The organism is Inhella crocodyli (genome assembly GCF_004004565.1).
In the GTDB taxonomy this organism is placed as follows: domain Bacteria; phylum Pseudomonadota; class Gammaproteobacteria; order Burkholderiales; family Burkholderiaceae_C; genus Inhella; species Inhella crocodyli.
The window spans coordinates 1-226,027 of sequence record NZ_SACM01000004.1; the positions used below are offsets into that span (position 1 = coordinate 1).

The window sequence follows — 226,027 nt, forward strand, 5'->3', positions numbered from 1 at the left end:
TGGAAACAGTCGCGCATGCTGCCGGCGGTGAGCTGTCCAGTAAGCAAGTTGGTTGGTGGGTGCTGATGGCCACTTTCTCGGCCGTGCGAGCGCGGCGCACGGTAAAGGCTAAAGCTGCTAGGGGTCGGTAGCCGCCCCGCAGGCAACTCGTGCCGAAAGCCGCTCCCCCGCCTGGGACGACTTAGGCCCTCAACGGCCTTGACGCAAACGCCAAATCGTCCAGCCATTGGTGGCCGCAATGGCGGCCTCCAGCACGGAGCCGCCCACCGAGCCCACCAGCACGTTGTTGACCAGCCAGCACCCGGTGCCGACGAGCATCAGCGCGCGCATGCGCACGCCGCTTTGGAAGAACAGCGCGTAGGTGCCGATGCAGCTGGCGGCGATGGGCAGCAGGCTCAGCGGGCCCGTCATCAACCACAGCCCCAAGCCCGCCGACAAGGCAATGAAGAAGACGCCCAGCGCCGGACTGCGCCCGCGCAGCGAGGCCAGAGAGCGCAGCAGCGACACGGTGGTGCTGGCCACCGCCGTGGGCTGGCCCAGCAGCGCGAAGTGGCCGATGAAGGCGGCGCACTCGGCCGCCATGAAGAGCTTGAAGCGCCGGTCGTTGGTCTGCGCGAAGCAGGCCAGGCCGAAGGCCGCGGCCAGGTAGCCCAGGAGCTGAGCCGGGGAGAACCAATCCATGGCCGGAAGTGTCAGCGCTGGCTCAGCGCAAGGTTTGGGCGCTGGCCAGTTCGGGCTTGAGGGCCAGCAGGCCGTCCAGCACCTGCTGCGCGAACAGCGCCGCGCCCTTGGGGCCAAGGTGCGTACGGTCGAAGCGGGGCGGGGCCTCGGCCAGGGTGTCGGCGGCCTCGGGGCCCAGGGCTTGCACGGCGGCGCTGCTGGTGGCGTAGAGGTCGAGAACGGGCACGCCCAGCTCGGCACCCACGCGCAGCGTGGCCTCGGCCCAGGGGCGCAGGTCGTTAACGAGTGCGCCGTCCTTGAAGCTGCGGCGGGTGAGTGGCGTGATCAGCACCACCTCGCCGCCCTCGGCCCGCACCTCGGCGACATAGCGCGCGAGGTTGGGGCCGAACTCGGTGGCCAGGTCGGTGGAGCGGCCAGGCTTGCCGGGTTGGTCGTTGTGGCCGAACTGGATGAGGACCAGGTTGCGCTGGCGGGTGTCGCCGGGGCCGCGCTCGCGCAGCAGGGTGAGCACCGTGTCCCACAGGCCTTCGGCGCGGTAGCTCAAGGTGGAGCGACCGCCGCGCGCCAAGTTCAAGCAGGCCACCTGTAGCAGCTTCGCGCACAGCGCGTTGCCGTAGCCGCTGCGCGGGGCCATCGTCGAGTCGCCCACCAGGAGGACGCGTGGGCCCGCGGGCGGCTGCCCTTGGGCCCACGACGCGAAGGTGGCGCCGACGAGCAGCGCCACCGCCAAGGCCGCTTTAGAACTTGTAGCGGGCACCCAGCAAGACCTCGCGACCGGTCACGTGGTAGACCACCGAGCTGTTGCGCGCCCGGCTGATGAACTGGTCGTTGGCCTCGTTGGTCAGGTTCACGCCTTCCAGAGTGACGTCCAGGTTCTTGTTCACCTTGTACGACAAGGACAGGTCGACGTTGCTACTGCCCACCTTGCCTTCGACGTCGTTGTTGTTCTGGCCCGGAACGCGGGTCAGGAAGGTGGAGCGCTTGGACAGCGACACCCGGGCGCTGAAGGTGCCGTCGTCGTAGTACAGCGTGGCGTTGGCCGAGGTGGGCGACATGTTGAGCAGGTCGTCCACGATGGTGGCGTTGCTGGTGGGCGAGACGAGGTAGGTGATCTTGGACTTGACCTTGGTGTAGTTCAGCAGCACGCCCAAGTTCTTGCCCCAGCCCGGCAGGAAGGTGAAGGGCTGCTGCAGGTTCACTTCAAAGCCGGTGAGCTTGCCCCCCGGGGTGTTGATGGGGGTGGTGACCTGGAAGACCTCGTCGCCCGTGAAGTTGCTGGGCAGCAGGCTCAGCGGCAGGCCGGTGTCCTTGAACGCGATGTTGGTGCGCAGGCTCTGGATGTAGGTGTCGATGTTCTTCTGGAACAGGCCCAGGCCCACGAAACCGCTGCGCGAGTGGTACCACTCGGCGCTCAGGTCGTAGGTCTTGGCGCGGAAGGGCTTGAGGTAGGGGTTGCCGCTGGTGACGCTGAGCGTGCCGGTGGTGCTGATGGTGCCGCCGGGGTTCAGGTTGCCCAACTGCGGGCGGGCCATGGCCTTGGAGGCCGCGAAGCGCACGATCACGTCGGGCATCACGTTGGCCGACAGGTTGAGCGAGGGCAGCACGTCGGTGTAGGTGTTGACGGTGTTGACCTCGGTGCCACCGGCCGTGGCCTGGTAGCCCTTGGCCAGCTGTTCGGTCTTGACGTAGCGCACGCCGGCGTTGCCGTTGACGCGCAGGCCGAACAGGGTGTCGCTGAAGTCGGCCATCAGGTAGCCGCCGGTGTCGGTCTCTTGCACCGAGCGGTTGTTGCCGCGGGCGTTGCCGTTGGTGGTGGACGAGAGCGTGAAGTCACCGGGGCCGCCAGCGGGGCCGCTCTTCAGGCAGTTGCAGTAGATGTCGTACGCGGCGGCGATGGCGCTCAGGTTGGGGATGACCCAGCTGGTGGGCGTGCCCGCGGGCAGGTCCAGGCCCTTGCCGAAACCGGTGAGCGTGGTGGTCAGGCTGCCCACCGAGGTGCTCGGCGCAAAGATCGTGTCGTTCTGGTTGACTCGGCGGAACTCGTAGGTGTCGAAGCTGTAGCGCTTCCAGTTCAGGCCGGTGCGCAGGCTCAGGCGCTCGGGCACGATGTCCCAGTTCAGGTCGGCCTGCGCGACGTCGTTGGTGTTGTTGGCGCCTTGGGGGCGGATGCGGATTTCGCTGGTGGTGGTGTTGGGCACCGTGGTGGGCTGGGTGCCCGTGGTCACGCGGGGCACGCCGACCAAGGTCAAGGCGCCGCCGACCTGCGTGGGGTCGAAGGGGTAGGTGATGACCGGCAGGCGGTCGTTGCCACGGAAGTCGATGCCGTAGCCGTTGACGTTCAGCGCGTCCAGCGTGGTGGTGGTTTGCACCGGGTTGCGGAACTTGGACTGCGCGCGGCCGAGCTTGGTTGTCAGGCGCAGGGTGTCGCTGAAGTCGTGCTGGACGGTGAGCGCGGGCTGCGTGAAGGTGGTGTTCAGCTCGTCGAAGCGGGACTCGGCCCGGATGTCCACGCCGTTGTAGACGCCGTACAGCAGGGCGCCGTTGGCGTCGTAAGCGGTGCTGACGACGCTGGTCTGCGGCTTGCCGCCCTGGCCCGCGTTGCGGCTGAAGGAGATGGCCGACAGGAAATCCTCTTGGCGCGTGGCGCTGAGCACCGAGTGCATCACGTCCAAGCTGACCAAGGTGGCGTTGCTCGGCCGCCATTGCAGCGCGGCCGTCAGGCCCAGGCGGTCTTGGTCGTGCGTCAGGCGGCCGTAGCGCGGCAGGCGCGGGTGGAAGTTGGCGGCGTTGCTGGCCAGGTTGTAGGCGGCGATGTTGTCGGCCGTGCCCGGCAGGCGGGCCACGCCCTGGGCGGCGGGGCCGCAGGTGGTGGCGGTGGAGGTGGTGGGGTTCGCGGGCGTCACGCCCTGTGGGGCGCACCAGCCGCCGCTGGAGGCGCCGTTGTCCCAGCGCACGGTGGAGAAGCCTTCTTCGAACACGCGGCGCTTGGAGTACGCGCCCGAGAACAAGATGCCCACGGTGCGGTCGGCGTTGGTGTCGGTCACCAGGAAGGCGATGCGCGGGTCGGTCTTCTGCGCCAGGTCGTTGTAGCGGGCCTTGGCCGACACGGTGGCGGTGAAGCCCTTGAAGTCGAAGGGGCGCGCGGCCTGCAGGTCGACGGTGGCGCCCAGCGAGCCTTCGTCCACATCGGCCGAGTTGCTCTTACGCACGGTCAGGCTGTTGAACAACTCGGCGGCGAAGACGTTGAAGTCGAAGCCGCGGCTGCGGTTGGCACCGCCGGAGCTGTCGGTGCCGCCGGTGGTGGCCAGGGCTTCGATGCCGTTGATGCGCACGCGGGTGAAGTCGGCCCCCAAACCGCGCACGGTGATGTTGCGGCCTTCGCCGGCATCCCGGTCGATCACCACGCCGGGCACGCGCTGCAGCGATTCGGCCAGGTTGGTGTCGGGGAACTTGGCGATGTCTTCCGACTTGACGACGTCGACGATGCCGCGGTCGCGCTTCTTGGCGTTCAGGGCGCTTTCCAGCGAAGCGCGGATGCCGGTGACCACCACGGTGTCGAGCTTGGCGGCATCGGCCGCCGCATCGGCTTGGGCCGTTTGCGCCCAAGTCGGGGCGACGGCAGCGCTCGCCACGAGGGCGGCGGCGAGGTGGGTGGGGCGCAGGCGGAAGTCGCGACGGCGCTGGCTCATGGTGGGTCTCCTGGTTCTGGGGCGTGTGCGCCGTTAGGGGGCCGGCGCGCACGGATCGGGGATCGGGGTCGTGAGTTGGGCGATGCCGCCCTGCGGGAGGGCTGCGCGCAGGGCAGCCCCGATCGGGAACCGGGCGGGCTTCGCTGCAGTGCGAGGGCCCACCGTTGAAAGGCTTACAGGTAGTCGTCTCGGCGGGGGGAGAACTGGTCCAGCAACTGGCTGCCGGCCTCCAGCGCCTTCACCCCGTGCATCACGCCGTGCGGGGCCGAGAAGGCCTGGCCGGCGCGCAACACGGCCTTGACGCCGCCGACCTCGCACTCGAACGAACCCTTCACGCAGAAGGCGATCTGGTCGTGCACGTCGTGCGCGTGGGGCGTGCCGATGGCGCCGGCGTCGAACTCGACCAGCACCGACATCAGCTGCGGCGTGTGGGCCACCACCTTGCGGCGGATGCCGTCGCCCAGCTCCGTCCAGGGCACGTCGTCGTTCAGGAAGTAAGGGCTGCTCATGACAAATCGGGGGGAAATCGACGGGAGAGGGCTGCGTTGTTGTGGACGACTATAGCCATCTCGTGCAAAATTGGAACAGCGGTTCACTAATTAGAAACCATGATTCCAAACAACGCCGCTTGTCGCCTAAGCTGCACCCCATCGCGCCGCGAGGCGCTTGCCCGACCCCGGCCCGCCGCAGGCCTCTGAAGGACCCGATCCCATGGAAATCCGCCAACCCATCCACAGCGAGCACGCCCGCACGCTGGACACCGAAGGCCTGCGCCGCCACTTCTTGGTGCAAGACCTGTTCGTGGCCGACCAGGCCACGCTGACCTACAGCCAGATCGACCGGATCATCGTGGGCGGCATCCTGCCGGTGACGAAGCCGGTGACCTTCTCGGCCGAGCTGGGCAAGCACACCGGCACCGACTACTTTCTGCAGCGCCGGGAGCTGGGCCTGATCAACATCGGCGGCGACGCCCGCGTGACGGTGGACGGCACGGTGTACGACGTGGCCGCCCGCGAGGCCCTGTACGTGGGGCAAGGCGCCAAGGAACTGAGTTTTGCGAGCGTGAACGCGGCCCAACCCGCCAAGCTGTACTTCAACTGCGCGCCGGCCCACACCTCCTACCCCACCCGCAAGGTGACGCAGGCCGAGGCCAGCCCCGAGACCCTGGGCAGCGCCGAAACCAGCAACCGCCGCACCATTTACAAGTACCTGGTGCCCGACGTGCTGCCCACCTGCCAACTGCTGATGGGCCTGACCCAGCTGGAACCCGGCAGCCTGTGGAACACCATGCCCTGCCACACGCACGACCGGCGCATGGAGGTGTATTTCTACTTCGACATGAGCGAGCAGGCCGTGGTGTTCCACCTGATGGGCGAGCCCACGCAGACCCGCCACCTCGTGGTGCGCAACGAGCAGGCCGTGATCAACCCAAGCTGGTCCATGCACAGCGGCGTGGGCACGCAGGCCTACACCTTCATCTGGGGCATGGTGGGCGAGAACCAGGTCTTCAAAGACATGGACCACGTCCCCATGACCGCCCTCCGCTAACCCGGCCTCCCTTCGCGGCAACGCCCCGTTCGGCACGGGGCGCGGGCCTTCCTCACCCGAACGGTGCCACGGCACCAGGACGAACCCCATGGTCCTTGATCACTTCCAACTCGGCGGCCAGGTCGCCATCGTCACCGGCTGCAACACCGGCCTGGGCCAAGGCATGGCCCTGGCGCTGGCGCAAGCCGGGGCCGACATCGTCGGCATCAACGTCTCCGACCCGGCCGACACCCGCCACGGTGTCGAGGCCCTGGGCCGCCGCTTCTTGGACCTGCGCGCCAACTTGGCCGACCTGAGCTGCATCCCCGACCTGCTGGCCCAGGCCAAGTCGCTCACCGGTGAGGTGAACATCTTGGTGAACAACGCCGGCATCATTCGGCGCGAAGACGCCATCAAGTTCAGCGAGGCCGACTGGGACGACGTGATCGACCTGAACCTCAAGTCCGTGTTCTTCCTGTCCCAGGCCGTGGCCAAGCTGTTCTTGGCGCAGGGCAAGGGCGGCAAGATCATCAACATCGCCTCGATGCTCAGCTTCCAGGGCGGCGTGCGCGTGCCCTCGTACACCGCCAGCAAGAGTGGCGTGATGGGCATCACCCGCCTGATGGCCAACGAATGGGCGCAGCACGGCATCAACGTCAACGCCATCGCCCCCGGCTACATGGCCACCAACAACACCGCCGCGCTGCGCGCCGACGAAGGCCGCAACGCCTCCATCCTGGAGCGCATCCCGGCCGGCCGCTGGGGCACGCCCGAGGACCTGGCCGGCCCGGTCGTGTTCCTGGCCTCCAAGGCCTCGGACTACGTGAACGGCTACACCGTGGCCGTGGACGGCGGCTGGCTTGCACGCTGAAGCCATGCACCGCTTCCCAGTCGTTCTCGGTGCAGCTTCATCAGGGGGCTGGGGCGCTGTGCGCAGTGAAGTGAAGGAGGAGGTGCCGTCCGCCAAGACGGCACCGGGGGACATGAACGGAGCACAGGGCTCCGGCGCCCTGATGCGCTCAGTGCTGGCATAGGCGATCCAACGTGTACGACAACAAGCGCCTCGGCTTCCTGTTCGTCTTGCCCTTCGTGCTGGGCGTGCTGCTGTTCAAGCTCACGCCCTTCGTGATGAGCTTTGCGCTGAGCTTCACGCAGTACGACCTGATCGACCCGCCCGAGTTCGTGGGCCTGCGCAACTACCAAGAGCTGGCCACGGCCGATCCGCTGTTCGTCAAGAGCCTGGGTGTGACGATGTGGTTCGCGGTGCTGGCCGTGCCACTGCGCGTGGGCTTTGCGCTGCTCATCGCGCACGTGCTGAACTTCAAGCTCAAGGGCATCAACGCCTTTCGCGCGGCCTTCTACATCCCGTCGATCCTGGGCGGCAGCATCGCCACCGCGGTGCTGTGGCGCTTTCTGTTCGCCAAGCATGGGCTGGTGAACATCGTGCTGGCGCAGTTGGGCTTGGAGCCCATCGCCTGGCTGGCCGACGAGCACTACTCGATGTGGACCATCGTGCTGCTGTTCACCTGGCAGTTCGGCTCGGCCATGGTCATCTTCTTGGCCGCGCTGCAGAACGTGCCCACCAGCCTGTACGAGGCCGCCGAGATCGACGGCGCCAGCAAGACCCAGCAGTTCTGGCGCATCACGGTGCCGCTCATCACGCCGGTGATCTTCTTCAACCTCATCATGCAAATGGTGCACGCGTTCCAGGAGTTCAACGGCCCGTACATGATCACCGAGGGCGGTCCGCTGCACAGCACCTACGTGCTGGCGCTCTACATCTACGACCAGAGCTTCCGCTTCTTCAACCTGGGCTACGGCGCGGCGCTGAGCTGGGTGCTGTTCGCGCTGGTCGGCGGGCTGGCCTTGCTCTCGTTCTGGAGCAGCAAGTACTGGGTCTTCTACGCCGGCGAAAAGGACAAGAAGTGACCAAGAGCCCCCGGTCTGCGGCGCTCCGCGCCTTCGCCACCCCCCAAGGGGGCCGTCTCCCGCTTGGGACGGCCCTGCGCGGGAGAACCGCATGAACCAGGTCGAAGCAACTCGCACGCCCTGGCTGCGTTACCTCACCCTCGGGGCCGTGGCCCTGGTGATGCTGTACCCGCTGATCTGGCTGGTCGGCGCCTCGTTCAAGAGCAACGCCGAGATCTTCACCTCGGCGGGCTTCGTGCCCAGCCAGCTCGACTTCGGCGCTTACGCCAAGGGCTGGAAGACCAGCACCGAGTACACCTTCGCCACCTACTTCCTCAACAGCTTCCTCATCACCATCCCGCGCATCGTCGTCACGGTGGTCAGCTGCGTGCTGGTGGCCTACGCCTTCGCGCGCTTCGAGTTCTGGGGCAAGAAGACCCTGTTCGCCATCATGATCGGCACCATGATGCTGCCGCTCATCGTGCTGCGGCTGCCCCAGTACCTGGTGTTCCGCGAGATCGGCTGGCTTGACGGCTACCTGCCGCTCATCGTGCCCTCGGCCTTCGCCACCGACACCTTCTTCGTCTTCCTGCTCGTGCAGTTCCTGCGCGGCATCCCGCGGGACATGGAAGAGGCCGCGCAGATCGACGGCTGCAACGCGCTGCAGCTGCTCTGGCACATCGTGGTGCCCCTGCTCAAGCCGGCCATCATCTCCGTCATCGTCTTCCAGTTCATCTGGACGATGAACGACTTCATGGGCCCGCTGATCTACCTCGCCTCGGTCGAGAAGTACCCGGTCAGCCTGGCGCTCAAGATGAGCATCGGCGCCACCGAGGAGGTCGAGTGGGCCAACGTCATCGCCATCTCCGTGGTGGCCTTGATTCCCTCGGTGCTGGTGTTCTTCGCCGCCCAAAAACACTTCATCGAAGGCGCCAGCAGCTCTGGCGTTAAAGGATGACCCCCCGTACCGGCTTCGCCGGCCCCCCAGGGGGCGCCGCCAGTGGCCCGGCAAAGCCGGTTCCACGGCGGCCGCTTGAAGCACCGCGGACTGCGTGGCGCTCTGCCCTTGGTCAAAACCGGAAGTTCGAAGAATTGAGTGCCCCATGGCAGCAGTGAATTTGAGAGGGGTCGAGAAGACCTACCCCAACGGCTTCAAAGCGGTGCACGGTGTCGACCTCGACGTGCGCGACGGCGAGTTCATGGTCTTCGTCGGCCCTTCGGGCTGCGCCAAGTCCACGCTGCTGCGCATGGTGGCGGGGCTGGAGTCGATCACCGGCGGCGAGCTGCGCATCGGCGGCCGCGCGGTGAACGACCTGCCGCCCAAGGAACGCGGCATCGCCATGGTGTTCCAGAACTACGCGCTGTACCCGCACATGACGGTGTACGACAACCTGGCCTTCGGCCTCAAGCTGGCCAAGACGCCCAAGGCCGAGCTGGACCAGCGCGTGCGCCACGCCGCCCAACTGCTGGAGATGGAGCACCTGCTGGACCGCTACCCCAAGCAACTCAGCGGCGGTCAGGCACAGCGCGTGGCCGTGGGCCGGGCCATCGTCAAGAAGCCCGACGTGTTCTTGTTCGACGAGCCCCTCAGCAACCTCGACGCCAAGCTGCGCGCCGCCATGCGCGTGCGCCTGACCGAGTTGCACCGCTCGCTGCGCGAGGCGGGCCAGCCGGCCACCACGATCTACGTGACGCACGACCAGACCGAGGCCATGACCATGGGCGAACGCATCTGCGTGCTCAAGGCCGGCGTCATCCAGCAGGTGGACACGCCCACCGCGCTGTACGAGCGCCCGGCCAACGCCTTCGTCGCCGGCTTCATCGGCTCGCCCGAGATGAACCTCGTGCCGGCCGCCTTGCAAGACGGCGCCGTGGCCGTGGGCGGTGTGCGCCTGCCCATTCCCACGGAGCGCCTGGGCCGGGCGCTGGCCGTCAGCGGCGAGGTGCAGTTCGGCCTGCGTCCCGAGCACATCGGCATCCAGCCCGAAGCCCGCCCCGGCACGGTGGCCGTGACCGGCACCCTGCGCTTTTGCGAGCACATGGGCGCCGAGGTCTTCGTCTACTTCGACGTGGGCGCGCAGGCCTTCAGCGCCCGCATCAACGCCGACCAGATCGGTGACCTGCTGCAAGCCCCGCGCGGCAGCCAGCACGCCTTCCAGTTCCAGATGGGCCAGGCCCACCTGTTCGACGCCCGCACCGGCGTGGCGCTGCGCTGATGCCCGCGTCACGACGCCTGGTGCTCGCGGCCGGCGCTGCCGCCGTCACCACGTTCGCCGCGCCCTGGGTGCACGCCCAAGGCTCCCGCACCCTGCGCTTCGCCTGGTGGGGCGGAGCCGCCCGCCACAGCGCGACGCTGGCCGCGCTGCGGCTCTTCGAGCAACGCCACCCGGGCGTGCGCGTGAAGGCCGAGTACATGGGCTTCAACGGCTACCTGGAGCGGCTCACCACCCAGATCGCCGGCCGGGCCGAGCCCGACCTGATGCAGATCAACTGGGCTTGGCTCGCCATGTTCAGCAAGCGGGGCAACGGCTTCGCCGACTTGAACGCGCAGCAGTCCGTGCTGCAGCTCGACCAGTTCGGTGCCGACGACCTCGCCTACGGCCAGGTGCAGGGCAAGCTCAACGCGCTGCCCCTGTCGTTCAGCGCGCGGGTCATGCTGTGGAACGAGTCGGCGTTCCGGCGCGCTGGGCTGGCCCTGCCGCGCAACTGGGACGAGCTCTTCGCCGCCGGCCCCGCCTTCCGCCGGGCCCTGGGCGACGGCGCCTTCCCGCTGGACGGCGAGCTGTACGACATGATGCTGCTGGCCCAAACTTGGGTGCAGCAGCGCCACGGCACGCCCTACGTGGACCCGCTCAACCGCCGCATCGCCATGAACGAAGCGGCTGCGCTGGATTGGGTGCGGACCTACCGCCGCCTGGTGAACGAGCACGTGTGCACGCCCCTGCCGTTGCGCGCCAGCCTGGGTGGGGCCGAGAAGCCGACCGAGCAGCAGCCCGATTGGGTGAAGGGCCGCTGGGCCGGCAACTACACCTGGGACGCCCTGATCGGCCTGCGCGCGTCCACGCTGCCGCCCAGCGAGAAGCTGGCGCTCGGCGCCTTCCCCACGCTGCCGGGCGCGCTCGACAGCGGCCTGTTCGGCCGCCCCACCCTGATGTACGCGGTGGGTCGCAGCAGCCCCCAGCCCGAGCTGGCCGCGCGCCTGATGAACTTCCTGCTGTGCGACCCCGAGGCGGCCAAGATCCTCGGTCGCACCCGCGGCCTGCCCTCGGCGCGCAGCAGCTTGGCCGTGCTGCAAGCCAGTGGCGGCCTGCCCCCGCTGGAACTCGCCGCGCACGACCAGATCCAGGCCCAGCGCCTGGCGGGCCGACTGCGCCGCCCCGCGCCCCTGTTCGAGCACGCGCGATTTTTGAAGTTCATGCGCGAGGTCTTCGAAACCGTGGCCTACGGCAAGACCAGCGACCTCGACGCCGCCCGCCGGCTCGTCAACGAGGGCCAGGCCCTCTTGCAGAGACTCTGATGAAAAGCACGCAACGCCAGCTGCACTTCAGCACCAAGACCGACCCCGACACCGGTGCGCGCGTCACGCGCCTGACGCCGCTGGACGTCACCTGCCACCGCAATTACTTCTACCAAAAGTGCTTCACCAACGACGGGCAGCGCCTGCTGTTCGGCGGTGGCTTCGGCGCGGGCCAGCACTGGAACTACCACCTGCTGGACCTGCAAAGCCAGGTGGCGACGCAGCTGACCGACCAGCCAGGCGAGAACACCTTTGGCGGCTTCCTGAGCCCCGACGACCGGCACCTGTACTTCGTGCGCCAAGAGCGCCAACTGATCCGCTTGGCGCTGGACACGCTGCAGGAGGAGGTGGTCTACACCGTGCCCTCGGGCTGGGTGGGCTACGGCACCTGGGTCAGCAACAGCACTTGCACCCGGATGGTGGGCATCGAGATCTCCGCCGACGACTGGTTCCCGCTCGACACCTGGCAGAAATTCAACGAGATGTTCCACCGCCAGCCCCTGTGCCGGCTGTTCTCCGTCGACCTGGCCACGGGGGAACGCACCGTGATCTTGGAGCAGCGCGGCTGGCTGGGCCACCCGCAGTACCGCCCCTTCGACGACACCACCGTGGCTTACTGCCACGAAGGGCCGCACGACCTGATCGACGCGCGCATGTGGTTCATCAACGCCGACGGCACGAACCGCCGCTGCGGCAAGGTGCACGACGCCGGCGAAAGCTGCACGCACGAGTTTTGGGTGCCCGACGGCAGCGCCATGGTGTACGTGAGCTACCGCCACAACGCGCCCGAGCGCTGGATCTGCCGCCTCGACCCCGTCACGCTCGAACACCGCGTGCTGACCTCCATGCCGCCCTGCTCGCACCTGATGAGCAACCACGACGGCAGCCTGTTGGTGGGCGACGGCTGCGGCAGCGCCAGCACCGACCCCAGCGCCAGCAACGCCATGCTCACCGGCGACCCCTACCTGCACCTGTTCGACTTGAAGGCCGGCACCACGCGCCGCATCGCCCGCCACGACAGCTCGTGGAAGGTGCTGCACGGCAACCGCCAGGTCAGCCACCCGCACCCCTCGTTCACGCCGGACGACCGACAAGTGCTGTTCAGCTGCGACGCCGAGGGCGAGCCCGCGCTGTACCTGGCCAGCTTGTGAGCCCCCCCCCGAATCGCTTCGCGCCTCCCCCCCAGGGGGGCGCCACCTGTGGCCCGGCAAAGCCGGTTCCACGGTGGCACTTGGGTCGCCTGCTGCCCGCCTGCCTTTGTGCTGCGCTGTTCGCGGCCGACGCGCTGGCCGCAGCCCCCAGCCAAGACCGCCCGCAACTGAGCGAGGCCGAGACCGCCCTGCACACCCGCGCCGCCTACCTGGGTGACTGGACGCCAGGGTCGGCGGCGGGCGCCCCGGTGGTGGCCGAGGTGCGCCCCGGCCAGGCGGTGCAGCAGGTGCTGGACGCGCTGCCGCCGTCGACCGGCACGCTGCGCGTGGTGCGCCTGTACCCGGGCACCTACCGCGGCCCGCTGTGCCTGCGCGGCCTGGGGCCCATCGCCCTCGTCGGCTTGGGGGCCACGCCCGAGGCCGTGCGCCTGGTGGACGGCCGCTACGCCGCCCAGCCCAAGGCGCCCGAGGCCCCCGCCCAGCCCTGCGTGCCCGCGCTGGGCAGCGCCACGCACGGCACGGCCGGCAGCGCCACGGTGGTGGTCGCGCAAGACGAGGTGCACCTGCACCGCCTCAGCATCGCCAACGACGCGATGGACGGCGCGCGCGCCGGCCAGGGCTACCCCCCGGGGGCCGGTGAAACGGGCGGCGCGCAGGCCGTGGCCTTGCTGACGCGGGGCGACCGCATCCACCTGAGCGAAGTCGCCCTCTGGGGCCACCAAGACACCTTCTACGCCGACCGCGGCCGGCCCGACGCCCCCGCCCGCGTGCTGGTGGAGCGCAGCACCCTCGCGGGCGATGTCGACTTCGTCTTTGGCGCCGCCACGCTGGTGATCGACGACAGCCTGATCCTCAGCCGCGCAGGCCGCCGCGCCCCGGGCGAGCGGGGCATCGGTCTGGCGCCCAGCACGGCGCCGCAGCAGGCCCAAGGCTTCCTGGTCACGAACAGCCGCTGGCTGGCCGAACCGGGCGTGGCCCCCGGGAGCGTGCACCTGGGACGCGCCTGGGACGCGGGCGTGCCCAAGGGCGGCCCATGGACGGCGACCTCGCCCAACGGCCGCGCCCTCGTGCGCGACAGCCTGCTGGGCGCGCACCTCAGCGGCTGGACGGCGTCCACCGCGCGCCGCCCCTTCGACCCCAGCGTCAACCGATTGGCCGAGTTCGGCAACGCCACGCTGCCTGCCGCGGCTTTCGAGTCCCTGCCCGAAGGCCAAGGCTGGGCCTCGGTGGCGGGCGGCACGCGCGGCGGCAGCGCCGCGAGGCCGGAACACGTGCTGGCCATCCGCACCCGCGCCGACCTGGACGCCGCGCTGCGCCTGGGCGACACGCCCAAGGTCTTGGCGGTGATGGCCCGCATCGACCTCGACCCGCAAGGCGCCGAGGCCTACCGCGACCCCGACTTCGACCCAGCCGCCTACGAGCGCGCCTACGACCCGGCCGTCTGGGGCCGCCGCCCGCCCAGTGGCCCGCTGGAAGAAGCGAGACTGCGCAGCAGCAAGCGCCAGGCCGCGGCCACCGTGGTGCGCCTGCCCTCGAACACAACGCTCATCGGCGTCGTGCCCGGCGCCGGCTTCGCCAACGGCAGCCTGATGCTGGACCGCGTGCAGCAGGTCATCGTGCGCCACCTGCACCTGTCGGACGCCTACGACCACTTCCCCCAGTGGGACCCGCTGGACGGGGCGCTGGGCGAGTGGAACAGCGAGTACGACACCCTCTCGCTGCGCGGGGCGCGGCACGTGTGGGTGGACCACTGCCGCTTCGACGACGGCACCCGGCCCGACGCGCAGGAGCGCACGGTCTTCGGGCGCCTGCAGCAGCGCCACGACGGCCTGCTGGACGTGACCCTGCAGTCCGACCTCGTGACCGTGTCGTGGAACCATTTCGAAGCGCACAGCAAGACCACGCTCATCGGCGGCAGCGACAAGCTCACCAGCGACGCCGGCCACCTGCGCGTGACCCTGCACCACAACCGCTGGGTGGGCGTGGCCGAGCGCACGCCCCGCGTGCGCTTCGGCCAAGTGCACGTGCTCAACAACCTCTACGAACCCCGTCCCGACAGCGCCTACGGCTACGCCTACTCCATCGGCATCGGCTTCGCGTCGAGCGTGCTGAGCGAAGCCAACGCCTGGGAAGGGCCGGTGCCGGCGACGAAGCTGCTGCGCGTGCTCAAGGGCGAGCGCTTCACCGACCGCGGCTCCCTGCTCAACGGCCAGCCCCCGGACTTGGCCGCCGCCTTTCCCAACCTAGCGCCCGTGACCTGGTCGCCCCCCTACGCCCTGGCGCCCGAGCCCGCCGCCACCGCCGCCCAGCGCGTGCGGGAAGGCGCGGGGCCCCGGCCCTGAAACCCTGGTCGACAATCGCGCCCGCAAACCACCGAATCCCCATGGCAACCGGCATCGACGACGACCTCAGCGACGGCAAGCAAAGCCCCGAATCCGTGGCCGCGGTGCTCAAGGTGTTCGCCATCTTGAACGCCCTGAGCGAGCGCAGCGACATCGGCATCTCCGACCTGTCCGTGCGCCTGGCCATGCCCAAGGCCACCGTCTACCGCTTCCTGCAAACCATGAAGACCCTGGGCTACGTGCGCCAGGAGCCCGACAGCGAGCGCTATGGCCTGACCATGCGCATGTTCGAACTCGGCGCCAAGGCCCTGCCCTTCCCCGAGCTGGTGGACCTGGCCAAGCACCACATGCAGATGCTGGCCGACGCCACGGGCGAGACCGTGCACCTGGGCACGCTGATCGACAGCGAAATCATCTACGTGCACAAGGTCGACTCGAAGCACATGCTGGGCATGTACTCCAAGATCGGCCGCCGCGCGCCCCTGCACTGCACGGCCATCGGCAAGGTGCTGATGGCCTGGGAGCACCCCGAGCGGCGCGACCGCGTGCTCGACGGCGCCGAGTTCCAGCGCTTTCGCGACAAGACCATCACCGAACGCGGCGCCTTCCTCGCCGAGTTGGCCCAGGTCAAGGCCCAGGGCTTCGGCGAAGACCGCGAAGAGTTCGACGACCACATCCGCTGCATCGGCGTGCCCATCTTCGACCGCCTGGGCCAGCCCGTGGCGGGCATGAGCGTGTCATTCCCCACCTTCCGCTACGACGCCGCCAAGGCGCCCGAGGTGGTGGCCATGCTGCAGGCCGCCAGCCGCGACATCTCCGAGCGTCTGGGCTGCACCCGGTTCCCCCTGGACGCACGCTGAGCGCGCTGCGGGCGGCAACGACAATCGCGGCCCCATGCCGCCGTTGACCGCTCCTCCGTCCGACCCCGCCCTCCAGGTCCTCCAGCAGGTCTTCGGCTACCCCGCCTTCCGCGGCCTGCAGCGCGACATCGTCGACGCCGCCATCGCGGGGCAGGACGCGCTCGTGCTCATGCCCACGGGCGGCGGCAAGTCGCTCTGCTACCAAATCCCGGCCATCGTGCGCCAGCGCCAGGGCAAGGGCGTCACGCTCGTGGTCAGCCCGCTCATCGCGCTGATGCACGACCAGGTCGGCGCGCTGGAAGAGGTCGGCGTCAAGGCCGCCTTCTTGAACAGCACGCTGGACTTCGAGGCCACCAAGCGCATCGAGCGCGAGCTGCTCAGCGGCGAGCTGACCCTGCTGTACGCCGCCCCCGAGCGCGTGACCAACGCCCGCTTCCAGGCCCGGCTCGATTCCCTGCACGAGCGAAACCTGCTGGCCCTGTTCGCCATCGACGAGGCGCACTGCGTCAGCCAGTGGGGCCACGACTTCCGCGAGGACTACCTCGCCCTGAGTCTGCTGCACGAGCGCTACCCCGGCGTGCCACGCATGGCGCTCACCGCCACGGCCGACGCCCACACGCGCGCCGACATGGTCGAGCGCCTGCAACTGCAGGACGCCCCCGCCTTCGTGGCCAGCTTCGACCGCCCCAACATCCGCTACCGCGTGGTCGAAAAGAGCGACCCGCGCGCCCAGCTGCTGCGCTTCCTGTACGCCGAGCACCGCGACAGCGGCAGCCTGGACGCCGGCATCGTGTACTGCGGCAGCCGCAAGAAGGTCGACGAAACCGCCGAGTGGCTGCAGGGCCAGGGCGTGAAGGCCCTGCCTTACCACGCGGGGCTGGACAGCGCCACGCGCGCCCAGCACCAAGACCGCTTCTTGCGCGACGAGGGCGTGGTGATGGTGGCCACGATCGCGTTCGGCATGGGCATCGACAAGCCCGACGTGCGCTTCGTCGCTCACCTGGACCTTCCCAAGAACATCGAAGGCTATTACCAGGAGACCGGCCGCGCCGGCCGCGACGGCGAACCGGCCAACGCCTGGATGGCCTATGGCCTGGCCGACGTGGTGCAGCAGCGCCGCATGATCGACGAGAGCCCCGCCGGCGAGGAGTTCAAGCGCGTGCAGCGCGCCAAGCTCGACGCCCTGCTGGCCCTGGCCGAAAGCACCGACTGCCGCCGCCGGCGCCTGTTGGCCTACTTCGGCGAGGACTCTGAAGCGAGTGGCGCGACGCCCGCCGCCGGGCCGCCCCAAGGCGGGCGTGCCCCCTCGGGGGGTGGCGAAGCCCCGCAGGGGCGGAGACTGGGGGCCCTGTACCAGTGCGGCAACTGCGACAACTGCTTGAACCCGCCGGCCGTTTGGGACGCGACCGAGCCCGCGCGCATGGCCCTGAGCTGCATCTACCGCTTCCAGAAGGAGCGCAACCAACGCTTCGGCGCCGGCCACCTGATCGACGTGCTGCGCGGCAAGGCCACCGACAAAACCCGCCAGCACGGGCACGACACGCTCAGCACCTGGGGCATCGGCAAGAACGTGAGCGAAACGCAGTGGCGCGCGGTGCTGCGCCAGCTCATCGCCATGAACGCCATCGAGGTGGAGGGCGAGTACCAAACCTTGGCCCTGGGCGAGGCCGCCAAGCCCGTGCTGCGGGGCGACCAAACCGTGAAGCTGCGCGAGGGCACGGGCGAGGGCCGCGCGCCCAAGCTCAAGACCGCGCGCAAGGCCGGCGGCGCCGCCCCGCTCGGCGACCTGGACCCCGCCGCCCAAGCGCGACTGGAGGCCCTCAAGGCCTGGCGCACCGAGGTGGCGCGCGAGCACGACCTGCCGGCCTACCTGATCTTCCCCAACAGCACCCTGCACGAGCTGGCCGCACAGCACCCGCAAACCTTGGACGAGGTGGGCGCGGTGAGCGGCGTGGGCGCCAAAAAACTCGAGGCGTACGGCCGCGAGATCTTGCGCGTGCTGCAGGGTTGACGCCGACGGCCGCCGCGGTGGGCCGCGCGCCGCGGCAGTGGCGTCAAGGCCAGGCGTTCAGGCGCAGCGCCAAATCGTGGGCCGGGATCGGCTTCGAGTACAGGTAACCCTGTTGCAGGGTGCAGGCCTCGCCCAGCAAGAACTGGCGCTGCACCTCGGTCTCCACGCCCTCGGCGACGACCTCGATATCCAGCGCGTGGGCCAGGCCCAGCACGGCGCGCACCAGCACGCAGTCGTCGTGGTCGCCGGGCACGTCGCGCACGAAGCTGCGGTCGATCTTGAGCTTCTTCGGGCGCAGCAGCTTCAGGTAGGCCAGCGAGGAATAGCCGGTGCCGAAATCGTCCACGGCCAGCTCGATGCCCAGGTCGCGCAACGCGTGGATGGTCTTCATCGACGCTTCGCTGTCGCTCATCACCGTGCTCTCGGTCAGCTCGATGGTCAGCTCGCCGGGCGCCAGCGCGTGCACTTGGATGAGTTCGTGCAATTGCTCGGGCAGGCGCTGGTCGCGGAAGTGGCTGGCCGACAGGTTCACCGCCACCGAACCCGGGTGGCGGCCCTGGCTCTTCCAGCGGCTGAGCTGCTGGCAGGCGGCCTCGAGCGTCCAGGCGCCCAGCTCACGGATCTGGCCCGACTCTTCCGCCACTTGGATGAAAGCGCCCGGGTACAGCAGGCCGCGCGTGGGGTGCTGCCAGCGCACCAGGGCCTCGACGGCGCGAACCACGCCGGTGGCGGCGTCGACGATGGGCTGGTAGTGCAGCACCAGCTGGTTGCCGCGGATGGCCTCGGCCAACTCGCGCTCCAGCTCCATGCGCTCGGCCAGTGCGGCGTCGAGGTGGGCTTCGTAGAAGGCGTAGCGGGCGCGCCCGTCTTGCTTGGCCTGGTACATGGCCATGTCCGCGTGGCGCACCAGCTCGTCGAAGTCTTCGCCGTCTTGCGGAAACAGGGCCACGCCCACGCTGGCCGTGACCTGGGCCTGTTGGCCGCCTTGCAGCTCCAAAGCCTCCGAAACCGAGTCCAGCATGCGCTGCACCGTGGCCTGCACCATGTCGGCCGACTGCGCGTCGCGCAGCAACAGCAGGAACTCGTCGCCGCTGATGCGGCACACCAAGTCCGAGCCGCGCACGGCGGCCCGCAGGCGCTCGCTGACCACGAGCAGCAGGCGGTCGCCCGCCGCGTGCCCCATGGTGTCGTTGATGGCCTTGAAACGGTCCAGGTCAACGAAGAGCAGCGCCATCAAATGGCGATGCCGACGCGCAAAGGCGGCCTCGTGCGTGAACACCTCGCGGAACAGCGTGCGGTTGGGCAGCTGCGTCAGGTGGTCGTACATGGCCATCTGGCGCAGCTGCGTGTTCTTGGCCTCCATGTCGGCCAGCAGGGAATCGATTTGCTCGCCCGCGTGGTTCAGGTGCTTGCCCAACTCACCCAGTTCGTCGCCACGCTGCCAGTCGCCTTGCTCGTGCGGTTCGCGCGCCGCGATGGCGCTGGCCTGCCGCTTGAGCCGGTCGATGGGTCGGATCAGGCGCGTGTACAGCACCATCAAAATGACCACGCCGCCCAACACCACCTGGAACGCGACGATGGCCACGATCTGCTGCTGGCGCTCGCGCACCAGCTTGTCGGTGGCGCCGTCGTCGAAGCCCACGGTCAAGGTGCCCAGCACCACGCCGTCGCGCTTGATGCCCGCCGCCATGTCCACCGTCGGCCAGCCTTGGCTGCACTTGGCGGTCTTCAGCTCCTGCGCCCCGGGCCGCTCCTCCAGCAGGCTGACGCTGCACACGCTGGCGTCGGCCAGCAACTGCTCGATGGCGCGCTTGGTGGCCGACTCGTCCAGCACCCACAGCGGATCGACCAGGGACGTGGACGCCAAGCTCAACACCGCCGCGCGCTGGCTGGCCAAGATGGGCTCGACGCTGCTGCGGGTGAGCCGGTCCGACAAGGTCAGCACCACCAGCGCCGGCGCCGCAATGCCCACCAGCACCGCGAGCAGGATGAGCTGGCGCAAGGACAGGTTCGGGCGGCGCATGGACTGCTGTCGGTCTCTGATGGGAAGGCCGAGCCATTGTGCGACAGCGTGCAGCGCGCCGCGGGCAAGGGATTGCCCGCCTGTGCAAGGCGCCACACCCAGGCGGGTGGACCCCGCCGGCCGGCATCAGGGTCGACCCTATGATGACCGGTTGCTTTCGACCGACCCCCACGGCCCCACCATGTCCTTCGAATCCGCCTTCATCCGCGTGCGCGGCGCGCGCACGCACAACCTGAAGGCCATCGACGTCGACATCCCCAAGCACCAATTGGTGGTCATCACCGGCCTGTCGGGCTCGGGGAAAAGCAGCCTGGCCTTCGACACCCTGTACGCCGAGGGCCAGCGCCGCTACGTGGAAAGCCTGAGCGCCTACGCGCGCCAGTTCCTGCAGCTGATGGACAAGCCCGAGGTTGACGTGATCGAGGGCCTGTCGCCGGCCATCGCCATCGAGCAAAAGGCCACCAGTCACAACCCGCGCTCCACGGTGGGCACGGTCACCGAGATCCACGACCACCTGCGCCTGCTGTACGCCCGCGCCGGCACGCCCTTCTGCCCCGACCACGGCCTGCCGCTGGAGGCCCAGTCGGTCAGCCAGATGGTCGACGCCGTGCTGGCGATGCCAGAAGGCAGCAAGCTGCAACTGTTGGCGCCCATCGCCCGCGAGAAGAAGGGCGAGTTCGTCACCGAGTTCACCGCGCTCCAGGCCCAGGGTTTCGTGCGGTTTCGGGTGGACGGCGTGGTCGTGGAGTCCCCCGACCTGCCGACGCTCAAGAAGACCGAGAAGCACGACGTCGACGTGGTCGTCGACCGCGTCAAGCTCGGGCCCGATGCCGCCACCAGCCTGCGACAGCGCCTGGCCGAGAGCTTCGAGACCGCGCTGCGCCTGAGCGAGGGACGCGCGTTGGTGCTCGACATGGTCAGCGGCGCCGAAACCCTGTTCAGCAGCAAGTTCGCCTGCCCGGTCTGCAGCTACGCGCTGTCGGAGCTGGAGCCGCGCCTGTTCAGCTTCAACAGCCCCAGTGGCGCCTGCCCTTCCTGCGAGGGCTTGGGCCACGTGCTGGGCTTTGATCCGGCCCGTGTCGTGGCCTTCCCCTCCTTGAGCTTGGCCAGCGGCGCCGTGAAGGGCTGGGACCGGCGCAATCCCTACAGCTTTGGCCTGCTCGAAGGCGTGGCCGCCCATTACGGCTTCGACCTCGAGCAGCCCTGGGAAGACCTGCCCGAGGCGGTGCGGCAGGTGCTGCTGCACGGTTCGGGCGACACCGAGATCGCTTTCACGTACGTGAGCGAGTCGGCCAGCGGCCGCAAGCGCAGCATGAAGCGCGCCCACCCCTTCGAGGGCATCCTCACCAACTTGCAGCGCCGCTACAAAGAGACCGACAGCGCGGCCGTGCGCGAGGACCTGGCGCGTTACCAAACCACGCAGGCCTGCCCCGACTGCGCCGGCACCCGCCTGCGGCGCGAGGCCCGCCACGTGCACCTGCTTGACGTGAACCGCCCGGGCGACAAGGGCCGCGCGATCTACGAGATCGAGCGCATGACCCTGCGCGACGCGCTCGCCTACGTGGACGGTCTGCAACTCAAGGGGGCCAAGGCCGAGATCGGCGACAAGGTGCTGCGCGAGATCGGTTCGCGCTTGCGCTTCTTGAACGACGTGGGGCTCAACTACCTGAACCTGGAGCGAAGTGCCGACACCCTGAGCGGCGGCGAGGCCCAGCGCATCCGCCTGGCCAGCCAGATCGGCAGCGGCCTGACCGGCGTGATGTACGTGCTGGACGAGCCCAGCATCGGCCTGCACCAGCGCGACAACGACCGCCTCATCGCCACCCTGCGCCGCCTGCGCGACTTGGGCAACACGGTCATCGTGGTCGAGCACGACGAAGACGCCATCCTCGCCGCCGACCACGTGCTCGACCTCGGCCCGGGCGCTGGCGTGCACGGCGGCCGCGTGCTGGCGCAAGGCACGCCCGCCGAGGTTCGGGCCAACCCGGCGTCCATCACGGGCCAGTACCTCAGTGGCGCGCGGCGCATCGCCGTGCCGCCGCGTCGCGCGAGGCCGGCCGAGCAGCTGGTGGTGCACAACGCCCACGGCCACAACCTGAAGAACGTCGACGTGGCCTTCCCGGTGGGCCTGCTGACCTGCGTCACCGGCGTGTCGGGCTCGGGCAAGAGCACCCTCGTCAACGACACCCTGTACGCCGCCGTGGCCAAGAAGCTCTACGGCAGCCACGCCGAGCCGGCGCCGCACGGCTGGCTCGACGGCCTCGACCTGTTCGACAAGGTCATCAACGTCGACCAGTCGCCCATCGGCCGCACGCCGCGCAGCAACCCGGCCACCTACACCGGCCTGTTCACGCCGATGCGCGAGCTGTTCGCCGAAATGCCCGTCGCCCGCGAGCGCGGCTATGGCGCCGGTCGCTTCAGCTTCAACGTCGCCGGGGGCCGCTGCGAGAGCTGCCAGGGCGACGGCGTGCTGAAGGTGGAGATGCACTTTCTGCCGGACGTGTACGTGCCCTGCGACGTCTGCCACGGCCGGCGCTACAACCGCGAAACGCTGGAGGTGCTCTACAAGGGCCTGTCCATTGCCGACGTGCTGGACCTGACCGTCGAGGCCGCCTTCGAGCACTTCAGCGCCGTGCCCGCGCTGGCGCGCAAGCTGCAGACCCTGCTCGACGTCGGCCTGGGCTACGTGAAGCTGGGCCAAAGCGCCACCACCCTGTCGGGCGGCGAGGCGCAGCGCGTGAAGCTGGCGCTGGAACTGAGCAAGCGCGACACCGGTCGCACGCTCTACATCCTGGACGAGCCCACCACCGGCCTGCACTTCGCCGACATCGAGCTCCTGCTCAAGGTGCTGCACCAACTGCGCGACGCGGGCAACACCATCGTCGTCATCGAGCACAACCTCGACGTCATCAAGACCGCCGATTGGGTGATCGACATGGGCCCTGAAGGCGGCTCGGGCGGCGGCACCGTGGTGGCCCAAGGCACGCCCGAGGACGTGGCCGCCTGCGAGGCCAGCCACACCGGCCGCTACCTCGCGCCGCTGCTGCGGCGCTGAAGGCAGGCCACCGAGGACCCGGACAAAACAAAGCCCCGAGGGCGGAGGACGCCGTCGGGGCTTTGGGCATCGGCCCGCGTGACTTGCGCCGCGCGGGGGCCGACCCTCAGATCACTTCAGGTGCGAGCTGATCAGCTTGGTCATCTCGAACATGTCGGCCTTGGCCTTGCCGAAGACTTCCTTCAGCTTGGCGTCGGCCACGATGACGCGCTTCTGAACGGCGTCTTGCAGCTTGTGCTTCTTGATGTACTCCCACACCTTCTTGGTGATTTCGGTGCGGGGCAGGGCCTTGTCGCCCACGATCGCGGCCAGGGCCGCGCTCGGGGTCAGGGCCTTCATGAAGGCGGCGTTCGGGGTGCGCTTCGCGGCGGGCTTCTTCGCAGCAGCGGCCTTCTTGGCCGGAGCGGCAGCCTTCTTCGCGGGTGCAGCGGCCTTCTTGGCCGGGGCTGCAGCCTTCTTGGCCGGCGCGGCCTTCTTCGCAGGAGCAGCGGCCTTCTTGGCCGGAGCCGCCTTCTTGGCCGGGGCGGCCTTCTTCGCAGTTGCCATGTGAATCTCTCCGTATTGAGGTTGAGTGCCGGGGCGGGTGCAGGTCACAAGGCCTTGCGTGTTCTCTCGGATCCCGTGCAGCCGCAATCGTACTGCGCTCCTCTATGAAATCGAAGCGTTTTCATAGGAGAAATCATGCTCTCAAACCCTTGGATGCCCGCAACGTGGCCGCAAGGTCACATCGCACCGGGGTAAGCGCCACCGTCGATCAACAAGTTTTGCCCCGTGAGGTAGGCCGCTTGCTGGCTGCACACGAAGGCGCACATCGCGCCGAATTCCTCCGCGAGCCCGAGGCGCCGCGCCGGGATCGCGGCGATCTTTTCCGCCTGCACCTCGGCCAAGGGACGACCTTGGCGCTGGGCCGCCGCGGCGTGCGTGGCGCGAATGCGGTCGGTGTCGAAGCTGCCCGGCAGCAGGTTGTTGACGGTGACGTTGCGCGCGGCCAATCGCGCGTCGCGGGCCAAGCCGGCCACGAAGCCGGTGAGCCCCGAGCGCGCGCCGTTGGACAAGCCCAGCACCTCGATCGGGGCCTTCACCGCGCCGGAGGTGATGTTGACCACTCGGCCAAAGCCGCGCGCGGCCATGGCGTCCACCGTGGCCTTCATCAACGCGATGGGCGTGAGCATGTTGGCCGTCAAGGCCCGCTGCCAATCGGCCTCGTCCCAATCGCGAAAGTCGCCCGGCGGCGGGCCGCCCGCGTTGTTGACCAGGATGTCGACCTGCGGCGCCGCGGACAAGGCCGCGGCCCGGCCCTCCGGCGTGGTGATGTCGCCCACCACCTCGATCGCCTGCACGCCGAGGGCGCGCGCTTGCGCGGCCGTGGCCGCCAATGCATCGGCCCCGCGGGCGGTGATCACCACGTTCACGCCTTCGCGTGCCAGCGCCAGCGCGCAACCGCGCCCCAAGCCCTTGCTGCCGGCGCACACCAGCGCCCACTTGCCTTGCAGTCCGAAGTCCATGGTCGGTCCTCCAATGAAAAACGGCGGCCAGTATCTGGCCGCCGTTCGCATCAGGGGAGTGGGTTCAAGCGTCGGTCTTGAGCTTGGGCGCCGTGCGCACGCTCAGCACCATGGTCACCGCCAAGATGCCCACCACCACGCCCAGGCTCACGAGCACGGGGATCTTGAACACGTCGATGAGCAGCATCTTGGTGCCGATGAAGGCCAAGATCACCGCCAGACCGTAGCTCAACAGGTGGAATTTGGACGCCACCGCCGCCAGCAGGAAGTACATCGCGCGCAAGCCCAAGATGGCGAACACGTTGCTGGTCAGCACGATGAACGGGTCGGTCGTGATCGCGAAGATGGCGGGGATCGAGTCCACCGCAAAGATCACGTCGGTAAAGCCCACCAAGCAAATCACCATCAGCAAGGGCGTCGCGATCTTCTTGCCGTTCTCCACGGTGAAGAACTTCTCCCCGTCGAAGTTCTTGCTCACGGGCATGACCTTGCGCAAGAGCTTCAGGGCGGGGTTGCCTTCCAGGTCCGGCTCCTGACCGGCGGCCCACCACATCTTGATGCCCGTGAGCAGCAAGAAGGCACCGAACACGTACAGGATCCAGTGGAACTGCTGCAGCAGCCAGCCGCCCGCCAAGATCATGACGGAGCGCAGCACGATGGCGCCGATGATGCCGATCATCAGCACACGCTTCTGGTACGCCGCCGGCACCGCGAAGTACGTGAAGATCATCAAGAACACGAAGATGTTGTCCACCGCCAGCGACTTCTCGATGAGGTAGCCGGTCAGGAACTCCAAGGCCTTCGTGTTGGCCAGGGCCGTGTCACCGGTGGTGTCCTTGACGGCCCACCAGAACAGGCCATTGAAGGCGAATGACACGGCGACCCAAACGATCGACCAGTTCAACGCCTCCTTGACGCCCACCTCGTGCGCGCCTTGCTTCTTGAGCACGACGAAGTCGATGAACAGGGCCACCAGCACGGCCGCCACGAAAAAGCCCCACAGCCACAGGGGCGCGATGGTTTGCATGCGAACTCTCCAGACAGACAACGATCGAACCCGGGCGACAGCGGCCCGGGCGGCGTTCCGAAAGGTCTTGCGGGGACGGCGGCGCCTGGTGCGCTGGCCGGCTGCGGGGCCCGGGTGCCCACCGGACACCGTACTGACGGACCGCTCGCCATGCCCGCTTGAATGGGCATGCAGCTACTCCCCTTTCAGAGAAGGCCTTCATTGTGCCGGTCGACCCTCGGCCCTGGCAAGCCTGGGGCTATCCTTGCCGCATGAACTTTGTCCTGCGTTGGCTCCTGTTGGCAGGGGCTTTGTTGATCGTGGCGCACGTGGTGCCCGGCGTGGCGATCACCAGTTATGGCGCCGCCCTGGTGGCCGCCGCGGTGCTGGGCCTGCTGAACACCTTGCTGCGCCCCTTGCTGGTCGTGCTGACCCTGCCGGTGACCCTGCTCACCCTGGGTCTGTTTTTGTTCGTCATCAACGCCCTGATGTTTTGGGCGGCGGCCTCGCTGCTGCAGGGCTTCTCGGTCCAAGGCTTTGGGGCCGCGCTGTTGGGCTCCCTGGCCTACAGCCTGATGGGCCTGGTCGTGGATTTCGCCACCCGCCGGTCGGACTGACTCACTCGGGCTCGACACCCCTTGGCAAGCCGCGGGGGTACAGCAAGGCCAGGTGGGCCCGACGCTCGTAGCTCAGGGCGCGCAAGCGGGCGTCGATCACGGACGCCTCGATCTGGTCGCCGCCGCCCGGCGCTTGGCGCGACTGCCGCAGTGCGGCGCGCAGGCGCTCGATGGCCCCCCGGGTGTCTCCGAGGGCGGCCCGGGCTTCGGCCTGCGCCCGCAGCGCGCGCAGCGACTGGCCCTGCAACTCCCACAGGCGCGCGCTGGCCTCCCAGGCCAAGCTGTCTTTCGGGTGCTCCACAACGTGCGTCTGTAGCAACTCGAGAAGGTCTTTCCGCAGGGCCGGCGCCGCGTTCGGCAGCGCGGCCAGTTGCGCCCGCAGCAGCAAGGTTGCACGGTCTTGCGGGGTCATGGCCCAAGGGGCAAGCATCGCCAATCCGGCGGCGCCATCGCCCGCCAGCAGCGCCCCTTCGGCCTGCAGCAGCGTGAACAGGCGCTGCACAAAGGCGCGATCGACGCCCTCGGCGGGCCACCAACGCCGCGCCGCGGCCACGGCAGCGTCACCGCGATCGCGCTGGCGCAGCTTGTAGGCCGCGAGCGCGGCGCTGTAGCGCGAGCTCAGTTGATCCAGGTCGCTGCCATCGCGCACCCCCTGGTCCAGACCCACCAGGACGTGCAAAGCGTCCACGCGTTCGTCCATCAGCACGCGGCCGCGTGCGGCCATCAGCCCATGCTCCAGCTTGGCGTTGGGGGTGGGCGCGATGTCCTCGAGCAAGGAGGCCCGCTGCCGCGCCTCGCCGATGCGCTCCACCGTCAGCGGGTGCGAACGCAGGTATGGGTAGTTGCCGCTGTCGGTCAGGTGCATGGCCTGTTCCATGCGCTCGAACATGCGCGCCATGCCCAGCGGACGGTAACCGGCCGAGGTCATCACGCCGAAGCCCACCCGGTCGGCCTCCCGCTCCATGTCGCGGGAAAAGTTCAACTGCGCCTGGATGCCGGCAGCCTGACCGCCCAAGATGGCCGCCTGCGCCAAGTCGATGCTCCCTGCGCGTGAAGCCGCCAAGATGCCCAACAGGGTGCCCACGATGGTGAGGGCGGTGGACTGCGAGTCGCCCACGATGCGGCGGGCAATGTGGCGCTGGCTGACGTGTGCCATCTCGTGCGCCAAGACCGACGCCAATTCGTCCCGTTGCTGGGTGATGGCCAACAGGCCGAGGTACACGCCCACGTAGCCGCCCGGCAGGGCAAAGGCATTCACGCTGCGCTCGCGGATGATGAAGGTGTCCCAAGCAAAGCGCTCCCACAACTCGTCGCTGATGTGGCCCTGTTCGCGCGCGGCGCGCAACAGCGGCTGCCACAGGCTGTCGATGTAGGCCGTGAGCAGCGGATCGTCGGCCACCGCCGGGTCGGGCCGGATCTCGCTCATCACCGTGTCGCCCATGCGGCGCTCGTCGCTGGGGCTGAGGCTCTCCGAGATGGCGTCACCCAGCGTCGGCAACTTCAAAGGCGCTTGGGCCGGGGCCATTGGCAGCGCCAAGGACAGGGCGAGGGCCACCAAGCCCAGTCGGGTGGAGGCCGAGCGTCGCGCAATCAGTGCCATCGTCAAACAGGGCGCGGCGCGGGCCGCGCGTCTTCCAGAGCGGCCCCTATCATCGCCCGCCTTCGTTGCTCCCGTGTTGCCGCGCATGACCTCTCCCCTCACCCATTTCGATGCCCAGGGGCAAGCCCACATGGTGGACGTGGGGGGCAAGGCGGTCACGCACCGCGTGGCGCGCGCCCAAGGGGCCATCCGCATGCAGGCGGCCACCTTCGAGTTGATCGCACAAGGCCGCGCCGCCAAAGGCGACGTGCTGGCCGTGGCGCGCATCGCCGCCATCCAGGGCGCCAAGCGCTGCGCCGACTTGGTCCCCCTGTGCCACCCCCTGCCCTTGACCCGCGTCACGGTCGACTTCGAACTCGACGCCGCCCAGCACCGGGTCGTCTGCACCGCACAGGCCGAAACCCTGGGTCAAACCGGTGTCGAGATGGAGGCCCTGTGCGCGGTGCAGGTGGGCTTGCTCACGGTGTACGACATGTGCAAGGCGGCCGATCGGGGCATGGTCATCGACGGCGTCCAGGTGCTGGAAAAGCGCGGCGGCAAGTCGGGCGATTGGCTCGCCCCACCCGCCGCCTGAGCGATCAGAAATCGCGCCAGGTGTACGCCCCCTGGGGCGGACTGCAATGCCAGAGCGCGGGGTCGGCCTCGCACTCGGCCATCCACGCGTCGCCGTCGGGCTTGCGGAACTCCTGAAGGCGCGCCACCAGGTAGCGGGCCTTGTCGGTCTGGCCGGCGGCGTGCAGGTTCTTGGCCCAGGCGATGAGCAGCCGGGTGTCGATCAGCACGTGCGAGGCCCGCTCCGCGGCCTCCAAGGCCAAGGGGCTCACGCCCAAGGCGGTGGCCGCCGCATAGTCGGCCTGCCGTGAGAAGAAGAAGGTTTGGTGGCCCTTGACGATGCGCTGCACGAGCGAATCGCCGTCGTCCGCCGCCGGGGCGTAAATGGCGCTGACCTTGCGGTACTCCACCGCGGCCAGGCCCGTGAGCAGGGCCATGCCCAGGCCGACGGCCAGGGTCGCGTTCCTCACCACGGGCGACCAAGTCCAAGCGGCCCGCGGGATGAACCACACCGCCGCCGCCGCCAAGGTTGGCAGCAAGAAATAGGGGTACCACAGCGGGTACTCCATCATGCTGTGCAGGCCCACCACCGTGACGAGCGCCCAAGCGGCCCGCTGCGCCACGGCCTCGCCGTCGTCCGCCGCCGGGCGGCGCCAAACGCGCCAGGTGCCCCAGCTGTACGCCCCCAGCAGTGCGAGGCTGAGCCCACCGCCCACCACCCAGCCCAGCTCCACAACCAGTTGGAGGAACAGGTTGTGCGGGTGGTCAAAGAAGTACGGCGCGCGATCGGAGACGGGGGTCAGCGTCCAAGCACGGTTGAACTCGCCCCAGCCCACGCCGGCCGGGTGGGTCTGGATCAGGGTCCAGGCGTCGGCCAAGATCTTCCACCGCGAAACCGACTGCATCCCCTCGACCGACAACCGGGCCTCCGCGCCGACCAGCGTGCCTGAGCTTTGGGCCCACAAGTGGAGGGCCCCGCCTGCCGCCAGGGCCATCGCGGGCGCGCTGACCAGCAGCCAGCGCAAGGGCTTCGGCAAGCGACGGTCGAACAGACCCCACAGGACGAGCACGGGCAGCCCCAGGAACAGACCGGTGCGCGAAGCACTCAGCACCAGCACCAGCATCGACAGACCCACACCGGCCGCGGCCAAGGCTTGGCGCCAGCGCGCACTGCGATCGAGCGAGGCCCAGGCAACCCAGGCAATGGCGCCCCACAAGAGCACGGTGCCCAAGAGGTTGGGCTGGCGAACGTTTCCCGTGGCGCGCCCGGGCAGGGCGCTGCGGGCTAGTAGGTAATGGTCGATCGGCTGCGGCCAGAACACCTGCACCGTGCCGACCACGGCGTTGACCACGGCAAAGCCGATCAGCCCCAGGCAGAGGCCTTGCGCAAATCGTGCCCCGTCCAAGCGCGCGCATGCCAGCGCCCAAAGGGCCGCGGCGGCGCCGACCAGGGCGACAAAGGAATTGATGGCGGTGCCGGAGGGGGGCGTCTGATATGCGACCCATCCCGGCGCGCACAGGGCGGCCGCCAGGGCCAGCAAAGCGCTGGTGTTGAGGGGCGAGGCCGGAGATTGAGGGGTCATTGGTGAAGCCAGAAAAAAACTGCCCTGCGGCATGCCGCAGGGCAGTCTAGACAAACCGGGTCGATCGCTCGACCCGAGTGCAATGTCCGATCAGCGGAAGTTGCCCTTGATGTACTTATCCAGCACCGTGTCTGCAGCGGTCTTGCGGCACTCAAAATTGCCGCCTTCGTTCACGTGGCAGTCACCAGCCAAGGTGTAGCTACCAACGTTGGCCGAACCCGTGAAAGTGATCGTCACGCCCGAGCCACCGGTCGACAGGGTCACGGCAGCAGGCGGCGTGCCGTTCGAGATCTTCGGACGGGGCAGCTCGGAACCAGCGAAGCCGTACGGGGTCAACTCATTCAATTCATCGCAGCTGGCCTTGCCGGCGTTGCCGCCGTTGTCGTTCAGGCAGCCTTTGATGGCGCCCTTGATACCTTCCAACTCAGCCAGGGCACCGCCCCACTTGGCCTTGGTGGTGTAGTCGTTGTAGGCCGGCAGGGCCACGGCGGCCAAGATGCCGATGATCGCCACGACGATCATCAATTCGATGAGGGTGAAACCTTGTTGAACGCGCTTCATAACAATCTCCTTGCAGAGGGGTTGGGGTAGGGACACCCCTTCATATGCAGGGGTCGTGCCAAGTGTAGGAGCGCTGCGGATGTGCGCTAGGTCACGGTGGATTGGGGGGAACCCGAAATTGCCGCGCCGACCTGGGCTGAAAGTGACATTTTTTGGCAACCGGCGCTGACGCAAAGCGTCAGTCGGCGTCGTCGAGCGACAAGGTCTGTCCGGCGCTCAACAGGCGGGCGCGGTGGGCCGGCAGGCGCGCCGCCAGCTGCGCCGCGATGGCCTCGTGCTCGCCCGGCTTGAGGTGCGTGAGCCAAATCGGAAACGCGCCCGGGGTGCAGTGCAACAACTCGGCGGCCAAGCTCTCCGGGCAGTGGTGCCCGGCACGCGCGGCCAGCGCTGCCTCGTCGTCGCCGAAGGCGACTTCGATGATGAGTTGGGCCAGCGGCAGTGCCCGCAAGCTGTCCCACAGCGCCGGGTTCGGGCCGGTGTCGCCGGTGTACACAGTCCAGCGCTCGGCGTCGCGGGCGCGCACGGCGAAGCCGCAAGCCGGCACCGTGTGCGCCGCCGGCAGCACCCGGATCTGGCGACCGTCGAGCGACAGGGTTTGGCCAATGCTCAAGGGGCTCAGTTGCAAGGCCGCTTGCTCGGCCGATGGCAAGCGGGTGAAGTCGGGCCAGATCACGTCGTTGAGCACGTGCGCCTGCAAGGCCTGCAAGGTGGCAGGCAAGGCGTGAACGACGATGGGCCCCAGGCCCAATGCCCGGCGCTGGCGCAACGTGGCGTCGGCCAGCAGCGGCACGCCCAGGATGTGGTCCAGGTGAGAGTGGCTGAGCAGCACGTGGTCGATGCGGCTCAGCGCTTCGAGCGGCAGGTCGCCCAATCCCGTGCCCGCGTCGACCAAGACGCGCTCGTCCAGCAAGAAGGCGGTGGTGCGGCAGCCGGCCGCGATGGCGCCGCTGCAGCCCAGGACACGTAGCGACATCGGCGCGGCCCAGCGAGTGGTGGTTCAGCCCAAGGAATGTAGGCCCAGGTTCGCGGCCCCGGGTGCGCAAGATTGGGCACGCAAGGCCCAGGTGCCACGACCGCGCGGCCGTGGCGTGACGCGCATCACGCGGCGGCCTGCAGGAACTGCATTTGGGTGCCCGCCAGCTCGATGACGTCCCCACTCTTCAAGGGGACGGCGTCCACGCTCATCGGTGCCCCATTGACGGTGGGGCGCTGGCCGCCCTCGATGTGCGTCAACACGTAACCGTTGGGGCGCTTGGTGATGGAGGCCACCTGCACGCCCGGCTTGCCGACCGTGGTCACGACCTTGGTCAGCGGCACCTCGCGCCCGGCCGCCGCGCCGTTCAGCACACGGACGCTGGCGGGGCCGACCGCGGCCGGCGCCGGCGCCGCTGGGCGCGCTGGGGCGGCCATGGGCGGCAACTGGCCCGGGCGCAAGATCATGGTCTTGTCCTGGTCGCCAAAGTCGTCCAACAGGAAGCGGATCTTGTACTTGCCCACCTCGATCACGTCGTCTTGGCGCAGCTGCTGCTTCTTGACCGCTTTGCCGTTGATGTAGGTGCCGTTGGTGGAGTTGAGGTCTTCGATGTACACGTCCGAGCCCACCATCTGCAAGAAGGCGTGCTCCCCGCTGACGGCGAGGTTGTCGATGACGATGTCGTTGTAGGGGCGCCGTCCCAAGGTGGTCTTGTCCTTGGTCAGTTGCACTTCCTTGATCACCACGCCGTCGAGCGACAGGACGAGTTTGGCCATCGTTTCCTCTGAGGTCTGTAGTTGTGCGGCGGTCAGCGGCGTCCCAGGCCCCACCAGGGCTTGGGCGCCGAAGGTGGGGGACCGGCGGGGCGCACCGGCCGCCCCAAAACGACCGTGATGTTATCCCGCCCCCCTTGGGCATTGGCTTTTTCAACCAAGGCCTCGGCCAACGCTGGCAATTCGGTGTGGCGTTCGCACAAAGCGGCGATGTCGGGGTCGCGCACCATGTCGGACAGGCCGTCGGAGCACAGGATCAACAAGTCGTCCGGCTGCCAGGGGTGGCAATGCAGTTCCAACTCGGTGCGCGGCTCGACCCCGACCGCGCGCGTCACGAGGTTTTTGTGCAAGGCGTTCGCCGCTTGCTCCGGCGTGAGCAGCCCGGCGTCGATCTGCTCTTGCAGCAGGGAGTGGTCGCGGGTGATCTGGACCAGGTGGCGACCGCCCCGCCAACGGTAGGCCCGGCTGTCGCCGATGTGGCCCACCCACAGGCCTTCGGGCCGCACGACCGCCACCACCAAGGTGGTGCCCATGCCGGCCATGCGGGGGTTGTTCTCGGCGGTGTCGAAGATCGCCCGGTTGGCGTTGTCGACGCAGATTTCGATGGCCTGCCCCACCGCCTCGGGCGGCGCGGCGCTGGCCTGCTTGAGCCAGGCACCCAGTTCGTCGCGCAGGAAGGTCACCAGCATTTGGCTGGCGATCTCGCCCGCGTTGTAGCCGCCCATGCCATCGGCGAGCACCAGCAAGCCGGCCTCGACGTCGACGGCGAAGGCGTCTTCGTTGTTCCCCCGAACCCGGCCGGGATCGGTGTGGCCCATGGCCTCCCACGCGAGCTTGGTCACGAGGGCCTCCGGGTGTCGATGCGCTCCGTGCGGTCGAAGGCCGGTGCAGCGCCCGTGGATTCCGGCACCTTGGCGGTGACCAACTCCAACGGGTCGATCTGGTCGAGCACGGCCTCCAAGTCCTGCGCCAAGTCTTCCCCGTTGGCGTAACGGCGGTCTGGGCGCTTTTCCAAGGCCAGGGACAGCACCATCGCCAAGGCCTCGGGCAGCCCTGGCCGCAGGTCGCGAACGTCGGCCACGCGCTCGTTGGCGATCTCGTACATCAAACGCGCCATCGAATCGCTTTGGTGGGGCAAGCGGCCCGTCAGCAGTTGGTACAGCACGACCCCCAAGGAATAGAGGTCGCTGCGCCCGTCGACCGGCTGCCCGGCCAACTGCTCGGGTGCCATGTAGCTCGGCGTGCCCAGGACCAAGCCCGTGCGCGTGCGACTGCCATCGGCAACGCGGGCGATGCCGAAGTCCATGATCTTCACGGTGTCGGTCGCGGGGTCGATGCGGATGTTGGCGGGCTTGACGTCACGGTGCACGATGCCGTGCTGGTGCGCGTGGTTCAGCGCGCGCGCCAGCCGGATGCAGACGCGCAAGGCCTGCCCCACGGGCAACAGCCGGCCAGGCTGAACGTGCAGACTCAGGTCGTGGCCGCGGACCAGCTCCATGACGATCCAGGCGTCGCCATCGGCCCCCACGCCGAGCTCGCGCACCCGCAGGATGTCGGGGTGCGCCAAGGCCTGGGCCGCTTGCGCTTCGCGCAGAAAACGCGCCCGGGTGTCGGCCAGGTCCTCGGGCGCCACCTCGGAGGACAAGAGCAGGCGCTTGAGGGCCACCTCTTCCCCGGTTCGGGTGTCGATGGCACGGTGCACCACGGCCATCGCGCCGCGGCCCAACTCTTCCATCAACTGCAAGTGTGCCGGCACGTCGGCCGTGGGCGCCTTGAGCGTGGCATGCGCCGGCATGGTGGTCATCGGCCGGGTCGACATGGGCAGGGTGGAGCCGGCGATCGTCGGCGGTCCGCGGTGCGCCGAGGCCTCGGGCTGGATCCAGCGCTTGAGGCGATCGAGCAAACCCATGTCAGGCCTGCACTTGCGCCGCGGAGCGCGACAGCCAACGGCCCAAGGCCCACACCAACAATGCACCGGCGGCCCCGCAGCTCCAGGCCACGGCCGAAGAGGCACTCGGCCCGACCCAGCGGGCGAGCAGCGGGTCGCCCACCGCCAAAGTGCCGGCGATCCAACCCAAGAGCATGCCGCCAGCGGTGATGATGACCGGGAAGCGGTCCATGAGCTTGATCACCAACTGGCTGCCCCAGACGATGATCGGGATGGACACGAGCAGGCCGAAAACGACCAAGCTCATTTGGTGATCGGGCGAGGCGGTTTCGGCCGCACCGGCGATGCCGATCACGTTGTCCACGCTCATCACCAAATCGGCCACGATCACGGTGCGCACCGCCGCCCAGAGTTTGTCGCTGGCCTGGATGTTGCCATGCGCGTCGTCGTCCTCGGGCAGCAGGAGCTTCACCCCGATCCACAGCAGCAAAGCCGCCCCGACGAGCTTGAGCGCGGGCAGCTTGAGCAGGCTGATCGCGAAGAAGATCAGCACGACGCGCAAGAGGATGGCCCCTGCCGTGCCCCACAGGATGCCGCGGCGACGCAGGTGGTCGGGCAGGCGCCGACAAGCCAGCGCGATGACGACCGCGTTGTCGCCCCCGAGCAGGATGTCGATCATGATGATCTGGCCCACAGCGAGCCAGAAACTTGGGTCAGTCAGCCAGTCCATCCAGACGAGAACGGGGGCCAGGCGGCCCCCGTTCGATCCCCTTTTCAGTGAGGTTTACAGCAGCGCCTTGAGCAGCTTGCCCATTTCGCTGGGGTTGCGCGTCACGGTGAAGCCGCACTCTTCCATGATGGCGAGCTTGGCATCGGCCGTGTCGGCGCCGCCGGAGATCAACGCACCGGCGTGGCCCATGCGCTTGCCCGGAGGGGCGGTGACGCCGGCGATGAAGCCGACGATGGGCTTCTTCATGTTGGCCTTGCACCAGCGCGCGGCTTCGGCTTCGTCGGGACCGCCGATCTCGCCGATCATGATCACGGCGTCGGTGTCGGGGTCGTCGTTGAAGGCCTTCATCACGTCGATGTGCTTCAAGCCGTTGATCGGGTCACCGCCGATGCCCACGGCCGACGATTGGCCCAGGCCGATTTCGGTCAACTGCGCCACGGCTTCGTAGGTCAACGTGCCCGAGCGGGACACCACGCCGATGCGGCCTTTGCGGTGGATGTGGCCCGGCATGATGCCGATCTTGATCTCTTCCGGCGTGATCAGGCCGGGGCAGTTGGGGCCCAGCAGCAAGGTGCGCTTGCCCCCGGCGGCTTCCTTGGCCTTCATTTTGTTGCGCACTTCCAGCATGTCCCGGACGGGGATGCCTTCGGTGATGCAGATGGCCAGGTCCAGGTCGGCCTCAACGGCTTCCCAGATGGCCGCAGCCGCGCCCGCGGGCGGCACGTAGATGACCGACACGGTGGCGCCGGTTTGCGAGGCGGCTTCCTTGACGGTGGCGTAGATGGGGATGTCGCTGAACTTCTCGCCGGCCTTCTTGGGGTTCACGCCCGCAACGAAAGCGTTCTTGCCGTTGGCGTAGGCCTGGCAGCCCAGGGTGTGGAACTGACCGGTCTTGCCGGTGATGCCCTGGGTGATGACCTTGGTGTCTTTGTTGATGTAGATGGACATGTCAGATTCCTTTAGGCAACGGCGGCAACGATCTTGGTGGCGGCTTCGGCCATCGAGTCGGCGGCGATGATGGGCAGGCCGGATTCGGCCAGCATCTTCTTGCCCAGGTCTTCGTTGGTGCCCTTCATGCGCACCACCAGCGGCACGCTCAGGTTCACGGCCTTGCAGGCGGTGATGACGCCTTCGGCGATGGTGTCGCACTTCATGATGCCGCCGAAGATGTTGACCAGGATGCCCTTCACGCTCTTGTTTTTGAGCATGATCTTGAAGGCCTCGGTCACCTTCTCGGCGGTGGCGCCACCGCCCACGTCCAGGAAGTTGGCGGGCTCGCCGCCGAAGAGCTTGATGGTGTCCATCGTGGCCATGGCCAGGCCGGCGCCGTTCACCAAGCAGCCGATGTTGCCGTCCAGGCTGATGTAGGCCAGGTCGAACTTGCTGGCCTCGACCTCAGCCGGGTCTTCTTCGTCCAGGTCGCGGTAAGCCACGATCTCCGGGTGGCGGAACAGCGCGTTGGCGTCGAAGTTGAACTTGGCGTCCAGCGCCGTCAGCACGCCCTTGCTGTCGCAGTTCAGCGGGTTGATTTCCACCAGCGAGGCGTCGGTGTCCATGTAGCAGCGGTAGAGCTTCTGGAACAGGTCGACGGCTTGCGCGTGCGTGGCTTCAGGCAGGCCGATGGCCGCGGCGATCTTCTTGGCTTGGTCGGCGCCCAGGCCGGTCAAGGGGTCGATCACCTCGGTGATGATCTTTTCCGGCGTGCTGTGGGCCACCTCTTCGATGTCCATGCCGCCTTCGCTGGAGGCGATGAAGGCCACCTTTTGCGTGCCGCGATCGGTCACCAGGGAGACGTAGTACTCCTTTTGGATGTCGGCACCGTCTTCGATGTACAGGCGGCGAACCTTCTGGCCTTCAGGGCCGGTTTGGTGCGTGACCAGCTGCATGCCAAGGATCTGCTCGGCCAGCTTCTTCACGTCGTCCAGGCTCTTGGCCACCTTGACGCCGCCGCCCTTGCCACGGCCACCGGCGTGGATCTGCGCCTTGACGACCCAGATCGGGCCCCCGAGCTTTTGCGCGGCCTCAACGGCTTCTTGCACGGTGAACGCGGGGATGCCGCGGGGCACGGGGACGCCGAATTGGCGCAGGATTTCCTTGCCTTGGTATTCGTGGATCTTCATGGCTTTGGTCGGGGAGTGAACTTAGGGGCTTGTGCGCTGCACAAACCAGCGGGGATAGTGGGTTTTTACCACCGGGCCGTCCCGGCGCAGGGCGTGGCAGCGGTCGATCTGGAACGGCGGCTGATCGCCGTCGGCGCCTTCTCGGGTGTCCAGCACGTGGCCGGCCAGGGCTTGGATGACGGCGGTCGGCAGCACGCCGGCCAACTCCGTCAGGTGGGTGCAGCCCTGCGTGCCCGACAGTTTGGCTTTGAGTGCCGCGCGAAAGCCGTGCAGCAGGTTCAGGCCCGCCAACTGGGCGTACGCGTCGCCGTGCTGCTCGCAGGTGCCGGGGTAAGGCATGGCCGTGGTGGCGGACGAGGCCGACACGACGTTGAGTTGCCGATCCACGACGAGGTTCAATTGCATCTCGTGGATGGGTGAGCCGGCCGGACGCAGGCCCGTGGCCAAGCGCATGTCGATGGCCTTGACGTCGCGCAGCCGCGCCTCGACGTCGAAGCGGCCGTCGGAGCGCTCGAACACCTGCACCTCCAGGCTGCGTGTGTGCAGCGGCGTGCGGGTGATTGGGTGGGCGTTCGGCATGAGGGGGCGGATTTTGCCCGCTGTTACTGACGGTTTCCTTCCACGAGCCGGACGGCGAGGTCGGCGGCGAAGCCGCGGCTCACCAAAAACCGCACGCGGCGCGCCCGCTCTTTGGGGTCGGGGGGCGGCAATTCGCCGAAGCGGCGGTGCAGCAAGGCCTGCGCCCGCTCCCGTTCGGTGGCCTGGACTTCGGCCCAGGTGTCGCCTTCGGGCTTCAAGCCCTGCTGGGCCAACTCGGCCGCCAGCCGGCGGGCGCCCAGGCGGGGGGCGCGGGTGCGCAGCCGGCTGTCCATGTACCGGGCCTCGCTGAGCAGGCCTTGGTCGGCCAGTTGGTCCAGCAGCGCGGCCACGGCGGCCTCGGCGTCGTCGGGCAGCGCTTCTTCGGCCTTGGCGGCGGCCAGCTGCCAGGCCCGCAACAGCTTGCGCGCCAGTTCGTGGCGGCTGTGCTCGCGCTGGGCCAGGCAGGCCAAGGCCCGCGCGCGCAGCTGTGGGGGGCTCAGGCCCAAGGGCTCAGGTCCACAGCGCCGGGTCCAGCGGCATGCCGGGGCGGGCATCGGCCGGCGTCAGGGTGCGCCCGTCCAAGCCTTCGCGCCACGCAGGCGCCGCTTGGGCGTCGGCCCAGTACTCGTCCAGTTGGGCGATCCACTCGCCCTCAAAGCGCACGTGGCTGTGCGCCCAGAACGAGCGCCCGTCGTGGTCGACGCGCACCACGCTCAGGGCCTCGTCCGGCCCCAGGCGGTGCAGGGCCAGCAGGTGGATCGTCCAGCCCTCGGGGTAGGCGGCGTTGACGCCCACGATGGCGGCCGCACCGTCGAAGCGCTCGCGCGTGGCGCGCCAACGGCAGGCGGCGCTGGGGTGCAGCAGGGCCTCGGCACCGGCCCAATCACGGGCCTGCATCAAGGCCCAGTACAAGCCGACCCGGCGCAAACCCGGGTCGGTGGGCAGGCCCTCGTCGCCTTGCGTCACTCGCTGTCGCTCGCGCTGCCCAAGGGGGCGACGCCCACCGCCTCGCGAATCTTGTTCTCGATTTCGCGGGCCAAGTCGGGGTTCTCGCGCAAGAACTCGCGCGCGTTGTCCTTGCCCTGGCCGATCTTTTCGCCTTGGTAGGCGTACCAAGCGCCGCTCTTGTCGACGATCTTGTGGGCCACGCCCATGTCGACGATTTCGCCCTCGCGGCTGATGCCCTCGCCGTAAAGGATGTCGAATTCGGCGGTCTTGAAGGGGGGCGAGACCTTGTTCTTGACGACTTTCACCTTGGTCTCGGAGCCGATGACCTCTTCGCCCTTCTTGATGGAACCGATGCGGCGGATGTCCAGGCGCACGGAGCTGTAGAACTTCAGCGCGTTGCCGCCGGTGGTGGTTTCGGGGCTTCCGAACATCACGCCGATCTTCATGCGAATCTGGTTGATGAAGATGACCGTGGTGTTGGTCTTCTTGACCGTGGCGGTGAGCTTGCGCAGGGCCTGGCTCATCAGGCGCGCTTGCAGGCCGGGCAGCTGGTCGCCCATCTCGCCTTCCAACTCGGCCTTGGGCGTGAGCGCCGCCACGGAGTCGACGATCACCAGGTCGACCGAGCCCGATCGCACCAAGGAATCGACGATTTCCAGGGCCTGCTCGCCGGTGTCGGGCTGGCTGATGAGCAAGTCTTGCAGGTTCACGCCGAGCTTTTGGGCGTACTGCACGTCCAGCGCGTGTTCGGCGTCGATGAAGGCGCAGGTGCCGCCCAGCTTTTGCATTTGGGCGATGACCTGCAGCGTCAGGGTCGTTTTGCCCGAGGACTCGGGGCCGTAGATCTCGACCACGCGACCGCGCGGCAGGCCGCCCACGCCCAAGGCGATGTCCAATCCGAGGGAACCGGTGGACACCACCTGGATGTCCTCGATGGCTTCGCCTTCGCCCAGGCGCATGATGGAGCCCTTGCCGAACTGCTTTTCGATCTGGGCCAAGGCGGCCTGCAGGGCCTTCTGCTTTTCGGTGTTGACGGCGGGGGCGTTCATTGGGGGCTCCTGGGTTACTGGATATCTATACAGCAGTCTAGCAACAAATTTGACGCGCACAAGATGCACATCCTGATTGCCGAAGACGACCCCGTCCTGAGCGACGGCCTGCTGCGCGCCCTGCGCGGCGCGGGCTACACGGTGGACCACGTGGCCAGCGGCAGCGAGGCCGACGCCGCCCTGCTGCTGCAGAACTTCGACCTCCTCATCCTCGACCTGGGCCTGCCGCAGATGTCGGGCCTGGAGGTGTTGCGGCGGCTGCGCGGCCGGGGCTCGCACACACCGGTGCTCATCCTCACCGCGGCCGACAGCGTGGAGCAGCGCGTCCAGGGCCTGGACCTCGGGGCCGACGACTACATGGCCAAGCCCTTCGCGCTGCAGGAGCTGGAAGCCCGGGCGCGGGCCTTGGTGCGGCGCGGCCTGGGCGCCTCGGGCAACGTCGTGCGGCACGGCCCGCTGAGCTTCGACACCAGCAGCCGCGTGGCCTACCTGAACGAACAGGTCGTGGAACTCTCGGCGCGCGAGGTCAGCCTGCTCGAGGCCCTGCTGCAGCGCGCCGGCCGCCTCGTGAGCAAGGAGCACCTGGTGCAGGCGCTGTGCAGCTGGGGCGACGAGGTCAGCAACAACGCCATCGAGGTCTACGTGCACCGCTTGCGCAAAAAGATCGAGCCGGGGGGCGTGCGCATTGCCACCGTGCGCGGCCTGGGCTACTGCTTGGAGCGGGTGCAGGCCGACTGATGCCGCAAACCAAGTCGCCCCGCTCGCTGTTCGGCGAGCTGCTGGACTGGATGCTGGCACCTTTGCTGGTGATCTGGCCCGTGGGCGTGCTCCTGACCTGGGGCGTTGCGCAAGACCTGGCCCGACGGCCCTACGACCGCGAGTTGGGCGCCGCCGCCCAGGGGCTGGCTGACCAGGTGCAGATGCGGCGCGACGCGCAGCAGGCCCTGAGCCTGAGCGCCGAGTCGCTCAGCCTGATGCGCATCGAGGACGACGACCAGGTGCTCTTCCAGGTGCTGGGACCGCGCGGCGAGCTGCTGGCGGGCGACGCGCGCTTGGCGCTGCCAGTGGGCGTAGCACCGCACAGCGGCCCGCCGCTGCTGCGCAACGAGCAACTGCAGGGCGAAGCGCTGCGCGTGGCCACGCTGTGGCGCCGCGCGTCGACCGACCGTCCGGGGTGGATCACCATCCAGGTGGCCGAAACCACCGGCAAACGGCAGCGCATGGCCTCCGACATCGTCAAGGGCGTGCTGCTGCCGCAGTTCGTGTTGCTGCCCCTGGCCGCGCTGCTGGGCTGGCTCGCGCTGGTGCAAGGCCTGCGGCCGCTCAAGGCCCTGTCGGAGCGCATCCGGCATCGCGAGGCCGATGACCTCAGCCCCATCCCCGAGCGCGAGGCGCCCGAGGAAATCCTGCCCCTGGTGCGGGCGACGAACGAGCTGCTCGCACGCCGCGAGCAAGCGGCCCAGCTGCAGCAGCAGTTCCTGGCCAACGCCGCGCACCAATTGAAAACGCCTTTGGCTGGCCTGCGCACGCAGGCCGAGCTCGCCGGCCGGGCCCTTCGCTCGGGCCAAGCCAGCGCGGCCGAGTTGGCGCAGTCCTTCGCGCAAATCGCCAACGGCAGCCAGCGCGCCGCGCACATGGTCAACCAGCTGCTGGCGCTGGCCCGGGCCGACGCCAGCGCCCCCTTGGCGCTCGAGCCCGTGGACCTGGTGGACTTGGCGCGCGACGTCACGCAAGACTTCGTGCCCCAGGCCCTGGAGCGGCGCATCGACCTTGGCTTCGACGGCCCCGAATCGCCCCAGCTGGCGGTGCAGGGGCAGCGCTGGCAGCTCGTGGAGCTGCTGCGCAACCTGGTGGACAACGCGCTGCGCTACACGCCGCGGGGCGGCGAGGTCACGGTGCGGGTCAGCGAGGACCCCTTCGGCCAGGTGGTCGTGCTGCAGGTCGAGGATTCGGGGCCGGGCATCGCGCCCGAGGCGCGGGAGCGGGTGTTCCAGCCCTTCTACCGCCAGCTCGGCACGGGGGTCGACGGCTCGGGCTTGGGGCTGACCATCGCCGGCCAAATTGCGGAGCGCCATGGGACCCGAATCGAGCTGGACGACGCCCGCGAGCGCCGCGGGCCCGACACCTTGCCCGGCGCCCGCTTCACGCTGCGCCTGCCCGCCACGCCCTGGCCTGGCGGCCCGGGGCGCGAGGCCTGAAGACTCAAGTCCGGTGGCGGCCTTGGCGCCCGCTGCGGCCGATGGCCAGCAGCAGGCCCAGGCTCAGGCCCAGCATCACCATCGCCGTGCCGCCGTAGCTGACGAAGGGCAGGGGCACGCCCACCACGGGCAGCAGGCCGATGACCATGCCCAGGTTGACGAACACGTAGCTGAAGAAGCTCAGGGTGATGGCCCCGGCCAGCAGGCGCTCGAACAGGGTGGGCGCGGCGCCCGCGATGCTCAGCCCCCGCAAGATCAAGGCACTGAAGCCCACCAGCAAGGCCAGCGCGCCCAGAAGGCCGAACTCCTCGGCGAAGGCGGCGAACACGAAGTCGGTGGTGCGCTCGGGGATGAACTCGAGGTGGGTTTGCGTGCCGCGCATGAAGCCCTTGCCCGTCACGCCGCCCGAGCCAATCGCGATCTCGCCCTGCAAGATGTGGAAGCCCTTGCCCAAGGGGTCCTTGTGCGGGTCCAGCAGGGTGCAGACGCGGGTCTTTTGGTACTCGCGCAGCACCTTCCAGTCGACCCCATCCTGGCAAATGGTGGGTTCGGCCCACACCAAAGCCCCAATGCCAATGGCGACGGCGCTGACCACGGGGACGATGAGCTTCCAGCTCAGGCCGGCGAAATAGATGACGTACAGCCCGGCGAACAAGATGAGCAGCGCGGTGCCCAGGTCGGGCTGCTTGGCCACCAAGCCCACCGGAATGGCCAGCAGCACGAAGGCGGCCACGAAGTCCAACAGCTTGAGCTGGCCCTCGCGCAGCTGGAACCACCAGGCCAGCATCAGCGGTGTGGCGATCTTGAGCAGCTCGCTGGGCTGGATGACGATCACGCCGAGATTGAGCCAGCGCGTGGCGCCCTTCTTGGTCAGCCCGAACAAGGCGGTGGCCAGCAGCAAGACCAGGCCGATGCTGTACAGCGGCAAGGCCAGTTTGGCCAGCTTGGACGAAGGGAACTGCGCCACCACCAGCATGACCCCCGCACCCAGCACGAAGTTGCGGGCGTGGTCCACGAAGCGGGTGCCGTGGTCGAAGCCCACCGAGTACATGGCCAGCAGGCCCCAGGCGGTGAGCCAAGCGATCGCCAACAGCAGCGGGACGTCCAAATGCTGCCACAGGGGGCGCAGGCGGCGCCACAGGGGCGGGCGGGCGATGACGCTCATCGCGAGGCCCCCGACGCCGGCAGGGGCGCTTCGTTGGGCAGGCGCCATTCGCGGATCGGCCTGGGCGTGCCCACGGGGGCCGCCGCCTTGCCCTCGCGCACCAGCGCGAGGTCTTCCTCGCTGGGCACGACGCCGTGGAGCAGGTAGTCGAACACGCGGCGCGCGATGGGCGCGGCCGCCACCGCGCCGAAGCCGGCGTTCTCGACGATGACGGCCAGCGCCACCTGGGGCTCATCCACCGGCGCGAAGGCCATGTACCAGCTGTGGTCGCGCTGGTACTCGGCCATTTGCCCGGCGTTGTACTTCTGGCCCTTGCGCAGGCCCACGGCCTGCGCTGTGCCGGTCTTGCCGCCGCTGGCGTACGGGGCGCCGGCGAACACGCGGGTGCTGGTGCCTTGGTAGGTCACGCCGTGCAAGGCCTCCTTCACCACGGCGATGTGCTCGGGCTTGTAGGGGATCGGCGGCAGGGCCTCGCCGGAGCGGCGTTCGCGGGTGTGGGTGACGTGGTCTTCGATCTCGCGCACCAAGCGCGGGCGGTAGCGTTGGCCGCCGGCGACCAAGGTGGCCGTGGCCGTCGCCACCTGCAGCGGCGTGAAGGCGTTGTAGCCCTGGCCGATGCCCAGACTGATGGTTTCGCCGGGGAACCACTTCTGCTTGAGCGCCTTTTCCTTCCAGGCCATGCTCGGCAGCAGGCCGGTGACCTCGCCCGGCAGGTCGATGCCGGTGCGCTGGCCCAAGCCCAGGGGGGCCATCTGGGCGTGGATGGTGTCCACCCCCATCAGGTGCGCCAGCGAGTAGTAGTAAACGTTGCTCGACTCGACGATGGAGCGGCGCATGTTCATCGCCCCGCCGCGCTCGTTCTCGGGGCTGCCGAAGTTGCGCCCGCCGAAGCTGTAGACCAGGGTGTCGTTGACGATGGTGTCGGGCGTGCGCGCGCCGGTGTTCAGCGCCCCCAAGGCCATGAAGGGCTTGTAGGTGGACCCGGGCGGGTAGGTGCCGCGGATGGCGCGGTTGAGCAGGGGCTTGTCGGGCGACTCGTTCAGCGCGCGCCAACTGTCTTGGTCGATGCCGTCGACGAACAGGTTGGGGTCGAAGTCGGGCTTGGACACGAAGGCCAACACCTCGCCATTGCGCGGATCCAGGGCCACCAAAGCGCCGCGGCGGTTGCCGAACATCTGCTCGACCAGGTACTGCAAGCGAATGTCGATGGACAGGTGCAGGGTCTTGCCCGGCGTCGACGGGCGCGAACTCAGGCGTCGAACCGCCCGGCCGCCCGCGCTGGTTTCCACCTGCTGGAAGCCGGTGATGCCGTGCAACACGTCTTCGTAGGCCTGCTCCAGGCCCAGCTTGCCGATGTAGTCGGTGCCGCGGTAATTGGCCTGGCGCTCGTCGTCCCAGTCCTCCATGGCCTCGCGATCCTTGGCCGAGACGCGGCCGATGTAGCCGATCAGGTGCGACCCCACCTCGCCCAGGGGGTACTGGCGGAACAGGCGCGCCTGAACGTCCACCCCTGGGAAGCGCCAGCGCTGCGCCACAAAGCGGGCCACCTCTTCGTCGCTCAGCCGGGTGCGGATGGGCAGGGAATCGAAGCGCTTGCCATCGGCCAGCAGTCGGGCAAAGCGGCGCCGGTCCTTCGCATCGATGGGCACCACGGTGGCCAATTCGTCGATCAGGGCCTCGAGTTCCTGCGTCGTTTGGCTCGGCGTGATCTCGAGCGTGTAGGCCGAGTAGTTCGTGGCCAAGACGACGCCGTTGCGGTCCTTGATCAGGCCGCGGTTGGGCGTGATGGGCAGCACCGTGACGCGGTTGGACTCGGCCGCGGCCAGGAGCTCCTCGTGCTTGCCCACCTGCAGGTACAGCAGCCGGGCGACCAAGAGAGCAAAGCAGGTGAGCACGAAGCCGGCGGCCACGAACAGGCGCAGCCGAAAGCGCAGCAAAGCCCCGATGCCGTCGTCGAAGAAGGTCATGCCTGCGGGCGCCTCAGAGCGGACGGTGGGCGTCGCGGTCGGGCGCGCGTCGCTGCGGCGCCAGCAGCAACCAGGTGGCCAGGGGCCACAGCAGGGCCTCGATGACCGGGGCCAACAACAGGGTCCAGCCCGGGGCCATGCCCCCCGCCAGCAGACGCACCCCCGCTTGCACGGCATGGGCCAAGGCCAGGAGCAAGAGCACCTGCAAGGACTGCTCGAGCACCCCGAACCAGAGCAGGCGGCGGTGCAGGGTCACGGCCAAAAAGGCCAGCAGGCTGAAGGCCAGGGCGTGCTGGCCCAACAGCGCGCCTTGGTGCACGTCCATGAGCAGCCCCAAGGCGAAGGCCCAGCCCACGCCCACCCGGCGCGGCTGGTGCACGTTCCAAAAGACCAGCACCAGCGCCAAAGCACTGGGCCAGGCCGCCTCCCGGCCCACGGGCACCATGTCCAGCAGCATCGCCAGGAACAGGCTCAAGGCGATGAACCAAGGGCGCGCCGGCAGCAGCAGTTGCCCGGCACCACGCGGCATGATCATGGCCGGCTTCCCTTCGCGGGCGGACGCGCCGCTGGCGGCGGCGCCAGCGCGGCCTCGGCACGCGCCTCGGCCACGCCAGGCAGGGGCCGCAGCACCAGCACCTGCCGCGCCCGGTCGGCCACCGCGTAGGGGCGCGCCGTGACTTTGGCGAACACGCTGTCGGCCTGGCGCTGCACCGATTCCACCCGCGCCACGGGCAGGCCCGGCGGGTAGACGCCGTCCAGGCCCGAGGTGCGCAGCACGTCGCCCTCGCGGATGTCGGCGTTGGCGGCCACGAATCGCAACTCCAAGCCGGCGCTGCGCTCGCCGCCCACGGCGATGTGCAGCGCCTGGCTGCGCGCGTTCTGCACGGGAATGCTGCTGTCGCGGTCGGTCAACAAGACCAACTCCGAGGTGCCCGCGTGCACGCGCTGCAACTGCCCCAGCACGCCGCGCTCGTCGATCACCGGCGCGCCAGGGTGCAAGGCGTCGCGGGCCCCGCGGTCGATGACCACCCGGCGGGCGTACAGGTCGCCCGACTCGAACAGGACCTCGGCCGCCAAGGTTTGCACCGGCAGGGTGTCGCGCAGGGCCAAGAGCCGCCGCAGGTGTTCGTTCTCGGCCTGGAGATTGCGCGAGCGGGCCAGCACCAAGGCTTGCGCGGCCAGACGCTCCCGGGCCTCGGCCTCGGCCTTCATCGCCGCCTCGGCGCCGCGCAAGCGATCGCCCAGGTTCTCGAAGGCCTGCAGCGGCGACAGCAGCACGCGCTGCACCGGCGCCAGCACCGTGGCCAGGGCCGAGCGCAGCGGGCCGGTCAGGCCCCAGCGGGTGTCGGCCACCATCAGCAGGACGGCCAGGGCCCCGCAGAGCAGCAGTTTGTTCAGCGCCGAGGTGCCTTGCCGAAACAGCGGCGGCGGGCGGCGGTCGAGCGTGCCGAGGGACATGCCCCCTCCCGGAAGGTCAGTCGCTCGTGAAGATCGAGCCCAGGCGCTCCATGCGTTCCAGGGCCATGCCGCAGCCGCGCACCACGCAGGTCAGCGGGTCTTCGGCCACCAGCACCGGCAGGCCGGTTTCTTCGCGCAGCAGGCGGTCCAGGTCGCGCAGCAGAGCGCCACCGCCGGTGAGCATCATGCCGCGGTCGGCGATGTCGGCGCCCAGCTCCGGCGGGGTTTGCTCCAGCGCGTTCTTCACGGCGGAGACGATCTGGTTCAGCGGGTCGGTCAGGGCCTCGAGGATCTCGTTGCTGCTGATGGTGAAGCTGCGCGGCACGCCCTCGCTGAGGTTGCGGCCCTTGACCTCCATCTCGCGCACCTCGCTGCCCGGGAAGGCCGAGCCGATCTGCTTCTTGATGGCCTCGGCCGTGGGCTCGCCGATCAACATGCCGTAGTTGCGGCGGATGTAGTTGATGATGGCCTCGTCGAACTTGTCGCCGCCCACGCGCACGCTGCCCTTGTAGACCATGCCACCCAAGGACACGACGCCGACTTCCGTCGTGCCGCCACCGATGTCGATGACCATCGAGCCGGCGGCCTCGCTCACCGGCAGGCCGGCGCCGATCGCGGCGGCCATCGGTTCTTCGATCAGGTAGACCTCGCTGGCGCCGGCGCCCAGGGCGGCGTCGCGGATCGCGCGCTTTTCCACCTGGGTTGAGCCGCAGGGCACGCAGATGATGATGCGCGGGCTCGGGCGCATCATGCTTTGCGGATGCACCATGCGGATGAACTGCTTGATCATCTGCTCGGTGACGACGAAATCGGCGATCACGCCGTCCTTCATCGGGCGGATGGCCTCGATGTTGCCGGGCACCTTGCCCAGCATGGCCTTGGCTTCCTTGCCCACGGCTTGGATGGTCTTCTTGCCGTTGGGGCCGCCCTCGTGGCGGATGGCGACCACCGAGGGCTCGTCCAGCACGATGCCCTTGTCGCGGACGTAGATCAGGGTGTTGGCGGTGCCGAGGTCGATGGCCAGGTCGGACGAGAGGTAACGGCGCAGGGAACGGAACATGGTTCGGATCGGGGCTGGGCGCCCGGTGCATGGCCTCGGGCTGCCGTGAAATACGACAAAGCCGCCTCGGGAAGGATGCCCTGGCGGCCTTGTGGAAAGGGGCCGCGATAATAGCCGATCGCCCCTGGCGCCGCCCTAGAAAACGACCCCTAAGCCGTTGGGCCGCTTGGCTTTTTTGTTTCCGGCGGTTGCACCGTGCAACCGCCCTGTGAGCCCCACCCCATGGCCCTGACCCCCGACGACGTGAACACCATCGCGCGCCTGGCGCGGCTCGACCCGAGTCCGGCGCAGCGCGAAGCCCTGCTGGGCCAGTTGAACGGCTTCTTTGACATCGTCGAAACCATGCGCGCCGTGGACACCGGCGGCGTCGCCCCGCTGTACACGCCGCTGTCCAGCGTCCAAGAGGTGGCCCTGCGCCTGCGTGACGACGTCGTCACCGAAAGCAACCAGCGCGAGGCCAACCAGCGCAGCGCCCCGGCCGTGGAAGATGGCCTGTTCCTCGTGCCGAAGGTGATCGAATGAGCGCCGACCTGCACACCCTGGGCGTGGCCGATGGCCTGGCCCGACTGAACGCCGGCACGCTGACCAGCCGCGCCTGGGTCGACGCCCTGCTGAGCCGCGCCGACGCCCAACAAGATCTGGGCTGTTACCTGCACCTGGACGCCGATGGCGCCCGCGCCGCGGCCGATGCCGCCGACGCCCGCCGCGCCTCAGGCGACAAGGCCCCGCTGCTGGGCGTGCCCATCGCCCACAAGGACATCTTCGTCACCACCGCCCACCCCACCACGGCGGGCAGCAAGATCCTCGCGGGCTACCGCAGCCCCTTCGACGCCACCGTGGTCGCCAACATGGCTGCAGCTGGCGTGGTGAGCCTGGGCAAGCTGAATTGCGACGAGTTCGCCATGGGCTCGGCCAACGAGAACAGCGCCTACGGCCCCGTGCGAAACCCTTGGGACCGCAGCCGCGTGCCCGGCGGCTCGTCCGGCGGCAGTGCGGCGGCCGTGGCCGCCCGCCTGCTGCCCGGCAGCACCGGCACCGACACCGGCGGCTCCATCCGCCAGCCGGCCAGCTTCACCGGCATCACCGGCATCAAGCCCACCTACGGGCGCTGCTCGCGCTACGGGATGATCGCCTTCGCCTCGTCGCTGGACCAAGCCGGCCCCATGGCCCGCTCGGCCGAAGACTGCGCGCTGCTGCTGCAGGCCATGGCCGGCTTTGACGAGCGCGACGCCACCAGCTTGCAGCAGCCCACGCCCGACTTCGTCGCCGAGATGAAGGCCGTGCGCCCTGGCGCCACCGCCGAGCAGCCGCTGAAGGGCCTGCGCATCGGCCTGCCCGCCGAGTTCTTCCCGGCCGCGCTCGACGCCGACGTGAACGCCGCCGTGCGCGAGGGCCTGGCCGCGCTGGAGCGCCTGGGCGCCACCCTGGTGCCGGTGAGCCTGCCGCGCACCGAGCTGGCGATTCCGGTGTACTACATCATTGCCCCGGCCGAGGCCAGCTCCAACCTGAGCCGCTTCGACGGCGTGCGCTACGGGCACCGCGCCGAGTCGCCCAAGGACCTGCTGGACCTGTACCAGCGCACCCGCACCGAGGCCTTCGGGGCCGAAGTGCAGCGCCGCATCTTGATCGGCACCTACGTGCTGAGCCACGGCTACTACGACGCCTACTACCTGCAAGCGCAGAAGCTGCGCCGCATGATCGCCGACGACTTCCAGCAGGCCTTCCAGCACTGCGACCTGATCGCCGGCCCGGTCGCCCCCACGGTGGCCTGGAAGCTGGGCGAGCAGGGCGACGACCCGGTCAAGGCTTACCTGGCCGACATCTTCACCCTGCCCGGCTCGCTCGCCGGCCTGCCCGGCATGAGCGTGCCCGTGGGCACGGGCGCGCACGGCCTGCCCGTGGGCCTGCAGCTGCTGGGCAATTACTTCCAAGAGGGCCAGTTGCTACACACCGCGCACGCGCTGCAGCAGGCCACCGACTGGCACCGGGCCGCCCCGGCCGGAGTTTGAGATGAGCGCCCCGAAACTGATCCGTGGCTACGAGGTCGTCATCGGCCTGGAGAACCACGTCCAACTGTCCACCGCGTCCAAGATCTTCTCGGGCAGCAGCACCGCCTTCGGCGCCGCGCCCAACACGCAGGCCAGCCCCGTGGACCTCGCCCTGCCCGGCACGCTGCCGGTGCTCAACCGCGGCGCGGTGGAGCGGGCCATTCGCTTCGGCCTGGCCGTGGGCGCGCACGTGGCGCCGCTGTCGATCTTTGCGCGCAAGAACTACTTCTACCCCGACCTGCCCAAGGGCTACCAGATCAGCCAGTACGAGATCCCGGTCGTGCAGGGCGGTCAGATCAGCTTCTACGTGGGCGACACGAAGAAGACGGTCAACCTGACCCGCGCCCACCTCGAAGAAGACGCGGGCAAGAGCCTGCACGAGGACTACCACGGCATGTCGGGCATCGACCTGAACCGTGCGGGCACGCCGCTGCTGGAGATCGTGTCGGAGCCCGAGCTGCGCAGCGCCGAAGAGGCCTGCGAGTACGCCAAGACCCTGCACGCGCTGGTGATGTGGCTGGGCATCTGCGACGGCAACATGCAAGAAGGCAGCTTCCGCTGCGACGTGAACGTCAGCGTGCGCAAGCCGGGCCAGCCCTTCGGCACGCGGCGCGAGATCAAGAACCTGAACAGCTTCAAGTTCCTGATCCAGGCGGTGAACTTCGAGGTGAACTGGCAGATCGACCGCATCGAAGACGGCCTGCCCATCCAGCAGGCCACGGTGCTGTTCAACCCCGACACTGGCGAGACGCGCGCCATGCGCACCAAGGAAGACGCGGCCGACTACCGCTACTTCCCCGATCCCGACCTGCCGCCGCTGATGATCGGCGCCGACTGGATCGAGCGTGTGAAGGCCGAGCTGCCCGAACTGCCGGCCGTGATGGCCGCGCGCTTCGAGCAGGCAGACGGCCTGCCGGCCTACGACGCGCAGATGATGACCGCCAGCCTGCCCGTGGCCCGCTACTACGAGGCCGCCAAGGCCGCCGGCGCGCCGGCCAAGTTGGTGGCCAACTGGGTGATGGGCGAGATTTCGAGGCGCTTGAACGCCGAGGAGAAGGGCATCGAGGCCGCGCCGGTCGGCCCCGCGCTGCTCGCCAAGCTCATCGCCCGCATCGGCGACGGCACCATCAGCAACAACGCCGCGCGCCAGGTGTTCGAGGCCCTGTGGGCCGGCGAGTCGAGCGACGTCGACGCCCTCATCGAGGCCAAGGGCCTCAAGCAGATGAGCGACACGGGCGAGTTGGAGCGCATCCTTGACGAGGTGCTGGCGGCCAATGCCAAGTCGGTGGAAGAGTTCCGCGCCGGCAAGGACAAGGCCTTCAACGCCTTGGTCGGTCAGGCCATGAAGGCCACCAAGGGCAAGGCCAACCCGGGCCTGGTCAACGAACTGCTGAAAAAGAAGCTCGGCGGCTGAGCGCCGGCCTCAGCGGCTGGCCGGGCCGGGCGTGGCGGCGGCCGACGCGCCCGCGGCCTCCGGCTTGGCGGCCGGCTTGGCCCCCGTCGCGCCGGCCGGCGCCTCCCACTCGGAGGCGCTCGGTGCCGGGCCCAGGCTGCCCACCGGCGCACCGCCCCACAGCTTCTTGAGCCGGGCCAGCTCGACGTCGTAGCGGCGGTTGACGCGGGCCTTCTCTTCGGTCTGGTTGGCGATCGCCACGAGCTGCGCGTCGCGCGCGGCGTCGTTCGCGTCCACGAGGCGGCGCAGCTTGGGCGGCAGGGCTTTGCCCTTGTAGAACTCCGCCTCTTCGTCCAGGCCCTTTCGCTCTTTGGCCAGGTCGGCCAAGCGACGCTCCGACAGCGCCTGCGCCTTGGACTGGTCGTCCAGCGCGGCCTGCCTCGCCTTGTCGTGCACGGTCTTGTTCGGGTAGCGCGCCAGCAGGTTGCGGTCGTAGCGCATGGCGTCGGCCTGGGCGGCACGGGCCACGGCCTCCTCTCGGCGCTTGAGCTCCAGCGCGGCCGCCTGCTCGGGCGACAAGGATGGCGGCAGGCGCTCGCGCACCGAGCCGTCGCTGCGGTGGATCTTTTGCTCCTGCGCCAGGCACTCGGCGATGGGACGGTCCGAGGTCAGGCGGCGGCCATCGGCCGTGGTGCAGCTGTAGATGCCGGCCCAGGCCGACGGCGCCAGCGCACAGGCCAGCAGTGCCCCCACCAGGCGCCGCGCGACCACGTTCAGGCCACCCCGTAGCGCTGGCGGTAGGCCTGCACCGCCTCGGCGTGCTGGCGGGCCTCCGGGGCGCTGTCCACGAAGCGCAGCAAGTCGGCCAAGCTGGCGATGGCGTGCACCGCCAGCCCATGCTCGCGCTGCACCTGCTGCACGGCCGATTCGGGCAGGTCTTGCCCGCCGGCCACGCCCTTTTCCTGGCGGTCCAGGGCGATGGCCACGGCCACCGGCGTGCCACCCGCGGCGCGGATCATGGCGATGCTCTCGCGCACCGAGGTGCCGGCGCTGATCACGTCGTCCACGATCAGCACGCGCCGACCCGCCAGGGGCGCCCCCACGAGCACGCCGCCTTCGCCGTGGTCCTTGGCTTCCTTGCGGTTGTAGGCGTAGGGCTTGTTGTGACCGGCACGGGCCAGGGCCATGGCCAAGGCGGCGGCCAAGGTGATGCCCTTGTAGGCCGGGCCGAACACGAGGTCGAACTCGCCCACGTGGGGCAGCAGGCGCTCGGCGTAGGCACTGGCCAAGCGATCGAGCTTGGCGCCGTCGTCGAAGAGGCCGGCGTTGAAGAAGTAAGGGCTCAGGCGCCCGGCCTTGGTTTTGAACTCGCCAAAGCGAAGCACGCCCGCCTGCACGGCAAAGGCGATGAACTCTTGGGCGGCGCGGTCCTGGGACATGGTCGGTCGATTCTAGGGAGACAAACAACAACGCCGCGCCCAGGGCGCGGCGTTGACGGGGGCGTTAACCCGGAGGCGCTTTAGAACATCGCCTTGAAGCTGATGCCGTAGGTGCGCGGGTCGTTGATGAAGCCGGTGAAGTTGTTGAAGTCGATCGCGCCGGTCGTGCGGATCTGGTTCGTCACGTTGCGGGCGAACAGCGCCGCTTCGTACTTGCCGTTGCCAAACACGTAGCCCAGGCGCACGCCGCCTTCGGTCAAGCTCTTGCCCGTGAATTCGACCGAGTCGTACAGGAAGAAGTTGACCTTCGAGCGGTAGGCCCAGTCGGTGAAGACGTAGAGCTCGTCGCCGCTGGCCAAGTTCCAGGTGTAACGCGCGGTCAGGTTCAGGGTGGTCTTGGGCGCTTGCGGCAGCTGGTTGCCGTTGATGTCGACCGTGGGCGCGAACTTGAAGGCCGCCGGGTTGGCCGGGGCGGTCACGCGGTCGCGCAAGGTGCAGCCGTTGCCGCAGGCGTCAACCTGCAGGTTGGGGTCCTTGAATGTGACGTTGTTGATGGAGCCGCCCACCGTCAGCAGCAGCTCGGGCACGGGCAGCAGCTCCAGGTTGAACTCGACCCCCTTGCCGCTGGTCTTCTTGGCGTTGATCAGGCGGTTGGCGTTGTTGCCACCGCCCACGGCCGTCAGCTGCTGGTTCTTGACCTCGTAGCTGAACACCGCGGCCGACAGGCGGGCCTTGCGCTGCCAGAACTCGCTCTTCAGGCCCAGTTCGAAGGACGTGATGTCCTCGGGCTTGGCCTGGCTCTGCGGGTTGAACTCGGCCGCCGGCTGGATGGACGAGGCACGGAAGCCCGTGGCCAAGCGGCCGTAGACGTTGGTGTCGCGGTCCAGCTTGTAGGCCAGCGAGGCGTCCCAGTTCCACTTGCTGTCGTCGGTCTTGGCCGTGACGCCATTGAAGGCCTGCAGGCGCGCCGGGTTGCTGCTGGTGGTCGACAGGTCTTTCTTGTCCTGCGTGTAGCGCAGGCCCGCGCGCAGCGACCAGCCGTCGCCCAGGTCTTGGTTGACGTTGCCGAACAGCGCATAGGCGCGGTTGTCTTGGCGGGTGCTGGTGGTCAGCGGGGTCAGCCAGTCCTTGGCCTCGACGACGTAGGTCTCGTCGAACAGGTACACGCCGGCCTGCCACTTGAAGCCGCCCTTGGCGGTGCTCTCCAGGCGGAATTCCTGGCTCAGCTGGCGGTGGTCGCGCAGGGCGTCGGAGGTCTCGACCGGGAAGGGGATGAAGCCCGGGCCCATCTGCGGCAGGAAGCTGGCGCCGAAGCCGCCGTCGATGTCACCGCGCGAGAAGGGCTTGACCGACTCGTAGCCGGTGACCGAGTACAGGTCGAAGCCGCCCAGCGCCCACTTCAGGCGGGCGCTGCCCCCGGTTTGGGTGAGCGTCTGCTCGTTCACGCCGTCGATGCTCATGCGATCGGGGCGGAAGCCGGCCACCAGGTCGTTGGTGCCCGGCTGGATGATGTTGGCGCGGAACAGGCGGGGGCTGCCGTCCAGGTCGCGGTGGTGCACGTTGAACAAGGCGCTGAAGTCCTTGCTCGGTTCGTACAGGGCTTGCAGGCGCACGGCGGTGTCGCGGTAGCCCTCGGTTTCCTTGGTAGGGCCGGCGGCGTAGGTGTTCTTCACCCAATCGCCACGGCGCTGGTTGAGCAGCGACACGCGGGCCGACCAATCGCCGCCCAGGGGCAGGTTGAAGGCGCCTTCCAGGTTCAGCGAGCCGTAGGTGCCGGCGCTGATGCTGGCGTAGCCGTCTTGGGCCTTGCTGGGCTTGACCGAATCGAACTTCACCACGCCGGCGGGGGTGTTGCGGCCGAACAGAGTGCCCTGCGGACCGGCGATCACTTCCACGGCCTTGGTGTCGAACACCGGGAAGCCCTTGAGGATGGGGTTCTCTTGGATCACGTCGTCGAACACCACGCTGACCGGCTGGCTGGCGTTCAGGCGGAAGTCGGTGTTGCCGTAGCCGCGGATGTAGAAGCGGGGGTAGGCGCGGCCGAAGCTCGACTCGATGTTCAGGCTGGGCACGCGGCCGCTCAGAAAGCGCACGTCCTGGCCGCCCGAGGCCAAGGCGTCGAGCTTGTCGCCGCTGACCTGCGACACGGCATTGGGCACGTCCTGGATGCGCTCGACGCGGCGCTCGGCCGTGATCACCACGGTTTCGAGCTGGGTCTTGTCCTTGGCGTCCGTGCTTTGGGCCAGGGCAGGCAGGGCGGCGGCCAGGCTCAGGGCCAACAGGGTGTAGCGAGGGGTCATGGGTGGAACTCCAGTTGGGGGCGCCGCTGCGGGCTGCAGGCCCGTCGGATGGCGGCGCGTCTCGGGGTGCGGCGATTCTGCCGAGGGCGCCCCGCCCCACGATGACGGCCGGCAGAATCTGCCCCCCACTGTTGCCCCCAGGAAACACCTGCCATGCGATTGATCACCGCCAACCTCAACGGCATCCGCTCGGCGGCCACCAAGGGCTTCTTCGACTGGCTCAAGACCCAGAAGGCCGATGCGGTGGGCGTCCAAGAGGTCAAGGCCCAGGGCGACGTGGTGGCCGGCGCCTTCGACACCTGCGGGCGCCTGCGCGGCCACTTCCACTACGCCGAGAAGAAGGGCTACTCCGGGGTGGGGATGTACGTGCACCACGAGCCCAGCGACGTGATCGTGGGCTTCGGCTCGCCCGAGTTCGACGCCGAGGGCCGCTGGGTGGAGGTGCGCTACGACAAGCCGGGGCGCAAGCTCAGCCTGATCAGCTGCTACTTCCCGAGCGGCAGCAGCGGGCCCGAGCGCCAGGAGGCCAAGTTCCGCTTTCTGGCCGCGATGGCCCCGCACCTGGCGGCCTTGAAGGCCGAGCGCGAGTTCATCTTGGTGGGGGATGTGAACATCGCGCACAAGGCCATCGACCTGAAGAACTGGAAGGGCAACCAGAAGAACAGCGGCTTCCTGCCCGAAGAGCGCGCCTGGCTGGACGCCCTGTTTGGCGAGGCCGGACTCGTCGACGTGTTCCGCACCTTGAACCAAAAGGAAGAGCAATACACCTGGTGGAGCCAACGCGGCCAGGCCTACGCCAAGAACGTGGGCTGGCGCCTGGACTACCAAATCGCCACGCCGGGGCTGGCCGCCACGGCGAAGAAGGAAAAGATCCACCTGGAGCCGCGCTTCAGCGACCACGCGCCGCTGATCGTCGACTACGACTTCGCGCTCTGAGGCCCTCGCTCACTAAACTGACCCCATGACCGCCGCCCCCCGCGCCATCGAGGCCGCCCGCGAAGCCCTGCGCATCGAAGCCGCCGCCCTGTCGGCCCTGGTCGACCGCGTCGGCCCCCCCATGGAAGCCGCCGTCGCCGCCGTGCTGGCCTGCCGCGGCCGCGTGGTGGTCATGGGCATGGGCAAGAGCGGGCATGTCGGGCGCAAGATCGCCGCCACCCTGGCCAGCACGGGCACGCCGGCCATGTTCGTGCACCCGGCCGAGGCCAGCCATGGCGACCTGGGCATGGTCACCCCGCAAGACCTGGTGCTGGCGCTGTCCAACAGCGGCGAGAGCGACGAGTTGGCCGCCATCCTGCCCGTGCTCAAGCGACTGGGCGTTACGCTCATCGCCATCACCGGCCGCGCCGAGTCGACCCTGGGCCGGCACGCCGACCTGGTGCTCGACTCCCGCGTCGACCAAGAGGCCTGCCCGTTGAACCTGGCCCCCACCGCCAGCACCACGGCGCAGATGGCCCTGGGCGACGCGCTGGCCGTGGCCCTGCTGGACGCACGCGGCTTCCGCCCCGAGGATTTCGCGCGCAGCCACCCCGGCGGCGCGCTGGGTCGGAAGTTGCTCACGCACGTGAAGGACCTGATGCGCAGCGGCGATGCGCTGCCCCGCGTGGCGCCCGAAGCTGCCTTCACCGACATGATGCGCGTGATGTCCGACAAGGGCCTGGGCTGCGCCGCTGTGGTGGACACCGACGACCGCCTGCTGGGCATCTTTACCGACGGCGATTTGCGCCGCTTGATCGAGCGCGGCCAAGACCTGCGCAGCCTCACGGCCGCCGAGGTGATGCACCGCACGCCGCGCACCGTCAGCGCAGAGGCCTTGGCCGTGGACGCGGCCGACCTGATGGAAGAGGCGCGCATCACCGTGGTCTTGGTGCTGGACGCCGACAAAAAACTGGCTGGCGCCATCGGCATCAACGACCTGATGCGCGCCAAGGTGATCTGATGCAGCCGACGCTGACCTTCCCGCCCGAACTGTTGCTGCGCGCCCAAGGCCGCGCGTTGGGCCTCAAGGCCGCGATCTTCGACGTCGACGGCGTGCTGACCGACGGCCGCATCTACATCGGCGAGCAAGGCGAGGCCTTCAAGGCCTTCAGCACCCTGGACGGCCACGGGCTGAAGCTGCTGCGCGCCGGCGGCATCGAACCCATCGTCATCACCGGCCGCGATGCGCCCGCCGTGCGTCGCCGCGTGGCCGACCTGGGCCTGGTGCACGCGCGCTTCGGCATCCACGACAAGCTGGCCGCCGCCACGCCGCTGCTGGCCGAACTGGGCGTGGACTGGGCCGACGTGGCCGCCATGGGCGACGACTGGCCCGACCTGCCCCTGATGACCCGCGCTGCGCTGGCCATCGCCCCGCCCCAGGCGCACGCCGAGGTGCGGGCCATCGCCCACCACGTCACCCAGGCCCCGGCCGGCTACGGTGCCGCGCGCGAAGCCTGCGACCTGATGCTGGTGGCCAACGGCCGCTACGGCGCGCTGCTCCAGGGCCACCTGACGACGCTGGACGGCGGACGCTGATGGCCCCGACGGACGCCTCCCCCCTCGCACCGCTGTCGGGTGCGGCCCGCGGCCGGGTCAAGCAACGCCAACCTTTCGTCTGGCGCTTGCAGGGCTGGCTGGGCCAGTACCTGCCGCTGGCCGTGATGGCCTTGTTGGCGGCCGGCACGGGCTGGTTGGTCAAGCAATCGCCCGCGCCCGAGGGGCCCACGGTGCCCATCCCGCCGCGGCACCAACCCGACTACGAGATGCAGGGCTTCGAGTTGCAGCGCTTCGACGCCCAAGGCCAGCCCCAGGCCTGGGTGCGGGGCGACGTGCTGCGGCACTACCCCGACACCGACCGCATCGAGATCGACGGCGTGCACCTGCGCGCCCGCAACACCGCCGGCCAATGGCTGGTGGTCCAGGCCGCCCGCGCCGAGGGCCCGCGCGACGGCAGCGTGCTGCAACTGAGCGGCCAGGTGCGCCTGATGCGCCTGGTGGCCGGCACCGAGCCGGGTGACGAGCGCGCCGAAATGCGCCTGGACACCGAGGCCATGGAGGTGCACGTGGACGCGCGCACCGCCCGCAGCCGCGCCGCGACCCAGGTGCAGACTGGGCAGGGCGCCCGCATGCAAGTGCGCGGGTTCGACTACGACCACGCCCAGGGCCTGCTGCGCTTTGGCGGGCCCAGCCGCACCGACCTCCCGCCCAAGGCCCTGCGTCCCGGACCCAACGCCCCATGACCGCCCTCGCCCTCCACCAGCCCGTCGTGTTCATCACCGGGGCCTCCAGCGGCATCGGCCAGGCCTTGGCATTGCGCTACTACCAAGCGGGCTACCGCCTGGCCCTGGTGGCGCGTCGCACCGGCGTGGTCAGCGACTGGGCCCACGCCCAATCGCTGGACCCCGCGCGCTGGGCCGTGTACGCCGCCGACGTGGCCGATGCCGCGGCGATGGCCGCCGTGGCGCAGCAGTGCATCGCCCAGCAGGGCCTGCCGGCCGTGGTCATCGCCAGCGCGGGCATCAGCATTGGCGTGGACACGGCGCTGGCGGCCGACCTGCCGGTGTTCCAGCAGGTCGTGACGACCAACCTCTTCGGCACCGCCGCCACCTTCCAGCCCTTCATCGGGCCCATGCGACAGCGCGGCAGCGGCGCGCTGGTGGGCGTGGCCAGCGTCGCCGCCATCCGTGGCTTGGCGGGCCACGGCGCCTACTGCGCCAGCAAGAGTGGCGTGGTGGCCTATTGCGAAAGCCTGCGCCTGGAATGCCGCGCGGCGAGCGTGAAGGTGGTGACCATCGTGCCGGGCTACATCGACACGCCCCTCACCCAAGGCAACGCTTACAGCATGCCGTTCTTGATGCCGGCCGAGGCCTTCGCCGAGCGCGCCTTCCGCGCCATCGCCGAGGGCGACAGCTACCGCGTCATCCCCTGGCAGATGGGCGTGGTGGCCAAGCTGATGCGCCTGCTGCCCAACGCGTTGTACGACCGCCTTTTCAGCGGCCGGGCCCGCAAGAAGCGCGCGGCGGACTGACTTTCCGCACGCTTGCTCGGGTCTGGGACGCTGCCTACACTGCGCGCCTCTCCCGACCGCCAGGGCCCCGCGCCCCAAGGAGGACGACATGCTGAAGGTGCTCCACCCCTGCTGAAGCCCTGAGCGGCGCACCCCGCGCCGCCACCGCCAATTCCCGCCGCGCCCTTGAACCGGGGCGCTTGCGTCGTCCCCTTCCCGAGGCCGCCCCCTGCGGCCGACCCACACCATGAACGCTTTCTTTCGCAGCGCTGCTGGCAGCGTCTTGCTGGGCGCTGCCGCGAGCTTCGCCGCGCCCCCCTTGCCCGGCCACGTGCTCGGGCCGCACGAAGCCCGTCCCCGCATCGACGGCCGCCTCGACGAGGCCGTGTGGCGCGAGGTGCCCGCCTTCGAGGCCTTCCGCCAGTTCCGGCCCGACTCACGGCCCGACGCCGGCGCCTACCGCACGCGCGTGCAGGTGCTGGTCGAGCCCCATGCGCTGGTGTTCGCCATCACCGCCACCGACCCCGAACCGGCACGCCTGCTGGCCCCGCTGCTGCGACGCGATCAGGTCTGGCCCGACCAGGACTCGGTGACGGTGTGGGTCGACGCCATGGGCCGGCAACAGATCGCGCAGTTTTTGCGCGTCAACCCCGCCGGCGTGGTCGCCGACGGCGTCTACACCGCGGCCACCGACGGCGAGGACGAAACGCCCGACTTCCTCGAGGTCGAGGCGGCGGCCCAGCGCACGGCCGACGGCTACACGGTGGAAATCCGCTGGCCGCTGATCAACTTGCGCTACGCCCAAGACGGCGGCCTGCCCTGGCGCTTCGCCTTCACGCGGCGCGTGCCGCGCGAGTTGCCCATCGCCCTGACCAGCACCGCCCGCGAGCGCCAGGACGCCAACGCCATCCGCGACATGCACACGCTGGACGCATTGGCCGAACTCCCGGCCAGTTGGCTGGAGGCCAGCCACCTGCGCGTCAAGGCCGAGGGCACCTGGCGGCGCACCGAGGCCGAGCGCAGCGCGCAGCGCGGCAACTTGGGCCTGGCCCTGCAATGGCGGCCGCGCGCCGACTGGGTGGTCGACGGCCTGTGGCGGCCCGATTTCTCCCAGGACGAACTCGACGCGCCCCAATTGAGCGGCAACACCCAGTTCGCCCTCTTCTTGCCCGAGAAGCGCGCGTTCTTTTTGGAAAGCAGCGACGTCGTGGGCCAGCAGCCCCCGGACGACTGGGGCCAAGCGCGGGGCCTGGCGGCGTTTTACTCGCGCGCCGTGGCCGCGCCCCGCGCGGGCCTGCGCGCCACCTGGCGCGGCGTGCACGACGAGGCCACCGCCCTGTTGATGCGCGACGAACCCGGCGGCACCTGGCTGCGGCCCGGGGCCTATGCCACTGACAGCGCCGACAACACCTTGCCGTCCACGCTGCTCTTCGCCCGCCACCGCTGGGGCCTGGGCCCCGACGGCGGGTCCGGCGCGCTGGCGCCCTTAGTCAGCCTGCGCGATTGGGGCGCCGGGCGCCACACCGCGGTGGCCGGCTTCGACGGCCTGTGGCACCTGAGCGCGACCGACCAGCTCAGCGGCCACCTGCTGCGAAGCCAAGACAGCACCGCCTTGGGGGCCGACGGGCAGCTGCAGCGCGCCGCGGCGCTGGGCAGCCACAACGCCTGGCTGCTGTGGCGGCACCGCGGCGAGCACTGGCGGGTCAACGCCCATTGGGAGTCCATCGGCGCCGGCTTCGTCAACGACAACGGGTTCGTGCCGCAGGCCGGCATCCGGCGCAGCACCCTGGAGACGGGCTACGCCCTGCACCCGCAGGCCGACACCTCGAGCGCCTTCCCGCTCTACGAGCTGGAGGGCACCCTGCGCCTGCAAGATGTGCGCACCCTGCGCGATGCACGCCGCGGCGTGCCCGCGGGCGAGACCGTGGGCCAGGCCGTGCAGCCCGGCTGGTTTCTGCTGGGGCCGCGCGACACCGAGCTGTGGGGCCACGCCAACCTGCAGCGCCTGCGCGCCCGCACCGGGGGCGCCTTGCACGCGGCGAACAGCCTGTCGCTGGGCCTGGGCACGCACCCCGGCCCGCGCCTGTCGTTCGTGAACCTGGAGCTGGAAGCGGGCCGCTTGCTGGACGTCGACGCCGACCGCGTGGTGCCCGGTGCGCACGGCTCGGTGTTTGTCAGCAACCGGCAATCGATCGGTGGCTGGGGCCTGCTGGCCGAGTGGCGCGCCGCGCGCAGCCGCTTGCAATCGCCCACCGGGGGCTGGGCCCTGAGCGAGCGCAGCAACGCGCTCAAGCTGGTGCTGCTGCCCTCGGCCGCCCAGGCCCTGCGCCTGGTGCACCAGCGCACGCGCAGCCAGCGGGTGGGCGAGGCCTTGCTGGCCGGCTGGGACGACCGCGACACCATCAGCACCCTGACCTGGCTGGCCCGCGAGGGGCCGCTGCGCAACTGGAGCGTGGGCGCCAGCCACGCGCGGCCCGCGGGCGAGCCCCAGTCGCGCACCGAGGTCTTCGTCAAATGGCAAGAGGGCTGGGGCCGCTGAGGCCTCTGCCGATTCGGGACAATGCCCGCCCATGTTCGATGTCGTGGTCCTCTTCTTCGCCCTCGGGGTCTTCGCGCGCTTGGTCAAGAGCGACCTGCGCCTGCCCGAGGCCCTGTACGAAACCCTCACCATCTACCTGCTGCTGGCCATCGGCCTGAAGGGCGGTTTGGAGCTCAGCCGTCAGCCGCTGATGGACCTGCTGCCCCAGGTGCTGGCCGTCGTGACCCTGGGCGCCCTGGTGCCCCTGGTGGTGGCACCCCTGCTGCGCCTGGCGGGCCTGAGTCCGGTGGACGCGGCCGGTCTGTCGGCCCACTACGGCTCGGTCAGTGTCGTGACCTTCGCGGTGGCCCTCACCGCCGTGCAGCGCGCCGGCCTGCCGCACGAGGCGCACGCCCCGCTGTGGGTGGCGGTGATGGAGGCACCGGGCTTGGTGGTGGGCATCGTGCTGGCGCGCCTGGCGCTCAAGCGGGCCGACGCCAAACAAGGCCGCATCCGCTGGGACCTGCTCGCGCACGAGGTGCTGCTGGGCAAGAGCGTGCTGCTGCTGATGGGCGGCCTGCTGATTGGCGCGGTGGCCGGTGACGCCGGCGTGGCACCGATCAAGGCGGTGTTCATCGACCCCTTCAAGGGCGTGCTGGCCCTGTTCCTGCTCGAACTGGGCCTGGTGGCCGGTGGCCAGCTCGGGGCGCTCAAGCGCCATGGCCTCAAGCTCGTGCTGGTGGGCTGCAGCTTGCCCCCGGTGCTGGCCCTGGCCGGCGCCAGCACCGGCCACCTGCTGGGCTTGCAAGCCGGTGGGGTCGCGCTGCTGGCCACGCTGGCGGCCAGCGCCAGCTACATTGCCGCGCCGGCCGCGTTGCGGGTGGCGGTGCCGCAGGCCAACACCGGCCTGGCCATCGCCTGCGCCCTGGGCGTGACCTTCCCGTTCAACCTGCTCGTCGGCATCCCGCTGTACCTGCACCTGGCCCCGCACTTCGCGCGATGAACAAGCACCCGAAAACCAAACTCACGTTGGTGGCCGAGGCCGCCTTGGAGCCGCGCCTGCTGGCCGAGTTGCGGCGCCACCAGGCCCACGCCTGGACCATCAGCGAAGTGCGCGGCGCCTTCCCCGAAGGCGACCGGGACGGCGACTGGGAGGCCGACCGCACGATCGAGGTCAAGGTGATCTGCGACACCGCCGTGGCCGACGCCATCGCCCAGGCCGTGCTCAGCAAGTACGCCCCGCACTACAGCGTGGTGCTGTACTTCAGCGACGTGACGGTGCTGCGCGCCGAACGCTACTGATGCGACAGGCGCTGTGGGCCCTGGGCCTGCTGGCCAGCGCGGTGCAGGCACAAAGCCCGGCGCCCGCGCTGCGCCTGGAAGACCTGCCGCGCTACACGCCGCCGCCGCAAGAGCAGGGCACGGTGGTGCCAGAGCAGGTGCTGCGCTGGCGCGAGGAGGCCATCGCCCTGGAGCACGGCGAGCACGGCCTGCGCGACCCCGAGCGCGCCGCCCAGCTCTACTGCCGCGCCGCACGCTTCGGGGACGCCGAATCGCAGTTCAACTTGGCCTGGATGCTGACCAACTCGCGCGGCATCCTGCGCGACGAGGCCCAGGCCGCGCACCTGTTCGCCGCGGCCGCCGAGCAAGGGATGCCCCAGGCGCAGAACATGATGGCCCGGCTGGGCGAGCCCTTGGGCCCCCCACCGCCCTGCTTGCGCCCGCCTGACGGCGACCCACCGCCCTTGGCCGCCAAGACCGCCCCCGCCAAAGGCGCCAAGCCCGCCGAGCGGCCCTGGCCCGCGCCCCCGGCCCAAGCGCCCGAGGTCATCGTGCGCTTCGTGAACCTGGTGGCCCCGGAGTACCAACTGGCCCCGGCCTTGGTGCTGGCCATCGTGGCCACCGAGTCGAACTTCAACCCCAACGCCGTGTCGCCGAAGAACGCGCAAGGCCTGATGCAGTTGATCCCCGACACCGCCAAGCGCTTCGGCGTGCGCAACCTGATGGACCCGACGCAGAACCTGCGCGGTGGCATGGCCTACCTGCGCTGGCTGCTGGCGTACTACGAGGGCGACATCAGCCTGGCCGCCGCCGCGTACAACGCGGGCGAGGGCGCGGTGAACCGCTACCGCGGCATCCCGCCCTACGCCGAGACCCGGCTGTACGTGCGCAAGATCCTGGCGCACCTGGGCGGCCGGCGCGACCACCCCTTCGACGCCAAGGTCACCGACCCCTCGCCCGCACTGGCCCTCATCCGCGGACCCAGCCGCTGGCAGTGACCGCGCGGCGCGCAAAAAGAAACGGGCGGCCCGCTGCTCGCAGGCTGCCCGTGTTCGGGGTGCCGCCCCGCAGGGCGGCTGTCGGCCTGAGGCCGACCGGCGATCAGTAACCGCCGCGGTCGTTGCCGCCGCGGTAGCCACCGCCACCGCCGCCACCGTAACCGCCGTTGCCACCCGGGCCACGGCCGTAGGGGCTGGCGAAGCCGGCAGGACGCGGCTCACGCGGACGGGCCACGTTCACCACGGCCGGACGGCCTTCCAGGGCCTGGCCGTTCATGCCGTTGATGGCGGCTTGCGCTTCCGCGTCGGTCGCCATTTCGACGAAGCCGAAGCCCTTCGAACGGCCCGTTTCGCGGTCCATCATGACTTTGGCCGAATTGACCGTGCCAAATTGCGCGAACGCTTGATGCAGGGATTCGTCGCGCACGCTGTAAGCGAGGTTGCCGACGTAGAGCTTGTTGTTCATGGGGATGCCCCTAACCTATTCAATGCACACAAAAACCAGAACGGAGCTTCAACCCATCACAACCAACGAATCAACGCATCCAACCGGCCGTTGCATTATTCGGGTCCTTCATGACGAATGACAGTCAAGTGCCGGTGGCTGTTGGTTTTATGCCCCGAGAGAAAACCCGCAATGCCCCCCAAAGCTAGGGATTTGGCCGCCCCCCGCATCGCCAGCCTGGTGCCTTCGGCCACCGAGTTGCTCGTCGCGCTGGGTCTGGGGCCCTGGCTGGTGGCGCGCACCGGCTTTTGCACCCACCCCCGCGCCGCGCTGGCCGAGGTGCCCAAGGTGGGTGGTACCAAAGACGTCCACCTGGCCCGCCTGCAGGCGCTGGCCCCCACGCACGTGGTGCTGAACGTGGACGAAAACACCGTGGCCACCTTCGACGCGATGGCCGACTGGGGCATCGAGCGGCTCGTCACGCACCCGCAGGGCCCGGACGACGTGCCGGCGCTCGTCGAGCAATTGGCGGCGCCTTTCGCCCACCTGCCCGGGGTGCGCGCGCGTGCCGACGCGCTGCGCGCCGAACTCGCCCTCGCGCTCAGCGAGCCGCCCCTTCACCCACCGCGAACGGTGCTGTACCTGATTTGGCGCGCCCCCTGGATGGGGGTGGCCCAGGACACCTACATCGCCCGCCTGCTGGCCCAGGCGGGCTGGTCCCCGTTGCCCGCGGTCCGAGGCGGCGAACGCGGTGCCGCCCGCTACCCCACCCTGGTGCCCGGGGACCCCGTGTGGGGGCAGGCGGACGAGGTCTGGCTGTCCAGCGAGCCTTACGCCTTCGAAGCGCACCACCTGGCCGAGGTGCAGGCCCTGGCGCCGCAAGCGCGCGTGCGCCAGGTGGACGGCGAGCTGTGCAGTTGGTGGGGCGCGCGCACGGCGGCCGGTCTGGCGTATGTGCGGAGCCTGCGCGACTGAGCCCGCCACCACAATCGCCGCATGGACCTCTACAAACCCCTGGTCGCCCTGCTGGCGATGGTGAACCCGATCGGCATCCTGCCCTTCTTCATCGCGTTCACCCAAGAATTCGACCGCACGCAGCGCAAGCAAACCATCCGCGTGGCGGCCTTCACCAGCTTCATGGTCATCGCTCTGTCGGCGCTGCTGGGCCTGAAGCTGATCGAGTTCTTCGGCATCTCCATCGCCAGCTTCCAGGTGGGCGGCGGCACCCTGCTGCTCATCACCGCGCTGCAAATGCTCAACGCCAAGCCGCCCGAAGGAGGGCAGGTCGAAACCGAGGGCGCCGGCGCCAACATCGCCGTGGTGCCCCTGGCCATCCCGCTGCTCACCGGCCCGGCCACCATTTCGACCATGGTGATCTACGCCCAGAAGTCCAAGCTGTGGTGGGAGCAGGCCGTGCTCGTGGGCTACGGCGTGGTGGTGGCTTTGGTGGTGGTGCTGGTGTTCAGCGCCGCCGGCAAGATCGCCCGGGTGCTGGGCACCACGGGCATCAACATCATGACGCGGCTCATGGGCCTGATCCTGGCCGCGCTGGCGGTGGAGTTGCTGCAAAGCGGCCTGATCGACCTGTTCCCGATCCTGGGGGCCAAGGGCGTCCGGTGATCCTGCTGCTGGAGGACGACCCGGCGATCGCGCAAACGGTGGTGTTCGCGCTGCAGCGCGAGGGGCTGGCCGTCGAGCACCACGCCTGGTTGGCCGGGGCCCGTGCGGCCTGGGCGCAGCGACCGCCCCGCGTGGCCGTGCTCGACATCGGCCTGCCCGACGGCTCGGGCTTGGACTGGCTCAAGGCCTTGCGCCAGCAGGGCGACGCCACCCCGGTGCTGCTGCTCAGCGCCCGCAGCGAGGAGCTCGACAAAGTGCTCGGCCTGGAACTGGGCGCCGACGACTACCTGGCCAAGCCCTTTGGCGTGCGCGAACTCGTGGCCCGCGTGCGCGCGCTGCTGCGCCGCAGCGCCGCGGCCCAGCCCGGACCAGCCGGTCTCGTGGTGGGCGAACTCGACGCCCACGTGCAAGGCCGCCGCCTGGACCTGACCCGGCGCGAACTCGCCCTGCTGCAGGCCCTGCACGGCGCGCAAGGCCGCACGCTCAGCCGCGAGCAGTTGCTGGACGCCGCCTGGGGCCCTGGCAGCGAGAGCTTGGACCGCACCGTGGACACCCACATCAAGACCCTGCGCGCCAAGCTGCGCGAGGCGGGTTTGGGCGACGACGCCATCCGCACCCACCGGGGCCTGGGCTACGCCTTGGACCGCTGAGATGGAACGACCCCCAGTCTCGCCGTCGCTCGCCACCCCCCAAGGGGGCGCTCAGTGGCTTCGGGCGGCCGGGCGCCACTGACATGCATTTGGGCTTTCGCGTCCTGCTCGCCTTCTTCGTGCTGAGCGGGCTCACCGCCTGGTTCATCCTGCGCGTGGTGCTGGGCGAGGTGAAGCCCAACGTGCGCGAGGTGATGGAGGACCTGCTGGTCGACACCGCCAACCTCGTGGCCGAGATGGCCGCCGACGACCTGGCCGCCGGCCGCGACTTGGCGCCGCTGGCAGCCCGCCTGCAGCGCTTCGGCCAGCGCGAGCTGAACGCGCAGATCTGGGGCCTGCAAAAGGAACGCCTGGACCTGCGCATCTACCTCACCGACGCCCAAGGCCGCGTGCTGATCGACACCGGCAGCCCCAGCGCCGTGGGGCAGGACTACGGCCGCTGGAACGACGTGCTGCGCACCTTGCGTGGCGAGTACGGCGCCCGCGCCACGCGCACCCAGCCCGAAGACGACGCCACCCTCGTGTTGCAGGTGGCCGCGCCGGTGCGCGACGCGCAAGGGCGCGTCATCGGCGTGGCCAGCGTGGGCAAGCCCGTGGCCTCGCTGGCGCCGCTCATCGCCCGCACCGAGCACCGCGTGTGGCGCCTGGGCCTGGCCCTGCTCGGGGCCTCGCTGCTGCTGGGCGGCGCCGTCACCGCCTGGCTGGTGTGGAACGTGCGCCGCCTGCGCACCTACGCCACGCAGGTGCAGGCCGGCAGCGCGCTCCAGGCCCCCGTGCTGGCGGGCGAGCTGGGCGAGTTGGCCCAGGCCATGGACGCCATGCGCCGCCGGTTGGAGGGGCGCGACGACTGGGAGCGCCGCGTGCGCGCGCTGACGCACGAGTTGAAGAGCCCCCTCACCGGCCTGCGCGGCGCCGGCGAGCTGCTGCAAGAGCCCCTGCCCGACGCCGACCGCGAACGCTTCGCCCGCCAGGTGGTGGAGCAAAGCGACCGCCTGCACGCGCTGGTCGAACGCCTGCTGGCCCTGTCCAAGCTCGAAGCCCAAGGCGCCCCCAGCACCACGCCCACGCGCCTGGACGAGGCCCTGCGCCAGGCCCTGCGCGAGCTGCGCCCGCGCTGCGAGCAGCGGGAGTTGCGGGTGGTCGAGCTCCAGCCTTGGCCCGCCGTGACGGTGGATGCCGACCCCGAGGCCCTGGCCCTGCTGCTGCACAACCTGCTGGGCAACGCCGTGGACTTCGCGCCCACCGGCAGCGCGATCGAGCTGGACCTGCAGCGCCACGGCCTGGATGCCACGCTGAGCCTGCGCGACCACGGCCCGGGCGTGCCCGAGGCCCTGCTGGCGCAACTGGGCGAGCCCTTCGTGGCCAGCACCAAGCCCGACGGCCGCAAGGGCAGCGGCCTGGGCCTGGCCATCGCCCGCCAGGTGGCCACCCTGCACCGAGGGCGCCTGGCCTTCGACAACGCGCAGCCGGGTTTTCGCGCGCGCTTCACGCTGCCTTCACACAGCCCCTGATCGCTTCACAGGCCCGGCCGAGCATGGCCGCTTCTCAACACCAAGGAGCGATGCATGCGACGGGAAGCGTGGGCCAAGGCCCTGGGCTTGATGGCGGTGGGGCTGGGCCTGACGGTGGTGCTGGCCCGCATCGATTGGCTGGTGACCGAGCGGCAAGCGCGACAACAAGAAGCGCAAGAGCAAGTGGCCCAGGCCACCGCGGGGCCGCAGCTCATCGCCGGGCCCTACCTGCGGCGCGAGTGCACCGAAGAATGGACGGCGGTGGAAACCACCGACGACGCACGGGGCAAGCTGGAGCGCCGCAGCCGCCAACGGCGCGACTTCGCACTGCGCAACACGCCGGCCTCGCTGCAAGTGCAAGGCGAACTCAAGCCTCAGCAGCTGGAGCGCGGCCTGTTCAAGGTCAACACCTTCGTCGCGCCGCTGCACCTCAGCGCCCGGTGGGACAGCGCACCCGACCTCAGCCCGCGCAGCGACAAACTGGAAGGCAGCATGCGCTGCGGGCCGGTGGCAATCACGCTGGACGTGTCCGACGCGCGCGGGCTGCGCAGCGTGGGTGTGTTGGCACAGGGCGCCGCGCTGAACGCACGCCCTGGCAATGGCAGCGGCGGTGCCGGCCTGCACGCTGTACTGCCCCCCAGCCCCGCTCAGCCCGAGGGCCCGCTTCAGGTGGACCTGCGTCTGGAACTGCTGGGCACCGAATCCCTGCGCCTGCTGCCCGCCGCCAACGCGGTGCAAGCCCAGATCCGTTCGGCCTGGCCGCACCCCAGCTTCCACGGCCGCTTCTTGCCGGTGGACCGCAACGTGAACGACACCGGCTTCACCGCCACCTGGCGCGTCACCGAGCTGGCCAGCACCGCCGCCGCCGATTTGCGCGCCGGCAAGGCCAGCGAGGACCTGCTGGGCGTGTCGCTGATCGACCCGGTCAGTCCCTACTCCTTGAGCGACCGCGCCCTCAAGTACGGCTTCCTGTTCATCGCCCTGACCCTGGCCGCCGTGATGCTGGCCGAGCTGCTGGGCCGCCACCGCCTGCACCCGGTGCAGTACGGCTTCGTGGGGCTGGCGCTGGCGCTGTTCTTCTTGCTGCTGCTGGCGCTGTCGGAGCACCTGGCCTTCGGCATCGCCTACGCGCTGGCGGCGGCCGCGGCGTCCACCTTGCTGGCGCACTACGGGCGCGGCCTGTTCGGGCACTGGCGGGGCGGCGCACTGCTGGGCGCGGGGGTGGCGCTGCTCTATGGCGCGCTGTACGTGGTGCTGAACCTGGAGAAGGCCTCGCTGCTGCTGGGCACCCTGTTGCTGTTCGCCCTGCTGGCCGCCGCGATGCGCGCCACGCGCGACGTGGACTGGTACCGCTTGGGGCAGCCTGCGGCCCACTGAAGTCCACCGAGCACCCATGAAAAAGCCCGCCGGGTGGCCTCGGCGGGCTTTTGCGCGTGGGGTCGGCCTCAGGCGCTGTAGCGGCGCTCCAGCCAATGCAGCAGGGTGCGAATCGTCTGCGCCTCGCCACCCACGGGGCGGCCCGGGCGGGCCAGCGGGTTCCAGGCGAAGAGGTCGATGTGCAGCCAGGGCTGGTCGGCGGGGATGAAGCGTTCGAGGAACAGGGCCGCGGTGATGGCGCCGGCCAGCGGGCTGCTGCCGCTGTTGCTGATGTCGGCCACGGGCGTGTCGATCAGCACCTGGTAGCCCTGCCACAGCGGCAGGGGCCACAGCGGGTCCTTCTCGGCCAGGCCCAGGTCGGTCAGCTCGCGGCCTTGGGCCGTGTCGCGCGTGAACAGCGCGGGCAGCTCGGCGCCCAGGGCCACGCGGGCGGCGCCGGTGAGGGTGGCCATGTCCACGATCAGGTCGGGCTTGCCTTCGGCGGCGTAGGTCAGCGCGTCGCACAAGATGACGCGGCCTTCGGCGTCGGTGTTGCCGATCTCGATGGTCTGGCCGCTGCGCGTGCGGAAGATGTCGCCGGGGCGGAAGGCGTTGCCGCTGATGGCGTTCTCCACCGCCGGGATCAGCAGCTGCAGGCGCACCGGCAGCTTGAGCGCCATCACCAGCATGGCCAGACCGATCGCGTTGGCCGCGCCGCCCATGTCCTTCTTCATCAGGCGCATGCCGTCGGCGGGCTTGATGTCCAAGCCACCACTGTCGAAGCACACGCCCTTGCCCACCAGGCTCAAGAGCGGCGCCTTGGCGTCGCCCCAGGTCAGTTCGATCAGGCGGGGCTGGCGGTCGGCCGCGGCGGCGCGGCCCACGGCGTGGATGGCGGGGAAGTTGGCCTTCAGCAGGGCCTCCCCCTCCCACACCTTGACCTTGGCCTTGTGCGCCTTGGCCAGCACCTTGACCGTGGCCTCCAGGTGCTGCGGGCCCATGGCCTCGGCGGGGGTGTTGACGAGGTCGCGCACGGCCGTCATGGCGCCGGCCACGGCGATGCCGCGCTCGGCCTCGGGGCCCTGCGCCAGCAGCAGCTCAGCGCCCACGCGGCCGCGGGCTTTGTAGGCGTCGAACACGTAGTCGCCCAGGCTCCAGCTCAGCGCGGCGGCTTGGGGGTCCACGGCCAGACCGTCGGCGTGCAGGCGGTAACGGCCCGTGGGCAGGCTCTGGGGCAGGGCGGCCAAGGCGTAGGGGTCGTCGCCCGCGCGCACGCCGGCCAGCACCAGGGCGAGTCCGCCCTTGTCGTCGGGCAGCAGGGCGTGGCTGTCGGCCTTGCCGGTGAAGCCCACGGTCTTGGCCCAGGCGCGCTGCGGCGCGCTCAAGGCCTGGCTGTCCTTCGCCCAGGTGGCGGTGCTGGTGACAAAGATCGGCGTGCTGGCGGGCAGCTTCTTGGCGAGCGTGACGGTCATGGCGCGGTGCGGTGTGGGGGTGAAAAGCGGCATTCTCCGGCCCGCGCTGGTAGCGTGCCGGCTTTCCAACCGGAACCCCTCCCCCATGCCCAAGCTCCCGCGTTTCAGCGCCCTGGCGCTGGTCGTCGCCGGCCTGTGGGCCAGCGCCCCCGTGCTGGCCCAGTCGCCCACCTACCAAGAGCCCTCGGCCGCCATGCGCGCGGTGCTGGACGCGCCGGCCCTGCCGCAGCACAGCCTGTCGCCCGACCAGCGCTGGCTGGCCAGCGTCACGCTGCGCCGCCACCGCCCCGTGGCCGAGCTGGCCCGCCCCGTCACCCGCCTGGCCGGCCTGCGCCTGGACGCCCGCGCCAACGGCCCGGCGCTGATCAGCCCGATCGAGGCCCTGAGCCTGAAGCCCGCCACCGGCGGCGCCGAAGTGCCCGTGCCCCTGCCCGCGGGCGGCGGCTTCCACGGCCTGCGCTGGTCGCCCGACGGGCAGCGCCTGCTGCTGAACCGCCGCACGGAGGCCGGCACCGAGCTCTGGGTGGCCGAGGTGGCCAAGCCCGTGCTGCGCCGCCTCCAAGGCGTGTCGGTCAACCAGGTGCTCGACAACGACCCCGCTTGGCTGGGCACCGACGAGTTGGTGGTGCTGAGCGTGCCAGCCAAGCGCGGCGCCGCTCCTGTGGCCGGGGCCCCCACGGGCCCGACCATCCAAGAGTCCATGGGCAAAACATCGCCCGAGCGCACCCTGCAGAACCTGCTGACCAACCCGCAGGACGAGGCCCTGTTCACCCACCTGGCCACCAGCCAGCCGCTGCGCGTGAACCTGAAGACCGGCGCCACCCGCCCCATCGGCGCGCCCGGCCTGTACACCCGCGTGCAAACCGTCGGCAACGCCAGCGCGCTGCTCACCGAGCGCCTGGTGCCGCCCTTCAGCTACCAAGTGGCCTGGAACGACTTCCCCACGCAGGTCAGCGTGCTCGACCTGAACGGCAAGCCCCTGCGCGAGCTGGCCCGCGTGCCGCTGAAAGAAGGCGTGCCCGTGGAAGGCGTGGTCACCGGGCCGCGCCAGTTCTGGGCCTCGCCCCTGGCCGACGGCGCCGTGTACTGGGTCGAAGCCCTGGACGGCGGCGACCCCGCCACCAAAGTGCCGCACCGCGACCGCCTGATGCGCCTGGACGCGCCCTACACCGGCGAGGCCCGCGAGCTGCACAAGACCGCCGGCCGCCTGATGGGCCTGAACTTCGCCGAAGGCGCGGCCCGCGCCATGGTCAGCGAGTACGACCGCGACCGCGTGTGGCTCACGGTCGACTGGCTGGCCCTGGACGGCAGCGCCGCCCCGCTGCGCCTGCAAGACCGCTCCCTGCGCGACCGCTACCGCGACCCCGGCCAGCCGCAATTGCGCGTGCTCACGGCCAACGGCCGCGCGGTGATTCGCCAAGACCAAGGCGCGCTGCTGCTGGCCGGTGCTGGCGCCAGCCCGGGCGGCGACCGCCCCTTCCTCGACCGCTTCGAGCTCGCCACGCAAAAGGCCACGCGCCTGTTCCAGGCCAGCCCCACGCATTACGAGCAAGCCGTGGCCCTGCTGCCCAGCGGCCAGTTGCTGACGCGCCGCGAAACCTTCGCTGAGCCGCCCAACCTCGTGCTGCGCAGCGGCGATGGCTTCGCCGACATGCAGGCCCTCACCGCCAACGCCGACCCCACGCCCTCCTTGCGCGGCATCCAGCGCGAGCGCATCCAGTTCAAGCGGCCCGACGGCGTGCAGCTCAGCTTCTGGCTCTACCTGCCCCCGGGGCACAAGGGCAAGAACGCGGGCGACGCCCGTCCCACCTTCGTGTGGGCCTACCCGCAGGAGTTCACCGACGCGGCCACGGCCAGCCAGGTCAGTGGCAGCACCAGCCGCTTCAACACCTTCGGCAGCACCAACCCGCTGATGCTCTTGCTCGACGGCTACGTCGTGCTGATGGACGCCACGATGCCCGTGGTCGGCGACCCCAAGACGGTGAACGACAGCTTCATCGAGCAGATCACCGCCAACGCCCAGGCCATCATCGACAAGGCGGTGGAGCTGGGCGTGAGCGAGCGCGACAAGATGGTCGTCGGCGGCCACAGCTATGGCGCCTTCATGACGGCCAACCTGCTGGCCCACACCGACCTGTTCAAGGCCGGCATCGCCCGCAGCGGCGCCTACAACCGCACGCTGACCCCTTTCGGCTTCCAGGCCGAGCGCCGCACCCTGTGGGAGGCCCCGAACAGCTACCTCAAGCTGTCGCCCTTCTTGGTGGCCGACAAACTCAAGGAGCCCATCCTCTTGATGCACGGCGAGTCCGACGACAACCCCGGCACCTTCCCCATCCAAACCCATCGCCTGTACCAGGCCCTGGCCGGCACCGGGGGCAACGTGCGCTTCGTGAGCCTGCCCTTCGAAGGCCACGGCTACAGCGCCCGTGAGAGCCAAGGCCACGTGCTGTGGGAAATGAGCGAGTGGATGAAACGGCACACCGGGGGCGTGCCCGCTCGCTGAGGCGCCCGAGTCCGCCCATACTGGGGCCTCCAACCCGGCCGGGTTGGAGGCCTTTTTCATGCAATGGGGAGACTCCGATGAACCGAGTTCGATCCGCGGCCGCCTTGGCCCTTGCTGGCGCGCTCAGCGCCTGGACCCCGACGGCGATGGCCGGTGCGCCCATGGCCACCGAAGACGCCGACGTGCTGGCCCCGAGCGAGTGCGAGTGGGAGAGCACCGCCAACCGCACCACCGTGAGCGGCTTCAGCGTCCGCACCCTGGCCACCAAGGCGGGCTGCGGCCTCGTGCCTGGCACCCAATTGGCCTTCGGCCTGGCCCGCACCACGGCCGAGGGCGAATCGGCCAATGGGCTGGGGCTCACCGGCAAGACCGCCCTGATCCCTCGCCGCGACGGCGGCTTCGGCCTGACCCTGGCCTACGGCTTCGCCTGGGCCAAAGAACCCGGCGACAGCCTGCGCTACGCCGCCACCACGGTGACGCTGGTGGCCAGCCAGGGCGTCGGCGATTGGACCTTCCACGGCAACCTCGGCGTGACGCGATTCCGTGCCGAAGGCGACAGCCGCAGCACCTGGGCCTTGGGCGCCGAATACGCGCTCAGCCCCGCCGTGTCGGCCTTGGTGGAGACCTACGGCAGCGAAGGCAACGGCAGCGCCTGGGGCGCGGGCCTGCGCTGGGCGGCCAGCCAGTCCTGGAGCTTCGGCCTGATGGCCTCGCAGACCCAGCGCAGCCCCAAGGCCAAGGACGTGCTGCTCAGCGCCAAGCTGGCGTTCTGAAGCGGGAGGCCGCGCTCGCGCGCGGCCCCGTTCACTTCAACTCGAAGCGCACCGCGGCCGGCTTTTGCCCGGCCAGCGTGATCGTGGCCAGCACCTTGCTGCCCGCGCCCAGCTGGAAGGGCCCTGCCGCTTCCAAGGCGTTTTTGCCCGTGGGCTTGAGCACGGCCTCGGTCTTGGTTTTGCCGGTCAGCAGCGTCAGCTTGCCGGTGGCGCCGGCCGTCGCCGTGGGCTGGCCGTGGTCGCTCACGTAAATCACCAGGCGCTCGGGCTTGGCCACCAGCTCCCAGTCTTGGTGGCCGATCAAGGTCATCACCCCGCCGTGGCGCGGTTGGTGGTCTTTGGCGTGGTCGTGCACGTGGGGCTCGCTGGCCGCCACGGGCGCGGCGGCCAACGCCAACAAGAGGGGCAAGGCCAGGGCAAAACGGTTCTTCATGGCAAGGTTCTCCAAGGGGTGGGGCATCAATAGACCTGCCCGTCGGCGTCGGCCGCCAGGCGTTCGATGGGGGCGCGCCCGAAGCGCCAGACCATCGCGGGGGTGAGGAAGCTGTCGAGCAAGGTGGCGCTGACCAAGCCGCCGAAGATCACCACGGCCACCGGGTACAGCACCTCGGTGCCGGGCTGACCGGCCTCGAACAGCAGCGGGGCCAGGGCCAGGGCGGCCACCAAGGCCGTCATCAGCACGGGGGTCAGGCGCTCCAGCGAGCCGCGCGTGAGCATGGCCGTGTCGAAGCGCTCGCCCTCGAAGGCGCACAGGTTGATGTAGTGGCTGACCTTCAAGATGCCGTTGCGGATGGCGATGCCGGCCAGGGTGACGAAGCCGATGAGCGCCGCCACCGACAGCGGCTGGCCGCTGAGCTTGAGCCCGATCACCGCGCCCACCAGGGCCAACGGGATGTTGGCCATGATCAAGAGCGTCAACACCCCGCTGCGGTAGCGGCTGTACAGCACCAAGAACACCAAGGCGGCCGACACGAGGCTGAGGAGCCCGATCAAGCGGCTGCTTTCTTCCTGCGCCTGGAACTGGCCGCCCAGCTCGATGAACATCCCTTCGGGCAGGCGGTGCTGGGCCACCACGGCGCGAAGCTCGGCCACCACCTCGGACAGCGGGCGCTGCGAGGCGTTGGCCGAGATCACGATGCGGCGCCGGCCGTCGTCGCGGCTGATCTGGTTGGGGCCGTCGCCCTCGACGATGGTGGCCAGCCGGCTCAAGGGCACGCGGCCCGCGGGCGTGTCGATCAGCAGTTGCGGCAGGGCCTGCAGCGTGCGCGCCGGGTCGCCCAGGCGCAGCACCAGGTCGAAGCGGCGGTTGCCCTCCACCACCTGCGTCACGCGCTCGCCGTCCACCAACTGCTGCAGCTCGGCCAGCAGGCGACCGGGTGGCAGGCCGTAGGCGCGCGCGGCCTCGTGGTCCACGCGCACCTGGATCTGCGGTGCGAGCACCTGCTTCTCCACCTCCAGGTCGGCGATGCCCGGGATGCCCGCCAGCTTCCCCCGCAGCGCCTCGGCCTGGCCGCGCAAGGTGTCCAGGTCCTCGCCGAAGACCTTGATGGCGATGGCGCTGCGCACGCCCGAGAGCATGTGGTCCAGCCGGTGCCCGATGGGCTGCCCCACCGCGATGGCCGCGGGCAGGGGGCTCAGGCGCAGGCGAAGGTCGGCCAGCACGGCCTCCAGCGGTCGCGTGCTGCGGCGCAGGGCCACGTCCAGCTCCGACACGTGCACGCCCTCGGCGTGCTCGTCCATCTCGGCACGGCCCGAGCGCCGGCCGACGTGGACCACCTCGGGCACGACCTTCAGCAGCCGCTCGGCCTGCCGCGCCACCCGCACCGACTCGGCCAGGGTCGTGCCCGGATTCAGCCGCAGGCCGATGACGAGCGAGCCCTCGTTGAAGGGGGGCAAGAAGGTCGTGGGAAAGAAAGGCACCAGGGCCACCGCCCCCATGACCGCCAACGCGCCCGCCGCCAGCACGGCGCGGGTGTGCGCGAGCACCCAGCCCAGCGCCACGGCGTAGCGCGCCTTGAGCCAGCGCACCAAACGGGGCTCGGCGTGGTCCAAGGTCTTGAGCTGGGGCAGCAGGTAGTAGGACAGCACCGGCGTGAGCGTGATCGACACCAGCATCGACGCCAAGATGGAGGTGATGTAGGCCACGCCCAGGGGCACGAACAAGCGCCCCTCGATGCCCGGCAGCAAGAACAGCGGCACGAAGACCAGCACGATCACCACCGTGGCCACCACGATGGCGCTGCGCACCTCCAAGGTGGCTTTGGCAATCAAGGCCACGGCGCTCAGCGGGGTGGCCGCTTGCCGGTTCTGTTTGAGGCGGCGCAGCACGTTCTCCACGCCCACCACCGCGTCGTCCACCAACTCGCCAATGGCGATGGCCAGGCCGCCCAGGGTCATGGTGTTGATCGACAGGCCGAAGTGGCGGAACACCAGCACCGTGGTCAAGATCGACGCCGGAATCGCCACGAGCGAAATCAGCGTGGTGCGCGCGTTGGCCAGGAACAGGTAGAGCACGACGGCCACGATGGCCGAGGCCGCCATCAGCTTGCCTTGCAGGTTGCCGATGCTGGCTTCGATGAAGCTGGCTTGCCGGAAGGTGACCCGCGGTGCGGCCATGCCCGCGGGCAGCGAGGGCTTCAGCGCCGCCAGCGCCGACTCGATCGATCGGGTCAGCGCCACCGTGTCGGCCCCGGGCTGCTTCTGCACGGCCAAAACCACGGCGGGCTGCCCGTTGAAGCCAGCGTCGCCCCGCTTGATGGCGGGCGCGAAGCGCACGGTGGCGACCTGGCTCAGCAGCACCGACTGGCCATGGACCCACGCCACCGGCAGCTGCTGCAGATCCTCCAAGCGCGTCGTGCGCCCCAGGTGGCGGATCAGGTACTCCCGCGCGTTCAGCTCCAAGAAGCCGCCGCTGCTGTTGCTGGCGTGGCCTTGCAGGGCCGCGCGCAACTGTTCCACGCCGACCCCCAGCTGCGCCATGCGCACCGTGTCGGGCTGCACTTGGTACTGCCGCACCTCGCCGCCGATGGGCACCACCTGCGCCACGCCCGGGATGGCCAGCAAGCGCGGCCGCAGCACGAAGTCGGCGTACTCGCGCGTCGCCATGGCGCTGATCTTGGTGTCGTCGATGGGCAGCGCCACCAGCATCACCTCGCCCATGATGGAGCTGATGGGGCCCATGGCCACGTGCTGCACGCCCGCCGGCAGGGCCTCGCGCGCCGTGTCCAGGCGCTCGCCCACCATCTGCCGCGCGCGGTACAGGTCCGTGCCCCACTCAAAGGTCACGTAGACGAAGGACAGGCCGACCGAGGACACCGAGCGCACGGCCGTGACGCCGGGCAGGCCGCTCATGGCCTGCTCCAGCGGCAGGGTCACCAGCTGCTCGACCTCCTCCGGCGCCATGCCGCCCGCCTCCACCTGCAGGGTCACCTGCGGGCGGTCCAGGCTGGGGAAGACGTCCACCGGCGTGCGCGTGAGCGTGATCGCCCCCAGCGCCATCATGGCCAGGGCCACGGCCAGCACCAGCAGGCGGTTGCGCAGGCTGCTTTGAACCAGAAAGTCGAACATCGGTCAGCGCACCTGGTTGAGCAAGGTGGCGCCCTGCACGACGACGCGATCGCCATCGCTCAAGCCCTGCGTGACGGCCACGCGCGCGCCGTCCAAGGGCTGCGTCAGCACCACCTTGGGCACGAAGCGCTCGGGCGCCTGCTTCACCCACACGATGGTTTGGTTGGCGGCGTTCTTCATCAAGGCCTGCGCCGGCACGGCGTGGCCGGTGACGGTGCTGCGCGTTTGCAGCACCACGCGCACCGGCTGGCCCAGGGCCAGGCCCTGAACGCCGCCGAACTGCATCGGCAGCGCCTGCTCGCGCAGCCGCGTGCTGGCGCCCAAAAAGCGCAGGGCTTGCGGCGCCCCCGACGCGTTCACCAAGAAGGCGTCGCCCACGTCCTGGGCGACGCCCAGGTCGTAAGCCAGGGCCTCGATGCGCAGGCGCTGTGGGTCCACCACCTCGAAGACCGGGTCGCGCGCGTCCACCACCTGGCCGGCCAGGGCCTGACTGGCGGCCACCACGCCGCTGACCGGTGCCACCAAGGCCTCGCGCCCGCCCAGGCCCTGGCGCAGCGCGGCGCCGCGGGCCCGCAGGCTTTGCAGCTCGCTCTCGGCGGCCTCGATCTCGCGGCGGGGCACCGTGTCGGCCAGGACCTGCAAGCGCGCCAGGCGCTTCTCGGCCAGGGCCTGGGCCGCCTGCAGCTCGGCCACCTGGGCGGCCTGGGCCGAGCGCTCCAGCGCGCCGGCCACCGGCTCCACGTAGGCCAGCACCTGGCCGCGCTGCACCCGTTGGCCCAAAGCCGGGAAGCCCTGCGGCGGCGCCACCAGGCGCCCGGCCTGCGTGGCCTGCACCGGACCGCCGGCGTTGGGGTCCATCACCACCACGCCCTGCAGCTCGGTGGCCTTCGGCAGCGCGGCCTGCTGGACCGGCAGCGTGCGCAGGCCCATCAGGCGCTGCGCCGATTTCGGCAGGAAGACCGTGCCATCGGGCTGGCGCTGCGGGCCGTTGCTGTTCACCGCCGCGGGGGCGTCGCCATGGTCTTCGTCGCCATGCGCCAGCGCCGGGCCAGCGGCCAAGAGCGCAAACAGGGCGAACAGGGTGGCCTGGGCGGCCATCGTCACGCGCTTCATGCGGCACCTCCGAACCCAGCGGCACGGCGCCGGGCGAGCGCCTTGCGCCCCGCCACGCCCAAGCCCAGCAGCAAGCCCAGGCCCAGCACGGCCCCGGCCGCGGCGCCCCAGCGCTGCCCGGTAGCACCCGCAGCCGGCGCGTCGTGCGCCTCCCCATGCACGTCCAGCTCGGCGGCCAGCAGGTCCACGTCGTCGCCGTCGGTCACGGTGGCGGCCACGGCGTGCACGCCGGCCTCCAGCGGGGCCGGCAGGGCCACGGTGTAGCTGCCATCGGCTTGGGCTTGCGGCTTCAAGGGCCGGCCGCCCAGCTCCAGCTCCACGGTCGCCGCGGGACGCGGCTCGTTGGTCGCGGCGCGGTCCAGGTACAGGGTGAGGGTCTTGCCATCCAGCACGCCGACCAGCTCGAACAGGTCGGAGCTGGCCGCGAAGCGCGGCAGGGCGTGGGCGGTGGCGGCGGGCGGGGCCTCGCCGTGGTCGTGACCCGGCCCGGCGTGGGCAGCGGGGGCGACCAAGGCCAGGGCCAAGGCAAGAAGGGCAGTGGTTTTCATGGGGCGATGGCGGTGAAAGGCGCTCATTGCGGGAGCAGGCCCAGGCTTTGGCGCTGCTGCGCGATGGCCCGGTTGAGGTCGATGCGGGCCCGCGCCAGTTCGCGCTGGGCATGGGCGGCGTCTTGGTCGACGCGCAGGCGCGTGGGCAGGTCGGTCTCGCCAAGGCGGAAGGACTTGTCGAAAAACGCCCGGGTCTCGGTGGCCAGGCGCGCGCGCTCGGTGGCCGCGGCCAGCACGGCGCGGGCGGCCACCAGCGCGGCGGCCGCGCTGTGGCGCTCGGCGTCGACGCGTTCGCGCTCGCGCGCCAACTGGGCTTCCAACTCGGTGCGCTCGGCCGCGGCGGCCGACAGGGTGGCGCGGTGGCGCTCGCTGCGGCCCAGGGGCCAGCGCAGGCCCAAGGTGACCGAGCCGGCGCTGGGCTCGCCGCGCGCCGACCGGTCCCGGCCTTGCAACAAGGTCAGCTCGGGGTTGGCGCGCGACTGCGCGGCGGCCAGCGCCTCGGCGCGCTGGGCCGAGGCCGCCTGGGCCGCCAGCGCTTGCAGCAGTGGGTGCGCGGGCACCGCGGCGTCGGGCGCTGGCTCGGGCTCTGGTGCGTCGGCGGGCTGCAAAGGCTCGCCCGGGGCCAGGCCCAGCAGCGCGCGCAGGGCCTGCTCGCTGGCCACGGCCTGCGCTTGGGCCAGGGCCTGCTCGGCCTGCGCCTGCGCGCGGGCGGCGTCGGCCTGGTGCCGGTCGGCACGCGACAGGTCGCCGGCTTGCACGCGCCGGGCCACGTCGTCCGCCAGCGCCTGGCTGGCCTGCAACCGCTCCTGTGCGGCGCGCAGGTCCTCGCGGTCGCGCTGCAGGGCCCACCAGCGCTCGCGCAGCGCCTGCGCCAGCTGCCACTGGGCCAGCAGCGCGCGGGCGTCCACCGCCTGCAGTTGGGCTTCGGCCAGGCCTTGGGCGCGCTCGCGCTCGCCCGGCAGCCACAGGGGCACGGCCACGCCGACTTCCAGTTCTTGGGCGCCTTCGCGGCGGTGCCAGCGGTCGCTGCGCACCGAGGCCTCGACGGCCACGGGCTCGGGCGTCCAAGCGCGGCTGGCCTCCCGCTGCGCCAGACCGCTGGCCCTGCGCTCGGGCAGGGCTTGTGCTTCGGGCTGACGCGCCCAGGCGCGCTCGAAGGCCTGCGGCAGGCTCAGCGTGGGGGCGGGCTCGGCCGCCCCGGTGGCGAGGTTGGGCCAGGCCGCCCAGGCCAGCGCCCATGCGCACAGCCCGGGCCAGCGGCCCCGTGTGGAGATGCGATGCATCCGATGCTCCAAAGTGAACGGCAGGTCACAGGGCGATCGGCGAGCAGCCGCCTGCAGGGCCCACAAGGGCCGCAGGGCGAGCGAGGTCAGGGTCGGGAACCCCCGCCGATCAGGCGAGGGGCGCCCACTGAGGGCGTTCGGGCCGCGGCGCCAGGGGCGCGGGGCCGGCCGGCGGCAGGGGCGCGGCGTCGGGCGCGGCCGGGGCCACGCCGGTGACAACCGGCGGCTGGCTCAAGACGGCCGAGAAGTGGTGGCAGGCGCTGTGGCACTCCCGGTCGGGGGTGCTGGCGTCGTCCGGGGCCGCATCGTGGCAATGGCCTGCTTCGGCTTGCGGGCCCTGCATCGCGTGGTCCGCGGGGCCCTGGTGCTGCGTGCACACGGGCACCGCCAGCGCCCACGCGCTTTGCAGGGGCAGCATCACGGCCAGCAACAGGGACAGAAACCAACGCATGGCCAAAGTCTAGGCGAGTGAGGGAAATCGGGCGAGCGTCAGGCTTTCGCGGGGGGCGGTTCGCCGCGCAACTCTTGCCGCGCCTGGGCCAGCACGCTGCGCGAGGCCGACAGCGCCAGCACCGCCATCACCCCGGCCACCGCCAGGTCGGGCCAGGCCGCACCGGTGCCAAAGACGCCCAAGGCCGCCCCCATCACCGCCACGTTGCCCAGGGCGTCGTTGCGGCTGCACAGCCACACCGAGCGCATGTTGGCGTCGCCATCGCGCCAGGCGTAAAGGAGGGCCGCCACGGCGACGTTCACGACCAAGGCCAGCGCGCCGACCACGCCCATGGTCAGGGGCTCGGGCACGACGCCGCTGTGCAGGGTCCAGGCCGTCTTGAGCAACACGAACACCCCAAACGCCCCCATCGACAGGCCCTTGACCAGCGCCGCCTGCGCCCGCCGGCGCAAGGACATGCCCAGCACCAGCAGGGAGACCCCGTAGTTCGCCGCATCGCCGAAGAAGTCCACGGCGTCGGCCAACAGCGACACCGAGCCGGAGGCCAGCCCACTGGCCAGTTCCACCAAGAACATCGCCGCGTTCAGGGCCAAGGCCACCCACAGCACCCGGCGGTAACGGGGCCCGGCGGGTGGGGCGGAGGCGGTGCAGTGGTCGTGGCAGTGGGCGCTCATGGGCATCTTCTGCAGTGCAATGGCAGGATTGGAAACCTTGCAGCAGGTGCAAGGTCAAGCCCCGCCCTGGAGCCCCCATGAAGATCGGCGAACTGGCCCAGGCCACCGACACCCCGGCCGCCACCATCCGCTTTTACGAGCGCGAAGGCCTGATGCCCGCCGCAGCGCGCAGCGCCGCCAATTACCGGCACTACGGCCCGGCCCATGTGCAGCGCTTGGCCCTGATCCGCCGCTGCCGCGGCCTGGACATGCGCCTGGACGAGGTGCGCGCCCTGCTGGCCCTGTGGGACGAACCCGCCGCCCCCTGCGACGAGGTGAACCGCGTGCTGGACGCCCACCTGGCCCACGTCCAGGCCCGCCTGCGCGAGCTGCGCGCCCTGCAAAAGGAACTGCTGGCCCTGCGGCAGCGCTGCCAAACGCCCCAGTCCGCGGGCGCCTGCGGCATCCTGCGGGGCCTGACCGAAGCCGCCCCGGGGCCGGGCGCGGCCTGAAAACTTTCTGCAAAGTTGTGTCAACGGGTTGCCGCGGCCTCGCGTTGCGGCTCACATCGGTCCTTCCCGTCGGGCCGGTTGAGTCGAGAAAAACACCATGTTGATCACCGCACAGCCCCGCTCCAACGTCCTGCAACGCCGCCCGCTGCCGCAAGGCCTGTTGGACGCTTTGCCCGAAGGTGCCTTGGCCGACAAGGGCCCGAAGCACGTCGGTTTCGACGCGCCCTTCTTCGGCGCCGGCCGCCGTGGCGCCGAACGCGCCCAGCGCCTGGACCGCAAGCGCTGACACCGCCTCAGCCCTTCCAAACCTTTCAACAGCGAGCGCCGGCCAGTGAGCCGGCGCTTACTTTTTGGCTGGAGGAATCCCCAGCCCCCGGCGCCGGCACCGCCCGCAATCACGGGTTAACCCCAGGCAATCGCGCTTCCTCCCTCGAATCCCGCACTTGGTCGCCTTTCGCGCGCCAAACCGGTTCGGCGACGACACGATGAGAACCCCTACCACTCATCTTCTTGTCGTCATGAAACGTCTTCTGATCGCTTCCGCCGCCCTTCTGTCGATTTCTCTGGCCCACGCCGCCGGCCCCATGGCCACCTTGTCGGGCGACGTGTTGAGCAAGGGCGATTGCGAAGTCGAAGGCCTGCTGGGCCGCACCAACGCCAAGATCGGCGGCTTCAGCACGCACGCCACCAACCTGGGCCTGCGCGCCGACTGCGGCCTGCTGGAAGGCAGCCAGATCGGTCTGATCGGCAACCGCATCAAGTTCGAAGGCGAAAAGGCCGACACCCTGAGCCTGGTCAGCAAGACCCGCCTGTGGGACGACGCCCAGTTCGGCGGCAAGCTGGCCTTGACGCTCGGCATCCACGGCGTGCGCGACCGCAACCTGGACTTCGACTACGCCGCCAGCGACATCGGCCTGGCCTACACCCAGACCCTGGCCGAGAAGCACAAGGTCCACGTCAACGCCGACGTCAGCATCGCCAAGGGCGGTGACAACACCACCGGCTGGGCCCTGGGTTACGAGTACGCCGTGGCGCCGAACGTGTCGCTGCTGGCCGAAACCTACGGCGCCGAAGGCAGCAAGCCCACGCAAGCCCTGGGCGTGCGTTGGAGTCCCGCCAAGGACTGGTCGGTCGGCGCCATGGTCGCCCGCCCCCGCCTGGACAACGGCATCAGCGGCCGCATGACGCAGTTCAACACCACGGTGGCCTACCGCTTCTGAGCGGCGCCGCATCGCCCCGCCCGGGGCGCTGACCGAGCGAGCGAGGGACGCCCCGGCGGGGTGCCCTCGCTTTTTTCATGGCCCACGCGCCCAGGCAACGCCTCCCCCGAACGCGCGGCCCCGGGGCCGCAGGCCGGCTGGCAGACTGCGCGCCATGCCCACCCCCTCCCCCTGGCGCTGGCCGCGCCGCCTGCTGGTCTTGGCCCTGGTCGCCATGCTGGCGGCCACGGCCCTGGCCCTGCAAACCGGCCCCAGCCTGCCCGCGCCCGAACCCAGCCTCGGCCACACCAGCGGCCCCTGGGCCCACGCGCAGCGCTGGCTGCAGCAACTGCAGGTCCAGCGCCAGCGGCCCGGCGCCCGAGCCGGCCTGTGGCTGGCCGAGGCCGACCTCAACGCCCTGGTCGCCCCCGCCCTGGCCAGCGCCCGGCCCGGCGCCCGCGCCCACCTCGACCTGGAGACCGACTTTGCCCAGCTGCGCGCCAACTGGCCCACCGCTAGCGGCGCGCTGTGGCTGAACCTCGACCTGCGCTTCGACATGGCCGAGCAGCGCCCCGGCCTGTGGCCCCGCTTGGTTTCGGCCCGCCTGGGCCGCCTGCCCCTGCCGCCCGCGTGGGTCGATGCCGCCGCCCAGCGCGCGCTCGACGCCAAGCTGGGCCCCGCCTGGCGCGAACTGCCCGCCGCCATCACCGGCTGGCAGGCCTTGCCGGGTCGATTGCGCGTCAACTGGGCGCAAGACCGAGCCAATTGGCGCCAACTCGCAGGAACGGCCGGCCGCCTGCTGCCCGCGCCGGAGCGCGAGGCCCTGACCGCCCACCACACCGCCTGGCAGGCCCTACTGGCGCAACCCGCCACCGCCGACCGCACCTGGGCCGTGCCCCAGGCCTTGCAAGCCCTGGCCCGCCCCGCATTGACCCGCGTCCAAGAGGGCCGCACCCAGGCCGAGCCCGAGCTGCGCGCCCTGCTGCTGACCCTGGCCCTGCACGCCGTGGGCCGCTCCCCCGCGCCCCTGCTGGACCAAGCCAGCCCCAACCCACCGCCCTTGCGCTTGGTGATGGCCGAGCGCGACGACATGGCCCAGCACTTCCTGATCTCCGCCTGGCTGGCCTGGCAGGGCAACGAGCAGTTCGCCCAGGCCCTGGGCCTGGGCAAAGAACTGGCCGATGCGCAAGGCAGCAGCGGCTTCTCGTTCAACGACCTGGCCGCCGACGAAGCCGGCAGCACCCTGGGCCGCCGCGCCGCCGCCAACCCCGCTGGGATGCTGGCCGCGCTGGCCACCGGCGTGCCCGAAGCCGGCCTGTTCCCCCGCGTGGACGACCTGCCCGAGTTCTTGAGCGAGCCCGAGTTCCGCCGCCGCTTCGGCGGCGTGGGCGCCCCGGCCTTTGATGCCGAGCGCCAAAAGATCCGCAAGCGCATCGCGGCCTTGCCGCTGTACCAGGGGTGGCCGTGAGACTGCCTTCAACTCAGGGGTTCGTCGCCATAGCCGAGTGGCTCCATAGCCGAATCCATGGCGCGGCCCAATTCGGTTGGCGGTGCGGGCAGACAGCCACTCTGGTGAGCCCAGTCGACCTCCAGCCCGTCACTTCGTGACGGTCTTTGCGGACAGGTCAAGAAGCAATGCGGCCGAAAATCAGACTGTTCCGCTGACGTTCAAATTGCCCCATGGAACCCAATCGCGCACCGTCAACCTTTCGAGCCATCGCCTTCGTGGTGGCTGTGATGACCTTGGGTACGGCTCTGTTCTGGCATGGATTCTTTGGTTGGCGTGAGGGAGCCATCTACGTACCTGGCAAGAGCCAGCCGTCCTTCATCGCCACCCCTTCGGGCAACACGGCGGCCAGCTTCTACAGCCACACCTTTGGGTTCATGGGTGTCGGTGGATTGCTGGTATTGATGGCGCTTTGGATTACCTGGAGCGCCTTCTTCTCCTCGTCACCCAAACGACCCCAAGTGTTCGCTCTCCTCGCAAGTCCCGCAAGAACACATGGCACCAACTTGCCTTGGTGGTTGTTTTGGGGGGTTGTTGTGGCGTTCGTGGTGCTGTTGCTTTGGACGGCACGGCCCTGAAGCCAAGGTTCGGCCCGAACAGAATTGAGGGCCAAGCCACGCCCTTTGCAACTCAATCGGCCATGGAGTGACGCCTTCACTCCATGGCCAGGTACCGAAGGGCAAGCAGCAAGACCCAACGCCACCGCCGCTACCCGAACGTCTCCGTCCATGCCACCCGTCAATCCGACCGAAGGACACATGCGTCAAGCCTTGCCCAAGAAGGTCGTGCTGCTGGCATCCCGCCCATATACGGACTCTGATGCGCCCATGCTTCTGGCCCTGATCCGGCGCCCCATCGCGTTGTTCTGTGCTGCCGGCGTGGACTGCACAGGGTGGGAGGACGCCTTCGACTGGCTGCTCACGGACCCGCTCGCCGAAGGCTCGCCCCACATTTCGACCACCAGCCATCCAGAAGAAAGGCTGGCCGAGGTTATGGCGTTCGCCGGCGCGTGGCCCATTGACGAAACGAACAGTGTCGAGTTGATCGAAGTGCACGCCCAGGTGAAATGAGTTTCGGCAGTCGCGTCGCACCGCGATAGCCTGGGTGCGCCAATCCCAGGAAGCCCACCATGAAGTCCACCCACCTGCTCGTCGCGGCCCTGCTGCTGGCCGTCAGTTCAGTCGCCGCCGCGCAAACGGCCAGCGCACCGACAACGGCCACCCGCCCAGCGCAGGACCTGCGCTTCGTCGTCGTTCACGCGCCCGGCCCGGGCTGGGACAGCACCAAGTCCGTGTTCGAGCAACCCGGCCTGCAAGCCCACATCGAGCACTACCGGCAATGGCAGTTGCAGGGCAAGCTGGAGCTGGGCGGCCCCTTCATGGACGGGGCGACTGGCGGGATGATGCTGCCGGTGGCCGGCGTGCCCGAGGCCGAGGTGCGCCGCTTCGCGGCCGAAGACCCCGCGGTGAAGGCCGGGCTGCTGCGGGCCGAGGTGCGGCCTTGGCTCATCGGCATGCGCCGCTCGCCCAAGCCTTGACGCACCACCCCTGACCCACGGACTCGGGGCAACCCGGGGTGAGTTCTGGCAGCTGGCGCGCCAGCCCCTAGGCTGACGCCCACGACCCTCCCCCGGCGCTTGCGCGCCCGCACGACCATGACCTCCCCCTTCCGCCCCCTGCGCCGCACGGCGCTGGCCGCCGCCCTGCTGGCCGCCTCCTTCGCCCTGTCGGCCCAGCAAGCCGCGGCCCCCGCCCTGCACTCGGGCATCGACCGCAGCGGCATGGACCCGGCCGTGCGCGTGCAGGACGACCTGTTCCGCGCCGTGAACGGCGGCTGGCTGGCCAAGACGCCCATCCCGGCGGACAAGGCGGAGTACGGCACCTTCGTGCAATTGGCCGACCAGAGCGACCGCGACATCAAGGCCATCGTGGAGCGCCTGGCGCGCACGCCGCAGGCCAAGGCCAGCGTGGCCGAGAAGGTGGCCCACTTCTACAAGGCCTACACCGACACCGCCGGCATCGACCGCGCCGGCCTCGCCCCCCTGCGCCCGCTGCTGGCCGAGGTGGAGCGCCTGCAAACCCGCACCGACCTGTCGCGCTACCTGGGCCAGCAGCAGGGCGTGCTGAACCTGCCCATCGGCCTCGGGGTGATGGCCGACTTCAAAGAGCCCAACCTCAACCGCCCGCTGACCTGGCAAGGCGGCCTGGGCCTGCCCGACCGCGACTACTACCTGAAGGACAGCGACGAGCGCTACGCCAAGGCGCTGAACGACTACCGCGCTTACCTGCTCAAGATCGCCACCCTGGCCGGCCTGAAGAACCCGGCGCAAGCGGCCGACGACACCCTGGCGCTGGAGCGCCAGATCGCCACCGCGCACTGGGACAAGGTCGCCAACCGCGACATGGTCAAGATCTACAACCCGCATACGCCGGAGTCGGTGGCTGCGCTGGCGCCCGGCCTGGACTGGCCGGTGTTCCTGCAAGCGGCGGGCTTGGGCGGCACGCCCAAGTTGTCGGTCTCGCAGCCCAGCACGACCACGGCCGTGGCCAAGATGGTGGCCGAGGTGCCCATGGCGCAGTGGCGCCACTACCTGCAGCTGCGCTGGATCGACGCCACGGCCGACACCCTGCCCAAGGCCTTCCGCGACGCGCACTTCGCCTTCCACGGCACGGCGCTGAAGGGCACCACCGAGCCCAAGCCGCGTTGGCAGGCCGGCATCGACCAGGTCAACGCCGCCCTGGGCGAGGCCCTGGGCCAGCTCTACGTGGCCGAGCACTTCCCGCCCGCGGCCAAGCAGCGCATGGTGACCCTGGTGCGCAACCTGCTGGCGTCGTACGGCGACAGCCTGGACGGCCTGACCTGGATGGGCCCCGAGACCAAGGCCCGCGCCCGCGCCAAGCTGGCCAGTTACCAAGTCAAGATCGGCTACCCCGAGAAGTGGCGCGACTACGGCGCGCTGCAGGTCAAGGCGGGCGACGCCATGGGCAACGGCCTGCGCGCCGCGCGCTTCGAGTGGGCGCGCCAGGTGGCCAAGGCCGGCCAGCCGGTGGACAAGACCGAGTGGGGCCTGACGCCGCAAACGGTCAACGCCTACTACAACCCCTTCGCCAACGAGATCGTGTTCCCCGCGGCCATCCTGCGCCCGCCCTTCTTCGACATGCAGGCCGACGACGCCGCCAACTACGGCGCCATCGGCGCGGTGATCGGGCACGAGATCAGCCACGGCTTTGACGACCAGGGCAGCCAGTTCGACGCCGACGGCGCGCTGCGCAACTGGTGGACCGACGCCGACCGCGAGGCCTTCAACAAGCTGGGCGAGCAGCTGGTGGCGCAGTACGAGAGCTACGAACCGCTGCCCGGCAAGAAGCTCAACGGCCGGCTGACCCTGGGCGAGAACATCGCCGACCTGTCGGGCCTGCAAATCGCGCAGAAGGCCTACGTGAAGAGCCTGGGCGGCCGGCCGGCGCCGGTGATCGACGGGCTGACGGGCGAGCAGCGCTTCTTCTTCGGCTGGGCACAGGCCTGGCGCGAGAAGTCGCGCGAGAACCGCATCCTGCAGCTGCTGACCACCGACCCCCACTCGCCCCCGGTGTTCCGGGCCAACGGCGCCGCCATCAACCACGACGGCTTCCACGAGGCCTTCGGCACGAAAGAAGGCGACGGCATGCACAAGCCGCCGGCGCAGCGCATCAAGATCTGGTGACGCGCCGAGGGCTTGGCGCTGGTCGCCCACCCCGCTCAGGCGGGGCAAGCGGCGGCGCTGAGCAGGTCGAAGCTCAGGCCGCGGCCCTGCCAGATCTCGCCAAAGTCCAGGCCCTCGGCCTCGGTGAACACGATCACGGCCAGGCCCTGCGCCGGCACCATCAGGTTGCGCACCTGCAAGGCGCCCAGCAGGCCGCGCCGTTCGACGATGGCCACCGGATCTGGGCAACCGGCCAGCGGTGCTTCGAAGGCCCAAGCGCCCAGCGCGGCGTAGCCCCAGCGCGGTTCGCCCCGCCACAGCTCGGCGCGCGACGCGGCCGACACCAGCCGGCCGCGCATCAGCGCGTCGTCGAAGGCCCAGAGCTCGCGCGCCGTGCCCACCAGGGCGGCGCCCGCGCCGTAGGTGGCCGGGTTGGGCAAGGCGCCCTCGCCGCCGCTCCAGCGCACCTGGCGCCAGCCCAGGGTCGCGCCCAGGCGCTGTAGCAAGGCGTCGATCGACTGCCCCGACGCGCGCTCCAGCACGGCCTGCATCACCCAGGTGTCGCAGGCGTGGTACGCGAAGCGCTGGTTGGGCGCCGCTTCGGGCGCCTGCGTGCAATGGGCCAGCGCGGCCTCGCGGTGCGCGACCATGGGGCCCAGTCGGGTGTTGAAGTCGGCAGGAACCTCGCGCAGGCCCGAGGTGTGCTGCAGCAGGTGGCGCGACGTCACGCTGGCCGGAAAGGGCCAGGTGGGGGCCAGCAGCGGGGCCACGGGGGCGTCGAGCTGCAGCCGGCCGGCCTCGACCTCTTGCATCGTCAGCACGGCGGTGACCTGCTTGCTGACCGAAGCCCAGCGCCACACCCGGCCCACCGTTCCGCCGCCGGGTGCCGCTTCGAAACGCACGCCCTCGGGGCCGGCCACCAGCACCTCGCCCACCAGGCCTTGGCGTTCGGCGGCGGCCACCGCCTGGGCCAAGCGCGCGGGCTCTGGGGTCGCCGCCGCGGCATGGGCCGCCAGGGCCCACGCCCAAAACAGCGCCAGCCAGCGGGTGGAGGAGGTCGTGGCGGATCGGGTCATGGCGGGGCTCCAGGGGAAGTGCAGGCGATCCTAGGCAGCCCACCCCGGCCCGCGCCCGGGCCCGCGACCGATTGAGAAAAGCGCGCCCTGGGTTGAGGGCTCGACCGGTCTTCAGGCCTCGGGGAAGGTCCAGCGGCCCAGGCGCACCAGGTCGGCCAAGGGCAGGCGGTCGTTGGGCACTTCGCGGGCGCGCAGGTCCTCGCTCAGCGGGGCGTTGGGGTCGGGGCGGCCGATGGCGACCACGCAGTCGATGCGGGCGTGCTCGCCCAGGCCGATGGCGGCGCCGACCGTGGCGGCGTCGAAACCGCCCATGGCGTGCGCGGCCAAGCCCTGCGCCTGGGCCTGCAAGGCCAGGCTCATCCACGCCGCGCCGGCGTCGAAGGCGCTGCCGCCCAAGGGCTTGCGCTCGCCGCGCTTGATCGAACTGGTCAGGCTGCAGGCCACCAACAACGCGCCGGCACGCTGCGCCCAAACCTGGTTGCTGGGCGCCAAGCCGGCCAGCACGGCGGCGAACTCGGGCGTGCCGCCCAGGGTCAGCACGTAGCGCCAGGGCTGGCTGTTGCCGCTGCTCGGCGCCCAGCGGGCGGCTTCAAGACAGCGCAGGGCCTCGGTCTCGCTCAGGGGCTGGCCGTCGAAGCCACGGGGGCTCCAGCGCGACAAGAACTGGGGCTCGATGGGGTGGGTGGGGGTGCGAGGGTTCATGGGGGCCATTCTTGACGAGGGGGCGGCGTAGAGTCGCGCCCCCATGCTTGACACCCTCTTGGTCATCGCGGCTTCTCTGCTGGCCGGCTGCATCGACGCCATCGCCGGTGGCGGCGGCCTGGTGCTGGTGCCGGCGCTGTTCAGTGCCTTCCCCGGCACGCCGCCCGCCACCCTGTTCGGCACCAACAAGGGCGCGGCCATTTGGGGCACCGCTTTGGCCGCCTGGCGCTACGCGCGCCGGGTGGAGCTGCGCTGGCACGCGCTGGCCCCGGCCATCGCCTGCGCGCTGACCGGCAGCGCCTTGGGCGCCTGGGCGGTGACGCACATCGACGCCGCCCGCCTGCGCGTGGCCCTGCCCTTCATCCTGCTGGCCGTGCTGGTCTACACCCTGGCCAAGAAGGACCTGGGGCAGACCCACGCGCCGCGCTGGGCCGGCCCCCACGAGGCGCTGGTGGCCAGCGGCATCGGGCTGGGCATCGGCTTTTACGACGGCGTGTTCGGCCCGGGCACCGGCAGCTTTTTTGTGTTTCTGTTGGTGAGGGGCCTGGGCTACGACTTCTTGCACGCCAGCGCCAGCGCCAAGCTCTTGAACACGGCCACCAACGCCGCCGCGCTGACCCTGTTCGCCGCCACCGGCCACATCTGGTGGGGCCTGGCCGCCGCCATGGCCGTGGCCAACATGCTGGGCTCGGTGCTCGGCACGCACCTGGCGCTGACGCGCGGGGCCGGCTTCGTGCGCACGGCTTTCTTGTTGGTCGTGGCCGCCTTGATCGTGCGCACCGGCTGGGATGCCTGGAAGTTGGTCGCGCTGTAGCATCGGTCCAACCTTGTCTCGAAGAGGCCTCTCGCCATGTCCGTCGATCCCGAACTGCGCAACCTCGACATCGAAATCCCCGCCCAACCCGAGGTGCTGGTCAAGCTCTCGGTACTGATGGCCGAGGACGAGATCGACCTGCTGGCGGTGTCCGCGCTGGTGGAAGGCGACATGGCCCTGGCCGCCGCCGTGCTGAAGGCGGTGAACTCCTCGCTGTACGGCCTGCGCGGTCGCGTGCAAACCGTGCACCAGGCGCTGACCTACCTCGGCATGCGCGAGGTCTCGGCCATCGCCTTCGAGATGAGCCTGCGCGCCGCCTTCCCGCCGGCGGCCGAGCTCGGCCCCGTCTGGGACCGCGCCGCCAAGCGCGGCCTGATGATGGGCCGCATGGGCCAGATGCTGGGCATCGACCCCTGGGCCTCGCACTCCGCCGGCCTGTTCGAAGAATGCGGCAAGGCCGTGCTGTACCGCCATGCGCCCCAGCACTACCCCGCCATGCTGCGCGCCGCCGCCAGCGACGGCGAACTGGCCGGCCTGGAGCACAGCGCCTTCGGCGTGAGCCACGACGCCCTGGGCGCCGCGCTGTGCGAAAGCTGGGGCTTGGCGCCGGCGGCCGTGGCCAGCGTGCGCCACCACATCTTGGTGCAGGCCTGCGGCGACATGCCCGACGCCCTGCAACGCCGCGGCGTGGCCGCGATCTCCGGCTTCGCCCACGCGCTGATGGCCCTGCCAGAGGGCGAGCTGGAAGCCCGCGTCAAGCAGCTGTGCCAGCAGGCGCAGATCGACGAGGCCGCCGCGCTGCGCGCCGCCCGCCGCGTGCAAGAACAGTTGGAAAACGCCGCCGCCAACGGCTGAGCGCCGGGCCATGGCCCTGCTGCTGGCCCTCACCACCGTCGCCACCGCCGACCAGGCCCGGGCCCTCGCCCAGCGCCTCGTCCAGGCGCGCTTGGCGGCCTGCGTGCAGCTGCAGGCCATCGAGTCGGTCTACCGCTGGGACGGCGCCGTGCAGCAGGAGCCCGAGTGGCGCTTGCTGATCAAAACCACCGAGGCCGCCTGGCCCGCGCTGCAGGCCGCCGTGCTGGACCAGCACCCCTACGCCACCCCAGCGCTGCTGGCTTGGCCAGCGACGCACGCCAGCGAAGCCTTCGCGGCCTGGGTGGCGGCCGAGGTCGACCCCAACGCGCCCGGCTGAGGGCGGCGCGGCGGCTTGCCACGGGGCCGCTTCCTAGAATCGGCCCCTTTCTCCCTGCCCAGGCATCGCCATGGACGCCGAAGACTTCAAGACGATGCTGCCGCAGCACCTGCTGCCCAAACGCCTGCTGACCGAGTTGGCCGGCGCCTTCGCCCGCCGCCAAGGCGGTGCGCTGACGCAAACCGCCATCCGCCGCTTCATCGCCCGCTATGGCGTGAACATGGCCGAGGCCGCGAACCCGGACCCCGCCAGCTACGCCAGCTTCAACGAGTTCTTCACCCGCCCCCTCAAGGACGGCTCCCGCCCGCTGGCCGACGCGACCTGGATCTGCCCCGTGGACGGCGCCATCAGCGCCTTCGGCCCGGTGAAGAAGGACCAGGTCTACCAGGCCAAGGGCCACGGCTACAGCACGCGCACCCTGGTGGGCGGCGACGCCGGCCTGGCCGCGCAGTTCGACGACGGCCACTTCGCCACCCTCTACCTGAGCCCCAAGGACTACCACCGCATCCACATGCCCTGTGCGGGCACGCTGCGCGAAATGATCTGGGTGCCCGGCAGCCTGTACTCGGTGAACCCGGCCACGGCCAAGGCCCTGCCGGGCCTGTTCGCCAAGAACGAGCGCGTGGTCTGCGTGTTCGACACCGCGCACGGGCCCTTCGTGCTGGTGCTGGTGGGCGCCACCATCGTGGGCAGCATGGCCACGACCTGGCACGGCGTGGTGAACCCGCCCCGCCACAAGGACGTGAAGCGCTGGACCTACGAGAACCAGACCATCGCCTTCCAACAAGGCCAGGAGATGGGCCGCTTCCTGCTGGGCTCCACCGTGGTGATGCTGTGGCCCAAGCGCACGGACAGCCCCCTGCAGTTCAACCCCGACTGGGCGCCCGCGCGCCCCATCCGCCTTGGCGAAGCCATGGCCACGATCTGAGTTTGAGCATGAGCACGCGAGTCCTGACCGGCATCACCACCACCGGCACCCTGCACCTGGGCAACTACGTCGGCGCGCTGCGCCCGGCGATTGCCGCCTCCCAAGCGCCGGACGTGGAGAGCTTTTTCTTCATGGCCGACTACCACGCACTGATCAAGTGCGACGACCCCGACCGGGTCGAGGCCAGCCGCATGCAGATCGCCGCCACCTGGCTGGCCGCCGGCCTGGACACGCAGCGCGCCCTGCTGTTTCGCCAGAGCGACGTGCCCGAGGTGTGTGAGCTGACCTGGCTGCTGACCTGCGTCACCGCCAAGGGGCAGATGAACCGCGCGCACGCCTACAAAGCCGCCGTGGACGCGGCCGTGGCCGCCGGCGAGGAGCCCGATTCGAACGTGACGATGGGCCTGTACAGCTACCCCATCCTGATGGCGGCCGACATCCTGCTCTACAACGCGCACCGCGTGCCCGTGGGCAAGGACCAGGTGCAGCATATCGAGATGGCGCGCGACGTCGCGCAGCGCTTCAACCATCTGTATGGGCAAGACTTCTTCGTGCTGCCCGAGGCCGAGGTCGAGGCCGAGATGGAGCTGCTGCCGGGCCTGGACGGCCGCAAGATGAGCAAGAGCTACGACAACGTCGTGCCCCTGTTCGAAGGCGGCGCCGAGGCGCTGCGCAACGCCGTGGCCAAGATCGTGACCGACTCGCGCGGCCCCGGCGAGCCCAAAGAGCCCGAGGGCACGGCGCTCATTCAGATCTTCGACGCCTTCGCCACGCCCACGGAGCGCGCGCAAATGCGCGCCGAGCTGCGCGCCGGCCTGGCCTGGGGCGAGGCCAAGCAGCGCCTCGTGGCCCAGATCGAGAAAGAGCTCGGCCCCATGCGCGCGCGCTACGCCGAGCTGATGGCCGACCCCGAGCGCATCGAGGCCGAGTTGCAGCGCGGCGCCGAGCGCGCCCGCGCCATCGCGCGCCCCCTGCTGGCCCGCCTGCGCGAGGCCGTGGGCCTGCGCCGCAGCCGCGTGCTGCCGGGCCAGGCCGCGGCCCCTGCGCCCAAGGCGGCCACGCCACCCCTGGTCAAGCAGTACCGCGAGGCCGACGGCCAGTTCTACGTCAAGCTCACCCAGGGCGACGAGGTGCTGGCCCTGAGCCCGGGCTTCGCCAGCGGCCGCGACGGCGCGCAGTGGCTGGCCGCGCTCAAGGCCGGCGAGGCCGTGGCCCTGGCCCAGCAAGGCGACGCCGCCGCGCTGGCCGCCGCCCTGGCCACGCTGCGCGAGCAGGACGCCGAACGCGAAAAGGCCAAGGCCGCCAAAGCCGGCTGAGCGCTTGGGCGACGATGCCGCCATGAGCGACGCCGCCGCCCCCAGCGCCTTTTCCGCCGGCCAACGCCTGGGCGCTTGGTCCCTGCTGCGCCCCCTGGGCCGCGGTGGGATGGGCGAGGTGTGGCTGGCCGAACGGGCCGACGGCCTGTACCAGGGCCAGGCCGCCATCAAGCTGCTGCGCAGCGACGTGGGCGGCATCGACCTGGCCCAGCGCTTCGCCCGCGAGCGGGCCCTGCTCGGGCGGCTGAGCCACCCCGGCATCGCCAAGCTGCTCGACGCCGGCATCGACACCGAGCTCGGCGCCTACCTGGTGCTGGAGCACGTGCCGGGGCAAGACCTCAGCGCCCACGTGCGCCAGCAGCGCCTGCCGGTGGCCGAGCGCGTGCGCCTGCTCATCGAGGTGGCCCGCGCCGTGGAAGCCGCGCACGCCCAGCTGGTGGTGCACCGCGACCTCAAACCCGGCAACGTGCTGGTCACGCCCGAGGGGCACACCAAGCTGCTGGACTTCGGCATCGCCACCCTGCTCGACGACAGCGGCGCACCGGCCGCCCAGCTGACCCAGGTGGCCGGGCGGCGCATGACCCCGGCCTACGCCGCGCCCGAGCAAATCGCCGGCGAGGCCGTGGGCACCGCGGCCGACGTCTACGCGCTGGGCGTCATCGCCTTCGAGTTGCTGACCGGCCTGCTGCCCCACGGCCAAGACCTCAGCACGCGCACCCAGTTCGAGCACGCAGTGCTGCACGGCGAGCTGCCCCGCATGGCCGCGCTGCGCACCGTGCCCGAACGCTCGCAGGGCCCGGGCCGCCCGCCGGATGCCGCGCGCGCCTTCGGCGACTTGGAGGCCGTCTGCGCCAAGGCGCTTCGCAAGCAGGCTGCCGAGCGCTACCCCAGCGTCAGCGCCTTCATCGACGACCTCCAGCGCTGGCAGCAGGCGCAGCCGGTGAGCGTGCGCCGCGAGGACTGGCAGCACCGCACCCGCCTGTGGCTGCGCCGCAACCGCGCGCTGGCCCTGGGCGGCAGCCTGGTGCTGTTGGCGCTGAGCGGTGGATTGGCCGCCAGCCTGTGGCAGCACCAGCGGGCCCAGCAGGCGGCGCGGGAGGCCGAGCTGGTCAGCGGCTACCTGACCGAGCTGCTGGGCGCCGCCAGCCCCGACCTGCACGGCGGCCGCCAGCCCACGGTGCTGCAGCTGCTGGACCGGCAGCGCGCCACGCTGCGCGAGCGCTTGGGCGGCGAGCCGGCGGTGCGCGACCGCGTCACCGCCACCCTGGTCAAGACCTACCACGCGCTGAACCGCTTCGACATCGCCGTGGCCCTGGCGCAAGACCGCCTGGACGACGCCCGCCGCCAATGGGGGCCAAGCGACGCGCGCGCGCAAGACGCCACGGTGGAGCTGGCGCGCATCCACACCGCGCTGGGCTCGCCCGCGCCCGTGGTGGCGCTGCTCGCGCCGCTGCGCCCCGCGCTGGTGGCGCGTTTTGGCGAGCACAGCGCCGAGGTCACCTCGGTCGACTACCAACTCACCGTCGCCCTGGCCCGCTTGGGCCGCTTCGACGAGGCCGAGCGCATGCTCGAACACGCCCGCGCCGCGCAGCCCAAGCTCTACCGGCCGACCGACTTCGAGTTCGTGTTCTTCGGCCAGTACGAGCAGGTGCTGCGCAGCTTGCAGGGCCGGTGGCTGGAGGCCGAGCGCCTGCTGCTGGACATGCTCCAGCGCAGCCGCCCCATCCCGCCCCAGTTCCAGCGCTTTGGCTTCGTGCTGGAGCGCAGCCTGGCCACCGTGCAATGGCGGCTCTTGCGCGACGACGGCCCCGCGGCCGTGGCCCGCACCGAGGCCCTGCTGGCGCGCATCCATGCCTTCACCGGCCCCGGCAGCGAGCTGGCCTTGGGGCTGCGCCAGGCGCTGGCCCAGCACCTGCAGCAACTGGGCGACTTCGACGGCGCGCTGGCGCAGTGGCGGGCGATCGAGGCCGAAACCGCGGCCGCTGGGGTGAACCACCCCTTGGCGACCGTGCCCCGGCAGATCGGCCGGCTGGAGGCCGAGGTGCTGGCCGCCGGCGCGGCCGCCCCCCGGCACGCGGCCGAGGCCGAGGCCTTGCTGGCGCAGTTGGACGCCACGCCCGCGCTGAGCGGCCCGCGGCGGGCCGACGCCCTGCTGGCCCTGGCCCGCGTGGCCAGTGCCCCCGGTGCGCCCCACCCCACCTTGCAGGCCCGCTTGGCCCAGGCCCTGGCCGACCCGCAGCTCGGCCAAGCCCTTCTGCCCGCCCTGCAGGCCCGCATCGCGGCCTTCGAAGCCCTGCGACAGGGCGATGCCCAAGCCCAGCAGCGGGCCGCCGAGGCCGCCATGCGCCACCTGGACGGGCTGACGGAGGCGCAAGGCATCGCCGGCTGGGCCGCGCGCCTTCACGTGGCGTGCCGGCAGCCCGCCGGCGCCCCGGTCTGGGCCCATGCGCACGCCGCACGCCCCCCCGGGCTGCCCCCCCACCCCCTGGATGGGGTGCGACCGGGTGCCCCATGCCCTTGGCGTTTTTGAGGGCATTCCCTGGGGAATAAGCCCCAAAGGAGTGCACTCTCTAGATCCGCCCCGGGCAAGCCCCGGGGCGGTCCTCACGGGTTTGCAAGCAAACTCGCGCCCCCGAGCCGTCCACGACAAGAGCGTTCCATGAGCACAGCCATCCCGCCCGATCACCTCGCCCTGCAGTCGCTGTATTACTGGGAAACCGCGCAACCCAACCGGGTGGCGCTGACCCAGCCCATGGGAGGGGGTGCGATCAAGGACTTCACCTGGGGCCAGGTCGCCGACGAAACCCGTCGCATGGCCGCTTACCTGAAGGCCCAAGGTTGGCCCGAGGGCAGCAAGGTCGCCATCCTGTCCAAGAACTGCGCCTGGTGGTTGATGACCGACCTGGCCATCTGGATGGCCGGTTACGTGTCGGTGCCCCTGTACCCCACGCTGGCCGCCGGCACCATCACCCAGATCTTGGAGCACAGCGAGGCCAAGCTGTGCTTCATCGGCAAGCTGGACGGCTGGGAGGGCATGAAACCTGGTGTGCCGGCCGACCTGCCCTGCATTTCGTACCGCCTGAGCCCCGACGACGTGCGCGCCCGCTACCAAAGCTGGGACGAGATCGTGGCCGACACCCAGCCCCTGCGCGGCCAACCGGTGCGTGGTGCCGACGAACTGGCCACCTTGATCTACACCAGCGGCACCACCGGCGCGCCCAAGGGCGTGATGCACACCTTCGGCAACTTCGCCTGGGCGCTGATGACCGGCCTGGGCCGCGTGCCGATGTCCCAGAACGACCGCATGCTGAGCTACCTGCCGCTGGCCCACGTGGTCGAGCGCGTGCTGGTCGAGCACGGCTGGTTGCGCACCGGCATGCACGTGTTCTTTGCCGAGTCGCTGGAGACCTTCACGGCCGACCTGAACCGCGCCAAGCCCACGATCTTCTTCAGCGTGCCGCGCCTGTGGGTGAAGTTCCAGCAGGGCATCCAGGCCAAGATGCCGCAGGCCAAGCTGGACAAGCTGCTGCGGATCCCGCTGCTGAACATCGTCATCCGCAAGAAGGTGCTCACCGCCCTGGGGCTGGACAAGGCCCGCTTCTGCGCCGGGGGCGCTGCCCCCATGCCGGCCGAGTTGCTCAAGTGGTACCGCCGCCTGGGCCTGCCCATCATGGAAGGCTACGGCATGACGGAAAACCTGGCGGTCAGCCACATCACCTTGCCGGGCCACGACATGACGGGCACGGTGGGCCCGGCCTACGACGGTGTGCAGGTGCGCATCGACAAGAAGACCGGCGAGGTGCAGATGAAGAGCCCTGCCGTGATGAAGGGCTACTACAAAGAGCCCGACATGACCGCCGAGGCCTTCACCCACGACGGCTGGCTGCGCACCGGCGACAAGGGCCAGCACGACGAGCGCAAGTGCCTGAAGATCACCGGCCGCGTGAAGGACCTGTTCAAGACCAGCAAGGGCAAGTACGTGGCCCCGGCCCCGATCGAAGACAAGCTGGTGATGAACAACGCGCTGGAAGCCTGCGCGGTGGTCGGCGCCAACATGGGCCAGCCCATCGGCCTGGCCATGCTCAGCGCCCACGGCGTGGAAGAGGCCAGCAGCAACCCCGAGGGCCTGAAGACCGCATTGGCCGAGCACGTGGCGGCCATCAACGCCAAGCTGGACCCGCACGAGCAGATGGACTGCTTGGTCGTGTTCAAAGAGCCTTGGACGGTGGACAACGGCTTCGTGACGCCGACCTTCAAGGTCAAGCGCAACCGCGTGGACGAGGTCTATGGCGCGCAGTACGAGGCCTGGGCCGACAGCCGCCAGAAGGTCATCATCCAGTGACCACCGACCCGCGGGCCTGAGCCGGCACGACGCGCCCTGCGGGGCGCGTTTTCTTTGGGCCGACGGTCAGCGGGTCAACCGCCGGCCGGGCTGGCCAGCACCTGCACCAGGCTGAGCCGCGCGGCGCTGGCGGCGCCGTCGAAGTCCGACTCCACCTGGGCCAGCGACACCTCGTCGTTGACGTGCAAGCCGGCGATGCCGATGGCCCGGCGCCGGCCGCGGTTCTTGGCGGCGTACAGGGCCAAGTCGGCCCAGTTCAGCGCGCGCTCCCAACCGAGGGTCACGCCCAGGGGCGGGATGGGCAAGGTCACGAAGCCCATCGAGCAGGTCACATCGAGGGTGTGCCCATCGGGCAGGGTGATGGGCGTGCCACACAGGACCGGCATCAGGCGCTCCACCCACTGCTTGGTGTAAGTGCCTTTGAGGGTGGGGGCGTAGACCAGGTACTCCTCACCGCCCCAGCGCACCACCATGTCGCCGTCGCGCACCGCCTGGCTGAGGCGGTCGGCCATGGTCTTGATGACCACGTCACCGCCGGCGTGGCCATGGCCGTCGTTGATGCGCTTGAAGTGGTCGATGTCGATCAGGACCAGGCTGCCCTCCAGCGCCTGCGCGCCGCGTGCGGCCATGACGGCGTGGAACTGGCGGCGGTTGGCCAGGCCCGTGAGCGCGTCGCGCTCGCTCAAGGCCTTCAGCAGGTCTTGGTTGTGCCGCAGCTTGCGAAAGGCCACCCTGGCACGCATCCAGAACATGCCGCCCAGGCCCAAGCACAAGGCCAGCAGAACGCCGGCGGCCACCGCCACCTGGCGCAGGGTGTCTTGGTTCTCGAGGGTTTGCTGCGTGACCTCGTTGCTGCTCTTGGCCAGCGCCAGCTCCGCCTCTTTCTGTGCGCTGCCCAGGCTTTGACGCACTTCCTCCAGAGCCTGCTCCTTCGCCTGGGCCTGGTGCGCCTGCATGAGCTTGCGCTCGGCGTGGAACAGCGCCAGGGCCTCCTTGTACTGCCCTGCGCGCGCCCAGGCGTCGCCCAGTTCGCGCAGGCCGGCGGCGCGCTCGGCCACCCGCTCCTGGGTGGGCATCTCTTGCAGCCGGGCGAGCTGGCTCCGTGCCGCGTCGAAGGCGCGCTCGTCGATCAGGGCCAGGGCGAGGTTGTGGCGAACGGCCGGCTCGGACACGTCGTCGAAGCGCTGCAACACGGGCAGCGCTAGCTCGGCCAGCTGGCGCGCCTCCTTCGGGCGGCCCTGGTGCACGTGAAAGTCGGCCAGGTTGCCCCGCAACACGGCCGCCAGGCGCAACTGCTTGTCGGCCAGCGCCAACTCCAGGGCCTCCTCCAGCAACTCGCCCTGGCGGGGCCGTTGGTCGCGCTGGGCCGCCATGCCGGCTTGGTAGTTCAGCAGCAAGACCCGTCGGCGCGTGCTCAAGCCTGGCAAGGCCAAGGCCTCGGTGAGCGTCGCGTCCACCTTCGCCGCTTCGTCGTGCACCTGGTGGAAATCGGCCCGCTCTAGGTAGAGCTGGGCTTGCAGGTCGACGGCCCGTCGCTGCCGGGCCCAGGCCATGGCCCGCTCGATGCGCTCCAGTCCGGCCGCCCCACCGCCTTGGGCCAGGCCCTGACGCGTGGCCAGGGCCACGAGGTCGACCCACAACGGCAAGGGACAGGCCTCGCGCTGCGCGGCGGCCTCCGGGATCGGCGTGGGGCACAGGGGCGAAACGACGGCCATGGCCTGGTCCACCCAGGCGGCGGCCCGCTCGGACTGCCCTTCGCGGCGGGCCAAGAGGGCCCGCACATGAAGAGCCAGCGCGTCGGCCGGGGGCTGAGCACTGGGGTACAGGGTGCGCACCGCGGCAAGGTTGCCGCGCGAGAGCTGGATGCGGGCCTCGGTGTAGCGCAACCAAGGGCGGGACTCGGGACTCACGGGCTCGCTGCGCAAGCGCCGCAGGGCCTCGTCGGGCTGCTCGAGCCCCAGCTCGACCAATTGGCGCAGGTGCGCGATCACCTCGGCCGGCAAGGGCGGCGGTGCCGCGGCCTCTTGCGCCCCGACGCCCCAAGCCCCCAAGAGGGCCCAGCCCGTGACCACCCACCGTGCCCAGCCTGCCCACCGGCTCATGCGGTCCCCCCAGCCACCAGCGCTGGCCCCCGCCACTGCCCCAACTCGATCGCCCCCCGCTGCACCGCGGCCTCGGCCTCGGCCAGCAGGGCGAGCAGGTCGTCGGCGCGCGCGTTCGGGGCCGACTCCAAGCTCCAAGCCTGGTTGCGGCCGTGGGACTTGGCGCGGTACATGAGCTGGTCGACCAGCTCCAGGGCCGCCTCCCAGGACACCACGCCCTCCACCTCGGGCAAGGGGAAGCGGGCGAAGCCCATGGACACGCTGACGGGCACCGCGCTGCCATCGGCGAGCGTCACCGGCGTGCTGGCGATGCTGGCCAGCACGCGCTGCGCCAGGGCCCGGGCCGCCGCGCCGTCTTGCGCGTCGGTCAGCACCAAGAACTCCTCACCGCCCCAGCGCAAAACGGCGTCGCCGTCGCGCACCGCTTGGCGCAGGCGCTCGGCGAGTTCGACCAAGACCTGGTCGCCGCCGGCGTGGCCGTGGGTGTCATTGATCTGCTTGAAGTGGTCGACGTCGACCAGGAACAGGCTGCCCACCGAGCCCTTGGCACGGCGCGGCTCGGCCAGCAGGCGCTGCAGCTGGTGGCGGTTGCCCAGGCCGGTGAGCGGGTCGCGCTCGCTTTGCTCGGCCAGCACCTCGTTGCTCTTGGCCAGCTCGCGGTTCGCGTCGCGCGTGCGGCGCGACAGGTTCAGCAACAGCGCCACGCCGGCCACGCCGCAGGCCAAGAGCAGGCCCCACAGCGCCAACTGCAGGCGGCGGGCCTCGGCCAAGGCGCCGTTCAACTCGTTCGCCTTGATCAGGGCCTCTCGCTCGGCATTCTTGCGGTCGTCGTCGTACTTCTGCTGCGCCTCGACCACGGCCTTGCGCCGGTCGTCGCGCTCCAAGGTGTCGGCCAAGCCGCGGTACTCGGTGTAGGCCTTCACCGCCCCGGCGAGGTCGCCCGCCCGCTCCAGGTACTCGCCCAATTCATGCAGGCCCTCGGCCACGCTGGTGACGTTGCCGTCGTCGCGCTCGATCTGGATGGCCTGCAACACCCGGCCGCGGCCCTCGTCGACCTTGCCCATGGCGATCTGCGCCACGCCCATGTTGTGCATGGCCAGGGCTTCGTTGCCGCGGTCCTTGGTTTCCAAAGCCAGCTTGTGGGCCTCGCTGGCCAGCTTGAACGCGCGGGGGTAGTCCTTGTTGCGCAGGCCCAGGTCGGCCAGGTTGCCCAGCATCAACGCGCGCGTGCGCAGGTCCTGGTCGCGGTCGGCCAGGGCCAGCACTTTTTCGTAGGCCGCCGCCGCCTCCGCGTACCGCTCCTGGTCCGTCAGGATGGTCCCTTGGGTGAGGTAGATATTGCTCAGCAGGGCTTCATTCGATGGCACCTTCGCCAGCGCCAATGCCAAGGCCTGGTCGGACCAGTGGCGCGCTTGCTCGGAGTCGCCCTTGCGGCGATGAACATTGGCCAGGCTGTTCATCGCGCCCGCGACGCGCCGCGGGCTCTCGGTCTTCTCCGCCGCGCGCAAGGCAATCAGGCGCAACTCCATGGCGTCGTCGAGCTTGCCCACCTCCTCGGCCAAATCGGCCCGAGAGGCAAACCAGCGCAAGCGCCACACCGGGGGCAGGCGCTCCTCTTCGGCGGGGGTGAGGCCGACGGCGGCGAGGGCCGCATTGGCCTTGGCCAGGTCGCGTCGGCCCCAGTGCATACCCTCCAAGGCCAGCTGCCAAGCCAGCCGCCCCAGGGCGGCCCGTGTGGGTTCGGGATCGTGGATCCACGCCCCGAACTCCGGCTCCAAGGCCAGCAGGGCTTCCGCGTTGCGCTCGTAGTTGTGGATCGCCGCCAACTGCCACAGCACCTCCAAGCGCTGCACGTCGCGTTCCGGCAGCGTGCGGCGCAGGGCCGCCAAGGACTTCAGCGCCTCGGGGTGCGCTTTGGCGGGCATGAGGGCGATCGCCTCCAACTGCTCGTCCACGCTCGGCGCGGCCCCCGCGGGTTGACCCAGCAGGCAAGCGACAAGGACGCCCAGCCACCCCAGGCGGCGTCGGAGAGAGGGGGCAATGAGGTTCAAGGCAACGAGTATGGCGCGGGCCGGCCCCCTTGGGAGGGGGGGCATCCCGGTGCCGGGGCAAAGTTCACGCGGCATGGGGCCAGGGGCCCTGTGACAAGCGAGCCACGCCATGGGACAGCCGGCTGAACAGGGCCTCGGGCAGGTCGTGCCCCCAACCCTCGACGACCTCGAAGCGCGCTTGCGGCAGCAGGCGCGCCAGGTGCTGGCCGTGGGGCAGGGGCAGCATGGGGTCGGCGCTGCCGTGGACGATGGACACCGGCACGGCGCAACGGGTGGCCAGGGCGCGCAGCCAGCGGCTGCGATCGCCGTCGTGGGCGATCGCCAGCAGCTGCCGCAGCGTGGCCTGGGGGCGCCAGGCGCGCGCGGCCGAGGCCTCGACCTTGGCGCGCAGCGCGGCTTCCGGCGTGGGGTAGGCCGGGCCGCTCAAGGCGCGGTACAGCTGCGTGTAGTGCGCCAGGGCCTGCTCCCGCGTGCGAGGGCGGCGCAGCATCAGGGCACGCAGCTTGGGCGCGGGCAGTGGCAGGTGGCGCGCGCCGCTGCTCGTCATCCACAGGTGCAGGGCACGCACACGCGTGGGGTGGCGCCAGGCGAGGTGCTGGGCCACCATGCCCCCCATGGACACGCCGAGCACCTGCGCGCGCTCGTGGCCCAGTGCTGCCAGCAGGCCGGCGGCGTCGTCGGCCAACTCGGCCAGGGTGTAGGGCGCCGGCACCGGCCAGCGCAGGGCGTGGCGAAAGGCGGCGTACACCAAGGGGGGCGTGCGCAGGTGGTCCATGGGCGTGGAGCGCCCGATGTCGCGGTGGTCGTAGCGGATGACGCGAAATCCCTGCGCCGCGAAGGCGTCGACCAGGCCCTGCGGCCAGGCGATGAGCTGCAGACCCAAGCCCATGATGAGCAACAAGGGCTCGCCATCCGCCGGGCCGTCCAGCTGGACGGCCAGCTCATGCGCGCCCACGCGCACGAGGCTTTCGCTCACCGGAACAACCAGCGCAGCGGCGCCGGCGGCGCGAAGGGCTTCCAACGGCCGCTGGGCTGGGCCAGGCGGTCGGCGACGGCGTACAGCGCCAAGGGGTTCACACCCAGGCCGATGTGGCTGGCGGGCACGTGGACGTTCTCCACCTGGGGGGCCGGGGCATTGACGCTGCAGCGCCAGGCCACGACCCCGTCGGTGCGCGAGTAGATGCTGGTGCAGGGCACGGGCGGGGGCTCGCGCAGCGCGTCGAGCTGCTCGGGGTCGCTGCTGCTGTGCCCGCTGACCAGCTCGAAAAAGCGCCAGGCGTTGGTGGCGCGGGGGTGGCCGGTGAAGGGCGTGCCCAGGGTGACCACGCTGCGCACCATCTCGGGCACGCGTTTGGCCACCTCGCGGGCGTACAGGCCCCCCAAGCTCCAACCCACCAGGCTGACGCGACGGTGGTAGCGCGCGTAGGTGGCGCGCACGTCGGCCTCGCACTGGTCGAGCACGCCCGGGCGGGGCCCGAAATTGAAGCCCTGCTGCCAGGGCAGGGCCACGTGGCCAAGCTCGTCCAGCAGGTTGCGCAGGGGCAAGGTGGTCAGGTCGTTGGCGCCCAGGCCGGGGAAGACCAGCACCGGGTGCGTGTCGCCGCGTGGAAGGCGGCGCAGCAGGGGGCCGGCGGCGGCCATGGCGGCCAGCTCCCAGGGGGCGCGCGCCTCCATCATCATCAGCAAGGCGTTGGGGGGCGACAGGGCGTCGAAGGCCTCGCGCACGCGCTCGGCGTCCGCGCCCCGGGGCGAGTCGGCCGAGGCCGACGAGGTGCTGGCTTGGAACATCGTCCCGATGCTAGGCCGATGGCGCCCGGGGCGCAGCGGCATTTGCCCCAGTTTGGGGCCTTTTCTCAGTCGGCCGCGGCCAGTTCGATGAATCCGTCGTACGCGGCGCGCAGATGCCCGGCCAGGGCGTCGATCTCGGGCAGCGCCTCACCGCAGGCGATCAGGCCCACTTCCAAGTGCTTTTCGTAGGTCTGGACGGTGACGTTCAGCGCGATGCCGTGCACCACGATGCTGGCCGGGGCATTGGTCAGCATGCGGGCGCCCGCCAGGTACAGGGGAACGTTGGGGCCCGGCACGTTGCTGATCACGAGGTTGACGATGGGCGGGATGCGTTCGGCCACGCCGCCCCAGGCGCGCGCCGCCGTGGACAGCAGCCAAGGCAGGCCGATGGACGGGAAGTCGGTCGGCATCAGGCTCTTGAGCGCGCCCAGACCGCCTTTCATGTGCTCGGTGGCGGCGCGGATGTGGGCAAAGCGCTTCTTGGGATCGGCGATGTGCGTGCCCAGGCTCAGGCTGGTCATCGTGACTTGGTTGCCGGCGCTGGTGTCGCCGGCTTCGCGCATGGACACGGGCACGGCGGCGATGAGCGGCTTGCGCGGCAACTCGCCCGCGTCCTTCAGCAACTCGCGCAGCGCGGTGCTGCACAGGTAGAGCACCGCGTCGTTCAGGCTGGCGCCCAGGGCCTTGCGGGCCGCCTGCAGGGCAGGCAGCGGCAGGCTGATCGACGCGAAGCTGCGCGTGGCCGACACCGCCACGTTGAAGCGCGTGCGCGGCGCCAAATTCAGCATGCTGTGCGAGGCCGCGGATGCCACCTTGCCCGCGCCGGTGAAGCGGGCCAGCACGTTCTTGGCCGTCCGCGCCAGCGTGTGACCGGCGGCGCTGCCGGCCACCTGCGTCAGCGTGCCGGCCGAGGCCGGCAGGGACTTGGCCAGGTCGATGAACTGCTTGGCCTGCTCGCTCAGCGCCAGGCGCCATTGGTCGACGGTGCCGAGTTGCACCTGCTTGGCGCGGCGGCGGCCCGGGGCGGGCAGCTCGCGCGGCTCGGGCGTGAGGTCCAGCAGCACCTCGGCCAGGGCGACGGCCGATTGGCCGTCGACGGCCGCGTGGTGCAGCTGGGTGTACAGGGCCACGCGCTTGCGCCCGTTGTCGCCGGGGGTCAGGTCTTCGAAGACGTGGAACTTCCACAGCGGCCGGTCGCGCGGCAGCAGCTCCACGTGCAGGCGCGCCACCTCGGCGTGCAGCGCGGCCAGGCCCGCGCCCGGCTCCAGGGTGTGCGGCACCACGTGCACGCGCAGGTCGGGCATCACGTCCACCCACACCGGGTTGACGAGGTTGAGCGGCAGCTCGGCCAGTTGGCGGCGCAGCGCCGGTGCGTGCGGCAGCCGGGCCTGCAGGTGCTTGCGCAGCGCGTTGATCCACCGCCCGCGGAAGCCCGGCGGCAGCTCGAAGAGATGGAGCGCGCCGACGTGCATCGGCATCTCCGGCGTTTCCAGGTGCAGAAACAGGGCGTCGAGGCCCGGCACTTGCTTCATCGATGGCTCCCGGCCCCAAGCGGGGTCCGAGCCATCTTAGGCGGCAGCGCCTTCGTAGCCCCTGGGGATCGCCCCGAGCAGCTTGCGCGTGTACTCCTGCTTCGGCGCGCTCATCAGCTCCTGCACCGGCGCCTGCTCCACCACGTCGCCGTGCTGCATGACCAGCACCTCGTCGCTGATGAAGCGCACCACGGCCAGGTCGTGGCTGATGAAGATGTAGCTCAGGCCCAGCTCGTCCTGCAGGTCCTTGAGCAGGTTCAGCACCTGGGCCTGCACCGAGACGTCGAGCGCCGAGACGGCCTCGTCGAGCACCAGCACCTCGGGGTCGAGCGTCAGGCAGCGCGCGATGGCGATGCGCTGGCGCTGGCCGCCCGAGAACTCGTGCGGGTACTTGCCCAGCGCCGCCTCCGGCAGGTCCACCTTCTTCAGCAGGGCCTTGGCCTTGGCCAGGCGCTCGGCGTCGTTGGCGCCGATCTTGTGGACTTGCATGGGCTCGAGCAGGGTCTGCTCGATGGTGAAGCGCGGGTTCAGGCTGGCGTAGGGGTTCTGGAACACCACCTGGATGCGGCGGCGCATCTTTTGCCAGGCAGCGCCGCCAATCTTGAGCAGGTCTTGCCCGTCGAACAGCACCTCACCGCCCGTGGGCTCGTGCAGGCGCAGGAGCGTCAGGCCCATGGTCGTCTTGCCCGAGCCCGACTCGCCGACCACGCCCAGGGTGTGGCCCTTCTTGAGGTCGAAGCTCACGCCCTTGACGGCCTTGAACTCCTTCTTGCCGAACAGGCCTTCCTTGAACCAGAAGCTCTTCTTGAGGCCGCGGGCCTGCAGCACCACCGGCGCGTTCGGGTCCTTGGCCTTGCCTTCGGTCTTCGCCGACTGGCCGGCGATGTGGTCGTCGATGACCATCAAGCGCGCCGGGTTGTCGGTCAGGCTAGGGCGGCAGGCCAGCAGGGCCTTGGTGTAGGCGTCCTGCGGGGCCTTGAAGATGTCGGCCACGGGGGCCTTCTCGCGGATCTCGCCGTGGCGCATCACCACCACGTGGTCGCTGATCTCGCCCACAACGCCCAGGTCGTGGCTGATGAACAGCATGGACATGCGCATCTTGTCCTTGAGCTTGCGCATCAGGTCCATCACTTGGCGCTGGATGGTCACGTCCAGCGCGGTGGTGGGCTCGTCGGCGATGAGCAGCTTGGGCTCGCAGGCCAGGGCCATGGCGATCATCACGCGCTGCTGCTGGCCGCCGCTCATCTCGTGCGGGTAGGCGTGCAGGCGGCGCTTGGGCTCGGGGATGCCGACCTCGTTGAGCAGCTCTTCGGCACGGGCCAGGGCCTGGCGCGGCGTGAGCCCCAAGTGCTTGATCAGCGGCTCGCTGAGCTGCTGCGCCACGGTGAACACCGGGTTGAGCGAGCTCATAGGGTCTTGGAACACGCAGGCGATGTCCTTGCCGCGGATGCCCTGCAGCTGGCGCAGCGGCGTGGTCAGCAGGTCGCGCCCCTGGAACAGGATCTGCCCGCTGCGCTCGGCGTTGTCGGGCAGCAGGTTCAGGATGGACATGGCCGTGACCGACTTGCCCGAGCCCGACTCGCCCACCAAGGCCACGGTGCTGTTCTCGGGGATGTCGAAGCTGACGCCCTTGACGGCCAGGGCGCGCTGCTGCACGCCGTCGACCTTGCCGGTGCGGAAGGCGACCTTCAGGTCTTGGATCGACAAAAGGGAGCTCATGGGCGTGCTCATTCCAGGCCTCGCAGCTTCGGGTCGAGCGCGTCGCGCAGCGCGTCGGTGAACAGGGCGAAGGCGGTGACGAACACGGCCATCGAGAAGGTCACGGCGGCCAGCTGCCACCAGTAGCCGAGGATCAATTCGCTTTGTGCTTCGGACAGCATCGTGCCCCAGCTGACCTGGTCGACGCTGACGCCCAGCCCGAGGTAGCTCAAGATGACTTCGCTCTTGATGAAGCCCACCACCAGCAGGCTCAGCTGCACCAGGGACACGTGCGAGACGTTGGGCAGGATGTGCTTGAAGATGCGCGAGGGCACGCTGGCGCCGATGGCCTCGGCCGAGCGCACGTACTCGCGCTGGCGGTGCTTCATGAACTCGGCACGCACCAGGCGGTACACGCCGGTCCACCCGGTCAGGCCCAAGATCATCACCACGCTCAAGATGCCGCGGCCGAAGATCACCGCGAAGGCAAAGATCAGCAAGATGGACGGGATGGCGGTGAAGACGTTGTAGACCCACTCCAAGAGGTCGCCCACCTTGCCGCCGAAGAAGCCGCTGATGGCCCCGAGCAGCGTGCCGATGGTGGTGGCCACCAAGGCGGCCAGCAGGCCCACCACGATGGACACCTCGGCGCCCTTGATGACCTTTTGCAGGATGTCGCGGCCCAGGCGGTCGCCGCCCAAGATCAAGGTCTCGGCGCGCGGTGCCTCCTCGGTCTTGTACTTCAGGGCGGCCTCGTCCCATTCTTTGTACTTGGGGGCGAGGGGGTCGATGTCGGAGATGTCGACGTTCGGTCCCTTGGGCACGGCGATCACGCCCACGGCCTCGGCCGGCTGCGGTCCCACCAGGTGCGGCGGCGCGTTGGGCACGCCGATTTCCTTCTGCCAGTCCTTGGCGACCAAGTCGGCCGCGGCCAGGACCACGAGCAGCGCGAAGGCGCTGACGATGGCCAGGCAGACCATGCCGACGCGGTCGGCCTTCAGGCGCTTCCAGGCCAGGGCCCAGACGCCCTGAGATTGCGTTGCGGCGGCACTCATTTCAGAACGACTCGCGGATCGACCAGCTTGTAGAGCAGGTCGGTGATCAGGTTGACCACCATGGTGATGGCGGCCAGGTAGATGGCAAAGGCCTGGATGACGGGGTAGTCAGAGCGGTTGACGGCCAGCAGGATCTCGCGGCCCAAGCCTGGGATGGAGAAAAAGACCTCGATCAGGAAGGAGCCCACGAACACGCCCGGCAGCAGCACCGAGACGTTGGTCATGATGGGGATCAGCGCGTTGCGCAGCACGTGGCGCATCAGCACCTTGCCCTCGGTCAGGCCCTTGGCGCGGGCGGTGCGCACGTAGTCGTGGCCCAACTCGTCCAGGAAGAAGCTGCGGTACAGGCGGGTCTGCGGGGCCAGCGCCACCAGGCTGACCACGATGATGGGCAGCGGCGCGTAGGTGCTGAGGTTGGTCCAGAAGCTGTCGGTCCAGCCCTGCACCGGGAACCAGCCCAGCCGGAAGGCGAACAGGTACTGGAAGACGATCACGTAGACCAGCAGCGAGATGGACACCGCCACCGTGGTGACCACCATCACCGCGCGGTCGGTCAGGCTGCCGCGCACGTAGGCCACGCCCATGGCCAGGGGGATGGCCAACAGCACTTCCAGCAACAGGATGGGGATCATCACCGTGAGGGTGGCCGGCATGCGCGACGCGAACAGCTGGCTCACCGGCTCGTTGGTGGCCCAGCTCTTGCCCCAGTCAAAGGTGACGATCTGCTTGATGAAGATCAGCAGCTGCTCGGCCGTGGACTTGTTCAGGCCCAGCTGTTCACGGATGGACTGGATCTGTTCTTCGGTGGCCGCCAGGCCGCCCAGGATCTCGGCGGGATCGCCACCGAACCACTTGAACAGGAAAAACACCAGCAGCACGACCCCCAGCAGCGTGGGAATCATTTGCCACAGGCGCCGGATCAGATAAGCCGCCATGGGTCGGCCCCTTCTTCGTCTAACGCACCCACCAACAAAACGAACCCCGCCGAAGCGGGGTGTGAAAGCGATCCGAGCTCCCCAAGAGAGCGGGAATCGGCGCGGAGTCTAGGCGAGAAGCCTGGCTTCGCCGATGGGGTAAGCCTGGGTCCGGTGAGGGAATCCGGCCCCGGGCCTGGGGGACCGACGGCTCAGGCCTTGGGCTTGGCGGGGGCGGCGGGCGCCGCCGGCGCGCTGGGGGCGGCCTTGGGGCCGGCCGGCCGGCGCAAGGGCTGCTGCTCGTAGTCGACCGGCACCTTCATCAGCGCCGGGTCGGGCTCGCCGCGCTTGAGCTGCTCCAGCCGGTAGCTCACCTCGCCGCTGCGCGGATCGCTGTCCTTGCTGCTGACGGTGAGCATCAGCTCGGGGCTCTTCCAGACCTCGCGCACGGTGACGATGGGCTTTTCGTTGCCGATCTTGCCGGCCTCGAGGGTCCACGTGGTGCGCTCGCCGTTCACCTTCACGCCGTCGATTTCTTTGGCCGGCAGGGCCGTGGTCACGCCCTCGCCGCGGGGCATCAGCCCGTGCATGGGCAGGGGCGGCAGCGGCGGCATGGGCGGCATCGGGGGCATGGCGCCCATCGCCGGCAAATCGCTAAGGCGGACGACGCGCACCTCGCGGTGGCGCTGCGGCTCGCCGGCGCCCTCGCGCACCACGATCTCGCGCTCCACCACCACGCCGGGCTCGGCCGCAGCCTTGCCTTCGGGCTTGCCCTCCGCCTTGCCCGGGGCGGGGGCGCGCTGCCAGTCGAACTGCGCGCGCTGGGCCAGCTCGCGGGCCCATTCGCCCCAGCGTTCGCTGTTGGCGCGCATGCGCTCGCTCAAGGCCTGGTGCTGCCGCGCCTGGTCCTGGAACAGTTCCGCGTGCGCCGAGCGCACTTGGATCAGGGGGCGGGCGATCTTCTTGTCGGGGTCCAGCACCCACTGGGTGCGCGCCACCGGGTCGCTCAGGTAGATGCGGCGTGGGCCGCCCTCGACCTGCACCTCGCGCCGGGTGCGGCCCTCGCCGTCGCGGCACAGGGGCGTGCTTTGGCGTTTGACGATGCGGTTGCCATCGGCCAGCACCTGCACGGTCTCGTGCACGGCGGTGGCGCAGTAGGGCGCCCCTTTGACCACGGCCTCGCGGCCCAGCTCGCGCCCCGCGAAGCCGAAGAACGGGTCGTCGAACTCGGCCGCCAGCGCCATTTGCGCGGCCATGGGGGCCAGCTCGGCCATCGCGTGCCGCGCTTGGGCGGCGGCGTGTTGGGCCAGGTCCCGCGCCATGCGGGCGTGCACCTCCACGTCCACCGCGGCGGGTGCCTGGGGGGCTGCCGGCGGGGTTTGGGCGAGGGCGGGCCCGGCGACCGAGGCGCACAAAAGCAAGGCAGGAATGGTTTTCAAGGTTCTCTCCTGAAACAACACGGGGGTCATTGCACGAAGCGCACGGCCAGCAGCTGCCCGCTGGGGTGCACCATCAACTCGGCCTGCACGGGCTGCTCGGCCCGCGCGGCGTCGAACGGCAGGCCCATCAGGGCCAGGCGCTCGCGCGGCAGCTGCGCGGGCACCAAGAGCACGGGCGCCTGGGCCTGCTGGGCCAGGGCGCGGCGCCACTCGTCGTGAGAGACGAGCGGCAGGAAGCCGGTGTCGGCCACGTCCATCGGCGTGGGGGCCGGCGCCAAGGCGCGCCCGGGCGGGCCCACCAAGATGGCGCCGAGCACGAGCCCCAGGGCCAAGGCGAAGCCGCCGCCCCAGCGACCCCAACGGCCCCAAGCCGCGCGGCGCCAGCGCAACGCAGCTCCGCTGGCGGGTTGGGCCGCCAGAACAGGGTGGGCGTCGCGCACCTCGCGCAGGCGCGCCAGCACCGCGGCGTCGTCGGCGCTGCTGGGGCCTTGCGCGGCGAGCTCGCGCCGGGCCTGGGCCAAGGCCGCACTCAGGGTGCGCGGGCCGGGGGAGGAATGGGGGGCGGTGCTCATGGGGGGTCTCCAGCGCCCAACAGCAGGGCGAGGCGATGGCGCGCGCGGTGCAAGCGCGTGCGCAACACGTCGGTGCTGACGCCGGCCACGCGGGCGGCGTCGTCGTAGCTTCGTTCTTGCAGGTCGACCAAGGTCAGCGCCTCGCGCTGGCTCCAGGGCAGGCGGCGGATGGCGGCCCACAGCGCGGCACTGTCTTGCGCGCGCACCAAGAGGGCGTCCGTCGCCGGGGCCAAGGGCTGGCCGCTGGCGTCGGCCGGATCGCCGCCCTCGGCCAGGTCGTCCACCTCGGTGCCGCCGGCGGATTGCACGAGGCGGCGCGCCTCGCGCCAGCGCGCCAGCAGTTGGTGCCGGGCGATGCCGGCCAGGTACGCGCCCAGGCTGCCCCGGCCGGGCTCGAAGGCCTCGGGCCGCTGCAGCAGCTGGGCGAAGGCCTCTTGCATCGCGTCCAGCGCCGCGGCCTCGTCGCCGCACAAGGCCAGGGCGTAGCGGTACACGGGGCCGGATTCGCGCCGGTAGAGCAGGCTCAGCGCCGCCTCGTCGCCCGCCAAGGCCCGCGCCAAGAGCGCGGCCTCGTCGCCGCCCCGACCGGGGGTGGCGGCGACGAATCCGAGGCGCGACAGCCAGCTCATGCGCGACAGCATGGCAGCAAGGCCGGGGGGCAGCAGGGGGTCATGCCCCGTATGGCAACGAGCCCCTGGCGGCGTTACCTGGTGAAAACCCGCAATTGCGGTTTCAGGCCTTGGGGCGGCTCGCCGTGTCTTGCTGGTGGCGCAGCTGCTGCACGTGGGCCAGCAGGTCCTTGGCGCTTTGGCGGCCGATGGTGGCCTCGGCCAGCAGGAAACCCCCGACCTCGCCGATGCCCACGATGTCGTTCGCGCCCGCCATCTCCAGGTAGGCGCGCTGCGACGGGTCCAGCAGTTCTGCGATGACGGTCGCCCGGGGGTTGCACTGGCGGACCACCATGCAGTTGACGGCGGTCAGCGCGTCGGCGTGGGTCTTTTCGCCGTAGTTCGCCAGCACCACCACGGTGTCGGCCTCGGCCAGGGCGGAGCGTTCGATGGCCTCGCCGCGCAACGGGTAGGGCGAGCGGTTGAAGAACACGAGCGGGTCGCTGCTGGGTTTGGCCTCGAGCTCGGCCACGACCACGACCGGCACCTTGGCCCAGCGCGCCTCGCTGCGCAGGGTGTGCACGATCTGCGGGCCCTTGAGGTTCCATCCGACGATGACCACGTGGCGTTGAAAGCGGTGCATGCGCAACCCCATGTCTTCGCGCACCTTGTGTTCGATCAGCAAGGCGGCCGCCAAGGCGCAAAGCAGGGCCGTCAAGAGTTTGGAGCTGAACATCGCAAAGCCCAGGGCCATGCGGCCGGGCAGGGTTTGCGGCGCGATGCCCACCTCGCCCGAGGTCATCATGGACGCCAGCATGTAGAAGACCGCGTCGCCCACGGTCTGCACGCGGCGGTGGGCGCCGGCCTCGAAGGCCACCAGCACCAAGGCGCAGCCCAGCCACACGAGCACGAAGATCAGCAGCAGCTGCGTGGCCAGGCGCACCCGGGCCTTGGACATCATCACCAAGAACAGGTGCCGAAGTAGGACGCCGGATGGCATGCGCTGCCCCTCCTTGTCCCGCGCGGGCCGCGGGCGATTCGAATGTAGGCAGCCGCCTGGGTCGCGGCCAAGGGGGCGGCTTTCACTTGTTCGCGGGCGCGCGGCACTAGTTGGCGCGAAGGCGCCCCAAGGGGGCGCTCATGCCCTTGGGCGCCGTGGGGACGGCCGACCCCGCCGGGCACAGCAAGGGCCAGAAACTCAAGCTCGGCTGGTAGCAGCGCGTGCCCTTGGGCGAATGGATGCTGGACTTGGGCACCCGGGCCGACTGCCGCGTGACGCCGCAGCACAGCCTGTTCGCCGACCTCGGCGTGGTGGCCTACGGCGACCGCTTCGCCGCCAGCCCCCTGGTGGACCGCCGCACCGTGCCCAGCGTGCGCGTGGGCTGGTTGGCGCGGTTCTGACGCGCGCGGCCGGCGCAGGCCGTCACAGGCGCTGCCAGTTGCGCACCATCGGGTGGAAGAAGCCGCTGTCCTGGTAGGCCTGGCGCAGCCGGCCGTCGGCGTGCAGGCGGCGGATGCCCTCGTCCAGGCGCGGCAGCAAGGGCCCGAAGGCCGGGTGCTGGGCGGCCAACACGAAGTGGCGGCTGCCCGGCAGCCCGACCTTGAGGCCGCGCAAGGGCAGCAGGGTCACGCCCTCGGCCTGGATGGCCATGCGCGGCGCGGCCGAGAAGGGTGCCAGCACCAGGTCGGCCCGTCCGGCGGCGAGCATGCGCACCATCAGGGGCCAGCTGGCCACGTGCTGCACGTCCCGCAGGCCCAGGCGCTGCAAGGTCGACCAATCGCCGCGCCACTCCCGGTTGCACAGCGCCGCCCAACGCGCCAGCCCCGCGGCCGGGTGCGGCTCGCGCTGCGCCGGATGCTCGGGCAGGGTGTACAGCCCCGCCTCGAACTCGCCCTCGCGCACCAAGGGCGCGCTGAGTGCCAATTGCACGTCGCCCAGGTCGACGTCGCTGCGGGTGAAGCTGGTGCCGCCCACCACCCCGTGCAGCGCGCGCAGCTCGGTCAGCAAGCGAGCCGTCGACGGCATCGGCAACAAGCGCACTGGCTGGGACACGGCCCACAGCAGCATGCGCAACTCGGCCACGTCGCGGCGCAGCGGCCGCTGGGCTTGGTGGTCGGCCAAGACGTCCGCAGGCACCAGCACGGGCAGGCCCTCCTCGGCGCGCGCCCAGGCCGGGCTGGCCCCGGCCAAGAGGGCGCTCAGCGAGTGACGGCGAGAGCAAAGCGGGGCGGGCATGGCGTTGCGCAGGCAGTAGAGCACGCGAGCCAGGCCGTCACAACAAAAAGGGCGCGGCTGGCGCCGCGCCCTACTTCAGCCTTGGCGGCAGTTCTTAGAACTTGAAACTGCCGTCGTTGCGGGACATGGCACCGCCCGCGGCGCAGGTCGTGAACTCGCGGTTGAGCGAGGTCGTGGCCTGGTCGCCCTCCCAGCGCGTCGCCGTGCCGTTGCGCTTGATGTACTTGTACTGAACGGCGGTGGCGGCCGGCAAGGCCACGGTCAAGGTCCAGGGCGAGTTGGCGGTGCTGCCCTGGATGTTGAGCTTGGGCGCGCTGGCCGGAGCCCAGTTGCCCAAGGCGCCTTGGTTGCCGGCGATGTGCACGTTCTCGCCCCACACCGTGTTGGCGTTGGCGATGGTGAAGGTCACCGCGCAGGTGCCCACCGGGGGGGGTTGCACGCTGCTCAGGCGCTGCCCTTCGTGCAGGGCCACGCCGGGGAAGGCACCGCCGCCGTCGGCCGGGATGTTGAGCGTGGCCGTGCCGCTGCTGGACACCGTCACGCTGTCGCCCGTGCAGCCCGTGCCGGCGGCGTTGCGCTCGCCGGTCAGCACGTTGCAGTAGGTGCCCGCAGGCAGGCCGGTGGCAAAGCTGCGGCTCCAGGCGCTGGCGCTATTGTTCAGGGCCACGAAGCCCTTGGTGCCGCGGCTGAAGGCCACCTGGCTGCCGGTGCCGGTGGTCCAGTTGGTGATGGGCTGACCGTTGGTCACCGAGCGGAACTTCACCATGTTGGACACCGGGCGCCAGCGGTGCACGAAGTCCCACACCACGTTGATCTGCGCCACGCCGTTGCTGTAGGGGCTGACGGTCGGCCGGTCGGCGTCCTTGTTGCTGAAGCGGTAACCCGACTGCACCTGGGCCTCGCCATAGCCTTGGGCCAGCATGAAGACGTTGGCCAGGTCGTAGCGCGCCGTGCCTTGGGTGTCGTTGGTTTGGCCGGCGATGTAGTTGCTGGCGTTGAGCGAGTCGCCGCTGTGGCGCTCGGTGTCCCAGTTGTTCAGGAACACGGTGGCCTGCTGCGGGGGCAGGAAGCCCCAGGCCCCGCCCCAGTTGCCCCAGCTGCCCATGGCGGCCGGGATGCTGGCCAGGTTCTGGCCGTTGGCGTTGCGGAAGGCGTCGCGCATCAAGTACGTGTACTTGAACTCGTTGATGGTGCCGATGCCCGCGTAGTCGGCGCGGTTGGTGGCGCCATCCGGGATGATTTCTTGCGTGATCCAGATCTCTTCGCCGGCCAGGGTCTTGGGCTGGCGGGCCTTCACGGCGCTGATGATTTGCGCCAAGGCGGTGGGCGGCATGTGCTTGGCCGCGTCGATGCGGAAGCCGTCCACGCCCAGTTGCAGCAGCTTCACCAGGTAGTTGGTGATTTGGCCCTGCACGTAGGCGTTTTGCGTGGCCAGGTCGGGCAGGCCGCCCAGGCGGCAGTTGCGCACGCGGTCCACCGTGGCCGGGCTGTTGTAGTCGCTGCCCTCGATGGTGCAGTTGGGGTTGAAGTCGTTGCCGCTGAAGAAGGGGTAGCTCAGCGTCGTGCCGTTGAAGGCGCTGCCGTCGGTGGCGGTGCCGGTGCCGTCGGCCATCTGGTTGACGACGACGTCGGCGTAGACGCGCACGCCGGCGTTCTTGCAGGCCGTGACCATGCTGCGCAATTGGGCCTCGTTGCCCATGCGGCTCGTCAGGTTGACGTAGTTGACCGGCTGGTACACGCCCCACCAGCCACCGGCCACCTTGGAGGCGTGCGGCGGCGAGATCTGCACGGCCCCGAAGCCCTTGGGGCCCAGCCATTGCTGGCACTCGGTGGCGATGTCGTTCCAGCTCCATTGGAAGAGCTGGACGGAGGTGTCGCGGGGGTTGAGGGCGGAGGCCGGCAGCGACGCGGCGGCCAAGCCGAAGGCGGCCATCGCGGCCCAAAGGGGCTGCAACCGGCGAAGGGGAGACACGGGGGGGCGGGAAGGGTGAGACATACCAACTCCTGGAACCAGAACGATTGAGGGGGTACTGCTGCGAACGCTGGCCGGGCCCAAGCTCGTTGGATCGGGTCTCTCGGGGTCAGCGGGCGCGTAGTTTTCCTACAGTCATTCGTTCGACGGAGAGGGGGAACCCGCGCATTGGCCCCGTGGGTTTCATGTAGTTCCGCAACAAATCGTGAGCGCCGAAATCTGCTGCAGCGCAGCATTCCGGACCCCAGAAACGCCGACGGCCCCCGCAGGGGCCGTCGATGCGGCGGTGCACGATCAGCCCCGGGCCAGGCGCTCCAAGTCGATGTCGAGGTTCTGGAACAAATCGACCCAGAACAGCTGCCGGCGGTAGCCGATGACCCAAGGGTGGGCCATGTCGTTGACGATGCGATGCACGTGCACCTTCATCGGCATGAAGGCCACCTGGATGCGCTTGGCCTCGTGGAACAGCGCGTCGCGCTCGGGGCCGTCGGGCAGCAGTTGGGCCTTCTCGTACAGGCGGTCGAAGGGCTCGTAGCGGAAGCGCGAGTAGTTCTGCTCGCCGGCCTGGGGGCCGTACAGGCGCTGCAGCATGCCGATGCCGTCGGGGTAGCTGGCGGTGCTGCCCAGGTACCAGAGCTGCAGCTTGCCGGCGCGCGCCAGCTTGAGCTGCTCGGGCCACTTGCCGGTGACGAACTTCGGGCGGATGCCGATGGCACGCAGGTTGCGGTTCGACAGCTCGTCGAACTGCCGGCTCAGGGCGTCGGGCTGGGTGGCGATTTCGACCGTCAGTGGCGTGCCGTCCGGGTGCTCGCGGTAGCCGTCGCCATCGCGGTCCTTGTAGCCGTACAGGTCCAGCAGGGCCTGGGCCTTGGCCGGGTTGTACTCGCCGTTCTCGCTCTTGAACGCCGGGTCGTAGCCGGTGGTGTGGGGCAGCACCAGGCTCTGCGCCACGATGGCCTGGCCGCGGCGCACGCGGCGGATCTCGCTTTGCACGTCCATCCCCAGGCTGATGGCGCGGCGCAGGGCCACGCGGTGCGGCTCCATGCCGCCCAGCTGGGGGTCGTCCATGTTGAAGAAGGTGAACGCGCAGTCGGCCGCGGGCAGGCGGAAGAGCTGGATGCCCTGCTTGGCCAGGTTGGGTGCCACCTGGCCGTTGGGCAGGGCGACGTTGACGAACTCGGGCGGGATGCGCTCGATGAAGTCGTGCTCTTTGTTGAGGAAGCTGAGCCAGCGCGGCTGGCTCTCTTCGATGGGGCTGATCTCGACGCGGTCGATCAAGGGCAGGCGCTTGCCCTTCATGTGCGCGGCGATCTTCAGCGCCTCGGGGTCGGTGGCCGTGGTCTCGTAATAGACCTCGCGGTAGCCGGGGTTGCGCTCCAGCGCGATGAAGCTGCTGCGCCGCCACTGCGCCAGGCGGTAGGGGCCGGTGCCCACGGGGTGGGCGGGGATGTCGTTGCCGTACTTCTCGACCACCTCGCGCGCCACGGCCCCGAAGAGGTCGCTTTGCGCCAGCACCTCGACCAGGCGCGGGCGCGGGGCCTTGAGGCGGAACTGCAGCGTGTACTTGTCGAGGGCGCGCAGGCCTTCGAGCGGCGTGTCGTAGTCAAAGGCCCCCTTGGCGGCCTGCTTGCGGCGCTCGGCCAGGCCCAGGATGCCCTGCTCGTCCACCGAGGGCCACATGGGGCTGACGGTCTTGGGGTCGGCAAAGCGCAGGAAGCTGTAGACGAAGTCCTGCGCCACCAGCTCGCGCTTCTTGCCGCCAAAGGCCGGGTCGTCCTGGAAGAACACGCCGGGGCGGATGCGCACGGTGTGCACCGTGAAATCGGCGTTGGTCTCGGGCAGCGCGGTGGCGATGCGCGGCACCAGGCGCGCCGGTCGGGCCAGGGGGTCGTAGCCGTACAGGGCTTCGAACAGGTGGCTGGTGACGATGCGCGAGTAGATGTCCGAGATGCGGGCCGGGTCGAAGCCGGTCTCCGCGATCTGGAAGGCCATGCGGAAAACCTTCTTCGGGGCGTCGGCGCGCACGGTGGCGGGCGTCAGGCCGGCCAAGGCGGAGGCCGCCAAAACCTCACGGCGCTTGAAACTCATTGGGGCACCTTGCTGGGGTCGAGGTCCACGTACTCCCACCAGTGCTGCCAGAAGACCGGGCGGCGGTAGCCGCTCAGTTGGGCGCGCTCGATGTCGAGGTGGAAGCGGTGGCCTTTGAACTTGTAGGGCATGTAGGCATTGCCCAGGTCGCGCATGCGCGTGATCAGGGCCTGGCGCTCCGGCCCATCGGGCAAGGCGCTGATTTGGTCGTAGAGCTTGTCGGCCTCGGGCAGGCTGAAGCGGGCAATGTTGTTGCCCCCGATGTGCACGCTGGAGAAGCGCGAGGCGGCCGAGCTGATGTCGGGCTGGGCCGACGAGTAGGCCACCATCCACATCTGCGTCTTGCCCCCGCGCGCGGCCTTGAGCTGCTCGGGCCACTTCTTGGTCTCGAAGGGGATGCACAGGCCGACGCGCTTCATGTCCTTGTTGAACAGGTCGTCGATCTGGCGTTGGATGCCTTCGGGCGTGGTCGACATGGCCAGCTTCAGCGGCTTGCCGTCGGGCGCGTCGCGGCAGCCGTCGCCGTCCCGGTCGACGTAGCCGTAGACGTCGAGCAGGGCCTTGGCGCGCGCCGGGTCGAAGTCGCTCATCGCGCTCTTGAACGCGGGGTCGTAGGCGCTGGTGCCCGGCGGGTAGGTGCCCTGGGCGGGAATGGCCTGGCCGCCGCGCGCCACGCGGATCTCGCGCTGCACGTCCATGGCCAGGCCGATGGCGCGGCGCAGCGCCACCTTCTCGGGCGTGTAGCCGCCGACCACGGGGTCCTCCATGTTGAAGAACATCAGGAAGACGTCGGAGCCCAGCGTGCGGTGCAGGCGCATGCCCTGCTTGGCCAGGTTGGGCGCCAGCTGGCTGTTGGGGGCGGCCACCGAGAAGAAGGGCTCGGGCACGCGCTCCAGGAAGTCGTGCTCACCGCCCAGGAAGCTCAGCCAGCGCGGCTGGTCTTCGGCGAGGATGCTGATCTCCACGCGGTCGATCATCGGCAGGCGCTGGCCCTTGAACTTCGCCAGCAGCGCCTGGCCGGCGGCGTCGTCGGCCGCGGGTTGGGCGTCGTAGCGGCGCTCGCGGTACTGGGGGTTGCGCTCCAGCGCGATGAAGGAGCTGCGCCGCCACTGCTTGAGCACGAAGGGCCCGGTGCCCACGGGGCGGGCCATGGTCTGGTCGCCGGCGGCCTCGACGACCTCGCGCGCCACCGCGCCGAACAGGTCCGACAGCGCAATCTCCTGCGGGAAGCGCGGGTTCGGCTTGTCGAGTTGAAAGCGAACGGTGTAGCGATCGGGGGCCTGCAAGCCCGTGATCGGCGCGTCGTAGGGGAAGTCGGTTTTGGCCGCGCTGGCCTTGTCGCGCGCCGCCTTCAGGCCCGTGAGGTGCCAGGCCTCGACCGTGCTCCAGGCCGGTGACGCGGTCTTGGGGTCGGCGAAGCGCTTGATGCTGTAGACGTAGTCGGCCGCAGTCAGCTCGCGCGGCTTGCCGCCAAAGGCGGGATCGTCCTGGAAGTAGATGCCCGGCTTGACCTTCACCGTCCACACGGTGAAGTCGGCGTTGGGCACCGGCAAGCTCTCGGCCGTCAGCGGCTTGAGCTGCGCCGGCCGCGCGAGGTGGTCGTAGGTGATCAGCGCTTCGAAGATGTGGGCCGTGACGGTGCGCGAGTAGATGTCGAGGATCTTGGCCGGATCAAAGCCGGTCTCGGCCACACGGAAGGCGTAGCGCAGGGTCTTCTTCGGTGGCTCGTTGGCCTGCGCCACCGCGTCGGCGCCCAGCACGCCCCCCGCCAAGAGCCCAGCCAGGGCCAGCACGCAAGCACGCATCAGCGGGTCTCCTGCGCCAGGCGCTCGGTGTCGATGTCGACGTAGGCAAAGAAGTCGCGACGGAACACGTTGCGCTCGTAGCCCATCAGCCAGGGCTGCGTCAGGTCGTTCCACAGGCGGTGACCGACCACTTTGTAGGGCATGTAGGCGATGGCCAGCTTGGTGGCCTCGTTCATCACGCGCTGGCGCTCGGGGCCGTTGGGCAGCACGGCCTGCTGCTCGTACAGGGCGTTGTAGGCCGGCAGGTCGAAGCGCGCGTGGTTGGCCTGGCCGGCGTTGGGGCCGTAGGCGATGGCCAGGTGGTAACCGGCGTCGGGCGTCGTGGCCACCCAGGCCACGCCCCACATCATGAGCTTGCCCGCGCGGCTGGCCTTGAGGTTCTCGGGGAACTTGCCGAACTTGAAGTCGATGCGGATGCCCACCGCGGCCATGCTCTTCTGCCAGATCTCGGCGCGCGCGCGGTCCTCGGCCGTCTCTTGCAGGTTCATGGCCAGGCGCAGGGGCGTGCCATCGGGGCGCTCGCGCCAGCCGTCGCCGTCGCGGTCTTTGAAGCCGTGCAGGTCCAACAAGGCCTTGGCCTTGGCCGCGTCGTGCTCGTTCATCAGGCTCTTGAACGTGGGGTCGTAGCCCCAGGTGCCGGGCGGCATCAAGCCCTGGGCCGGGATCATCTGGCCGCGGCGAACGAGACGGATCTCCTGGTCGGTCTGGTAGGCCAGCGAAATGGCGCGGCGCAGTGCCACTTGGTGGACGTCGTAGCCCCCCACCATCGGGTCCTGCATGTTGAAGAACACGTGGTTGATGTCGGGGTTGACGTAGGGCACCTTGGCGATGCCGCGCTTGACCAGGTTGGGCGCCAGTTGGCCGTTGGGAAGGGCCACGGGCGCGAACTCGCCCGGCAGCTCTTGAATCAGCTCGGCCTCGCGGTTGAGGAAGCTCAGCCAGCGAGGCTGCGATTGCTCGATGATGGCGATCTCGACGCGGTCCACCATGGGCAGCGGGCGGCCCTTGAACTTTTGCGCCACGGCCTGCAGGTCGGGTCGGTCGGCCGGGGCCTCTTCGGCGTAGCGCTCGTCGCGGAAGTTCGGGTTCTTCACCAGCACGATGCGGCTGGAGCGGCGCCACTCGTCGCGCTTGAGCATGAAGGCCGCCGTACCGACCGGGTGCTGCGGCGTCTTGTCGCCGTACATCTCGACCACCTCGCGGGCCAGCGCCGCGGCCAGCGGGTTGGTCAGGTTCTCGACGAAGCGCGGGTCGGGCTTGCCGAGCTGGATTTGCCAGGTGTACTTGTCCAACACCTTCAGGCCTTCGACGGGGGTGTCGTAGTCGAAGGGCTTCTTGGACTTCAGCGCCTTTTGCCGCAGCTCCGACAGGCCCAGCAGCTTGGCGCTTTCAAAGATGTAGAGGTTGGGGCTGTTGGTGGCCGGGTCGTAGTGGCGCTTGATGGAGTACACATAGTCGGCCGCCACCAGCTCGCGCTTCTGGCCTTTGAAGGCCGGGTCGTCGGAGAAGTACAGGCCCGGGCGCACCTTGAAGGTGATGGTCTTGAAGTCGGCCGAGACGGTGGGCAGCTCGCAGCCGGCGGGCTCCATGCGGTAGGGGCGGGCCAGGTAGGCCCAGCGCAGGGGCGCGTCGAAGATGGCCGTGTTGACGATGTTTGAGTACGAATCGGACACCCGCGCCGGGTCGAAGCCGGTTTCCGCCGCGCGGAAGGCGTAGCGCAGCACCTTGTCTTGCGCCTGTGCCGACAGCACCACCAACGCGGCCAGCGCCGCCACCCAGACCTTCTTCATCGCCTTCACCTTCGCCAAAAGCAGCACAGCGCCATCGCCTTGTGGGCGCGGCGCTGAAGAGGCGTCCAGTGTAGAGAGCCCCGCCCCCCGTTCCCCCTCGGAAAACCCGCCGCGCCGGAAGGGAAAGCCCCCGGCGAGCTGACGGGATACTTGCGCCATGTCCACCGCCCGCGACACGCCCGCGCTGCGCCTGGCCCACCGCGCCTGGCGCCGCCTGCACCTGCACGCCGACGAAGCCCGCCAACTGGCTGGCCGCGCCGCCCAGCGGGCGAAGGCCGACGGCGACGCCCTCGGCGCGGCCCGGGCCGAGCTGGTCAGCGCCTTCCACCAGCTGTACTTCGGCCAGCCCGAGATCGCCGCCGGCCGGCTGGCCGCCGTGGCGCGCGAGCTCGACGCCCTGGGCGACCGGGCCGGCGACATCCTGGCCCACGTGGGCCGCGCCCGCGCGCTGTGGCGCGGCGGCCAGGCCCAGGCGGCCCTGGACCTGCTCATGCCCCTGCGCGACGAGGGCCTGCACCTGCTCGGTCCCTCGCAGCGCGCCGTGCTGCTCAATGCGATTGCCGGCTGCCACTCGGCACAGGGCCGCAGCGCCGAGGCCTTCGCCTACATGTTCCAGGCCCTGCGCGACGCCGGCCCCAAGCGCGGCGACGGTTTCGACGCGGTGCTGCACTGCAACCTCAGCCACGAGCTGGTGCAGCTGGGCGACGCCGACGAGGCCCTGCTCGCCATCGAGCGCGGCCTGGCCCGCTGCGACGGCCTGACCAACCCGCGCCTGCGCGGGGTGCTGCTGATCAACCGCGTCATCGCGCTGACCGAGCTCGGCCGCGCCGCCGAGGCCCTGCCCGACGTGCGCGAGATTTGCGCCACGCCCACCGACGCCAGCGGCCGCGGTCAGGTGGCCCTGCACTACGAAACCCTGGCCCTGGCCGTGCTGCACGCCGGCGAGGCCGAGTGGGGCGCCGACCTGCTGGAGCGCGCCGCGCCCCTGGTGCGATTGAGCGACGAGCGCGTCGAGTGGGCCCTGGCCCAGGCCAAGCTGGCGCAGCTGCGGGGCGCCCTGCCCAACGCGCTGGCGGCGCTGGAAGCGGTGCGCCCGCTGCTGAACGCCGAAGGCGATGCCGCCACCAGCCTGCGCGTGCGCTGCGCCCATGCGCTGCTGGAGGCCGAGCTGCACGAGGCCCTGGGGCAGGCCCCCACCGCCCTGCAGGCCCTGCGGCGCTGGCAAGACTGGCAGCAGCAGCGCCTGCGCCAGGCCTCGGTGGCGCGCTACCAATCGGCCGCGCTGCAAACCGAGCTGCTGGACCTCCAACACCGCCTGGACCTGAACGAGGCCCAGCGCCGGGCCACGGAGCGCGAGCGCGAGCAGTTGGCCCGCGCCAACGCCGCGCTGCAACGCAAGATCGAAGAGGTCGAGGCCCTGCAGGCGGCGCTGCGCGACCAGGCCCTGCGCGACGCCCTCACCGGCCTGGCCAACCGCCGCCACCTCAACGACAGCCTGCCCGCCACCGTGGCCCTGGCCATCCGCGAGGCCGCCCCCCTGTCGGTGGTGGTGATCGACCTCGACCATTTCAAGCAGGTCAACGACCAGTTCGGGCACCCCGCGGGCGACCAGCTCTTGGCCGCCTTTGGCGCGCTGCTGCGCGCCCACCTGCGCCGCAGCGACCAGGCCTTCCGCTACGGCGGCGAAGAGTTCTGCCTGCTGCTGCCGCACACCCGCGCGCGCGACGCGCAGGCCACCGTGCAAGGCCTGCTGGCCGCTTGGCGCGCCCAGCGCTTCGTGCTGGATGGCGAGGTGGAGCTGCAGGGCCAGAGCTTCTCGGCCGGCGTGGCCGACACCGAGGCCGCCCCACCCGTGGCCGGCGCCTTGCTGCGCGCCGCCGACCAATTGGCCCTGGCGGCCAAGCGCGCCGGCCGGGCCTGCGTCTTGGTCTACGACGCCGTGGCGCCGGGCGCCTAGCGTGCGAGGCGCCCCACGTAGCGGTACTCGTCCAGGTAGGCCCAGAGGTACTGGTCCAGGTAGCGCTGCTGCGCCGGCGTGAAGCGCAGGGCGGCCACCGCGGCCGGGTCCTCGCGGCCGTCGGAGCTGTCCATGCGCTGCAGGTGGAAGAAGGTCATGTCCTTGCCACCGAAGAAGCCTTTCAGGTACTCGTGCCGCGGCCGGGCGGTGCCCATGTCGAACACGTGGCCGGCCAAGGCGGTGAGCGGCCCGGGGCCGGCCAGGGCATCCGCACCCAGCGCCGGCCAGTCGCCGGCGGGCGGCGCGAAGGGCGCCACCGGCTGCGCGGGCATCACCGGGTGGGCGCGCAGCGCGGCGACGTAGGCCGGGTCCAGGCCCGCGCCTTCGGCCCCGCGCAGCACGATGTTCAGGTAGCGCTGGGTGGGCAAGCAGGCCTCGTTCAAGAAGGAGGCGTCGCCCACGTAGGTCAGGGCGCTTTGCTGCCCTTGGTCGGTGTGCACGGTGACCTCCACCCGGTGGTAGCCGTGGCCGCAGGCCTCGGTGGCATCCAGCGGGCCCAGGGCCTCGTCCTCGCAGCGGTGCAGCACGCCGCAGACGCGGTCGCCAGGGTGCGCCGAGGGCTCGACGTTGCCCACGCCGCCCTCGTGGCGGAAGAAGTGCTCGACGTTGAAGCGCAGGCGCCAGCCCGGCAGTTCGGCGCGGCAGGAGGCCAGGGCCTGCACCCCCTTGGCCCGCAGGGCCGTGAGGTTCATGTTGGAGCCGTAGCCGAAGTACCAAAACGCCATGGGGAAACCGCCGTTGCTGCGCCCTGTTCAGCGGGCGGCGGCGACGCTAGCATGCCCCGTTGCCCGGCGGCCTCCCGCGGCCGGCACTCCCGGAGGTCGCCATGCCCATGCCCCGCCCCGCGCGCTATGACTTCGTCGTCGGCCGCCGCAGCGATTCGAACGCCTACCAAGTCTGGCGATTCGACCCCGACACCCCCGAGCTGCTGCACCCGATGCCGCTGTCGGACAAGGCGAGCTTCCCCGCGTCGCACACCCTCGTGCCCATCGGGCGCTACCTGCTGGAGTACGGCCCGGCGCAGTTGTCCGAGTACAGCGCGGTGTTCCCCTACCGCCTGTTCGAGTTCGACCCCAACAGCCCCGACCCCCTGGCCGGCAAGCCGGTGCAAAAAGGCCTGTGGCCGCGCTCCAAGTTCTGGATGTACCGCCCCGACTTCGCCAACCCGGGCGGGGCCAAGGAAGGCTTCGACACCGCCAACGACCTGATGCTGGTGCCCCTGGGCAGCTTCCTGCTGCACCTCATCCCCACCATGGGCCGCACCACTTACCACCTCTGGAACTTCGACCCCAACCCCTTCCCGCACCACTACAGCGACCCGCTGCCGGCGCCTTACACGCCCACCGGCTCGATCGAAGGCCTGCACGCCAACAGCCAGCTCATCCCGTTGGGCAACTACGCGCTGGAGTGGACGCCGGGCAAGGACGGCAGCGACTACTACCTCTGGAGCTTCGACCCCCAAGGGCGTCCGCCGCTGGCCATGCCGGCCGTCCAACAGGGCCGTTGGACGCACCTCACCGACCAAAGCCGCCTGATCGCCGTGGGCGAGCAGGTGCTGGACTGGAACCCCGGGGACCGCAGCTGGCGCCTGTGGGACGTGGACGTGCGCCAGGCCGACCCGCTGGTCGGACCGGTGCGGCATGGCGTGCTGCCCGCCAGCGTGGACACCAACACCACGCTGCTGGCCGTGCAGCCGCCCCTGCCCATCGACGACGCCCGCGCGCAGATCCCCGGCACGGTGGACTTCATGCGCAGCCGCATCGAGCACGTGGTCTACCTGATGCTGGAGAACCGCTCCTTCGACCACGTGCTGGGCTGGCTGTACGAGCAGGGCGAGACGGGCATCCGCTTCGTGGGCCACGACAAGCCCTTCGACGGCCTCAAGCCCGAGATGAACAACCTCAACCCGCGCAACGGGAACCAGCCGGTCTACGTCCAGAAGTACATGAAGGGCGATTTCGGGCAGGAGGAGAACCTCGACTTCTTGCCCAACGACCCGTACCACGACAAGTCCGACGTGATGCGGCAGTTCTTCTTCGACCACCGCGACGGCTACGCGCAGCGCCGCAAGCCCGACATGGGCGGCTTCGTCTGGAACAACGGGGTCGAAGAGGTGATGTGGTCGTACACGCCGCAGCAGTTGCCCGTGCTCAACGGCCTGGCGGCGCAATTCGCCGTCAGCGACGAGTGGTTCAGCAGCATGCCCGGCGCCACCGACCCCAACCGCGCCTTTGCCTTCACCGGCTCGGCCATGGGCACGCTGAACAACTTCCAGAACGGCGCCGAGTACACCTACTGGAACCTCACGCCGCGCCGCGCCTCCATCTGGAAGACGCTCTGGGCCAACGGCTTCACCGACTTCAAGCTCTACCACTCGGTGGAGTGGATGAACTACATCCACACCTACCACCTGTTCCTGGAAGGGCAGATCCCCACGGTCGACGCCAACACCAGCACCTACCTGGCCGACATCAACCGCTTCAAGGCCGACGCCCTGGCCGGCAAGCTGCCGGCCTTCTCGCTGCTGGAGCCCGCGTGGATCGCGCCCGTGGGCACCACCAGCTACCACCCGGGCGCCGACCTGGTGCCGGGCGAGCGCGCGCTGGCCGACCTGTACCAGGTGCTGCGCGCCAGCCCGGCCTGGGAGAAGACCTTGTTCGTCGTGACCTTCGACGAGCACGGCGGCATCTACGACCACGCGCCCCCGCCCTACACGGTCAACCCCTGGCCGCAGGACACGCGCGACGGCTTCCACTACGACCTGATGGGCGTGCGCGTGCCCACGCTGCTGATTTCGCCCTGGATCGACGCGCAAACCGTGTTCCGCTCGGGCCAAGAGACGCCCTTCGACTCGACCTCGTTCCTGAGCACCCTGCTGCAGTGGGCCGGCATCCCTCGCTCGCGCTGGGCCATGGGCGACCGCGTGCAACAGGCACCCAGCTTCGAAGCCGCGCTGCGCCGCAGCACCCCGCGCGACGACGCCCCCGAAACCCTGGTCACGCCCTACGACAAGACCTTCCCGCCCGAAGGCGGCGTCAAGGGCCCGCTGCCCATCCACGACCTGCACCGCCTGATGGCGCCGCGCGCGCTGCAGCACTTGCTCGCGGAGCGCATGGCGCCGGCGGAAGCCGCGGCCATCGCCGAGGACCTGCTGAACGAGTGCCAGGACGCGCAGGCTTTGAGCGATGCGATTCAGCGATTGGTGAAGGCGGGGCGGTGAAGGGCGGCGCCTTGTATTGAGAGCCCGCAGGGCGGATAGCGCCTGCGGGCTCTCACGTCAACGAGGAAGCCCTCCAGTCGCTCACAACCCCGCCAACAAGGCCGCGTTTCCGCCGGCCGCCGCCGTGTTCACGGTCAGCGTCTGCTCCGCCGCAAAGCGGTAGACCTGCTGCGGCTGCGCGGCCTCGTCGGGCGTCACCAGGGGCACGATGGCGCCTTGGCGGGCGGCCAGGGCGCTGAGCAGGGCGGCCTGCTGGGCCGCATCCACGCCGGCCACGAAGGCCGCGTCCAGCGCGGCGGTGCGGGCCCAGTCGGCCCACTGGGTCGGGGCGTGCTCTTGGCAAACCAGGGCTTCGGCCTGGTCGGCGCCGTGGCCGCCGCGCAGCTGCTGGCGCAGCGCGCAGGCCGCGCCCAGGGCCGAGGCATCGCCCACCAGGGTGACCTGATTGCCGGCCAGCAGGGCCAGGGCCACGGCCGGGCGCCAGGCCCAAGCGTCGCCCGCACCCACGAAGCCCACCACGTGGCCGCGCGGGTGCAGGCGCAACTCGTTGCGCTCGCCCGTGGGGCCGGGCAGCGCGCGGGTCAGCAGGCGCGGTGCGGCCTGGGCCAACAGGCCGGCTTGATCGGGCAGCGCGGCTTGCAGGCTGCGCAGGCGCTGGGCCAGGGCGTCGGGCAGGGCCGAGGGCGCGCTGGCGCGGCCGGGCACGGTGGCCGGCTGCACGAAGCGCCACAGGTAGTTCGGGCCGCCGGCCTTGGGGCCGGTGCCGCTCAGGCCCTCGCCGCCGAAGGGCTGCACGCCCACCACCGCGCCGATGATGTTGCGGTTGACGTAGACGTTGCCAATGCGCGCGGCGTCGGCCAGCTTGTCGGCGCGGCTGTCGATGCGCGTCTGGATGCCCATGGTCAGGCCGTAGCCCAGGCCGTTGACCTTCTCGACCACGGCCTCGGGGTCGCCGCCCCAGCGCACGATGTGCAGCACGGGGCCGAAGATTTCCGTCTTCAGGCTGTCGATGCTGGGCACCTCAAAGGCCACCGGGGCCAGCAGGTTGGACACGGCGGGGTCGTGCAGCGTGCCTTCGGCCAAGAGCTTGGCCTCGCGCTTGAGGCGCTCGACCTGGGTGCGGATGCCGTTGAAGGCCTCGGCGTCGATCAGCGGGCCGACGTCGGTTTCCAGCTTGCTCGGGTCGCCCACGCGCAGCTCGGCCAGGGCGCCCTTGATCATCTCGATCACGCCGTCGGCAATCCCTTCGTGCACGGCCAGCAGGCGCAGGGCCGAGCAGCGCTGGCCGGCGCTGCGGAAGGCGCTCTGCACCACCGCGTCCACCACCTGCTCGGGCAGGGCCGTGCTGTCCACCACCATGGCGTTCAGCCCGCCGGTTTCGGCGATCAGCACCTTGTTGGCGCCGGTGGCGGCCAAGGTCTTCTGGATGATCTTGGCGACCTGCGTGCTGCCGGTGAAGCACACGCCGGCGGTGGCCGGGTGCGCGACGAGTGCGGCGCCCACGGTCTCGCCAGTGCCGTTCAGCAGCTGCAGCGCGTCGGCCGGCACGCCGGCCTGGTGCAGCAGGGCCACGCAGGCCTGGGCCACGGCGGGGGTTTGCTCGGCGGGCTTGGCGGCCACGGTGTTGCCGGCCACCAGCGCGGCCACCACCTGGCCGGCAAAGATGGCCAGTGGGAAGTTCCAGGGCGAGATGGCGACAAACACGCCACGGCCCTGCATGGCGCGGTCGCCCGCGGCCTCGGCCTCGTCGGCGTAGTAGCGCAGGAAGTCGACGGCCTCGCGCACCTCGGCGATGCAGTCGGCCAGGGTCTTGTGCGCTTCCTTCACCAGCAAGCCGCAGAAGAAGGGCAGCTGGGCGTCCATCACGTCGGCCGCGCGACGCAGGATGGCGGCGCGCTGCGACACGGGCTTGGTGGACCAAGCCGCGAAGCCGCCTTGCAAGCGGGCCATGGCGGCGGCCACTTCGTCGGGCGTGGCCACGGGCACGCCGGGCACCACGGTGGCAGCCACGGCGGCCACCAGGGGCGCGCGCTGGCTGGGGGCGGCCAGGTCGGCGCCGGTGCTGTTGGCACGGGTCTCGCCGGCGGCCTTGTACAGGTCGGCCGGCAGGGGCAGCAGGGGGCCGGGGCGCACGCCGTCCAGCGGGCAGCCCAGCAACTCGGGCACGGCCACGCTGGGGTCGGCCAGCTGGTGCACGAAGCTGCTGTTGGCCCCGTTCTCGAGCAGGCGGCGCACCAGGTAGGCCAGCAGGTCGCGGTGCTCGCCCACCGGGGCGTACACCCGGCAGGGGATGCGGCCGTCCTTCAGCACCTCGCGGTAGATGCCCTCGCCCATGCCGTGCAGGCGCTGCATTTCAAACGGCGCACCGGCCGCGCGGGCCATGCGCACGATGGCGGCGATGGTGCCGGCGTTGTGGCTGGCGAACTGCGGGTAGATGACCTCGCGGTGGCGAATCAGCGCCTGCGCGCAGGCCAGGTAGCTCACGTCGGTGTGCGCCTTGTGCGTGAACACCGGGTAATGCGGCAGCCCCAGCTCTTGCGCGCGCTTGACCTCGCCGTCCCAGTAGGCGCCCTTCACCAAGCGCACCATGAACTTCAGGCCCAGGCGGCGGGCGATCGCCGCGACCTCGTCGACCACGGCGCGGGCGCGGGTTTGGTAGGCCTGCACGGCCAGGCCGAAGCCTTGCCACTGCGGGTGGGCCTTGGCGATGTGCTGGGCCAGGGCTTCGAACACGTCCAGGCTCAGCTCCAGGCGGTCGACCTCTTCGGCGTCGATCGTCAGGTTCATGTTGGCGGCGGCGGCGGCGTCCACCAGGCCTTGCACGCGGGGCACCAGGGTGTCGAACACGCGCTCGCGCTGCAGCACCTCGTAGCGGGTGAACAGCGCGCTGAGCTTGATGGAGATGCCATCGCCCGCCATCGGGCTGCTGGCCTTGCCGCGCGCGGCGATGCGCGCAATGGCGTTGCGGTAGCTGGCCAGGTAGCGCTCGGCGTCGTGCTCGGTGCGCGCGCCCTCGCCCAGCATGTCGTAGCTGAAGGTCAGTTGCGGCTGCGACTTGCGCGCCGACGCAGCCTCGTTCTGCGCCTCGTCGATGCTGCGGCCCAGCACGAACTGGCGGCCCAGCAGCTGGATGGCGCGCACCGTGGCGCCCACCACCGTCTTGCTGCCCAGGCGGCCCATCAGGCCGGTGCTTTCGTCGCCCGGCAGGAACTTCTTGCTCAGGCCGATGGCGGCGGCGCTCAAGCTGCTCAGCACCTTGTGCGGGCCGTCGCCGGCGCCGTCGAAGTCGGCGCGGCCGAGCTGGTCGGCCGTCAGCGCGATGGCGGTTTCGGCGTCGGGCACGCGCAGCAGGGCCTCGGCCAAACGCATCAGGGCCAGGCCCTCGGGGCGGGTGATCGGGTACTCCCGCAGCAGGCTTTCCATGGCCCAGAAGGCCGGCGGGTTGTCGCGCACCTGGCGCACCCAGGGGCCGGCCTCGTCGATGACGGCCGGCCAATCGGCCCGGGCACCGCCCAATTCGGCCACCAGGGCCGCCACGCAGGCGTTTTCGTCGCGGTAGGGTTCGGGCAGGCGTTGCTGTTCGGGCAGGCGGGCGATGGCGTTCATGGGCGCGGGCTCCACAGAAGATTCCAAGACTTTAGGCCGGTTGAACCCGAAAAGGTTTCGGACAATGCGCCATCCAACCGAACAGATTGCGACGCCATGGACGCCGACCACGACCTGCCCGAGGGCCTCGACCGCATCGACCTGCGCATCCTGCGCGTGCTGCAAGACGACGCCCGCATCACCCACCAAAAGCTGGCCGAGGCCGTGCACCTGAGCGCCAGCAGCGTGCACGAGCGCGTCAAGCGACTGCAGCGCGACGGCTTCATCCTGGGCTACCGCGCCCAACTCAACCCCGACAAGCTCGGCGCGGCGTTGATGGTCTTCGTCGAGGTGCTGCTGGACCGCACCGTGCATGACGTGATGGACACCTTCAAGGCCGCGGTGCAGGCCCGGCCCGAGATCTTGGAATGCCACCTCGTGGCCGGCGGCTTCGACTACCTGCTCAAAACCCGCGTGGCCGACATGGCCGCCTACCGCCACTTCATCGGCAGCGGCATCTGGAGCCTGCCCGGCGTGCGCGAAACGCGCACCTACGTGGTGATGGAGGAGGTGAAGTGCGCGGTGGGGGTGATGGTGTGAGGCCCGCGCCGGTGTCGGGCCCTTTGACACACTGACGGCCGCCGCGCCCCCCCTGGGTCCATCAGAGCGCCAAGCCCTTGACGGTCCTTGCCCGCGCCACAACTGGCGCATCGGTTGCTAGACCCGCCCCCATCGTTCCAAACACGCCAGGGAGGCGCACTTGAACTTCATCCCCCCCGTCGCATTCCGCCGACTGCTGGGCTTCGCTTTCGTCTTCGTGTCCGCCAGCGCCACGGCGGTCCCCACGTACACCGTCCGGCCCGTCGGTTTGGGGGGCTCCTATGGGAACACCTCTGCGATCAACGACGCCGGCGCCGTCGTCGGCTTCTCGTGGACTGCAGGTGACCTCGAGCGACATGCGTTTGTTCACGCCGGCGGCAACACGACCGATCTGGGCACCTTGGGAGGCAACTTCAGTCGCGCCAGGGGCATCAACAACCTCGGGCAAGTCGTGGGTTCGTCCAGGACGTCTCAAGGCAGTGAACTGAGGGGCTTTTTGGTCGACGGTGCCAGCATGGCGGCACTGCCAACGCCAGGAGTGGGCAGCACGGCAAGCGGCATCAATGACTCGGGAGCGATCGTCGGATCGTTCTGGACCGAGGTGCAGTGGCAATCGCTCGCTTACGTGTACCAGGCAGGGACCGTTCAGTCATTGGGCACGCTAGGGGGCAGCGGCAGCGGCGCCAGTGCCATCAACAACGTTGGCGATGTGGTCGGCTCCTCCAGCTTGGCAGGTGACCAAGAAGTGCATGCGTTCCTCTACCGCAACGGACTGATGCAGGACTTGGGCACTTTGGGCGGCAACGGGAGTTGGGCGAGTGACCTCAATGAAGCGGGCCAAGTGGTCGGTTCGTCATTGCTTTCCGATGGCGCCACGTTGCGCGCCTTCCTGTACAGCGATGGAGTCATGACCGATTTGGGTTCGATGTTTGGTGGCGACTCGACAGCTTCGGGCATCAACAACCGAGGTCAGATCGTTGGATACAGCGGCCGGCCAGACTTCCGCACGGGGGGCGGGTTCCTGCACGAGAACGGAATTACCTACGACCTGAACACCCTTTTGGACTCAGAGGGCTGGTACATCGACAGCGCAAATGCCATCAACGACCGAGGCGACATTGCGGGATCTGGGTGCTATCGCGACTACTGTGGTGGAGTCCTCCTCGTCGCCAACCACCCCGTGTCCGAACCGGGGGGCACGCTCCTGCTGGGGCTTGGCGTCGTCGCGTTCCTGGGACGCCGGCGCTCCCGCGCTTGAAGGTCGGGGGGAGGATGGCTTGAGCGCCACACCTCCCCCCTTTTGGTGGATGGGCGCGGGCCGGGCGCGTTGTTAGCCTGCGCGGCCGCTCGGCGTCCGAGTCCACCCCCAGGTTCGTCCCATGCAACACCGCCCCCTCCCCCAAAAGCCCACCGGTGCCTTCGTCGGCGCGTCCTGGGCCGCCCTGTTCATCGGCGCCATCGCCTTCCTCACCGGACTGTGGAACGCGCCGACCCTGGCCTTGAACGAGAAGGGCTACTACCTGACCCTGCTGCTGTTCGGGCTGTTCGCCGCCGTGTCGCTGCAGAAGTCGGTGCGCGACCGCATGGAGGGCATCAAGGTCACGGGCATTTACTTTGGCCTGTGCTGGGTGGCCCTGGGCTCGGCCCTGCTGCTGCTGAGCGTGGGCCTGTGGAACGCGCAGATCGCCGAGGCCGAGAAGGGCTTCTACGCGATGGCCTACCTGCTGTCGCTGTTCGCCGCGGTGGCCGTGCAGAAGAACGTGCGCGACTCGGCCGCGTTCGCCAGCGACGAGCCGGCCGACACCGTCGCCCAAGGGTGAGCCGCGCAACCCCGGCGGGGCCGACCCGCCTGCTCTTCGTGTGCATGGGCAACATTTGCCGCAGCCCCACGGCACACGGCGTGATGCGCGCCAAGCTGCAGGCCGCGGGCCTGGCGGACCGCGTCGAGGTGGACTCGGCCGGCACGCACGCGTACCACGTGGGCGAGGCGCCCGACCCACGCAGCCAGGCCCACGCGCGCCAGCGCGGGGTGGACCTGAGCGACCTGCGCGCCCGCGCCCTGGACGACGCCGACTTCGCCGCCTTCGACCTGGTGCTGGTGATGGACGACGCCAACTTCCGCGCGGCCACGGCGCGCTGCCCCCTGGCGCTTCGCCCCCGCGTGCGACGCCTGATGGACTTCGCGCCGCAAACCGGGCGACGCGAGGTGCCGGACCCCTACTACGGCGGGGCGCAGGGCTTCGACGAGGTGCTGGACTTGGTGGACGCCGCCTGCGAGGGCCTGCTGCAGGCCCTGCCCTTGCGACACCCGGCGTGACGCCTGCCACGCCGGCCACGGCAAACCCGCCCCTGATCGCCGTTGCACGGCCCCTAGCATCGGCGGGATGCGAGGACACGAGGGCGTGAGACGCGCCGGTTGGCGGGGGTGGGTGGGCGCTTGGGCGCTGGCCGCCGCCGTTCACGCCGGGATGGCGGCCCCGCTGGCCAGCAACGCCCCCTTCCAGCGCAGCTTCACCAGCGTGCCCGGGATCCCGCGCAACGTGGTGGCCAGCGCCGTGCAAGACCGCGCCGGCTGGCTGTGGATCGGCACCGGCGACGGCCTGGCCCGCTTCGATGGCTACCGCCTGCAGTCGGTCGAGAAGGAGGGGCCGGATGCGCTGGCGCGCAACATGGGCTGGGTGCGGGCCATGTGGGCCAGCACCGACGGCCGCGTGTGGTTCGGCACGGAGTCCTCGGGCCTGGCCTTCCACGACCCCGACGCGGGCCGCATCCAGGTGCTGGGCGGGCCCGAGCCCGGGGGCTCCCTGAGCATCGTGTCGCTCACCGAGGACCACCAAGGCCGAATTTGGTTCGGCACCTTGGGGGGCGGCGTGCGGCGCTACGACCCGAGGCAAAAGGCCTTCGACATCCTGACCCTGCCCGGCGAGTTGCCCGGCGAGGGGCAGGCCCACGCGCTGGCCACCGGCCCCGACGGCAGCGTGTGGGTGGGGCATTGGCGCGGTTTGGCGCGTTGGGCGCCGGGTGCCACCGGCTGGCAGGCCGTGCCCCTGCCCGCCACCGACCCCGACCCGGTCGACCCCGTCATGGCCTTGTTGCCCCTGCCCGGCGGCGGGCTTTGGCTGGGCACCAAGGGCGGTCGGCTGGGGCATTGGACGCCCGAGGCCAGTGCCCCGGTGTGGGTGCCGGCCGAAGGCGCGCCCCGCGGCAGCGTGCAGGCCCTGCGCCTGGGCGCCGACGGCTTGCTGTGGGTGGGCCATCGCGGCGGGCTGGAACTGCGCGACCCGGCCACGGGCGAATTGCGCGAGCGCCTGGTGCACCGGCCCGACCGGCCCGGCGGCCTCGCGGGCAACGAGGTCACCACCCTGGTGCGCGACCCGACGGGCGCGATGTGGGTGGGCGGCTTCGGCATCGGCTTGCAGCGGCACCGCGACGCGCCGGCCTTCGCCGTGCGCGGGCCGGACGCCAACGGCCCCCTGACCGACACCGACGTGCGCAGCCTTTTGGCGCTGCGCGACGGCCGCGTGCTGGCCGCCACCCGCAGCGGGCGCGTGGCCGTGCTGGACGGCGAGTTGCGCACCCTGGCCGAGTGGCCGCGACCGGGCCAGATGGTCGAAGCCATGGCCGAAGGGCCCGACGGCAGCGTGTGGTTCGGCTCGAACAACCGCCTGGAGCAGCACAGCGCCGACGGGCGCATGCTGCGCCGCTGGCTCACCGACAGCGGCGCCGCGCTGGCGCTGCGCGTGCTGGCCGACGGCAGCGTGCTCTTGGGCGCGGAACAGGGCCTGTTCCGCTGGCGCCCCGGGCAGGCCGCGCCACAACCGGTGACCGACGCGCGCGGCTTGGCCCTGGGCCGCGAGGTGTTCGCGTTGGCCCCCGACGGCGAGGGCGGCTGGTGGGTCGGCGGCCGCGCCGGTCTGCACCGCTTGCCCGCAGGCGCTCAGCACCTGCAGGCCGTGGACAGCCCCGAGGGCGAGTCCTTGGGCTTCCCCCTGGTTCTCGGGCTGCTGCGCGACGGGCAAGGCACCCTGTGGGTGGACACGCCCGTGGCCGGCCTGCACCGCCTGCTGGGACACGACGCGCGCGGCCTGGCGCGCTTCGAGCGCGTCAGCATCCGCCACGGGATCGCCGGGCGGCCCTACGGCGCCAACCTGCACCAAGACGCCCGGGGGCGCATCTGGACGCAGTCTTTCGTCTACGACCCGCACAGCGACCGCCTGGACGAGCTGCGCCCGGCCGACGGCGTGCAGTTCGGCACCCCCTGGTTCCGCTCGCACGCTCGGCTCGCCGACGGCCGCTTGCTGTTCGGCGGCAGCCAAGGCCTGCTGGTGGTGCGCCCCGAGCGTTTCGAGCCCTCGAGCGACCAGCCGCCCATCGTGTTCAGCAGCCTGCGGGTCAACGGCCTGCCGCACCGGCCCGATTCCCTGCGCGAAGGCCTGCAGCTGCCCCCGGGGACGCGCAGCTTCGGCGTGGAGTTCGCCGCCTTGGAGTTCGCCGACCCGCAGCTGGTGCGCTATCGCCACCGCCTGGTGGGCTACGACCCCGATTGGGTGCCCAGCGACGCCAGCTTCCGCGCCCCCAGCTACAGCCAGTTGCCCCCAGGCCGCTACGTGCTGGAGGTGCAGGCCACCAACCGCAGCGGCGTCTGGAGCCCGCACCTGCTGCGCCTGCCCGTGACCCTGCAGCCCCTGTGGTGGCAGCGCGCTTGGGCCCCTTGGGCCTTGGCCGGCGCGGTGGGGCTGGGCCTGGGCGCGTGGGTGACGCTGCGCACGCGACAAATGCGGGCCCGCCAGGTGGAGCTGCAAGCCCTGGTGGACGCCCGCACGGCCGAGCTGCGCAACGCCAGCCTGACCGACCCCCTGACCGGCTTGCGCAACCGCCGCTACGTGGCGCAGCGCATCGACGAAGACCTGCAACTGGCCCAGCGCCAACACCTGCAGCGTCCGGGCCGCGAGGACGCCGACCTGCTGGTGTTCTTGATCGACCTCGACCACTTCAAGCGCATCAACGACACCCACGGTCACGCGGCCGGCGACGCCGTGCTGGTGCAAGCGGCGCAGCGCCTGCGCGAGGTCTTCCGCGACAGCGACACCCTGGTGCGTTGGGGCGGCGAGGAGTTCTTGGCCATCGCCCGCGCCAGCAACCGCAGCCACGGCAGCGAGCTGGCGGAACGCCTGCGCTACAGCCTCAGCGAGCAGCCCTACGCGCTGGGCCCCGGATTGCCCAGCACCGCCGTCACCGCGTCCATCGGCTTCGTGGCCTACCCGCCCGACCCGGCACACCCCACGGCCTGGGACTGGGCGGCCGTGCTGCAGCTGGCCGACGCGGCGCTGTATGCCGCCAAGGACCAAGGGCGCAATGGCTGGGTGGGCGCGGCCGTGGCCGGGGCCGAGGTGCCCGGCGTGGGCAGTGCCACCGACTGGCTGAGCGACCCCCGGGTGCTCGTGCAGCGCTCGCGCTGAGGGGCCTCAGCGCAGGGCCAGGCCGACGCGCTCCCAGCGCGGCGTCCAGGCCTGGGGGTCGACCGACACCAAGAGCCGCGACACCCGCCCCACCAAGAGCCTGCGCGGCACCGGGCCGAACACGCGCGAATCGGCGCTGTTGTCGCGGTTGTCGCCCAGCAGGAAGTAGTCGTCGGGCCCCAGGGTCAGGGGCGGCATTTGCTGCAGCGGGCCGTGCACCGGCAGGCGCTGCACGGCGTGCACCGCGCCCTGCGGCAGCGCCTCGTCGGCCCGAAAAGCGGGCAGGGGGCCGAGCGGCGAAGGCTCGTCGGCCACCGCCTGGCCCGGCGTCAAGGGCACCGGCGCGCCGTTGAGCCACAGCCGACCGTCCACCACGGCCACGGTGTCGCCCGGCAGGGCCACCAGGCGCTTGAGCAGGCGCGTGCCATCGGCAGGGCTCCAGGCCACCACGACGTCACCGCGTTGCGGCTCGCCGTGGCGGTGCAGGTCGATCGAGGTGAAGGGCAGGCGCCAGTCGTAGGCCCGCTTGTCCACCAGCACCACGTCGCCCTCCAACACGGTGGGACGCATGCTGCCCGTGGGCACGGGGTTCCAGTCGGCCAGGGCGCCGCGCATCACGCCCAGGCCGAGCAGAAAGAGCAAGAAGCCGCGCTGTTCGCGCAGCCAGGGACGCCAATTGAGGGCCATCGCGGCGCTCCGAGGGGTGGGACACGGGGCGCAGTGTGGGCAAGCACGGCGCCCTGCGCCGCCCGCCTGCGTTGGGTGGCGGATTGGCGCGCACGACTGGCGGCCGGCGCGCCTGGCTGGCGGCGGCTCACAAGGCCGCGGCCACCTCCGTCCCCTGCCGGATCGCCCGCTTCGCGTCCAGCTCACCCGCCTCCAGCGCCCCGCCAATCAGCTGGACCCGCACGCCCGCGGCCTGCAGCGGCGCTTGCAGCTCGCGCAGCGGCTCTTGGCCGGCGCACAGCACGATGGTGTCGGCCTCGATGAGCTGGCCGTCTTGGCGCTTTTCGCCCCAGGTGACGAACAGGCCCTCGGGGGTGATGCGCTCGTAGTTGGCGCTGCCCAGCATCTCGACCTTCATCATCTTGAGCATGGCGCGGTGGATCCAGCCCGTGGTCTTGCCCAAGGTGCTGCCGGGCTTGCCGGCCTTGCGCTGGAGCAGGGTGATCTGGCGGCGCGGCGCGCCGGGCTGCGGCGGCACGAAGCCGCCGGGGGTGGCCGCCGGGTCGCCCACGCCCCAGTGGCGCTGCCAGGCGGCGGGGTCCAGGGTCAGGCTGTGGCCGGCTTCGAGGAGGTACTCGGCCACGTCGAAGCCGATGCCGCCGGCGCCCACGATGACCACCTTCTGGCCCACGGGCTTGAGGCCCTTGAGCACGTCGATGTAACCCAGCACCTTGTGCGCCACGGCCGGGTCGTCCTGGCCGGGGATGCGCGGGTTGCGCGGCGTGACGCCCGTGGCCAGCAGCACCTCGTCGAAGCCTTTGAGGTCGTCGGCAGCGACGCGGGTGTTGAGCTTGAGGGTCACGCCGGTGCGCTCGATGCGCTTGGCGAAGTAGCGCAGGGTCTCGTGGAACTCTTCCTTGCCCGGGATCTGCTTGGCCAGGTTGAACTGGCCACCGATCTCGCTGCCGGCGTCGAACAGGGTCACGGCATGGCCGCGCTCGGCAGCGGTGGTGGCGGCCGCCAGGCCGGCCGGGCCGGCGCCCACCACGGCCACCTTCTTCTGGGCCGGCACCGGGGTGATGCGCAGCACGGTCTCGTGCGCGGCGCGGGGGTTCACCAGGCAGCTGGCGATCTGGTTCTTGAAGGTGTGGTCCAGGCAGGCCTGGTTGCAGGCGATGCAGGTGTTGATCTCGTCGGCGCGGCCTTCGCGGGCCTTCTTGACGAACTCGGCGTCCGCCAAAAAGGGCCGGGCCATGCTGACCATGTCGGCCGAGCCTTCGGCCAGCACGCTCTCGGCCACGTCGGGCATGTTGATGCGGTTGCTGGTGATGACGGGGATGGTGAAGCCTTCGGCGCGCAGGCCGTCGCGCAGCTTTTTGGTCACCCAGGCAAAGCCGGCGCGCGGCACGCTGGTGGCGATGGTGGGCACGCGGGCCTCGTGCCAGCCGATGCCGCTGTTCAGGATGGTGGCGCCGGCCTGGGTGATGGCGCGGGCCAGTTGCATCACCTCGTCCCAGGTTTGGCCGTTGGGGATCAGGTCCAGCAGGCTGATGCGGTAGATGACGATGAAGTCGGGGCCCACGGCCTCGCGGATGCGGCGCACGATCTCCACCGGCAGGCGCATGCGGTTCTCATAGGAACCGCCCCAAGCGTCGGTGCGCTGGTTGGTGTGCTGGCAGAGAAACTCGTTGATGAAGTAGCCCTCGCTGCCCATCACCTCCACGCCGTCGTAGCCGGCCTCGCGGGCCAGCACGGCGCAGCGCACGAAGGCGCGGATCTGGCGCTCGATGCCGCGCTCGCTCAGGCCAAAGGGCTTGAAGGGCGTGATGGGCGACTGGATGCGCGAGGGCGCCACGCTGAACGGGTGGTAGGCGTAGCGGCCGGCGTGCAGGATCTGCAGCGCGATCTTGCCGCCCTCGGCGTGCACAGCGTCCGTGATGACTTTGTGGCGCGCGGCGGCGCCCGAGGTGCTGAGCGTGCCGGCAAAGGGCTTGACCCAACCGGCCACGTTGGGCGCGAAGCCGCCGGTGACGATGAGGCCCACCTCGCCGCGCGCGCGCTCGGCGAAGTAGGCGGCCGCCCGCTCGAAGTGCTTGCGCCCGTCTTCCAGGCCCGTGTGCATGGAGCCCATGAGCACGCGGTTGCGCAGGGTGGTGAAGCCCAGGTCCAAGGGCTGCAGCAGGTGGGGGTAGGACGTGCTCATGCGGTGTCTCCGTTCGGGGTGGCCGATTGTGCGAACGGGAAGGCCTTCGCCAGCGCGACATCCTGGGGCGCGCACTCCGCAACGCCTGCGGGCTTTCCCTCGGTTACAACCCCTGGCATGAACTCCACCCGCTTCGGCGCTTGGCTCGCGCCGGGCGCCTTCATCCTGATCTGGTCCAGCGGCTACCTGGCCGCCAAGGCCGCCGCGCCGCACGCCGACCCGCTCACCTTCCTCAGCGTGCGCTACGCGGGCGTGGTGCTCTTGATGCTGACCCTGGCCCTGCTGGCTCGCGCGCCCTGGCCCAGCGGCCGGCAGGCCGCCTGGCTGGCCCTCACCGGGCTGGGCATCCAGGCCATCTACCTGGGCGGCGTGTGGGTCGCCATCCGCGAGGGCATGAGCGCCGGCGTGGCCGCGCTGATCGTCAACCTGCAGCCGGTGCTGGTGGCCGCGCTGGCGCCCCTCGTGCATGAGCGGGTGAGCCCGCGCCAATGGGCCGGCGTGGCCTTGGGCCTGCTGGGCGTGCTGCTGGTGCTGGCGCCCAAGCTGGCCGGCGCGCAGCTGCACTGGGGGCCGGTGGCGCTGTGCGTGGGGGCGCTGGCCGGCATCACCGCGGGCACCCTGCTGCAAAAGCGCCACGTGCCGCACTTCGACCTGCGCACCGGCCAGGTGATCCAGTTCAGCGCCTCCTTGGCCTTCACCCTGCCCTTGGCCTGGGCCTTCGAGCCCATGGGCATCGACTGGAACCCGCAATCGATCGGCGCCCTGGCCTGGTCCATCGTGGTGCTGACGGGCATCGGCATCAGCCTGATGTTTTGGATGCTGCGCCACGGCCGCGCCACCGCGGTGACCAGCACCATGTACCTGGTGCCCAGCGTGACGGCGCTGATGGCCTGGGCGATGTTCGGCGAGCGCTTGACGGCCCTGGCCGTGGCCGGCATGGCCGTGACCCTGGTGGGCGTGAGTTGGGTGGTGCGCCCCGCGCGGCCAGAATCCGCCGCATGACGATCACCCGCCGCCAGGGCCTCACGGCCCTCACTGCCCCGTTGGCCCTCACCGCCTGGTCGGCCGGGGCCACGCCGCCCCCGCCACAGCCGGCCGAACGCCTGGACGGCGAGTTCCCCGACGAGCGCTTCCAGGTGGGCCGCGAGTCGCGGCGCTACCGCCTGGTGGTGCCGCGCACCCTGGCCAAGTCCACCGGCCTGCCCTTGGTGATCGCCCTGCACGGCATGGGCCGCGACGACAAGGACAGCTTCCCCCGCGCCAGCGGGCTGAATGGCGCCTCGGCCAAGCACGAGTTCGCCGTGGCCTACCTGCAGGCCCGGCGCAGCGGCTGGGGGCAGAAGGGCGCCGACCTGGACGAGGACCTGCAGGCCCTGGACGCCCTGCTCGACGCGCTGAAGGCCCGCCTGCCGGTGGAAGCGCGGCGCGTGCACCTGCTGGGCTTCAGCAGCGGCGCGCGCCTGGCCCTGCGCGCGGCCGCGGCGCGGCCCGGGCGCTACGCCTCGGTGGTGGCGCACTCCACGCTCATGCCCGTGCCGCCGCCCAGCACCAAGATGCCGCCGCAGATTTGGGTGCACGGCGAACGCGACCGCCTGAGCGACATCGGCCCCGTCCGCCGCGCCGTGGCCGCGGCCCTGAAGGCGCGCCAACGGGTGCAGCTCATCACCGTGCCCAACCTGGGCCATCAGTGGGCGCGCGAGGCCGACCTGAACTCGCAGTTGTGGACCTTCATGGCCCTGCAAACCCTGGGCCGGCCCGACTGAAACGGGCTGGCGGCATAGTCGGCGCCATGCACGCCGACATGCCCCTCATCGCCACCCTGGCCGCCGCCTTTGGCCTGGCCCTGGCCTTGGGGCTGGTGGCCGTCAAGCTGCGCCTGCCGGCGCTGGTGGGCTACCTGCTCGCCGGCATCGTCATCGGGCCGCACACGCCGGGCTTCGTCGGTGACGTGGGCCTGGCGCAGCAACTGGCCGAGGTCGGCGTGATGCTGCTGATGTTCGGCGTGGGCCTGCACTTCTCCCTGGCCGACCTGCTGGCCGTGCGCCGCGTGGCCCTGCCGGGGGCGCTGGTGCAAATGGCCGCCGCCACCGCCATGGGCGCCGGCCTGGCCCTGGCCTGGGGCTGGGGCCTGGCGGGCGCTCTGGTGTTCGGCCTGGCACTCTCGGTGGCCAGCACGGTGGTGCTGCTGCGCGCGCTCGAAAGCCGCGAGCTGCTGCACAGCGGCAACGGCCGCATCGCGGTGGGCTGGCTGGTCGTCGAAGACCTGGCCATGGTCCTGGCCCTGGTGATGCTGCCGGTGCTGGCGCAGCGCGAGGCCGACCTGGGCCACGTGCTCAAGTCCATGCTGGGCACCTTGGTGGCCGTGGCCGGCTTCGTGGCCGTGATGCTGCTGGCCGGTCGGCGCCTGCTGCCCTGGTTGCTCTGGCAGGTGAACCGCACGGGCTCGCGCGAGCTGTTCACCCTGTCCACGGTGGCGGCCGCCATCGGCCTGGCCGTCGGGGCCGCCTCGCTGTTCGGGGTGAGCGTGGCCTTGGGGGCCTTCTTTGCCGGCCTGGTGCTGCGCGAATCGGCCTTCAGCGAGCGCGCGGCGCACGAAAGCCTGCCCCTGCGCGACGCCTTCGCCGTGCTGTTCTTCGTGGCCGTGGGCATGCTGTTCGACCCCCGCGTGCTGTGGCAGCAGCCGCTGCAGGTGCTGGGCACGGTGGGCGTGATCCTGCTGGGCAAGTCGCTGGCCGCCGCGGCCCTGGTGCTGCTGCTGCGCTACCCGCTGAACACCGCGCTGACCGTGGCCGTGAGCCTGGCGCAGATCGGCGAGTTCTCGTTCATCTTGGTCGGGCTGGCGCTGAGCCTGGACCTGGTGCCGCCCGAAGCCGCGAGCTTGGTCGTGGCCGGGGCCATCGTGTCCATCGCGCTGAACCCCCTGCTCTTCGGCCTGGTGGACCCGCTGCGCCGGTGGGCGCTGAAGCGCTCGGCCATGGCGCGCCAGTGGGAGCAGCGCGACGACCCCCTGGCCGTGCTGCCCGACTCGACGCCCTCGGCCCATTTGAGCGGCCAGGTGGTGCTGGTGGGCCATGGCGCGCTGGGCCAGGCCGTGGCCGCGGCCTTGGGCGATCGGCCCATGGTCGTCATCGACCGCGACCGTGGCGTGGTGGAGGCCTTGCGTGCCCAAGGGCGCGCCGCCGTGCTGGGCGACGCCAGCGAAGCCATGACCTTGGTGCAGGCGCACATCGCCCGCGCGCAGTGGCTGGTGCTGGCCCTGAGCGACGTGCGCGGCGTCCCCCCCCTGCTGGACCTGGCGCGCCAGCTCAACGCCGACCTGCGCTGCGTGGTGCTGGCCCACACCGACGAAGAGGCCGGCTGGCTGCGCGCCGCCGGCGTGAGCGACGTGCTGCGCTCCCACCAGGCGTTGGCGCGGGCGCTGGTCGACGCCGTGCACGCCGAAGCCATGCCCCCGAAGGCCACCACCCCATGACGCTCGCCCGCGCATTCCGCATCCAAGCCGCCGCCAACCGGCTGGCCAACCACCGCATCGCGCAGGCGCTGAGTGCCCTGGCGCCGGCGGACTTCCACGCGCCGCGCGTGGGCTTCTTCCCCAGCCTGGCCGCCACCTTGAACCACGTGCTGGGCGTGGACCGGTACTACGTGGGCGCCCTGCACGGCGAGACCGACGGCCACGAGGCCTGGGCCCGCTTCGTGCCGGCCACCACGGCGGCCGAATGGGCGGCACGCCAGGCCGACAGCGACCAGCGCCTGCTGGCCTTTTGCACGGCCTTGACCGAGGCCGGCTGCGCCGCCGAAGTCGCGATGCCCCGGGGCGGCGGGCGCGTCCAGCGCGACAGCACCGGGGCCGTGCTGATGCACCTCTTCATGCACCAGCACCACCACCGCGGTCAGGCGCACACGATGCTGACCGGTGCCGGCTTGGCCGCGCCGCAGTTGGACGAGTTCATGATGCCCAGCGAGGCGCACCTGCGTGCGGCCGACATGGCGGCGCTGGGCCTGGACGAAACGGCGATCTACGGCCCTTGATCAGCCCCGCAGGTGGCCCGTCTTGACCAGGATGGTGCAACCCTCGGTGCTGAACGGCCGGTGCACGCTGCCGTGCGGGCTGCGCAGCCAGTGGCCTTTGGGGTAGCGCCCGTGTTCGTCCTCGAACACGCCGTCGATGACGAAGATCTCTTCGCCGCCCCAGTGTTGGTGCGCCTGGAAGTGCGTGCCAGGCGCCCAGCGGACCAAGGCCGTGTGCTGGGTGCCCCAGCTGGCCAGCGACATGACCTGCAGCCCCGGCACCAGGCCCGGCCGCCAGGGCGTTCGGGCGGTGTCGACGAACTCCGAGCCGGTGTCGGCCGGGTCCAGGAGGCGCAGCTTGACGAACAGGGTGCAGCCGCCGTCGGAGCCGGGCGTGTGCGCCGAGCCCGGGGGGTTCTTCAAGTAGGTGCCCGGGCCGAAATGGCCGCTCTCGTCGTGCAGGTCGCCGTCCAGCACCAGGATCTCTTCGCCCAGGGCGTGCGTGTGCTCCGGGAACAGCACGCCGGGGGCGTAACGGACGAGGGAGGTGGCGCGCGCCACCTCGCCGCCCTCGCGGGCGATCAGGCGCCGCTGCACGCCGGGCATGGGCGAGTCCACCCAGGGCAGGGCCGAGGTGTCGACGACGGCGCGTTGCGATTCGTCGGCGTGCAGGACAAAGGTGTCGGTCAGCTTCACAGCATCCTCAGGGCAGGCGCTTGAACATCCAGGTGGTGGCGCCCAGGCGGCCGTCGGCCTGGATCGCGTAGTCGGGCATGACGCCGCAGCGCTGCCAGCCGCGCTGCGCGTACAGGCGCTCGGCGGGGCTGTCGGTGTTGGTGTCGAGCACCAAGAGCCGCTTGCCCCGGGCTTGAGCCTCGTGCTCGGCGGCGTCCATCAAGGCCTGGGCCAGGCCCAAGCGGCGGGCGTCGGGGTGGACCATCAGCTTGACGAGCTCGGCCCGCAGCGCGCCGTTCTCGGGCTGGTCCACGACCAAGCTCACGGTGCCCACCAAGCGCCCCCCGTGCTCGGCGCCCCAGCACAGGCGCTCGCCCCGGGCGACGCCGGCGGCCACGCCCTGCCAAAAGGCGCGGGCCGCCTCCAGGCTGGGCACCCTCACCCACCCGATGCTGGCACCCGCGGCCACGCAAGCCACCAGGGTCTGGGCCAGCTGCTCGATCTCGTCGGGCGTGGGCGGGTCCAAGCGACGCACCGGGCTCATCGCGCCCCCGGCACGGTCAGCGCCAGCAGGTAGCGCGCGGGCGTGGCGCCCAGGGCTTCGAAGCGGCTGGCCCCGTGCACGCGGTAGCTCAGGCTGTCGCCCACGCGCAGCTCGTGGGCCTGGCCTTCCAGGGTCAGGCGCAGGCGGCCCGCTTGCATCAGGAGGTGGTGCTCCAGGCCCACCACGGGCGGGCGGTCGTAGTCGATGGCGCTGCCGCCGGCCAGGTGGATCTCGACCAGTTCGGTGGCGAAGCCCTGCAAGGGCGGGCAGCGCAAGTGGCGGGTGAGGCCGCTGCTGGCGTCCTGCCACTGCGGCTGCTCGCCGGCGCGCATGAGGCGCACGGGGCCCGACTCGACCTCGGCCAAGAGCCGGCTGAGCGTCAGCCCGTAGGCGGCGCAAAGGCGGTTGAGCACGCCAGCGCCGGCGCTGCTCTCGCCGCGCTCCAGGCGGCTGAGCGTGGCGCGGCTGACGCCGGTCTGCGCGGCCAACTCGTCCAGCGACCAGCCCTTGCCCGTGCGCAAGTCGGCCAGGCGCTGGGCCAAGCGGGCCTCGATGGGGTCCTCAACATCTCTCATTTCTGAGATGATCCGTTCTAAATCGAGAAATGTCCAGCGAAATGTCCTCACCGAAGTCCAGCCCGCCCTCGCACGCCGCCCTGCCCCTGCTGGCCGGCTTGGCGGTCATCCTCGTGTGGGGCCTGAACTTCCCGCTGCAAAAGGCCATCCTGGGGCAGGTCAGCCCGGTGTCCAACGTGGGCACGCGTTACTTCATCGTGCCGGTGTGCGCTGTGCTCCTGCTGCTGTGGCGCTACCGCCTGGCCTGGCCGCGCCTGAGCCGCGGCGAGCTGGCGCAACTGGCCCGCTTGGCCTGCGTGGGCCAGGCCCTGCACCTGCTGCTGGCCGCCGTGGGCATGTCGCAGTCCACCGCCTTCAGCGCCAGCGTGCTGCTCGCCTGCGGGCCGGTGTTCACCCTGTTGATCCTGCGCGCCTCGGGCTTGGAGCGGCTGAGCGCCATGCAATGGCTGGGCGTGGCCCTGGCGGCTGCCGGGGCGCTGGCCTTCACGAGCGACAAGCTCTTGCTGCTGGAATGGAAGGCCAGCGGCGGCGACCTGCTGCTGCTGCTGGCCGCGGCCTTATTCAGTTGGTACACGGTGGCGAGCAAGCCCTTGATCGAGCGGCACGGCGGCGCGCTGGTGCTGGGCTACGGCACCCTGCTGTGCACCGTGCCCGCCTTGCTGGCGGCCAGCCCGGCGCTGGTGGCCCTGCCCTGGGCCGAGGTGCCCGCCTGGGTCTGGTGGGGGCAGCTGTGGCAGGTGGCCGGCGGCGGCTTCTTGGGCTGGCTGGCCTGGGGCTGGGCCAACGAGCACCGGGGCGTAGCGCGCACCGCGCCCCTGATCTACCTGATGCCCGTGGTGGCAGGCCTCAGCGCCTGGGCCTTCACCGGCGAGCGCTTCACCCTGCACAAGGTGCTGGCGGCGGTGCTGGTGCTGGCCGGCGTGGCCGTGGCGCAGTTTGGGCACCGGCCGCCGAAGGTGGCCGACGCCACGGGCGATTGAGCGGACCCCAAATGCCTTTGGGATGATCCACGCCAAAGGGGCCAGCGAGACCCCTCAGGGAGCCGCAGGTGAACGCAGCGCGACACAAAGGAATCTTGAGAACGTGGGTGGACGACAAGGGGTTCGGCTTCATCGCGCCGACCGGTGGCGGCCCTGAGGTCTTTGTCCACATCTCGTCGCTGCCGCGCGACCGCACGCGGCCTGTGGCTGGCGAACGGGTGAGCTACGAGCTGGGAGCCGGTCGTGACGGGCGCCCGCAGGCGCTGCACGTGGTGCGCGATGCGTTGGGCCCCATCGATGACGCCCCTGCGACCCGCCGCCCCCCTCGCAGTTCGCCGGCATCCAGGCCCCCTCGGCGCGCGAGCGGCTGGCTCGGCCGGAGCCTGTGGGTCGTGCTGTTCGCGGCCTTGGCCTGGGGCGCGCACCAGCGCTGGTCGCAGCGAGCCATGCCCGGCGCAGACCCCCATCCCCTCGCGGTGGAGCATCCGGCCGAAACGGCCGACCCTGGGGTGCCCACAGCCACCGAAGGGTTCCGCTGCGACGGCCGTCAGCATTGCAGCCAAATGCGGTCCTGCGCGGAAGCCAAGGCGTTTTTGAGGCACTGTCCGAACCAGAAGACAGATGGCGACGGCGACGGGGTGCCCTGCGAGCTGCAGTGGTGCAATGGCGGGTGACCCTGACCACGCTCGCCATGCACTTCGAGTTCACCCACCTGGACGCCACCGACGCGGCCGTCGCCCACCCCCTGCACGCGCTGCTGCAGGCCGCGCACGCGCAGGAGGCGGCCCTGGTGGGCGTGGCCGACCTGCCCGCCTTGCGCCGTTCGGTGCTGGACCTGCAAGGCGCCAACGACGACTGGCTGGGCGCCTGGGCGGGCGAGCGCCTGGTGGGCGCCTTGGCGCTGCACGCCGACCCCGACGACGAGGCGGTGATCGCCGTCGGCAGCCTGGTCACGCACCCCGAGCACCAGCGCCAGGGCGTGGCCAGCCTCTTGCTGCACGCGGCGGTGGTCAGCCAGGGGCGCCGCATGCCCTTGAGCGCCCAGGTGCTGGAGGCCAATGCCCCGGCCCTGGCGCTGCTGCGGGCGGCCAAGTTCAAACCCGTTCGCCAGTGGGTCGAGCTGCAGGGTGGGCAGCGCTTGCGCTGGGTCAAGCTGCTGCGCCTGCCGGCGTGACGCACGCACGGCCCAATCGCCCCGGGCTGGGCTAGGCTCGGCGCATGTACTGGTACACCGGCATGTTGGAGATGCACCGCTGGCTGGCGATCGCCAGCGTGCTGGTCTTCGCCCTGCGCGCGCTGGACGTGCTCTTGCGCACCCGGCTGCTCAGCGAGGGCCCGGGCAAGGTCATGAGCGTGCTGCTAGACGTGCCACTGACCATCAGCGGCCTGAGCCTGTGGGGCCTGCTGCAGACCAGCCTCGTCCACGAGCCCTGGCTGGCGGTGAAGTTTTTGTTGTTGGCGGTCTACGTGGCCATGGGCGCGCTGGCCCTTCGGGCCCAGACCCGCGAGGGAGAGTTGCTGGCCCTGATCCTGGCGCTGACGACCATGGCCCTGCTGTTCGGCGTGGCCCTGACGCGCGACCCCTTCATGGGCCTGTGATCGCGCGCATGAAGCCCACCCGCGCCCAGGTGCGCCGCCTGCGCGAGGTCTACCGCAGCGCGGGCTGGCCCTGCCAAGACAGCACCGAGCTGGAGCTGTTGGCCGCCGGCTGGCTGGTGCGCGAGCGCGACGCCGACGGCCGCGAGCGCCTGCGCCTGAGCGATGCCGGCATCCAGGCCGCGGCGGTCGGCCTGGCGGCCAACCGCGCCGCACGCACGGCCCACGAGGCCCTGGTGGTCCGCACCGCCGAAGAACTGCAGCGCGCCGGCCGCGTGACCTGGACCGGCCTGAGCCTGCGCGCCGGCCTGCCGCGCGAGGGCGATCCACCCTCGGCGCCCGCCCTGCCGCTGTGGGACGAGGACGCCCCGCCCACGCCGCCGCAGCGCCGCTGGGTGCTGTGCGAGCCCGACGTTTACAGCCTGCGGCCCAGCAGCGTGGCCAAGGGGCTGGAGGTGGCCATCCACGAGGTCAAGGTCAGCCGCGCCGACCTGCTGGGCGAGCTGCGCCGGCCGGCCAAGAGCGCGGCCTACGCCGCCCTGTGCGGCCAGGCCTGGTTCGTCATCGCCGCCGGCATCGCCGAGGTGGACGAAATTCCGCCGCTCTTCGGCGTGTGGATCGCGCACCCGCAGCACTTCGAGCTGGGGCGCCCGGCGCCGCAGCGAGCGCACGTGCCCGACCTGGCCACCTGGCTGGCCCTGGCCCGGGCCACGCCGCGCGCACTCCCCCTCGACCCCCTGCAGGCGCCGCTGGCCTGAAGCCCGGTCAGGGTTCGACGGCGTGGTACTGCGCGTACAGGCGCCGCACCTCGCCGCTGCGCGCCATGCGTTGCAGCTCTTGGGCAAAGCGGTGCGCCAAGCTGCCCGGCTGGGCGACCACACGCTGGTTGTCGGGCCCGAGCGGCTTGCCTGGCTTGTAGGCGGGGTTGGTCACCAGCTTCACGTGCGCCGACTTTTTCGAAAACGCTGCGTGGTTCGGCGACTCGCCCCCGCAGCATTGCGGGTGCACCTTGACCAGTCCGCGCCACTCGGGGTGCGTGCGCACGAGGAAATCCACCGACATGCGGCCGTACACGTAAAAGTCACCGCGCTCGCGCAGAAGCATCTCCACGCCCCGCTCCAAGGCCGCCGACACCACCTTCACCTCGGCGATGCTCGCGCGTTCGGCCGGGCTCAGCTCCTCCAGGTAATTGGGCTGCCCGGTGTGGCGCAACAGGCGTCGGCCGGCCAACTGTCGCAGGTGGGTCACCTCGGGCAGGTCGGGACGGGAAACGCCCACCAGCCCGCCCGGCAAGCCGTTGTCCATGAAGAGCAGGTAGCTGTCCCGGTCCTCGTCGAAGTCCATGCCGGGGTAGAAGTCGACCTCGCCGCGCTTGAGCGCCTCGACCATGCGCAGCTTGGGCAAGCGCTCCACGCGCAGCTGGCAGCCCAAGCGCTGGGCCACGGTGCGGTAGAGGTCCAGGTAGAGGCCGCGGTGGTCGGGCGCCTCCGCCATCAACGGGGGCCGGGCTTCGCTGCGGTAGCCCAAAGTCAAGGTGCACGCCGGGGCCGCGAACGCGGTCCAGGCGGCCGTCCAGGCCGCGATGCAAAGGGCGATCGGTCTCAGTGGCACGGATCAGGTCGATCGAAAGCAGGCACGCCAGTAGACAACAGCCCCGACGCGACTGTCGAGACGCTCAGGGGGCGGGTTTTCGCAAACCCGCGGCGCGCAGCTTGTCCTTTTTGCTGGGCCGCTGGCCCTTGATGCCACCGGTGGCCTGGGCCTCGCTGGCCACCGCCTTGGGCTCGAAGCCAGGCAGTTGCTCGCGCGGCACGCGCTGGCCCTGGCGCTTTTCGATCAGGCGGAAGTGCGACTCGGCGTTGGTCGGGCTGTCGGCACACACGAAGCTGACCGCGAACCCGCGCCGCCCCATGCGGCCGGTGCGGCCGATGCGGTGCGTGTAGTCGGCGGCCGAACGGGGCAGCTCGTGGTTCACCACCGCGTCCAGCGCGGGGATGTGCAGGCCGCGCGCGGCCACGTCGGTGGCCACCAGCACCTTCAGCTTGCCGCCCTTGATGGCGGCCAGCACCTCGGTGCGCGCGCCCTGGCTCAGCTCGCCGTGCAGCGCAGCGGCCTGGATGCCGTGCGCCCACAGCTTGTCGGACACGTGCTCGGCGGCGTAGCGCGTGGCCACGAAGACCAGCACGCGCTGCCAACCCTCGGTGGCCAGCAGGTGGCGCAGCAGGGGCGTGCGCTGGGCGGCGTCCACTTGGATGGCGCGCTGCACGATGTCGGGCGGCTGGCTTGCCAGCTCGATGCGTTCGGGGTTCTGCAGCCAGCCATCGGCCAGGCTTTGCAACGCGGGCGGGAAGGTGGCCGAGAACAGCAAGGTCTGGCGCTGGACGGGCAGCAGGCCCTCGATGCGGCGCCACTCGGCCTCGAAGCCGGCGGCCAGCAGGCGGTCGGCCTCGTCCAGCACCAGGGTGCGCACGTGGGCCAGGCTCAAGCCGTTGTGGTCGATCAGGTCCAGCAGCCGACCCGGCGTGGCCACCATCAGGTCGCAGCCGCCGCGCAGGGCCATGAGCTGCGGGTTGATGGACACGCCGCCGAACGCCAGACCGACTTTGAGCCGCTGCGGCAGCGCGGCGGCGAAGCCGCGCAGGGTCTCGGCGATTTGCACGGCCAGTTCGCGGGTGGGCGCCAGCACCAGCGCGCGCGGCCCCGCGCCGGGCTGCTTCAGCGCCTGGGCCAGCAGCGGCAGGCAAAAGGCCGCGGTCTTGCCCGAGCCGGTTTCGGCCAGGGCCAGCAGGTCGCGACCGGCCAGCACCACGGGCACGGCCGCGGCCTGGATGGGCGTGGGCTCGACGAAGCCGGCGGCCTGGGCGGCGTTGAGCAGCGGCGGGGGCAGGCCGAGGGCGGAAAAGGGCATGGAGGGAGCCAATCGAAGCGGGGGCGCAGTGTCGGGCCCTGGCCCTCAAGTCGCCAGGGTGGCTGCAAGCGCCAGCAACACGGGGTACAGCAGCGTGGTGTACATGATGCGCGCCGCCAACACCAGCGGGTGCAGGGGCGGTTGACGTCGCAAAGCCAGCGCGTTGGCCAGTGCCGTGAGGGGCAGGGCCACCAAACTCGTCAACAGGGCCCCCAGGCCCACGAAGGAGCCCCCACCGTTCGTGGCCACCACCACGCCGGCCACGGCGGCCATTTGCACGAGCGCCGGCAGCGCGATCCCCCAGAACCATGTCATCGCGGGATCATTCGCCTTCCAAATCCTGGCCAAAGACGATGCGGTGCCCGTCGGGCGTGACGATGGCGAACTCGCGCATGCCCCAGGGCTTGTCGCCCAGCGGGTGCCAAATCTCGACACCGTTTTTCACCACCTCGCGGTACAGCGCCTGGACGTCGTCCACGTGCAGGTAGGCGAACCAGGAGTGGTCTTGCGCTTTGGATATGGGCACGGCGTCGGGGCAGTGCCCCAGGCGCAGTCGGCAGGCGCCGCGGCTGAGGAAGGCCCAGCCGTCGACCTGGAAGTCCTCGTCGAAACCAAGCTGGTCGACGTAGAAGCGTACCGAGCGCTCGAGGTCGTTGACGGCCAGCACGAAGGTGGCAATCTGGACTTGGGCGGTGCTCACGCCTCGTCGCCCCCGCCCCGGGCCAGGCGCTCGCTCTTCCAGTACACGTCGTCGCCGCCCAGGCCGTCGAGGTTGGCGCGGTTGAGCACGCGGGCGAGCACGAAGAGCAGGTCGGACAGGCGGTTCAGGTACTGGCGTGGCGCGGCGTGAACCGCCTCTTGGGCGGCCAGCAACACAACGGCCCGTTCGGCGCGGCGCGCCACGGTGCGGGCCACGTGGGCCAAGGCCGCACTGCGCGTGCCGGCCGGCAGGATGAACTCTTTGAGGCGCGGCAGCGTGGCGTTGTAGCGCGCCAGGGCGTCGTCCAGGTGCTGCACCGCGGCCTCCTTGAGCAAGGTGCCGCCGGGCCAAGACAACTCGCCCCCCAGGTTGAACAGCTCGTGCTGAACCACCACGAGAAGCTCGCGCACGTCGTCGGGCAGGGGCTCGGCGAGCAGCACGCCAAGGTGGGAGTTCAGCTCGTCCACGTCGCCCATGGCGGCGACGCGCAGGTGGGTTTTCGGGACGCGGCTGCCGTCGCTGAGGCCAGTCGTGCCGTCGTCGCCAGTGCGGGTGGCGATCTGGGTGAGGCGGTTGCCCATGGTCAATCTCGGTGGAAAGTCACCAGCAGGATCATGCCAGTCGGGTTCCAATCCCTCCCCATGGCACGCCTTCAACGCACCCTCTTCACCACCCCGATCGTCAACCGGCTGCTGGCCGGCTTCTCGCGCCTGTACCTCCGGCTGGCCGGCTGGAAAGTGGAAGGGCGCCTGGAGGTCGACAAGTGCGTGCTCATCGCCGCACCCCACACCAGCAACTGGGACCTGCCGCTGACGCTGATGACCGCCTTCGTGCTGGACCTGCGCCTGCACTGGCTGGGCAAGCACACGATCTTCAAGTTCCCCTTCGGCCCGGTGATGCGCTGGTTGGGCGGAATTGCGGTCCACCGCCAGAAGAGCAACAACCTGGTCGCCAACTCGGCCCAAGCGCTGCGCGAGTTCAAAGGCAAGGTGCAACTCATCATTCCGCCCGAGGGCACGCGCGACAAGGTCACCACCTGGAAGACGGGCTTTTATTGGATCGCCCAGCAGGCCGGCGTGCCCATCCAGCTGGCCTACATGGACTACGCCAACAAGCGCGTGGGCCTGGGGCCCCTGGTGCAGCCCACGGGCGACATCGAGGCCGACATGGTGGCCATCAAGGCCTTCTACGCGCCCTTCATGGGCAAGCACGCCGACAAGACCTGAGCGCGTCGTGGGCAAGAAAAAAGGCGACCCGGGGGTCGCCTTTTTGGATTCGGAAGCGGTTTCGCTTCAGGCCTTGCGGCGGCGGGCGACGGCGCCCAAGCCCAGGAGGCTCAGGCCCACCAGGCCCAGGCTGGCCGGCTCGGACACGGCGCTCACCGACAGCGTGGCGCTGAAGAAGCTCAGCGGGTCGCGGCCGACAGAATCGCCCATGCCCAGCACCCAGGTGCCGCCGGCGTTCAAGCCGTTGAAGGCGGCGAGCGACTGCACGCCACGGAAGCTGCCGCTGCTCATGACGCTGCCACCCACCACCGACGCGGCGGCGTCGTCGAAGTCGATCTGCACACGACCGCCCTGGCTGCCGCTGAAGGTCCCGGTGTTGATCAGGTCGACGCGCGTGCCGTTGGGGCTCAGCAGGTAGAAGAAGGTTTCGCTCAGGAAGGCGTTGCCCGTGCCGATGCAGGTCAAGTCACTCGGGCCGATGGCCGGGTCGTCGCACTTGGCGAAATCGATGCGGATGTTCACGTCGGTCACGGTGCCTTGGCCGTTGATGACCAAGTTGCGGGTGCCCGAGTTGGCGTCGAAGGCGCCGAAGGTGTTGTTGGTGGCGACGAGGGGGGCGGCTTGGGCGGCGACAGCACCGACCAGGGCGGCCGCGGCGGCCAAAAAGCGAATTGCGCGCATGGTGTTGAGAGTGTGAAGTTGTACACAGTGCAACCCCAACGCGGGTCGCGATGGGTTGGATAAGCAGGTTTCGGGCCAGCTTCACTCACCCAGCGGCTCAATCGTTTAGGGTCAAAGACTTAGGCAGCGTCAATCCCTAACTTGTTAATACCCGATGCTTTTGAAGGGTCAAGGTGTAAAGAATGGCGACAGTTGCTCCCCCGGCCGGACGGCCGCCGCCCGCGAGGCGGTCGGCAAGGCCCTTGGGGCAGGCCCGACCCCCAATAATCCCGGCTCCCTCCGCTCACCCCCGTGGCCCCATGTTCTCGCACGTTCCCCCCTACGCCGGCGACCCCATCCTCAGCCTCAACGAAGCCTTCCAGAAGGACCCCCGCACCGACACCAAGGTGAACCTGTCCATCGGCATCTACTTCGACGAGGCCGGCAAGATCCCGGCGCTGGCGTCGGTGCGCGAGGCCGAGTTGCGCGTCGTGCAGAACGCCGGGGCGCGCCCCTACCTGCCGATGGAAGGCGCGGCCAACTTCCGCAGCGCCGTGCAACACCTGCTGTTCGGCGCCGAGCACCCGGTGCTGCGCGCGGCGCGTGTGGCCACCATCCAAGGCGTGGGCAGCAGCGGCGGCTTGAAGGTGGCGGCCGACTTTCTGAAGGCCCACTTCCCCGACACCACGGTCTATTTGAGCGACCCGACCTGGGACAACCATCGCGCGGTGTTCGAGGGCTCGGGCCTGCCGACCGCGACCTACCCCTACTACGACGCCGCCACCGGCGGCCTGCGCTTCGACGCCATGCTGGAGGCCCTGCGCGGCCTGCCGGCGCGCAGCGTGGTGCTGCTGCACGCCTGCTGCCACAACCCCACCGGCGTGGACCTGAACGCCTCGCAATGGCAGCAAGTGGCCCAAGTGGCGCAGGAGCGCGGCCTGCTGCCCTTCCTGGACCTGGCCTACCAAGGCTATGGCGACGGCCTGCAGGAAGACCTGGTGGCGGTGCGCACCTTCTTGGACGCCAACCTGTCCTTCCTGCTGGCCAACAGCTTCAGCAAGAACATGAGCGTGTACGGCGAGCGCTGCGGCGCGCTGAGCGTGGTCTGCCCCACCGCGCAGCAGGCCGAGCAGGTGCTGGGTCAGTTGAAGTTCAACATCCGCCGCAACTACAGCAACCCGCCCACGCACGGCGGCCAAGTGGTGGCCACCCTGCTGAACGACCCGGGCTTGCGCGCCCAATGGGAGGCCGAGGTGAACGCCATGCGCGAGCGCATCAAGGCCATGCGCTCGGCCCTGCACGAGGTGCTGTGCACCAAGCTGCCCGGCCGCAACTTCGATTACTTCCTGACCCAGCGCGGCATGTTCAGCTACACCGGCCTGACGGCCGCCCAGGTGGACGCGCTGCGCGAGCAGCACGGCGTGTACATCTTGAAGAGCGGCCGCATGTGCGTCGCCGGCCTGAACCGGCGCAATGTGGAGCCGGTGGCGGTGGCCATGGCGGCCGTGTTGGGCGCCTAATTCGGCGCCCGCAGCGTGATGGCAGGGCGCGCTTGACGGCTCAGGCGCGGCCCCCAACGCCCCGGCACCCAACTCAGCTCCCACGCCCCAAAACACAAAAACCAGGCGGTGCCGACACGGCGCGCGCCCAGGCGCTCGTGCACCCCCATCGAGCCAGGGTTGAATCGCGAAATGCGGCTGAAGGTCCACGCGATGTCGCGCGCTGCCAGGTTGTCGTCCACCGCGGCCCACAGGCGCGCCAGGGTGCGGCCCAGTCGGTATCGAGGCGCCACATACACGTCGTAGTCCCACACGCTGCGGGGCGGCAGGACGTAGCGGCAGCGCACCTCGTCCTCGTCGTGCGGCCCCAGGCCCAGCCAGATCGTTCCGGCGAACTCGCCCTTGACCTCGCAGACGTGGCACTCGTTGCCTGATTGCAAGCGCTGACGCAAGGCCGCGAGCGGCCGGGGACCGGGGGGCACGGTGGCGTCGGGCCCGACCACCACCCGCACCACGGTGGCTGGATCGGGCTTGATGCTGACCAGCAGCGGGTTGTCCACCGGCTGGGCAAAAAACACGTAGGGAACGATGCGCACCCGGCCGCCGCTCAAGGCTTGCAACCCACGGTGCAAGCAGTACAGCAGCGCTGTCGGCCAGCCCCCGAACTCACGGCACAAGGCCAGCCAGCGCGCCCTCATGCCAGCGCCCGAAGCCACTCAATCAGGGCTTGGGTCGACGCATCCTGAAGCGCTCGCGCCGACAGGGTGTGGTCGGCTTCGGGGTAGGTCTGCACGGTCAAATGGGCGCGACTTTGCCAGCCGGTCCAGGCCGGAAAGACCTCGGCCACGCCTTCAAACTCGCGGGCGGTGTGATCTTTGCCACTGAGTTGCAAAAGCATGGGGCCGGTGAAGCGCTGCCAGCCTCGCGCCATCTGGACCTGGAACGGCCCTTGCGCTTCAGGGCTGGCTGCAGGTGCCCCCCCCTTGGCCTGTCGGCGCAAACGCCACCAGCCGACCAAGGCATCAAGACCGACACCACCCCGCGCCAACTTGCGCCAGAACTCCGGGCTGCGCAGGCGTTCCCAGTAGTAATGCTGGATGCGCGTGCGCGCCTCCCCTTGGGGCGAGCGAACCCACGGATTGAGCATGGCCAGGGCGCGCACCCGCGGGTCCTCGCGGCGCGCCACGTACAGCAAGGCGGCCGACGCGGCGTCGCACAAGCCCCAAAGCACCACGCCCTCCAGGTCGGGCACAGCCTGCATCAGTGCGTCCACGCCAGCGGCCACATCGTCGTCCAGCGCGTCGAAGGGCTGTAAATCGCCGCCGGTGTCGCCCACGCCGCGGTGGTCGAAGCGCAGGGTGGGAATCCCGGCCGCGGCGAGTTGCCGGGCCAGGGTCACGAAATGGCGGTGCGCGCCCACACGGTACTGCGGCCCGCCCACCAGCACCAAAACGCCCCAGCGGGCGCGCGGACCCTGGGGCTCGCTGAGCAGACCGAAGCCCAAGGCCCGCGCTGGCAGGGCGACCGGAACGATGCACTCTTCCACGCTCACGCCGGCCATTCAGCCTCCCACCAGGCCAGGCTGGCATCGACGAGCGCAGGGCAGTCTTCCAGCTCCAAGGCCGCCCAAGGTGCGCGGTCGGTCACGGCTTGCACGCGCAGCGAAGCGGCACCCCATCGCTCGGTCAGGGCTTGCGTGGCGGGCAGCAGGGCGGGTGGCTGCTGGCTGCTGGCCTCCAACCAAAGCGCTGGGCCGTGCGGCGGTGCCAACTCGCTGGCCACCAGCCCTTGCACCCACTCGGCGGCGAAGGTGTACCCGGCGATCTCGACCGCCTCGCCTCGGGCGGTGGCGGCCTTGAGCGCTGCCATGTCGGACCCAGCCGCGCCCTCCGCGAGGCCGGCGGCCTGCTTGAGACGCAGCCACTGCTGCCAATGCGTTTGGCCCTTGACCACGGGCTGCCACCACAGTTGGCCATCCCAGGGCGCCTGGCGGTCGAGGGCCGAGGCCATCAAGCAACCCGCGCGCAAGCCCCAGGCAATCTGCGGCCGGCCAGGGTGCTGCGCGGCCCACCAAACGCGCGCCTCGGCGGCTTGAGCCAACCAGGTGGACCAGCGGGCATCGCCGAAGTCGCCCTCGCTGTCGCCACTGCCCATCCAATCGACCTGCAGCACGGCCCAGCCTCGCGCGGCCATGGCCTGCGCGGCCAGGGCGGTGGCGCGACGGGTCTTGTTCAACTCTTCGGCCAGCGCCGGGAACAACAGCACCCCACCACGGACCGGACCAAGCGGCCGGTGCTGCACGGCCAGGCATCGCGACCCCGCCAATTGCAGGTGCATGGCGCTGGGCGCAGGAACAAGATCGGGTAGGGGCGCAGGCATGTTGCGGCGCAGTCTACCGAGCGCCCTCCGCCACAATCGAGCGTTCATGACCGCCGCCCGCCGCAGCCCTACATCACCGCGCCTGTGGCCCATGCTGTGGCCCCTGTTCGTGGAGCTGGCCTTGGGCATGGCGGTCGGCCTGGTGGCCACGGCGCTGGCCGCGCGGGTCAGCGACGCGGCGGCCGGCGCCTTCGCGCTGGCCAACCAGCTCAACGCCACGGTCTTCATCGTGTTCCGCATCGTGGGTGCCGGGATCGGGGTGGTGATCACCCAAGCCCTGGGCCAAGGCGCTGCCGGTTCGGCCGAGCGCTTGGCGCGGGCGGCCTTGGGGGCCAGCACCTGGATCGGCCTGGTGTGCGCCGCCTTCACCTTCGCCGCCGCCCGCCCGCTGTTGCAGGCCCTGCAGGCCCCCGCCGACCTACTGCCCTTGGCCCTGCCCTTCCTGCAGTGGCTCGCACCGGCCATGCTGCTGGACGCCTGGAACGCCAGCATGGGCAGCGTGATGCGGGCGCACCTGCGCTCGCGCGACACCTTGATGGTGCTGATCGCGCAGAACGCCCTGCAACTCGCGCTGGCCCTAGCCTGGATGCCCCGCTTCGGGCTGGTGGGCTTCGCCTGGGCGGTGATGGCCAGCCGCTTGCTGGCCTTGCTGCTGCACACCTGGCTCTGGCGCGCGCGCCTGGGCCTGCGGCCAGGGGCGGCGGACTGGTGGCGCTGGCAGCGCGCCGAGGTGGCGGCCATGCTGCACATCGGCCTGCCCGGCGCGGCGGAGAACATCGCCTGGCGCCTGGCCTTCATGGTCAGCATCGGCGTGGTGGCCACGATGGGCAGCGCAGCCTTGGCGGCGCACGCCTACACCAGCCAGGTGATGCACTTCATCTTGCTGGGGGGCCTCGCCATCGGGCTGTCGATGGAAATCTTGGTGGGGCACCTGATCGGCGCGGGGCGCCTGCGCGAGGCCAACCGCCTGCTGCGGCGCGCGCTGGCCTGGGGCCTGGCCAGCAGCGTGGGCGTGTCGGCCGCGGCCGCCTTGGCCGGGCCCTGGCTGATGCGCCACTTCACGCAGGACCCGGCCATCCTGTCGCAATGCGCAACCCTGCTGTGGCTGACCGTGCTGCTGGAACCCGGGCGCACGTTCAACCTCGTGGTCATCAACGCCCTGCGGGCGGCCGGCGACGCGCGCTACCCGGTGGCCGTGGGAGTCGTGTCGATGGCGACCGTGCTGGCCGGCGGCAGCTGGCTGCTGGGCCTGCACTGGGGCTGGGGCCTGGCCGGGGTGTGGCTGGCCTACGCCGCGGACGAGTGGCTGCGCGGCCTGCTGATGTGGCGACGCTGGGCCACCCTGGCCTGGCTGCCCAAGGCGCGGGCAGCGCGCCGGCGCGTCATGAACCTGGACCGCCCGGCCTGAATTCCTTCGGGCCTCAGCCGACCTCGACCCGGTTGCGCCCGGCCTGCTTGGCGCGGTAGAGCGCCGCGTCGGCGCGGCGGATGGCGTCGTGCGGACTTTGATCGCCGGCGTGCGCCAGGGCCACGCCCATCGATATCGTCATGCTCAGGGCTTGGCCTTGCGGGCCCTGGCCGTAGGTCAGGTCGGACTGGCGCAGGCGCTCGGCGCTGCGGCGCGCGCCCTCGAGATCGGTGTCGGTCTCCACCACGCAGAACTCTTCGCCCCCCAGCCGGCACGACAGGTCGTAAGGCCGCAGGTGCTTGCGAAGCACCTGACCCAGGTGACGCAGGGCCGCGTCGCCTGCCGCATGGCCCTGGGTGTCGTTGATCTGCTTGAAGTGGTCGATGTCGATCACGATCACCGCGAGCGGCGAACCCCGGCGCTGGTGGCGCTCCCACTCGTTGGCCAGCGCGCGGTCGAAGCCGCGGCGGTTGGCCAGGCCCGTGAGCGGGTCGGTCGCGGCCTGCTGCTCCAGGGCTTCCAGCAGGTCGCCGGCGTGCAGCGACAAGAAGCCGAAAGCCAAGGCCATGGCCGCCAGGCTGTTGAGCATGATGGCCACGACGTGGCCTTGGCTGGCCGCCATCAGGTTCGTGGCCGGCTCGGTCGATTGCAAGGTCAACCCGATCCGCACCAGGCCGAGCAAGGCCTGCACCAGGTGGGCGCCGATCGGCAGGGCGAGAACTGCCCAGCCCAGGCGACGGCTTTGCTGCCGCAGCACGAGGGCGCTGGCCACCGACAGCGCCACCAGCGTGGCGTTGAACACCAGCACGCGGCTGCTGTAGTCGTCCACGCCGAAGGTCAGCCAGGCGTAAACGCCGAACTGCAGCACGGCCAAGGCCAACATGGCCCGCACCGGCACCGGCTGGTCGAACAGGCGTTGGTAACCGCTGAGGGTGAACAGGAGGTTGCCCAACAGCAGCACATTGGCCATGACCACGGTGAGCAGGTCGGGCGCCGTGCCGCGCAGGGCAAACAGCAGCATGCCCGCGAAAGTGGTCACCAGCGCCGCCGTCCAATGCAGCAGGTAGGCGCGCCGTTCGCGCCAGGCGAGCAAGCCCAGGCCGAGCGTGATCACCGCCGTGAGCAGGCCGGCGAAGAGCAGGACCGTGGGCAGGTGCAGGTTCATCCGTCGATCGAGGGGGCCAGCGCGCGCCGGGCGGCCGGCAGGTCCAGCCCCTGGCGTTGAGCCCAGTCGGCCAGCTGGTCGTCGCCGATGCGGCCGACGTTGAAGTAGGTCGCCTCGGGGTGGGCCAGGTAGAAGCCCGACACGCTGCTGGCTGGCAGCATGGCCATGCTCTCCGTCAAGGTCAGACCGAACTGGTCGGCCTGCAGCACGCGCAGCAGGTCTTGCTTGACCAGGTGGTCGGGGCAGGCGGGGTAGCCGGGCGCAGGGCGGATGCCGCGGTACTGCTCGGCGACCAGGGCCTCGTTGCTCAGGGCCTCGCCCTCGGCGTAGCCCCAGAACTCGGTGCGCACGCGCTGGTGCAGGCGCTCGGCGAAGGCCTCGGCCAGGCGGTCGGCCAGCGCTTTGAGCAAGATGGCGTTGTAGTCGTCGTGCGCGGCCAGGAACTCGGCCTCCTTCTCGGCCACGCCGTGCACGGTGACGGCAAAGAGGCCGATGTGGTCGCGCGGCGCGCCGCCCTCCAAGGGGGCGACGAAGTCGGCCAGGCAGCGGTTGGGGCGCTTCACGCCATCGACCACCGGGCGTTCGGTCTGCAGGCGCAGGCCGTGCCAGGTCATCAGGCGTTCGGTGCGCGCCTCGTTGAACACGGCGATGTCGTCCTCGTCCACCTGCGCGGCGGGGTACAGCGCGAAGGCGCCATCGGCGCGCAGCCAGCGGCCCGCGACGATCTTATGCAGCATGGCCTGGGCGTCGGCGAAGACCTTGGTGGCCTGCTCGCCCACCACCTCGTCGCTGAGGATGGCCGGGTAGGGGCCGGCCAGGTCCCAGGTCTGGAAGAAAGGACCCCAGTCGATGCAGCCGACCAGCTCGGCCAGTGGGTAGTTGCTCAAGCGCTTGACGCCCAGCACGCGGGGCACGGGCAGCGCGTCGAACGCCACATGGTGCTTGTTGGCGCGGGCCTGGGCCAGGGTCACCAGCGGGGTGGTCTTCTTGTTGGCGTGCTGCTCGCGCACCTTGCGGTAGTCGGCCTGCAGCTCGTGCAGGTAGGCGCCGCGGCGCTCGGGGCTGAGCAGCTCGCTGCACACGCTCACACTGCGCGAAGCGTCGGGCACGTAGACCACCGGTCCTTCGTACTTCGGCGCGATCTTCACGGCCGTGTGCACGCGGCTGGTGGTGGCGCCGCCGATAAGGAGCGGAATGCCCGCGTCGCGGAAGTGCGGATCGGCCTGCATCTCGGCGGCCACGTGCTGCATCTCTTCCAGGCTGGGTGTGATGAGGCCACTCAGACCGATGATGTCGGCGCCCTCGGCCTTGGCGCGGGCCAAGATCTCGTGCGCGGGCACCATCACGCCCATGTTCACCACCTCGTAGTTGTTGCACTGCAAGACCACGGTGACGATGTTCTTGCCGATGTCGTGCACGTCGCCCTTGACGGTGGCGATGACGATCTTGCCCTTGGCGCGCACGTCGGCGCCGGCGGCTTCCAGCGCCTTCTTCTCTTCCTCGATGTAGGGGATGAGGTGGGCCACGGCCGACTTCATCACGCGGGCGCTCTTCACCACCTGGGGCAGGAACATCTTGCCGGCGCCGAACAGGTCGCCCACCACGTTCATGCCGGCCATCAGGGGGCCCTCGATGACATGCAGCGGCCGACCGCCCGTGGCCTGGATGGCCTGCCAGGCTTCTTCGGTGTCTTCGGTGATGAACTCGGTGATGCCGTGCACCAGCGCGTGCTTCAGGCGCTCGTTCACGTCGCCCGCGCGCCAGGCGTACTTGGCGCTATCGTCCTTGGCCGCGCCCTTCACGGCGTCGGCCACCTCCAGCAGGCGCTCGGTGGCGTCGGGACGGCGGTTGAGCACCACGTCTTCCACGCGCTCGCGCAAGTCGGCCGGGATCTCGTCGTACACGCCGATCATCCCGGCGTTGACGATGCCCATGTCCATGCCCGCCTGGATGGCGTGGTACAGGAACACGGTGTGGATGGCCTCGCGCACCGGCTCGTTGCCGCGGAAGCTGAAGGACACGTTGCTGACGCCGCCCGAGACCTTGGCGCCGGGCAGGTTCGCCTTGATCCAGCGCGTGGCCTCGATGAAGTCCACCGCGTAGTTGGCGTGCTCCTCGATGCCGGTGGCGATGGCGAAGATGTTGGGGTCGAAGATGACGTCTTCCGGCGGGAAGCCGATGCCCACCAGCAGGTCGTAGGCGCGGCGGCAGATGTCCTTGCGGCGTTGCAAGGTGTCGGCCTGGCCCTGTTCGTCGAAGGCCATGACCACGGCGGCGGCGCCGTAGCGCTTGACCAGCTTGGCCTGGCGCAGGAACTCGGCCTCGCCCTCTTTCAGGGAGATGGAGTTGACGATGCCCTTGCCCTGCAAGCAGCGCAGGCCGGCCTCGATGACCTCCCACTTGCTGCTGTCGACCATCACCGGCACGCGGGCCACGTCGGGCTCGCTGGCCATCAGGTTCAGGAAGCGCACCATCGCGGCCTTGCTGTCGAGCATGGCCTCGTCCATGTTGACGTCGATGACCTGGGCGCCGTTCTCCACCTGCTGGCGGGCCACGGCCAGGGCCTCTTCGTACTGGCCGCCCAGAATCAGACGCGCAAAGGCCTTCGAGCCGGTGACGTTGGTGCGCTCGCCCACGTTGACGAACAGGCTGCCAGGGGCAACGGTCATCGGCTCAAGGCCGGACAGCTTCAGGGGCGGGGGCAAAGTGGGCATGCAGGCGCTCGGTCAGGGGGTGCGTCGGGGGGAATCGTGCGAACAGCCCCGCAAAAACTGCCTGGATTCTAGGAATGACCCTCTCCAGCTTGGCCGAGCCATGCCGACAATCGAAGGGTGGATCTCGTGCGCCTGCCCCCCAACGCCCTCAAGCCCGGTCAGCGGCTGAACTTCTCGCTGCGCGACGCCGAGGGCAAGCTCCTGGCCGCCAGCGGCTCGGTGCTGCCCAACTCGAACGCCGTGCGCGAGCTGCTCTCGCGCGGCGCCTACGCACTGGCCCACGAGACCGAGGCCTACCGCCGCGAGGCCACCAGCCTGGCGGCGCAGATGATTCACCAGAACGTCTCGCTCAACGAGATCGCCAAGGTCAAGCCCGATTTCAGCCACCCCACGGCCCGCGGGCCGGCCGTGCTGGGCGAGGCCGCGGCCTGGACCGAAATCCAGCTGCACCTGCACACCTTGCTCAAGGAGCCGCAAAGCGACGGCTTCCTGGAGCGCCTGGAGGCCCTGCGCCTGAACGCGGTGGAGCGCCTGCGCCGCCACCCCGATCAGGCTCTGCTGCTCTTGGTGCACGACGCCAGCCAGGAGCTGAGCCAGTACACCGCGCGCCACGCGCTCTTGTGCATGGCCTTGTGCGAACTGGCCGGCGACCGCCTGGACTGGCCCGTGGACCACGTGGCCGCCTTGTCCCGCGCGGCCCTGACCATGAACCTGAGCCTGGGCCTGCTGCAAGACCGCCTGGCCCAACAGCGCGAGGGCCTCAGCGTGGACCAGCGCCGCCAACTGGCGGGGCATGGCGACCGGGCCGCCGATTTGTTGCGCCAGCTGGGCGTGCACGACCCCTTGTGGCTGACCGCCGTGCGCCTGCACCACGACACCGGGCCGGGCCCGCTGTCGTCGCGCGCCGAGCCCGAGCGCCTGGCCCGCCTGCTGCAGCGCATCGACCTGTTCGCCGCCCGCCTGTCACCCCGCACCTCGCGCCGTGCACAGGCCGGCGCGCAGGCCTCGCGCGCCATCTTCCTGGACGAGACCAAGCAGCAGGACGAGGCCGGCGCCGCCTTGATCAAGGCCGTGGGCCTCTACCCCCCGGGCAGCCTGGTGCGCCTGGCCAACGGCGAAGAAGGCATCGTGCTCAAGCGCGGCGCCATCGCCACCGACCCGCTGGTGGCCGCCCTGATCGGCAAGAGCGGCTCGCCCCTGACCGAGCCCGTGCCCCGCGACACCCGCCTGGCCAGCCAGGCGGTGGTGGCCAGCCTGGCCCCGCACGAGTTGAAACTGCGCCTGTCGGTCGACAAGCTGATGCGCCTGTACTGATGCGTGCGCTGTGGCTTGGGCTCGCGGGGCTGCTGATCGGCAGCGCGGGCCCCAGCCACGCGCAAAGCCCGCCGAGGGTCTGGCGCTTGGCCACGGTGGAGCTGCCCCCGTCCATCAGCGAGCACGCGCCGCAGCAGGGCTACTACGCGGTGCTCTTGCGCCGCATCCTGCGCGAGCTCGGCGCCCAGCCCGAGTTCGAGTTCTTGCCCCCGCTGCGCACCTACGAGCGGGCCATCTCCGGCGGCGTGGACGGCGCCTTCCCCTACAAAAAGACGCCGGAGCGCGAGCAACTCTTGCTGTTTTCCGAGCCCTTCTACCTGGCCCGCGTTCGCGTCTTCCTCGCCCAAAGCGACCCCTGGACGCCGCAGCACCCGGAAGACCTGGTGGACCGCGGCCTGGGCTGCACCTTGCAAGCCGCGCAGGTGCCCGACGCGTTGCGCGAGTTGGCCGCCAGCGGGGCCTTGCGCTTGCAGCGGGTGCCGCTGATCGAGACTTGCTTTCGCATGTTGGAGCTGGGCCGCGTGAGCTACGTGCTGACGGGCGAAAACACCGGCTGGACGGCGGCACAGGCCATGCCCGACCAAGGCCGCAGCCTGCGCATGGCGCCGCTGGTGGTGTCGGAAGAGCCGGTGCACCTGGCCTTCCCGCGCAAGCTGCCCGGCAGCGCCGCCAAGCTGCGCGCCTTCAACGAGGCCGTGCGCAAGCTGCGCAAGTCGGGCGAGCTGCAGCGCATCGAGCTGGCCCACGTGCCCCGGCCGCCGGGGCCCTGAAGGCCGGACTCAGGCGTCGGCGGTTTCCACCCAGCGCGTGAACAGCGCGTTGGGCCGTGGCTGGTAGGCGCTCACCTGCTTGGCGATCTCGGCCACGTGCGCCGGCGTGGTGCCGCAGCACCCGCCGGCGATGTTCAGCAGGCCGCGCGCGGCGAACTCGCCCACCAAGCGGCCGGTGATCTCGGGCGTCTCGTCGAAGCCCGTGTCGCTCATCGGGTTGGGCAGGCCGGCGTTGGGGTAGCAGCTAATCGGCGTGTCGGCCGCGGCGGTCGACAGCTCTTCCAGGTAAGGCCGCATCAGGCTGGCGCCCAGCGCGCAGTTCAGGCCCACGGCGATGGGGTGGGCGTGGCGCACCGAGTGCCAGAAGGCCGTGACGGTTTGGCCGCTGAGGATGCGGCCCGAGGCGTCGGTCACCGTGCCCGAGATGATCACCGGCAGGCGCTCGCCCGTGGCCTCCATCAGCTCGTCCAGCGCGAACAGCGCGGCCTTGGCGTTCAGGGTGTCGAAGATGGTCTCGACCAAGAACAGGTCGCAGCCACCGTCCAGCAGGCCTTGCGCCTGCTCGTAGTACGCGGCGCGCAGGGTTTCGAAGTCGACGTTGCGCGCGCCGGGGTCGTTCACGTCGGGGCTGATGCTGGCGGTGCGCGGCGTGGGGCCCAGGGCGCCCGCGGCAAAGCGCGGCTTGTCGGGCGTTGAGTACTTGTCGCAGGCGGCGCGGGCCAGCTTGGCGGCCTCCACGTTCAGCTCGTAGGCCAGGCCGGCCAGGTCGTAGTCCTCCTGCGCGACCGAGGTGGCGCCGAAGGTGTTGGTCTCGATCAGGTCGGCCCCGGCGGCCAGGTACTGCTCGTGGATCTCGCGGATCACGTCAGGCCGGGTCAGCTGCAGCAGGTCGTTGTTGCCCTTGAGATCCTTGCCATGGTCGGCAAAGCGGGTGCCGCGGAAATCGGCCTCGGTGAGCTTGTAGCGCTGGATCATGGTGCCCATGGCGCCGTCCAGCACGAGGATGCGCTGCTGCATCAGGTGGGGGAGTTGGGCGGCGCGGGTGTAGGCAATCGGCTTCATGGCGGCATTGTCGTAGGCTGCCGCGCTTTCCACGGTTCGTGCCTTGCCATGCCTCGCTCCCCCATCCGCCGGTTCGCCTCGTTCGCCCTGATCGTCGGGCCGTTGCTGAGCGCGTGCAGCACCGTGCCGCTGGGCGACGAGGTCGACCCCGCCACCGTCCGGCCCACGGCCGCGATTTACGCGCCCGAGGACCTGCGCGGCCTGGACGTGCCCGCCTTGCAGGCCAGAGGCGATGCCTCCGCGTTCAACGAGCTGGGGCGTCGTTACGGCCTGGGCCTCGGGGTGGCCAAAGATTCGGTGCAGTCCAAGGCCCACTACCAACGTGCGGCCGAGCTCGGCCTGGCCATGGGCCAATGCAACCTGGCCTTCATGCACCTCCAGGGCGAAGGCACGCCCAAGAACACGGCGGAGGCCGTGCGCTGGTACCGCGCATGCGCCGCCCAAGGGCACTACGTGGGCGCCCGCGCTTTGGGCAGCCTGTACGCCCGCGGCGACGCCGGCCTGCCGCGCGACGGTCGTCGCGCCGAAGCCTGGTACCTGCTGGCCGCCCGCCAGGGCCACGTGCCGGCGCAGGAGGCCTTGGTGACGATGTACAGCCAGGGCCTGCCGGGCCTGAGCCCCGACCCGGTCAAGGCCGCCGTGTGGAAGCACCGCGTGCGCGACGCGGTGCTGTTCAACAGCGTCTGGAAAGACCTGCCCTGAACCCGAGCGCGCGGCTCAGCGCGCCATCCAACGCCGCAAGCGGTCGCTGAGCCCGTCCACCAGCGCCACCAGGATCAGCATGGCCACCAAGATGCTGGCCGTCTTGCCCATGTGGAACAGGCCCAGGTGGAAGGCCAGCAGCTGACCCAGGCCGCCCGCGCCCACCACGCCTAGCACGGCGGCGGCGCGGATGTTGTTCTCCCAGCGGTACAGGGTGTAGCTGAGCAGTTGCGGCAGCACCGTGGGCAGGGTGGCGTACAGAAACACCTGCACGCGCGTGGCGCCTTGGGCGCGCAGGGCGTCGGCCGGGCCGGTGGGGGCGTTCTCCAGCGCTTCGGCGAACAGGCGGCCCAGCACGCCGCTGGTGTGCACGGCCAGGGCCAGGGTGCCGGCCATGGGCCCCAGGCCGGCGGCGATGAGCAGCAGCGCGGCCCACACCAACTCGGGCACGGCGCGCAGCGCGTTCAGGCCGGTGCGCGCCACCGCGCGCGCCCCGCCCTGCGCCGCGGCGGGCAGGGCCAGCGCCAGGCCGGCCGCGGCGGCCAGGGCGGTGCCCACGGCGCTCATGGCCAGGGTCTCCCACATCGCCGGGCCGAGCTTGGCCAGGAAGGCGGCGTGCGTGTCGGGGGGCCAGAACTCGGCCACGAAGCGGCCCATGGCCCGCGCGCCCTCGGCGCTGAACAGGCCCGCCCACTGCAGGTCCAGGCTCCAGAAGCTGGCGACGACGAGGGCCAGCACGGCCAAGGTGAACCAGCAGGCCTTGCAGCGGGCGTTGAACAGTGGGGGTGGAAGAACCGGCTTCACGCTGGGTTTCACGCCAAGGCCTCCCGCAACCAGCGGCTCACGCGGTCGGCCAGGGCCACCAGGGCCATGAAGACGAGCAGCATGGTGGCCACTTCGCCGCCGTTGAACATCTTCATGCTGCTGTCCATGGCCTGGCCCAGGCCGCCGGCGCCGACGAAGCCCAGCACCACCGAGCTGCGGATGGCGCATTCCCAGCGGTACACGGTGTAACTGCTGAGCTCGGCCGCGTTGCCCGGCAGCAGCGCGTAAGCAAAGGCCTGCAGGCGCCCGCTGCCTTGCTGCAGCAGCACGCGGGCGGGGGTGGCGTCGCCGCTTTCTAGGATGTCGGCGTACACCTTGCCCAGCATGCCGCCGTAGGTCAGCGCGATGGCCAGCACCCCGGCCGTGGGCCCCAGGCCCACCACGCGCACGAAGACCAGCGCCCACACCAGCTCGGGCACCGATCGCAGCACGATGGCCACCCAGCGCGCCCCTTGGCGCACCAGCGACGGCCCGCGGCCCATGCGACCGCGCAGCGACGACTGGCTGAGCGCGCGCACGCTCAGCAGCGCCAGGGGCACGGCCAGCAGCCAGCCCAGGGTGAGGCCCGCCGTGGCCATGGCCACGGTGCGCCAGGTGTCGCGCGCCACTTGCGCGAGGAAGTCGGCGTCGGTGCGGGGCGGCAGAAAGTCGCTCAGGAAACGGCCGGTGACCGACAAGGCGTGCGGGTCGAGCAGTACCGCCGGGTTCAGCTCGGTGGCGCGCCACAGCGGCCAGGCCAGCAGCAGGGCCAGCAGCGCCCAGCTCAGGCGGCCGCGCCAGGCGGGGTCGCGCAGGGCGGGGTGGGTCTGCACCAAAGACGTCACCGGCAGGTCATGGGCACCGGCGCCGGGCCGGGCGGGGGCGCGTCGGCCACGGGCGGGGGGCCCTGCAGTTCGTGCTCGTGCTGCGCGTACAGCGCGGCCAGGCGCTCGGGCGTGACCTCGGCGGCCGGCAGGTCGAACTGCACCGCGCCGTCGCGCAGGCCGACCACGCGGGGAAAGGCCTGCAGCGCCAGGTCCACGTGGTGCAGGCTGGCCACCAGGGTCACGCCGCGCTCGCGCGCCGCGGCCAGCAGCACCTGCAAGGCATCGCGGGCGCGGGTGGGGTCCAGCGCGGAGAGCGGCTCGTCCACCAGCCACAGGCGGGTGTCGCTGGCCAGCACGCGGGCCAGGCCCACGCGCTGGCGCTCGCCGCCGCTCAGGCGGTCCACGCGGTCCCACAGCTTGTCGGCCAGGCCCAGCGGCGCCAGCGCGGCGTGGGCCAGCGGGGCCTCGCGGGGGTAGAACAAGGACGCCAAGCTCTTCAACAAGCCCCAGCGCGGCAAGCGCCCCGCCAGCACCGCGGTGACCACGCGCTGCCGCGGCGGCAGGGGTGGCGTTTGAGGGGCGATGAGCAGCTCGCGGCGCTGCGCGCGCAGGCCCGCGGCGTTCAGCGCCCAGGGCTCGACGCCGTTCATGCGCAGCCGGCCTTGCGTCAGCGGCAGGGCCAGGCCCAGCGCGTGCAGCAGGCTGGTTTTGCCCGCGCCCGAGGGGCCGATGAGCGCCACTGCCTCGCCCGCGTCCACCTGCAGGCCCACGCCGCGCAGGGCGTCGGGCGCTTCAGGGCGCGCAGCGGGGTGGCGGGCGTGGGCGCCCTCGAGCTGGACGTGCATCCTCAGCGGGTCAGAGCAAGCCGGCGGAGCGCGCGGCGTTCTCGATGCCCTGGTAGTTCTCCACCTTGCTGGGCACGAAGCGCGTGGCGCGCTGCAGCTTCAGGATCTCGGCGCCCTCGGGGGTGTCGGCCTTCAGCGCCAGCAGCGCGGCGGTGAGCTTGTCGCGCGTGGCCTTGGGCAGGTCGGCGTGCACCGTCCAGTTGTAGTCGTAGTAGGTCGGGGTGGTGAAGATCACGCGCACCTGGGCGGGGTCGACCTTCTTCTCGTCGACGAACTTTTGCCAGACCGAGATGTTCAGCGCGCCACCGGCCACCTTGCCGCTGGCCACGGCCGCGATGGTGGCGTCGTGCGCGCCGCTGTAGGCCACGCGGCGGAAGGTCTTTTCGGGCTCCATGCCTTGCTGGATCAGGAAGTGGCGGGGCATCAGGTGGCCCGAGGTGGAGCTTTGCGAGCCGAAGCTCAGGTCCTTGCCCTTCAGGTCGGCCAGGGCCTTCACGGCCGGGTCGGCGGTGATGAAGAGGGAGCGGAACTTCTCGTCCTCTTCGCGCTGCACGATGGGGATGACCTTGCCGCCCGAGCGCACGTGTGCCTGCACGAAGGTGAAGCCACCGAACCAGGCCAGGTCCACCTTGCGGTTGACCAGGGTCTCCACGGCGGCGGCGTAGTCGGTCACGGGCGTGAACTCGACCTTCATGCCCAGCTGCTTCTCCAGGTAGGCCACCAGCGGGGCGGCCTTGCGGGCCAGCTCGGTGGGCGACTCGTCGGGGATGGCGGTGATGCGGAACACGCCCCCGGTTTGCGCGAACGCCGGCAGGGCGGCAGCGGCCAGGGACAGGGCGAGGAGCGAGCGACGCAGCATGGGGGAGAACTCCGGTGGGGTCAATGCGGTGGGGCGCATTGGAGCAAAGTCCGCGCGCCCCGACACTGGGCGGGTCATGGCCTCGATCACCCTCGTCACGCCCGCGCTGGCCGACGCCAACAACGGCAACTGGCAAACCGCCCGCCGCTGGGCACAGCTGCTGGGCGACGCCCACCGCGTGGACCTGCGCGCCGCGTGGCGGGCGGGCGACCCGGCGGGTGCGCTGCTCATCGCCCTGCACGCGCGCCGCTCGGCGCCCAGCGTGGCGGCGTGGCCCGCCGACCGGCCGGTGGTGCTGGTGCTCACCGGCACCGACCTGTACCGCGACATCGCCACCGACGCCAGCGCCCAGGCCAGCCTGGCGCGGGCGCAGGTGCTGGTGGTGCTGAACCGGCTGGGTGCCGACTCGCTGCCCCCGGCCCTGCGCGCCAGGGCCCAGGTGGTGCTGCCGGGCCTGCCGGCGCACGCCCCCGGGCCGCGGCCCCAGCGCTGGCTGCGGGCGTTGGCGGTCGGCCATCTGCGCGAAGAGAAAGACCCGCGCACGCTGTGGGCGGCGATGCGCCTGCTGGCCGACCGGCCCGACGTCAAACTGGACCACCTGGGGCGCGCGCTGGACCCGGCGCTCGGCACGGGTGCCGAGGCTTTGGCGCAGGCCTTGCCCACGACCTACCGCTGGCTGGGCGATCGCCCCCACGCCGAGGTGCGCCGCCGCCTGGCGCGCGCCCATGTGCTGGTGCACCCCAGCCGGATGGAGGGCGGCGCACACGCGGTGATCGAGGCCCTGCGCAGCGGCACGCCGGTGCTGGCCTCGCGCATCGACGGCAACCTGGGCCTGCTGGGCCGCGACTGGCCGGCGGTCTTCGAGCCCGGTGACGCGACCGGCTTGGCCGCATGGCTGCGCTGCTTGCGCGACACGCCCCGACTGTGGGCGGAGTTGGCCGCCTTGGCGGCGCAGCGGGGCGCCGACTTCGCCCCGGACCACGAGCGCGCGGCGCTGCACGCCCTCGTGGCGCGCGCGCTCAGCGCGACTCTTTGAGCGTCCAGTAGGCCAGCAGGTCCTCGTCGTCGGCTTGCACCGGAACCTGGTGCTTGCGCAGCAGGTGCAAGAGCACGTCAACGTTGGGCGTCTTGCCCAAGGCCAGCTTGGCCCACACCCCGCGCTGTCCCCGGCGCTGCAAATGCAGGTGCTGGGCGCTCAGGTCGGCGAACTCGATCTCGTCCCAGGGCAGCTCGTCGTCGCCGCGCGACAGGCCGTCGTTCGTCAGGCGCACGGTGTGGAAGTCGAAGCCCTTGTGTTGCGCCAGGCCACGCGCGTAGGCCGGCGCCAAGCGGGCGAACACGCGCTGGCGCACGGCCTGGGTCAGTTCGGTGCCACGCGCCACCGCGCCGGCACGCCAGCCCGTGCCCATGGCCATCGGCGTGGCGTGCTTGCAGTGCAGCACCAGCCCTTCGGGCAGGCGCTCGCGCTGGCCCGGTTGGATGAAGAGCTGGCGCACCTGGGCGAGGTCGCGGGTGTCGTGGCGCCGGCCGTGCAAGCGCTCGATGGTGTCGGCACCCACCAAGGTCAGCGTGTCCTTGGTCAACAGCACGAAGGCGGTGGCCCCCAGGCCCAGCAAGGTCAGCATCCAGGCCAAGGCGTTGATTTGGCCCTGGTCGGCCCAGGCGTGCACGGCGAAGAACGCGCTGACACCGGCCACGGTGCCGCTGAGGGCACCGAAGAACACGCGGCGCGACACCCCGGCGAAGGCGGCCACGCCCTCGCGCTGCTGCGCGAGGCTCCAGCGCCAGGCGCGCCACTCCGAGCCCGCCCAAATCAGCAGCATCAACAGGCCCACGCCCGCCGCGGCCAGCAGGCCGGCGGCGTTGCCCAGCGGCGCGGGGTGGGCGCCCAGGCGCAGCACACCCGCCCCCAGCGCATCGCCCTCGGGCGACGCGACCTCGCTCAAGCCCTTGGGCATGGTCTGCCAGAGCCCTTGGTAAGGCGCCACCGGCAAGCGCCGCACCTGGGCCAGGTGGGTCTGGGCCTCCTCGGCCGTGGCGAAACGCTGCGGCAGCTCGAGCCACACGCGCAACGGCACCCGGCGGCCCTCGCTCAGCGCCTTGGCGTTGGCGGCGGTACCGACGGCCACCAGCACGGCCACGCTGTGGCGGCCGCTGCGCGTCGTGTCCAGCACGTGGCGACCCAATGGCACGGCCGCGGTGATCTGCAGGTGCTGGCGCTCGGGCACCACCAAACCGCCTTCGAGCGCGGCCACCGACTGCACCTGGAGTTCGCGCACGCCGGTGTCGCGGTTCAGCTCCATCAGGCCCATCGCGCCGACGACCAACACCAACACCAAGCCCAAGAGCTTGCCACCGGCTTGTCGTTGCAGAAATTCCTTCATGTCGGGTCGGTCCAGCGAGCGCACGCGCACCCGGCGCGGGCAAAGCGCGAGAGTCTAGGGCCAGCACTGGCTGGAAAATGCCGCCCAACCCCACCCCCCGGAGAAGCCCCATGACCGAACCCCGCCTGACCAGCCTGTCCCACGGGGGCGGCTGCGGCTGCAAGATCGCGCCGGGGGTGCTGTCCGAGATCCTCAAGGGCAGCACCGGCTTCCCCATCCCGCCGGAGTTGATGGTGGGCATCGAAACGGCCGACGACGCCGCCGTCTACCGCCTCAACGACGAGCAGGCCCTGATCGCCACGACGGACTTCTTCATGCCCATCGTGGACGACCCCTTCGACTTCGGGCGCATCGCCGCCACCAACGCCATCAGCGACGTGTACGCCATGGGCGGCCGGCCCATCATGGCCCTGGCCTTGGTGGGCATGCCCATCGCCACCCTGTCCACGGCCACCATCGGTCGCATCCTGGAAGGCGGGGCCAGCGTGTGCCGCGCCGCCGGCATCCCGATCGCCGGCGGGCACACCATCGACTCGGTCGAGCCCATCTACGGCTTGGTGGCCCTGGGCCTGGTGCACCCCAGCCGCGTGCGCCGCAACGCCGACGCGAAAGCGGGCGACGTGCTGGTGCTGGGCAAGCCGCTGGGCGTGGGCGTGTACTCGGCCGCGCTCAAGAAGGAGCAACTGAGCGCCGACGGCTACGCCGCCCTGATCGCCGCCACCACGAAGCTCAACACCCCCGGCCCCGAGCTGGCCGCGCTGGACGGCGTGCACGCGCTGACCGACGTCACCGGCTTCGGCCTGGCCGGCCACGCGCTGGAGCTGGCACGCGGCGCGAAAGTCGCCGTGCACCTGGACTGGCCGGCCGTGCCCCTGCTGCCGGGCGTGCGGGAACTGGCCGCGCAAGGCTTCGTCACCGGCGCCAGCGGGCGCAACTGGGCCGGCTACGGCGCCGACGTGACGCTGAACCCCAGCGTGACGGACCTCGACCGCGCGCTGCTGACCGACCCGCAAACCGCCGGCGGCCTGCTGGTGAGTTGCACGCCCGCGGCCCTGCCCGACGTGCAAGCGGTGTTTGCGCGCCACGGCTTTGCGCACAGCGCCGTCGTGGGTCGGGTCGAGGCCGGCCAAGGCTTGCACGTCCATGGCTGAGCTGCACGGCATCCGCCCTTTGGGCGATTACGCGCTGATCATCGACGCGCGCACGCCCAAAGAGTTCGACGAGGACCACCTGCCCGGCGCCGTCAACCTGCCGGTGGTGTCGCAGGAGGAGTTCGCCGAAGTCGGCACCCTGCACCGCACCAACCCGCACGGGGCCTACGTGCTGGGCGCGCAGTACGCGCTGCGCAACATCGCGCGCCACATCGCCGAGGCCATCGCCCCGCGCAAGCCCAGCGACCGCATCCTCATTTACTGCTTCCGCGGCGGCAAGCGCAGCCGCGCCTGGGCCGACCCGGTGCGCAACATCGGCTACACGGTCGACGTGCTGCCCGGCGGTTGGAAGGCCTACCGCGCCTGGGTGCGCGAAGAGCTGGCCCGGCTGTCCACCGCCTTCGACTGGCGCGTGGTGACGGGCAGCACGGCCTCGGGCAAAACGCGCTTGCTGGACGCGCTGGCCCGCGAGGGCGCGCAGGTCGTCGACCTGGAGGGCCTGGCCGCGCACCGCGGCTCGCTCTTGGGCGACCTGCCCGCGCAGCCCCAGCCCACGCAAAAACTGTTCGACACCGCGCTGCGCGACACCCTCGCGAAGCTCGACCCCAGCCGCCCCGTGTGGGTGGAGGACGAGAGCAAGCGCATCGGCAAGCTGCAACTGCCCACCGCGCTGTTCGACGCCATCCGCGAGGCCCCCGTGGTGCGCGTGGAAGCCCCCCTGCCGGCACGGGTGGGCCTGTGCCGGGTGGACTACGCGCACTTCGCCGCCGACCCGGTGGCCATGGTCCAACGCCTGTGGCCGGTGCGGCCCCTGGTCGGCGGGGCGTGCTGGGCGGAATGGATGGCCCTGGCCGAGGCCGGCGAGGTCGACAGCTTGTTCGCCCGCCTGATGACCGACCACTACGACCCCTGCTACGCGCGCAGCGCCAATGCCCAGCGGCCCACCGTGCACACCTTGGCGTTGGCGGACCTGAACGAGGACACGCTGCGCGAGGGCGCGCGCCAACTGCTCAAGGCCTGAGGCCGGAGGTTCAGCCCTTTCTGGCCAAACGGCGGTACAGGGTGTTGCGGCTCACGCCCAAGCGGCGCGCCGCCTCCGACAGGTTGCCGCCGCTGCTGGCCAACACCTCGTCGATGACCTGTGCCGTGTGCGTGCGCAGGTCGCTGCCGGGCTCGCCGCCGGCCCGCGCAGGCGCGTCGTCCAGGGCCAGGGCTTCCAGCAGGTCGTCGCTCAGGTGCTGGCGCTCAAGCTGGGTGTCGTCGGGGTCGCTCAAGGCCACGGCGGTGCGCAGCACATTGGCCAGTTGGCGCAGGTTGCCCGGCCAGCGGTAGCGGGCGAAGGCCTGGGCCAGCGCCGGGCTCAGGGCCAGCGCGCGGCCTGGGGCCAGTTCGGCCAGCATCTGCGCGACCAGCGCGGGCAAGTCGCTGCGTTCGCGCAGGGGCGGCAGGGTGAGCGTCAGGCCGTTCAAGCGGTAGTACAGGTCCTCGCGGAAGCGGCCGGCGGCCACCTCGTCGGCCAGGCGGCGGTGCGTGGCGCCCACCAGCGCGAAGTCCACGTCCACCGGCTTGCCACCGCCCAGGGGCACGACCTGGCGGTCTTGCAGCACGCGCAGCAGGCGCGCCTGCAAGGGCAAGGGCATGTCGCCGATCTCGTCCAAGAACAACGTGCCGCCGTGCGCCTCGCGCAGGCGCCCGGGCGCGCCCTCGCGGCAGGCGCCGGTGAAGGCGCCAGGGCGGTAGCCGAAGAGCTCGGCCTCGATCAGGCCCTCGGGCAGGGCCGCGCAATTGACGGCCACGAAGGGCTGCGCACGGCGGGCGCTGCAGGCATGCACGGCGCGGGCCATCAGCTCTTTGCCCACGCCCGACTCGCCCTGCAGCAGCAAGGGGATGGGGCGGTCCATCACGCGCCGGGCTCGGGCCAAGGCGGCATGCAGCGCGGCATCCCCCGTGTCCAGGGCGCTCAACGCGTCCATGGCCGGGGCGGGGGACGGGACGGGGGCGGCGCGCACCGCATGGGCGGGTGGCGCGCGCTCGCCGTCCAGGCGCAGCCACAGCACGCTGCCGTCGGCACGCCGCAAGGCCTGTGGGGTGTGGCGCGCGCGGCGCAGGGTGGCCAGGTCCAGGCCCAGCAGGCGCTCCACGCCCAGCGTGCCGATGGCCGCGCGCGCCAGGCCCAGGCCTTCCAGGGCCGCCGAGTTGGCCCCCACGACCCAGCCGTCTTCCGACAGCGCCAACAGGCCTTCGGTCACCGTGCCCAAGCCCTCGGGCTGGACGTGCAGGCGCAGGTGCAGGCCCTGGCCGTGCCGGGCGAGAAACAGCTGGTGCTCGACCATCCGCGCGCCCGAGCGCACCAGGCCCAGGGTGTGGCGGTGGTAGCCCCGGCGGTCGCCGGAGATGTCGATCACGCCCAGCAACTGGCCGTTCGGGTCGGCGATGGGCGCGGCCGCGCAGGTGAGGAAGCCGTTGCGCGCCAGGTAGTGCTCGCCGCCGTGCACGACCACGGCACTGCCCTCGGCCAAGGCGGTGCCAATGGCGTTCGTGCCGCGCCACTGTTCGCTCCAAATGGCGCCAGGGCGCAGGGCCACGCGCGCCGCGCGGTCGGCAAAGCCGTCGTCGCCCATCGCGTGCAGCAGCATCCCTTGCGGGTCGGCCAGGATCACCAGGCTGTCGCTGTCGCGGATCTGCTCGTGCAAGAAGGCCATGACGGGCTGCGCGTGGGACACCAGCGCGCGGCGGTGCTCCAGCGCCCGCGCCAACTGCGCGGCCGAGGCATGCGGCGCCCCCGACGAGCGCCCCTGCGGCGCCAGGCCGAATTGGTGGCTGCGCGCCCAGCTTTGCCGCAGCTGGGGCGACAGCAAGGCGTCGGACAACTCGCCCGTCTCCAGCCATTGGCGGCGCGCCGCGCGCACGCGGTCGGTGGGGTTGCGCAGGGTCAGCGAGCGGGGGGCCATGGGCACGGGGAGGGGACGCCAGGGCCTGGACCGTACCCCGGGCCGGCCCGGCTGCCAAGCCCTTGCGCCACGCAACGCGGTCGACTGTTCCGTTTTGGAACAGGGGCGTGGCAACGCGCCCATCCTGGCTCAGGGTTGCCCCGCAAACCGCGCCGGACTTGCCGCGCCGGTGGCCGCTCTCGCGCCGTTCGCGCCCTGGCACGGCGCGTGCACTGAAGGGGCACCGGTGGCCGCCGGCGCCCGAACCGCCTGGCCCCGACCCCGTTCGTGTTCACCCCCCTTCAGGAGACCCCCATGCTGTACGCCGCCCCCGGCACCCCCGGTGCCAAGATCGCTTACCAAGCCCGTTACGACAACTTCATCGGCGGGCGCTTCGTGCCGCCCGTCGAGGGCCGCTACTTCGACGTCGTCACGCCCATCAACGGCCAGGTCTACACGCAGGCGGCCCGCTCGAGCGAGCGCGACGTGGAACTGGCGCTGGACGCCGCGCACGCCGCGGCCGCCGGCTGGGCCGCGGTGGCCCCGGCCGACCGGGCCAACGTGCTGCTCAAGATCGCCGACCGCATCGAGCAGAACCTGGAGCTTTTGGCGTACGCCGAGACGGTGGACAACGGCAAGCCCATTCGCGAAACGCTGAACGCCGACATCCCGCTGTGCGCCGACCACTTCCGCTACTTCGCCGGCTGCGTGCGGGCGCAAGAAGGCGCGCTGAGCCAGATCGACGGCCACACGGTGGCCTACCACTTCCAAGAACCGCTGGGCGTGGTCGGGCAGATCATTCCCTGGAACTTCCCGCTCTTGATGGCCGCTTGGAAGCTGGCCCCCGCGCTGGGCGCCGGCAACTGCGTGGTGCTCAAGCCCGCCGAAAGCACGCCCATCAGCATCTTGGTCTTCGTCGGCCTCATCGCCGACCTGCTGCCCCCGGGCGTGCTCAACGTGGTCAACGGCTACGGCCGCGAGGCCGGCACGCCACTGGCCACCAGCAAGCGCATCGCCAAGATCGCCTTCACCGGCTCCACGGCCACGGGCAAGGTCATCGCCCAGGCTGCGGCGGCCAACCTGATCCCGGCCACGCTGGAGCTGGGTGGCAAGAGCCCCAACGTGTTCTTCGACGACGTGATGGCCCACGACGACGCCTTCTTGGACAAGGCCATCGAAGGCCTGGTGCTGTTCGCCTTCAACCAGGGCGAGGTGTGCACCTGCCCCAGCCGCGCGCTGATCCAAGAGAGCATCTACGACCGTTTCATGGACCGCGCCTTGAAGCGCGTGGCGGCCATCAAGCAAGGCAGCCCGCTGGACACCGACACCATGATGGGCGCGCAGGCCTCGGCGCTGCAGATGGACAAGATTTTGGGTTACCTGGCCCTGGGCCGTGAGGAGGGCGCGCAGCTGCTGTGCGGCGGTGGGCGTGCGCAGCTGGGCGGCGACCTGGCCGAGGGCTATTACATCCAGCCCACGCTGTTCAAGGGCCACAACGGCATGCGCATCTTCCGGGAGGAGATCTTCGGCCCCGTGCTGGCCGTCACCACCTTCAAGGACGAGGCCGAGGCCCTGCAGATCGCCAACGACACACCCTACGGCCTGGGGGCTGGCGTGTGGACGCGCGACGGCAGCCGCGCCTACCGCATGGGCCGCGCCATCCAGGCCGGCCGGGTGTGGACCAACTGCTACCACGCCTACCCGGCGCACGCCGCCTTCGGCGGCTACAAGGAGTCGGGCATCGGGCGCGAGACGCACAAGGCCATGCTCGACCACTACCAACAAACCAAGAACCTGCTGGTGAGCTACTCGCCCAACGCGCTCGGCTTCTTCTGAGGCCGCCTGCCCCCCGGGGTCGGCCGGCCCCGGGTTTGTGGCGGGCTGGGCGCCGGCGGGGGGCTGGAATACTTGGGCGGCCCATGCGCCCCACCGACCCCCGCCCCGACTCCCGCCCCGACCACCCCCAGCGCCGCTGGCGCGACGGCGTGGCGGTGCTCGTCGTGGTGGCCCTGGGATGGAGCGCCACGGCCCTGGTGTACCGCTCCATGCGCGAGGCCGAGTCGCAGCGCTTGCAAGCGCGCACCGAGGCCGCCGCCGGCGAGGTGCTCGGTCGCGTCGAGCAGCAGCTGCACCGCACCGTGGAGGCAGCGCGCAGCGCCGCCCTGATGGTGGAGGCGCAGCCGGCCCTCACGCGCGCGGCCTTCATGCGCTATGCCGCCCAACTGGCCAGCGCACTGCCGGCCGTGGGCATGCTCGAGTGGCAGCCCCTGGTGCCCGGCGCGGAGCGCGCGGCCTTCGAGCAGCGCGCCCGCGAGCAGGGCCTGCTGGACTTCTCGATCAAGGAGCCGTCGGCCGATGGCTTGACCTGGGAGGCGGCCCCGCGCCGCGAGCGCTACGTCCCCATCCTGTACGGCTGGCCCGAGGGCAAGTCGCCCTTGGGCTTCAACCTCGCCAACGACCCGGTGCGCATGGCCTCGAAGGACGAGGCGGCCCGGCGCGGGCGCCCGCTGGCCTCGGGCAGCTTCCCGGTGCTGCGGCAAGACATCGGCGGCGGCAGCGTCATGGGGTTTGCCATCACCGCGCCAGTGATGGAGGGCGAGCCCGGCCCACAAGGGCAAGGGGTGCCACTGGGCTTCCTGGCGGCCGTGGTCGAGCTGCCCGCGCTGTTCGCGCCGGTGATGGCGCAGGCCCAACGGGCGCGCATGGACCTGTGGCTGTTCGAAGGGCGCCAGCCGCAAGGTCGGCCGCTGATCAGCAGCCCGGGCGCCACCCCCTTGCCTAGCACGGCCAGCGAGGCCCAGGCCTTGCAGCGCGTGAGCGCGCTCGACGTGGCCGGCCGAGCCTGGACCCTGGTGCAGCAGCCCCAGGCCAGCCTGCTGCGCGAAGGCACCGGCACGCTGCCCACCGTGGTGCTGGGCCTGGGTGCCATGGCCTCGCTCCTGCTGGGGGCGGCCTTGCACCGCCTGCTGCGCGAGCGCGCGCTGGCCCAAGCCGCCCGCGCCACGCTGGCGCGCGAGCGCCAGCGCCTGAGCGACGTGCTGGACGGCACGCGCGCGGCCGCCTGGGAGCACGACTTCGCCACGGGCGAGACGCACGTCAACGCGCATTGGGAGCGCCTGGCCGGCTACGCACCGGGCGAGCACCCGATCGGGGCGGGCTACCACTGGCGCGACGACTGCCACCCCGACGACGCCCCGGCTGTGGCCGAGGCCTTGCGACGGCACTTCGCGGGCGAGACCGAGGCCTACGAAATGGAGTACCGCCACCGCCACAAGACGCAGGGCTGGGTCTGGGTGCTGGCCCGGGCCAAGGTGCTCACGCGCGACGCCGAAGGCCGGCCGCGCATGATGGCGGGCACGCTGGTGGACGTCCAAGCCCGCAAGGAGGCCGAGGCACGCATCCAGGCCCTGAACGCGACGCTGGAGGCCCGCGTCGAGGCCCGCACCGCCGAGCTGACGCGGGCGCTGGCCTCCTTGAACGACTCGCGCGAGGCGCTGGCGCGCACCGAGGTGCGCGCCACGCTCGACACCTTGGTGGCCAACGTGGCCCAGCAGCTGCACACGCCGCTGGGCAACAGCGTGATCGCGGTGCAGAACCTCAGCGACCGCAGCCGCGAGCTGCACGAGCGCTTGGACGGCCCGCTGCGCCGCCGCGAGTTGGTCGAGTTTGTCGACCAGGTGCAGGCCAACGCCGAGCTGGCCCAGCGCAACCTGGCGCGGGCCACGCACCTGCTCGACACCTTCCGCCAGGTGGCCAGCGCGCCGGCGGGCGAGCAGGCCCGCACCATCGACCTGCGCGAGTGGCTGGGCGCCCTGAGCGACACCCTGGCCCACTCGCAGCGCCTGCAGCCCCACGCGCTGACGCTGGACATCCCCGAAGGCCTGCGCCTGCTCACGGCCCCGGGCCTGTTGGGCCAGGTGCTGACCCAGTTGCTGCAGCACCTGGCCACGCACGCCTTCCCGGCGGGCCACCGCGGTCAATTGCTGCTGCGCGCCCACGAGGCCGATGGGCACCTGATCTTGAGCCTGGGCGACGACGGCCCGGGCCTGCCGCCGGACAGCGAGAACGGCCTGTTCGCGCCCTTGCTGCACCGCACCGGGGCCGACGGCCGCACCCCCCTGGGCTTGGCCATCGCCGACCAGCTGCTGCGGCAGGACCTGGGCGGCAGCCTGCGCGTGGTGGGGCTGCCGGGGCCGGGGACGCGCTTCGAGATTCGCCTGCCGCTCAGCGCGCCGCCTGCGCGCTGAGCCAAGCGCGCAGCACGCGCTCGGTGCCCGCCGGGTCGTCCCGCCAGGGCCCGTGCCCCACGCCCGGGAAGCGGACGATCTCGCGCCAGGGCGCGGGCAAGGCGCCGAAGATGAGCTCGGCATCCTCCATGGGCGTGACGGGGTCTTCGTCACCGGCCATCACCAGCACGGGGCACTGCACGGCGGCAAGGCCCGGCAGCAGGTTCATGTCGCGCTGCTCGCCCCCGGCCGAGGCGAAGAGGATCTCGGGCCGAAAGCGCATGCGCGAGCGGCCGTCGGCGTCCTGGGGGGTGGTGTTGTAGAGGTGGCGGCAGAGGCGGTCGTAGGTGGCCCAGGTGTCGGCGTTGGGCTGGGCCCAAAAGGCCTGCGCCGCCGCCCCCGCCTCGGGGCCGCCACGCCGGGCGAAGCCGGCGACCTTGCCGGCCAGGTTGTAGCGGGGCGCGGTGCTGCTCAACACCGCCGCCCGCGGGTGGCCCGGGTGGCGTGCTAGGTAGCGCTGCACCACGAAGCCCCCAAAGCTCTGGCCCAGCACGATGGGACGCTCGATGCCCAGGACTTGGCACAGGCGGACCAGGTCGTCGGCGTGCGTGTCCAGGGTCCACTCCGAGGCGGGCCGCGGGTCGCTGCGCCCGTGGCCGCGCTGGTCCAGGTACAGCACCTGGACTTGGTCGGTGAAGCGCGAAAAGTAGGGCTTGAAGGCCGAGTGGTCGAAGCCCGGTCCCCCGTGCACCAGGATCAGCGTGGGCTTCTCTTGCCACTGGGGCCCCGCGGGCACGTGGCTGGCCCCGTCGATGTCGACGAACAGGCGCACCCCGGGTTCGATCTCAACGCGCATCGCTCGGTCTCACATCGGTTTGGCGGTCAGCTTCGGCCCCAGTTCGGGGATGAGCATCAGCGCGGCGCTGCTGTAAAAGCGGTGGTACTCGGCCACCATCTCGCCCTGGGCGATCACGGGGTCGGTGGCCACGTGGGCCTTGGCGCTGTCGATGTCGGGCACCGCCATCACGAACAGGCCGCGCCGGCCTTGCTGCCCGTCCAGCGGGCCGGCCATGACCAGGACCCCGGCCTCGGCCAGGCGCTTCATGTTGGCAAAGTGGCCGCGGAACATGGCGTCGCGGGCCTCGCCCTTGGGCACGGGCGTTTCGCTGCTCTTGAGCAGCACCAGCACGTAGGCGCGCATGCCGTTCTCGTTGGCGCCAGTGCGCTGGGCCAAGGCCGGGTCGAAGGCGGCCGCGGGGGCGGTCTGCGCGAGCGCAGGGACGGACAGGGCGAGCGCCATGGCGGCGCCGACCAGCGAAGCAAGGGGGCGCATCGGCGGCTCCCAGGGTGGAAGGAAAGACAAGCGTAGCGCCGCGGCCACGGCGCGGGGCACGGTGCGCACCCGAGGGCAAGGCGCGGCCCAGAATCGGTCGGTCCAAACCTGCAAGGGGGGCGGCATGGCCGAATCAACACGGTGGCGCGGGGCGCTCGCCCTGGCGCTGGGGATGGGGCTGGGGGCCAGCGCCGCGGCCGCGGCCGATCGCGTGCGCATTTGCTTCGACGTCGACCGCCAGTCGGTGCACCGCTACCAAGACGCCGCCGGGCAGTGGCACGGCGCCGCCTTCGACCTGACCCGGCTGGCCTTGCAGCGCGCCGGCCTGCAGGCCGAGTGGTTGCCGCTGCCTTGGGCCCGCTGCCTGCGCGAGGTCACCGAGTACGCGTCGCGGCAACAGGTCGAGATGCTGATGTTCGCCAGCCCCAGCCCCGAGCGCGAGCAGGCCCTGTGGCCCAGCGCGCCCTTGCACGCCGACGAGGGGGGCGTTTGGTACGCCAAAGCCCGCCTGCCCGAAGGCCCGGCGTGGCGCAGCCGCGCCGACCTCAAGCGCTTCACCCTGTGCGGCATGAACGGTGGCAACTTCCAGTGGCTCGCCGATTGGGGCGTCACCGGGCCCGATTTCAAGCCACTGAGCTTGCAGTCGGCCTTGCTGATGGTGCAACGCGGCCACTGCGAGCTGTTCTTGTTCGCGCGCCAACCGGTGGAAGGCGCGGTGCGCCTCGGCCACCTGCAGCTGCCCGACGGCCTGGCCTTCGAGCCCTACCCCGACCACGCCAGCGTCACGCAGCACCTGATGCTGGCCCGCGGCAACCCCGCGGCCCCAGCCCTGTTGGCACGCCTGAACGCTGCGCTCACGGCCCTGCACCGCAGCGGCGAGTCGGAGCGGATCTACCGCCGCTACCTGCCTGGCGGCACGGGGCTGAAGGACACGGGGCGCGCCCTCCAGCCCCCGCTGCCACCGCCGGTCGCGCCGCGCCGCTGAGGGGCAGCGCGGCGCGCGGGTTTCAGCGCCAGGGCGCGTTCTGCAGCGCCGGGTCGTCGGGCAGGCCGGTCATGGCCGACACCTTCTTGCCGATGCTGCCCGGCGAAGCCAGCGCCGCGCTGCCGCAGGCCCCGCTCGCCGTCTTCAGCGCTTGCCACAGCATGGCGCCGTCGCGCGGGTTGCGGTTGGGCAGGGTGCTGGTGACGACGGCGCCCAAGTAGCGCTCCACCGAGTAGGCCTGATTGACCGTGGCCCCGTAGGAGTTCTTCAGGTTCACCGAGCCGGTGCACTGCGCGTCGGCGTTGTTCACCACGAGCTGCCCCCCGGCCCAGCCCTCGGGCGCGGTTTCGAAGCCGATCGACACGATGGTGCTGCTGGGGAAGAGCTGCCGGTACTGCTTCCACGCGGTCACACCGTCGTAGTTCTCGTAGCGGGCGTCGTAGCTCATGATGTTCACGAGCTGGAAGGCGGCGGCCAAGGCCGGGTAGCTGTTCACCAGCTGGCGCTCCAGCCCGGCCTTGCCGCCCCAGTAGCTGACGCCCACCCCGGCGCACTGCGGGTGGTTGGCGGTGTTGGCCGTGCAGTCGGCCCCCGTGGACCAGGCCGCCACGCTGAGGATGCGGCCGCCGCCGGCCAGGTCCACCGCCTTGCGCATGGCCTTGACCGCGCCGGCGTAAGCGTCCAGGCCCTCGATTTCGAAGTCCACGTCCAGGCCGTCGAAGCCCAGGTCCTGCATGACCTGGGCCAGCGCGTTGATGGTGGCGCCGCCGCCGGCGTGGCCTTCGGCCGCCAACTGCGCCCAGTTGTTGTAGGTGGCACCGCCCACCGCCAGGATGACCTTGATGTTGCGGGCGTGCAGCACGTCGATCGCGGCCTTGATGTCCGAGGGCCGGCCGTTGAAGTTGATGCCCGTGCCCGACCAGTTGTTGGCCGCCAGGCCGCCCCAGCGGAAGTCGGGCTGCGCGAAGGCCACCACCACGTGCGTGTAGTTGGCGGGGATGCGCGCCAGCTGGCTGGCCTGGAAAACCTGGTTCAACGTCTTGCCGGTGGCGTCGAACCAGTTGTCGCTCCACGAGGGGTAGTACACCGTGTAGGCACGGCCGGCCTGCGACGCGGACTTGGCCGCGGGGTCGCTGAGGCCGGGCGCGGGCGCCGGGGCGGGCGAGGGGGACGGTGCCGGGGAGGGCGATGGGCTGGGGGCCGGGCTGGGCGACGGGCTCGGCGCCGGGCTGGGCGACGGGCTCGGCGCCGGTGTGGGGGCCGGCGCGGGCGCGCTGCCCACGGCCGTCCAGGGCTTGCCGCTGCCCGTGGGGCCGTTGTTCAGCGCAGGGTCCTCGCCCTTCGTCCACCAGTTGGCCTTGTAGGTCGTGCCGTTGCGGGTCACGGTTTGGCCGCCGGTGTAGGCGGTGTTGGCGTCCCAACTGCCGGTGGCCGGGGCCGGGGCCGGCGTTGGTGCGGGGGCGGGCGCCGGGCTTGGGCTGGGCGCGGGGGCCGGCGCGGCGCCGTCCACCGGGGTCCACAGGCTGGCCACGCTCGGGTTCCAGCCCGTGCCCGTCCAGTCGGTTTGGCTGACCACGGCGCGGTACAGCTTGCCTTGGTAGGACACCACGGTGCCGGCCACGTAGTAGGTGTCGGGCGCCCAGGCGGGAACGGTTTGCGCCAGCGCGCTGGTGGCCAGGGTCAGGGCGGCCAGGGCATGGGCGGCGCGGCGCACGGCGCGGCGCGCGCCCGGCGGCAGGGGCGGGGGGGTCAAGGGGCGAAGGGCGTTCATGGGCACAGGCTCCGGGAGGATGGGGGGGGTTGATGGAATCGGGAACAACACCTCGCGCCTCGGTGGTATTTAGGTGGTAGCAAACCAGTTTCGATCGCCCAACTGCGCGATTACACCCATGAAGCGCCGCCACAGTGTGGCCAAATTCAGCGTAACAAACGGCGTCCGTGCGTTGCAAGCGGTATTCGATTGGAATACTGGTTTCTTACTGGTATGTCCCTACCGGTGCTGGCGAGGGCGCGGGGCGGCTTCCTAAAATGCCGCATGACCGCCGCGCACCGCCTCGAGCTCCTTGCCCCCGCCCGCGACGCCGACATCGGCATCGAGGCCATCACCCACGGGGCCGACGCCGTCTACATCGGCGGCCCGGGCTTCGGCGCCCGGGACAAGGCCGGCAACCCGATCGAGGACATCGAGCGCCTGGTGCGCCACGCGCACCGCTTCCACGCGCGCATCTTTGTCACGATGAACACCATCCTGCGCGACGACGAGCTCGAAGGCGCGCGCCGCCAGGCCTGGCAGCTCTTTGAGGCCGGCGTGGACGCCCTCATCGTGCAGGACATGGGCCTGCTGGAGTTGGACCTGCCGCCCATCCAGCTGCACGCCAGCACGCAAACCGACATCCGCACGCCCGAGAAGGCGCGCTTCCTGCAAGACGTCGGCTTCAGCCAGATGGTGCTGGCGCGCGAACTGGACCTGCGCCAGATCCAGGCCATCCGTGCGCAGGTGAACGACGCCGTGCTGGAGTTCTTCGTCCACGGCGCGCTGTGCGTGGCCTACAGCGGCCAGTGCTACATCAGCCACGCCATGACGGGTCGCAGCGCCAACCGCGGCAGCTGCAGCCAGGAGTGCCGCCAGCCCTTCACCGTGCGCGACGCGCAGGGCCGCATCGTGGCGCACGACCAGCACGTGCTCAGCCTCAAGGACAACGACCAGTCCGCCAACCTCGAAGCCCTGATCGACGCCGGCATCCGCAGCTTCAAGATCGAAGGCCGCTACAAGGACATGGCCACGGTCAAGAACGTCACGGCCCATTACCGGACCCTGCTCGACGCGATCGTCGAACGCCGCCCCGCGCTCCAGCCCACCAGCCACGGCCGCTGCAGCTACACCTTCACCCCCGAGCCCGAGCAGGCCTTCAACCGCGGCGGCACCGACTACTTCGTCCACGGCCGCCAAATCGACATCGGCGCCTTCGACACGCCCAAGCACGCCGGTTTGCCGCTGGGCTTCGTCGCCAAGGTGGGCGATGCCTGGTTTGACGTGGACACCGAGAGCCCCGAGCGCGTGCTGCACAACGGCGACGCGCTGACCTGGCGCGACCGCCAGGGCGAGCTGCAGGGCGTGCCCGTGAACGTGGCCGAGCCCCTGGGGGGCAGCCGCTGGCGCGTGCACCCCAACCTGTCCAAGGACCAGGCCTTCGGCGATTTGAAGGACTTGTTCCCCGGCACCGCGTTGAACCGCAACCGCGACATGGCCTGGGAGCGCCTGCTGGCCAAGCCCTCGGCCGAGCGCCGCATCCCGGTCGACCTGACCCTGGCGCAAACCGCCGACGGCTTCGAGTTGGCCCTGAAGGACGCCCACGGCCACAAGGCCGCGGTGCGCTTGACCCATGCCCACGAGCCGGCGCGCGACGCGGCCCAGGCCGAGAAGGCCCTCAAAGAAGGCCTGGCCAAGCTGGGCGGCACGCTCTTCGAGGCCCGCCGCGTGCGCCTGAGCCTGCAGCAACCCTGGTTCTTGCCGGCCGGCGTGCTCAACGCGCTGCGCCGCGACGGCATCGCCGCCTTGGAGGCGGCGCGCGCCGCCGCCTTCGAGCGCCTGCCGCGCGCGGCCGAGGTGCAGCCGCCCGTGCCCTACCCGGAAGACACACTGAGCTACCTGGCCAACGTCTACAACGGCCAGGCCGCGAAGTTCTACGCCCGCCACGGCGTGAAGGTGATCGGCGCCGCCTACGAGAGCCACGAGGCGCTGGGCGAGGCCTCGCTGATGATCACCAAGCACTGCGTGCGCTTCAGCTTGAGCCTGTGCCCCAAGCAGGCCAAGGGCGTGACCGGCGTGCAAGGCACGGTGCGCGCCGAGCCCATGACCCTGCAGCACGGCGACGACGTGTTCACCCTGCGCTTCGACTGCAAGCCTTGCGAAATGCACGTCGTCGGCAAGATGCAAAAGCACGTGCTCAAGGCCCTCAAGGCCGAGCCCGTCACCTTCTACAAAACGCGCCCCTCGACCTCGGCCGCCTGAGCGCGTAGGCTGGCCCCTTTCGGGAGGGCCCGCCCATGCGACTCGGTGCGTTTTCCATCAGCCTGAACGTCCAAGACCTGGCCGCCTCAAGGGCCTTCTACGAAAATCTCGGCTTCGCCGTGATCGCGGGCGAGGCCGCCCAGCGCTACCTGATCTTGCGCAACCCCGACGACGTGGTCATCGGGCTGTTTCAAGGGATGTTCGAGCGCAACACCCTGACCTTCAACCCGGGCTGGAACCAGCGCTGCGCCAACGTCGACCCCTTCACCGACGTGCGCGAGTTGCAAGCGCAACTGGTCGCGCAAGGCCTGGCGCCTGGCACCCCGGTGGACCCCAACGCGCGAAGCGGACCGGGCTATTTCACCCTGGTCGACCCCGACGGCAATCCCGTTCTGATCGACCAGCACCGCTGAAGCGGATGCACCGCCTTGGTGCAGGCCGTGCTCGCCGTTGCGCAAACGCCGCACCGGCGAGGTGCAGGGTTATCCACGAGTGACTGAAAGCCCTTTCATGACGAACATGAAAGCGCTTTCAGACGTTCGGGCGGGTTGAGCCGCACCGGACGCATGCCCGTCCACCGCAGGAGACCCCGATGACCCCGAACCCCCGTCGCGCCCGCTGCCCCCAGCGCCTCAAGCCCATCGCGCTCGCCTGCCTGACCGGCTTGCTGGGCCAGGCCGCCTTTGCCGCCGAACCGGAACCCCAGCAACTCGACACCGTCGTCGTCACGGGCATCCGCAAGAGCCTGGAAACCACGGTCAACCTGAAGCGCATGTCGCGCGGCCTGGTGGACGGCGTCGTGGCCGAGGACATCGGCAAGTTCCCCGACACCAACCTGGCCGAGTCGCTCAGCCGCATCAGCGGCGTGTCCATCGAGCGCAGCAATGGCGAAGGCACGCGCATCACGGTGCGGGGCATGGGCCCCGATCAAAACCTGGTGCTGCTCAACGGCCGCCAGATGCCCGGCTCCAGCTTCGACGGCGGCGCGCCCGCCTCGCGCTCCTTTGACTTCTCCAACCTCGCGTCCGACGGCATCGCCGCGCTCGAGGTCTACAAGACCAGCCGCGCCAGCAGCCCGACCGGCGGCATGGGCGCCACGGTCAACGTCCGCACCCAGCGCCCCTTCGACATCAAGCAGACCATCGCCCACGTCGGCGTGAAGCTGGTGAACGACGAGACGGCCCGCAACGTGCCCGCCGAGCAGCAGGGCAAGGCCGTCACGCCGGAATTGAACGCCATCTACAGCACGGTCAGCGCCGACGGGACCTTCGGCATCGCGCTCATGGGCACCTACCAAGAGCGCGACTCCGGCTACTCGTCGGCGGCCGTCACCAGCGGCTGGAAGACCTTCGACGGCAAGGTCGACAACGACTGGGGCGGTGGCAACGCCCAGTGGGGCGGCCTGCCCCCGGCCGCCTGGGGCGCCATCAAGAACCGCCCGGGCCCGAACTCGATCTACAGCGTGCCGCAGAACCTGAACTACGCCTTCACCGGCGTGCACCGCGAGCGCCTGAACGGCCAGATGGTCGTGCAGGTCAAGCCCGTGCAGGACGTGGTCGCCACCCTGGACTTTGTGATGTCGGAGCAGAAGTTCCGCCAGCGCCGCAACGACATCTCCGCCTGGTTCAACTACAACGGCCAGTTCGGCGAGTACCAAACCGGCTCGCCCTCCTCGCCCATCATCTACGGCGAGAACATGAGCGGCTCCGACGTCGCCATGGGCGGCTCGCGCACGCAGGTCAAGACCAAGAACCAGCAGGTCGGCTTGAACGTGAAGTGGAAGGCCAGCAACGAGCTGAAGTTCGACTTCGACATGCACAAGTCCTCGGCCACCTCGGGCGCCGACGACCCCCTGGGCACCAGCGTCGTGATGGGCACGGCCATGCTCAACCGCGGCAACACCTTTGTCGACTTCAGCAACAAGTTCCCGGTCTTGAACATCGAGGGCGGCGCGCTCGACGCCTCCTTGATGCAACTGCAAGGCTCGGTGTTCGGCAACAGCTACCAAAAGAACGAAGTCCAACAGCTGCAGACCAACGGCAACTGGAAGATCAACGGCGACAGCAGCTTGGACTTCGGCGTGGCCCTGACCGAGGTCAAGAACCGCTCGGCCTTTGCCAACGTGCAGCGTGACAGCTGGGGCGCCAACGCCGCCGGCGGCCCCGCGGCCCTGCCGGACAACCTCTTCACGGCGGCCTCGATCAGCCAGTACTTCAGCGGCATCCCGGGCGCCAACGACCCGCGCCTGTACAACCGCTTCTACACCTTCAACTTCGAGCAGTTGCGCGCCGCCGCCATCCAGGCCCTCGGCTCGGACAACCTGCTGAAGGCCTCGTTCAACTTCACCGACGACCTGCGCACGACCGAGAAATCGGACTCCGTCTACGGCCAGTACAACCTGGCCTGGGATTGGGGCGTGCCGATGGACCTGTCGGCCGGCCTGCGCTACGAGCGCACCAAGGTGCAGTCGCCGAGCGTGCAGTCCACGCCGACCGCCGTGCGCTGGACGGGCGACAACGAATTGGCCGTCATCTCCAGCGGCAGCAGCACCTCCTCGGGCTCGGGCAAGTACAGCTACGCCCTGCCGTCCATCGACTGGAGCGCCGACCTCACGGACGAGACCAAGCTGCGCCTGAGCTACGGCAAGACCATCGGGCGCCCGGGCTGGAACGCGCTGGGCGGTCGGGTCCTGAACAGCATCGCGCGCATCGACGGGGGCACCGGCGCCATCGGCAACCCCAACCTCAAGCCCCTGCAGTCGAACAACTTCGACCTCTCGGCCGAGCACTACTACGCCAAGAGCAGCTACGTCGCCCTGAGCTACTTCCTGAAGAAGGTCAAGGACTACAACGCGCCGGTCATCACCAACCAGACCATCGCAGGCCTCACCACCCCGGTGGGCGGCGCCTACTACCGGCAGGCCATCCAAACGGGCGGCTGCGCACCGACCGACTCGGGCTGCATCCGCCAGTGGATCTTTGCCAACCTGGCGGGCTCGCCGGGCGTGGACGTGGCCAACCGCAGCATCACGGGCCAGCCGGGCGACCCGCTGCTGGTGTTCAAGCTGGGCAGCTTCGAGAACAACGAGCGCAAGAGCCGTATCAACGGCATCGAGCTGAACGCGCAGCACATCTTCAGCGGCACCGGCTTCGGCCTGGGCGGCAACTTCACCAAGGTGAAGTCGGACCGCAGCTACGACAACAACAAGCCGGGGGCGCAAAGCGACGTGCTGCCGGGCATGGGCGACTCGGGCAACCTGGTCGGCTTCTACGAGAACGACACCTTCAGCGCCCGCCTGGCCTACAACTGGCGCGGCAAGTTCTTGGTGGCCAACTTCGGCGGCGTGGAAGGCGCCCAGCCCCTGTACGTTGAGCCCTATGGCCAGTTCGACTTGGCCCTGAGCTACAACCTGGACAAGAACCTGCGCCTGAGCTTCGAAGCCATCAACCTGACCGACCAGTACGTGCGCACCCACATGCGCAACGAGAACCAAATCGGCTCGGTGACGAAGCTGGGCCGCCGGTTCACGATCGGCGCGGTCTACAAGTTCTGAGCGATGGGGGGAGGCGACCTGCGGGTCGCCCCGCGGCGGCGAGCGCGCCCGCAGGTCGCAGGCGCTTCGTCACCGCGGACATCACTTGGGGGGCCGGCTGCAACCGGCCCTTTTTTCTTGGGGTCAAGCCGGGCGATCGGTGCCAGCGTGCGCGCGCTGCGCCACAGTCGGGAACCGGCGCTGGGCAAGCGCGCCGCGGTGGCCCTCACGGGCCCCCCGCGACCGCCCCTGGCACCGACCCCATCGCACCCGTACCCGTGTTGAGGATTGGCTTGTGAACGAGCGACTGCGCACCGTGGCCGTATTGGGCGGCGGCTCCGCCGGCTGGCTGGTGGCCGGCCTCTTGGCCGCCGAGCACCCGGATTTGCAGATCACCTTGATCGAATCCAGCGAGGTGCCCGTCATTGGCGTGGGCGAGGGGACCTGGCCTTCCATGCGCGACACCCTGCGCCGCATCGGGCTGTCCGAGACCGAGTTCGTTCGCCGCTGCCAGGTGGCCTTCAAGCAGGGCTCGCGCTTCGACGGTTGGCAGCGGGGCGCCAGCGCGGCCGACGGCGACCGCTACTACCACCCCTTCATGCTGCCCGTGGGCCACGGCGACGTGGACCTGGTCTCCGCCTGGTTGGCCACCGCCCCCGAGCGGCCCTTCGCCGACCTCACCAGCCCCTCGGTCCAGGTTTGCGAGGCCGGCCGGGCGCCCAAGCAGGCCCAGACGCCCGAGTTCGGTGCGGTGGCCAATTACGCCTACCACTTCGATGCCGGGCTGTTCGGGCAGCTGCTGCGCGAGCACGCCACGCAGACGCTGGGCGTGCGCCACTGCGTGGACCACGTCGACGCCGTCCTCCCCCACGAGAACGGCGACATCGCGGCCCTGCAAACCCGCACCCACGGCGCGCTGGCCGCCGACCTGTTCATCGACTGCTCGGGCCTGTCGGCCCGCCTCATCGGCCAGCACTTCGGCGTCCCGCTCAAGAGCGAGCGCGAGGTCCTGTTCAACGACGCCGCGCTGCCGGTGCAAGTGCCCTACGCCGAGGCCCAGGGCCCGATCGCCACCTGCACCATCGCCACCGCCTGGGCCAAGGGTTGGATCTGGGACATCGGCCTGCCCACGCGCCGCGGGGTGGGCTGTGTCTACTCGCGCGCGCACGCCAGCGAGGACGAGGCCCAGGCCGCGCTGCAGGCTTACTTGCGCGCCACCGGCGCGCCCGACGAGCGCCCGGCACCGCGCTCGATCCGCTACGACCCCGGCTACCGCGAGCGCTTCTGGGTGCGCAATTGCGTGGCCATCGGCCTGTCGTCCGGCTTCATCGAACCGCTGGAGGCCTCGGCCTTGGCGCTGGTGGAGTTGTCGGTGCAGCGCCTGTGCGACGAGCTGCCGATGTCGCGCGCCAGCATGGACGCGGTGGCCCGGCGCTTCAACGACGACTTCGGCTACCGCTGGGCGCGCGTCATCGACTTCCTCAAGCTGCACTACCTGCTGTCCGAGCGCGACGACAGCGCGTACTGGCGCGCCCACCGCGACCCGGCCAGCTGGCCCGAGCGCCTGCGCGAACTGCTGCCGATGTGGCGGCTGCGGGCCCCGGCCCGCCACGATTTCGGCCGCATCGACGAGGTGTTCCCGGCCGCGAGCTACCAGTACGTGCTGTACGGCATGGGTTTTCGCCCGGACGCCGGGCCCCTGAGCCCGGACAAACTGCAAGCCGCCCACGCCTGTTTCGCCGAGGCGCACCGGCTGGCCCAGCGCTACCTGCCGGCCCTGCCCAGCCATCGCGGCCTGATCGACCACCTTCACAAGACCCCGACATGACCCGCCCCACCCTGCTCGACAACGTCAACCACCGCCACCTGCGCATCCACACCGAGCGCTCGGCCGCGCTGGGCGACGCGCGCCACTTTTGCCTCGCGCTGCCGGCGGAGTTCCGCCAACTGCAAGCCCACTTCCCGATCGCCTTCCAGCACGTGGAGGGCGAGGTCGGGTTTCAGCCCGTGGCCCTGTTCGGCCTGGAGGAAGGGCAGAACCTGTTCCTCGGCGACGGGGGCTGGGACGCGCCCGTGGTGCCCATGGCGCTGCAGCGCGACCCCTTCTTGATCGGCCGCGCCGCCGACGGCAGCCTGAAGCTGCACATCGACCTGGACAGCCCGCGCATCGTGCGCCCCGAGCAAGGCGAAGTGGGAACGGCGCTGTTCTTGCCCCATGGCGGCTTCAGCGAGCACCTCGACCACGTCGTCCAACTGATGGAAAGCCTGCACACCCAAGCGCAGCAGTTGCCGGCCTTCATCGAGGCCTTGAACCGCCACCAACTGCTGGAGCCTTTCGTGATCGACATCGAGCGCCCCGACGGGGTGCAAGGCCGGCTCACGGGCCTGTTCACGATCAACGAAGAGCGCTTGCTGGGTCTGCCGGGCGCGAGCCTGGAAGCCCTCGCCCGAGAGGGTCACCTGATGCCGATGTTCATGCAGATCGCGTCGCTGGCCCAACTCACCGGCTTGGTGGACCGCAGCCACCGCCGTTGACACCGCGATGAACGACGTCCCCGTTTGGACCGGGCCCTTCGACCCCGAGGCCCTGCCCACCGAGCTGCTGACGGCCGACCGGCCCTGTGTGGTGCGCGGCGGCTTCGCGCATTGGCCCGTGGTGCAGGCGGCCCGCCGCTCCGACGCGGACCTGGCCCGCTACCTGATGGGCCTGTACAACGGCGTGCGCATCGGCCTGTTCCAGTTGGAACCGTCGGCCCGCGGCCGCGTGTTCTACGCCGACGACACCCTGCAGGACTTCAACTTCCAGCGCTTCGCCGCCACGCTGGACCAGGTGCTGAGCGGGCTGCTGGGCGTGGCCCAGCACCCAGAGCCGCCGGCGCTGTACGTGGGCTCCACCACCGTCGAGGCCGTGCTGCCCGGCTTCATGGCCGCCAACCCCATGGGCTTCGGGCGCTTCGACCCCTTGGTCAGCCTGTGGTTGGGCAACCGCACGCGCATCGCGGCCCACTACGACCTGCCCGACAACCTGGCCGTCGTGGCCGCCGGGCGCCGGCGCTTCACGCTGTTCGCGCCCGAGCAGATCCACAACCTCTACGTCGGCCCCCTCGACCCCACGCCCGCCGGGCAGCCGATCAGCCTGGTGGACTTCGCCCAGCCCGACCATGCGCGCTTCCCCCGCTTCGCCACCGCCTGGGCGGCCCGCCAAGAGGTCGAGTTGGACCCGGGTGACGCCATCTTCATCCCCAGCATGTGGTTCCACCATGTCGAGGGCTTGGCGCCGGTCAACCTGCTGATCAACGCCTGGTGGCGGCAAACGCCCGACCACGTCGATTCGCCGCTGAGCACCTTGCGCCTGGCCCTGATGACCCTGCGCGACCTGCCCGAGAAAGAGCGGCGCATTTGGCAGCACCACTTCCAGCATTTCGTCTGGGAGGCCGACGCCGACACCTGGGCCCACATCCCCGAGGCCGCCCGTGGCCTGCTCGGCCCGATCGACGAGCCCCTTTCGCGCCAAGCGCGCGCGCAACTCCTGAACCAGCTCAAACGATGAACACCACCCCGAGAACCTTCCACCGCGTCGTCATCGCCGGCGGCGGCACCGCCGGCTGGATGATGGCCGCGCTGATGAGCAAGCTGCTGGGCAAGCGCCTGGACATCCGACTCGTCGAGTCCGAGGAGATCGGCACCGTGGGCGTGGGCGAGGCGACCATCCCGGCCCTGCTCACCTTCCACAACCTGCTCGGCATCAACGAGGCCGAGTTCATGGCGGCCACCAACGCCACCTTCAAGCTGGGCATCCACTTCGAAGGCTGGAAGGCCATCGGCGAAAACTACTTCCACTCCTTCGGCAGCACCGGCAACGACCACTGGAGCGCGGGCTTCCAGCACTTTTGGCTCAAGGGCCGCGAGTGGGGCCTGTCGCGGAACTACACCGACTACAACCCCGAGACGGTGGCCGCCTTCGCCAACCGCTTCGCCCACGTGCAACGGGGCGCCCTGAACTACGCCTACCACCTCGACGCCAGCCGCTACGCCAAGTTCCTGCGCGGCATGAGCGAGGCCCACGGCGTGCAACGCATCGAGGGCAAGATCGCCCGCGTGCTCCAGCACGAGGTGGACGCTGGGGCCGCGCGCGCGGGCGACATCGCCGCGCTGCAGATGGAGGACGGCAGCCGCGTCGAGGGCGACCTGTTCATCGACTGCACCGGCTTTCGCTCGCTGCTGCTGGGCGAGACCCTGGGCGTGGGCTACGAGGACTGGTCCTACTGGCTGCCTTGCGACCGCGCGGTGGCGGTGCAGACCGCCTCGGTGCGCGAGGCCTGGCCCTACACCCGGTCCATCGCCCACCGCTTCGGCTGGCAGTGGCGCATCCCCTTGCAGCACCGGGTCGGCAACGGCCTCGTGTACAGCAGCAAGGAGCTCAGCGATGCCGACGCCCCGGAGGTGCTGCGCCAGAACGTCGAGGGCGAGCTGCTGACCCAGCCGCGCGTGATCCGCTTCTTGCCGGGCCAGCGCCACAAGGTTTGGGAGCGCAACTGCGTGGCCGTGGGCCTGGCGGGCGGCTTCGTGGAACCGCTGGAATCCACCAGCATCCACCTGATCCAACGCCACGCCATCCGCCTGATGCAGCTGTTCCCCGCCGGGGGCATCAGCCAGGCCGACGTGGACGAGTTCAACCTGCAGTCCAAGCGCGACCTCGAGCACATCCGCGACTTCATCGTGCTGCACTACCACGTGAACGCGCGCAACGACTCCGCCCTGTGGAAGCACGTGCGCGAGATGGACCTGCTGCCCTCCCTGCGCCACCGCATCGAGCTGTTCCAGCAGACCGGCCGCGTGTTCCGGCCCAGCGACGAGCTGTTCGCCGAGAACTCCTGGATCCAGGTCATGATGGGCCAAGGCATCACCCCCGAGCGCCACCACCCCGTGGCCGACCTGATGGGGCGCGAGGAGCTGCAGAAGTTCCTCGGCGACATCGAGCTGCGCGCGCGGCGCTTGGTGGACAGCTTGCCAGGGCACCAGGACTACGTCGCGCAGCTGTGCGCCCCGTTTCGCGCCCAGGGCGCTTGACCGCCCCGCAAGCCCGCGGGCAGGAGCGAGCTCCCGGAGCACGAAAGGCCTTGCCGCCCCCGGGCTAGGGGATTCGGCACTTGACCCGCCGCCCCCTTCTGATGGATCATGAAAGCGCTTTCACTCCTGGGCGTGCCGGCCTCCTTACCGGTGGCCGAAAGCATGCTGAACGCAACCCGCCGGCGCCTGGCCCACCCAGGTTCCGGCCCCTCTTCCACGGCGGCGGCCCCGGCCGCTTGACCCTCACCCCGTGATCGCCATGCGCCTCCGCTCCGCCCCCTGCTCCTGGCTCACCGCCCTGACCCTGGCCGCCTGCGGCGGTGGTGGGGCCGACGCCGGTCCTGCCCCCACCTCGGCCACCACGCCCGTGCCCACCACACCGCCCACCGCCCTGGAACGCCCCGCCGACCACCGCCTGGTCTGGGCCGACGAGTTCGACACCCCGGGCCTGCCCGACGCGTCCAAGTGGGTCTACGACATCGGCATGAACAAGCAGGGCTGGCACAACCGCGAGCTCCAGTACTACAGCAACGCCCGGCCCGAGAACAGCGTGGTGCGCGACGGCAAGCTGGTCATCACCGCCCGCAAAGAGGCCCTGAGCAGCGCGCCCGACTGGGGCGGCCAGGCCTACACCTCGGCGCGCCTCATCACCGCCGGCAAGGCGCAGTGGACCTACGGCTTTGTCGAGGTGCGCGCCAAGATGCCCTGCGGCAAGGGCAGCTGGCCCGCCATCTGGATGCTGGGTGCCGAAGGCCAGTGGCCGGCCGGCGGCGAGCTCGACATCCTGGAGCACATGGGCCAGCGCCCGGACTGGGTCTTCAGCACCGTGCACACCACCTCGGGCAGCGGCGCCAACGGCAAGGGCGACGGCCGCACCCTGGCCACGGCCTGCAGCCAGTTCCACAACTACCAAATGCTGTGGACGCCCACCGAGGTGCGCTTCGGCGTGGATGGCGTGCAGCACGCCGTGTACCGCAACGCCGGCACCGGCCCCGCCCAGTGGCCCTTCGACAAGCCGCAGTTCATGATCCTGAACCTGGCCATTGGGGGCGACCTCGGCGGCCCGGTGGACGACACGATCTTCCCGATCCAGTTCGAGATCGAGCACGTGCGGGTGTACCAGCGCGCGCCCTGAGCGTTCAGGGCGCACCGGGCGGGTGTGGCGTTCCCTACGATGCACGCCATGTACATCCGCCGCGACCACCAACTGCCCGCGCTGGCCGACCAGCAGGCCCTCATCGATGCCCACCCGCTGGGCGCTTGGGTCGTGCCCACGCCGCAAGGCCTGGTGGCGAACCACGTCCCCTTCGTGTTGGACCGCGAACGCGGGCCCTTCGGCACCCTGATGGGCCACGTGGCGCGGGCCAATGGCGTGTGGCGCGAGCTGCAGCCCGACCGCCGTTCGCTGGTGATGTTCCAAGGCCCGCAGCACTACATCACCCCGTCTTGGTACCCGTCCAAGGCCGCGACCGGCGAGGTGGTGCCCACCTGGAACTACGCGGCCGTGCACGCGCACGGCACGGCCCGCGTGCTGGACGACCCGGCCGCCCTGCTGGCGCTGCTGCACCGTCTGACGAACCAGCAAGAGGGCGCGCGCCCCCAGCCCTGGCGCGTGGACGACGCCCCACCCGCGTACATCGAGCGCCTGGTGCGCGCCATCGTGGGCATCGAGATCCCCATCGACCGGCTCGAAGGCAAGCGCAAGGCCAGCCAGGACGAAGCCTCGGGCGACCACCGCGGCACCGTGCAGGGCCTGCTGGCCGAAGGCACCGACGCCGCCCGGGCCATGGCCGCGCTGATGGCCCCCGGTTCGCCAGGCCCACGCTGACTCCTGGGCGCCGGCGGGGCATGCCCCTGCGCGCCCCAGGGGCCGCGGGCCCGCGCCAACATGCGCAGCCGCTCGCCCTCTTTCCCCGCCTTCGCCTCGCATGGACTCCCTGACCCAACTCGCCCTGGGCGCCGCCGTGAGCGTGGCCGCCATGGGGCGCCGCACCGCCGTGTGGAAGGCGGTCCTGGTGGGCGCCGTGGTCGGCACCCTGCCGGACCTGGACGTGCTCATCGACCACGGCGACCCCGTGGCCAACATGGTGCTGCACCGCGCCGAGTCCCACGCCTTGCTGTGGCTCACGCTGGCCACGCCGCTGCTGGCCGCCTTGGTGGCCGGCGCGCTGCGCGAGTGGGGCGCTTGGCGACGCTGGTGTGGGGCGGTGGGGCTGGCCTTGATCACCCACCCTTTGCTGGACGCCTTGACCGTGTACGGCACGCAGTTGCTGCTGCCGTTCACGAACCAGCCCTACGGCCTGGGCAGCGTGTTCATCGTCGACCCCCTCGTCACCCTGCCTTTGTTGATCGGCACCGGCGTGGCGCTCGCCCGGCGCGACCCCGCCTCGGCGCTGCGCGCCAATGCCTGGGGCTTCGGGCTGGCCGTGGCCTACCTGGCCTGGGGTGCGCTGGCGCAGCAGCACGTGCGCGGCGTGGCCGAGCGGAGCTTGGCGGCGCAGGGGGTGCCGGCAGACCGCATCCTGGTCACGCCCGCCCCACTGCAAACGCTGCTGTGGCGCGTGGTCGTCGTGTCGGGCGACCGCTACCTCGAGGGCTTTCACTCGCTGCTGGACGAAACATCAACGGTGCAGTTCGACCGCTTCGACCGCGGCTTGGCCCTGGCCGAGCCGCTGCGCGGCCACCCGCCGTTGGTGGCGATCGAGCGCTTCAGCCAGGGCTTCTACAAGCTCACGCGCGAGGGCGACACCGTGGTGGTGCACGACCTGCGCATGGGCCAGGAGCCGGCCTACGTGTTCGCCTTCGGTGTCGGACGGGGCAGCGCCACCATCGCGCCCTTGTCGCCCCCCACGGCCGTGGGCGGGCGGGGCGACGCCGGCGCGGCCCTGCGCTGGCTGTGGCCGCGCATGTGGGGCGAGCCCCTGCCGCCGCCGCGCTAGCTCAACCCGCCTCGCCGCGCAGGGCGGCGAGTTCTGCCCGCAGGGCGGCGTTCTCGGCCTCGAGTGCCGCCACGCGCTCGCGCAAGGCCTCCAGGGTGGGCGGGGCGATCGCCTCCGCGGCGGCCTCCATCGCAGGCGCGGGCGCGGGTTCTTTGCGCTTGGCCTCGCGCACCCGCTTGGCGGCTTGCTTCAATTCCATGGCGCCGGCGGCGGTCACGCTGACCTGCTCCTCCACCGGCAGGCTGGCCACGGCCGCCGCGGCGTTGAGCGACACCATGCCGGCCTTCACCGCGTTCACGAGCTCGGGCGCGGCTTGCTTCTGGATCTTTTCGATCAGTTGCACCTGGTGGCTGCTGAGGCGCGCCGCCTTGGCCAGGGCCTCGCGCGTGGCCAAGGCGTCGGCGGGGGCCACCGGTGCGGGCGCCGGGGCCGGCGTGGCATCGGGCGCCACCGCGGCGGGTTCCGGCACGGCTTGGCGCGCGCGGCGCTCGGCCACCAGGTCGCGCTTGCGCAGCGCCAGCACCCCGCGCTGGAAGTCCGACAGGCTGCGCCGCCCCAGGTGCTGGTCGATCATCCACAGCTGCACGTCCTCCATCGACTGGAAGCGCGGGTTCTGCACCGTCTGGAAGGGCAGGCCGTGCTTTTGGCAAATGCCATAGCGGTTGTGCCCGTCCACCAGCACATTGCCCCACAGCACCAGCGCGTCGCGGCAGCCCTCGGCCAGCAGGCTGCGCTCCAGGGCCTCGTGCTCGTCGGGCGTCAGCGGTTCGATGTAGGCCTTGAGTGCTTCGTTGACGACGATGTCCATGGGGGCCTGACGCGGGAGGGCGGCGATTGAGGGGCGCGGATTCTAGGAAGGGCCCACCGCGCCGGGCGCACACTGGCCGGCCCCGCCCCGGGCGCACGCCCCACCGCCCCCAAGGAGCCCCCGCCATGCCATCCCGCCGCTCTTGCCGCCTTTCTTGCCGCGTGTGGGCACTGCCCTTCGCTTGCCTGCTGCTGGCCGCCCGCCCGGCCCATGCGCTCGACTGCCAGAAGGCGCAGACCACGCCCGAGCTCAACGAATGCGCCGCGCGCCAGCAAAAGGCCGTGGAGTTGAGGCTCAACCAAACCTACCAACAAGCGCTGAAGAGTCTGCAGCAGCCCGACACCGAGATGGACAAGTTCTCGGCCACGCGGCAGAAGCTCGTCGAAGCGCAGCGCGCCTGGGTCAAGTTCCGCGAGGCCGACTGCGAAGCGGTGTACCTGCAGCACGTCAGCGGCACCATCCGCAACCTGATGTTCACCGGCTGCCTGCAAAAGCACGCCGAGCGGCGCATCGAGGACCTGAAGGCGGTGTTTGCCGAGCAGTGAGTCTGCGCGCGGCGCCGCGGGCTGGCACGGCAAACTGGCGACCCCCAGGTATTGCTCGAACCCATTCATGGTCCGTGCTTCTTCCCGATGGCGGTGGCCGCTGGCCCTCCTTTTGATGGCTCTGGGCCGTGCGAGCACGGCGCAAACCCCTGCGTCGGGCCCGGCCCAAGGCACCGAGTTCCGGCCGCCACCGGCCCCCGCACGCCATGCGCCCGAGGCCACCGGCCCCCTCGCTGGCGTGATGTCGGGCACCTTGCGTCCCAAGGCCGACAGCGACACGCGCTTCGTGATCTTCAGCGCCTTTCGCGGCTTGAAGGGCTGTTCGCGCGACGAGTTCTCTGCCGTTCGGGTCTCGGTGGACGACGTGCGCGAGGAAGGCTGCCTGCTGGTGCCGGTGTCGGACCGGCGTTCGCTGCAAGTGCGCTGGGCCGACGGCCGCGTGGTGCGCTACAGCGAGGTCGAGTGGACCCTGCAAACCAACCCACGCTGAGCCCGCCCAGGCCCAGCCCCGGCACCCTGCAGCGCCTCATCCCCACCGGGGAGACCGGCCGCACACTCGACGGTCACCCGCTGCGCTTCGAAGAGTTGGCCCGCCAGCGCTGGAAGGGCGCGCTCTTCGTGCGCGCGCAGTGCTTCTGCGATCCGACGCCATTCGCGGCCCGCTGAGGCCACGGTCTGACCCCCCCGAGAAAGGCGGCCGATGGCCCCAGGGGGCCTGCCTATCATGCGGCGGCGCGCCGCGCCCGGCGTGCGCCACCAGGGACGCCATGAAGAACGAAATGCGATACGGGGCGATGGCCGCCGCGCTGATGTGGACCTTGGGGACGGTCGCCGTTCAAGCGCAAACGCCGCCCCCCGCACCAACGCCCGCCCCCAGCCCGACCCCCGCCACGCCCACCGGGGCGAGCCGCCCGGGCCTGCCGCCCGGCATGATGGGCTTGGAGCCGGGCGAGCCGCGGCCCTTCGACAAGGTCATCACCGCCGAGGCCAAGACCCAAGAAGGCCTGTTCCGCGTGCACAGCCTGAAGAACAAGCTGTACTTCGAGATCCCCAAGGCCTTGTTGGAGCAACCGCTGCTGATGGTGGCCAACGCCACGGCCGTGCCGGCCGGCCAGGAGCACGTGGGGCGCACGCTGAACCAGGGCGTGCTGCGCTTCGTGCAGAAGCAAAACCGGGTGATGCTGCAACTGGTGTCGCAAGACTCGGTGAGCGACCCAGGCAACCCGATGGCCGAGGCCGTGCGCCTGTCGCAGCGCGACGCGATCCTCACAGTGTTCCCCATCGAAGCCTTCGGCAAGGACGGGGCGCCGGTGATCGAGGTGACGCGGCTGTTCAACTCGGAAGTGGGCGACTTCAGCGCCCGCAGCATGGTGCGCGGCTCGGTCGACAGCAACCGCAGCTACATCGACCACGCCAAGGCCTTCCCGGGCAGCGTGCGCGTGGACGCGGTGCACACCTACGCCGTCGGGGCCATGCCCATGCCCGGCATGCCGGGCCTGCCGAACTTCGCCCTCACGCCGCCGCGCAGCCTGTCGGTCAACGTCGCCTACAGCCTGGTGCAGCTGCCCAGCACGCCCATGGTGCCGCGCCTGATGGACGACCGGGTGGGCTTCTTCAGCGTGGCGCGCAACGACTTCGGCGCGGGCATGCAGGCCGTCAAGCGCGAGCGCTTGATCACGCGCTGGCGCCTTGAGAAGAAAGACCCGAGCGCGGCGCTGAGCGAGCCGGTCAAGCCCATCGTTTGGTACATCGACAAGGCCACACCCACGGCCTTGGTGCCCCACATCAAAAAGGGCGTGGAGGCCTGGAACGCCGCCTTCGAGGCCGCGGGCTTCTTGAACGCCGTGCAGGCCCGCCCCTACCCGACGCCCGAGGAAGACCCGGAGTTCGATCCCGAGGACGTGCGCTACAGCGTGATCCGCTGGGTGCCCTCGCCCACGCCCAACGCCTACGGCCCGCACCTGGCGGACCCGCGCAGCGGCGAGATCCTGAACGCCAACATCGTCTTGTTCCACAACATCCTGCAGCTGCAGCACGACTGGTACCTGACGCAGGTGGGGCCGCTGGACCCGCGCGCGCAGCGCCTGCCCCTGCCCGACGACCTGATGGGCGACTTGATCGCCTTCGTCGTGACGCACGAGGTGGGGCACTCGCTGGGCTTCCCGCACAACATGAAGTCCAGCTCGCTGTACCCGGTGGCCAAGCTGCGGGACCCGGCCTGGCTCAAGACCATGGGGCACGTGCCCAGCATCATGGACTACAGCCGCTTCAATTACGTGGTGCAGCCCGAGGACAAGGTGGACCCGGCGCTGCTGATCCCGAAGATCGGGCCGTACGACGTGTTCGCCACGCGCTGGGGCTACACCCCGATCCCCGACGCCAAGACGCCGGAGGAAGAACGCCCCCAGCTGAACGCCTGGGCGCGCGAGCAAGACAGCAAGCCCTGGCTGCGCTTCAGCGCCCCCAAGGGCGATGGCGGCGACGCGGGCGAGAACCTCGAAGCCGTGGGCGACGCCGATCCGGTGACCGCCTCGGGCTGGGGGCTGCGCAACCTCAAGCGCGTGGTCAAGATGCTGCCGGCGCTGGCCCCCAAGGACGGCCAGGACGACCGCACCCTGGAGGAGCTGTACCGCGCCACGTGGTCGCAATGGGGCCGCGAGATCGGCCACGCCATGGCGGTGGTGGGCGGCTACGAAGTGCAGAACAAGCACAACGACCAACCCGGCGCGATTGCCGTCCCGGTGCCCAAGGCGCAGCAAGCCCGCGCGGTGAAGTTCTTGAGCGAGGAGCTGCTGACCCCCCCGCAGTGGCTGCTGGACCCGGCCGTGACCCAGCGCTTGCGCACCTGGGAGCCGAGCACGGTCTTGGCCCTGTACCAACGCGGCCTGCTGCGCCTGCTGCTGGAGCCGGGGCGCACGCAGCGCCTGGCGGCCCAGGAGGCGCAATTGGGCGCCCAGGCTTACCGCCTGGACGACCTGCTGGCCGACCTGCGGCGCGGCGTGTTCACCGAGCTGAAGGCCGGCGCACCGATCGACGCGAACCGCCGGGGCTTGCAGCGGCAGTACGTGGACACCTTGGTGGCCCGCTTGCAGCCCGTGGGCTTGGCGGCGTTGACCGGGGTGGACAACGGCCAGGCCGAGGTGCGCGCCGAGTTGCGCGACTTGAAGGGCTGGATCGAGGCGCAGGCGGCGACCGGTTCGCGCGCGCGCCGTGCGCACCTCAGCGCGCTGGCCAGCACCATCGAGCGGGCCCTGGACCCGCGCGCCGCGCCCGCGGCGAACCCCCTGGCCCTGCTGCTGCGCGGCATGGGTTGGGCCCAGGGGGCGTCGCACGACCACCGCTACTGCTGGCCGGCGCACGCCGGGGACCTGGACGTCTGGATTCAGGCCGTCGAGTCAGGCGAGCGACAACCCTGAGAAAGGCAGCGCGCCGCGCGATGCGGCGTGCGCCCTGGATGTCAGGCGCTTTCCCGACTGCGTTTGACGTCGGGCGTCAGCGCGCGCGCAGGGCGTCCATCAAGCGCTTTGCACCCGGATGTGCCGCGTGGATCTCCAGCGCCCGCTGGCCGTGGGCCTGCGCCTTTTCCCGCTGCCCGGTGGCGGCCAGGGCGGCCCCCAAGGCGGCATGGGCATCCGCGCTGTCGGGCTCCAAGGTGACCCACAGGTTCAACAGCCCTTCCGCATCGCCGGGCCGCTGACGGCCCATCAACTGCTCGCCCCACAGCTTCAGCTCCTGTGGCGCAAGTCGAAAGTTTGGGTCTCGGGCCTGGGCTTCCCGGTAGGCCGCCACCGCTTGCGCAAAGCCGCGGCGCGCCAACTCAGCGGCCAGGCCTGCACGCGTGCTTGGAGGCACTGCCGGCGGATTGCGATCGATGCGCAGGCTGTGCGGGGTGACGCCGTTCTCGCGCGGTGAGCGTGCCATGAACGCGCGCGCCGCGTCGCGCTGCAGCAGCGAGGCCTCCAAGAACTGATGCACGTACTGGGCCAACCAGTTGTACGCCTGCCGAACCTCGGACTTGCTGTAGTCACCGTAGGCCTGCGGACTGCTTTCGTGCCAGTTGCTGCTGGCGAAATCCTCGTGCCGCATGGGGTAGACGATCAGTTGCGTCACGTCGGCGTGCACGGCCGCATTCAGCAAGCTGAAGCGCGTATCGATGTCGGCCCGGTTGATTTGTGGGATCGTGTCAGGGGTGCGGGACGCGTACAGCCAGGGGACCGTGAGGCGTCGCACGTCAATGCGCTGCGTCAGGCTCGGCTCCCGCGTTCCGTCGAGACTGATCAAGGCGCGGATGCGTTCGTCGCGGGACGCTGCGAACACATTGGCCATGCCACCCCAACTCCATCCCATGACGGCGATGCGGTCTGGGTCGGCCTGCGCCCAGGTCTGGGCATGGCCGACCAGGTAGCCGATGTCGGTCACCTGGGGTTCGACACCCTCCCACCCATCTTCGATTGCTTTGCCATTGGCGCCCAAGCTGGTGCTGGCCAGCACCAGGTAGCCGTGGCTGGCCAAGTGCTCGGCAAGGTCGGCGTTCTCGTCCGCTGTGCCCCCTGCACCAGGGGCGTAGATCACCACGGGGAACCGACCTGGGGCCGCAGGGGCGTCTCGCGTGGCCTTGACGGGCGAAGCCAGCAGCGCAGTGGCCTCCTGGCCCAATCGCCGGGTCAAGCGCGCCGTTTGGCGCTCTTGGGCCGCTTGGGTTTCCGCCTCGCTCAGCGGGGAGCGAAGTTCGGTCCACCGCGTGGCCAGGTAATCCGCGTGGCGCAGCCGCGCGCCGGCGGTTGACGCCGGGTACCAAGCCAAGACCTGAAGGGGCCGAGCGCGATCACCGGGCCGGACCTCGCCCGTTACCGGGTCGAGCCGACGGGCGAACTCTCGCGAGCGATCCTGCAAAAACACGACGCGAAAGCCCACCGCGTGCGGCCCAGCGGGCAGGTCGATCATCGATGCCGCGCCTGCGGACTGGGTCCCTGCCAGGCAAGCCGCCAACAAGTACGGGATCGCGCGAGCAAGCAGAAACATGGGCAAAGCGTGGAGGACACCAAAGGCCTCGATTGTCTTCGTCCGACCAGCAGGAGGCCGAAGGATGGGGCGCCGTCGGTGAGCAGATCCCCGCGGTTGCGGTGCAGCGCCTGTTTCGCTTCAAGGCAGGCGCCGGCCGTCGGCGTCGAACGCCAAGCCCGCGCCGGCGCGCACGGCCAGGGCCACCGCTTGCCCGGCGCGCAGGCCGCGGCCTTCGTCGCCCAGCTTCATCACCAGCGGGGTCGGCAGGCCGGCCACGCGGGCGTAGACCAGGCTGCTGTCGCCCAGGTGCTCGGCCTGCTCGACGGTGGCCGGAATGCCCTCGCCCGCGGCGAGCGTCAGCTGCTCGGGACGCAGGCCCAGGCGGTGCGCCTGCTCGTGGCCGCTCATCGCGGCCCACAGCGCGCGGTGGGCGCCGGCGGCGCTGCCGCCGGGGCGCTCGACCAGGTTGATGCGCGGCGCGCCGATGAAGCCGGCCACGAACTCGGTGGCTGGGCGCTCGTACAGGTCCAGGGGCGCGCCGAGTTGCTCGATGCGGCCTTGGTGGAACACGGCGATGCGGTCGCCCAGGGTCATGGCCTCGGTCTGGTCGTGGGTCACGTAGACCATGGTGGCGCCCAGCTCGCGGTGCAGGCGGGCCAGCTCCAGGCGCATGTCGACGCGCAGCGCGGCGTCGAGGTTGCTCAGGGGCTCGTCGAACAAGAAGACCTTGGGCTTGCGCACGATGGCGCGGCCGATGGCCACGCGCTGGCGCTGGCCCCCGCTGAGCTGCTTGGGCGTGCGGTCCAGCAGCTCGGTGATGCGCAAGATCTCGGCGGTGCGGTGCACCTGGGCCAGGCGCTCGGCCTTGCCCACGCCGGCCATCTTGAGCGCGAAGCCCATGTTCTCGGCCACGGTCATGTGCGGGTACAGCGCGTAGCTCTGGAACACCATGGCCGCGCCGCGCTGGGCGGGGTGCAGGTCGTTGGCGCGCTGGCCGTCGATGAGCAGGTCGCCGCTGCTGATGCTCTCCAGCCCCGCGATCATGCGCAGGGTGGTGGTCTTGCCACAGCCGCTGGGGCCGACGAAGACCATGAACTCGCCGTCGCGCACCTCGAGGTCGATGCCGCGGATGACGGACGTGTCGCCGTACTGCTTGGTGATGCCTTGGAGGCTGAGGGCGCCCATGCTCGGTCTCAGTTCGTGCCGCGCAGGAAGCCGGCGTACCAGCGTGCGCTTTGTTTGGGGGTGCGCTTCAAGGTGGCGTAGTCCACGTGCACGATGCCGAAGCGCTTCTCGTAGCCCGAGGCCCACTCGAAGTTGTCCATCAGGCTCCACACCATGTAGGCGCCCACGGGCACGCCCTCGGCGCGGGCCGCGGCCACGGCGGCGATGTGGCGCTGCAGGTAGCGCTCGCGCGCCACGTCGGCCACCTGGCCGTCGGCCCAGGGGTCGGGGAAGGCGCCGCCGTTCTCGGTGACCCAGTAGCTGGGGCCGGGGTAGTCGCGGTGCAGGCGCAGCAGCAGCTCGGTCAGGCCCTCGGGGTAGACCTCCCAGCCCATCTCGCTGACCTCGCGGCCGGCGGCCTTGGCGTCGAAGGGCTCGCCCGCGCTGACCACGGTGCGCGAGTAGTAGTTGATGCCCAGGAAGTCCAGCGGCTGCTGGATGGCCGCCAAGTCCCCATCGAGCACGACGGGCGCCTGGTCGCCCAGGCTTTGCCACACGTCGGCCGGGTAGCGGCCGTGGTGCAGGGGGTCCATGTACCAGCGCAGCAGCAGGCCGTCTTCGAGCACGGCCTTGGCGCGGTCGGCGCTGCTGGCCGTGGCCGGGTGCATGGGCGCCAGGTTGAGCACGATGCCGAGCTTGGCGGTGGCGCCGTCGGCCCGCAGGGCCTGCAGGGCCAGGCCGTGGCTGAGCAGCAGGTGGTGCGAGACCTGGAGCGCGACTTTGTGGTCCTTCAGGCCCGGTGCGAACACGCCCTTCTCGTGGCCGAGCACGGCCACGACCCAGGGCTCGTTGTGCGTGGCGATGGACGCGAGCTTGGGGCCCAAGCGGCGCTGGATGCCGCGGGCGTACTCGACGAAGTGCTGCACCGTGCGGCGGTCGGCCCAGCCGCCTTGGTCTTGCAAGGCCTGGGGCAGGTCCCAGTGGTTCAGGGTCAGGTGGGCTTGCAGGCCGCGCTTGAGCAGCCCGTCCACCAGGCGCTCGTAGAAGGCCAGGCCGGCTTCGTTCCAGGCGCCTTGGCCCAGGGGTTGCACACGCGGCCAGCTGACCGAAAAGCGGTAGGCCTTGACGCCGAGCGAGGCGATGAGGTCCAGGTCCTCGTCCAGGCGGTGGTAGTGGTCGCAGGCGATGTCGCCGTTGCTGGCGTCGGCGATGGCGCCGGGCTGGCGGCAGAAGGTGTCCCAGATGGACGGCCCCTTGCCGTCGGTGCTGGCCGCGCCTTCGATTTGGAACGCGCTGGTGGCCACGCCCCACACGAAGTCGGCGGGGAAGTCGGCCAAGCGCGGGAGCAGGGGCTGAGCGGCCGAAGGAGAGACGTCGGTCATGGCAGGGTCGGTCCAGGAATCACTTACTTGACGGCGCCGGCGGTCAGGCCGGCGATGAGCTGGCGCGAGGCCAGCGCGAACAGCGCGATCAGGGGCACGGTGGCGATGGCCGCGCCGGCCATCAGCGCGCCCCACTCGGTGTCCACGGGGTTTTGCAGGGTGCGCAGGGCCAGGGGCAGCGTGAAGTTGTCGGGCGTGCGCATGACGATCAGCGGACCGACAAAGTTGTTCCAGCTGCCGATGAAGGCGATCAGGCCGAGGGTGCCCATGGCCGGCTTGAGCAGGGGCAGCACGATGCGGGCGTAGATGCCCAGCTCGCTGCAGCCGTCCATGCGCGCCGCCTCGATCAGCTCGCGCGGCACGGCCGAGCGGGCGTACTGCCGCATCAGGAAGATGCCGAAGGCGCTGGCCGCGCCAGGGATGTAGAGCGCGCGGGGTTGGTCGATCCAGCCCAACAGGTCCATGATCATGAAGCTGGGGATCATGCTCATGAAGCTGGGCAGCAGCATGGTGCCCAGCACCAGTGCGAACAGCGGCTTCTTGAAGCGGAACTCGTACATCGCGAAGGCGTAGCCGCCCATGCTGCAAAACAGCAGGGTCAGCACCGTGCTGATGAGCGCCACGTACACGCTCCAGCCCAGGTTGCGCCAGAACGGGATGCGCTCCGTCAGGATCTGGAAGTTGGCCGCGAGGTCGTTGCCGAACCACAGGGGCGGCGGCATGCTGAAGATCTCGGTGCGCGAGTGCGTGGCGAACACGAACATCACGTAGAAGGGCGCGAGCATCAGCAGCGCGCCCACGCCCACGAGCAGGCGGGCGCTCCAGAGTCCCATGGCGGTGGCGGGGGAGGTCTGCGGCATCAGTCTTCCTTCCCGAAGGCCCGGTGCGTGGCCCAGGTGGCCAGGGCCAGCAGACCGAACAGCAGCCAGGCCATGGCGCTGGCGGCGCCGAAGTCGTTGAAGTCGAAGGCCAGGCGGTACAGGTACACGGCGCTGGTCATGCCGGCTTGGTCGTTGCCGCCACGCCCGTTGGTGAGGATGAAGGGCTCCTCGAACAGCTGCAGGCTGCCGATGATGGACAGGGTCACGCCGAAGAGCAGCATGGCGCGCAGGCCCGGCAGCGTGATGTGCACGAACTGCTGCCAGCGGCCGGCGCCGTCCATGGTGGCGGCCTCGTACAGGTCCTTGGGGATGGTTTGCAGCGCGGCCAGGTAGAGCACGGCGTTGAAGCCGACGAAGCGCCAGAAGACCACGGTGGCGATGGCGGGCTTGAGGCGGTCGGGGTCGTTGATCCAGTCGATGGCCGCGGCCGGCAGCAGCCAGTCCAGGCCGGGGATGGCGCGCAGCGCGCCGATGGCCGCGTTGATCAGGCCGTAGTCGGTGCTGAACAGCGAGCTGAACAGGATGGCGATGGCCACCGTGCTGGTGATGTAGGGCAGGAAGTACACGCCCACCAGCGTGTCGCGCCGGCGCTGGCCCATGGCGTTGAGCATCACCGCCAGCGGCACGGCCACCAGGTGCTGCGGCAGCGCACTGGCCAGGCCCAGCCACAGGGTGTTGCCCAGGCTCTTCCAGAACCATTCGTCCTGCAGCGCGAAGGTGAAGTTTTCGAAGGCCACCCAGTCCATGGCGCCCAGGCCGCTGGTCGGCTCCCAATGGTGGAAGGCCAGGTAGAGCGAGAACAGCAGCGGGAACAGCCCGAAGACCGCGAACAGGATCAGGAAGGGCGCGAGCAGCCAATAAGGCGCGGCGCCGACGGACACCCATGGGGCGCTCTGGCGTTTCATCGCGTGGCCCGCCGGATCAACAGGCGCTCGGCGTCGCCCAGGGCCCTGGGGATGTCCTTGCCGCGGGTCAGCACCTTGTCGAGCTCGGTGTTGATCACCTCGTCGGCGAAGGCGTCCTGCCGGTGCACCGCCACGGGCTGGATGCGCCGCGCCGCCTCGCGCCAGATCTTGCGCGCCGGCTGGCCGCCCAGGAAGGGCAGGGGCTGCTCGAAGAAGGGGTCGTCGAAGGTGTCGACCAGGGCTGGGAAGATGTCGTGCGCCTGGAAGGCGTCGAGCAGCAGGCGGCGGTCCAGCGTCAGCGTTTGCATCAGGTCCCAGGCCAAGGCGCGCTTGGTCGGGTCGCCCTTGGCCGGCAGCGCGTAGAAGCTGCCGCCATAGGCCGCGAAGGCGCCCTCGGGCAATTGCGCCGCGCGCCACAGGCCGTGGGTCTTGGGCGCCAGCCACGATCCCAAGAAGCCCGTGAGCCAGGCGCCCAGCATTTGCGTGGCGATGCTGCCGCGGCGGAAGCCCTCGGTCCAGTCGCCGGACCAGTTGTAGACGCCGGCGTCGAGCTTGTCGCGGCGCACGGCGCGGGCCAGCTCGAAGGCGCGCACGAAGCGCGGGCTGCGCACCAGCACCTCGTTCTTGGCGCTGAAGTACAGGCCGTCGCCCGGGGCGACGTGGGTGCGGATCAGGATGTCCTTCATGTCCCGCGCGTGGGCCAGCAGGTAGGCGCCGGTCTTGGCGCGGATCTGCTTGCCGGCGGCCAGGAAGCCGTCCCAGCTGGTGGTCAGGTCGGCCTCTTGCAGGCCGGCCTTTTGCAGCACGTCGTGGCGGTACAGCAGGGTGCCGGGTCCGATGTCGGACGGCAGGGCCAGCAGTTCGCCGCGCTTGTTGTGCGCCTGGCCCCAGGTGTAGGGCACGAAGCGGCTCTGCAGCTTCTCGCCGTGGAAGGGCGCTTGGCGCAGGTCCAGGAGGCCCCGGCCTTGGGCGAAGCGACCGAGGTAGCCCACCTCCAGCGACATCAGGTCGGGCATGTGGCTGCCCGTGGACAGGGCCGTGATCATGGCCGTGTGGTGGTCGTTCATCTCCCGGCTGATGACCTCGACCTCCACGCCAGGGTGCTTCGCCTTCCACGCCGGCAGGGCGGCGCGCACGATGGCGTCGAGCTTTGGGTACGCGGCCACGGTGAGCTTGCGCGGCTCGGCCTGGGCACAGCTCGCCCCCCAGGCCAGGCCCAAGCCCAGCCCCAGGGTGGCGCGTCGCGTCGCGTCCATCGTCATGGGAATTCGGTCTCCTGCGCTCGGCGGCCCGACGGGGTTCGGGCTCTGGTTATGAAAGCGCTTTCAGACTGTAGTGGACGCCCGCGATCGGTGTCAATCGAGGGTTAGCGCGGGGGGGCGGGCGGCGCGCGCTCAGTTCGCGCTGGGGCCTTGGTAGCTCAGGCCCTCGTCGACCGCGGTGGGCAGGCGGCTGAGGGCCGCGGGGCCGCTGCCCTGGGCTTGGCGGTCGAGCTCGGTCTGCAGGTCGACCACGCGCCACAGGTGCTGCAGGGCCTCGCGGTGGTCGCCCAGGCGCTCCAGCAGCTTGGCCAGCTGCAAGTGGGCGCGGCGCTGCTCGGCCTTGGACTGGATGCGCTCGGCCAGAGCCAGGCCGTGCCGGGTGCTGCGGATGGCGGCGGTTTCGTCGCCGCGGGCCAGCGCGATCTCGGTCCAGGTGCGGCTCGCCGCCGCTTCCAGCCAGTGGTGCTGCAGGCGGTTGGCCAGGTTCAGGGCCAGGCGGCAGTCGGCCACCGCCAGGGGCATTTGGCCGCGGGCCAGCGCGGTTTGCGCCAGGTGCCAGTGGGCCTCGGCCTCGAACTCTTGGTGACCGCCCCGGCGGGCCGCGGCCAGGCCGTGGCTGAACTGCCGCTCGGCGTCCTCGAGCTGCTGGCTCTCCAGGTGGCCGACGCCCAGGTTGATGGCCACCTTGGCGGCCAGGTAGCTGTCGTTCAGGCCCTGCAGGCGCTGCAGCGCGTCGCGGTGAAAGCGCAGGCCCGTGCTCCAGGCGCCCATCGCGTAATGGATCTGGCCCAGGCCGATGCGGGCCGACACGCCCATGTGCTCGTCCTTGGCCCGTTCGGCCCAGTCCAGCGCGCGCGACCAGTGCTCGGTCGCGTCCAGGTAGTTGCCTTGTTGATAGGCCAAGCGGCCCAGGGCTTCGGCCACGCGGGCGGCCTGCAAGGGCATGAGCGTCGGGGCGGCGTCCTCCGCGGCGCGGTGCAGGTCGGCCTGCAACTCGAGCGCGCGGCCGCGGTGCTCCAGCAGGTAAAAGCGCAGCACCAAGGCATCCAGCGCGCCGGCGCGGTCGCCCCGCGCGCGGCACTGGGCCTCCTGCGCGAGCAACCAGTCCAGCGCCCAGCGCGGGTGCCGCGGCGCGATGCGCGACAGGCGCTCGAGCAGGCGGGTCATGGCGTCGGCGTCGGCCGGGAAGTGCGGGGCGGGGGCGGGTATCACGGGCAAGAACCGACGGACCAGGGGCGGGCGAGGGCGCTCAGGATAGCCGGGGCACGGCCGATCTCGGCCTTGGCGCGCGCCCCAGTGGTCTGCAGGTGGCCTTTCGGGGCACACTCGGGTGGCGGCAGACCGCGGCCAACAGCAAAAGTCCACTCCAATACCAATTGACCTACGCGGTTGTTGGTATTAGAGTGGTATCCATTATGCTGCCCGCTGCCCCCCGCCACACCCGCCTGCCACGCTGGTCCGCCACCGGCCGGGCCCGGTACTGGCTGGGCGTGGACGGCGGCGGCACCCAAACCCGGCTGCGCCTGGCCGAAGCGACCGGCCGCGTGCTGGCCGAAGGCCGGGCCGGCCCTTCGGCCCTGGGCCAGGGCGCCGACCAGGCTTGGCGCCACATCCAAGAAGCCCTGGCCGAGGCCGCGCACGGCGCAGGCCTGCCCGAAGCCCCCGACTGGGCCGATTGCGCGATGGGCGCCGGCCTGTCGGGCGCCGGCGTGCCGGCGCAGGCCCAGGCCTTCCTGGCCCGCGCGCCCCTGGCGCTGGCGCTCACGCTCGACACCGACGGCCATGCCGGCGTGTTGGGCGCGCACGGCGCGCAGCCCGGCGCCCTGGTCATCGCCGGCACCGGCTCCGTGGCCGAGGCCTTGGACGCCGAGGGGCAGCGCCGCACCGTGGGCGGCTGGGGCTGGCTGAACGGCGACGAGGGCAGCGGCGCCTGGCTGGGCAAGGCCGCCGTGCGCCACGCCCAGCGCGCGCTGGACGGCCGCGACCGCACCGGCCCCCTGGCCCGTGCCGTGTGGGACGTCACCAGCGGCCGCCCCGACGCCCTGCTGGACTGGGCCTTGGAAGCGCAGCAGCGTCGCTTTGCCAGCCTGGCGCCGCTGGTGTTCGCGCACGAACACGAGGACCCCGCCGCACAAGCCCTGCTGGCCGACGCCGCCCAGGAACTGGCCGTGCTGGCCGGTGCCGTGGACCCGAGCAGGCAGTTGCCCATCGCCTGGAGTGGCAGCATCGCCGACCGGCTGGCCCCGCGCCTGCCGCCCGCGCTGCGCGTCCGCAGCGTTGCCCCCCAGGGCGACGCCATGGCCGGTGCGCTGCTGATGGTCCAACACACCTTGCTGAACGAGATGCCCGCATGAGCACCCTGCCGTTTGATTTCCGGCCCGACCCCGAGGCCGCCTCGCCGCTCTACCTGCAGCTGGCGCAGGCCCTGGCCAAGGCCATCCACGACGGGCGCTACCAGGCCGACGAGGCCCTGCCCTCGGAGCGCCTGCTGGCCGAATCGTTGAGCCTGTCGCGCGTCACCGCGCGCAAGGCCATCGAGCGCCTGACCGAGCAGGGCCTGATCGTGCGCAAGCGCGGCTCGGGCAACTACATCGCACCGCGCCTGGAGCAACCGCTCACGCGCCTGTCGGGCTTTTCGGAAGAGCTGCACCAGCGCGGCTTCGTGCCGGGCTCGCGCTGGCTCAAGCGCGGCTTCACGCCCGCGGCGGCCGACGAGCAGCTGTCGCTGGAGCTGCACGGCAACGAGCGCGTCGCGCGCCTGGAGCGCCTGCGCCTGGCCGACAGCGTCATCATGGCCTACGAGGTCAGCGTGCTGCCGGCCTCCATCCTGCCCGACCCCGAGGCCGTCAACGCCTCGCTCTACGCCCACCTCGCGCAGCGCGGCAACGCGCCGGTGCGCGCGCTGCAGCACATCCGCGCGCTCAACGCCGACGCCAAGCTCGCCGGCCTGATGGAGATCCCCGTCGGCGCCGCCGTGCTGTTCATCACCCGCGTGGGCTACCTGGCCTCGGGCCAGGCCGTGGAGTTGACGCACAGCTACTGCCGCAGCGATTACTACGACTTCGTGGCGGAGATGCGGCGTGATTGACAAGGGCAGTCGCGAGGGCTTGATCGTCACGCCCGAGGCATCCGAGGGCGTGTGGCACGGCTCGGTGCACTGGCACGGTGGACGGATCGTGTCCATCTCGGGCCGTGAGGTGAGTCGCGCCCAAGCGGAGGCCCTGAGCGCCACCACGCCCTGGCTGCTGCCCGGCTTCGTCGACCTGCACTGCCACGGCGGCGGCGGGCACGACGTGATGGACGGTGGCGAGGCCGCCGCGCACATCGCCCGCACCCACGTGCGCCACGGCACGACCGCGCTGCTGGCCACCACGATGACGGCGCCGCTGCCCGAGATCCAGGCCGCCTTCGCGCCGCTGGGCGAGCAGATCGCGCAGCGCCGCCCGGGCAGCGCGCGCTGGCTGGGCGTGCACCTCGAAGGCCCCTACATCAACCCCGAGCGCTTGGGCGCGCAGCCCGACTTCGCGCAGGTGGCCGACCTGGCCACCGTGCGCGCCCTGCACGCGGTGGCGCCCATCCGCGTCGTCACGCTGGCGCCCGAGATCGAGCACCACCTGGCGCTGATCCCGGCGCTGGTGGCCGACGGCATTCGCGTGCAGATTGGGCACAGCAACGGCAGCTACGACGACGGCGTGGCCGCCTTGGCGCGCGGCGCGCACGGCTTCACCCACCTGTTCAACGCCATGAGCGGCCTGCACCACCGCGAGCCCGGCATGGCCGGCGCCGCGCTGGCCCACGCGCAGCACGCCGAGCTCATCCCCGACCTGCTGCACGTGCACCCCGGTGCGCTGCGCGTGGCCCTGCGCGCCATCCCCCACTGCTACTGCGTGACCGACGCCACCAGCGCCACCGGCATGCCCGACGGCGAGTACCGCCTGGGCCGCCACCGCGTGCTCAAGTGCCTGGGCGCCGTGCGCTTGGCCGACGGCACCTTGGCCGGCAGCGCGCTGACCCTGGACCAGGCGCTGCGCAACCTCGTCGTGCACCTGGGCCTGCCGTTGACGGAGGGCGTGCGCCGCGTGGCCACCATCGCCGCCGACTACCTGGACCTGCCCGACCGCGGCCGACTGGCCGTGGGCGCGCACGCCGACCTCGTGGTGATGAACCGCGATTTGCAACTCCAAGCCGTGTTTGCCGAAGGGGAAGAGATTGAGCTCGCTTGAAACGACGGTGGCGCCGTCCACGCCCACGCCGTCCGTGGTGTCGTCCTTGATGCTGTCCGAGGCGCGCAGCGCCCCCGCCGCCGTGGCGCAGCAACTGGCGCAAGACGGCGCCGCCTACGCCGCGCTGGGCCGCAGCCTGCGTGACCTGCCCCCCAGCAGCCTGCTGACCGTGGCACGCGGCTCGTCCGACCACGCGGCGCACTACCTCGCCTACCTGGTGATGGCGCGCCTGGGCCGCTTGGTGACCTCGCTGCCCATGTCCCTGGTGACCCTGTACGGCAGCCGCATCCGCACCGAGGGCCTGGTCTCCTTCGCCTTCTCGCAGTCGGGCCAAAGCCCCGACCTCGTGGCCCCCACGAAAGCCTTCCGCGAAGGCGGCGCGCGCACCGTGGCCTTCGTCAACGCCGCCGGCTCGCCCTTGGCGCAGGCGGCCGAGCACGTGTTCGCGCTGCACGCCGGCGAAGAGCGCAGCGTGGCCGCGACCAAGAGCTACATCGCCCAGCTGGTGGCCGGCGCCCGCGTGGTGGCCAGCTGGCAGGAGGACGACGCGCTGCGCGTGGCCCTGCAAGACCTGCCCGGCGTGCTGGAACGCGCCGCGCACCAAGACTGGTCGAGCGCCGTGGACGCGCTGCGCCACGCCGACCGCCTCTTCGTCATCGGCCGCGGCACGGGCCTGCCCATCGCCATGGAAGCGGCGCTGAAGTTCAAGGAAACCTGCGCCATCCAGGCCGAGGCCTTCTCGGGCGCCGAGGTCAAGCACGGGCCCATGGCACTGGTGGACGACGGCTACCCCTTGCTGGTCTTCGCGCCGCGCGGTCCCGCGCAATCGGGCCTGCTGGCCCTGGCCGAGGAGATGCGCGGCCGCGGCGCCAAGGTCTTGCTGGCCGCCCCCGAAGGCAGTGTGCCCGCCGGCACGCCCGGTTGGCTGCCGCTGGTCGGCGCGGGGCATGAAGAGCTGGACCCCATCGCCGCCGTGCAGAGCTTCTACCCGATGGTCGAAGCCCTGGCGCAGGCGCGAGGCCTGAACCCGGACCAACCGCGGCACCTCGCCAAGGTCACGAAAACGCATTGAGATGAGTGACGTGTTCCACCCCGGTCCGCTCTTGATGGTGGACATCCCCGGCAAGACGCTGGAGCCCGCCACCGCCGAGTTCCTGCGGCGCGAGCGCATCCGCGCCGTGTGCCTGTTCCGCAAGAACCTGGGCACCGAGGCCGAGGTGCGCGCACTGATCCAAGACCTGCGTGCGCTCATGGGCCCCACGGCCCTGATCGGGCTGGACCAAGAAGGCGGCTCCGTCGTGCGCTCGACCTTCTTGCCGCAGGCGCCCTCGGCCATGGCCCTGGGCGCTTCGGGCGACGAGTCCCTGGCCGAAGGCGTGGGCGCGGCCGTGGCGCGCGGGCTCAAGAGCCTGGGCGTGAACTGGAACTTCGCGCCCGTGGTGGACGTGAACAACAACCCGGCCAACCCGGTCATCGCCGAGCGGGCCTTCTCCGACGACCCCGACACCGTGGCCCGCCTGGCCGGCGCCTGGATGCGCGGCTCGCTGCGCGAGGGCGTGGCCTGCTGCGTCAAGCACTTCCCCGGCCACGGCGACACGCACGTCGACTCCCACCTGGCCCTGCCCACCGTGGACAAGTCGCGCGCCGAACTCGACGCGCTGGAGCTGCGCCCCTTCAAGGCCCTGTGCGCCAGCGCGCCGGCGGTGATGACGGCGCACATCGTGTACCCGCAGATCGACCCCGAGCACCCGGCCACGCTCAGCCCCAAGGTGCTCAAGGGCATCCTGCGCGACGAGTGGGGCTACGACGGCGTGGTGATCACCGACGCGCTGATGATGAAGGCCATCGCCGAGCGCTATGGGTACACCCGCGCGCCCGTCATGGCCCTGGAAGCCGGCGCCGACCTGGTGCTGGCGCAGGGCAGCTTGGCCGAGCAGCAGCAGGCCGTGGACGCGCTGCGCGAGGCCTTTGCCAGCGGTCGCCTCAGCCCCGCCCAAGGCGAACGCGCCCAAGCCCGCTTGGACCGCCTGGCGCAGGCTTACCCCTGCGCCCAGGGGGACTACCCGCCGGCGCAGCGCGAGGCCGACGACGCGCTCATGCACCGCGCCTGGGCCCAAGGCCTGCTGGCACTGCGCGGCGCGCGCGCCCCGGGCCGCGACACCCCGCTGCGCGTCATCGTGCAGGCCGACGTGCCGACCGACATGGTCAGTGAGGCCGGCCCCACCGCGCTGCAGGCGCTGGCGCTGTTCGACGGCTTCCGCGACGTCAAGCGCTTGGTGCTGGACGACATCGACACCCTGCGCTGGGCGCAGGTGCCGCAGGACGGCCGCGTCAACGTGCTCGTCTCCACCCGCCGGCACCGCTACGAGGGCGCGCTCGACTGGCGCCCCGACCTGCACCTCGCGCTGTGGAACCCCTTCCAGGCCCTGGACGTGCCCGGCCCGGCGCTGGTCACTTGGGGCTACGCCCAAGGCGCGTTGCGCGCCGCCCAGGCTTGGCTGGAAGGGCGCGAGCACGCGCCCGGCCATGCGCTCGCCACTCTGAACTGAGGCCCGCCATGGATGCCAAGCCCACCGTCTCCCCCCTGCGCTGGGTGCCCACGCTGTACTTCGCGCAGGGCCTGCAGTTCTTCGTCGTCATGCTCATCGCGGGCCTGATGTTCAAGAGCATGGGGGTGGGCAACGACGCCATCGCCCGCTGGACCGGGGCCATGGGCCTGGCCTGGGTGTTCAAGCCGCTGTGGAGCCCCTTCCTCGAGCTGCTGCGCAGCAAGAAACTGGTCATCGTGGCCATGCAGTTCACGGGCGCCATCGGCCTGGGCCTCATTGCCGTGGCGCTGCAGTTGCCGGTGTGGTTCGGGCTGACGATCGCGCTGCTCTTCGTGCTGGCCTACGCCTCGGCCACGCACGACATCGCGGCCGACGGCCTGTACATGGCGAGCTTGAGCGACACGCAGCAGGCGGCCTACGCCGGCTGGCAGGGCGCGTTTTTCAACGCCAGCAAGTTCCTCACGCTGGGCGGACTGCTGGTGCTGGCCGGCCACCTGGAAACGCGCATCGGCGTGTTCAACGCCTGGTCGCTGATCTTCGTGCTGCTGGCCGTGGGCCTGGGCGCGCTGGCCACCTACAACGCGCGCGCCCTGCCCGGGACCCTGAACGCCGGTGCGGGCGATCTCAACGCCGCCACCGTGGCGCGCACCCTGCGCGAGGTGATCGCCGACTTCCTGAAGAAGCCCGGCATCTGGATCGCCATCGTCTTCATCGTGCTGTTCCGCCTGGCCGAAGGGCAGGTGCAGACCATCGGTCCGCTGTTCCTCAAAGAGGCCCGCGAGGCCGGTGGCCTGGGCCTGAGCACCGAGCAGGTCGGCGGCATCTACGGCACCGCCGGCACGGCGGCCTTTTTGGTGGGCAGCATCTTGGGCGGCTACTTCACCGCCTGGCTGGGCCTGCGCCGCGCGCTGCCGGTGCTCATCCTGGCCATGGCCGTGCCCAACGCCGTGTTCTACGGCTTGAGCGTGGCGCGGCCCGAGGACCTGTGGACCATCGGCTGGGCCATCAGCGTGGAGATGGCCGGGTACGGCTTCGGCTTCGTCGGCATGATCCTGTTCATCATGCAAGTCGTGGCCCCGGGCCGCTTCCAAACCGCGCACTACGCGCTGGGCTCGGGCGTGATGCAGCTGGGCTTCGTCGTCAGCAAGACGGTCAGCGGCGACATCCAACTGGCCCTGGGGTACGAGCGGTTTTTCCTGTGGACCATCGCCTGTGGCGTGCCGGCGCTGCTGATGCTCTTCTTCCTGCGCTGGCCCAAGGCCGAGGCCCAGGACGACGACGCGGGCGCGCCCAGCACGCGTTTTCTCGGCGACGAGGCCGCCAACCCCAGCGCCGTGAAATGAGCGCCGCGGCGCTGGCCATCGCGGCGGGGCTGTTCTTCGACGACTTCAGCCAGCCCGACACCGACGCGCTGCGCGCCCAAGGCTGGGTGCTGCGCACCGCGGCAGGCCACCCCGGCGTGCCCGGCGCGCGCTGGGCGCCCGAGGCCATCGCCCTGGTCGACGACCCCGCCAAGCCCGGCAACCGCGTCTTGCGATTGCGCGCGCAGACCGACGGCACGCCCGAGGGCACCGTGCAGGCCCAGGCCTGCCACCAGCGCAAGGCCCTGCGCGGCACGGTGGCCGCCCGCGTGCGCTTCAGCGCGCAGCCGGTGGCGGGCGCCGACGGCGACCCCGTGGTGCAAACCTTCTACCTGGCCAGCCCCCTGTCGCACGACTACGACCCGGCCTTCAGCGAGGTCGACTTCGAGCACCTGCCCAACGGCGGCTGGGGCAGCCCGCAGCCGCGCCTGTACGCCGTGAGCTGGCAAACCGTGCGCCTGGACCCCTGGGACGCCCGCAACCAGGCCACCGAGGTGATGGGCGCGCTGGACGGCTGGCACACCCTGGTGATCCAGGTCGACGCCTTCAGCACCCGCCACTACCTGGACGGGAAGCTCATCGCCACCCACGGCGGCCGCAACGTGCCCGTGGCGCCCATGGCGCCGAGCTTCAACCTGTGGTTCTCGTCCGGCGGCCTGGGGCCGGCCAGCGCGCAGGCGCGGGTCTACGAACAAGACGTGGACTGGGTGCTGCACGCGCCCGAGCGCCAACTCAGCCCCGCCCAGGTGCTGGCCGAGGTGACCCGCCTGCGCATCGCCGGCGTGGCCCAGCTCGACACCGTGCCCCCCGGCCCCCTGCCCTCGCGCTGCGATTTCTGAACGCGGGCGCCTTGAACGCGCATTCATGCACGCCTTGTCCACAACAACGGCGCGCGAATCGATGGCAAATTTATTAGTCTGCGATCCGTCATCGCGAATTTTGTGATTCGCCACCGGCGGCAGCGGCCCGGAACACTTCGCTGGCACCTCGGATCGGAGGGCACCATGTTGGGGATCCACCACCTGTCGATCGGTCAGCGCCTGGCCCTGGGCTTCGCGCTGACCCTGGGTTTCACCGCGGCCGTGGCCGCCTACGCTTGGGGGCAACTGGCCGAGGTGAACGCCGAGGTCAAGCTGCTGGTCGACGACCGCGTCGTCAAGTTCGAGCAGCTGGAGGAGGTCAAAGCCAACGTCGACCGCATTGCCATCGGCGTGCGCAACCTGGCCCTTTTGACCGAAGCCGACGCGATGAGCCGCGAAGCCGAGGCGATCGCCACAGCAAGGCAGCAAAACGGCGGGTTGATCGAAGCCTTAGAACGGCGGATCACCAGTGACAAGGGCAAAGGCCTTTTGCAGGCCGCCGCTGAAGCCCGTCAGCCGTACAACGAGTCGGTGGATCGGGTGCTGGCCCTGAAGCAGCAAAAGCGCTTCGACGAGGCCCGCGAGCTGCTGCTGGGCGGCACGGCCGCCGCGCAGTCCACCTACTTCGAGCGCCTGGACGCGCTGATCGACTACCAGCGCACGCTGATGGACCAGGCCGGTCATGCGGCCGAGGCCACCGTCGAGCGCGCCGGTTGGGCCTTGCTGGTGGTCACGGCCCTGGCCCTGGTGGCCGGGGCCCTGCTCGCCCTGTTCACCACCCGCTCCATCGTGCGGCCGATCGCGCAGGCCGTGCGCGTGGCCGACGCGGTGGCCGAGGGCGACCTGCGCACCGAAATCGTCGTGCACGGCCGCGACGAGACCGCGCGCTTGCTGACGGCCTTGCAGCGCATGTCGGCGGCGCTGGTGCAGATCGTCGGCCAGGTGCGCGACAACGCCGAGTGCGTGGCCACGGCCTCCAGCCAGATCGCCCAGGGCAACGCCGACCTGAGCCAGCGCACCGAAGAGCAGGCCAGCAACCTGCAGCAAACCGCGGCCTCGATGGAGCAAATCAACGCCACCGTGCAGCACAACGCCGACAACGCGCGGCAGGCGGTGCAGCTGGCGGAGGGCGCGGCGCGGGCCGCCGAGTCGCAGGGCGCGGTCATGGCCCAGGTGGTGAACACCATGGCGCAAATCACCCAGGCCAGCCACCGCATTGCCGACATCACCGGCGCCATCGACGGGATCGCCTTCCAGACCAACATCCTGGCCTTGAACGCCGCCGTGGAGGCCGCCCGCGCGGGCGAGGAGGGTCGGGGTTTCGCCGTCGTGGCCAGCGAGGTGCGCACCCTGGCGCAGCGCAGCGCCGAGGCGGCCAAGGAGATCAAGGTCTTGATCGGCACCAGCACCGAGCGCGTGGAGGCGGGCAACGCCCTGGTCGCCCAGGCCGGCAGCACCACGGACGAGGTGATGGCCCAAGTGCGCCGCGTGGCCGACCTGATCGGCGAGATGAGCGCCGCCAGCACCGAGCAGAACACCGGCCTGGGCCAAATCGGCCAGGCGGTGCAGCAACTGGACCAGGTGACGCAGCAAAACGCCGCCTTGGTGGAGGAGAGTGCCGCCGCGTCGGAAAGCTTGCAGCACCAAGCGCGCTCGCTGGCGCAGGCCGTGTCGGTGTTCCGCCTGGCCGGCGACGGGGACGCGGGCCGCGCCAGCCCGGCGCCCGCCCGCCCCAAGGCCGCCAGCACCCCCGCCCGCGCGCCCGCGCCCAAGCGCACCGCGGTGGCCGCGGCCGTGCCGGCCTTGGCCCTGGCCGGCGGCGGCACGAGCGACGGCGGCTGGACCGACTTCTGAGGCCCCTGGCCGCGCCATGGGGCCGCCGCGCGAGGGGCACCGGGCGCGCGCGTGACCGGCGGCCAACAGCCGCCGGCCACCCGGGCTGGCGCGGGTGAAAGAAGTCACAGCCGCTCGCAAACCCGAGGGGACGGCCCTGCGCCTAGGAGTAGCCTGAGGGATCGCGCCGGCCGCTGGTGGCCGGGCCCCAACACGAGCCCCCGCCCATGAACTTCTTGCTGAACTTGAAGATCGGCTCCCGCCTCGGCGCCGCGTTTGCCGTGCTGATCGCGGCCTTGCTGGTGGTCACGCTGGTGGGTCGCTCCGGCATGGGCAGCATCGACGAGCGCCTGACCGAAGCCACCGAGGACTACGTGCCCAAGGTGCTGAAGGCCAACGCCACCATCGACAACGTCAACGAAGTGGCCCGCGCCATCCGCAACGTGGCGCTGCTGGACGACAAGGCCCAGCAAGAGCAACAGCTGGCCGACATCCGCAAGGCCCGCGAAGAGAACGCACAACTGTTCAGCGAGCTGGACAAGGTGGTCAAGTCGCCCAAGGGCCGCGAGTTCTTGGCGGCCATCCAGCGCGAGCGCGCGGCCTTCAACGCGCAACTCGACCGGGTCGCCCAGCTGGCCGAAGCCGGCGACAAGGCCGGCACCGTGGCCCTGCTCTTCGGCGAGATGCGACCGGCTCAGCTGGCCTACATGAAGACCTTGTACGCGTTTGCCGACTACCAGGTGGCGATGATGAAGGAATCGAGTGAGGCCGCCCAAACCGAAGCCCACCGCGCCGAGGCGGTGCTGTGGGCCGTGGCCGGCGTGGCCACGGCGCTGGCCGTCGGGCTGGCGCTGTGGATCACGCGCTCCATCGTCGGCCCCATCCGCGAGGCGGTGCAGGTGGCCGAAACCGTGGCCGAGGGCGACCTGCGGACGGAGATCGTGGTGCGCAGCCGCGACGAGACCGGGCAACTGCTGGAGGCGCTGCAGCGCATGACGGCCGCGCTGGTCGAGATCGTGGGCAACGTGCGCGGCAACGCCGAGAGCGTGGCCACGGCCTCGGGCCAGATCGCCCAAGGCAACGCCGACCTCAGCCAGCGCACCGAGGAGCAGGCCAGCAACCTGCAGCAAACCGCGGCCTCCATGGAAGAGCTCAACGCCACGGTGAACCACAACACCGACACCGCCCGGCAGGCGGCGCAGATGGCCGACGGGGCCTCGCGCGTGGCCGAGAACGGCGGCCAGGTGATGGGCCAGGTGGTCAGCACGATGGAGGAGATCACCAGTTCCAGCAAAAAGATCGCCGACATCATCGGCACCATCGACGGCATCGCCTTCCAAACCAACATCCTGGCCCTGAACGCCGCCGTGGAAGCGGCCCGCGCGGGCGAACAGGGCCGCGGCTTCGCGGTGGTGGCCGGCGAGGTGCGCACCCTGGCCCAGCGCAGCGCCGAGGCGGCCAAGGAGATCAAGTCCCTGATCGGCGCCAGCGTCGAGCGGGTGGAGGCGGGCAACGCGCTGGTGGCCGAGGCCGGACAAACGGTGGGCGAGGTCGTGGCCCAGGTGCGGCGCGTGGCCGACCTGATCGGCGAAATCAGCGCGGCCAGCAGCGAGCAGAGCAAGGGCATCGGCCAGATCGGCGACGCGGTGAACCAGCTCGACCAGGTGACGCAGCAAAACGCGGCGCTGGTGGAAGAAAGCGCGGCCGCGGCCGACAGCCTGCAGCAGCAGGCCAAGGCCTTGGCGGCCACCGTGGCGGTGTTCAAGCTGAACGGCGACGCGCAGCGCGCGCCGGCCCCGGTGCGACCGCCCCCCAAGGCCTCGGTGCAACGGCCCGCGGGCGCTGCCTTGGCCGCGCGCCGCCCGGCGCCGGCGGTGAGCGCGCGGGCGCCGGCCCCATCATCGGCAGCGTCGGTTTCCAGGCCCGCCCCGTCGCCGGCGCCGTCCGCCGAGCCCAACGACGGCGAGTGGACCTCGTTCTGAGCGGCGCGGGCCGCCTGAGGACGTCGGCGCCTTAGCGCCTTGGCGCATCAACGCCTCAGCCCGCCAAGCGCTTGCGCAGCAAGGCCCGCACCGCGGCGGCTTGCGCGGGGCCGACGCCGTCGTGCAGGCCCCGCAGCCCCGGGGGCAGGTGGGCGAAGCGCTCGGGCGTGGCGCCGAACACCCAGTGCTCGAACAGGGTGCGCCAAGCGGCGCGCTCGGCCTCCGGCAGGTCTCGCAAGGCCAGCAGGGTGTGCAGCAGGGCGTCCAGGCCCGACGCGGCCTGGGGCGCGCGCCACCAAAAGTTGATCAGCAGGTTCAGCGGCCGCTGCGAGGCCACGTGGTGCCACCACAGGGGCGGGATGTAGACCGCGTCGCCGGGGCCGAGCAGGGCTTCGCGCGCCAGCGCGTGCGCCTCGCGCTGGCCCGGTGCGGTGGGCGGGGCGTCGGGGTCCACCAGGGTGATGGGCGTGCCGGCCGGGCCTTGCCCCAGCGGCCCGACCGCCAGGTGCGACACGGCCTCGGGCGGGTAGAGCAAGAAGCGCCGCTCGCCGGCCACCACGCAGGCGAGGTTGTGCGACTCGTCCACGTGCGCCGGGGTGGTGATGGCGTTGCCCAGCCACAGGCGGGCGGGGGCGGTTTCGGGGTCGACGAGGTCCAGCCCGTGCGTGGCCACCAAGCCCGGTGCGCACTCGGCCAGCGGCGCGCTTTGCGCGGCCACGGCGGGCGCGTGCCGAAAGGCGGTGTAGCGCTGGATTTGGTTGAGCAGGTCGCTCAAGGGCAGGCGGTTGCGCAGGAAGTTGAAGCCGGGGCCGACGCCGTCGCGGTAGCCGATGCGGCGGCCTTGGTCGGGCGGCAGCATGACGGCGTCCACGTCGGCCGGGCTGGCGTGGGCGCGCAGCCAGTCGGCCATGGCCGCGTCGCCCTGGGCGGCCACCTGCACGCCGGGCCAGTGGGCCACCAGGCCGCGCAGCACCAGGGGCTCGAAGCGGGGCAGCACCTCGGCCTCGAAGGCGGCGCGGGTCAGGCCGGCGGCGGGGCGTTCGTCGAGCGGGCGCATGGGATGCCTTACTCGCCGCCCAACAGGCGGCCGAAGCTGCCTGCCGGCACGCCGGGCAGCGCGTGGCAGCGGGGCGAGACGCGGGGCTCGCCGGCCGGGCAGGCCTGGTCGCGGTCCACCGACCAGAAGTGCACGCCGGCCAGGCCCAGCGCCCGGGCGCCGGCCATCAGGGTGCGGGCGTCGTCGGGGGTGCTGACGTTGCCGGCCACGTCGTTCTCGCCGGGCATGAGGGTCAGGGCGATGCGTGCGTAGGGCACGCCGCGCTGTTCGTGCAGGTTGCGCGCGGCCTGCAAGGCGGAGGCGCCCATGTCGCAGCGGCCCCCCTTCACCACGCACCAGCGCGCGTCAGCGGGGCCGTAGTTCATGACCATGAGGTTGACCACGACGGCCTCGGCCACGCCGTGGCGCTGCAGCGCGGCCAGCACGGTGTCGCCCGTGGCGTTGAGGTTGCGGCCGCTGCCGTCGCTGGCGGCGTGGGTGGCCAGGGTGACGCTCAGGCGCAGCGCGGGCCAGATGCGGTGGGCGAAGGCCAAGCGGGCGGCCAGCGCGTCGATCTGCGCCGGGGTTTGCTGGCGCTCGATGTCGAAGTCGATGCCCTTGAGGCGCGGCGACTGGTAGCGGGCGACGAAGCGCGCGAAGTCGGCGTCGTTGTCGCACAAGAAGCCGGCGGCCTCGCCGCCGGTGGAGACGACGTAGTCCTGGCCCCGGCGCAGCATCTCGGCCACGCCGGCGCGGGCGAAGGCCTCGGTGCCGGCCGCATCGTCGTTGGCGCGCCAGCGCTCGTGGCCGCAGGTGCCGGTGGCAAAGGCCCACACCAGCACCCGGCCTGGGGCGGGCGCGGGCAACCAGGCCGGGGCGGCCAAAGGCACGGGGGCGAGCGAGACGTCTTGGTACGGGCCGGTCCACAAAACGGACGGCGCCGCCCCGGTGGGCGAGGCGGCGCCGCCGAGACTGAGGGCCAGCCAGAAAGCGAGGCGGTGCATGCGGGGACTCAAGGAAAAAGGGGTGGCCGAAGCCACCCCTGGTCGTGCGATGACAGCGCTAGAAGCGATCAGAGCTTGGCGCGCAGCGTCAGGTAAGCCTGGCGGCCGTTGACGTAGAACGCGGTGGGCTGGTCGACGTTGTCGGCGTAGTACTTCAGCACCGGACGGTTCAGGTTCAGCAGGTCCAGCGACAGGCTCATGCTGTCGTTGATCTTGTAGCCGAATGAGGCCGAGACCGTGCCCACCGCGGCTTGGTTCTGCGCCGAGGCGCGGTCCAGGCCGTTGAAGAAGGCCGAGCGGTAGGTGTAGGCCACGCGGGCGTTCAACCAGTCGTTCTCGAAGTAGGCCGCCACGTTGTACGTGTTCTTGCTGTTGCCCACCAGCTGCTTGCCGCCCTTTTCCTCGCCGTCGGCGTAGGTGTAGTTGGCCAGCGCGCCGAAGCCACCGCCGAAGCTCTGCTGGTAGCCCAGCTCGAAGCCCTGCACCTTGCCCTTGCTGTTGACCGGCGAGGAGATGTTGTAGGTGCGGAAGGCCTTTTGCTGCTCGTTGAAGTAGCTGGCCTGGCTGACGCCGTAGCTGACGTAGTTGTTCAGGTCGATGTGGAACAGGCCGAGCGAGACCAGCGAGCGCGGGGCGAAGTAGTACTCGAAGGCGGCGTCCAGGTTCGTGGCGCGGATCGGCTTCAGGTTGGGGTTGCCGCCGTTGCCGGTGAGGTTGGTGTCGTCCAGGCTGACCGCACCGCCCAGGGCGCTGTAGTCGGGGCGGGCCAGGGTCTT

The 226,027-nt window shown here is 70.6% G+C and carries 197 protein-coding genes and 1 pseudogene (1 of these 198 cut by a window edge); 101 read left to right on the forward strand and 97 right to left on the reverse strand.

All coding sequences use genetic code 11. The features are described from left to right. Positions 1 to 189 precede the first annotated feature (189 nt). The 4 genes from EOD73_RS13225 to EOD73_RS13240 form a co-directional block, all read right to left on the reverse strand. Positions 190 to 681: a YgjV family protein gene (locus EOD73_RS13225; protein ID WP_127683505.1), complete on the reverse strand. Its 492-nt coding sequence runs from the start codon at positions 679 to 681 to the stop codon at positions 190 to 192. Positions 682 to 703: 22 nt separating this feature from the next. Continuing rightward, positions 704 to 1,330, reverse strand: coding sequence for a rhamnogalacturonan acetylesterase (locus EOD73_RS13230; RefSeq protein WP_240660711.1), 627 nt, complete (start codon positions 1,328 to 1,330; stop codon positions 704 to 706). A gap of 88 nt (positions 1,331 to 1,418) precedes the next feature. Then, on the reverse strand, positions 1,419 to 4,370 hold the full coding sequence (locus EOD73_RS13235; RefSeq protein WP_127683506.1) for a TonB-dependent receptor: 2,952 nt from the start codon (positions 4,368 to 4,370) through the stop codon (positions 1,419 to 1,421). Between the two features lie 173 nt (positions 4,371 to 4,543). After that, positions 4,544 to 4,879, reverse strand: coding sequence for a cupin domain-containing protein (locus tag EOD73_RS13240; RefSeq protein WP_127683507.1), 336 nt, complete (start codon positions 4,877 to 4,879; stop codon positions 4,544 to 4,546). Between the two features lie 202 nt (positions 4,880 to 5,081). On the opposite strand from EOD73_RS13240, the gene kduI reads away from it, so the two are divergent. The 10 genes from kduI (at position 5,082) to EOD73_RS13290 (ending at position 17,686) form a co-directional block, all read left to right on the forward strand. Next, positions 5,082 to 5,918 carry a 5-dehydro-4-deoxy-D-glucuronate isomerase gene (gene kduI, locus EOD73_RS13245; protein ID WP_127683508.1) on the forward strand — a complete coding sequence of 279 codons (837 nt, stop codon included), beginning with the start codon at positions 5,082 to 5,084 and terminating at the stop codon, positions 5,916 to 5,918. A gap of 88 nt (positions 5,919 to 6,006) precedes the next feature. Then, positions 6,007 to 6,768: a 2-dehydro-3-deoxy-D-gluconate 5-dehydrogenase KduD gene (kduD, locus tag EOD73_RS13250; protein WP_127683509.1), complete on the forward strand. Its 762-nt coding sequence runs from the start codon at positions 6,007 to 6,009 to the stop codon at positions 6,766 to 6,768. Between the two features lie 173 nt (positions 6,769 to 6,941). Further along, positions 6,942 to 7,826, forward strand: coding sequence for a carbohydrate ABC transporter permease (locus tag EOD73_RS13255; RefSeq protein ID WP_127683510.1), 885 nt, complete (start codon positions 6,942 to 6,944; stop codon positions 7,824 to 7,826). A gap of 91 nt (positions 7,827 to 7,917) precedes the next feature. After that, the gene (locus EOD73_RS13260) at positions 7,918 to 8,763 is read left to right on the forward strand and encodes a carbohydrate ABC transporter permease (RefSeq protein WP_127683511.1); all 846 of its coding nucleotides are present in this window, start codon (positions 7,918 to 7,920) and stop codon (positions 8,761 to 8,763) included. A gap of 145 nt (positions 8,764 to 8,908) precedes the next feature. Next, on the forward strand, positions 8,909 to 10,021 hold the full coding sequence (locus EOD73_RS13265; protein ID WP_127683512.1) for an ABC transporter ATP-binding protein: 1,113 nt from the start codon (positions 8,909 to 8,911) through the stop codon (positions 10,019 to 10,021). Next, the gene (locus tag EOD73_RS13270) at positions 10,021 to 11,322 is read left to right on the forward strand and encodes an ABC transporter substrate-binding protein (protein ID WP_127683513.1); all 1,302 of its coding nucleotides are present in this window, start codon (positions 10,021 to 10,023) and stop codon (positions 11,320 to 11,322) included. The genes EOD73_RS13265 and EOD73_RS13270 overlap by 1 nt, the downstream gene beginning before the upstream one ends. After that, positions 11,322 to 12,473: an oligogalacturonate lyase family protein gene (locus EOD73_RS13275; protein ID WP_127683514.1), complete on the forward strand. Its 1,152-nt coding sequence runs from the start codon at positions 11,322 to 11,324 to the stop codon at positions 12,471 to 12,473. Before EOD73_RS13270 ends, EOD73_RS13275 begins: the two co-directional genes overlap by 1 nt. 80 nt (positions 12,474 to 12,553) lie before the next feature. Beyond that, positions 12,554 to 14,815 (forward strand): pectinesterase family protein, encoded by a 2,262-nt coding sequence (locus tag EOD73_RS13280; protein WP_127683515.1) that lies wholly within the window; start codon positions 12,554 to 12,556, stop codon positions 14,813 to 14,815. A 41-nt stretch (positions 14,816 to 14,856) separates the two neighbouring features. Further along, complete coding sequence (gene kdgR, locus EOD73_RS13285) at positions 14,857 to 15,675, forward strand: DNA-binding transcriptional regulator KdgR (RefSeq protein ID WP_127683516.1); 819 nt, start codon at positions 14,857 to 14,859, stop codon at positions 15,673 to 15,675. Between the two features lie 34 nt (positions 15,676 to 15,709). Continuing rightward, the gene (locus EOD73_RS13290; RefSeq protein ID WP_127683517.1) at positions 15,710 to 17,686 is read left to right on the forward strand and encodes a RecQ family ATP-dependent DNA helicase; all 1,977 of its coding nucleotides are present in this window, start codon (positions 15,710 to 15,712) and stop codon (positions 17,684 to 17,686) included. 43 nt (positions 17,687 to 17,729) lie between these two features. Here the strand turns inward: EOD73_RS13290 and EOD73_RS13295 are convergent, their stop codons facing one another. Then, positions 17,730 to 19,709, reverse strand: coding sequence for a putative bifunctional diguanylate cyclase/phosphodiesterase (locus EOD73_RS13295; protein ID WP_127683518.1), 1,980 nt, complete (start codon positions 19,707 to 19,709; stop codon positions 17,730 to 17,732). A gap of 181 nt (positions 19,710 to 19,890) precedes the next feature. On the opposite strand from EOD73_RS13295, the gene uvrA reads away from it, so the two are divergent. Then, positions 19,891 to 22,764 carry an excinuclease ABC subunit UvrA gene (gene uvrA / locus EOD73_RS13300; RefSeq protein WP_127683519.1) on the forward strand — a complete coding sequence of 958 codons (2,874 nt, stop codon included), beginning with the start codon at positions 19,891 to 19,893 and terminating at the stop codon, positions 22,762 to 22,764. A 111-nt stretch (positions 22,765 to 22,875) separates the two neighbouring features. Here the strand turns inward: uvrA and EOD73_RS13305 are convergent, their stop codons facing one another. The 3 genes from EOD73_RS13305 to EOD73_RS13315 form a co-directional block, all read right to left on the reverse strand. Beyond that, on the reverse strand, positions 22,876 to 23,310 hold the full coding sequence (locus tag EOD73_RS13305; RefSeq protein ID WP_127683520.1) for an SWIB/MDM2 domain-containing protein: 435 nt from the start codon (positions 23,308 to 23,310) through the stop codon (positions 22,876 to 22,878). A gap of 176 nt (positions 23,311 to 23,486) precedes the next feature. Next, positions 23,487 to 24,269, reverse strand: coding sequence for an SDR family oxidoreductase (locus EOD73_RS13310; RefSeq protein ID WP_127683521.1), 783 nt, complete (start codon positions 24,267 to 24,269; stop codon positions 23,487 to 23,489). Positions 24,270 to 24,333: 64 nt separating this feature from the next. After that, the gene (locus EOD73_RS13315; RefSeq protein ID WP_127683522.1) at positions 24,334 to 25,296 is read right to left on the reverse strand and encodes a TerC family protein; all 963 of its coding nucleotides are present in this window, start codon (positions 25,294 to 25,296) and stop codon (positions 24,334 to 24,336) included. Between the two features lie 251 nt (positions 25,297 to 25,547). On the opposite strand from EOD73_RS13315, the gene EOD73_RS13320 reads away from it, so the two are divergent. After that, positions 25,548 to 25,892, forward strand: coding sequence for a phage holin family protein (locus EOD73_RS13320; protein ID WP_127683523.1), 345 nt, complete (start codon positions 25,548 to 25,550; stop codon positions 25,890 to 25,892). Position 25,893: 1 nt separating this feature from the next. Here EOD73_RS13320 and EOD73_RS13325 read toward each other — a convergent pair whose 3' ends face one another. Beyond that, positions 25,894 to 27,492, reverse strand: coding sequence for a M48 family metalloprotease (locus EOD73_RS13325; protein ID WP_127683524.1), 1,599 nt, complete (start codon positions 27,490 to 27,492; stop codon positions 25,894 to 25,896). 85 nt (positions 27,493 to 27,577) lie between these two features. Here EOD73_RS13325 and moaC point away from each other — a divergent pair, with 85 nt between their 5' ends. Then, positions 27,578 to 28,066, forward strand: coding sequence for a cyclic pyranopterin monophosphate synthase MoaC (gene moaC / locus EOD73_RS13330; protein WP_127683525.1), 489 nt, complete (start codon positions 27,578 to 27,580; stop codon positions 28,064 to 28,066). 4 nt (positions 28,067 to 28,070) lie between these two features. Here moaC and EOD73_RS13335 read toward each other — a convergent pair whose 3' ends face one another. The 13 genes from EOD73_RS13335 to recA form a co-directional block, all read right to left on the reverse strand. Further along, on the reverse strand, positions 28,071 to 29,627 hold the full coding sequence (locus EOD73_RS13335) for a PglL family O-oligosaccharyltransferase (protein ID WP_164846081.1): 1,557 nt from the start codon (positions 29,625 to 29,627) through the stop codon (positions 28,071 to 28,073). A gap of 90 nt (positions 29,628 to 29,717) precedes the next feature. Next, positions 29,718 to 30,188: a pilin gene (locus tag EOD73_RS17965; protein ID WP_127683527.1), complete on the reverse strand. Its 471-nt coding sequence runs from the start codon at positions 30,186 to 30,188 to the stop codon at positions 29,718 to 29,720. A gap of 178 nt (positions 30,189 to 30,366) precedes the next feature. After that, positions 30,367 to 31,161, reverse strand: coding sequence for an MBL fold metallo-hydrolase (locus EOD73_RS13345; RefSeq protein WP_127683528.1), 795 nt, complete (start codon positions 31,159 to 31,161; stop codon positions 30,367 to 30,369). Between the two features lie 125 nt (positions 31,162 to 31,286). Then, positions 31,287 to 31,937, reverse strand: coding sequence for an FHA domain-containing protein (locus EOD73_RS13350; protein ID WP_127683529.1), 651 nt, complete (start codon positions 31,935 to 31,937; stop codon positions 31,287 to 31,289). 32 nt (positions 31,938 to 31,969) lie between these two features. Continuing rightward, positions 31,970 to 32,776, reverse strand: coding sequence for a Stp1/IreP family PP2C-type Ser/Thr phosphatase (locus EOD73_RS13355; protein ID WP_310733061.1), 807 nt, complete (start codon positions 32,774 to 32,776; stop codon positions 31,970 to 31,972). Beyond that, entirely contained in the window at positions 32,773 to 33,843 is a 1,071-nt protein-coding gene (locus EOD73_RS13360; protein ID WP_127683530.1) for a serine/threonine-protein kinase, read from the reverse strand. Before EOD73_RS13360 ends, EOD73_RS13355 begins: the two co-directional genes overlap by 4 nt. A 1-nt stretch (position 33,844) precedes the next feature. Next, positions 33,845 to 34,552, reverse strand: a complete 708-nt coding sequence (locus EOD73_RS13365; RefSeq protein ID WP_127683531.1) for a TerC family protein — start codon at positions 34,550 to 34,552, stop codon at positions 33,845 to 33,847. A 54-nt stretch (positions 34,553 to 34,606) separates the two neighbouring features. Further along, positions 34,607 to 35,500, reverse strand: coding sequence for a succinate--CoA ligase subunit alpha (gene sucD, locus EOD73_RS13370; RefSeq protein WP_127683532.1), 894 nt, complete (start codon positions 35,498 to 35,500; stop codon positions 34,607 to 34,609). An 11-nt stretch (positions 35,501 to 35,511) separates the two neighbouring features. Continuing rightward, entirely contained in the window at positions 35,512 to 36,672 is a 1,161-nt protein-coding gene (gene sucC, locus EOD73_RS13375; protein ID WP_127683533.1) for an ADP-forming succinate--CoA ligase subunit beta, read from the reverse strand. A 21-nt stretch (positions 36,673 to 36,693) separates the two neighbouring features. Then, a complete protein-coding gene (locus EOD73_RS13380) occupies positions 36,694 to 37,251 on the reverse strand; it encodes a DUF2889 domain-containing protein (protein ID WP_127683534.1) in 558 nt (185 codons plus the stop codon). Positions 37,252 to 37,274: 23 nt separating this feature from the next. Continuing rightward, positions 37,275 to 37,757, reverse strand: a complete 483-nt coding sequence (locus tag EOD73_RS13385; RefSeq protein ID WP_240660712.1) for a regulatory protein RecX — start codon at positions 37,755 to 37,757, stop codon at positions 37,275 to 37,277. Positions 37,758 to 37,761: 4 nt separating this feature from the next. Then, positions 37,762 to 38,217 (reverse strand): nuclear transport factor 2-like protein, encoded by a 456-nt coding sequence (locus EOD73_RS13390; RefSeq protein WP_127683536.1) that lies wholly within the window; start codon positions 38,215 to 38,217, stop codon positions 37,762 to 37,764. Continuing rightward, positions 38,214 to 39,248, reverse strand: coding sequence for a recombinase RecA (gene recA / locus EOD73_RS13395; RefSeq protein ID WP_127683537.1), 1,035 nt, complete (start codon positions 39,246 to 39,248; stop codon positions 38,214 to 38,216). Before recA ends, EOD73_RS13390 begins: the two co-directional genes overlap by 4 nt. A 63-nt stretch (positions 39,249 to 39,311) precedes the next feature. Between recA and EOD73_RS13400 the strand changes: the two genes are divergently transcribed. Continuing rightward, the gene (locus EOD73_RS13400) at positions 39,312 to 39,986 is read left to right on the forward strand and encodes a response regulator (protein ID WP_127683538.1); all 675 of its coding nucleotides are present in this window, start codon (positions 39,312 to 39,314) and stop codon (positions 39,984 to 39,986) included. Further along, positions 39,986 to 41,446, forward strand: a complete 1,461-nt coding sequence (locus tag EOD73_RS13405) for a sensor histidine kinase (RefSeq protein ID WP_127683539.1) — start codon at positions 39,986 to 39,988, stop codon at positions 41,444 to 41,446. Before EOD73_RS13400 ends, EOD73_RS13405 begins: the two co-directional genes overlap by 1 nt. Before the next feature lie 4 nt (positions 41,447 to 41,450). Here EOD73_RS13405 and rodA read toward each other — a convergent pair whose 3' ends face one another. Genes rodA through EOD73_RS13430 form a run of 5 tightly spaced genes read right to left on the reverse strand, consistent with a single transcriptional unit; the run spans position 41,451 to position 47,096 of the window. Then, entirely contained in the window at positions 41,451 to 42,611 is a 1,161-nt protein-coding gene (gene rodA / locus EOD73_RS13410) for a rod shape-determining protein RodA (protein ID WP_127683540.1), read from the reverse strand. Beyond that, positions 42,608 to 44,578 (reverse strand): penicillin-binding protein 2, encoded by a 1,971-nt coding sequence (gene mrdA / locus EOD73_RS13415; RefSeq protein ID WP_127683541.1) that lies wholly within the window; start codon positions 44,576 to 44,578, stop codon positions 42,608 to 42,610. Before mrdA ends, rodA begins: the two co-directional genes overlap by 4 nt. Before the next feature lie 13 nt (positions 44,579 to 44,591). Beyond that, positions 44,592 to 45,113: a rod shape-determining protein MreD gene (gene mreD, locus EOD73_RS13420; protein WP_127683542.1), complete on the reverse strand. Its 522-nt coding sequence runs from the start codon at positions 45,111 to 45,113 to the stop codon at positions 44,592 to 44,594. Next, positions 45,110 to 46,036, reverse strand: a complete 927-nt coding sequence (gene mreC, locus EOD73_RS13425; RefSeq protein ID WP_127683543.1) for a rod shape-determining protein MreC — start codon at positions 46,034 to 46,036, stop codon at positions 45,110 to 45,112. The genes mreD and mreC overlap by 4 nt, the downstream gene beginning before the upstream one ends. A 16-nt stretch (positions 46,037 to 46,052) precedes the next feature. Further along, positions 46,053 to 47,096, reverse strand: coding sequence for a rod shape-determining protein (locus EOD73_RS13430; protein WP_127683544.1), 1,044 nt, complete (start codon positions 47,094 to 47,096; stop codon positions 46,053 to 46,055). A gap of 222 nt (positions 47,097 to 47,318) precedes the next feature. Between EOD73_RS13430 and gatC the strand changes: the two genes are divergently transcribed. Genes gatC through gatB form a run of 3 tightly spaced genes read left to right on the forward strand, consistent with a single transcriptional unit; the run spans position 47,319 to position 50,558 of the window. Next, positions 47,319 to 47,618, forward strand: a complete 300-nt coding sequence (gene gatC / locus EOD73_RS13435; protein ID WP_127683545.1) for an Asp-tRNA(Asn)/Glu-tRNA(Gln) amidotransferase subunit GatC — start codon at positions 47,319 to 47,321, stop codon at positions 47,616 to 47,618. After that, entirely contained in the window at positions 47,615 to 49,105 is a 1,491-nt protein-coding gene (gatA, locus tag EOD73_RS13440; protein ID WP_127683546.1) for an Asp-tRNA(Asn)/Glu-tRNA(Gln) amidotransferase subunit GatA, read from the forward strand. Before gatC ends, gatA begins: the two co-directional genes overlap by 4 nt. A 1-nt stretch (position 49,106) precedes the next feature. After that, positions 49,107 to 50,558 (forward strand): Asp-tRNA(Asn)/Glu-tRNA(Gln) amidotransferase subunit GatB, encoded by a 1,452-nt coding sequence (gene gatB, locus EOD73_RS13445; protein ID WP_127683547.1) that lies wholly within the window; start codon positions 49,107 to 49,109, stop codon positions 50,556 to 50,558. Positions 50,559 to 50,567: 9 nt separating this feature from the next. On the opposite strand, the gene EOD73_RS13450 is transcribed toward gatB, so the two are convergent. The 3 genes from EOD73_RS13450 to EOD73_RS13460 form a co-directional block, all read right to left on the reverse strand. Next, positions 50,568 to 51,308 (reverse strand): DUF4124 domain-containing protein, encoded by a 741-nt coding sequence (locus tag EOD73_RS13450; protein WP_240660713.1) that lies wholly within the window; start codon positions 51,306 to 51,308, stop codon positions 50,568 to 50,570. 2 nt (positions 51,309 to 51,310) lie between these two features. Further along, on the reverse strand, positions 51,311 to 51,976 hold the full coding sequence (gene pyrE, locus EOD73_RS13455) for an orotate phosphoribosyltransferase (protein ID WP_127683548.1): 666 nt from the start codon (positions 51,974 to 51,976) through the stop codon (positions 51,311 to 51,313). An 80-nt stretch (positions 51,977 to 52,056) separates the two neighbouring features. Beyond that, positions 52,057 to 54,276, reverse strand: coding sequence for a TonB-dependent receptor (locus EOD73_RS13460; protein ID WP_127683549.1), 2,220 nt, complete (start codon positions 54,274 to 54,276; stop codon positions 52,057 to 52,059). Between the two features lie 153 nt (positions 54,277 to 54,429). Here EOD73_RS13460 and EOD73_RS13465 point away from each other — a divergent pair, with 153 nt between their 5' ends. The 9 genes from EOD73_RS13465 to EOD73_RS13505 all read left to right on the forward strand — a co-directional run bounded on the left by EOD73_RS13465 (position 54,430) and on the right by EOD73_RS13505 (position 63,055). Beyond that, positions 54,430 to 55,212 (forward strand): exodeoxyribonuclease III, encoded by a 783-nt coding sequence (locus tag EOD73_RS13465; protein WP_127683550.1) that lies wholly within the window; start codon positions 54,430 to 54,432, stop codon positions 55,210 to 55,212. A gap of 25 nt (positions 55,213 to 55,237) precedes the next feature. Then, positions 55,238 to 56,212 carry a KpsF/GutQ family sugar-phosphate isomerase gene (locus EOD73_RS13470; protein ID WP_127683551.1) on the forward strand — a complete coding sequence of 325 codons (975 nt, stop codon included), beginning with the start codon at positions 55,238 to 55,240 and terminating at the stop codon, positions 56,210 to 56,212. Continuing rightward, the gene (locus EOD73_RS13475; protein ID WP_127683552.1) at positions 56,212 to 56,787 is read left to right on the forward strand and encodes a KdsC family phosphatase; all 576 of its coding nucleotides are present in this window, start codon (positions 56,212 to 56,214) and stop codon (positions 56,785 to 56,787) included. Before EOD73_RS13470 ends, EOD73_RS13475 begins: the two co-directional genes overlap by 1 nt. After that, positions 56,787 to 57,491 carry an LPS export ABC transporter periplasmic protein LptC gene (lptC, locus tag EOD73_RS13480; RefSeq protein WP_127683553.1) on the forward strand — a complete coding sequence of 235 codons (705 nt, stop codon included), beginning with the start codon at positions 56,787 to 56,789 and terminating at the stop codon, positions 57,489 to 57,491. Before EOD73_RS13475 ends, lptC begins: the two co-directional genes overlap by 1 nt. Next, positions 57,488 to 58,279, forward strand: coding sequence for an SDR family oxidoreductase (locus EOD73_RS13485; RefSeq protein ID WP_127683554.1), 792 nt, complete (start codon positions 57,488 to 57,490; stop codon positions 58,277 to 58,279). The genes lptC and EOD73_RS13485 overlap by 4 nt, the downstream gene beginning before the upstream one ends. Positions 58,280 to 58,505: 226 nt before the next feature. After that, entirely contained in the window at positions 58,506 to 60,797 is a 2,292-nt protein-coding gene (locus tag EOD73_RS13490; RefSeq protein ID WP_127683555.1) for a DOMON domain-containing protein, read from the forward strand. 31 nt (positions 60,798 to 60,828) lie between these two features. After that, positions 60,829 to 61,779, forward strand: a complete 951-nt coding sequence (locus EOD73_RS13495; protein ID WP_127683556.1) for a sodium-dependent bicarbonate transport family permease — start codon at positions 60,829 to 60,831, stop codon at positions 61,777 to 61,779. Beyond that, the gene (locus EOD73_RS13500; RefSeq protein ID WP_127683557.1) at positions 61,776 to 62,078 is read left to right on the forward strand and encodes a P-II family nitrogen regulator; all 303 of its coding nucleotides are present in this window, start codon (positions 61,776 to 61,778) and stop codon (positions 62,076 to 62,078) included. The genes EOD73_RS13495 and EOD73_RS13500 overlap by 4 nt, the downstream gene beginning before the upstream one ends. Further along, positions 62,078 to 63,055, forward strand: coding sequence for a transglycosylase SLT domain-containing protein (locus EOD73_RS13505; RefSeq protein ID WP_127683558.1), 978 nt, complete (start codon positions 62,078 to 62,080; stop codon positions 63,053 to 63,055). Before EOD73_RS13500 ends, EOD73_RS13505 begins: the two co-directional genes overlap by 1 nt. A gap of 109 nt (positions 63,056 to 63,164) precedes the next feature. Here EOD73_RS13505 and rbp read toward each other — a convergent pair. After that, positions 63,165 to 63,521 (reverse strand): annotated as a pseudogene (rbp, locus tag EOD73_RS13510) (RNA-binding regulator); the annotation flags it as partial. 171 nt (positions 63,522 to 63,692) lie between these two features. Here rbp and EOD73_RS13515 point away from each other — a divergent pair. From EOD73_RS13515 to creD, 5 genes are all read left to right on the forward strand, one after another. Beyond that, positions 63,693 to 64,475, forward strand: coding sequence for a helical backbone metal receptor (locus EOD73_RS13515; RefSeq protein WP_127683560.1), 783 nt, complete (start codon positions 63,693 to 63,695; stop codon positions 64,473 to 64,475). A 21-nt stretch (positions 64,476 to 64,496) separates the two neighbouring features. Further along, positions 64,497 to 65,120 carry a MarC family protein gene (locus EOD73_RS13520; protein WP_127683561.1) on the forward strand — a complete coding sequence of 208 codons (624 nt, stop codon included), beginning with the start codon at positions 64,497 to 64,499 and terminating at the stop codon, positions 65,118 to 65,120. Further along, on the forward strand, positions 65,117 to 65,770 hold the full coding sequence (locus EOD73_RS13525; protein WP_127683562.1) for a response regulator: 654 nt from the start codon (positions 65,117 to 65,119) through the stop codon (positions 65,768 to 65,770). The genes EOD73_RS13520 and EOD73_RS13525 overlap by 4 nt, the downstream gene beginning before the upstream one ends. An 83-nt stretch (positions 65,771 to 65,853) precedes the next feature. Then, complete coding sequence (gene creC / locus EOD73_RS13530; RefSeq protein ID WP_127683563.1) at positions 65,854 to 67,281, forward strand: two-component system sensor histidine kinase CreC; 1,428 nt, start codon at positions 65,854 to 65,856, stop codon at positions 67,279 to 67,281. A gap of 54 nt (positions 67,282 to 67,335) precedes the next feature. After that, on the forward strand, positions 67,336 to 68,658 hold the full coding sequence (gene creD / locus EOD73_RS13535) for a cell envelope integrity protein CreD (protein WP_127683564.1): 1,323 nt from the start codon (positions 67,336 to 67,338) through the stop codon (positions 68,656 to 68,658). Between the two features lie 68 nt (positions 68,659 to 68,726). Here the strand turns inward: creD and EOD73_RS13540 are convergent, their stop codons facing one another. Continuing rightward, the gene (locus EOD73_RS13540; protein WP_127683565.1) at positions 68,727 to 70,109 is read right to left on the reverse strand and encodes a leucyl aminopeptidase family protein; all 1,383 of its coding nucleotides are present in this window, start codon (positions 70,107 to 70,109) and stop codon (positions 68,727 to 68,729) included. 85 nt (positions 70,110 to 70,194) lie between these two features. Here EOD73_RS13540 and EOD73_RS13545 point away from each other — a divergent pair, with 85 nt between their 5' ends. Together EOD73_RS13545 and EOD73_RS13550 are read left to right on the forward strand one after the other, a co-directional pair. Further along, positions 70,195 to 72,612 carry a prolyl oligopeptidase family serine peptidase gene (locus EOD73_RS13545; RefSeq protein WP_127683566.1) on the forward strand — a complete coding sequence of 806 codons (2,418 nt, stop codon included), beginning with the start codon at positions 70,195 to 70,197 and terminating at the stop codon, positions 72,610 to 72,612. A gap of 77 nt (positions 72,613 to 72,689) precedes the next feature. After that, a complete protein-coding gene (locus tag EOD73_RS13550) occupies positions 72,690 to 73,385 on the forward strand; it encodes a PA4824 family protein (RefSeq protein ID WP_127683567.1) in 696 nt (231 codons plus the stop codon). A gap of 31 nt (positions 73,386 to 73,416) precedes the next feature. Here the strand turns inward: EOD73_RS13550 and EOD73_RS13555 are convergent, their stop codons facing one another. The 7 genes from EOD73_RS13555 to EOD73_RS13585 form a co-directional block, all read right to left on the reverse strand. Beyond that, positions 73,417 to 73,818: a hypothetical protein gene (locus tag EOD73_RS13555; protein WP_127683568.1), complete on the reverse strand. Its 402-nt coding sequence runs from the start codon at positions 73,816 to 73,818 to the stop codon at positions 73,417 to 73,419. Between the two features lie 26 nt (positions 73,819 to 73,844). Beyond that, positions 73,845 to 76,952 carry an efflux RND transporter permease subunit gene (locus EOD73_RS13560; RefSeq protein WP_127683569.1) on the reverse strand — a complete coding sequence of 1,036 codons (3,108 nt, stop codon included), beginning with the start codon at positions 76,950 to 76,952 and terminating at the stop codon, positions 73,845 to 73,847. A gap of 3 nt (positions 76,953 to 76,955) precedes the next feature. Next, positions 76,956 to 78,065: an efflux RND transporter periplasmic adaptor subunit gene (locus EOD73_RS13565; protein ID WP_127683570.1), complete on the reverse strand. Its 1,110-nt coding sequence runs from the start codon at positions 78,063 to 78,065 to the stop codon at positions 76,956 to 76,958. Continuing rightward, positions 78,062 to 78,613, reverse strand: a complete 552-nt coding sequence (locus tag EOD73_RS13570) for a hypothetical protein (protein WP_127683571.1) — start codon at positions 78,611 to 78,613, stop codon at positions 78,062 to 78,064. The genes EOD73_RS13565 and EOD73_RS13570 overlap by 4 nt, the downstream gene beginning before the upstream one ends. Positions 78,614 to 78,636: 23 nt before the next feature. Continuing rightward, entirely contained in the window at positions 78,637 to 79,896 is a 1,260-nt protein-coding gene (locus EOD73_RS13575; protein WP_127683572.1) for a TolC family protein, read from the reverse strand. 109 nt (positions 79,897 to 80,005) lie between these two features. Continuing rightward, complete coding sequence (locus EOD73_RS13580) at positions 80,006 to 80,347, reverse strand: hypothetical protein (protein ID WP_127683573.1); 342 nt, start codon at positions 80,345 to 80,347, stop codon at positions 80,006 to 80,008. Positions 80,348 to 80,385: 38 nt separating this feature from the next. Then, the gene (locus tag EOD73_RS13585; protein ID WP_127683574.1) at positions 80,386 to 81,021 is read right to left on the reverse strand and encodes a cation efflux transmembrane domain-containing protein; all 636 of its coding nucleotides are present in this window, start codon (positions 81,019 to 81,021) and stop codon (positions 80,386 to 80,388) included. A gap of 77 nt (positions 81,022 to 81,098) precedes the next feature. Between EOD73_RS13585 and cadR the strand changes: the two genes are divergently transcribed. The 8 genes from cadR to EOD73_RS13625 all read left to right on the forward strand — a co-directional run bounded on the left by cadR (position 81,099) and on the right by EOD73_RS13625 (position 87,921). Further along, a complete protein-coding gene (gene cadR, locus EOD73_RS13590; protein ID WP_127683575.1) occupies positions 81,099 to 81,512 on the forward strand; it encodes a Cd(II)/Pb(II)-responsive transcriptional regulator in 414 nt (137 codons plus the stop codon). A 97-nt stretch (positions 81,513 to 81,609) separates the two neighbouring features. Further along, entirely contained in the window at positions 81,610 to 81,798 is a 189-nt protein-coding gene (locus tag EOD73_RS13595; RefSeq protein WP_127683576.1) for a hypothetical protein, read from the forward strand. 232 nt (positions 81,799 to 82,030) lie between these two features. Then, entirely contained in the window at positions 82,031 to 82,732 is a 702-nt protein-coding gene (locus EOD73_RS13600; protein ID WP_127683577.1) for a PA4824 family protein, read from the forward strand. Between the two features lie 154 nt (positions 82,733 to 82,886). Beyond that, positions 82,887 to 84,179, forward strand: coding sequence for a YfiM family lipoprotein (locus EOD73_RS13605; RefSeq protein WP_127683578.1), 1,293 nt, complete (start codon positions 82,887 to 82,889; stop codon positions 84,177 to 84,179). A gap of 212 nt (positions 84,180 to 84,391) precedes the next feature. Then, a complete protein-coding gene (locus EOD73_RS13610) occupies positions 84,392 to 84,796 on the forward strand; it encodes a hypothetical protein (protein WP_127683579.1) in 405 nt (134 codons plus the stop codon). Positions 84,797 to 84,976: 180 nt separating this feature from the next. Then, on the forward strand, positions 84,977 to 85,288 hold the full coding sequence (locus EOD73_RS13615; protein WP_127683580.1) for a DUF7684 family protein: 312 nt from the start codon (positions 84,977 to 84,979) through the stop codon (positions 85,286 to 85,288). Between the two features lie 59 nt (positions 85,289 to 85,347). Then, the gene (locus EOD73_RS13620) at positions 85,348 to 85,755 is read left to right on the forward strand and encodes a YciI family protein (protein WP_127683581.1); all 408 of its coding nucleotides are present in this window, start codon (positions 85,348 to 85,350) and stop codon (positions 85,753 to 85,755) included. A 117-nt stretch (positions 85,756 to 85,872) separates the two neighbouring features. Then, positions 85,873 to 87,921 carry a M13 family metallopeptidase gene (locus EOD73_RS13625; RefSeq protein ID WP_127683582.1) on the forward strand — a complete coding sequence of 683 codons (2,049 nt, stop codon included), beginning with the start codon at positions 85,873 to 85,875 and terminating at the stop codon, positions 87,919 to 87,921. A gap of 35 nt (positions 87,922 to 87,956) precedes the next feature. Here EOD73_RS13625 and EOD73_RS13630 read toward each other — a convergent pair whose 3' ends face one another. Together EOD73_RS13630 and EOD73_RS13635 are read right to left on the reverse strand one after the other, a co-directional pair. Continuing rightward, entirely contained in the window at positions 87,957 to 88,976 is a 1,020-nt protein-coding gene (locus EOD73_RS13630; RefSeq protein ID WP_127683583.1) for a serine hydrolase domain-containing protein, read from the reverse strand. A gap of 111 nt (positions 88,977 to 89,087) precedes the next feature. Then, positions 89,088 to 89,678: a nitroreductase family protein gene (locus tag EOD73_RS13635; protein ID WP_127683584.1), complete on the reverse strand. Its 591-nt coding sequence runs from the start codon at positions 89,676 to 89,678 to the stop codon at positions 89,088 to 89,090. 43 nt (positions 89,679 to 89,721) lie between these two features. Between EOD73_RS13635 and EOD73_RS13640 the strand changes: the two genes are divergently transcribed. From EOD73_RS13640 to EOD73_RS13670, 7 genes are all read left to right on the forward strand, one after another. Further along, complete coding sequence (locus EOD73_RS13640; RefSeq protein ID WP_127683585.1) at positions 89,722 to 90,492, forward strand: sulfite exporter TauE/SafE family protein; 771 nt, start codon at positions 89,722 to 89,724, stop codon at positions 90,490 to 90,492. Between the two features lie 36 nt (positions 90,493 to 90,528). After that, complete coding sequence (locus EOD73_RS13645) at positions 90,529 to 91,347, forward strand: HDOD domain-containing protein (protein WP_127683586.1); 819 nt, start codon at positions 90,529 to 90,531, stop codon at positions 91,345 to 91,347. 10 nt (positions 91,348 to 91,357) lie between these two features. Beyond that, positions 91,358 to 91,684, forward strand: a complete 327-nt coding sequence (gene cutA, locus EOD73_RS13650) for a divalent-cation tolerance protein CutA (protein ID WP_127683587.1) — start codon at positions 91,358 to 91,360, stop codon at positions 91,682 to 91,684. A gap of 70 nt (positions 91,685 to 91,754) precedes the next feature. Then, the gene (gene asd, locus EOD73_RS13655; protein WP_127683588.1) at positions 91,755 to 92,612 is read left to right on the forward strand and encodes an archaetidylserine decarboxylase; all 858 of its coding nucleotides are present in this window, start codon (positions 91,755 to 91,757) and stop codon (positions 92,610 to 92,612) included. Positions 92,613 to 92,620: 8 nt separating this feature from the next. Further along, entirely contained in the window at positions 92,621 to 93,928 is a 1,308-nt protein-coding gene (locus EOD73_RS13660) for a tryptophan--tRNA ligase (protein ID WP_127683589.1), read from the forward strand. Between the two features lie 22 nt (positions 93,929 to 93,950). Continuing rightward, the gene (locus tag EOD73_RS13665) at positions 93,951 to 96,458 is read left to right on the forward strand and encodes a serine/threonine-protein kinase (RefSeq protein ID WP_127683590.1); all 2,508 of its coding nucleotides are present in this window, start codon (positions 93,951 to 93,953) and stop codon (positions 96,456 to 96,458) included. A gap of 129 nt (positions 96,459 to 96,587) precedes the next feature. Then, positions 96,588 to 98,270 carry an AMP-binding protein gene (locus tag EOD73_RS13670; RefSeq protein WP_127683591.1) on the forward strand — a complete coding sequence of 561 codons (1,683 nt, stop codon included), beginning with the start codon at positions 96,588 to 96,590 and terminating at the stop codon, positions 98,268 to 98,270. 74 nt (positions 98,271 to 98,344) lie between these two features. Here the strand turns inward: EOD73_RS13670 and EOD73_RS13675 are convergent, their stop codons facing one another. The 12 genes from EOD73_RS13675 to EOD73_RS13730 form a co-directional block, all read right to left on the reverse strand. Then, a complete protein-coding gene (locus EOD73_RS13675; RefSeq protein WP_127683592.1) occupies positions 98,345 to 100,372 on the reverse strand; it encodes a GGDEF domain-containing protein in 2,028 nt (675 codons plus the stop codon). Next, entirely contained in the window at positions 100,369 to 102,423 is a 2,055-nt protein-coding gene (locus tag EOD73_RS13680) for a GGDEF domain-containing protein (RefSeq protein ID WP_164846082.1), read from the reverse strand. Before EOD73_RS13680 ends, EOD73_RS13675 begins: the two co-directional genes overlap by 4 nt. Positions 102,424 to 102,487: 64 nt before the next feature. Then, positions 102,488 to 103,399, reverse strand: a complete 912-nt coding sequence (locus EOD73_RS13685; protein ID WP_127683594.1) for an alpha/beta fold hydrolase — start codon at positions 103,397 to 103,399, stop codon at positions 102,488 to 102,490. Further along, positions 103,396 to 104,211 (reverse strand): esterase/lipase family protein, encoded by an 816-nt coding sequence (locus EOD73_RS13690; protein WP_240660714.1) that lies wholly within the window; start codon positions 104,209 to 104,211, stop codon positions 103,396 to 103,398. The genes EOD73_RS13685 and EOD73_RS13690 overlap by 4 nt, the downstream gene beginning before the upstream one ends. A 65-nt stretch (positions 104,212 to 104,276) precedes the next feature. Further along, positions 104,277 to 105,743 (reverse strand): wax ester/triacylglycerol synthase family O-acyltransferase, encoded by a 1,467-nt coding sequence (locus tag EOD73_RS13695; protein ID WP_127683595.1) that lies wholly within the window; start codon positions 105,741 to 105,743, stop codon positions 104,277 to 104,279. 36 nt (positions 105,744 to 105,779) lie between these two features. Further along, entirely contained in the window at positions 105,780 to 107,462 is a 1,683-nt protein-coding gene (locus tag EOD73_RS13700; RefSeq protein ID WP_127683596.1) for an ABC transporter ATP-binding protein, read from the reverse strand. A gap of 8 nt (positions 107,463 to 107,470) precedes the next feature. After that, the gene (locus EOD73_RS13705) at positions 107,471 to 108,496 is read right to left on the reverse strand and encodes an ABC transporter permease (RefSeq protein ID WP_127683597.1); all 1,026 of its coding nucleotides are present in this window, start codon (positions 108,494 to 108,496) and stop codon (positions 107,471 to 107,473) included. Continuing rightward, complete coding sequence (locus EOD73_RS13710; protein WP_127683598.1) at positions 108,493 to 109,431, reverse strand: ABC transporter permease; 939 nt, start codon at positions 109,429 to 109,431, stop codon at positions 108,493 to 108,495. Before EOD73_RS13710 ends, EOD73_RS13705 begins: the two co-directional genes overlap by 4 nt. Before the next feature lie 191 nt (positions 109,432 to 109,622). Then, positions 109,623 to 110,849 carry a hypothetical protein gene (locus EOD73_RS13715; protein WP_127683599.1) on the reverse strand — a complete coding sequence of 409 codons (1,227 nt, stop codon included), beginning with the start codon at positions 110,847 to 110,849 and terminating at the stop codon, positions 109,623 to 109,625. A 26-nt stretch (positions 110,850 to 110,875) separates the two neighbouring features. Then, a complete protein-coding gene (locus tag EOD73_RS13720) occupies positions 110,876 to 111,421 on the reverse strand; it encodes a hypothetical protein (RefSeq protein ID WP_127683600.1) in 546 nt (181 codons plus the stop codon). After that, positions 111,418 to 112,062 (reverse strand): RNA polymerase sigma factor, encoded by a 645-nt coding sequence (locus EOD73_RS13725; RefSeq protein ID WP_127683601.1) that lies wholly within the window; start codon positions 112,060 to 112,062, stop codon positions 111,418 to 111,420. Before EOD73_RS13725 ends, EOD73_RS13720 begins: the two co-directional genes overlap by 4 nt. A gap of 91 nt (positions 112,063 to 112,153) precedes the next feature. Then, positions 112,154 to 113,029 carry an NAD-binding protein gene (locus EOD73_RS13730; RefSeq protein ID WP_127683602.1) on the reverse strand — a complete coding sequence of 292 codons (876 nt, stop codon included), beginning with the start codon at positions 113,027 to 113,029 and terminating at the stop codon, positions 112,154 to 112,156. A gap of 221 nt (positions 113,030 to 113,250) precedes the next feature. On the opposite strand from EOD73_RS13730, the gene EOD73_RS13735 reads away from it, so the two are divergent. Beyond that, positions 113,251 to 113,430, forward strand: coding sequence for a MipA/OmpV family protein (locus tag EOD73_RS13735; RefSeq protein ID WP_127683603.1), 180 nt, complete (start codon positions 113,251 to 113,253; stop codon positions 113,428 to 113,430). A gap of 22 nt (positions 113,431 to 113,452) precedes the next feature. Here EOD73_RS13735 and EOD73_RS13740 read toward each other — a convergent pair whose 3' ends face one another. The 5 genes from EOD73_RS13740 to EOD73_RS13760 all read right to left on the reverse strand — a co-directional run bounded on the left by EOD73_RS13740 (position 113,453) and on the right by EOD73_RS13760 (position 121,920). Then, positions 113,453 to 114,265: a type 2 periplasmic-binding domain-containing protein gene (locus tag EOD73_RS13740; protein ID WP_127683604.1), complete on the reverse strand. Its 813-nt coding sequence runs from the start codon at positions 114,263 to 114,265 to the stop codon at positions 113,453 to 113,455. A gap of 94 nt (positions 114,266 to 114,359) precedes the next feature. Continuing rightward, entirely contained in the window at positions 114,360 to 116,237 is a 1,878-nt protein-coding gene (locus EOD73_RS13745) for a carbohydrate-binding module family 20 domain-containing protein (protein WP_240660715.1), read from the reverse strand. A gap of 294 nt (positions 116,238 to 116,531) precedes the next feature. After that, the gene (locus tag EOD73_RS13750; RefSeq protein WP_127683605.1) at positions 116,532 to 118,325 is read right to left on the reverse strand and encodes an ABC transporter substrate-binding protein; all 1,794 of its coding nucleotides are present in this window, start codon (positions 118,323 to 118,325) and stop codon (positions 116,532 to 116,534) included. Further along, complete coding sequence (locus EOD73_RS13755; RefSeq protein WP_127683606.1) at positions 118,322 to 120,130, reverse strand: ABC transporter substrate-binding protein; 1,809 nt, start codon at positions 120,128 to 120,130, stop codon at positions 118,322 to 118,324. The genes EOD73_RS13750 and EOD73_RS13755 overlap by 4 nt, the downstream gene beginning before the upstream one ends. Further along, complete coding sequence (locus EOD73_RS13760) at positions 120,130 to 121,920, reverse strand: ABC transporter substrate-binding protein (RefSeq protein WP_127683607.1); 1,791 nt, start codon at positions 121,918 to 121,920, stop codon at positions 120,130 to 120,132. Before EOD73_RS13760 ends, EOD73_RS13755 begins: the two co-directional genes overlap by 1 nt. A 157-nt stretch (positions 121,921 to 122,077) precedes the next feature. On the opposite strand from EOD73_RS13760, the gene EOD73_RS13765 reads away from it, so the two are divergent. After that, entirely contained in the window at positions 122,078 to 123,877 is a 1,800-nt protein-coding gene (locus EOD73_RS13765) for a diguanylate cyclase (RefSeq protein WP_127683608.1), read from the forward strand. Here the strand turns inward: EOD73_RS13765 and EOD73_RS13770 are convergent. Next, complete coding sequence (locus EOD73_RS13770; protein WP_127683609.1) at positions 123,874 to 124,662, reverse strand: gamma-glutamylcyclotransferase family protein; 789 nt, start codon at positions 124,660 to 124,662, stop codon at positions 123,874 to 123,876. The two genes, EOD73_RS13765 and EOD73_RS13770, sit on opposite strands and share 4 nt — an antisense overlap. A 101-nt stretch (positions 124,663 to 124,763) precedes the next feature. Between EOD73_RS13770 and EOD73_RS13775 the strand changes: the two genes are divergently transcribed. After that, positions 124,764 to 127,157 carry an alkaline phosphatase family protein gene (locus EOD73_RS13775; RefSeq protein WP_127683610.1) on the forward strand — a complete coding sequence of 798 codons (2,394 nt, stop codon included), beginning with the start codon at positions 124,764 to 124,766 and terminating at the stop codon, positions 127,155 to 127,157. Positions 127,158 to 127,238: 81 nt separating this feature from the next. Here EOD73_RS13775 and EOD73_RS13780 read toward each other — a convergent pair whose 3' ends face one another. After that, positions 127,239 to 130,763: an L-glutamate gamma-semialdehyde dehydrogenase gene (locus EOD73_RS13780; protein ID WP_259370331.1), complete on the reverse strand. Its 3,525-nt coding sequence runs from the start codon at positions 130,761 to 130,763 to the stop codon at positions 127,239 to 127,241. A 96-nt stretch (positions 130,764 to 130,859) separates the two neighbouring features. Here EOD73_RS13780 and EOD73_RS13785 point away from each other — a divergent pair, with 96 nt between their 5' ends. The 5 genes from EOD73_RS13785 to EOD73_RS13805 all read left to right on the forward strand — a co-directional run bounded on the left by EOD73_RS13785 (position 130,860) and on the right by EOD73_RS13805 (position 136,801). Continuing rightward, entirely contained in the window at positions 130,860 to 131,342 is a 483-nt protein-coding gene (locus EOD73_RS13785; protein ID WP_127683611.1) for an Lrp/AsnC ligand binding domain-containing protein, read from the forward strand. Positions 131,343 to 131,502: 160 nt separating this feature from the next. After that, positions 131,503 to 132,600, forward strand: a complete 1,098-nt coding sequence (locus EOD73_RS13790) for a DUF3466 family protein (RefSeq protein ID WP_127683612.1) — start codon at positions 131,503 to 131,505, stop codon at positions 132,598 to 132,600. A gap of 121 nt (positions 132,601 to 132,721) precedes the next feature. After that, the gene (yiaA, locus tag EOD73_RS13795; protein WP_127683613.1) at positions 132,722 to 133,162 is read left to right on the forward strand and encodes an inner membrane protein YiaA; all 441 of its coding nucleotides are present in this window, start codon (positions 132,722 to 132,724) and stop codon (positions 133,160 to 133,162) included. Further along, on the forward strand, positions 133,159 to 133,659 hold the full coding sequence (locus tag EOD73_RS13800) for a low molecular weight protein-tyrosine-phosphatase (RefSeq protein ID WP_502516093.1): 501 nt from the start codon (positions 133,159 to 133,161) through the stop codon (positions 133,657 to 133,659). The genes yiaA and EOD73_RS13800 overlap by 4 nt, the downstream gene beginning before the upstream one ends. 85 nt (positions 133,660 to 133,744) lie before the next feature. Further along, positions 133,745 to 136,801 (forward strand): ligand-binding sensor domain-containing diguanylate cyclase, encoded by a 3,057-nt coding sequence (locus EOD73_RS13805; protein ID WP_164846083.1) that lies wholly within the window; start codon positions 133,745 to 133,747, stop codon positions 136,799 to 136,801. Positions 136,802 to 136,807: 6 nt separating this feature from the next. Here the strand turns inward: EOD73_RS13805 and lepB are convergent, their stop codons facing one another. Together lepB and EOD73_RS13815 are read right to left on the reverse strand one after the other, a co-directional pair. Further along, on the reverse strand, positions 136,808 to 137,488 hold the full coding sequence (gene lepB / locus EOD73_RS13810; protein ID WP_127683615.1) for a signal peptidase I: 681 nt from the start codon (positions 137,486 to 137,488) through the stop codon (positions 136,808 to 136,810). 127 nt (positions 137,489 to 137,615) lie between these two features. After that, complete coding sequence (locus tag EOD73_RS13815; protein WP_127683616.1) at positions 137,616 to 139,670, reverse strand: NADPH-dependent 2,4-dienoyl-CoA reductase; 2,055 nt, start codon at positions 139,668 to 139,670, stop codon at positions 137,616 to 137,618. Positions 139,671 to 139,787: 117 nt separating this feature from the next. Between EOD73_RS13815 and EOD73_RS13820 the strand changes: the two genes are divergently transcribed. Genes EOD73_RS13820 through EOD73_RS13835 form a run of 4 tightly spaced genes read left to right on the forward strand, consistent with a single transcriptional unit; the run spans position 139,788 to position 143,699 of the window. Continuing rightward, on the forward strand, positions 139,788 to 140,672 hold the full coding sequence (locus tag EOD73_RS13820; protein ID WP_127683617.1) for a DMT family transporter: 885 nt from the start codon (positions 139,788 to 139,790) through the stop codon (positions 140,670 to 140,672). After that, a complete protein-coding gene (locus EOD73_RS13825; RefSeq protein ID WP_127683618.1) occupies positions 140,669 to 141,433 on the forward strand; it encodes a CE1 family esterase in 765 nt (254 codons plus the stop codon). The genes EOD73_RS13820 and EOD73_RS13825 overlap by 4 nt, the downstream gene beginning before the upstream one ends. Positions 141,434 to 141,459: 26 nt before the next feature. Continuing rightward, positions 141,460 to 143,142 carry a cation:proton antiporter domain-containing protein gene (locus EOD73_RS13830; RefSeq protein WP_127683619.1) on the forward strand — a complete coding sequence of 561 codons (1,683 nt, stop codon included), beginning with the start codon at positions 141,460 to 141,462 and terminating at the stop codon, positions 143,140 to 143,142. Beyond that, a complete protein-coding gene (locus tag EOD73_RS13835) occupies positions 143,139 to 143,699 on the forward strand; it encodes a DinB family protein (protein ID WP_127683620.1) in 561 nt (186 codons plus the stop codon). Before EOD73_RS13830 ends, EOD73_RS13835 begins: the two co-directional genes overlap by 4 nt. Here the strand turns inward: EOD73_RS13835 and EOD73_RS13840 are convergent, their stop codons facing one another. Genes EOD73_RS13840 through EOD73_RS13850 form a run of 3 tightly spaced genes read right to left on the reverse strand, consistent with a single transcriptional unit; the run spans position 143,700 to position 145,472 of the window. Then, entirely contained in the window at positions 143,700 to 144,374 is a 675-nt protein-coding gene (locus tag EOD73_RS13840) for a cupin domain-containing protein (RefSeq protein WP_240660716.1), read from the reverse strand. Positions 144,375 to 144,381: 7 nt separating this feature from the next. Next, positions 144,382 to 144,897, reverse strand: a complete 516-nt coding sequence (locus EOD73_RS13845; RefSeq protein WP_127683621.1) for a GNAT family N-acetyltransferase — start codon at positions 144,895 to 144,897, stop codon at positions 144,382 to 144,384. Further along, entirely contained in the window at positions 144,894 to 145,472 is a 579-nt protein-coding gene (locus EOD73_RS13850) for a helix-turn-helix domain-containing protein (RefSeq protein WP_127683622.1), read from the reverse strand. The genes EOD73_RS13845 and EOD73_RS13850 overlap by 4 nt, the downstream gene beginning before the upstream one ends. Before the next feature lie 29 nt (positions 145,473 to 145,501). Between EOD73_RS13850 and EOD73_RS13855 the strand changes: the two genes are divergently transcribed. From EOD73_RS13855 to EOD73_RS13875, 5 genes are all read left to right on the forward strand, one after another. Then, positions 145,502 to 146,452, forward strand: a complete 951-nt coding sequence (locus tag EOD73_RS13855) for a DMT family transporter (protein ID WP_240660717.1) — start codon at positions 145,502 to 145,504, stop codon at positions 146,450 to 146,452. Positions 146,453 to 146,520: 68 nt separating this feature from the next. Beyond that, on the forward strand, positions 146,521 to 147,126 hold the full coding sequence (locus EOD73_RS13860) for a cold shock domain-containing protein (protein WP_259370332.1): 606 nt from the start codon (positions 146,521 to 146,523) through the stop codon (positions 147,124 to 147,126). Beyond that, positions 147,111 to 147,626 (forward strand): GNAT family N-acetyltransferase, encoded by a 516-nt coding sequence (locus tag EOD73_RS13865; protein ID WP_127683624.1) that lies wholly within the window; start codon positions 147,111 to 147,113, stop codon positions 147,624 to 147,626. Before EOD73_RS13860 ends, EOD73_RS13865 begins: the two co-directional genes overlap by 16 nt. A 44-nt stretch (positions 147,627 to 147,670) precedes the next feature. Next, positions 147,671 to 148,051, forward strand: a complete 381-nt coding sequence (locus tag EOD73_RS13870) for a SirB2 family protein (RefSeq protein WP_127683625.1) — start codon at positions 147,671 to 147,673, stop codon at positions 148,049 to 148,051. An 8-nt stretch (positions 148,052 to 148,059) separates the two neighbouring features. Further along, entirely contained in the window at positions 148,060 to 148,806 is a 747-nt protein-coding gene (locus EOD73_RS13875) for a hypothetical protein (RefSeq protein WP_127683626.1), read from the forward strand. A gap of 7 nt (positions 148,807 to 148,813) precedes the next feature. On the opposite strand, the gene EOD73_RS13880 is transcribed toward EOD73_RS13875, so the two are convergent. From EOD73_RS13880 to EOD73_RS13900, 5 genes are all read right to left on the reverse strand, one after another. After that, a complete protein-coding gene (locus EOD73_RS13880; RefSeq protein ID WP_127683627.1) occupies positions 148,814 to 149,659 on the reverse strand; it encodes a substrate-binding periplasmic protein in 846 nt (281 codons plus the stop codon). Positions 149,660 to 149,723: 64 nt separating this feature from the next. Next, entirely contained in the window at positions 149,724 to 150,956 is a 1,233-nt protein-coding gene (locus EOD73_RS13885; RefSeq protein ID WP_127683628.1) for a DEAD/DEAH box helicase, read from the reverse strand. A gap of 45 nt (positions 150,957 to 151,001) precedes the next feature. Continuing rightward, positions 151,002 to 151,271 carry a hypothetical protein gene (locus EOD73_RS13890; RefSeq protein WP_127683629.1) on the reverse strand — a complete coding sequence of 90 codons (270 nt, stop codon included), beginning with the start codon at positions 151,269 to 151,271 and terminating at the stop codon, positions 151,002 to 151,004. A gap of 7 nt (positions 151,272 to 151,278) precedes the next feature. Next, positions 151,279 to 151,656 carry a bleomycin resistance protein gene (locus EOD73_RS13895; protein WP_127683630.1) on the reverse strand — a complete coding sequence of 126 codons (378 nt, stop codon included), beginning with the start codon at positions 151,654 to 151,656 and terminating at the stop codon, positions 151,279 to 151,281. Beyond that, positions 151,653 to 152,237, reverse strand: a complete 585-nt coding sequence (locus tag EOD73_RS13900; protein WP_127683631.1) for a cob(I)yrinic acid a,c-diamide adenosyltransferase — start codon at positions 152,235 to 152,237, stop codon at positions 151,653 to 151,655. The genes EOD73_RS13895 and EOD73_RS13900 overlap by 4 nt, the downstream gene beginning before the upstream one ends. Positions 152,238 to 152,297: 60 nt before the next feature. Here EOD73_RS13900 and EOD73_RS13905 point away from each other — a divergent pair, with 60 nt between their 5' ends. After that, positions 152,298 to 152,882 carry a lysophospholipid acyltransferase family protein gene (locus tag EOD73_RS13905; protein ID WP_127683632.1) on the forward strand — a complete coding sequence of 195 codons (585 nt, stop codon included), beginning with the start codon at positions 152,298 to 152,300 and terminating at the stop codon, positions 152,880 to 152,882. Between the two features lie 66 nt (positions 152,883 to 152,948). Here the strand turns inward: EOD73_RS13905 and EOD73_RS13910 are convergent, their stop codons facing one another. After that, positions 152,949 to 153,563, reverse strand: a complete 615-nt coding sequence (locus EOD73_RS13910; RefSeq protein WP_127683633.1) for a PEP-CTERM sorting domain-containing protein — start codon at positions 153,561 to 153,563, stop codon at positions 152,949 to 152,951. Positions 153,564 to 153,862: 299 nt separating this feature from the next. Between EOD73_RS13910 and EOD73_RS13915 the strand changes: the two genes are divergently transcribed. Beyond that, positions 153,863 to 155,062 carry an amino acid aminotransferase gene (locus EOD73_RS13915; RefSeq protein WP_127683634.1) on the forward strand — a complete coding sequence of 400 codons (1,200 nt, stop codon included), beginning with the start codon at positions 153,863 to 153,865 and terminating at the stop codon, positions 155,060 to 155,062. Here EOD73_RS13915 and EOD73_RS13920 read toward each other — a convergent pair. Genes EOD73_RS13920 through EOD73_RS13930 form a run of 3 tightly spaced genes read right to left on the reverse strand, consistent with a single transcriptional unit; the run spans position 155,059 to position 157,378 of the window. After that, positions 155,059 to 155,739 (reverse strand): GNAT family N-acetyltransferase, encoded by a 681-nt coding sequence (locus EOD73_RS13920; RefSeq protein WP_127683635.1) that lies wholly within the window; start codon positions 155,737 to 155,739, stop codon positions 155,059 to 155,061. The genes EOD73_RS13915 and EOD73_RS13920 overlap by 4 nt on opposite strands. Beyond that, complete coding sequence (locus EOD73_RS13925; RefSeq protein ID WP_127683636.1) at positions 155,736 to 156,602, reverse strand: hydrolase 1, exosortase A system-associated; 867 nt, start codon at positions 156,600 to 156,602, stop codon at positions 155,736 to 155,738. Before EOD73_RS13925 ends, EOD73_RS13920 begins: the two co-directional genes overlap by 4 nt. Continuing rightward, on the reverse strand, positions 156,590 to 157,378 hold the full coding sequence (locus tag EOD73_RS13930; RefSeq protein WP_127683637.1) for a serine aminopeptidase domain-containing protein: 789 nt from the start codon (positions 157,376 to 157,378) through the stop codon (positions 156,590 to 156,592). Before EOD73_RS13930 ends, EOD73_RS13925 begins: the two co-directional genes overlap by 13 nt. Positions 157,379 to 157,466: 88 nt before the next feature. On the opposite strand from EOD73_RS13930, the gene EOD73_RS13935 reads away from it, so the two are divergent. Beyond that, positions 157,467 to 158,828 carry an MATE family efflux transporter gene (locus tag EOD73_RS13935; protein WP_127683638.1) on the forward strand — a complete coding sequence of 454 codons (1,362 nt, stop codon included), beginning with the start codon at positions 157,467 to 157,469 and terminating at the stop codon, positions 158,826 to 158,828. A gap of 13 nt (positions 158,829 to 158,841) precedes the next feature. On the opposite strand, the gene EOD73_RS13940 is transcribed toward EOD73_RS13935, so the two are convergent. Then, the gene (locus EOD73_RS13940) at positions 158,842 to 159,993 is read right to left on the reverse strand and encodes a GGDEF domain-containing protein (protein WP_127683639.1); all 1,152 of its coding nucleotides are present in this window, start codon (positions 159,991 to 159,993) and stop codon (positions 158,842 to 158,844) included. Further along, a complete protein-coding gene (metH, locus tag EOD73_RS13945; RefSeq protein WP_240660718.1) occupies positions 159,990 to 162,662 on the reverse strand; it encodes a methionine synthase in 2,673 nt (890 codons plus the stop codon). The genes EOD73_RS13940 and metH overlap by 4 nt, the downstream gene beginning before the upstream one ends. Before the next feature lie 171 nt (positions 162,663 to 162,833). Here metH and EOD73_RS13950 point away from each other — a divergent pair, with 171 nt between their 5' ends. Together EOD73_RS13950 and EOD73_RS13955 are read left to right on the forward strand one after the other, a co-directional pair. Beyond that, positions 162,834 to 164,021 carry an HD-GYP domain-containing protein gene (locus tag EOD73_RS13950; protein ID WP_127683641.1) on the forward strand — a complete coding sequence of 396 codons (1,188 nt, stop codon included), beginning with the start codon at positions 162,834 to 162,836 and terminating at the stop codon, positions 164,019 to 164,021. After that, positions 164,021 to 164,791: a substrate-binding periplasmic protein gene (locus tag EOD73_RS13955; RefSeq protein WP_127683642.1), complete on the forward strand. Its 771-nt coding sequence runs from the start codon at positions 164,021 to 164,023 to the stop codon at positions 164,789 to 164,791. Before EOD73_RS13950 ends, EOD73_RS13955 begins: the two co-directional genes overlap by 1 nt. 9 nt (positions 164,792 to 164,800) lie before the next feature. On the opposite strand, the gene EOD73_RS13960 is transcribed toward EOD73_RS13955, so the two are convergent. Then, positions 164,801 to 165,853, reverse strand: coding sequence for a homocysteine S-methyltransferase family protein (locus tag EOD73_RS13960; RefSeq protein WP_127683643.1), 1,053 nt, complete (start codon positions 165,851 to 165,853; stop codon positions 164,801 to 164,803). Positions 165,854 to 165,901: 48 nt separating this feature from the next. Between EOD73_RS13960 and EOD73_RS13965 the strand changes: the two genes are divergently transcribed. Beyond that, positions 165,902 to 166,555 carry a tetratricopeptide repeat protein gene (locus tag EOD73_RS13965; RefSeq protein WP_127683644.1) on the forward strand — a complete coding sequence of 218 codons (654 nt, stop codon included), beginning with the start codon at positions 165,902 to 165,904 and terminating at the stop codon, positions 166,553 to 166,555. A gap of 15 nt (positions 166,556 to 166,570) precedes the next feature. Here the strand turns inward: EOD73_RS13965 and phnE are convergent, their stop codons facing one another. Genes phnE through EOD73_RS13985 form a run of 4 tightly spaced genes read right to left on the reverse strand, consistent with a single transcriptional unit; the run spans position 166,571 to position 169,890 of the window. Continuing rightward, positions 166,571 to 167,359, reverse strand: a complete 789-nt coding sequence (gene phnE / locus EOD73_RS13970; protein WP_240660719.1) for a phosphonate ABC transporter, permease protein PhnE — start codon at positions 167,357 to 167,359, stop codon at positions 166,571 to 166,573. A gap of 8 nt (positions 167,360 to 167,367) precedes the next feature. Beyond that, positions 167,368 to 168,204: a PhnE/PtxC family ABC transporter permease gene (locus EOD73_RS17830; RefSeq protein ID WP_127683646.1), complete on the reverse strand. Its 837-nt coding sequence runs from the start codon at positions 168,202 to 168,204 to the stop codon at positions 167,368 to 167,370. Beyond that, the gene (locus EOD73_RS13980; RefSeq protein ID WP_127683647.1) at positions 168,201 to 169,031 is read right to left on the reverse strand and encodes a phosphonate ABC transporter ATP-binding protein; all 831 of its coding nucleotides are present in this window, start codon (positions 169,029 to 169,031) and stop codon (positions 168,201 to 168,203) included. Before EOD73_RS13980 ends, EOD73_RS17830 begins: the two co-directional genes overlap by 4 nt. Before the next feature lie 10 nt (positions 169,032 to 169,041). After that, positions 169,042 to 169,890, reverse strand: a complete 849-nt coding sequence (locus EOD73_RS13985) for a putative selenate ABC transporter substrate-binding protein (RefSeq protein ID WP_205702474.1) — start codon at positions 169,888 to 169,890, stop codon at positions 169,042 to 169,044. Between the two features lie 76 nt (positions 169,891 to 169,966). Between EOD73_RS13985 and senB the strand changes: the two genes are divergently transcribed. Next, a complete protein-coding gene (gene senB, locus EOD73_RS13990; RefSeq protein ID WP_127683649.1) occupies positions 169,967 to 170,926 on the forward strand; it encodes a selenoneine biosynthesis selenosugar synthase SenB in 960 nt (319 codons plus the stop codon). On the opposite strand, the gene EOD73_RS13995 is transcribed toward senB, so the two are convergent. Further along, complete coding sequence (locus tag EOD73_RS13995; RefSeq protein ID WP_127683650.1) at positions 170,910 to 172,274, reverse strand: DUF6585 family protein; 1,365 nt, start codon at positions 172,272 to 172,274, stop codon at positions 170,910 to 170,912. The genes senB and EOD73_RS13995 overlap by 17 nt on opposite strands. 110 nt (positions 172,275 to 172,384) lie before the next feature. Between EOD73_RS13995 and selD the strand changes: the two genes are divergently transcribed. Together selD and mnmH are read left to right on the forward strand one after the other, a co-directional pair. Then, the gene (selD, locus tag EOD73_RS14000) at positions 172,385 to 173,425 is read left to right on the forward strand and encodes a selenide, water dikinase SelD (RefSeq protein ID WP_240660720.1); all 1,041 of its coding nucleotides are present in this window, start codon (positions 172,385 to 172,387) and stop codon (positions 173,423 to 173,425) included. Then, positions 173,418 to 174,446: a tRNA 2-selenouridine(34) synthase MnmH gene (mnmH, locus tag EOD73_RS14005; RefSeq protein ID WP_127683652.1), complete on the forward strand. Its 1,029-nt coding sequence runs from the start codon at positions 173,418 to 173,420 to the stop codon at positions 174,444 to 174,446. The genes selD and mnmH overlap by 8 nt, the downstream gene beginning before the upstream one ends. A gap of 10 nt (positions 174,447 to 174,456) precedes the next feature. Here the strand turns inward: mnmH and EOD73_RS14010 are convergent, their stop codons facing one another. Then, positions 174,457 to 176,376, reverse strand: coding sequence for a sigma-54-dependent Fis family transcriptional regulator (locus EOD73_RS14010; RefSeq protein WP_127683653.1), 1,920 nt, complete (start codon positions 176,374 to 176,376; stop codon positions 174,457 to 174,459). Between the two features lie 294 nt (positions 176,377 to 176,670). On the opposite strand from EOD73_RS14010, the gene exaC reads away from it, so the two are divergent. Beyond that, positions 176,671 to 178,191: an acetaldehyde dehydrogenase ExaC gene (gene exaC, locus EOD73_RS14015; protein ID WP_127683654.1), complete on the forward strand. Its 1,521-nt coding sequence runs from the start codon at positions 176,671 to 176,673 to the stop codon at positions 178,189 to 178,191. 83 nt (positions 178,192 to 178,274) lie between these two features. Further along, entirely contained in the window at positions 178,275 to 180,602 is a 2,328-nt protein-coding gene (locus tag EOD73_RS14020) for a CHASE domain-containing sensor histidine kinase (RefSeq protein WP_127683655.1), read from the forward strand. On the opposite strand, the gene EOD73_RS14025 is transcribed toward EOD73_RS14020, so the two are convergent. Together EOD73_RS14025 and EOD73_RS14030 are read right to left on the reverse strand one after the other, a co-directional pair. Continuing rightward, positions 180,580 to 181,437: an alpha/beta fold hydrolase gene (locus tag EOD73_RS14025; RefSeq protein WP_127683656.1), complete on the reverse strand. Its 858-nt coding sequence runs from the start codon at positions 181,435 to 181,437 to the stop codon at positions 180,580 to 180,582. The two genes, EOD73_RS14020 and EOD73_RS14025, sit on opposite strands and share 23 nt — an antisense overlap. A 9-nt stretch (positions 181,438 to 181,446) precedes the next feature. Continuing rightward, positions 181,447 to 181,914: a YciI family protein gene (locus EOD73_RS14030; RefSeq protein WP_164846084.1), complete on the reverse strand. Its 468-nt coding sequence runs from the start codon at positions 181,912 to 181,914 to the stop codon at positions 181,447 to 181,449. 124 nt (positions 181,915 to 182,038) lie between these two features. Between EOD73_RS14030 and EOD73_RS14035 the strand changes: the two genes are divergently transcribed. Next, a complete protein-coding gene (locus tag EOD73_RS14035) occupies positions 182,039 to 182,899 on the forward strand; it encodes a substrate-binding periplasmic protein (protein ID WP_164846085.1) in 861 nt (286 codons plus the stop codon). A gap of 22 nt (positions 182,900 to 182,921) precedes the next feature. Here the strand turns inward: EOD73_RS14035 and EOD73_RS14040 are convergent, their stop codons facing one another. Next, positions 182,922 to 184,670 (reverse strand): carbohydrate-binding protein, encoded by a 1,749-nt coding sequence (locus EOD73_RS14040; protein WP_127683658.1) that lies wholly within the window; start codon positions 184,668 to 184,670, stop codon positions 182,922 to 182,924. Between the two features lie 264 nt (positions 184,671 to 184,934). On the opposite strand from EOD73_RS14040, the gene EOD73_RS14045 reads away from it, so the two are divergent. The 10 genes from EOD73_RS14045 to EOD73_RS14090 all read left to right on the forward strand — a co-directional run bounded on the left by EOD73_RS14045 (position 184,935) and on the right by EOD73_RS14090 (position 198,452). Then, positions 184,935 to 186,911, forward strand: coding sequence for a peptidase U32 family protein (locus EOD73_RS14045; protein ID WP_127683659.1), 1,977 nt, complete (start codon positions 184,935 to 184,937; stop codon positions 186,909 to 186,911). Between the two features lie 35 nt (positions 186,912 to 186,946). Continuing rightward, the gene (locus tag EOD73_RS14050) at positions 186,947 to 187,324 is read left to right on the forward strand and encodes a VOC family protein (RefSeq protein WP_127683660.1); all 378 of its coding nucleotides are present in this window, start codon (positions 186,947 to 186,949) and stop codon (positions 187,322 to 187,324) included. 179 nt (positions 187,325 to 187,503) lie between these two features. Beyond that, positions 187,504 to 190,464: a TonB-dependent receptor gene (locus tag EOD73_RS14055; protein WP_127683661.1), complete on the forward strand. Its 2,961-nt coding sequence runs from the start codon at positions 187,504 to 187,506 to the stop codon at positions 190,462 to 190,464. 274 nt (positions 190,465 to 190,738) lie between these two features. Then, on the forward strand, positions 190,739 to 192,271 hold the full coding sequence (locus tag EOD73_RS14060) for a tryptophan halogenase family protein (protein ID WP_127683662.1): 1,533 nt from the start codon (positions 190,739 to 190,741) through the stop codon (positions 192,269 to 192,271). Continuing rightward, a complete protein-coding gene (locus EOD73_RS14065; protein ID WP_127683663.1) occupies positions 192,268 to 192,978 on the forward strand; it encodes a SapC family protein in 711 nt (236 codons plus the stop codon). The genes EOD73_RS14060 and EOD73_RS14065 overlap by 4 nt, the downstream gene beginning before the upstream one ends. Positions 192,979 to 192,985: 7 nt before the next feature. After that, positions 192,986 to 193,993, forward strand: coding sequence for a cupin-like domain-containing protein (locus EOD73_RS14070; protein WP_127683664.1), 1,008 nt, complete (start codon positions 192,986 to 192,988; stop codon positions 193,991 to 193,993). After that, positions 193,990 to 195,513, forward strand: a complete 1,524-nt coding sequence (locus EOD73_RS14075) for a tryptophan halogenase family protein (protein WP_127683665.1) — start codon at positions 193,990 to 193,992, stop codon at positions 195,511 to 195,513. Before EOD73_RS14070 ends, EOD73_RS14075 begins: the two co-directional genes overlap by 4 nt. Positions 195,514 to 195,772: 259 nt before the next feature. After that, positions 195,773 to 196,648 (forward strand): glycoside hydrolase family 16 protein, encoded by an 876-nt coding sequence (locus tag EOD73_RS14080; RefSeq protein WP_127683666.1) that lies wholly within the window; start codon positions 195,773 to 195,775, stop codon positions 196,646 to 196,648. A 48-nt stretch (positions 196,649 to 196,696) separates the two neighbouring features. After that, positions 196,697 to 197,341: an FMN-binding negative transcriptional regulator gene (locus EOD73_RS14085; protein WP_127683667.1), complete on the forward strand. Its 645-nt coding sequence runs from the start codon at positions 196,697 to 196,699 to the stop codon at positions 197,339 to 197,341. A gap of 100 nt (positions 197,342 to 197,441) precedes the next feature. After that, complete coding sequence (locus EOD73_RS14090) at positions 197,442 to 198,452, forward strand: metal-dependent hydrolase (RefSeq protein ID WP_127683668.1); 1,011 nt, start codon at positions 197,442 to 197,444, stop codon at positions 198,450 to 198,452. Between the two features lies 1 nt (position 198,453). Here EOD73_RS14090 and EOD73_RS14095 read toward each other — a convergent pair whose 3' ends face one another. Next, positions 198,454 to 199,260, reverse strand: a complete 807-nt coding sequence (locus EOD73_RS14095) for a ParB N-terminal domain-containing protein (protein WP_127683669.1) — start codon at positions 199,258 to 199,260, stop codon at positions 198,454 to 198,456. Between the two features lie 125 nt (positions 199,261 to 199,385). On the opposite strand from EOD73_RS14095, the gene EOD73_RS14100 reads away from it, so the two are divergent. The 4 genes from EOD73_RS14100 (at position 199,386) to EOD73_RS14115 (ending at position 203,221) form a co-directional block, all read left to right on the forward strand. Further along, complete coding sequence (locus EOD73_RS14100; RefSeq protein ID WP_127683670.1) at positions 199,386 to 199,805, forward strand: lysozyme inhibitor LprI family protein; 420 nt, start codon at positions 199,386 to 199,388, stop codon at positions 199,803 to 199,805. Between the two features lie 115 nt (positions 199,806 to 199,920). Continuing rightward, positions 199,921 to 200,295, forward strand: a complete 375-nt coding sequence (locus EOD73_RS14105; protein ID WP_127683671.1) for a hypothetical protein — start codon at positions 199,921 to 199,923, stop codon at positions 200,293 to 200,295. Beyond that, positions 200,268 to 200,471 (forward strand): hypothetical protein, encoded by a 204-nt coding sequence (locus EOD73_RS14110; protein WP_127683672.1) that lies wholly within the window; start codon positions 200,268 to 200,270, stop codon positions 200,469 to 200,471. The genes EOD73_RS14105 and EOD73_RS14110 overlap by 28 nt, the downstream gene beginning before the upstream one ends. Positions 200,472 to 200,572: 101 nt before the next feature. Beyond that, positions 200,573 to 203,221 carry a zinc-dependent metalloprotease gene (locus EOD73_RS14115; protein ID WP_127683673.1) on the forward strand — a complete coding sequence of 883 codons (2,649 nt, stop codon included), beginning with the start codon at positions 200,573 to 200,575 and terminating at the stop codon, positions 203,219 to 203,221. Between the two features lie 76 nt (positions 203,222 to 203,297). On the opposite strand, the gene EOD73_RS14120 is transcribed toward EOD73_RS14115, so the two are convergent. The 7 genes from EOD73_RS14120 to EOD73_RS14150 form a co-directional block, all read right to left on the reverse strand. Next, positions 203,298 to 204,827, reverse strand: coding sequence for an alpha/beta fold hydrolase (locus EOD73_RS14120; protein ID WP_127683674.1), 1,530 nt, complete (start codon positions 204,825 to 204,827; stop codon positions 203,298 to 203,300). 120 nt (positions 204,828 to 204,947) lie between these two features. Next, a complete protein-coding gene (locus EOD73_RS14125; RefSeq protein WP_127683675.1) occupies positions 204,948 to 205,994 on the reverse strand; it encodes an ABC transporter ATP-binding protein in 1,047 nt (348 codons plus the stop codon). 8 nt (positions 205,995 to 206,002) lie between these two features. Continuing rightward, complete coding sequence (locus tag EOD73_RS14130; protein ID WP_127683676.1) at positions 206,003 to 207,355, reverse strand: GH1 family beta-glucosidase; 1,353 nt, start codon at positions 207,353 to 207,355, stop codon at positions 206,003 to 206,005. A 23-nt stretch (positions 207,356 to 207,378) separates the two neighbouring features. After that, entirely contained in the window at positions 207,379 to 208,215 is an 837-nt protein-coding gene (locus tag EOD73_RS14135; protein WP_240660721.1) for a carbohydrate ABC transporter permease, read from the reverse strand. Continuing rightward, the gene (locus EOD73_RS14140; RefSeq protein WP_127683677.1) at positions 208,215 to 209,141 is read right to left on the reverse strand and encodes a carbohydrate ABC transporter permease; all 927 of its coding nucleotides are present in this window, start codon (positions 209,139 to 209,141) and stop codon (positions 208,215 to 208,217) included. The genes EOD73_RS14135 and EOD73_RS14140 overlap by 1 nt, the downstream gene beginning before the upstream one ends. Then, positions 209,138 to 210,403: an ABC transporter substrate-binding protein gene (locus tag EOD73_RS14145; RefSeq protein WP_205702475.1), complete on the reverse strand. Its 1,266-nt coding sequence runs from the start codon at positions 210,401 to 210,403 to the stop codon at positions 209,138 to 209,140. The genes EOD73_RS14140 and EOD73_RS14145 overlap by 4 nt, the downstream gene beginning before the upstream one ends. Before the next feature lie 132 nt (positions 210,404 to 210,535). Further along, complete coding sequence (locus EOD73_RS14150; protein WP_127683678.1) at positions 210,536 to 211,615, reverse strand: tetratricopeptide repeat protein; 1,080 nt, start codon at positions 211,613 to 211,615, stop codon at positions 210,536 to 210,538. Between the two features lie 203 nt (positions 211,616 to 211,818). Here EOD73_RS14150 and EOD73_RS14155 point away from each other — a divergent pair, with 203 nt between their 5' ends. The 9 genes from EOD73_RS14155 (at position 211,819) to EOD73_RS14195 (ending at position 223,211) form a co-directional block, all read left to right on the forward strand. After that, a complete protein-coding gene (locus EOD73_RS14155; protein ID WP_127683679.1) occupies positions 211,819 to 212,757 on the forward strand; it encodes a glucosamine kinase nucleotide-binding domain-containing protein in 939 nt (312 codons plus the stop codon). Then, entirely contained in the window at positions 212,754 to 213,491 is a 738-nt protein-coding gene (locus tag EOD73_RS14160; protein ID WP_127683680.1) for a GntR family transcriptional regulator, read from the forward strand. The genes EOD73_RS14155 and EOD73_RS14160 overlap by 4 nt, the downstream gene beginning before the upstream one ends. Beyond that, a complete protein-coding gene (gene nagA / locus EOD73_RS14165; RefSeq protein WP_240660722.1) occupies positions 213,484 to 214,626 on the forward strand; it encodes an N-acetylglucosamine-6-phosphate deacetylase in 1,143 nt (380 codons plus the stop codon). Before EOD73_RS14160 ends, nagA begins: the two co-directional genes overlap by 8 nt. Positions 214,627 to 214,675: 49 nt before the next feature. Continuing rightward, positions 214,676 to 215,698, forward strand: a complete 1,023-nt coding sequence (locus EOD73_RS14170) for an SIS domain-containing protein (RefSeq protein WP_127683842.1) — start codon at positions 214,676 to 214,678, stop codon at positions 215,696 to 215,698. 1 nt (position 215,699) lies between these two features. Next, on the forward strand, positions 215,700 to 217,175 hold the full coding sequence (nagZ, locus tag EOD73_RS14175) for a beta-N-acetylhexosaminidase (protein ID WP_240660723.1): 1,476 nt from the start codon (positions 215,700 to 215,702) through the stop codon (positions 217,173 to 217,175). Between the two features lie 8 nt (positions 217,176 to 217,183). After that, positions 217,184 to 218,518 carry an MFS transporter gene (locus EOD73_RS14180; RefSeq protein WP_127683681.1) on the forward strand — a complete coding sequence of 445 codons (1,335 nt, stop codon included), beginning with the start codon at positions 217,184 to 217,186 and terminating at the stop codon, positions 218,516 to 218,518. Next, positions 218,515 to 219,375: a glycoside hydrolase family 16 protein gene (locus EOD73_RS14185; RefSeq protein WP_127683682.1), complete on the forward strand. Its 861-nt coding sequence runs from the start codon at positions 218,515 to 218,517 to the stop codon at positions 219,373 to 219,375. Before EOD73_RS14180 ends, EOD73_RS14185 begins: the two co-directional genes overlap by 4 nt. A gap of 165 nt (positions 219,376 to 219,540) precedes the next feature. Next, positions 219,541 to 221,250 carry a methyl-accepting chemotaxis protein gene (locus tag EOD73_RS14190; RefSeq protein ID WP_127683683.1) on the forward strand — a complete coding sequence of 570 codons (1,710 nt, stop codon included), beginning with the start codon at positions 219,541 to 219,543 and terminating at the stop codon, positions 221,248 to 221,250. Positions 221,251 to 221,456: 206 nt separating this feature from the next. Further along, a complete protein-coding gene (locus EOD73_RS14195) occupies positions 221,457 to 223,211 on the forward strand; it encodes a methyl-accepting chemotaxis protein (protein ID WP_127683684.1) in 1,755 nt (584 codons plus the stop codon). A 55-nt stretch (positions 223,212 to 223,266) separates the two neighbouring features. Here EOD73_RS14195 and EOD73_RS14200 read toward each other — a convergent pair whose 3' ends face one another. The 3 genes from EOD73_RS14200 to EOD73_RS14210 all read right to left on the reverse strand — a co-directional run. Then, on the reverse strand, positions 223,267 to 224,268 hold the full coding sequence (locus EOD73_RS14200) for a cupin-like domain-containing protein (RefSeq protein ID WP_127683685.1): 1,002 nt from the start codon (positions 224,266 to 224,268) through the stop codon (positions 223,267 to 223,269). Positions 224,269 to 224,276: 8 nt separating this feature from the next. Beyond that, positions 224,277 to 225,251: a glycoside hydrolase family 18 protein gene (locus tag EOD73_RS14205; protein ID WP_127683686.1), complete on the reverse strand. Its 975-nt coding sequence runs from the start codon at positions 225,249 to 225,251 to the stop codon at positions 224,277 to 224,279. A 68-nt stretch (positions 225,252 to 225,319) separates the two neighbouring features. Then, positions 225,320 to 226,027, reverse strand: the final stretch of a protein-coding gene (locus EOD73_RS14210; RefSeq protein ID WP_127683687.1) for a TonB-dependent receptor. It continues 1,995 nt past the right edge of the window; 708 of the gene's 2,703 nt are visible here — the last part of the coding sequence; the start codon falls outside the window, past its right edge — the gene reads right to left on this strand; it ends in the stop codon at positions 225,320 to 225,322.

Bases quoted from the DNA above. Each gene is read 5' to 3' on its own strand.
- uvrA (WP_127683519.1), top strand. From the start codon at position 19,891: ATGTCCTTCGAATCCGCCTTCATCCGCGTGCGCGGCGCGCGCACGCAC.
- EOD73_RS13755 (WP_127683606.1), bottom strand. From the start codon at position 120,130: ATGCGTGCTTGCGTGCTGGCCCTGGCTGGGCTCTTGGCGGGGGGCGTG.
- gatB (WP_127683547.1), top strand. From the start codon at position 49,107: ATGAGCGCCCCGAAACTGATCCGTGGCTACGAGGTCGTCATCGGCCTG.
- EOD73_RS13780 (WP_259370331.1), bottom strand. From the start codon at position 130,763: ATGAACGCCATCGCCCGCCTGCCCGAACAGCAACGCCTGCCCGAACCC.
- EOD73_RS14145 (WP_205702475.1), bottom strand. From the start codon at position 210,403: ATGACGATGGACGCGACGCGACGCGCCACCCTGGGGCTGGGCTTGGGC.
- mreD (WP_127683542.1), bottom strand. From the start codon at position 45,113: ATGATCATGCCGCGTGGTGCCGGGCAACTGCTGCTGCCGGCGCGCCCT.
- EOD73_RS13265 (WP_127683512.1), top strand. From the start codon at position 8,909: ATGGCAGCAGTGAATTTGAGAGGGGTCGAGAAGACCTACCCCAACGGC.
- EOD73_RS13580 (WP_127683573.1), bottom strand. From the start codon at position 80,347: ATGCGTTGGTTTCTGTCCCTGTTGCTGGCCGTGATGCTGCCCCTGCAA.
- EOD73_RS13690 (WP_240660714.1), bottom strand. From the start codon at position 104,211: ATGTTCCAAGCCAGCACCTCGTCGGCCTCGGCCGACTCGCCCCGGGGC.
- EOD73_RS13540 (WP_127683565.1), bottom strand. From the start codon at position 70,109: ATGACCGTCACGCTCGCCAAGAAGCTGCCCGCCAGCACGCCGATCTTT.
- EOD73_RS13750 (WP_127683605.1), bottom strand. From the start codon at position 118,325: ATGAGTTTCAAGCGCCGTGAGGTTTTGGCGGCCTCCGCCTTGGCCGGC.
- EOD73_RS13295 (WP_127683518.1), bottom strand. From the start codon at position 19,709: ATGCGCCGCCCGAACCTGTCCTTGCGCCAGCTCATCCTGCTCGCGGTG.
- EOD73_RS13815 (WP_127683616.1), bottom strand. From the start codon at position 139,670: ATGAGCACGTCCTACCCCCACCTGCTGCAGCCCTTGGACCTGGGCTTC.
- moaC (WP_127683525.1), top strand. From the start codon at position 27,578: ATGACCTCTCCCCTCACCCATTTCGATGCCCAGGGGCAAGCCCACATG.
- EOD73_RS13995 (WP_127683650.1), bottom strand. From the start codon at position 172,274: ATGAAGGAATTTCTGCAACGACAAGCCGGTGGCAAGCTCTTGGGCTTG.
- EOD73_RS13405 (WP_127683539.1), top strand. From the start codon at position 39,986: ATGCCGCAAACCAAGTCGCCCCGCTCGCTGTTCGGCGAGCTGCTGGAC.
- EOD73_RS13885 (WP_127683628.1), bottom strand. From the start codon at position 150,956: ATGCCCTTTTCCGCCCTCGGCCTGCCCCCGCCGCTGCTCAACGCCGCC.
- EOD73_RS13675 (WP_127683592.1), bottom strand. From the start codon at position 100,372: ATGAGCCGGTGGGCAGGCTGGGCACGGTGGGTGGTCACGGGCTGGGCC.
- EOD73_RS13820 (WP_127683617.1), top strand. From the start codon at position 139,788: ATGAACTCCACCCGCTTCGGCGCTTGGCTCGCGCCGGGCGCCTTCATC.
- EOD73_RS13500 (WP_127683557.1), top strand. From the start codon at position 61,776: ATGAACAAGCACCCGAAAACCAAACTCACGTTGGTGGCCGAGGCCGCC.
- EOD73_RS13315 (WP_127683522.1), bottom strand. From the start codon at position 25,296: ATGCAAACCATCGCGCCCCTGTGGCTGTGGGGCTTTTTCGTGGCGGCC.
- EOD73_RS14085 (WP_127683667.1), top strand. From the start codon at position 196,697: ATGTACATCCGCCGCGACCACCAACTGCCCGCGCTGGCCGACCAGCAG.
- rodA (WP_127683540.1), bottom strand. From the start codon at position 42,611: ATGAGCGTCATCGCCCGCCCGCCCCTGTGGCGCCGCCTGCGCCCCCTG.
- EOD73_RS14020 (WP_127683655.1), top strand. From the start codon at position 178,275: ATGCGCCCCACCGACCCCCGCCCCGACTCCCGCCCCGACCACCCCCAG.
- EOD73_RS13555 (WP_127683568.1), bottom strand. From the start codon at position 73,818: ATGAAGAACCGTTTTGCCCTGGCCTTGCCCCTCTTGTTGGCGTTGGCC.
- EOD73_RS14205 (WP_127683686.1), bottom strand. From the start codon at position 225,251: ATGCACCGCCTCGCTTTCTGGCTGGCCCTCAGTCTCGGCGGCGCCGCC.
- EOD73_RS13630 (WP_127683583.1), bottom strand. From the start codon at position 88,976: ATGACCCGATCCGCCACGACCTCCTCCACCCGCTGGCTGGCGCTGTTT.
- EOD73_RS14070 (WP_127683664.1), top strand. From the start codon at position 192,986: ATGAACGACGTCCCCGTTTGGACCGGGCCCTTCGACCCCGAGGCCCTG.
- EOD73_RS14025 (WP_127683656.1), bottom strand. From the start codon at position 181,437: ATGCGCGTTGAGATCGAACCCGGGGTGCGCCTGTTCGTCGACATCGAC.
- EOD73_RS13275 (WP_127683514.1), top strand. From the start codon at position 11,322: ATGAAAAGCACGCAACGCCAGCTGCACTTCAGCACCAAGACCGACCCC.
- EOD73_RS13915 (WP_127683634.1), top strand. From the start codon at position 153,863: ATGTTCTCGCACGTTCCCCCCTACGCCGGCGACCCCATCCTCAGCCTC.
- EOD73_RS13720 (WP_127683600.1), bottom strand. From the start codon at position 111,421: ATGAGCACCGCCCCCCATTCCTCCCCCGGCCCGCGCACCCTGAGTGCG.
- EOD73_RS13430 (WP_127683544.1), bottom strand. From the start codon at position 47,096: ATGTTCCGTTCCCTGCGCCGTTACCTCTCGTCCGACCTGGCCATCGAC.
- EOD73_RS14195 (WP_127683684.1), top strand. From the start codon at position 221,457: ATGAACTTCTTGCTGAACTTGAAGATCGGCTCCCGCCTCGGCGCCGCG.
- EOD73_RS13505 (WP_127683558.1), top strand. From the start codon at position 62,078: ATGCGACAGGCGCTGTGGGCCCTGGGCCTGCTGGCCAGCGCGGTGCAG.
- mnmH (WP_127683652.1), top strand. From the start codon at position 173,418: ATGGCTGAGCTGCACGGCATCCGCCCTTTGGGCGATTACGCGCTGATC.
- EOD73_RS13695 (WP_127683595.1), bottom strand. From the start codon at position 105,743: ATGAAGCAAGTGCCGGGCCTCGACGCCCTGTTTCTGCACCTGGAAACG.
- EOD73_RS13875 (WP_127683626.1), top strand. From the start codon at position 148,060: ATGAAGCCCACCCGCGCCCAGGTGCGCCGCCTGCGCGAGGTCTACCGC.
- EOD73_RS13955 (WP_127683642.1), top strand. From the start codon at position 164,021: ATGCGTGCGCTGTGGCTTGGGCTCGCGGGGCTGCTGATCGGCAGCGCG.
- sucC (WP_127683533.1), bottom strand. From the start codon at position 36,672: ATGAAGATCCACGAATACCAAGGCAAGGAAATCCTGCGCCAATTCGGC.
- EOD73_RS13965 (WP_127683644.1), top strand. From the start codon at position 165,902: ATGCCTCGCTCCCCCATCCGCCGGTTCGCCTCGTTCGCCCTGATCGTC.
- EOD73_RS14030 (WP_164846084.1), bottom strand. From the start codon at position 181,914: ATGCGCCCCCTTGCTTCGCTGGTCGGCGCCGCCATGGCGCTCGCCCTG.
- kduI (WP_127683508.1), top strand. From the start codon at position 5,082: ATGGAAATCCGCCAACCCATCCACAGCGAGCACGCCCGCACGCTGGAC.
- EOD73_RS13910 (WP_127683633.1), bottom strand. From the start codon at position 153,563: ATGCGCGCAATTCGCTTTTTGGCCGCCGCGGCCGCCCTGGTCGGTGCT.
- EOD73_RS14135 (WP_240660721.1), bottom strand. From the start codon at position 208,215: ATGCCGCAGACCTCCCCCGCCACCGCCATGGGACTCTGGAGCGCCCGC.
- EOD73_RS13615 (WP_127683580.1), top strand. From the start codon at position 84,977: ATGCGTCAAGCCTTGCCCAAGAAGGTCGTGCTGCTGGCATCCCGCCCA.
- gatA (WP_127683546.1), top strand. From the start codon at position 47,615: ATGAGCGCCGACCTGCACACCCTGGGCGTGGCCGATGGCCTGGCCCGA.
- EOD73_RS13625 (WP_127683582.1), top strand. From the start codon at position 85,873: ATGACCTCCCCCTTCCGCCCCCTGCGCCGCACGGCGCTGGCCGCCGCC.
- EOD73_RS13565 (WP_127683570.1), bottom strand. From the start codon at position 78,065: ATGAAGCGCGTGACGATGGCCGCCCAGGCCACCCTGTTCGCCCTGTTT.
- yiaA (WP_127683613.1), top strand. From the start codon at position 132,722: ATGCAACACCGCCCCCTCCCCCAAAAGCCCACCGGTGCCTTCGTCGGC.
- EOD73_RS13645 (WP_127683586.1), top strand. From the start codon at position 90,529: ATGTCCGTCGATCCCGAACTGCGCAACCTCGACATCGAAATCCCCGCC.
- EOD73_RS13705 (WP_127683597.1), bottom strand. From the start codon at position 108,496: ATGAGTGCCGCCGCAACGCAATCTCAGGGCGTCTGGGCCCTGGCCTGG.
- EOD73_RS13305 (WP_127683520.1), bottom strand. From the start codon at position 23,310: ATGGCAACTGCGAAGAAGGCCGCCCCGGCCAAGAAGGCGGCTCCGGCC.
- lepB (WP_127683615.1), bottom strand. From the start codon at position 137,488: ATGGCCCTCAATTGGCGTCCCTGGCTGCGCGAACAGCGCGGCTTCTTG.
- EOD73_RS14055 (WP_127683661.1), top strand. From the start codon at position 187,504: ATGACCCCGAACCCCCGTCGCGCCCGCTGCCCCCAGCGCCTCAAGCCC.
- EOD73_RS14035 (WP_164846085.1), top strand. From the start codon at position 182,039: ATGGCCGAATCAACACGGTGGCGCGGGGCGCTCGCCCTGGCGCTGGGG.
- EOD73_RS14040 (WP_127683658.1), bottom strand. From the start codon at position 184,670: ATGAACGCCCTTCGCCCCTTGACCCCCCCGCCCCTGCCGCCGGGCGCG.
- EOD73_RS13270 (WP_127683513.1), top strand. From the start codon at position 10,021: ATGCCCGCGTCACGACGCCTGGTGCTCGCGGCCGGCGCTGCCGCCGTC.
- EOD73_RS13980 (WP_127683647.1), bottom strand. From the start codon at position 169,031: ATGCACGTCCAGCTCGAGGGCGCCCACGCCCGCCACCCCGCTGCGCGC.
- EOD73_RS13920 (WP_127683635.1), bottom strand. From the start codon at position 155,739: ATGAGGGCGCGCTGGCTGGCCTTGTGCCGTGAGTTCGGGGGCTGGCCG.
- EOD73_RS13475 (WP_127683552.1), top strand. From the start codon at position 56,212: ATGCAGCCGACGCTGACCTTCCCGCCCGAACTGTTGCTGCGCGCCCAA.
- EOD73_RS14155 (WP_127683679.1), top strand. From the start codon at position 211,819: ATGCTGCCCGCTGCCCCCCGCCACACCCGCCTGCCACGCTGGTCCGCC.
- EOD73_RS13925 (WP_127683636.1), bottom strand. From the start codon at position 156,602: ATGGCCGGCGTGAGCGTGGAAGAGTGCATCGTTCCGGTCGCCCTGCCA.
- EOD73_RS13620 (WP_127683581.1), top strand. From the start codon at position 85,348: ATGAAGTCCACCCACCTGCTCGTCGCGGCCCTGCTGCTGGCCGTCAGT.
- kdgR (WP_127683516.1), top strand. From the start codon at position 14,857: ATGGCAACCGGCATCGACGACGACCTCAGCGACGGCAAGCAAAGCCCC.
- EOD73_RS14095 (WP_127683669.1), bottom strand. From the start codon at position 199,260: ATGGACATCGTCGTCAACGAAGCACTCAAGGCCTACATCGAACCGCTG.
- EOD73_RS13495 (WP_127683556.1), top strand. From the start codon at position 60,829: ATGTTCGATGTCGTGGTCCTCTTCTTCGCCCTCGGGGTCTTCGCGCGC.
- EOD73_RS14105 (WP_127683671.1), top strand. From the start codon at position 199,921: ATGGCTCTGGGCCGTGCGAGCACGGCGCAAACCCCTGCGTCGGGCCCG.
- EOD73_RS13310 (WP_127683521.1), bottom strand. From the start codon at position 24,269: ATGGACTTCGGACTGCAAGGCAAGTGGGCGCTGGTGTGCGCCGGCAGC.
- kduD (WP_127683509.1), top strand. From the start codon at position 6,007: ATGGTCCTTGATCACTTCCAACTCGGCGGCCAGGTCGCCATCGTCACC.
- EOD73_RS13930 (WP_127683637.1), bottom strand. From the start codon at position 157,378: ATGCACCTGCAATTGGCGGGGTCGCGATGCCTGGCCGTGCAGCACCGG.
- selD (WP_240660720.1), top strand. From the start codon at position 172,385: ATGACCGAACCCCGCCTGACCAGCCTGTCCCACGGGGGCGGCTGCGGC.
- EOD73_RS13940 (WP_127683639.1), bottom strand. From the start codon at position 159,993: ATGAACCTGCACCTGCCCACGGTCCTGCTCTTCGCCGGCCTGCTCACG.
- EOD73_RS13570 (WP_127683571.1), bottom strand. From the start codon at position 78,613: ATGAAAACCACTGCCCTTCTTGCCTTGGCCCTGGCCTTGGTCGCCCCC.
- EOD73_RS13350 (WP_127683529.1), bottom strand. From the start codon at position 31,937: ATGGCCAAACTCGTCCTGTCGCTCGACGGCGTGGTGATCAAGGAAGTG.
- EOD73_RS13660 (WP_127683589.1), top strand. From the start codon at position 92,621: ATGAGCACGCGAGTCCTGACCGGCATCACCACCACCGGCACCCTGCAC.
- EOD73_RS13520 (WP_127683561.1), top strand. From the start codon at position 64,497: ATGGACCTCTACAAACCCCTGGTCGCCCTGCTGGCGATGGTGAACCCG.
- EOD73_RS13610 (WP_127683579.1), top strand. From the start codon at position 84,392: ATGGAACCCAATCGCGCACCGTCAACCTTTCGAGCCATCGCCTTCGTG.
- EOD73_RS13400 (WP_127683538.1), top strand. From the start codon at position 39,312: ATGCACATCCTGATTGCCGAAGACGACCCCGTCCTGAGCGACGGCCTG.
- EOD73_RS14125 (WP_127683675.1), bottom strand. From the start codon at position 205,994: ATGGGCGCCCTCAGCCTCCAAGGCATCACCAAGCAGTACGGCGACACG.
- cadR (WP_127683575.1), top strand. From the start codon at position 81,099: ATGAAGATCGGCGAACTGGCCCAGGCCACCGACACCCCGGCCGCCACC.
- EOD73_RS13845 (WP_127683621.1), bottom strand. From the start codon at position 144,897: ATGAGCCCGGTGCGTCGCTTGGACCCGCCCACGCCCGACGAGATCGAG.
- EOD73_RS13465 (WP_127683550.1), top strand. From the start codon at position 54,430: ATGCGATTGATCACCGCCAACCTCAACGGCATCCGCTCGGCGGCCACC.
- creD (WP_127683564.1), top strand. From the start codon at position 67,336: ATGCGACGGGAAGCGTGGGCCAAGGCCCTGGGCTTGATGGCGGTGGGG.
- EOD73_RS13490 (WP_127683555.1), top strand. From the start codon at position 58,506: ATGAACGCTTTCTTTCGCAGCGCTGCTGGCAGCGTCTTGCTGGGCGCT.
- EOD73_RS13850 (WP_127683622.1), bottom strand. From the start codon at position 145,472: ATGAGAGATGTTGAGGACCCCATCGAGGCCCGCTTGGCCCAGCGCCTG.
- EOD73_RS13765 (WP_127683608.1), top strand. From the start codon at position 122,078: ATGTCCACCGCCCGCGACACGCCCGCGCTGCGCCTGGCCCACCGCGCC.
- EOD73_RS13985 (WP_205702474.1), bottom strand. From the start codon at position 169,890: ATGCTGCGTCGCTCGCTCCTCGCCCTGTCCCTGGCCGCTGCCGCCCTG.
- EOD73_RS14080 (WP_127683666.1), top strand. From the start codon at position 195,773: ATGCGCCTCCGCTCCGCCCCCTGCTCCTGGCTCACCGCCCTGACCCTG.
- EOD73_RS14050 (WP_127683660.1), top strand. From the start codon at position 186,947: ATGCGACTCGGTGCGTTTTCCATCAGCCTGAACGTCCAAGACCTGGCC.
- EOD73_RS13365 (WP_127683531.1), bottom strand. From the start codon at position 34,552: ATGGACTGGCTGACTGACCCAAGTTTCTGGCTCGCTGTGGGCCAGATC.
- EOD73_RS14200 (WP_127683685.1), bottom strand. From the start codon at position 224,268: ATGCGCCCGCTCGACGAACGCCCCGCCGCCGGCCTGACCCGCGCCGCC.
- mreC (WP_127683543.1), bottom strand. From the start codon at position 46,036: ATGTCCCTCGGCACGCTCGACCGCCGCCCGCCGCCGCTGTTTCGGCAA.
- creC (WP_127683563.1), top strand. From the start codon at position 65,854: ATGCATTTGGGCTTTCGCGTCCTGCTCGCCTTCTTCGTGCTGAGCGGG.
- EOD73_RS13665 (WP_127683590.1), top strand. From the start codon at position 93,951: ATGAGCGACGCCGCCGCCCCCAGCGCCTTTTCCGCCGGCCAACGCCTG.
- EOD73_RS13905 (WP_127683632.1), top strand. From the start codon at position 152,298: ATGGCACGCCTTCAACGCACCCTCTTCACCACCCCGATCGTCAACCGG.
- EOD73_RS13670 (WP_127683591.1), top strand. From the start codon at position 96,588: ATGAGCACAGCCATCCCGCCCGATCACCTCGCCCTGCAGTCGCTGTAT.
- nagZ (WP_240660723.1), top strand. From the start codon at position 215,700: ATGAGTGACGTGTTCCACCCCGGTCCGCTCTTGATGGTGGACATCCCC.
- EOD73_RS13960 (WP_127683643.1), bottom strand. From the start codon at position 165,853: ATGAAGCCGATTGCCTACACCCGCGCCGCCCAACTCCCCCACCTGATG.
- EOD73_RS13775 (WP_127683610.1), top strand. From the start codon at position 124,764: ATGCCCATGCCCCGCCCCGCGCGCTATGACTTCGTCGTCGGCCGCCGC.
- metH (WP_240660718.1), bottom strand. From the start codon at position 162,662: ATGACCGTTGCCCCTGGCAGCCTGTTCGTCAACGTGGGCGAGCGCACC.
- EOD73_RS14115 (WP_127683673.1), top strand. From the start codon at position 200,573: ATGAAGAACGAAATGCGATACGGGGCGATGGCCGCCGCGCTGATGTGG.
- EOD73_RS13545 (WP_127683566.1), top strand. From the start codon at position 70,195: ATGCCCAAGCTCCCGCGTTTCAGCGCCCTGGCGCTGGTCGTCGCCGGC.
- EOD73_RS13605 (WP_127683578.1), top strand. From the start codon at position 82,887: ATGCCCACCCCCTCCCCCTGGCGCTGGCCGCGCCGCCTGCTGGTCTTG.
- EOD73_RS13380 (WP_127683534.1), bottom strand. From the start codon at position 37,251: ATGCCGAACGCCCACCCAATCACCCGCACGCCGCTGCACACACGCAGC.
- EOD73_RS13550 (WP_127683567.1), top strand. From the start codon at position 72,690: ATGAACCGAGTTCGATCCGCGGCCGCCTTGGCCCTTGCTGGCGCGCTC.
- EOD73_RS14090 (WP_127683668.1), top strand. From the start codon at position 197,442: ATGGACTCCCTGACCCAACTCGCCCTGGGCGCCGCCGTGAGCGTGGCC.
- EOD73_RS13870 (WP_127683625.1), top strand. From the start codon at position 147,671: ATGTACTGGTACACCGGCATGTTGGAGATGCACCGCTGGCTGGCGATC.
- EOD73_RS13575 (WP_127683572.1), bottom strand. From the start codon at position 79,896: ATGCATCGCATCTCCACACGGGGCCGCTGGCCCGGGCTGTGCGCATGG.
- EOD73_RS13835 (WP_127683620.1), top strand. From the start codon at position 143,139: ATGACGCTCGCCCGCGCATTCCGCATCCAAGCCGCCGCCAACCGGCTG.
- cutA (WP_127683587.1), top strand. From the start codon at position 91,358: ATGGCCCTGCTGCTGGCCCTCACCACCGTCGCCACCGCCGACCAGGCC.
- EOD73_RS13235 (WP_127683506.1), bottom strand. From the start codon at position 4,370: ATGAGCCAGCGCCGTCGCGACTTCCGCCTGCGCCCCACCCACCTCGCC.
- EOD73_RS13760 (WP_127683607.1), bottom strand. From the start codon at position 121,920: ATGAAGAAGGTCTGGGTGGCGGCGCTGGCCGCGTTGGTGGTGCTGTCG.
- EOD73_RS13595 (WP_127683576.1), top strand. From the start codon at position 81,610: ATGTTGATCACCGCACAGCCCCGCTCCAACGTCCTGCAACGCCGCCCG.
- EOD73_RS13225 (WP_127683505.1), bottom strand. From the start codon at position 681: ATGGATTGGTTCTCCCCGGCTCAGCTCCTGGGCTACCTGGCCGCGGCC.
- EOD73_RS13830 (WP_127683619.1), top strand. From the start codon at position 141,460: ATGCACGCCGACATGCCCCTCATCGCCACCCTGGCCGCCGCCTTTGGC.
- EOD73_RS13710 (WP_127683598.1), bottom strand. From the start codon at position 109,431: ATGGCGGCTTATCTGATCCGGCGCCTGTGGCAAATGATTCCCACGCTG.
- EOD73_RS13560 (WP_127683569.1), bottom strand. From the start codon at position 76,952: ATGTTCGACTTTCTGGTTCAAAGCAGCCTGCGCAACCGCCTGCTGGTG.
- EOD73_RS13855 (WP_240660717.1), top strand. From the start codon at position 145,502: ATGTCCAGCGAAATGTCCTCACCGAAGTCCAGCCCGCCCTCGCACGCC.
- EOD73_RS13730 (WP_127683602.1), bottom strand. From the start codon at position 113,029: ATGCCATCCGGCGTCCTACTTCGGCACCTGTTCTTGGTGATGATGTCC.
- EOD73_RS13240 (WP_127683507.1), bottom strand. From the start codon at position 4,879: ATGAGCAGCCCTTACTTCCTGAACGACGACGTGCCCTGGACGGAGCTG.
- EOD73_RS13700 (WP_127683596.1), bottom strand. From the start codon at position 107,462: ATGAGCTCCCTTTTGTCGATCCAAGACCTGAAGGTCGCCTTCCGCACC.
- EOD73_RS13345 (WP_127683528.1), bottom strand. From the start codon at position 31,161: ATGTCGCTACGTGTCCTGGGCTGCAGCGGCGCCATCGCGGCCGGCTGC.
- EOD73_RS17965 (WP_127683527.1), bottom strand. From the start codon at position 30,188: ATGAAGCGCGTTCAACAAGGTTTCACCCTCATCGAATTGATGATCGTC.
- EOD73_RS13485 (WP_127683554.1), top strand. From the start codon at position 57,488: ATGACCGCCCTCGCCCTCCACCAGCCCGTCGTGTTCATCACCGGGGCC.
- EOD73_RS13585 (WP_127683574.1), bottom strand. From the start codon at position 81,021: ATGAGCGCCCACTGCCACGACCACTGCACCGCCTCCGCCCCACCCGCC.
- sucD (WP_127683532.1), bottom strand. From the start codon at position 35,500: ATGTCCATCTACATCAACAAAGACACCAAGGTCATCACCCAGGGCATC.
- EOD73_RS14140 (WP_127683677.1), bottom strand. From the start codon at position 209,141: ATGAAACGCCAGAGCGCCCCATGGGTGTCCGTCGGCGCCGCGCCTTAT.
- EOD73_RS13825 (WP_127683618.1), top strand. From the start codon at position 140,669: ATGACGATCACCCGCCGCCAGGGCCTCACGGCCCTCACTGCCCCGTTG.
- mrdA (WP_127683541.1), bottom strand. From the start codon at position 44,578: ATGACCTTCTTCGACGACGGCATCGGGGCTTTGCTGCGCTTTCGGCTG.
- EOD73_RS13740 (WP_127683604.1), bottom strand. From the start codon at position 114,265: ATGCCCGCCCCGCTTTGCTCTCGCCGTCACTCGCTGAGCGCCCTCTTG.
- EOD73_RS13890 (WP_127683629.1), bottom strand. From the start codon at position 151,271: ATGACATGGTTCTGGGGGATCGCGCTGCCGGCGCTCGTGCAAATGGCC.
- pyrE (WP_127683548.1), bottom strand. From the start codon at position 51,976: ATGTCCCAGGACCGCGCCGCCCAAGAGTTCATCGCCTTTGCCGTGCAG.
- EOD73_RS14120 (WP_127683674.1), bottom strand. From the start codon at position 204,827: ATGTTTCTGCTTGCTCGCGCGATCCCGTACTTGTTGGCGGCTTGCCTG.
- EOD73_RS14075 (WP_127683665.1), top strand. From the start codon at position 193,990: ATGAACACCACCCCGAGAACCTTCCACCGCGTCGTCATCGCCGGCGGC.
- EOD73_RS13320 (WP_127683523.1), top strand. From the start codon at position 25,548: ATGAACTTTGTCCTGCGTTGGCTCCTGTTGGCAGGGGCTTTGTTGATC.
- EOD73_RS14180 (WP_127683681.1), top strand. From the start codon at position 217,184: ATGGATGCCAAGCCCACCGTCTCCCCCCTGCGCTGGGTGCCCACGCTG.
- EOD73_RS13470 (WP_127683551.1), top strand. From the start codon at position 55,238: ATGACCGCCGCCCCCCGCGCCATCGAGGCCGCCCGCGAAGCCCTGCGC.
- EOD73_RS13260 (WP_127683511.1), top strand. From the start codon at position 7,918: ATGAACCAGGTCGAAGCAACTCGCACGCCCTGGCTGCGTTACCTCACC.
- EOD73_RS14130 (WP_127683676.1), bottom strand. From the start codon at position 207,355: ATGACCGACGTCTCTCCTTCGGCCGCTCAGCCCCTGCTCCCGCGCTTG.
- EOD73_RS14170 (WP_127683842.1), top strand. From the start codon at position 214,676: ATGCTGTCCGAGGCGCGCAGCGCCCCCGCCGCCGTGGCGCAGCAACTG.
- EOD73_RS14045 (WP_127683659.1), top strand. From the start codon at position 184,935: ATGACCGCCGCGCACCGCCTCGAGCTCCTTGCCCCCGCCCGCGACGCC.
- EOD73_RS13290 (WP_127683517.1), top strand. From the start codon at position 15,710: ATGCCGCCGTTGACCGCTCCTCCGTCCGACCCCGCCCTCCAGGTCCTC.
- senB (WP_127683649.1), top strand. From the start codon at position 169,967: ATGGCCTCGATCACCCTCGTCACGCCCGCGCTGGCCGACGCCAACAAC.
- EOD73_RS13785 (WP_127683611.1), top strand. From the start codon at position 130,860: ATGGACGCCGACCACGACCTGCCCGAGGGCCTCGACCGCATCGACCTG.
- lptC (WP_127683553.1), top strand. From the start codon at position 56,787: ATGGCCCCGACGGACGCCTCCCCCCTCGCACCGCTGTCGGGTGCGGCC.
- EOD73_RS14100 (WP_127683670.1), top strand. From the start codon at position 199,386: ATGCCATCCCGCCGCTCTTGCCGCCTTTCTTGCCGCGTGTGGGCACTG.
- EOD73_RS13640 (WP_127683585.1), top strand. From the start codon at position 89,722: ATGCTTGACACCCTCTTGGTCATCGCGGCTTCTCTGCTGGCCGGCTGC.
- EOD73_RS14190 (WP_127683683.1), top strand. From the start codon at position 219,541: ATGTTGGGGATCCACCACCTGTCGATCGGTCAGCGCCTGGCCCTGGGC.
- gatC (WP_127683545.1), top strand. From the start codon at position 47,319: ATGGCCCTGACCCCCGACGACGTGAACACCATCGCGCGCCTGGCGCGG.
- EOD73_RS13335 (WP_164846081.1), bottom strand. From the start codon at position 29,627: ATGACCCCTCAATCTCCGGCCTCGCCCCTCAACACCAGCGCTTTGCTG.
- exaC (WP_127683654.1), top strand. From the start codon at position 176,671: ATGCTGTACGCCGCCCCCGGCACCCCCGGTGCCAAGATCGCTTACCAA.
- EOD73_RS13770 (WP_127683609.1), bottom strand. From the start codon at position 124,662: ATGGCGTTTTGGTACTTCGGCTACGGCTCCAACATGAACCTCACGGCC.
- EOD73_RS13600 (WP_127683577.1), top strand. From the start codon at position 82,031: ATGAAACGTCTTCTGATCGCTTCCGCCGCCCTTCTGTCGATTTCTCTG.
- EOD73_RS13325 (WP_127683524.1), bottom strand. From the start codon at position 27,492: ATGGCACTGATTGCGCGACGCTCGGCCTCCACCCGACTGGGCTTGGTG.
- EOD73_RS14185 (WP_127683682.1), top strand. From the start codon at position 218,515: ATGAGCGCCGCGGCGCTGGCCATCGCGGCGGGGCTGTTCTTCGACGAC.
- asd (WP_127683588.1), top strand. From the start codon at position 91,755: ATGGACGCCGAAGACTTCAAGACGATGCTGCCGCAGCACCTGCTGCCC.
- EOD73_RS14010 (WP_127683653.1), bottom strand. From the start codon at position 176,376: ATGGCCCCCCGCTCGCTGACCCTGCGCAACCCCACCGACCGCGTGCGC.
- EOD73_RS13900 (WP_127683631.1), bottom strand. From the start codon at position 152,237: ATGGGCAACCGCCTCACCCAGATCGCCACCCGCACTGGCGACGACGGC.
- EOD73_RS13360 (WP_127683530.1), bottom strand. From the start codon at position 33,843: ATGGGTTTGCTCGATCGCCTCAAGCGCTGGATCCAGCCCGAGGCCTCG.
- EOD73_RS13515 (WP_127683560.1), top strand. From the start codon at position 63,693: ATGCCCCCCAAAGCTAGGGATTTGGCCGCCCCCCGCATCGCCAGCCTG.
- EOD73_RS13635 (WP_127683584.1), bottom strand. From the start codon at position 89,678: ATGAACCCTCGCACCCCCACCCACCCCATCGAGCCCCAGTTCTTGTCG.
- EOD73_RS13460 (WP_127683549.1), bottom strand. From the start codon at position 54,276: ATGACCCCTCGCTACACCCTGTTGGCCCTGAGCCTGGCCGCCGCCCTG.
- EOD73_RS13725 (WP_127683601.1), bottom strand. From the start codon at position 112,062: ATGCTGTCGCGCATGAGCTGGCTGTCGCGCCTCGGATTCGTCGCCGCC.
- EOD73_RS14065 (WP_127683663.1), top strand. From the start codon at position 192,268: ATGACCCGCCCCACCCTGCTCGACAACGTCAACCACCGCCACCTGCGC.
- EOD73_RS14160 (WP_127683680.1), top strand. From the start codon at position 212,754: ATGAGCACCCTGCCGTTTGATTTCCGGCCCGACCCCGAGGCCGCCTCG.
- recA (WP_127683537.1), bottom strand. From the start codon at position 39,248: ATGAACGCCCCCGCCGTCAACACCGAAAAGCAGAAGGCCCTGCAGGCC.
- EOD73_RS13935 (WP_127683638.1), top strand. From the start codon at position 157,467: ATGACCGCCGCCCGCCGCAGCCCTACATCACCGCGCCTGTGGCCCATG.